General features: G+C 66.2%; 220 protein-coding genes, 10 pseudogenes and 1 riboswitch (2 of these 231 cut by a window edge). Of the genes and pseudogenes, 87 read left to right on the top strand and 143 right to left on the bottom strand.

Going from position 1 to position 223,212, the window contains the following annotated elements:
- On the top strand, positions 1-697 hold the final stretch of the coding sequence (locus tag E3U26_RS14975) for a tripartite tricarboxylate transporter permease (RefSeq protein WP_499106337.1). It extends 848 nt beyond the left edge of the window; 697 of the gene's 1,545 nt are visible here — the last part of the coding sequence; the start codon falls outside the window, past its left edge; its stop codon occupies positions 695-697.
- Positions 698-706: 9 nt separating this feature from the next.
- Complete coding sequence (locus E3U26_RS14970) at positions 707-1,678, top strand: tripartite tricarboxylate transporter substrate binding protein (RefSeq protein ID WP_499106336.1); 972 nt, start codon at positions 707-709, stop codon at positions 1,676-1,678.
- Positions 1,679-1,863: 185 nt separating this feature from the next.
- On the opposite strand, the gene E3U26_RS14965 is transcribed toward E3U26_RS14970, so the two are convergent.
- On the bottom strand, positions 1,864-2,736 hold the full coding sequence (locus E3U26_RS14965; RefSeq protein WP_036753071.1) for a TrmB family transcriptional regulator: 873 nt from the start codon (positions 2,734-2,736) through the stop codon (positions 1,864-1,866).
- A 67-nt stretch (positions 2,737-2,803) separates the two neighbouring features.
- Between E3U26_RS14965 and E3U26_RS14960 the strand changes: the two genes are divergently transcribed.
- Positions 2,804-3,175: a hypothetical protein gene (locus E3U26_RS14960; protein WP_449043249.1), complete on the top strand. Its 372-nt coding sequence runs from the start codon at positions 2,804-2,806 to the stop codon at positions 3,173-3,175.
- 218 nt (positions 3,176-3,393) lie between these two features.
- Here the strand turns inward: E3U26_RS14960 and E3U26_RS14955 are convergent, their stop codons facing one another.
- The 5 genes from E3U26_RS14955 to E3U26_RS14935 form a co-directional block, all read right to left on the bottom strand.
- Entirely contained in the window at positions 3,394-3,708 is a 315-nt protein-coding gene (locus tag E3U26_RS14955; RefSeq protein WP_499106335.1) for a type II toxin-antitoxin system RelE/ParE family toxin, read from the bottom strand.
- Between the two features lie 8 nt (positions 3,709-3,716).
- Positions 3,717-3,959, bottom strand: a complete 243-nt coding sequence (locus tag E3U26_RS14950) for a ribbon-helix-helix domain-containing protein (protein ID WP_499106334.1) — start codon at positions 3,957-3,959, stop codon at positions 3,717-3,719.
- Positions 3,960-4,079: 120 nt separating this feature from the next.
- Positions 4,080-5,117 carry an aldo/keto reductase gene (locus E3U26_RS14945; RefSeq protein ID WP_499106333.1) on the bottom strand — a complete coding sequence of 346 codons (1,038 nt, stop codon included), beginning with the start codon at positions 5,115-5,117 and terminating at the stop codon, positions 4,080-4,082.
- Positions 5,118-5,144: 27 nt separating this feature from the next.
- A protein-coding gene (locus tag E3U26_RS14940) for an IS3-like element ISPfe1 family transposase (RefSeq protein WP_114537220.1) occupies positions 5,145-6,298 on the bottom strand; the annotation gives its coding sequence in 2 pieces (ribosomal slippage) (positions 5,145-6,052 and positions 6,052-6,298; 1,155 coding nt in all).
- Positions 6,299-6,486: 188 nt separating this feature from the next.
- The gene (locus tag E3U26_RS14935) at positions 6,487-6,765 is read right to left on the bottom strand and encodes an SH3 domain-containing protein (protein WP_072464330.1); all 279 of its coding nucleotides are present in this window, start codon (positions 6,763-6,765) and stop codon (positions 6,487-6,489) included.
- On the opposite strand from E3U26_RS14935, the gene E3U26_RS14930 reads away from it, so the two are divergent.
- Complete coding sequence (locus E3U26_RS14930) at positions 6,758-7,189, top strand: hypothetical protein (protein ID WP_499106332.1); 432 nt, start codon at positions 6,758-6,760, stop codon at positions 7,187-7,189. The two genes, E3U26_RS14935 and E3U26_RS14930, sit on opposite strands and share 8 nt — an antisense overlap.
- A gap of 159 nt (positions 7,190-7,348) precedes the next feature.
- Here E3U26_RS14930 and E3U26_RS14925 read toward each other — a convergent pair whose 3' ends face one another.
- From E3U26_RS14925 to E3U26_RS14910, 4 genes are all read right to left on the bottom strand, one after another.
- Positions 7,349-7,609: a hypothetical protein gene (locus tag E3U26_RS14925; RefSeq protein WP_499106331.1), complete on the bottom strand. Its 261-nt coding sequence runs from the start codon at positions 7,607-7,609 to the stop codon at positions 7,349-7,351.
- A 152-nt stretch (positions 7,610-7,761) separates the two neighbouring features.
- Positions 7,762-9,531: a helix-turn-helix transcriptional regulator gene (locus E3U26_RS14920; protein WP_499106329.1), complete on the bottom strand. Its 1,770-nt coding sequence runs from the start codon at positions 9,529-9,531 to the stop codon at positions 7,762-7,764.
- A 345-nt stretch (positions 9,532-9,876) separates the two neighbouring features.
- Complete coding sequence (locus E3U26_RS14915; protein WP_499106328.1) at positions 9,877-12,555, bottom strand: hybrid sensor histidine kinase/response regulator; 2,679 nt, start codon at positions 12,553-12,555, stop codon at positions 9,877-9,879.
- 37 nt (positions 12,556-12,592) lie between these two features.
- Complete coding sequence (locus tag E3U26_RS14910) at positions 12,593-13,309, bottom strand: response regulator transcription factor (protein ID WP_011746429.1); 717 nt, start codon at positions 13,307-13,309, stop codon at positions 12,593-12,595.
- A 126-nt stretch (positions 13,310-13,435) separates the two neighbouring features.
- Here E3U26_RS14910 and E3U26_RS14905 point away from each other — a divergent pair, with 126 nt between their 5' ends.
- Positions 13,436-13,795: a hypothetical protein gene (locus E3U26_RS14905; RefSeq protein ID WP_499106327.1), complete on the top strand. Its 360-nt coding sequence runs from the start codon at positions 13,436-13,438 to the stop codon at positions 13,793-13,795.
- A 106-nt stretch (positions 13,796-13,901) separates the two neighbouring features.
- Positions 13,902-14,189, top strand: coding sequence for a GNAT family N-acetyltransferase (locus E3U26_RS14900; protein WP_036753045.1), 288 nt, complete (start codon positions 13,902-13,904; stop codon positions 14,187-14,189).
- A gap of 152 nt (positions 14,190-14,341) precedes the next feature.
- Here the strand turns inward: E3U26_RS14900 and E3U26_RS14895 are convergent, their stop codons facing one another.
- The gene (locus E3U26_RS14895; RefSeq protein WP_499106326.1) at positions 14,342-14,572 is read right to left on the bottom strand and encodes a recombinase family protein; all 231 of its coding nucleotides are present in this window, start codon (positions 14,570-14,572) and stop codon (positions 14,342-14,344) included.
- Between the two features lie 72 nt (positions 14,573-14,644).
- Positions 14,645-15,265 (bottom strand): TetR/AcrR family transcriptional regulator, encoded by a 621-nt coding sequence (locus E3U26_RS14890; protein ID WP_499106325.1) that lies wholly within the window; start codon positions 15,263-15,265, stop codon positions 14,645-14,647.
- 122 nt (positions 15,266-15,387) lie between these two features.
- Between E3U26_RS14890 and E3U26_RS14885 the strand changes: the two genes are divergently transcribed.
- Positions 15,388-15,828, top strand: a complete 441-nt coding sequence (locus E3U26_RS14885) for a cupin domain-containing protein (RefSeq protein ID WP_499106324.1) — start codon at positions 15,388-15,390, stop codon at positions 15,826-15,828.
- Between the two features lie 263 nt (positions 15,829-16,091).
- Here the strand turns inward: E3U26_RS14885 and E3U26_RS14880 are convergent, their stop codons facing one another.
- The 6 genes from E3U26_RS14880 to E3U26_RS14855 all read right to left on the bottom strand — a co-directional run bounded on the left by E3U26_RS14880 (position 16,092) and on the right by E3U26_RS14855 (position 20,987).
- Positions 16,092-16,304 (bottom strand): integrase core domain-containing protein, encoded by a 213-nt coding sequence (locus tag E3U26_RS14880; protein ID WP_499106323.1) that lies wholly within the window; start codon positions 16,302-16,304, stop codon positions 16,092-16,094.
- 130 nt (positions 16,305-16,434) lie between these two features.
- Entirely contained in the window at positions 16,435-17,724 is a 1,290-nt protein-coding gene (locus E3U26_RS14875) for a TRAP transporter large permease (RefSeq protein ID WP_499106322.1), read from the bottom strand.
- A gap of 1 nt (position 17,725) precedes the next feature.
- Complete coding sequence (locus tag E3U26_RS14870; protein ID WP_499106321.1) at positions 17,726-18,232, bottom strand: TRAP transporter small permease; 507 nt, start codon at positions 18,230-18,232, stop codon at positions 17,726-17,728.
- A gap of 31 nt (positions 18,233-18,263) precedes the next feature.
- Complete coding sequence (gene dctP, locus E3U26_RS14865) at positions 18,264-19,253, bottom strand: TRAP transporter substrate-binding protein DctP (protein WP_499106320.1); 990 nt, start codon at positions 19,251-19,253, stop codon at positions 18,264-18,266.
- Positions 19,254-19,305: 52 nt separating this feature from the next.
- Positions 19,306-20,625 (bottom strand): NAD(P)/FAD-dependent oxidoreductase, encoded by a 1,320-nt coding sequence (locus tag E3U26_RS14860; RefSeq protein ID WP_499106319.1) that lies wholly within the window; start codon positions 20,623-20,625, stop codon positions 19,306-19,308.
- On the bottom strand, positions 20,622-20,987 hold the full coding sequence (locus E3U26_RS14855; RefSeq protein WP_499106318.1) for a cupin domain-containing protein: 366 nt from the start codon (positions 20,985-20,987) through the stop codon (positions 20,622-20,624). The genes E3U26_RS14860 and E3U26_RS14855 overlap by 4 nt, the downstream gene beginning before the upstream one ends.
- 103 nt (positions 20,988-21,090) lie before the next feature.
- Between E3U26_RS14855 and E3U26_RS14850 the strand changes: the two genes are divergently transcribed.
- Together E3U26_RS14850 and E3U26_RS14845 are read left to right on the top strand one after the other, a co-directional pair.
- Positions 21,091-21,780, top strand: a complete 690-nt coding sequence (locus E3U26_RS14850) for a TetR/AcrR family transcriptional regulator (RefSeq protein ID WP_052096343.1) — start codon at positions 21,091-21,093, stop codon at positions 21,778-21,780.
- Positions 21,781-22,224: 444 nt separating this feature from the next.
- Positions 22,225-22,650 (top strand): CopG family transcriptional regulator, encoded by a 426-nt coding sequence (locus E3U26_RS14845; protein WP_499106317.1) that lies wholly within the window; start codon positions 22,225-22,227, stop codon positions 22,648-22,650.
- A 3-nt stretch (positions 22,651-22,653) separates the two neighbouring features.
- Here the strand turns inward: E3U26_RS14845 and E3U26_RS14840 are convergent, their stop codons facing one another.
- The 8 genes from E3U26_RS14840 to E3U26_RS14805 form a co-directional block, all read right to left on the bottom strand.
- Entirely contained in the window at positions 22,654-23,067 is a 414-nt protein-coding gene (locus E3U26_RS14840) for a hypothetical protein (protein ID WP_036760758.1), read from the bottom strand.
- Between the two features lie 12 nt (positions 23,068-23,079).
- Positions 23,080-24,363, bottom strand: coding sequence for a sulfite oxidase (locus E3U26_RS14835; RefSeq protein ID WP_499106316.1), 1,284 nt, complete (start codon positions 24,361-24,363; stop codon positions 23,080-23,082).
- Positions 24,364-24,570: 207 nt separating this feature from the next.
- Positions 24,571-26,010: an NAD(P)(+) transhydrogenase (Re/Si-specific) subunit beta gene (locus tag E3U26_RS14830; protein WP_116220911.1), complete on the bottom strand. Its 1,440-nt coding sequence runs from the start codon at positions 26,008-26,010 to the stop codon at positions 24,571-24,573.
- A gap of 13 nt (positions 26,011-26,023) precedes the next feature.
- Entirely contained in the window at positions 26,024-27,598 is a 1,575-nt protein-coding gene (locus tag E3U26_RS14825) for an NAD(P) transhydrogenase subunit alpha (protein WP_499106314.1), read from the bottom strand.
- A 66-nt stretch (positions 27,599-27,664) separates the two neighbouring features.
- A complete protein-coding gene (locus tag E3U26_RS14820; RefSeq protein ID WP_499106313.1) occupies positions 27,665-31,213 on the bottom strand; it encodes a pyruvate carboxylase in 3,549 nt (1,182 codons plus the stop codon).
- Positions 31,214-31,233: 20 nt separating this feature from the next.
- A complete protein-coding gene (locus tag E3U26_RS14815; protein ID WP_114536170.1) occupies positions 31,234-32,280 on the bottom strand; it encodes a YeiH family protein in 1,047 nt (348 codons plus the stop codon).
- A 180-nt stretch (positions 32,281-32,460) separates the two neighbouring features.
- On the bottom strand, positions 32,461-33,642 hold the full coding sequence (locus E3U26_RS14810) for a UxaA family hydrolase (RefSeq protein ID WP_036759439.1): 1,182 nt from the start codon (positions 33,640-33,642) through the stop codon (positions 32,461-32,463).
- Positions 33,643-33,645: 3 nt separating this feature from the next.
- Positions 33,646-33,936, bottom strand: a complete 291-nt coding sequence (locus tag E3U26_RS14805) for a UxaA family hydrolase (protein ID WP_036759437.1) — start codon at positions 33,934-33,936, stop codon at positions 33,646-33,648.
- A 142-nt stretch (positions 33,937-34,078) separates the two neighbouring features.
- On the opposite strand from E3U26_RS14805, the gene E3U26_RS14800 reads away from it, so the two are divergent.
- Complete coding sequence (locus E3U26_RS14800) at positions 34,079-34,780, top strand: GntR family transcriptional regulator (RefSeq protein WP_052096201.1); 702 nt, start codon at positions 34,079-34,081, stop codon at positions 34,778-34,780.
- Positions 34,781-34,846: 66 nt separating this feature from the next.
- On the opposite strand, the gene E3U26_RS14795 is transcribed toward E3U26_RS14800, so the two are convergent.
- From E3U26_RS14795 to E3U26_RS14775, 5 genes are all read right to left on the bottom strand, one after another.
- The gene (locus tag E3U26_RS14795; protein WP_499106312.1) at positions 34,847-35,872 is read right to left on the bottom strand and encodes a type 2 periplasmic-binding domain-containing protein; all 1,026 of its coding nucleotides are present in this window, start codon (positions 35,870-35,872) and stop codon (positions 34,847-34,849) included.
- Between the two features lie 45 nt (positions 35,873-35,917).
- Complete coding sequence (locus E3U26_RS14790; protein WP_036759435.1) at positions 35,918-36,715, bottom strand: ABC transporter ATP-binding protein; 798 nt, start codon at positions 36,713-36,715, stop codon at positions 35,918-35,920.
- 18 nt (positions 36,716-36,733) lie between these two features.
- The gene (locus E3U26_RS14785; RefSeq protein ID WP_036759445.1) at positions 36,734-37,516 is read right to left on the bottom strand and encodes an ABC transporter permease; all 783 of its coding nucleotides are present in this window, start codon (positions 37,514-37,516) and stop codon (positions 36,734-36,736) included.
- A 5-nt stretch (positions 37,517-37,521) separates the two neighbouring features.
- Positions 37,522-38,301, bottom strand: coding sequence for an ABC transporter permease (locus E3U26_RS14780; RefSeq protein WP_036759434.1), 780 nt, complete (start codon positions 38,299-38,301; stop codon positions 37,522-37,524).
- A gap of 195 nt (positions 38,302-38,496) precedes the next feature.
- A complete protein-coding gene (locus E3U26_RS14775) occupies positions 38,497-39,522 on the bottom strand; it encodes a LacI family DNA-binding transcriptional regulator (RefSeq protein ID WP_114536173.1) in 1,026 nt (341 codons plus the stop codon).
- Between the two features lie 198 nt (positions 39,523-39,720).
- Between E3U26_RS14775 and hisD the strand changes: the two genes are divergently transcribed.
- The 3 genes from hisD to E3U26_RS14760 are packed head-to-tail and all read left to right on the top strand — an operon-like array spanning position 39,721 to position 42,759.
- Positions 39,721-41,028: a histidinol dehydrogenase family protein gene (gene hisD / locus E3U26_RS14770; RefSeq protein WP_499106311.1), complete on the top strand. Its 1,308-nt coding sequence runs from the start codon at positions 39,721-39,723 to the stop codon at positions 41,026-41,028.
- 1 nt (position 41,029) lies between these two features.
- Complete coding sequence (locus E3U26_RS14765) at positions 41,030-41,785, top strand: SDR family NAD(P)-dependent oxidoreductase (protein ID WP_499106310.1); 756 nt, start codon at positions 41,030-41,032, stop codon at positions 41,783-41,785.
- Positions 41,782-42,759 carry a zinc-dependent alcohol dehydrogenase gene (locus tag E3U26_RS14760; RefSeq protein ID WP_499106309.1) on the top strand — a complete coding sequence of 326 codons (978 nt, stop codon included), beginning with the start codon at positions 41,782-41,784 and terminating at the stop codon, positions 42,757-42,759. Before E3U26_RS14765 ends, E3U26_RS14760 begins: the two co-directional genes overlap by 4 nt.
- A gap of 72 nt (positions 42,760-42,831) precedes the next feature.
- Here the strand turns inward: E3U26_RS14760 and E3U26_RS14755 are convergent, their stop codons facing one another.
- The 3 genes from E3U26_RS14755 to E3U26_RS14745 form a co-directional block, all read right to left on the bottom strand.
- Positions 42,832-43,554, bottom strand: coding sequence for a GntR family transcriptional regulator (locus E3U26_RS14755; RefSeq protein ID WP_499106308.1), 723 nt, complete (start codon positions 43,552-43,554; stop codon positions 42,832-42,834).
- A gap of 233 nt (positions 43,555-43,787) precedes the next feature.
- Positions 43,788-45,293 carry a tripartite tricarboxylate transporter permease gene (locus tag E3U26_RS14750; RefSeq protein WP_208021409.1) on the bottom strand — a complete coding sequence of 502 codons (1,506 nt, stop codon included), beginning with the start codon at positions 45,291-45,293 and terminating at the stop codon, positions 43,788-43,790.
- Positions 45,293-45,811 carry a tripartite tricarboxylate transporter TctB family protein gene (locus E3U26_RS14745; protein WP_499106354.1) on the bottom strand — a complete coding sequence of 173 codons (519 nt, stop codon included), beginning with the start codon at positions 45,809-45,811 and terminating at the stop codon, positions 45,293-45,295. The genes E3U26_RS14750 and E3U26_RS14745 overlap by 1 nt, the downstream gene beginning before the upstream one ends.
- Before the next feature lie 309 nt (positions 45,812-46,120).
- Here E3U26_RS14745 and E3U26_RS14740 point away from each other — a divergent pair, with 309 nt between their 5' ends.
- The 3 genes from E3U26_RS14740 to E3U26_RS14730 are packed head-to-tail and all read left to right on the top strand — an operon-like array spanning position 46,121 to position 49,067.
- Complete coding sequence (locus E3U26_RS14740; protein WP_499106307.1) at positions 46,121-47,086, top strand: type 2 periplasmic-binding domain-containing protein; 966 nt, start codon at positions 46,121-46,123, stop codon at positions 47,084-47,086.
- A 56-nt stretch (positions 47,087-47,142) separates the two neighbouring features.
- Positions 47,143-48,084: a hydroxyacid dehydrogenase gene (locus tag E3U26_RS14735; protein WP_499106306.1), complete on the top strand. Its 942-nt coding sequence runs from the start codon at positions 47,143-47,145 to the stop codon at positions 48,082-48,084.
- Positions 48,081-49,067 carry an Ldh family oxidoreductase gene (locus E3U26_RS14730; protein WP_499106305.1) on the top strand — a complete coding sequence of 329 codons (987 nt, stop codon included), beginning with the start codon at positions 48,081-48,083 and terminating at the stop codon, positions 49,065-49,067. The genes E3U26_RS14735 and E3U26_RS14730 overlap by 4 nt, the downstream gene beginning before the upstream one ends.
- Positions 49,068-49,354: 287 nt before the next feature.
- Here E3U26_RS14730 and E3U26_RS14725 read toward each other — a convergent pair whose 3' ends face one another.
- Positions 49,355-49,708 carry an aldehyde dehydrogenase family protein gene (locus E3U26_RS14725; RefSeq protein WP_499106304.1) on the bottom strand — a complete coding sequence of 118 codons (354 nt, stop codon included), beginning with the start codon at positions 49,706-49,708 and terminating at the stop codon, positions 49,355-49,357.
- A gap of 164 nt (positions 49,709-49,872) precedes the next feature.
- Between E3U26_RS14725 and E3U26_RS14720 the strand changes: the two genes are divergently transcribed.
- Both E3U26_RS14720 and E3U26_RS14715 read left to right on the top strand, forming a co-directional pair.
- Positions 49,873-50,784 (top strand): LysR family transcriptional regulator, encoded by a 912-nt coding sequence (locus tag E3U26_RS14720; RefSeq protein WP_072463789.1) that lies wholly within the window; start codon positions 49,873-49,875, stop codon positions 50,782-50,784.
- A gap of 244 nt (positions 50,785-51,028) precedes the next feature.
- A complete protein-coding gene (locus tag E3U26_RS14715; RefSeq protein WP_072463788.1) occupies positions 51,029-51,772 on the top strand; it encodes a sulfite exporter TauE/SafE family protein in 744 nt (247 codons plus the stop codon).
- A 46-nt stretch (positions 51,773-51,818) separates the two neighbouring features.
- Here E3U26_RS14715 and E3U26_RS14710 read toward each other — a convergent pair whose 3' ends face one another.
- The 8 genes from E3U26_RS14710 to E3U26_RS14675 are packed head-to-tail and all read right to left on the bottom strand — an operon-like array spanning position 51,819 to position 57,974.
- Entirely contained in the window at positions 51,819-52,133 is a 315-nt protein-coding gene (locus tag E3U26_RS14710; protein WP_072463787.1) for an NIPSNAP family protein, read from the bottom strand.
- Between the two features lie 27 nt (positions 52,134-52,160).
- Positions 52,161-53,168 carry a YeiH family protein gene (locus E3U26_RS14705; RefSeq protein ID WP_499106303.1) on the bottom strand — a complete coding sequence of 336 codons (1,008 nt, stop codon included), beginning with the start codon at positions 53,166-53,168 and terminating at the stop codon, positions 52,161-52,163.
- On the bottom strand, positions 53,165-53,833 hold the full coding sequence (locus tag E3U26_RS14700; protein WP_036759411.1) for a fumarate hydratase C-terminal domain-containing protein: 669 nt from the start codon (positions 53,831-53,833) through the stop codon (positions 53,165-53,167). The genes E3U26_RS14705 and E3U26_RS14700 overlap by 4 nt, the downstream gene beginning before the upstream one ends.
- Entirely contained in the window at positions 53,830-54,786 is a 957-nt protein-coding gene (locus E3U26_RS14695) for a fumarate hydratase (RefSeq protein ID WP_499106302.1), read from the bottom strand. Before E3U26_RS14695 ends, E3U26_RS14700 begins: the two co-directional genes overlap by 4 nt.
- Before the next feature lie 40 nt (positions 54,787-54,826).
- On the bottom strand, positions 54,827-56,590 hold the full coding sequence (locus E3U26_RS14690; protein ID WP_499106301.1) for an L-aspartate oxidase: 1,764 nt from the start codon (positions 56,588-56,590) through the stop codon (positions 54,827-54,829).
- 3 nt (positions 56,591-56,593) lie between these two features.
- Positions 56,594-56,935 (bottom strand): succinate dehydrogenase, cytochrome b556 subunit, encoded by a 342-nt coding sequence (sdhC, locus tag E3U26_RS14685; protein ID WP_140848093.1) that lies wholly within the window; start codon positions 56,933-56,935, stop codon positions 56,594-56,596.
- Positions 56,935-57,267: a succinate dehydrogenase gene (locus E3U26_RS14680; protein ID WP_499106353.1), complete on the bottom strand. Its 333-nt coding sequence runs from the start codon at positions 57,265-57,267 to the stop codon at positions 56,935-56,937. The genes sdhC (E3U26_RS14685) and E3U26_RS14680 overlap by 1 nt, the downstream gene beginning before the upstream one ends.
- Positions 57,267-57,974, bottom strand: a complete 708-nt coding sequence (locus E3U26_RS14675; RefSeq protein ID WP_499106300.1) for a succinate dehydrogenase/fumarate reductase iron-sulfur subunit — start codon at positions 57,972-57,974, stop codon at positions 57,267-57,269. The genes E3U26_RS14680 and E3U26_RS14675 overlap by 1 nt, the downstream gene beginning before the upstream one ends.
- Before the next feature lie 609 nt (positions 57,975-58,583).
- On the opposite strand from E3U26_RS14675, the gene E3U26_RS14670 reads away from it, so the two are divergent.
- From E3U26_RS14670 to E3U26_RS14640, 7 genes and pseudogenes are all read left to right on the top strand, one after another.
- Positions 58,584-59,354 carry an ABC transporter ATP-binding protein gene (locus E3U26_RS14670; protein WP_036759405.1) on the top strand — a complete coding sequence of 257 codons (771 nt, stop codon included), beginning with the start codon at positions 58,584-58,586 and terminating at the stop codon, positions 59,352-59,354.
- On the top strand, positions 59,347-60,249 hold the full coding sequence (locus E3U26_RS14665) for an ABC transporter permease (protein WP_036759404.1): 903 nt from the start codon (positions 59,347-59,349) through the stop codon (positions 60,247-60,249). The genes E3U26_RS14670 and E3U26_RS14665 overlap by 8 nt, the downstream gene beginning before the upstream one ends.
- Before the next feature lie 76 nt (positions 60,250-60,325).
- Entirely contained in the window at positions 60,326-61,330 is a 1,005-nt protein-coding gene (locus E3U26_RS14660; RefSeq protein ID WP_036759403.1) for an ABC transporter substrate-binding protein, read from the top strand.
- A 218-nt stretch (positions 61,331-61,548) separates the two neighbouring features.
- On the top strand, positions 61,549-61,962 hold the full coding sequence (locus E3U26_RS14655) for a LysR family transcriptional regulator (protein ID WP_499106299.1): 414 nt from the start codon (positions 61,549-61,551) through the stop codon (positions 61,960-61,962).
- Positions 61,963-62,010: 48 nt separating this feature from the next.
- Positions 62,011-62,466 (top strand): annotated as a pseudogene (locus E3U26_RS14650) (ATPase, T2SS/T4P/T4SS family); the annotation flags it as partial.
- On the top strand, positions 62,463-62,795 hold the full coding sequence (locus tag E3U26_RS14645; protein ID WP_499106298.1) for a TrbC/VirB2 family type IV secretion system protein: 333 nt from the start codon (positions 62,463-62,465) through the stop codon (positions 62,793-62,795). The pseudogene E3U26_RS14650 and the gene E3U26_RS14645, both read left to right, overlap by 4 nt.
- Positions 62,795-62,954, top strand: a pseudogene (locus tag E3U26_RS14640) (VirB3 family type IV secretion system protein); the annotation flags it as partial. The gene E3U26_RS14645 and the pseudogene E3U26_RS14640, both read left to right, overlap by 1 nt.
- A 63-nt stretch (positions 62,955-63,017) precedes the next feature.
- Here E3U26_RS14640 and E3U26_RS14635 read toward each other — a convergent pair.
- Positions 63,018-63,778: pseudogene (locus E3U26_RS14635) on the bottom strand (IS5 family transposase).
- Between the two features lie 158 nt (positions 63,779-63,936).
- On the opposite strand from E3U26_RS14635, the pseudogene E3U26_RS14630 reads away from it, so the two are divergent.
- Both E3U26_RS14630 and E3U26_RS14625 read left to right on the top strand, forming a co-directional pair.
- Positions 63,937-64,092, top strand: a pseudogene (locus E3U26_RS14630) (transposase); the annotation flags it as partial.
- Positions 64,025-64,312 carry an FCD domain-containing protein gene (locus tag E3U26_RS14625; RefSeq protein WP_116222477.1) on the top strand — a complete coding sequence of 96 codons (288 nt, stop codon included), beginning with the start codon at positions 64,025-64,027 and terminating at the stop codon, positions 64,310-64,312. The pseudogene E3U26_RS14630 and the gene E3U26_RS14625, both read left to right, overlap by 68 nt.
- A 173-nt stretch (positions 64,313-64,485) precedes the next feature.
- Here the strand turns inward: E3U26_RS14625 and E3U26_RS14620 are convergent, their stop codons facing one another.
- Positions 64,486-66,150 carry a BCCT family transporter gene (locus E3U26_RS14620; protein WP_010400693.1) on the bottom strand — a complete coding sequence of 555 codons (1,665 nt, stop codon included), beginning with the start codon at positions 66,148-66,150 and terminating at the stop codon, positions 64,486-64,488.
- A gap of 243 nt (positions 66,151-66,393) precedes the next feature.
- Between E3U26_RS14620 and E3U26_RS14615 the strand changes: the two genes are divergently transcribed.
- A protein-coding gene (locus tag E3U26_RS14615; RefSeq protein WP_114669055.1) for an IS5 family transposase occupies positions 66,394-67,151 on the top strand; the annotation gives its coding sequence in 2 pieces (ribosomal slippage) (positions 66,394-66,718 and positions 66,718-67,151; 759 coding nt in all).
- An 87-nt stretch (positions 67,152-67,238) separates the two neighbouring features.
- Here the strand turns inward: E3U26_RS14615 and E3U26_RS14610 are convergent.
- Positions 67,239-67,418: pseudogene (locus E3U26_RS14610) on the bottom strand (DUF2793 domain-containing protein); the annotation flags it as partial.
- A 113-nt stretch (positions 67,419-67,531) separates the two neighbouring features.
- Between E3U26_RS14610 and istA the strand changes: the two are divergent.
- Both istA and istB read left to right on the top strand, forming a co-directional pair.
- Positions 67,532-69,100 carry an IS21 family transposase gene (istA, locus tag E3U26_RS14605; RefSeq protein WP_028717560.1) on the top strand — a complete coding sequence of 523 codons (1,569 nt, stop codon included), beginning with the start codon at positions 67,532-67,534 and terminating at the stop codon, positions 69,098-69,100.
- The gene (gene istB / locus E3U26_RS14600; protein WP_024843951.1) at positions 69,030-69,758 is read left to right on the top strand and encodes an IS21-like element ISPkr1 family helper ATPase IstB; all 729 of its coding nucleotides are present in this window, start codon (positions 69,030-69,032) and stop codon (positions 69,756-69,758) included. Before istA ends, istB begins: the two co-directional genes overlap by 71 nt.
- Before the next feature lie 410 nt (positions 69,759-70,168).
- On the opposite strand, the gene E3U26_RS14595 is transcribed toward istB, so the two are convergent.
- The 4 genes and pseudogenes from E3U26_RS14595 to E3U26_RS14580 form a co-directional block, all read right to left on the bottom strand.
- A complete protein-coding gene (locus E3U26_RS14595) occupies positions 70,169-71,086 on the bottom strand; it encodes a nucleotidyl transferase AbiEii/AbiGii toxin family protein (protein ID WP_499106297.1) in 918 nt (305 codons plus the stop codon).
- On the bottom strand, positions 71,076-71,897 hold the full coding sequence (locus E3U26_RS14590; RefSeq protein ID WP_028717448.1) for a type IV toxin-antitoxin system AbiEi family antitoxin: 822 nt from the start codon (positions 71,895-71,897) through the stop codon (positions 71,076-71,078). The genes E3U26_RS14595 and E3U26_RS14590 overlap by 11 nt, the downstream gene beginning before the upstream one ends.
- A 214-nt stretch (positions 71,898-72,111) precedes the next feature.
- Positions 72,112-72,328: pseudogene (locus E3U26_RS14585) on the bottom strand (transposase); the annotation flags it as partial.
- Positions 72,329-72,608: 280 nt separating this feature from the next.
- A protein-coding gene (locus E3U26_RS14580) for an IS5 family transposase (protein WP_499106296.1) occupies positions 72,609-73,366 on the bottom strand; the annotation gives its coding sequence in 2 pieces (ribosomal slippage) (positions 72,609-73,042 and positions 73,042-73,366; 759 coding nt in all).
- A gap of 93 nt (positions 73,367-73,459) precedes the next feature.
- Here E3U26_RS14580 and E3U26_RS14575 point away from each other — a divergent pair.
- From E3U26_RS14575 to E3U26_RS14565, 3 genes are all read left to right on the top strand, one after another.
- A protein-coding gene (locus tag E3U26_RS14575; RefSeq protein WP_114537220.1) for an IS3-like element ISPfe1 family transposase occupies positions 73,460-74,613 on the top strand; the annotation gives its coding sequence in 2 pieces (ribosomal slippage) (positions 73,460-73,706 and positions 73,706-74,613; 1,155 coding nt in all).
- Positions 74,614-74,706: 93 nt separating this feature from the next.
- On the top strand, positions 74,707-75,144 hold the full coding sequence (locus tag E3U26_RS14570) for a hypothetical protein (protein WP_010399057.1): 438 nt from the start codon (positions 74,707-74,709) through the stop codon (positions 75,142-75,144).
- Positions 75,145-75,206: 62 nt separating this feature from the next.
- Positions 75,207-76,055, top strand: coding sequence for an alpha/beta hydrolase family protein (locus E3U26_RS14565; RefSeq protein WP_028714614.1), 849 nt, complete (start codon positions 75,207-75,209; stop codon positions 76,053-76,055).
- 11 nt (positions 76,056-76,066) lie between these two features.
- On the opposite strand, the gene E3U26_RS14560 is transcribed toward E3U26_RS14565, so the two are convergent.
- The 11 genes from E3U26_RS14560 to E3U26_RS14510 all read right to left on the bottom strand — a co-directional run bounded on the left by E3U26_RS14560 (position 76,067) and on the right by E3U26_RS14510 (position 85,521).
- Positions 76,067-76,600 carry an SRPBCC family protein gene (locus E3U26_RS14560; RefSeq protein ID WP_084648159.1) on the bottom strand — a complete coding sequence of 178 codons (534 nt, stop codon included), beginning with the start codon at positions 76,598-76,600 and terminating at the stop codon, positions 76,067-76,069.
- On the bottom strand, positions 76,597-77,529 hold the full coding sequence (locus E3U26_RS14555) for a vWA domain-containing protein (protein WP_232215760.1): 933 nt from the start codon (positions 77,527-77,529) through the stop codon (positions 76,597-76,599). Before E3U26_RS14555 ends, E3U26_RS14560 begins: the two co-directional genes overlap by 4 nt.
- Positions 77,526-78,077, bottom strand: a complete 552-nt coding sequence (locus tag E3U26_RS14550; protein WP_010399067.1) for a hypothetical protein — start codon at positions 78,075-78,077, stop codon at positions 77,526-77,528. The genes E3U26_RS14555 and E3U26_RS14550 overlap by 4 nt, the downstream gene beginning before the upstream one ends.
- On the bottom strand, positions 78,074-79,081 hold the full coding sequence (locus tag E3U26_RS14545) for a vWA domain-containing protein (protein ID WP_010399069.1): 1,008 nt from the start codon (positions 79,079-79,081) through the stop codon (positions 78,074-78,076). Before E3U26_RS14545 ends, E3U26_RS14550 begins: the two co-directional genes overlap by 4 nt.
- A complete protein-coding gene (locus E3U26_RS14540) occupies positions 79,078-79,881 on the bottom strand; it encodes a hypothetical protein (protein WP_010399070.1) in 804 nt (267 codons plus the stop codon). Before E3U26_RS14540 ends, E3U26_RS14545 begins: the two co-directional genes overlap by 4 nt.
- Positions 79,878-80,732: a DUF58 domain-containing protein gene (locus E3U26_RS14535; protein ID WP_010399072.1), complete on the bottom strand. Its 855-nt coding sequence runs from the start codon at positions 80,730-80,732 to the stop codon at positions 79,878-79,880. The genes E3U26_RS14540 and E3U26_RS14535 overlap by 4 nt, the downstream gene beginning before the upstream one ends.
- On the bottom strand, positions 80,729-81,748 hold the full coding sequence (locus tag E3U26_RS14530) for an AAA family ATPase (protein ID WP_010399074.1): 1,020 nt from the start codon (positions 81,746-81,748) through the stop codon (positions 80,729-80,731). The genes E3U26_RS14535 and E3U26_RS14530 overlap by 4 nt, the downstream gene beginning before the upstream one ends.
- Positions 81,749-81,809: 61 nt before the next feature.
- Positions 81,810-82,121, bottom strand: a complete 312-nt coding sequence (locus E3U26_RS14525; RefSeq protein ID WP_028714611.1) for a methanol dehydrogenase [cytochrome c] subunit — start codon at positions 82,119-82,121, stop codon at positions 81,810-81,812.
- 54 nt (positions 82,122-82,175) lie between these two features.
- Positions 82,176-82,709, bottom strand: a complete 534-nt coding sequence (moxG, locus tag E3U26_RS14520) for a cytochrome c(L), periplasmic (RefSeq protein WP_028714610.1) — start codon at positions 82,707-82,709, stop codon at positions 82,176-82,178.
- Between the two features lie 10 nt (positions 82,710-82,719).
- Positions 82,720-83,550: a methanol oxidation system protein MoxJ gene (gene moxJ / locus E3U26_RS14515; RefSeq protein ID WP_028714609.1), complete on the bottom strand. Its 831-nt coding sequence runs from the start codon at positions 83,548-83,550 to the stop codon at positions 82,720-82,722.
- Between the two features lie 72 nt (positions 83,551-83,622).
- Complete coding sequence (locus E3U26_RS14510; protein WP_028714608.1) at positions 83,623-85,521, bottom strand: methanol/ethanol family PQQ-dependent dehydrogenase; 1,899 nt, start codon at positions 85,519-85,521, stop codon at positions 83,623-83,625.
- 349 nt (positions 85,522-85,870) lie between these two features.
- Here E3U26_RS14510 and E3U26_RS14505 point away from each other — a divergent pair, with 349 nt between their 5' ends.
- From E3U26_RS14505 to E3U26_RS14490, 4 genes and pseudogenes are all read left to right on the top strand, one after another.
- The gene (locus E3U26_RS14505) at positions 85,871-86,335 is read left to right on the top strand and encodes a hypothetical protein (RefSeq protein ID WP_010399092.1); all 465 of its coding nucleotides are present in this window, start codon (positions 85,871-85,873) and stop codon (positions 86,333-86,335) included.
- On the top strand, positions 86,332-87,765 hold the full coding sequence (locus E3U26_RS14500; RefSeq protein WP_499106295.1) for a LapD/MoxY N-terminal periplasmic domain-containing protein: 1,434 nt from the start codon (positions 86,332-86,334) through the stop codon (positions 87,763-87,765). Before E3U26_RS14505 ends, E3U26_RS14500 begins: the two co-directional genes overlap by 4 nt.
- Positions 87,750-88,421 (top strand): response regulator transcription factor, encoded by a 672-nt coding sequence (locus tag E3U26_RS14495; RefSeq protein ID WP_010399096.1) that lies wholly within the window; start codon positions 87,750-87,752, stop codon positions 88,419-88,421. The genes E3U26_RS14500 and E3U26_RS14495 overlap by 16 nt, the downstream gene beginning before the upstream one ends.
- Positions 88,422-88,728: 307 nt before the next feature.
- Positions 88,729-88,955, top strand: a pseudogene (locus tag E3U26_RS14490) (5-deoxy-glucuronate isomerase); the annotation flags it as partial.
- A gap of 177 nt (positions 88,956-89,132) precedes the next feature.
- On the opposite strand, the gene E3U26_RS14485 reads toward E3U26_RS14490, so the two are convergent.
- The 14 genes from E3U26_RS14485 to ric all read right to left on the bottom strand — a co-directional run bounded on the left by E3U26_RS14485 (position 89,133) and on the right by ric (position 103,049).
- On the bottom strand, positions 89,133-89,375 hold the full coding sequence (locus E3U26_RS14485) for a hypothetical protein (RefSeq protein ID WP_499106294.1): 243 nt from the start codon (positions 89,373-89,375) through the stop codon (positions 89,133-89,135).
- A gap of 25 nt (positions 89,376-89,400) precedes the next feature.
- Positions 89,401-90,192: a Rossmann-like domain-containing protein gene (locus tag E3U26_RS14480; protein ID WP_499105092.1), complete on the bottom strand. Its 792-nt coding sequence runs from the start codon at positions 90,190-90,192 to the stop codon at positions 89,401-89,403.
- Between the two features lie 62 nt (positions 90,193-90,254).
- Positions 90,255-91,262, bottom strand: a complete 1,008-nt coding sequence (locus E3U26_RS14475; protein WP_499105090.1) for an ABC transporter substrate-binding protein — start codon at positions 91,260-91,262, stop codon at positions 90,255-90,257.
- Positions 91,252-92,055, bottom strand: coding sequence for an ABC transporter ATP-binding protein (locus E3U26_RS14470; RefSeq protein ID WP_499105088.1), 804 nt, complete (start codon positions 92,053-92,055; stop codon positions 91,252-91,254). The genes E3U26_RS14475 and E3U26_RS14470 overlap by 11 nt, the downstream gene beginning before the upstream one ends.
- Positions 92,052-93,107 carry a FecCD family ABC transporter permease gene (locus E3U26_RS14465; RefSeq protein ID WP_499105086.1) on the bottom strand — a complete coding sequence of 352 codons (1,056 nt, stop codon included), beginning with the start codon at positions 93,105-93,107 and terminating at the stop codon, positions 92,052-92,054. The genes E3U26_RS14470 and E3U26_RS14465 overlap by 4 nt, the downstream gene beginning before the upstream one ends.
- Positions 93,108-93,464: 357 nt before the next feature.
- Positions 93,465-94,502, bottom strand: a complete 1,038-nt coding sequence (locus E3U26_RS14460) for an ABC transporter substrate-binding protein (protein WP_499106293.1) — start codon at positions 94,500-94,502, stop codon at positions 93,465-93,467.
- 10 nt (positions 94,503-94,512) lie between these two features.
- Entirely contained in the window at positions 94,513-95,283 is a 771-nt protein-coding gene (locus E3U26_RS14455; protein ID WP_499106292.1) for an ABC transporter ATP-binding protein, read from the bottom strand.
- Positions 95,280-96,245 (bottom strand): FecCD family ABC transporter permease, encoded by a 966-nt coding sequence (locus tag E3U26_RS14450; RefSeq protein WP_499106351.1) that lies wholly within the window; start codon positions 96,243-96,245, stop codon positions 95,280-95,282. Before E3U26_RS14450 ends, E3U26_RS14455 begins: the two co-directional genes overlap by 4 nt.
- A gap of 52 nt (positions 96,246-96,297) precedes the next feature.
- Positions 96,298-97,122, bottom strand: a complete 825-nt coding sequence (locus tag E3U26_RS14445; protein ID WP_499106290.1) for a class I SAM-dependent methyltransferase — start codon at positions 97,120-97,122, stop codon at positions 96,298-96,300.
- A gap of 11 nt (positions 97,123-97,133) precedes the next feature.
- On the bottom strand, positions 97,134-99,332 hold the full coding sequence (locus E3U26_RS14440) for a TonB-dependent siderophore receptor (protein ID WP_499106289.1): 2,199 nt from the start codon (positions 99,330-99,332) through the stop codon (positions 97,134-97,136).
- Positions 99,333-99,710: 378 nt separating this feature from the next.
- Positions 99,711-101,381: a cytochrome c oxidase subunit I gene (locus tag E3U26_RS14435; protein ID WP_499106288.1), complete on the bottom strand. Its 1,671-nt coding sequence runs from the start codon at positions 101,379-101,381 to the stop codon at positions 99,711-99,713.
- Positions 101,382-101,594: 213 nt separating this feature from the next.
- Entirely contained in the window at positions 101,595-101,933 is a 339-nt protein-coding gene (locus E3U26_RS14430) for a carboxymuconolactone decarboxylase family protein (protein ID WP_499106287.1), read from the bottom strand.
- A 19-nt stretch (positions 101,934-101,952) separates the two neighbouring features.
- Positions 101,953-102,276 (bottom strand): hexameric tyrosine-coordinated heme protein, encoded by a 324-nt coding sequence (locus tag E3U26_RS14425; RefSeq protein WP_499106286.1) that lies wholly within the window; start codon positions 102,274-102,276, stop codon positions 101,953-101,955.
- 101 nt (positions 102,277-102,377) lie between these two features.
- Positions 102,378-103,049 (bottom strand): iron-sulfur cluster repair di-iron protein, encoded by a 672-nt coding sequence (gene ric / locus E3U26_RS14420; protein ID WP_499106285.1) that lies wholly within the window; start codon positions 103,047-103,049, stop codon positions 102,378-102,380.
- A gap of 141 nt (positions 103,050-103,190) precedes the next feature.
- On the opposite strand from ric, the gene E3U26_RS14415 reads away from it, so the two are divergent.
- The 7 genes from E3U26_RS14415 to E3U26_RS14385 all read left to right on the top strand — a co-directional run bounded on the left by E3U26_RS14415 (position 103,191) and on the right by E3U26_RS14385 (position 106,487).
- Positions 103,191-103,628, top strand: a complete 438-nt coding sequence (locus tag E3U26_RS14415; RefSeq protein WP_036761398.1) for an RrF2 family transcriptional regulator — start codon at positions 103,191-103,193, stop codon at positions 103,626-103,628.
- Between the two features lie 21 nt (positions 103,629-103,649).
- Positions 103,650-104,108, top strand: a complete 459-nt coding sequence (locus E3U26_RS14410; protein ID WP_499106284.1) for a DUF6522 family protein — start codon at positions 103,650-103,652, stop codon at positions 104,106-104,108.
- A complete protein-coding gene (locus E3U26_RS14405; RefSeq protein ID WP_499106283.1) occupies positions 104,105-104,944 on the top strand; it encodes a succinate dehydrogenase iron-sulfur subunit in 840 nt (279 codons plus the stop codon). Before E3U26_RS14410 ends, E3U26_RS14405 begins: the two co-directional genes overlap by 4 nt.
- A 45-nt stretch (positions 104,945-104,989) precedes the next feature.
- Positions 104,990-105,337 (top strand): succinate dehydrogenase, cytochrome b556 subunit, encoded by a 348-nt coding sequence (sdhC, locus tag E3U26_RS14400; RefSeq protein ID WP_499106282.1) that lies wholly within the window; start codon positions 104,990-104,992, stop codon positions 105,335-105,337.
- Positions 105,274-105,717: a succinate dehydrogenase, hydrophobic membrane anchor protein gene (gene sdhD, locus E3U26_RS14395; RefSeq protein WP_499106281.1), complete on the top strand. Its 444-nt coding sequence runs from the start codon at positions 105,274-105,276 to the stop codon at positions 105,715-105,717. Before sdhC (E3U26_RS14400) ends, sdhD begins: the two co-directional genes overlap by 64 nt.
- Positions 105,718-105,729: 12 nt before the next feature.
- A complete protein-coding gene (locus E3U26_RS14390; protein WP_499106280.1) occupies positions 105,730-106,170 on the top strand; it encodes a CBS domain-containing protein in 441 nt (146 codons plus the stop codon).
- 188 nt (positions 106,171-106,358) lie between these two features.
- Complete coding sequence (locus E3U26_RS14385; RefSeq protein WP_499106350.1) at positions 106,359-106,487, top strand: helix-turn-helix domain-containing protein; 129 nt, start codon at positions 106,359-106,361, stop codon at positions 106,485-106,487.
- Between the two features lie 7 nt (positions 106,488-106,494).
- Here the strand turns inward: E3U26_RS14385 and E3U26_RS14380 are convergent, their stop codons facing one another.
- Positions 106,495-107,361, bottom strand: a complete 867-nt coding sequence (locus E3U26_RS14380; RefSeq protein ID WP_499106279.1) for a LysR family transcriptional regulator — start codon at positions 107,359-107,361, stop codon at positions 106,495-106,497.
- 112 nt (positions 107,362-107,473) lie between these two features.
- On the opposite strand from E3U26_RS14380, the gene E3U26_RS14375 reads away from it, so the two are divergent.
- Positions 107,474-108,850 carry an amidohydrolase family protein gene (locus E3U26_RS14375; RefSeq protein WP_499106278.1) on the top strand — a complete coding sequence of 459 codons (1,377 nt, stop codon included), beginning with the start codon at positions 107,474-107,476 and terminating at the stop codon, positions 108,848-108,850.
- On the opposite strand, the pseudogene E3U26_RS14370 reads toward E3U26_RS14375, so the two are convergent.
- Positions 108,826-109,116 (bottom strand): annotated as a pseudogene (locus E3U26_RS14370) (hypothetical protein); the annotation flags it as partial. The gene E3U26_RS14375 and the pseudogene E3U26_RS14370 sit on opposite strands and share 25 nt — an antisense overlap.
- 1 nt (position 109,117) lies before the next feature.
- Here E3U26_RS14370 and E3U26_RS14365 point away from each other — a divergent pair.
- From E3U26_RS14365 to E3U26_RS14345, 5 genes and pseudogenes are all read left to right on the top strand, one after another.
- Positions 109,118-109,231, top strand: a pseudogene (locus E3U26_RS14365) (IS5/IS1182 family transposase); the annotation flags it as partial.
- A gap of 1,000 nt (positions 109,232-110,231) precedes the next feature.
- Positions 110,232-113,009 carry a patatin-like phospholipase family protein gene (locus tag E3U26_RS14360; RefSeq protein ID WP_499106277.1) on the top strand — a complete coding sequence of 926 codons (2,778 nt, stop codon included), beginning with the start codon at positions 110,232-110,234 and terminating at the stop codon, positions 113,007-113,009.
- Between the two features lie 809 nt (positions 113,010-113,818).
- Complete coding sequence (locus E3U26_RS14355) at positions 113,819-115,717, top strand: hypothetical protein (RefSeq protein WP_499106276.1); 1,899 nt, start codon at positions 113,819-113,821, stop codon at positions 115,715-115,717.
- Complete coding sequence (locus E3U26_RS14350; RefSeq protein WP_499106275.1) at positions 115,714-116,355, top strand: hypothetical protein; 642 nt, start codon at positions 115,714-115,716, stop codon at positions 116,353-116,355. The genes E3U26_RS14355 and E3U26_RS14350 overlap by 4 nt, the downstream gene beginning before the upstream one ends.
- Complete coding sequence (locus E3U26_RS14345) at positions 116,352-118,433, top strand: N-acetylmuramoyl-L-alanine amidase (RefSeq protein WP_499106274.1); 2,082 nt, start codon at positions 116,352-116,354, stop codon at positions 118,431-118,433. The genes E3U26_RS14350 and E3U26_RS14345 overlap by 4 nt, the downstream gene beginning before the upstream one ends.
- A 752-nt stretch (positions 118,434-119,185) precedes the next feature.
- Here the strand turns inward: E3U26_RS14345 and E3U26_RS14340 are convergent.
- Positions 119,186-120,445, bottom strand: a complete 1,260-nt coding sequence (locus E3U26_RS14340) for a two-component system sensor histidine kinase family protein (RefSeq protein WP_499106273.1) — start codon at positions 120,443-120,445, stop codon at positions 119,186-119,188.
- The gene (locus tag E3U26_RS14335) at positions 120,442-121,164 is read right to left on the bottom strand and encodes a response regulator transcription factor family protein (protein WP_499106272.1); all 723 of its coding nucleotides are present in this window, start codon (positions 121,162-121,164) and stop codon (positions 120,442-120,444) included. Before E3U26_RS14335 ends, E3U26_RS14340 begins: the two co-directional genes overlap by 4 nt.
- A 208-nt stretch (positions 121,165-121,372) precedes the next feature.
- Between E3U26_RS14335 and E3U26_RS14330 the strand changes: the two genes are divergently transcribed.
- From E3U26_RS14330 to E3U26_RS14320, 3 genes are all read left to right on the top strand, one after another.
- Positions 121,373-122,014: a hypothetical protein gene (locus E3U26_RS14330; RefSeq protein ID WP_499106271.1), complete on the top strand. Its 642-nt coding sequence runs from the start codon at positions 121,373-121,375 to the stop codon at positions 122,012-122,014.
- A 64-nt stretch (positions 122,015-122,078) separates the two neighbouring features.
- Positions 122,079-122,555: a hypothetical protein gene (locus tag E3U26_RS14325; RefSeq protein WP_499106270.1), complete on the top strand. Its 477-nt coding sequence runs from the start codon at positions 122,079-122,081 to the stop codon at positions 122,553-122,555.
- A 10-nt stretch (positions 122,556-122,565) separates the two neighbouring features.
- Entirely contained in the window at positions 122,566-122,916 is a 351-nt protein-coding gene (locus tag E3U26_RS14320) for a hypothetical protein (protein ID WP_499106269.1), read from the top strand.
- A gap of 60 nt (positions 122,917-122,976) precedes the next feature.
- On the opposite strand, the gene E3U26_RS14315 is transcribed toward E3U26_RS14320, so the two are convergent.
- The 3 genes from E3U26_RS14315 to E3U26_RS14305 are packed head-to-tail and all read right to left on the bottom strand — an operon-like array spanning position 122,977 to position 126,456.
- Positions 122,977-123,258 (bottom strand): RcnB family protein, encoded by a 282-nt coding sequence (locus tag E3U26_RS14315; protein WP_499106268.1) that lies wholly within the window; start codon positions 123,256-123,258, stop codon positions 122,977-122,979.
- A 50-nt stretch (positions 123,259-123,308) separates the two neighbouring features.
- Positions 123,309-125,249 (bottom strand): ABC transporter permease, encoded by a 1,941-nt coding sequence (locus E3U26_RS14310; RefSeq protein WP_499106266.1) that lies wholly within the window; start codon positions 125,247-125,249, stop codon positions 123,309-123,311.
- A gap of 1 nt (position 125,250) precedes the next feature.
- Entirely contained in the window at positions 125,251-126,456 is a 1,206-nt protein-coding gene (locus E3U26_RS14305; protein WP_499106265.1) for an efflux RND transporter periplasmic adaptor subunit, read from the bottom strand.
- Between the two features lie 273 nt (positions 126,457-126,729).
- Here E3U26_RS14305 and E3U26_RS14300 point away from each other — a divergent pair, with 273 nt between their 5' ends.
- Positions 126,730-127,035 carry a hypothetical protein gene (locus E3U26_RS14300; RefSeq protein WP_214274996.1) on the top strand — a complete coding sequence of 102 codons (306 nt, stop codon included), beginning with the start codon at positions 126,730-126,732 and terminating at the stop codon, positions 127,033-127,035.
- A 219-nt stretch (positions 127,036-127,254) separates the two neighbouring features.
- Positions 127,255-128,547 carry a TolC family protein gene (locus E3U26_RS14295; protein ID WP_499106264.1) on the top strand — a complete coding sequence of 431 codons (1,293 nt, stop codon included), beginning with the start codon at positions 127,255-127,257 and terminating at the stop codon, positions 128,545-128,547.
- Here the strand turns inward: E3U26_RS14295 and E3U26_RS14290 are convergent.
- The 5 genes from E3U26_RS14290 to E3U26_RS14270 all read right to left on the bottom strand — a co-directional run bounded on the left by E3U26_RS14290 (position 128,528) and on the right by E3U26_RS14270 (position 134,871).
- Complete coding sequence (locus E3U26_RS14290; RefSeq protein ID WP_499106263.1) at positions 128,528-129,970, bottom strand: NAD-dependent succinate-semialdehyde dehydrogenase; 1,443 nt, start codon at positions 129,968-129,970, stop codon at positions 128,528-128,530. The genes E3U26_RS14295 and E3U26_RS14290 overlap by 20 nt on opposite strands.
- Before the next feature lie 19 nt (positions 129,971-129,989).
- Complete coding sequence (locus tag E3U26_RS14285; protein ID WP_036760543.1) at positions 129,990-130,745, bottom strand: IclR family transcriptional regulator; 756 nt, start codon at positions 130,743-130,745, stop codon at positions 129,990-129,992.
- A gap of 97 nt (positions 130,746-130,842) precedes the next feature.
- Positions 130,843-131,919, bottom strand: a complete 1,077-nt coding sequence (locus tag E3U26_RS14280) for a type 2 periplasmic-binding domain-containing protein (RefSeq protein WP_499106262.1) — start codon at positions 131,917-131,919, stop codon at positions 130,843-130,845.
- Between the two features lie 31 nt (positions 131,920-131,950).
- Positions 131,951-133,726: an ABC transporter permease subunit gene (locus tag E3U26_RS14275; RefSeq protein WP_140848193.1), complete on the bottom strand. Its 1,776-nt coding sequence runs from the start codon at positions 133,724-133,726 to the stop codon at positions 131,951-131,953.
- Positions 133,723-134,871 (bottom strand): ABC transporter ATP-binding protein, encoded by a 1,149-nt coding sequence (locus tag E3U26_RS14270; protein ID WP_140848195.1) that lies wholly within the window; start codon positions 134,869-134,871, stop codon positions 133,723-133,725. The genes E3U26_RS14275 and E3U26_RS14270 overlap by 4 nt, the downstream gene beginning before the upstream one ends.
- 209 nt (positions 134,872-135,080) lie before the next feature.
- On the opposite strand from E3U26_RS14270, the gene E3U26_RS14265 reads away from it, so the two are divergent.
- Genes E3U26_RS14265 through E3U26_RS14215 form a run of 11 tightly spaced genes read left to right on the top strand, consistent with a single transcriptional unit; the run spans position 135,081 to position 147,600 of the window.
- Positions 135,081-135,890, top strand: a complete 810-nt coding sequence (locus E3U26_RS14265) for a CoA transferase subunit A (RefSeq protein WP_499106261.1) — start codon at positions 135,081-135,083, stop codon at positions 135,888-135,890.
- Positions 135,887-136,654, top strand: coding sequence for a CoA transferase (locus E3U26_RS14260; RefSeq protein WP_499106260.1), 768 nt, complete (start codon positions 135,887-135,889; stop codon positions 136,652-136,654). The genes E3U26_RS14265 and E3U26_RS14260 overlap by 4 nt, the downstream gene beginning before the upstream one ends.
- The gene (locus E3U26_RS14255) at positions 136,651-137,850 is read left to right on the top strand and encodes a CaiB/BaiF CoA transferase family protein (protein WP_499106259.1); all 1,200 of its coding nucleotides are present in this window, start codon (positions 136,651-136,653) and stop codon (positions 137,848-137,850) included. Before E3U26_RS14260 ends, E3U26_RS14255 begins: the two co-directional genes overlap by 4 nt.
- Complete coding sequence (locus E3U26_RS14250) at positions 137,847-138,893, top strand: 2-hydroxyacid dehydrogenase (RefSeq protein ID WP_499106258.1); 1,047 nt, start codon at positions 137,847-137,849, stop codon at positions 138,891-138,893. The genes E3U26_RS14255 and E3U26_RS14250 overlap by 4 nt, the downstream gene beginning before the upstream one ends.
- An 8-nt stretch (positions 138,894-138,901) precedes the next feature.
- Positions 138,902-139,579 carry a class II aldolase/adducin family protein gene (locus tag E3U26_RS14245; protein WP_036760552.1) on the top strand — a complete coding sequence of 226 codons (678 nt, stop codon included), beginning with the start codon at positions 138,902-138,904 and terminating at the stop codon, positions 139,577-139,579.
- Positions 139,579-141,069: an acetate and sugar kinases/Hsc70/actin family protein gene (locus E3U26_RS14240; RefSeq protein ID WP_499106257.1), complete on the top strand. Its 1,491-nt coding sequence runs from the start codon at positions 139,579-139,581 to the stop codon at positions 141,067-141,069. The genes E3U26_RS14245 and E3U26_RS14240 overlap by 1 nt, the downstream gene beginning before the upstream one ends.
- Entirely contained in the window at positions 141,066-142,610 is a 1,545-nt protein-coding gene (locus E3U26_RS14235; protein WP_072463881.1) for an acetolactate synthase large subunit, read from the top strand. The genes E3U26_RS14240 and E3U26_RS14235 overlap by 4 nt, the downstream gene beginning before the upstream one ends.
- Positions 142,611-142,622: 12 nt before the next feature.
- Positions 142,623-144,938 carry a molybdopterin guanine dinucleotide-containing S/N-oxide reductase gene (locus E3U26_RS14230; RefSeq protein ID WP_499106256.1) on the top strand — a complete coding sequence of 772 codons (2,316 nt, stop codon included), beginning with the start codon at positions 142,623-142,625 and terminating at the stop codon, positions 144,936-144,938.
- Positions 144,935-145,513 (top strand): carboxymuconolactone decarboxylase family protein, encoded by a 579-nt coding sequence (locus E3U26_RS14225; protein ID WP_499106255.1) that lies wholly within the window; start codon positions 144,935-144,937, stop codon positions 145,511-145,513. The genes E3U26_RS14230 and E3U26_RS14225 overlap by 4 nt, the downstream gene beginning before the upstream one ends.
- A 2-nt stretch (positions 145,514-145,515) precedes the next feature.
- Positions 145,516-145,908, top strand: a complete 393-nt coding sequence (locus E3U26_RS14220) for a rhodanese-like domain-containing protein (protein WP_036760825.1) — start codon at positions 145,516-145,518, stop codon at positions 145,906-145,908.
- A 36-nt stretch (positions 145,909-145,944) separates the two neighbouring features.
- The gene (locus E3U26_RS14215) at positions 145,945-147,600 is read left to right on the top strand and encodes an acyl-CoA synthetase (protein WP_499106254.1); all 1,656 of its coding nucleotides are present in this window, start codon (positions 145,945-145,947) and stop codon (positions 147,598-147,600) included.
- A gap of 44 nt (positions 147,601-147,644) precedes the next feature.
- Here E3U26_RS14215 and E3U26_RS14210 read toward each other — a convergent pair whose 3' ends face one another.
- Both E3U26_RS14210 and E3U26_RS14205 read right to left on the bottom strand, forming a co-directional pair.
- Positions 147,645-148,640: an MDR family oxidoreductase gene (locus tag E3U26_RS14210; RefSeq protein WP_036760828.1), complete on the bottom strand. Its 996-nt coding sequence runs from the start codon at positions 148,638-148,640 to the stop codon at positions 147,645-147,647.
- Positions 148,637-149,392 (bottom strand): FadR/GntR family transcriptional regulator, encoded by a 756-nt coding sequence (locus tag E3U26_RS14205; protein ID WP_036760830.1) that lies wholly within the window; start codon positions 149,390-149,392, stop codon positions 148,637-148,639. The genes E3U26_RS14210 and E3U26_RS14205 overlap by 4 nt, the downstream gene beginning before the upstream one ends.
- Before the next feature lie 105 nt (positions 149,393-149,497).
- On the opposite strand from E3U26_RS14205, the gene E3U26_RS14200 reads away from it, so the two are divergent.
- Both E3U26_RS14200 and E3U26_RS14195 read left to right on the top strand, forming a co-directional pair.
- Entirely contained in the window at positions 149,498-150,895 is a 1,398-nt protein-coding gene (locus tag E3U26_RS14200) for an FAD-binding oxidoreductase (RefSeq protein WP_243785709.1), read from the top strand.
- A gap of 117 nt (positions 150,896-151,012) precedes the next feature.
- Complete coding sequence (locus E3U26_RS14195) at positions 151,013-151,453, top strand: VOC family protein (RefSeq protein WP_499106253.1); 441 nt, start codon at positions 151,013-151,015, stop codon at positions 151,451-151,453.
- Here E3U26_RS14195 and thiC read toward each other — a convergent pair.
- Positions 151,426-153,231, bottom strand: coding sequence for a phosphomethylpyrimidine synthase ThiC (gene thiC / locus E3U26_RS14190; protein ID WP_140848215.1), 1,806 nt, complete (start codon positions 153,229-153,231; stop codon positions 151,426-151,428). The two genes, E3U26_RS14195 and thiC, sit on opposite strands and share 28 nt — an antisense overlap.
- 80 nt (positions 153,232-153,311) lie before the next feature.
- Positions 153,312-153,431: riboswitch (TPP riboswitch) on the bottom strand.
- A 99-nt stretch (positions 153,432-153,530) separates the two neighbouring features.
- Between thiC and E3U26_RS14185 the strand changes: the two are divergent.
- Positions 153,531-153,672: pseudogene (locus E3U26_RS14185) on the top strand (integrase core domain-containing protein); the annotation flags it as partial.
- Between the two features lie 543 nt (positions 153,673-154,215).
- On the opposite strand, the gene E3U26_RS14180 reads toward E3U26_RS14185, so the two are convergent.
- The 7 genes from E3U26_RS14180 to E3U26_RS14150 form a co-directional block, all read right to left on the bottom strand.
- Positions 154,216-154,377 (bottom strand): hypothetical protein, encoded by a 162-nt coding sequence (locus E3U26_RS14180; protein ID WP_499106251.1) that lies wholly within the window; start codon positions 154,375-154,377, stop codon positions 154,216-154,218.
- Between the two features lie 130 nt (positions 154,378-154,507).
- Positions 154,508-155,434: an electron transfer flavoprotein subunit alpha/FixB family protein gene (locus E3U26_RS14175; RefSeq protein WP_499106149.1), complete on the bottom strand. Its 927-nt coding sequence runs from the start codon at positions 155,432-155,434 to the stop codon at positions 154,508-154,510.
- Positions 155,434-156,192 carry an electron transfer flavoprotein subunit beta/FixA family protein gene (locus E3U26_RS14170; RefSeq protein ID WP_499106249.1) on the bottom strand — a complete coding sequence of 253 codons (759 nt, stop codon included), beginning with the start codon at positions 156,190-156,192 and terminating at the stop codon, positions 155,434-155,436. The genes E3U26_RS14175 and E3U26_RS14170 overlap by 1 nt, the downstream gene beginning before the upstream one ends.
- A 20-nt stretch (positions 156,193-156,212) precedes the next feature.
- The gene (locus E3U26_RS14165; protein ID WP_449043876.1) at positions 156,213-157,070 is read right to left on the bottom strand and encodes a sugar phosphate isomerase/epimerase family protein; all 858 of its coding nucleotides are present in this window, start codon (positions 157,068-157,070) and stop codon (positions 156,213-156,215) included.
- Between the two features lie 2 nt (positions 157,071-157,072).
- Positions 157,073-158,221 carry a dihydrodipicolinate synthase family protein gene (locus tag E3U26_RS14160; RefSeq protein ID WP_499106248.1) on the bottom strand — a complete coding sequence of 383 codons (1,149 nt, stop codon included), beginning with the start codon at positions 158,219-158,221 and terminating at the stop codon, positions 157,073-157,075.
- An 11-nt stretch (positions 158,222-158,232) separates the two neighbouring features.
- Entirely contained in the window at positions 158,233-159,000 is a 768-nt protein-coding gene (locus E3U26_RS14155; RefSeq protein ID WP_072461871.1) for a 3-ketoacyl-ACP reductase, read from the bottom strand.
- Entirely contained in the window at positions 158,997-160,139 is a 1,143-nt protein-coding gene (locus E3U26_RS14150) for an acyl-CoA dehydrogenase family protein (RefSeq protein WP_499106247.1), read from the bottom strand. Before E3U26_RS14150 ends, E3U26_RS14155 begins: the two co-directional genes overlap by 4 nt.
- 144 nt (positions 160,140-160,283) lie before the next feature.
- On the opposite strand from E3U26_RS14150, the gene E3U26_RS14145 reads away from it, so the two are divergent.
- Complete coding sequence (locus E3U26_RS14145; protein WP_499106246.1) at positions 160,284-161,300, top strand: aldo-keto reductase family protein; 1,017 nt, start codon at positions 160,284-160,286, stop codon at positions 161,298-161,300.
- Between the two features lie 35 nt (positions 161,301-161,335).
- Here the strand turns inward: E3U26_RS14145 and E3U26_RS14140 are convergent, their stop codons facing one another.
- The 3 genes from E3U26_RS14140 to E3U26_RS14130 are packed head-to-tail and all read right to left on the bottom strand — an operon-like array spanning position 161,336 to position 164,960.
- Positions 161,336-162,595: a glycerate kinase type-2 family protein gene (locus E3U26_RS14140; RefSeq protein WP_499106245.1), complete on the bottom strand. Its 1,260-nt coding sequence runs from the start codon at positions 162,593-162,595 to the stop codon at positions 161,336-161,338.
- Complete coding sequence (locus E3U26_RS14135; RefSeq protein ID WP_499106244.1) at positions 162,592-163,392, bottom strand: enoyl-CoA hydratase/isomerase family protein; 801 nt, start codon at positions 163,390-163,392, stop codon at positions 162,592-162,594. Before E3U26_RS14135 ends, E3U26_RS14140 begins: the two co-directional genes overlap by 4 nt.
- Positions 163,389-164,960: an acyl CoA:acetate/3-ketoacid CoA transferase gene (locus E3U26_RS14130; RefSeq protein ID WP_499106243.1), complete on the bottom strand. Its 1,572-nt coding sequence runs from the start codon at positions 164,958-164,960 to the stop codon at positions 163,389-163,391. The genes E3U26_RS14135 and E3U26_RS14130 overlap by 4 nt, the downstream gene beginning before the upstream one ends.
- A 126-nt stretch (positions 164,961-165,086) precedes the next feature.
- Here E3U26_RS14130 and E3U26_RS14125 point away from each other — a divergent pair, with 126 nt between their 5' ends.
- The gene (locus E3U26_RS14125) at positions 165,087-165,905 is read left to right on the top strand and encodes an aldo-keto reductase family protein (RefSeq protein ID WP_499106242.1); all 819 of its coding nucleotides are present in this window, start codon (positions 165,087-165,089) and stop codon (positions 165,903-165,905) included.
- 38 nt (positions 165,906-165,943) lie between these two features.
- Here E3U26_RS14125 and E3U26_RS14120 read toward each other — a convergent pair whose 3' ends face one another.
- The 7 genes from E3U26_RS14120 to E3U26_RS14090 form a co-directional block, all read right to left on the bottom strand.
- A complete protein-coding gene (locus E3U26_RS14120) occupies positions 165,944-167,545 on the bottom strand; it encodes a GMC family oxidoreductase (RefSeq protein ID WP_499106241.1) in 1,602 nt (533 codons plus the stop codon).
- A gap of 12 nt (positions 167,546-167,557) precedes the next feature.
- Positions 167,558-169,054, bottom strand: coding sequence for an aldehyde dehydrogenase family protein (locus tag E3U26_RS14115; protein WP_499106240.1), 1,497 nt, complete (start codon positions 169,052-169,054; stop codon positions 167,558-167,560).
- A 30-nt stretch (positions 169,055-169,084) separates the two neighbouring features.
- Positions 169,085-170,122, bottom strand: a complete 1,038-nt coding sequence (locus E3U26_RS14110; protein ID WP_499106239.1) for a zinc-dependent alcohol dehydrogenase — start codon at positions 170,120-170,122, stop codon at positions 169,085-169,087.
- A 3-nt stretch (positions 170,123-170,125) separates the two neighbouring features.
- On the bottom strand, positions 170,126-171,067 hold the full coding sequence (locus E3U26_RS14105; protein ID WP_028717433.1) for an ABC transporter permease: 942 nt from the start codon (positions 171,065-171,067) through the stop codon (positions 170,126-170,128).
- Between the two features lie 7 nt (positions 171,068-171,074).
- Positions 171,075-172,580: a sugar ABC transporter ATP-binding protein gene (locus E3U26_RS14100; protein WP_499106238.1), complete on the bottom strand. Its 1,506-nt coding sequence runs from the start codon at positions 172,578-172,580 to the stop codon at positions 171,075-171,077.
- 7 nt (positions 172,581-172,587) lie between these two features.
- On the bottom strand, positions 172,588-173,547 hold the full coding sequence (locus tag E3U26_RS14095) for an ABC transporter permease (protein ID WP_036750608.1): 960 nt from the start codon (positions 173,545-173,547) through the stop codon (positions 172,588-172,590).
- A gap of 96 nt (positions 173,548-173,643) precedes the next feature.
- Complete coding sequence (locus E3U26_RS14090) at positions 173,644-174,756, bottom strand: sugar ABC transporter substrate-binding protein (RefSeq protein WP_499106237.1); 1,113 nt, start codon at positions 174,754-174,756, stop codon at positions 173,644-173,646.
- A gap of 225 nt (positions 174,757-174,981) precedes the next feature.
- Between E3U26_RS14090 and E3U26_RS14085 the strand changes: the two genes are divergently transcribed.
- Entirely contained in the window at positions 174,982-175,635 is a 654-nt protein-coding gene (locus E3U26_RS14085; RefSeq protein ID WP_036750604.1) for a TetR/AcrR family transcriptional regulator, read from the top strand.
- A 6-nt stretch (positions 175,636-175,641) separates the two neighbouring features.
- Here the strand turns inward: E3U26_RS14085 and E3U26_RS14080 are convergent, their stop codons facing one another.
- The 12 genes from E3U26_RS14080 to E3U26_RS14025 all read right to left on the bottom strand — a co-directional run bounded on the left by E3U26_RS14080 (position 175,642) and on the right by E3U26_RS14025 (position 185,502).
- Positions 175,642-175,758 carry a heme-binding protein gene (locus E3U26_RS14080; protein ID WP_499106372.1) on the bottom strand — a complete coding sequence of 39 codons (117 nt, stop codon included), beginning with the start codon at positions 175,756-175,758 and terminating at the stop codon, positions 175,642-175,644.
- A 53-nt stretch (positions 175,759-175,811) separates the two neighbouring features.
- Positions 175,812-176,174 (bottom strand): TRAP transporter large permease subunit, encoded by a 363-nt coding sequence (locus E3U26_RS14075; protein ID WP_499106236.1) that lies wholly within the window; start codon positions 176,172-176,174, stop codon positions 175,812-175,814.
- Entirely contained in the window at positions 176,138-176,503 is a 366-nt protein-coding gene (locus tag E3U26_RS14070) for a hypothetical protein (protein ID WP_499106371.1), read from the bottom strand. Before E3U26_RS14070 ends, E3U26_RS14075 begins: the two co-directional genes overlap by 37 nt.
- A 249-nt stretch (positions 176,504-176,752) precedes the next feature.
- Positions 176,753-178,198 carry an aldehyde dehydrogenase family protein gene (locus tag E3U26_RS14065; protein ID WP_499106235.1) on the bottom strand — a complete coding sequence of 482 codons (1,446 nt, stop codon included), beginning with the start codon at positions 178,196-178,198 and terminating at the stop codon, positions 176,753-176,755.
- An 18-nt stretch (positions 178,199-178,216) separates the two neighbouring features.
- A complete protein-coding gene (locus E3U26_RS14060) occupies positions 178,217-179,083 on the bottom strand; it encodes a dihydrodipicolinate synthase family protein (RefSeq protein WP_499106234.1) in 867 nt (288 codons plus the stop codon).
- On the bottom strand, positions 179,080-179,436 hold the full coding sequence (locus tag E3U26_RS14055) for a 4Fe-4S dicluster domain-containing protein (protein WP_114537425.1): 357 nt from the start codon (positions 179,434-179,436) through the stop codon (positions 179,080-179,082). Before E3U26_RS14055 ends, E3U26_RS14060 begins: the two co-directional genes overlap by 4 nt.
- Before the next feature lie 5 nt (positions 179,437-179,441).
- On the bottom strand, positions 179,442-180,218 hold the full coding sequence (locus tag E3U26_RS14050) for an enoyl-CoA hydratase-related protein (RefSeq protein WP_036750593.1): 777 nt from the start codon (positions 180,216-180,218) through the stop codon (positions 179,442-179,444).
- The gene (locus E3U26_RS14045; protein WP_036750591.1) at positions 180,215-181,384 is read right to left on the bottom strand and encodes a CaiB/BaiF CoA transferase family protein; all 1,170 of its coding nucleotides are present in this window, start codon (positions 181,382-181,384) and stop codon (positions 180,215-180,217) included. The genes E3U26_RS14050 and E3U26_RS14045 overlap by 4 nt, the downstream gene beginning before the upstream one ends.
- A gap of 14 nt (positions 181,385-181,398) precedes the next feature.
- On the bottom strand, positions 181,399-182,763 hold the full coding sequence (locus E3U26_RS14040; RefSeq protein ID WP_072461855.1) for an FAD-dependent oxidoreductase: 1,365 nt from the start codon (positions 182,761-182,763) through the stop codon (positions 181,399-181,401).
- Positions 182,764-182,843: 80 nt separating this feature from the next.
- Positions 182,844-183,647: an ABC transporter permease gene (locus tag E3U26_RS14035; protein WP_214274972.1), complete on the bottom strand. Its 804-nt coding sequence runs from the start codon at positions 183,645-183,647 to the stop codon at positions 182,844-182,846.
- The gene (locus E3U26_RS14030) at positions 183,647-184,450 is read right to left on the bottom strand and encodes an ABC transporter ATP-binding protein (RefSeq protein WP_140846886.1); all 804 of its coding nucleotides are present in this window, start codon (positions 184,448-184,450) and stop codon (positions 183,647-183,649) included. Before E3U26_RS14030 ends, E3U26_RS14035 begins: the two co-directional genes overlap by 1 nt.
- A 17-nt stretch (positions 184,451-184,467) precedes the next feature.
- Positions 184,468-185,502, bottom strand: coding sequence for an ABC transporter substrate-binding protein (locus tag E3U26_RS14025; RefSeq protein WP_036750585.1), 1,035 nt, complete (start codon positions 185,500-185,502; stop codon positions 184,468-184,470).
- Positions 185,503-185,649: 147 nt separating this feature from the next.
- Between E3U26_RS14025 and E3U26_RS14020 the strand changes: the two genes are divergently transcribed.
- The 9 genes from E3U26_RS14020 to E3U26_RS13980 all read left to right on the top strand — a co-directional run bounded on the left by E3U26_RS14020 (position 185,650) and on the right by E3U26_RS13980 (position 195,685).
- A complete protein-coding gene (locus E3U26_RS14020; RefSeq protein ID WP_499106232.1) occupies positions 185,650-186,555 on the top strand; it encodes a LysR family transcriptional regulator in 906 nt (301 codons plus the stop codon).
- Positions 186,556-187,160: 605 nt separating this feature from the next.
- Positions 187,161-187,811 (top strand): ABC transporter permease, encoded by a 651-nt coding sequence (locus E3U26_RS14015; RefSeq protein WP_036750581.1) that lies wholly within the window; start codon positions 187,161-187,163, stop codon positions 187,809-187,811.
- A 25-nt stretch (positions 187,812-187,836) separates the two neighbouring features.
- Complete coding sequence (locus E3U26_RS14010) at positions 187,837-188,985, top strand: osmoprotectant ABC transporter ATP-binding protein OsmV (RefSeq protein ID WP_214274969.1); 1,149 nt, start codon at positions 187,837-187,839, stop codon at positions 188,983-188,985.
- Positions 188,982-189,704, top strand: a complete 723-nt coding sequence (locus E3U26_RS14005; protein WP_072461849.1) for an ABC transporter permease — start codon at positions 188,982-188,984, stop codon at positions 189,702-189,704. Before E3U26_RS14010 ends, E3U26_RS14005 begins: the two co-directional genes overlap by 4 nt.
- A gap of 38 nt (positions 189,705-189,742) precedes the next feature.
- On the top strand, positions 189,743-190,627 hold the full coding sequence (locus E3U26_RS14000) for a glycine betaine ABC transporter substrate-binding protein (RefSeq protein WP_499106231.1): 885 nt from the start codon (positions 189,743-189,745) through the stop codon (positions 190,625-190,627).
- 64 nt (positions 190,628-190,691) lie between these two features.
- Complete coding sequence (locus tag E3U26_RS13995) at positions 190,692-191,567, top strand: nitrilase-related carbon-nitrogen hydrolase (protein ID WP_114537418.1); 876 nt, start codon at positions 190,692-190,694, stop codon at positions 191,565-191,567.
- A 12-nt stretch (positions 191,568-191,579) separates the two neighbouring features.
- A complete protein-coding gene (locus tag E3U26_RS13990) occupies positions 191,580-192,770 on the top strand; it encodes an acyl-CoA dehydrogenase family protein (protein WP_499106229.1) in 1,191 nt (396 codons plus the stop codon).
- A gap of 16 nt (positions 192,771-192,786) precedes the next feature.
- Positions 192,787-194,349, top strand: coding sequence for a class I adenylate-forming enzyme family protein (locus E3U26_RS13985; protein ID WP_499106228.1), 1,563 nt, complete (start codon positions 192,787-192,789; stop codon positions 194,347-194,349).
- Positions 194,350-194,359: 10 nt separating this feature from the next.
- A complete protein-coding gene (locus tag E3U26_RS13980; RefSeq protein ID WP_499106227.1) occupies positions 194,360-195,685 on the top strand; it encodes an MmgE/PrpD family protein in 1,326 nt (441 codons plus the stop codon).
- An 8-nt stretch (positions 195,686-195,693) separates the two neighbouring features.
- Here E3U26_RS13980 and E3U26_RS13975 read toward each other — a convergent pair whose 3' ends face one another.
- The 12 genes from E3U26_RS13975 to E3U26_RS13920 all read right to left on the bottom strand — a co-directional run bounded on the left by E3U26_RS13975 (position 195,694) and on the right by E3U26_RS13920 (position 210,587).
- Complete coding sequence (locus E3U26_RS13975) at positions 195,694-196,689, bottom strand: GlxA family transcriptional regulator (protein ID WP_052095713.1); 996 nt, start codon at positions 196,687-196,689, stop codon at positions 195,694-195,696.
- A gap of 79 nt (positions 196,690-196,768) precedes the next feature.
- The gene (locus tag E3U26_RS13970) at positions 196,769-197,962 is read right to left on the bottom strand and encodes an NAD(P)/FAD-dependent oxidoreductase (protein ID WP_499106225.1); all 1,194 of its coding nucleotides are present in this window, start codon (positions 197,960-197,962) and stop codon (positions 196,769-196,771) included.
- A complete protein-coding gene (locus E3U26_RS13965; protein WP_499106224.1) occupies positions 197,949-199,532 on the bottom strand; it encodes an FAD/NAD(P)-dependent oxidoreductase in 1,584 nt (527 codons plus the stop codon). The genes E3U26_RS13970 and E3U26_RS13965 overlap by 14 nt, the downstream gene beginning before the upstream one ends.
- A gap of 121 nt (positions 199,533-199,653) precedes the next feature.
- A complete protein-coding gene (locus E3U26_RS13960) occupies positions 199,654-200,676 on the bottom strand; it encodes an FAD-binding oxidoreductase (protein WP_499106223.1) in 1,023 nt (340 codons plus the stop codon).
- An 11-nt stretch (positions 200,677-200,687) separates the two neighbouring features.
- Complete coding sequence (locus E3U26_RS13955) at positions 200,688-201,920, bottom strand: aromatic ring-hydroxylating oxygenase subunit alpha (RefSeq protein WP_499106222.1); 1,233 nt, start codon at positions 201,918-201,920, stop codon at positions 200,688-200,690.
- 471 nt (positions 201,921-202,391) lie between these two features.
- Positions 202,392-202,607: an ATP-binding protein gene (locus tag E3U26_RS13950; protein ID WP_499106221.1), complete on the bottom strand. Its 216-nt coding sequence runs from the start codon at positions 202,605-202,607 to the stop codon at positions 202,392-202,394.
- Positions 202,608-202,706: 99 nt separating this feature from the next.
- Entirely contained in the window at positions 202,707-203,249 is a 543-nt protein-coding gene (locus tag E3U26_RS13945) for a flavin reductase family protein (RefSeq protein ID WP_499106370.1), read from the bottom strand.
- A gap of 393 nt (positions 203,250-203,642) precedes the next feature.
- Positions 203,643-204,752 carry a cytochrome P450 gene (locus tag E3U26_RS13940; protein WP_499106220.1) on the bottom strand — a complete coding sequence of 370 codons (1,110 nt, stop codon included), beginning with the start codon at positions 204,750-204,752 and terminating at the stop codon, positions 203,643-203,645.
- 495 nt (positions 204,753-205,247) lie between these two features.
- Positions 205,248-206,120 (bottom strand): DMT family transporter, encoded by an 873-nt coding sequence (locus E3U26_RS13935; RefSeq protein ID WP_499106219.1) that lies wholly within the window; start codon positions 206,118-206,120, stop codon positions 205,248-205,250.
- 283 nt (positions 206,121-206,403) lie between these two features.
- Positions 206,404-208,233, bottom strand: coding sequence for an SLC13 family permease (locus E3U26_RS13930; RefSeq protein WP_499106218.1), 1,830 nt, complete (start codon positions 208,231-208,233; stop codon positions 206,404-206,406).
- Positions 208,234-208,533: 300 nt separating this feature from the next.
- Positions 208,534-209,154 carry a TetR/AcrR family transcriptional regulator gene (locus E3U26_RS13925; protein ID WP_499106217.1) on the bottom strand — a complete coding sequence of 207 codons (621 nt, stop codon included), beginning with the start codon at positions 209,152-209,154 and terminating at the stop codon, positions 208,534-208,536.
- Positions 209,139-210,587, bottom strand: coding sequence for an amidase (locus E3U26_RS13920; protein ID WP_499106216.1), 1,449 nt, complete (start codon positions 210,585-210,587; stop codon positions 209,139-209,141). Before E3U26_RS13920 ends, E3U26_RS13925 begins: the two co-directional genes overlap by 16 nt.
- 190 nt (positions 210,588-210,777) lie before the next feature.
- Between E3U26_RS13920 and E3U26_RS13915 the strand changes: the two genes are divergently transcribed.
- Positions 210,778-211,110 (top strand): hypothetical protein, encoded by a 333-nt coding sequence (locus tag E3U26_RS13915; protein ID WP_499106215.1) that lies wholly within the window; start codon positions 210,778-210,780, stop codon positions 211,108-211,110.
- Between the two features lie 11 nt (positions 211,111-211,121).
- Positions 211,122-211,373 carry a hypothetical protein gene (locus E3U26_RS13910; RefSeq protein ID WP_499106214.1) on the top strand — a complete coding sequence of 84 codons (252 nt, stop codon included), beginning with the start codon at positions 211,122-211,124 and terminating at the stop codon, positions 211,371-211,373.
- Between the two features lie 253 nt (positions 211,374-211,626).
- On the opposite strand, the gene E3U26_RS13905 is transcribed toward E3U26_RS13910, so the two are convergent.
- From E3U26_RS13905 to E3U26_RS13890, 4 genes are read right to left on the bottom strand one after another with little or no spacing between them, the layout of a single operon-like run.
- The gene (locus tag E3U26_RS13905; protein ID WP_157034052.1) at positions 211,627-211,770 is read right to left on the bottom strand and encodes a hypothetical protein; all 144 of its coding nucleotides are present in this window, start codon (positions 211,768-211,770) and stop codon (positions 211,627-211,629) included.
- Positions 211,757-211,975, bottom strand: coding sequence for a hypothetical protein (locus tag E3U26_RS13900; RefSeq protein WP_139293939.1), 219 nt, complete (start codon positions 211,973-211,975; stop codon positions 211,757-211,759). The genes E3U26_RS13905 and E3U26_RS13900 overlap by 14 nt, the downstream gene beginning before the upstream one ends.
- A 9-nt stretch (positions 211,976-211,984) precedes the next feature.
- Positions 211,985-212,128: a hypothetical protein gene (locus tag E3U26_RS13895; protein WP_157034051.1), complete on the bottom strand. Its 144-nt coding sequence runs from the start codon at positions 212,126-212,128 to the stop codon at positions 211,985-211,987.
- A gap of 5 nt (positions 212,129-212,133) precedes the next feature.
- Complete coding sequence (locus tag E3U26_RS13890; RefSeq protein ID WP_072461833.1) at positions 212,134-212,343, bottom strand: hypothetical protein; 210 nt, start codon at positions 212,341-212,343, stop codon at positions 212,134-212,136.
- Between the two features lie 136 nt (positions 212,344-212,479).
- On the opposite strand from E3U26_RS13890, the gene E3U26_RS13885 reads away from it, so the two are divergent.
- On the top strand, positions 212,480-214,129 hold the full coding sequence (locus tag E3U26_RS13885; protein WP_449043913.1) for an ATP-binding response regulator: 1,650 nt from the start codon (positions 212,480-212,482) through the stop codon (positions 214,127-214,129).
- Positions 214,130-214,132: 3 nt separating this feature from the next.
- On the opposite strand, the gene E3U26_RS13880 is transcribed toward E3U26_RS13885, so the two are convergent.
- Complete coding sequence (locus E3U26_RS13880; RefSeq protein ID WP_499106213.1) at positions 214,133-214,780, bottom strand: transcriptional regulator; 648 nt, start codon at positions 214,778-214,780, stop codon at positions 214,133-214,135.
- A gap of 135 nt (positions 214,781-214,915) precedes the next feature.
- Between E3U26_RS13880 and E3U26_RS13875 the strand changes: the two genes are divergently transcribed.
- The 3 genes from E3U26_RS13875 to E3U26_RS13865 are packed head-to-tail and all read left to right on the top strand — an operon-like array spanning position 214,916 to position 218,564.
- Positions 214,916-215,110: a hypothetical protein gene (locus E3U26_RS13875; protein ID WP_072461831.1), complete on the top strand. Its 195-nt coding sequence runs from the start codon at positions 214,916-214,918 to the stop codon at positions 215,108-215,110.
- Positions 215,111-215,163: 53 nt separating this feature from the next.
- Positions 215,164-216,429 (top strand): HlyD family secretion protein, encoded by a 1,266-nt coding sequence (locus E3U26_RS13870; protein ID WP_083539071.1) that lies wholly within the window; start codon positions 215,164-215,166, stop codon positions 216,427-216,429.
- Positions 216,426-218,564: a peptidase domain-containing ABC transporter gene (locus tag E3U26_RS13865; RefSeq protein ID WP_499106212.1), complete on the top strand. Its 2,139-nt coding sequence runs from the start codon at positions 216,426-216,428 to the stop codon at positions 218,562-218,564. Before E3U26_RS13870 ends, E3U26_RS13865 begins: the two co-directional genes overlap by 4 nt.
- 105 nt (positions 218,565-218,669) lie before the next feature.
- Here E3U26_RS13865 and E3U26_RS13860 read toward each other — a convergent pair whose 3' ends face one another.
- The 7 genes from E3U26_RS13860 to E3U26_RS13830 form a co-directional block, all read right to left on the bottom strand.
- Positions 218,670-218,843: a hypothetical protein gene (locus E3U26_RS13860; RefSeq protein ID WP_175562328.1), complete on the bottom strand. Its 174-nt coding sequence runs from the start codon at positions 218,841-218,843 to the stop codon at positions 218,670-218,672.
- 155 nt (positions 218,844-218,998) lie between these two features.
- On the bottom strand, positions 218,999-219,472 hold the full coding sequence (locus tag E3U26_RS13855) for an Lrp/AsnC family transcriptional regulator (RefSeq protein WP_036750536.1): 474 nt from the start codon (positions 219,470-219,472) through the stop codon (positions 218,999-219,001).
- Positions 219,473-219,629: 157 nt separating this feature from the next.
- Positions 219,630-219,968, bottom strand: a complete 339-nt coding sequence (locus E3U26_RS13850) for a hypothetical protein (protein ID WP_499106211.1) — start codon at positions 219,966-219,968, stop codon at positions 219,630-219,632.
- On the bottom strand, positions 219,956-220,966 hold the full coding sequence (locus E3U26_RS13845) for an FAD/NAD(P)-binding protein (protein WP_499106210.1): 1,011 nt from the start codon (positions 220,964-220,966) through the stop codon (positions 219,956-219,958). Before E3U26_RS13845 ends, E3U26_RS13850 begins: the two co-directional genes overlap by 13 nt.
- Positions 220,966-221,109 (bottom strand): hypothetical protein, encoded by a 144-nt coding sequence (locus E3U26_RS13840; protein WP_214274954.1) that lies wholly within the window; start codon positions 221,107-221,109, stop codon positions 220,966-220,968. The genes E3U26_RS13845 and E3U26_RS13840 overlap by 1 nt, the downstream gene beginning before the upstream one ends.
- A gap of 40 nt (positions 221,110-221,149) precedes the next feature.
- Positions 221,150-221,749: an RBBP9/YdeN family alpha/beta hydrolase gene (locus E3U26_RS13835; protein ID WP_499106209.1), complete on the bottom strand. Its 600-nt coding sequence runs from the start codon at positions 221,747-221,749 to the stop codon at positions 221,150-221,152.
- 648 nt (positions 221,750-222,397) lie between these two features.
- A protein-coding gene (locus E3U26_RS13830) for an MFS transporter (protein ID WP_072461826.1) crosses the window boundary here: on the bottom strand, positions 222,398-223,212 show its 3' portion. 532 nt of this gene lie beyond the right edge of the window; 815 of the gene's 1,347 nt are visible here — the last part of the coding sequence; the start codon falls outside the window, past its right edge — the gene reads right to left on this strand; it ends in the stop codon at positions 222,398-222,400.

Here is a 223,212-nt window from a genome sequence, read left to right as displayed (position 1 = left end):
GCGCCGGTCGAGCCGCCACCCCGAAGAATTCGGCAAGGGCGCGATCGAGGGCGTGGCCGGCCCCGAGGCCGCGAACAATGCCAGCGTCGGCGGCGCGCTGATCCCGCTTTTCACCCTGGGCCTGCCCGGATCGTCGGCGACGGCGATCCTGCTGGGGGCGCTGATGATCTTCGGCATCCAGCCGGGCCCGCATCTCTTCACCGAAAATCCCGACCTGGTCTGGGGCATCATCGGCAGCCTCTATGTCGCGAACGTGGTGCTCGTGATCCTCAACATTCCCTTCATCGGCGTCTTCGTGCGGATGCTGATGATGCCCGGCGCGCCGCTCAACGCGATCATCCTGCTGCTGGCCGTCACCGGGGCCTATTCGCTGAACAACAACGTCTTCGACATCCAGGTGGCGCTGGTCTTCGGCGTCATCGGCTTCCTGCTGCGCAGCGCGCAGGTGCCGCTGGCCCCGCTGGTGCTGGCGGTCGCCCTGGGCGGCGGCCTGGAACAATCGCTGCGCCAGGCGCTTTCCCTGTCGGACGGCGATCCGGCCGGGCTGGTGCCCAGCGGCATCGCGGCGGTGTTCCTTGGCCTCAGCGCGCTTCTTGTGCTGCTGGCGGCGATCCTGCCCGCCACCCGGCTGATGAGCCCGCGGAACCGTGCGCTTCGGCGCGCGGCGAAAAAGGAAAAAAGACCGCAAACCCAATAGGAGGACACCATGGCTGCATTCAGCCGCATCGTTGCAATGGCCCTGGCCGTGGCCACAAGTGCCGCCGCCGCACAGGCTGCCGAGCCGACTCGCGTGATCGAGATCATCGTGGGCGCCTCGCCCGGCGGCGGCTTCGACCGCACCGCCCGAGCGATCGAGCGCGTGCTGGAGGACGGCATCGTCGGCCAGCCGATCAACGTCATCAACCAGCCCGGCGCCGGCGGGGCGGTCGGCCTCGCCTCGATGAACCGGCATCCGGGCGACATGCACTATATCTCGATCACCTCGCCCAACATCCTGACCGACGAGCTGCGGGGCACCTCGCCCATGACCTTCGAGGCCCTGACCCCCATCGCGACGCTGGTTTCGGAATATCTCTGCTTTGCCGTCCATGCCGACAGCGACCTGGAAACCGCCGCGGATCTGGTCGCGGCGCTGAAGGAAAAGCCCGAGGCGATCCGCTTCGGCTTCGCCACCACGCCGGGCAACCACAACCACGTGGCCTTCGCGCAGCTTGCCGGGGCGGTGGGCTTCGACGTGATGAAACCCAAGACCGTGATCTTCAAGGGCGCGTCCGAGGCGGTGACGGCGCTTCTTGGCCGGCATATCGACTTTTCCATCGCCCCCGCCGCGAGCTTTGCGGAATATGTCCGGTCGGGCGACGTGAAATGCCTGGCGGTGAGTGCGCCCGAGCGGCTGGGCGGGGCGCTGTCGGATGTGCCGACATGGACCGAACTCGGCTATGACGTGGTCTATGGCCCGTTCCGCGGCGTGATCGGCCCGCAAGGCATGGAGCCCGAGCAGATCGCCTTCTGGGAGGATGCCTTGCAGAAGATGGCCGCGACCGACGCCTGGAAAAAGGAAGTCGCGGAGAATTACTGGACCGAAAACGTCAAGGGCCACGACGAGACGATGACCTTCCTTGCGACCGAGCGCGACCGGCTCAGGGCCTCGCTTACCGATCTGGGCCTGCTGCAATAGCACCAGGGGCGGGACCGCTGGCCGCGGCCCCCGCCATCCGCCGGCATGCCGGACAGCGGATCGGCCTGCAGGAAATCCGCCAGGGCCGCCGCGCAACGGACAGGACGACCGCCGGTCATCCGCCATGCGCGGCGCTTGCGGGTAACGGCAGGGACCCGGCGTCGCTATCCAATGCGGCGCGGGCCTCAGGGGTTCGCGTCGTCCCCAACGCCGATCAGCTTGCGAAGCGTCTCGACCTGCGGAGGGGGAAGGTATTTCTGCCGCAGCTCGAACAGGGCCGGGCCGAAGCGGTTCTGGATCTCGTCGCCGAAGATGGCGAAGATCTCGCAAAAATAGATCTCGTGCCGGATCAGGCTGTCGAAGATGTTCACCAGGGGCTTGTTGCGCGTATAGGAACCGTGCGGCTGGCTGCCGAACTCGGCCACCAGCGCCTCCTCGAAATCGCGGGTGATGCTGATCAGATAGGGGGCCATCGCCACCGGAATTCCGTTGCCCTCGTGCAGCATGACCGTGATGCGGCCCCCGCAGGAGAACTGCTCGACCTTGGTGCCGAACAGCACGATCAGCACGTCCACCCCGCGCCGCGCGGCCGCCTCGAGTTGGTCGAGATGCCCTTCGAGATTGTCCTCCGACCCCTTGATCCAGAGATGCGTGGTCGAGGCGTCGATCATCTGCGAGATGCGCGAGTTGATGGCATGCGCCCCGGTCATCGACCAGACATATTCCTGCTGCGGCACATTGCCGAGCTTGCTGATCCCTTCCTTGATCCGGGCCGCGCGCCGCTCGGTCGTCTCGACGATGGCCGACAGCAGCACGTCCGGCGGCGTCGCGGTATAGCGGACCGGGCTTTCGGAAACCGGCTGCACCGCCTCCTTCCGAACCAGGCTTTCCAGCACCGAATAGGCATTCGCCTTGGGAAGCCCCGCTTCCTTGGCCACCTCATAGGCGGTCGCGGGCTGGATCTTCAGCAACCCCAGATAGGCACGGGATTCGTAGTCGCTGAAATGCAGGCCCTGCAGGTCAGCAATAAGGGTCTGAAGCGGGTTTGCGATATCCACGGGATCGTCCCTCCAATGCGGGCAATGGCGACTGGTAGTCATTGCAACTAACGCGCCCGGAGCAGGGATGCAATCGTCCGCGACCGATCCACCTCCCTTGAACGGGTCCATCCTGGAAGATGGTTCCGGCCATGAAGCACGGGGCGCAATGGCACGGAAGCGGCACAAGCCGAAGTTGCGGCGGGTTGAAGTGCTGCGCGGCCAGGGAAGGACGATGGCGCCAGATCGGCGTTTCCGCGCTGACCTATTGCAGCTCGGCGGCATGAGCCGGGACCGGCTGCGCCAGTGGATGGACCTCCAGAAGAAGGACCGGCTGCGCAAGGCGGTTGCCGATCCGACGCTGGAAGCCGATCCTGACGGCGACGCACGGGAAGGCTTTTCAACCCCTCGCCCTGTAGGGCCTGCATCGACCAGGTTCGGACAGTCCTGCCGCGTGTAACGGAGCACAAGCCGTGCCGCGCGCTGGCACAGCACCGCATCCCCCGCGGCCGGAACGACGAAGACATCGTTGCGCGGACTCGCAACTATCGAGACCAACACTCCCTGGAAGTACCTGTATAAAAACAGAATATCCAGTTCCTGTCGGGCTTTCAAGTGTGGCTGGCACTTCCCGGTCCAGAAGCGTCCCGCAGCACGAAAAAGCTCCCGAAGCCGATTTCATTCAATGTCTTCATAATAGACCAGCGCGGGAAGCTGCCGCCTCTGATGCAGTATCCGCAGCACGACAACCGCGTCTCCTGCGGCCTTGATCGGCGCGTAGAAGATGATGTGCTTTCCGTAATTGAGCGAACGCATCCCCGGCAGGAACAGATCTCGCGGTCGGCCCGAGAGCGGCGCCTGCTCAATCCGCTCGAACGCAGAAGCAAGACCCCGATAATAGCGCAGCCATTGCTCCCTACCCCACTGTTCGACCGTATATTGGCGGATCTCCTCCAGATCCTGCCGGGCAAGGTCGGATAGCCTGATCGCCATTCGGAGGGTCAGCCTCGGAAGGCGTCCGGCTCGAAGGCACGGGCGTCGAAATCCGCGAAGCCCCCCGCCTCGGCTGCGGCGGCAGCTTCCTCAAGTTCCGCCTTCAGCGCATAGAACTGTCTTGCGCCGTCCTTCTCCATCAACAGGCGGATCCCCGCGCGCACGACCTCGCTGAGGTTGGCATAGGCACCGGACCTGATCTGGCCCTCGACATAGTCCCGCATCGGTTCCGTCAGATGGACATTGGGCATGGTGACAACTCCTTCATGCTCGATCATATCAGATTCGAGCATAGTCTCAACCGTTCGAACGCCGCCCGGCACCGGCGTCGTCGCCCCGCCCACAGGTGCTGGCGGGACGCTACCGGGATCTCAGCCCTCTTGCGAGGCGAAGGTCGCGCGATATTGCGACTGTCGCTCCAGCATCCAGCCCGGATATTCGGCGGGCAGCCTCGTTACCCTGTCGAGCGCTGCCAGGTCCTCGGCAGTCAGCGCCACCTCGGTCGAGCGGATATTGTCCTGCAACTGGTCGATCCGCTTCACCCCGACGATCACGCTGGTCACCACCGGCTGATGCAGAAGCCAGGCCAGCGCCACCTGCGCCACCGTGCAGCCCTTGGTCGATGCGATCCCGCGCATCACGGCGATGGCGGCATCGCCGCGCGCCAGATCGACCGGCGGGAAGTCGAAGCTCGCCCGGCGGCCGTTGTTCGCGGTGCTGCCGTCGCTGTATTTGCCCGACAGGAAGCCGCCCGCCAGCGGGCTCCAGACCATCAGGCCGATGCCCTCGGCCTGCAGCATCGGCACGATCTCGCGTTCCAGATCGCGACCGACCAGCGTGTAATAGGCCTGCAGCGACAGGATCGGCGCGAGCTTGCGCGCCTCGGTGATGCCGACCGCCTTGACGATCTGCCAGGCCGCCCAGTTCGACAACCCGATGTAGCGCAGATGGCCCTGCCGCACGAGCGTATCGAGCGCCTCGAGCGTCTCGGCGATCGGGGTCAGCGGATCGAAGCCGTGGATCTGGTAGAGGTCGATGTGATCCATCTGCAGCCGCTCCAGGCTGGCCTTGGCCTGCGCCATGATATGGCCGCGCGAGGCGCCGCGGGCGTTCGGGCCTTCGCCCATCACCCCCATCACCTTGGTCGCGATCACCACCTCGTCGCGCGGAATGCCGAGGTTGCGGATGGCCTGGCCGAGGATCCGCTCGCTCTCGCCGCCGGCATAGACATTGGCGGTGTCGATGAAATTGATGCCGGCATCGAAGGCCGCCCTGACCAAGCTGTCGGCCTCGTCCTGGCGCAGCTGGCCGATCTGGCCCCACATGCCGTCCGAGCCGCCGAAGGTCATGGTGCCGAGGCAGAGTTCCGAGACCAGCAGGCCGCTCGGGCCGAGAGTGCGGTAGCGCATGTGACCTGCCCCCCGGTCGTCCCTCGTTCATAACGAGAGTCCTTGGGGTTGATATTGGTTGGTTTCGGGTGTGGCAAGCGCGCCGGGCGCGGAGCCCTCAGATTGCTCAAGCGCTCGGCGCGCGTCGGACGGGGTCTTGTTGCCCAGCGAGGAATGGGGCCTGACGTTGTTGTAGTCGTAGCGCCAGAGGGCCAGTTTGCGGCGGGCATCAGCCAGGCTGTCGAAGATTTCCTCGTTCAGGCATTCGTCGCGCAGGCTGCCGTTGAAGCTTTCGATGTAGCCATTCTGCTGCGGCTTGCCCGGGTCGATGTAGTGCCATTCGACGCCGTTCGCGTTGGCCCATTTCAGGATGGCCTTGCTGGTGAACTCGGTTCCGTTGTCGCTGACGATGCAAGCGGGCTTGCCGTAAATCCTGACCAGCGCATCCAGTTCCCGTGCCACCCGAGCCCCAGAGATGCTCGTGTCAGCGATCAACGCCAGGTTCTCGCGGCAGCAATCGTCGTTCACAGCCAGAATGCGGAACTTGCGGCAGGCCCCGAACGTGTCGGACAGGAAGTCTAACGACCACCGCTGGTTTGGCCTCAACGGCGCTGGTATTGGCGTCCGGCTACCTCGTGCCCTCTTGCGGCCACGCCTGCGGCGCACCGACAGGCCCTCTTCCCGGTAGATGCGATAGAGCTTCTTCTCGTTCATGATCATGCCCTTGCGCTCCAGCAGGATGCCCACGCGCCGGTAGCCGAACCGCCGGCGCTTCTCGGCAATCTTGTGCATCTCCTCACGGATTTCCGGGTTGTCGGGTGGCCTGTCACGCCGCACCGTCTTCGGATCGACACCGATCAGGACACAGGCCCGACGCTGAGAGATCGGATGATCCTTCATCGCCCGCAGCACCGCGTCCCGCCGTTGCACCGGTGTCGTCAGGGCTTTCCCAAGAGATCCTTCAGAACCACGTTGTCCAGCATGGCATCGGCCAGAAGGCGCTTCAGCTTCGCGTTCTCGTCCTCGAGCTGCTTCAGCCGCTTGGCGTCCGACAGGTCCATCCCGCCATACTTCGCCTTGAGCTTGTAGAACGTCGCGGGGCTCAACCCGTGCTTCCGGCAAAGCTCGGAAGTCGGCAAACCCGCCTCCTGCTCCTTGATCATCCCGATAATCTGCGCCTCGGTGAACCGGCTTTTCCTCATGTCGTCTGCTCCTTCTCAGGTTGGGCAGACTCTACATCACAGCGAGGGAACTTCCGGGGGGCAGGTCAACATGTTCCGCTGACCACGTAGATCGAGACGCTACTGCAGCGGTGATCCAATAGGCAGCTTTCGGAAACACCGCCGCGCAGCATAGATCGGGTGACGGGCAACTACGGGCTAAGTTGCTGTCAGCGATGTGCCAGATAGTCCGCTGAAACGTAACCCGAGATAGCAGGCCGGTCGGTCAGCGAGACTCTGCACCAGACCTTACCGTTATTCGTGACGCAGCTCTGACGGGTGAGGCGCGTTCCGTCGGGCAGGCCGATGATGATGTTGTGATTGAGGCCAGGGCCTTCGCGAAGCTTCAGGAGATCGTCCGGCCCGACGCCCTTGACCACTGCACCAGAACCGACCGCGCATCCGGTGGCGATCATGAGAGCGAGAAGAGCAGCAATATGAGTGCGCATTGTCTGGCCTGAATCGTTTTGCCATCACTACGTCACCATCGCGCTAAATGACAGCAGGCAGGTGCCTGGCGCGGATATCCTTGCGGTCGCGGTTGCGAATGACGAGTTGGGAAGCGTGTCTGCGATCCGTCGCACGCTTGGCTATTATACCGGCGCGGACCGCACGGTGGTATTGCTGCATCCCGCCGATTACGGGCGGCGGGCCATCGGCCATTTCCACCTGTTCCACGACAGCCACGCGGAGGGCTTTTGGCGCGAGGCGCTGATCTGCTGCGGGACGGGCAAACCCCCTGGCCGCAACGCGTCACGCTGCGGGCGGATCCTGCGCCAGGTGGCGAAAGAGCCTGGAGCAGGTTATCCAGCGCCCCTTCCAGTTCATCGTCCTGACCGAGAAAATTCACCCGGGCCTCTCGAATTCCTCTGAGGTGCCGGGTAATGTGCCCCACCTCCTCCCCGCTGAGCGGGTCGAAACACGTCTTGGAAGGATGCATTGCAAGCCGCATCCCCTGTCTATGAATAAAATGATATGATTGCAGAACTTTAAATAGAGAAAGTGATCCGACAGCCTGGTGCGGCCAGCTCTTCAGGCTACCTTGTTCTGCAAGGAGGTTTCGATATAATGAAGCGCGCCCAGGGCCATGTCCGGGCTCACGCGGCTAGCGACAGCATCCTCTTGTCCGGAAGCGACCCGGGCCAAGTGCCTGCGCAGTATTTCCACGGAAAGCCCACCCTCTTCCCTTAACGCGGTGATGGCAATCTGCCCGATGGTGAAGGCTGCCATGTCCGGGGTGGCCACGTATTCCGGTGCTTGGCGGCGTCGCCGCATGATCGTTGCGTCGCTCATCAATCCCTCGCGTTGCAAAACCACCAGTCCAAAGATCGGTCTGGCGCTCAATATCCAAGCTGAACAATTTATTGCGCACCAGCCGTGCGCCCTGCGTGGCCGCTCTAGAGGATGGCGATCCGCGGTGTCATACGCCGATTGGTGTATGCAGCTCAGTTTCGGTGTGCCAAGGCGATGATACGATCAAGGATGAGGTCATTGCGCTGGTAAAAAACCAACTCGGCCGCATCGGTGACCGGCTCGACGGTGATCAGGGGATTGATCCTTTCCAGCTGCCTGCACGAAGCAAGATCGATGCCGGGATCTTCGGTGGGCGCCAGATATCGCATGGGTATGCGCAACTCGCGCAGCGCGGTGTCCATGCTGTGGCGCGAAAGCTGCAATTCCCGCACAAAGGTCGCGTGGCCCTGCTTCAGCAGATGTTCACAGGCGTTCCGGATCAATGCCGTCCAATCGGGGTTACGCACCGTTTGCTGGTTCAGCGGCGTATGGCGGAAGGCGCGTTCCAGATACCAGTCCAGGCCGTGCTGGCGCATCATCCGGTGTCCCGATTTGGCCATCAGTTCGGCAACCCATGGCGCACTGTCTGCGAGTTGCAGCATGATGCGTTGAATCTGCGGCAGGCGCTGGACTCCCGAAGGATCGATCCCGCACGAGAAGCCGATCGCCAGTATTCCGTGGAAGCGCGTGGGATTTGCCACCGCTTCGACGACCAGAGGCAAGGTGCCGCTGGCCAATCCGACGCCAAGGCAAGGGCGGCCGACGACCTGGTCGAGAAAGACCCGCAATGCGACAAGATTGTCGCTCATCACATCAAGCGAGGAGTCCATGGTGCTGTTCCCGTGACCGGGTCGCGACGGAACATAGAGACAGATGCCAGCGTCGCGCAGCCGGGCTTCTCCGTCGCCAGGCAGCAGATAGGTCATCGGCAATCCCCGCAGCATGACCACGGGGATGCCCCGCTTCGCGCCCATCCAGGTCCAAGCGATCTTGCGGCCATCGGGCATCTCGATCAGCTTTTCGCGGCCCAGGGGGTCGTGCCAGACAGGGGCTTCGCCCCGAAGCCCGACATGTTCACGGCTGGCGATCATGGCCAGCAGGCGCATCAGGTCGATATTCGAGGGGGCGCCCATCTTGGCCATGATCGTCTTGATCTGGGTGCGCACCGTCAGCAGCGACACGCCTCGCTCTGTCGCGATCGATTCGAGGTTGCGCAGGCGAAAGAACAGATGCGCGACCTCGGATTCGGCCTGCGTCAGGCCGAAGGCCTGTTGCAAGCGCTCGGCGATCCGCGGACCCCAGGCGATTTCCAGGGAACGGATGGCGATATGGGCGCCGCTCTGGCCCGGCACGCGGATCAGGTAGCCCTCGGCCAGGAAGGATTCGCCATAGCCCTCGGTGGCCGGCAGGATCGTCAGGATCGCTTGCGCCGCGTTGCCCTGACCGGTGGCGGCACGCAACAGGGCACGATAGTCCTCCAGAGAATTCGGCGCGATGACTGCAGCGTCCATGAACGCGCCCTGGCGCTTGCCGAACGCGCGTTCGCCCGCAATGTTGATGACCGCGACATTGCCGTTTGGAGACAGCACAGTCGCCGGTCCAGGCACTTCGGAAACCGCCAGTTTCAGCGGGTCGTTCTCGGTGGGGACGTCCAGCTTTTCCAAGGTGTTGCGGAAGGTCAGCAACTGGCTGAACAGCCCCTTGGAGACTTTGGGATGCTCAGCATCTCCGCCGGACGATGCGAGCTTGGCTTCCCAACTCGCCACCATCTCATCGAAAGCATGTTCATCGATGATCGAGCGATAGGTGCTGGCGATGATGTTCAGATCGATATCGTCGTCCGAACTCTGGCCTTCGCTCAACTGAGGCGACAGAAAGAAATGCTGATCGGCCAATGGTGTCTTTGGTTTGGATTCGAGCACGATGGAACCTTTTCACTAAAGCCACCGCGGCGTTGCATCTTATCTGGTGGCCTTCAATCGTCAGGACCCGGCATCACGGGGACCTGCACAAGGCTGAACGCAGCGCCAGCGTAATCGCTGATCCGTGTATTAGCCACACGAATATCTGGTCGAATACTCCCCCCGCTGGCCCGTTTTGCATCTTCCTGCTCATCTCAGGGCGATCCGGCGGACGCTTCCGCCTTTCTTCCCCAAGCCACGCACGTTCCGACGACAGCAAAGTTCTGAGTCGAACATGATCACTCCCGCGGACGGACTCGCTGCCTCCCCTTTCTCATCCCCCCGCGTCGCCCGCAGCCGGAGGTTTCACTCCTGTCGGGATGAACCGGCAGCGAATTTATCCCTGACCTCCCTCAAGGCGGCAACGGCTCGTCCCGCACTTGACGCCAGGATGTCTCGGTCTTGCCGCAAGGACGCTGTCGGGCTGTCGCCCCTGTCGCTCGCGAGCCGCCTGCAATGGGTTGCCAGATCCAGCAGCCCCAGCGCGCCGGCCGCACCGGCAAGCGTATGGGCGGCATCGGCGCGCTCCCTTGCATCGGCGCCGGACCAGATACGAGACAGCCGACCGTCCAAGTTACCGAGGAAACCCGCAATCGCCTTCCCAACCGCATCCGGTCCGGCATAGGTGACCTGGGCGGCCAGAAAGCTCTCATCGAGCACGGGTGTCGCATCCGTCCTGATAGAATCGTCCGGCTCGGTGTCACCTGCCGAATGACGCAGGTGGCCCTGCACTTTCGCGCGCAGTGCCGTAGGGGTGAAGGGCTTGGCGAGAAAGCCGTCGATCCCGGCCGCCTGCATCTGCGCCTTATCGGGGGCAATATTGGCCGACACCGCTACGATGGGAACGTCGGCCGCCCATCCGCCCAAGGCCCTGATCCGCACTGCCGTTTCATAGCCGCTGAGATCGGGCATCCTCAGGTCCAGCAGCAGGATGTCGAAGGATTGCCTCATCGCGCAGTCGATCGCCGAGCGGCCCGACTCCATCGTTATCACCTGGGCACCGGAGGCCGACAACACCCATTGCGCGACGAGCCGATTTTCCTCGCCGTCATCGGCGACGAGAACCCTGATCCCCGCCAGCGAAAGCTCTTTCTCCGGCGCCGGTCGCGGATCGGGCGCCGCCCTGCCCTGCAGGACCGCAAGCAGCCTCGGCGGAGCCAGGGGATAAGCCTCCACGCGAAGCCCGCTTTTCTCGGCCAGGGTGCGATAGGACGCATTTCCAAGCGGGGCCAACACCAAGACCCTGTCGCTCAGGGCCTTGGCTGCGGCGAACCAGTCCGAAAGGCTGGCGGTGCCATTCGCATCCAACCCCTCCGAAGCGATGGGCAGGATGATTAGCGCTGCGTCCATTTCCGAAGACGATGCGACCAACTCTGGCTCGGCGGTATCGAGGACGCAGGCACCCACCCCCTGCCTCTTCAGGATCGCTTCGAATGCCGCGCGAGTCCTGCTGGCCGGGCCGAGCAGGGCCACGCGGCCTTGCAAGGGTTGGCGCAAGGGGTCCTCGGCAAGCTCGCCGCATGTTACCAGCGGCAAGGTCACGCGGAAGGCACTGCCCCGGTCGACCTCGCTTTCGACCCTGATCGTGCCGCCCATGGCCCGGGCCAGCCCGGCCGAAATGTTCAGGCCAAGTCCTGCGCCGTGGATCTCGTGGTTGGCATCAGCGCCGATGCGGGAAAATCGTTCGAATATCCGCTCCAGATCGTTGGGACGGATGCCGATCCCGGTATCGGTCACCTCGACCAGCAACTGGGGTTCCGCGGTTTCGCCCGTGACATCGGCCCTGACCTCGATCCAGCCTTTCCGAGTATATTTGATGGCATTGCCGACAAGGTTGAACAGGATCTGGCGCAGCCGCAGCGGGTCCACCATCGCGGATGCGGGCAGCCGCTGTCCGAAGGTCAGGACGATATCCAGCCCCTTCCGATGCGCCAGCGGCGCGACGCCGCGCACGGCTTCTTCGCAAAGCCGGCCGATATCCGTCGCGGCGGGGTAGATCTCCAGGTGGCCGGACTCGATGCGGGAAAAGTCCAGCACATCGTCCACGATGGCGGCCAGCGCGCGTGCGGAACTGGCGATGCCGGACAGATGGGCCGCGGCGGGCGCAGGGTTGCCGTCCTCGATCAGCAACTCGGCCATGTTGAGCAGTGCATTCAGCGGCGTGCGGATTTCATGGCTCATGACCGACAGGAATTGGCTCTTGGCCTCGTTCGCCGCCTGGGCGCGTTCGGCCGCCTCGGCAAGTTCGCGGTTCTTCCGCACGATCTCCGCGGTCCGCTCGGCGATCCGCTGTTCGAGTTGCCGGTTCAGCGCTTCGAGTTCCTCTTGCGCCTTCTTCACTTCGGTGATGTCGTGCGAAGCAAAGAAGGCCAGCTTCCGGCCCGCATGTTCGACAAGCTCGGCGCTGACCAGGATGTCTCGCAGCTTACCGGTCCGCGTCCGCATCCGGGCCTGGAAGTTCTCGATCTTTCCATCCTCGCGCAGCCTGCGAACGATTTCCGTCCGGCTCGTATCGCCCTGCTCCCACACCTGCATCTCGCTTGCGGTGCGGCCGATCACCTCCTCGCGCCGATATTCCATGTTCCTGAGCCAGGCGTCGTTGACATCCAGATGCTCTCCGGTGTCCAGGACCGAAAGGGCGGACAGGCCGGGATTGAGCTGGAAGGCCCGCGCATAGATCGGGTCGAGGTTTCCGGTCCCGTGCATCAGATGCAGCACCGCACCGCCCCCGGCCATGGGATCGAGCCGGTAACGGAATTGCCCGACCCCACCTGTCCGCAAAAGATGTCCCTCTGACTGCCGGACGACAGCGAACCATCCGGACGCCGCCCCCTCGACGGGGCGAAGCCATGCACCGATAGGCGTGCCGACAACCACCCGTTCCTCGGAACCAAGCAGGTGCGCAAAGGGCGCGCTGCAATAGCTGATCAGCCCATCCGGCCGCAGAACGGCGAAGGTGGTCATGCTTTCAGCTTCATCGGCCATCGCGGCTCTCCGGGAGTCCGGCGGGACGCCGGCCATGCTAGAGGATCTCCGCGATGAAGCGATAGCCGAAGCCATGCACCGTCTCGATCAGGGGGGTGGCATGGCCCAGGACCGCATGCAGCTTGACCCGCAATCGATAGATGGCCTTGTCGACCGCCCGGTCCGTTGCCTCCTCGTCGCTGCCCAACGCGGTCAGCAGGCGTTCCCGATGCACCGGCTTCGCAGCGTTTCGGATCAGCACGTCCAGCAGGCGAAACTCGTTTTCCGTCAATTGCAGCGTGTCGCCGTCGTGAAGCCTGACGGTTCGCGCCGCCAGATCGACGCTCCAGCCCTGGAAGTGGTGGACCAACTCCATCTTCTCCTCGCGCTTCGCGACCGCGAGCCGCCCCGCAAGGTTGCGCACGCGCGCGACCAGCTCGCGCGGATGCACGGGCTTTTCCAGATATTCGTCCGCTCCCTGTTCCAGGCCGGTCAGCCGATCGTCGGGGTCGCGGTTCGAGGTTGCGACGATGATCCCGGCCGACGTGCCCCGGCGAATCTCGGATATCGCCTCCAGCGCATTGCCATCGGGCAAACACAGATCAAGCAGAACGATGTCATAACGCGAGCGGGCAATCCTGTCCCGGAAGCAGGCGAGAGTGGGCGCTTCGTCCACGACGCAACCCGCACCGACCAGCACGGCGCCATGAAGCTGCAGCACCGTCTCTTCATCCTCAACCAGAAGCACCCGGATACCCTTCTGCTCACCCGTCATGCGTTGCCCCTTCAGCCCGCGCGCCGCTGCAGTCGTTTCCCTGACGGACGCCACGTCACGAAACAGACTGCCAGATATCTCAGCCTCGGGACAAGCCAGAGAAACATCCGGGACAAGGGAGCGTTAGTGGCTCCCGGCGACAGGCACGTCAATCGGCGTGATAGTGAAGATTATTCAGGTTCTCAAATCGGTCATTGCATGAATAGAGCGAAACGTAAGCGTCCTGCCAGTAGCGCCAATCAAAGGGATTGCTCTTCCTTTTCGAGCTCGGATGATGATCAACCATCGGCCTATCTCGTCGTATTCCTCTTTCTGGTATCGGGATGGGCGATCATGATCATCGCTTTGACCGCGACTGCCTGTTGGATTCTCGACATGAGCCTTATGTCGATTATCTACGGATATCTGGGCGGCGGTGTGTTCGGAGCCATGGTCGCGATCATCGGTTCATTGCTTGTGCATGAAACACGGCATGATGCAGGCTGAAATTCATTTCATAAACGAAGCGGGGATATAGCGCACCATCCACCACATGGTCTGAAGCTGCCAGTTTTTCAATTAATAAGGCGATACTTGAAAAAGGTCGATCTCCATGCAAATCGAATACGAAGAGTTTATTGGAAAAGCTCGCTATATCGCCCGCCCCTCCGGGCCTCATGTGGAGCTGGTCGTAACCGATCCGACTCCGCAGCTCCGCGTGGCCTATTATACTGCCATGTCCAAAGGCGCGAGAAGCCGGACCATGGCCCAGGCGCTGGTCAAGCGGATGGTGGAGGATGCCCGCGAAAGCGGTCGGCAGATCGTGCCGCTCTGCCCATTCGTCCGCGGCGAAGCCGAAAAGAACTCGGACTGGGCGGACGTCATCCGGGACCCGGCCTGATCACCATCTCGACCACCACGCTTCCTGAAAACAGTTGTGACAGCCTTTCTCAGCGGTCTGTTTCAACCAGCTCGAATCCCACCAAACAGCTGTAGAAAAGAGATTATGCCAGGAATCTATTCAAGAAAGGGACATTCCACGAAAATGGCGAACTATGCGGCATCTTTCTGCAGGGATGTCTCAATGTAGCAAAGTATTTCGACCGATCCGGCACAGACCTCAGCAACAAGGCGCTGGAACCCTGGCTTGGGCATCTGACCGGAACCGGATCTACCCAAGTCCTCTTCAATCACCTGGGCGGCTGCGAAGGCTGCCTCGCGGGCGGTTTCCGCCATCTGATACTGCCGTTTATGGCTTTCCAGGTTGCCGAGAACCTGGCTCATCATCGACTGTCGAACATATCCCCGGCACTCCGCTTTGGGACACCCAAGGAGCGGCCAACATGAAAACTTCCCTCACGAGCGCCCCGCCGGGCATGTGAGGTAGGCCATGATCATCCGCCGGCACTGGGCCGCGAGCCTTGCGGTCGGCAGGCCGGCGGGATGCTGTTCCAGCGCCCGGTGCGCGGCGGTCTCCAGCACGGCCTCCAGCATCGCCGCCGCCTCGGCCGGATCGAGATCGGCGGCCAACTCGTCCGCATGGCGCCGCAACCGCGCCTCGATCAGCGCGGCGATGCGGGCGCTGAGCGCCTTGCGATGCTCGGCCCGGCCGACGCGCGGCGCGATCTCGATCAGGGCCTGGTGCAGCCGGGGATCGTGCGGATGGTCCTGGAAGGCGGTCGCGACGAGCGCATCGACCGCCCGGGCCAGCGTCTCGCCCGGCGCGGCAATCGCCTCGGCGAAGCGCGCGGCAAAGACCTCGCCGTAATGGTCGATCACCGCCGCCGCCAGCGCCTGCTTGCTCGGGTAATACTGGTAGAGCGAGCCGATGCTGGCGCCGGCCCGTTCCGCCACCATCGCGGTGGTCATCCGCTCGAACCCGGCATGCACCAGAACCTGAGCGGTCGCTTCGATGATCGCCCGAACCGTGGCGCGCGCCCGGCTCTGGCGCGGGATTTTGCGTGGATTCACCTCCATCTGCACCATCCTCCGGTCATGAACGGGGAATGCGAATATAAAAGCCGAGGGATTCGTCACATATTCCAGGCATCGATGCAAGCAAGGCCGCAGGACATCGCGGCCGGAAAGGAAGAAACGCCATGACCGATACGAATTCCGGGCTCGACCTGAGCCGCTTTCACCTGCATCTCGAGGACGGACCGCGGATCCGCCCGGTGTCGCTGGCCTCCGGCGACCGGCCGGCGGAGGGCAGGACGCTTGCCGTCTTCCCTGCCGAACGCCCCGAGGACGTTCACCCGGACTCCTGGGAGATGCATCCCGGCGGCGATGAGTTGCTGATCCTCTGCTCCGGCAGGCTGGAGCTGGATCTTGAGGCTGCCAGCGGCATGCGCACGGTGGAACTGACGCCGAGGACCGGCCAGGTGGTGCCGGCGGGCAGCTGGCATCGGCTGCGGCTCAGGGAACCGTCGGTCCTGCTGGCGATCACCCATCGCAGCGGCACGCAGCGCCGCAAGGATCGCGAGGCGGAGATCGGGGCGCAGCCTGCGCGGACCTGTAACGACAGGGAAAACCATGGCTGAAGGCCTTCCAGGCGCGGGGGGCCGATCGGGAGCCCCCCTGCCCGCCATCGAGCGATGGCGCAGGGCCGGCATACGGCCCGGCGGTGATGCTGGTCGCGCCCCCGGCTCTCGCCGTTGCCGTCCAAGGGCTCGTCGTGCTGGTATATGCAGCGCAGGGATCCGCCTCACCCTGACGCGACGCCGGGGCGTGGCTGCCGGTCTGCGGAACCCTGATCGACGCCCGGCCTTGTCCATCGGCCCCCGATGACGGCCCATTTTGATTGTTAGTGCAATGCTGGTCGTGTTTCCAGCGCGGACGGCGTTGCTGGCCCAGGTTGTCGAGCTGTCCGCGCTGGAAACGCGGGGATGAAGACTTCCCGAGCCGGAGGCTTGTAGCCGAGCGATCCATGCGGGCGCACGGTATTCTCGTGGCATCGCCACCTTTCCACGATGATCCTGGTCTCGGCGAGCCCCTGGCAAATCGTTGCGGCAAGCACGGCTGTCCGGTCTGAGGAAGCCGCGCTGCAGCGTCGCCGGTCTCTCGACCGGCGGCTCGGGGCCGGGCGCGTCGGTTCCGGCTCCGCACACCGTGGGGGAGGATCACCTCGCGCAGGCCAGCCCACCCGCCTAGAGCAATCCCAGCCAGCGTGGCAGTCCCAGCGAAAGCGCGGGGATGAAGGTCGTCAGCACCATCACCGGCAAGGCGACGAAGGCCATCATGCGCAGCGCCGGGCCGACCGCCTGATGGACCGAGGCCCTGCCGATCCGGCAGGCCATGAACAGGATCGGCGCCATCGGCGGGCTGTTCGCGCCGATCACCACCGAGGTCGCGACGATGGCGGCGAAATGCACCGGATGTACCTCGACCGACACCATCAGCGGCAGCAGCAGCGGCGCAATCACCACCGTGACCGAGACATCGTCGATCAGCGCCCCGGCGATGATCAGGAACATGTTCACCAGGATCATCACGCCGATCGGATTGCTGACCAGCGACGCCACCAGTTCCGTCAGATCCTGCGGGATGCGCTCGGCCACAAGGATGCGGCCGATCACGAAGGAAAACAGCAGGATCAGCACGATGGAGCCGGTGGTCTCGGCGGCCGCCACCGTGCTGTCGCGCAGCCGCGCCAGGCTCATGTCGCGATAGATGAAAAGGCCGATCAGGACCGCGGCGAGCACGGCGAAGGCCGCCGCCTCGGTTGGCGTGAAGAACCCGCCATAGATGCCGCCGATGATGATGACCGGCAGCGAAAAGGCGGGGATGGTGCGCAGGGTGATGCGCCATTTCTCCGCAGCCGGGATCCGGCGCTCGTCGTGGATTTCGTGAATGCGGCGGCCGATCTGGGCGCGATTGAAGATCATCAGCCCGATCATCAGCATGATCCCCGGCACGATCGAGGCCGCGAAGCAGGCCGCCACCGATTGCTGGGTCGCCACCGCGAAAAGGATCATGGTGATCGAGGGCGGGATGAGGATGCCGAGAAGCGAGGAAATCCCCAGCAGCGCCGCCGAATAGCCGCGCGGATAGCCGCGTTCGGCCATCGGGTCGATCATCAGCGTGCCGATGGCCGCCACCGCCGCCGTGGCCGTCCCGGCGATGGCGCCGAACACGCCCGCCGCCCCGACCATCGCATTGCCGAGCCCGCCCCGCCGCCGCCCGATCGCCATCTCGATGCAGGCGACCAGGCGGTTCGCGATGCCCCCCGACTGCATCAGGTAGCCTGCAAGGATGAACAGCGGCAAGGCCAGCAGGATCACCGAGTTCAGCGACCGGAAGCCCTGCAACATCAGCGTGTTGAGATTGGCGTCATAGATCCAGGCCAAGGCCGCGACGACGCCGGCGAAGGACCATGCGACGGGAAGGCCGATCCCCAAAAGAACCAGGAGCAGCCCCAGGACCAGTAGAGCCTCCATATCAGGCCTCCTTGCCGGATTGGGCGATCTGAAGACCCGCGCGGGCGATATCGCGCAGAGCGTAGATGACAGCGGACACTGCGGCGAGAGCCAGCGGCGCCTGCGCATACCACAGGGGCAGGTTCAGGACCGGGATGATCTGCGGCCGCTTCATCCCCCAGGCCAGCATCTTCCACACCCAGAGCGCAAAGATCGCCGCGATGACCAGCGTCAGAACCGCGACCACCAGGCCGTGGATCGCCCGGGCGCGGGGCGTGCGCAGCGATGTCGCGAGGAAATCCACGACCAGATGCTCGGACCGCCGCGAGGCCATGACGGCACCCGCCATGTAAAGCCACATGGCGGCAAGCAGGCTTGCCTCGTGCATGCCGAGCAGCGACTGGCTGAAGAAGACGCGAAAGACCACCAGGGCGACCAGCGACAGGGTGACGATGGCGCTGGTCGCCAGGATGACGGCTCGCAGGAGCCAGGCAAAGACCCGGTCGGCCATGGCAAGAAAGGCGATCACGCGAACCTCCATGCGGCGAGGGTGACGAGGATCACTCGGCGGCGGCGTTCCGCCGGACGAGGTCCAGAAGCTCGGCGCCGATCATCGGCTCCATCTGCGGCCAGACCGCCTCGCGCACGGTCTTGCCCAGCGTGGCCAGTTCTTCGGGGCTCAGCTCGACATAGGTATGGCCGCGCTTCTTCCATGCCTCGACATAGCCCTCGTCCGAGCGGCGGGCGGCCTCGAACTGCGCCAGCATGACCTTTTCCGCGCCGGCAGCGATTGCCTCCTGATGCTCGGGGGACAGGGCCTCCCAGTTTTCGAGGTTCGCGGTCAGGATGCCGGTCAGGAACTGCTGTCGGCTGTGGACGTAATCGGTCAGCACGTCGCCGAAATATTCGTAGTCGTAGAAGATCACGTTGGCGCTGTCGCCGTCGACGACCCCGGTCTGGATGGCCGAGTAGAGTTCGCCCCAGTCGATGGTCGCGGTCTGATAGCCCATGGCGGCGATGGTTTCGGTAAAGGGCGAGACCGGCGGGACGCGCACCTTGAAGGCCCTGGCGGCCTCGACCGTGGTGGCGTGGCCGCCCTTGGTGCCGACGCCGTTGAAACCCTCGGGCCAGGCACCGAGGTATTTCAGCCCGGTATCGGCATAGACCTCGGACAGCGCCGTGCTGAGCCAGCCGTCCTTGCCATAGGCGGCCAGGGCATCATCCCAGTCGGTGAACATGTAGGGCGTATAGATCAGGGAGATGCGCTGGTCGTATGAGGTCATCGGCCAGTTCAGCATCAGATCGACATCGCCGGCCATGAGCAGGTCGAAGACCTCCTGCTGGCCGCCCAACTCGTTCTGGTAGAAGATCTCGACCGTCAACGCGCCGTCGGTGGCGGTTTCGATCTCCTTGGCCCAGGCCTCGATGGCATTGCCCGCATCCGAGCCTTTCGCGCCGGAATCGGTTGCCATCTTCAGCGTTTCCGCCATCGCGGGCATGGCCGCCGTCGCGCCGGACGCCAGCGCCGCGAGCAGCACCGCGGCCGTCATTCCATTCATCTTTCTGACCATTCCCTTCCCCTCCCCAGGAAGCGGGCCGTCTTCAGGCCTCGTGTCGGTTCTTGAAAATCTCATAGGCAAAGCGCGCCCTCACGCCGATGTCCAGGAAAGGCCGCGGCGGCACCGGCGACGGCGCGCCAAGGCCGATCATGTCCGAGATCAGCGGATCGTCCTCGCCAAGCGCCATGGCCGCGGCCAGCCGGCCGCTGATCGTGCCCTTGGCGACGCCGACGGCGTTCTGGCAGACTGCGCTCCAGACGTTCGGGGCGACCTGCCCGAAGCCCGGCGCGCCGTTGCGCGACAGGCAGATATAGCCGGTCCAGGTATGCTCCATGGTGACGCCCCGCAGCATCGGGAAGCGTTCGTCAAACAGGCGCTGGTGCTCGGCCCGGATCTTTTGCCGGCGTTCGTCGGACTGGCGCAGGCCGGGGCAGAAATGGATGTTCTGCCGGATCAGGATGCAGCGATCGTTGGTATAGCGCATGGTGATACCGGCAAAGGCATTGGCCGGTGTCGAGCCCCAGGGTGCGATATTGCCGAAGGCCGCCTGCTCGGCTTGCGTCAAACGACGCGAGAGGCTCGCATGCGCCGCAAAGTTCAGCAGCCTGCCCCTCCAGAAGCCGAAGCGCATGGCCAGGCCGTTCACCGCCAGGATGGCCTTGGGCGCCCGGACCGAGCCATGCGCGGTCCGAAGCATGATCGTCGGGCCGAAATCCGCCTCCAGCACCGGGCAATTCTCGTAAAGCGTGACGTTTTCCGGCAGGGTGTCGCCCAGCCCCCGGTTCAGTGCCGCCGGGTTCAGAAGCACCGTGCCGGGGGTATAGACCGAGGCCGCGAAGTGCCGCGTGCCCAGGCGCCGGGCGGTTTTCCCGGCATCCAGCCATTCGTAAGGCTCGCCCAGCCGCTTCAACTCCTCGACCGTGGGCCGCAGGATCTGCTCGGCGCCGCGCTCCGAACTGGCGGTATGGTATTTGCCGTCCTCGCTCCAGTCGCAGTCGATGCCGTGGCGCTGCACGCTTTCGCGCAGCGAGGCGATCCCCGCGCGGGCAAGGCGCAGATAGGCCCGGCCCTTGGCCAGTTCCTCGAGCGACGAGCCGACATTATGCGGCAGGTCGATGGCAAAGCCCGAATTGCGGCCGGAGGCCCCTTCGCCCAGTTGCTGCGCGTCGAACACCACGATCTTCGCATGGGGGCGCAACTCGGCCAGACGGCGCGCCGCACCCAGCCCGGCATAGCCCGCGCCGATCACCACGACATCGGCGGTGATGTCTTTGGACAGCGACGGCCTGGGTTGGCGCGGCGGCAAAAGCGCGGACCAGCCATTGGTGCGGTCGTCCTTGGGAAGCAGCGAGATCCGCGTCATGCAGCCGCCTCCGTGGCCCAGCTTGCAGGCTGGAGGCTGTAGAACACCAGCGCATCCTCCGAGACATAGCGCACCTCGGTGCCGGCGGGCAGCCAGATCGTGTCCATGGGCCCGGCTTCCAGCCGGCCTTGCGGCGTTTCGACCGCGAATGTCCCCGAGATGACCAGGATCAGCTCGTCGTATTTGACCTGCCAGGGAATGTCCGCATCCCGGAACCTCGCGAAGCCGCCCGCAAGCTCGCTGCGATCCGCAAGGCCGGCGACCTCCGCGACCTCGGCCATCGCGGGATAGGCGAAACGCGGCTGGAAATGCAGGTCGGAAAAGCGGTTCAGGCGCGCCGGCGCCTTGTCGGCATTCGTCATCTTTCTCTTCCCCACGGTCATGCCATCTGTTCTGGTGCAGAAAGGAATCGTCCAACGCCATACAGTGGTGTATTGGAAGATACAGACGTGTATGGAGCAGTCAATGAAAAAGCGCCAGCTGATAGAGCGTGTCAGCAAGGAAGCCGAGGAGGATCATGCCCAGCCCCGGCTGACACGCGCGGACTGGCTGGAAAAAGCCCTAGAAATGCTGATCCAGAACGGCATCGACGCGGTCAGGATCACCCGGCTTGCGGATCTGCTGGGGGTGACGCGCGGCAGCTTCTACTGGCACTTTGCCGACCGCAACGAATTGCTGGAGGCCATGCTGGACGTGTGGCAGCAGTCCAACACGGCCAGCGTCATTCAGGCCGCGACTGCGCCGGGCACGCTTCAGGACCGCATCCTGGCCCTGTTCATCTGCTGGTTGGATCCCGAACTGTTCGATCCGCGGCTCGACTTCGCCGTGCGCGACTGGGCGCGGGGCGATGCCGCGCTTCAGGCGGTCATCGCGCAATCGGACCAGCAGCGGATGGACGCGCTGATCGCCATGTTCGCGGCCCATGGCTTTGCCGAACGCCAGGCGATCATCCGGGCGCGCAACTTCTATTATACGCAGATGGGATATTACGCGCTGAACGTGCGAGAGCCCCTGTCGGTCCGGCTGTCCTATGTCGCCACCTATTTCGAGACCTATACCGACGAAAAGCTGGACCCGCAGGCAGAGGCCGATTTTCGCCAGAAGGTCATCGCGCGAAAAGAGCTGTGGGGCGACGAGCGCATACCTGCTCGTTGATCAAGCCGATGCATGCGCTTGGCTCGGTTCAGGCCATCAGCCGCCCCTCCTGACCGGCCGGGATCGCCAACCTGACCGCCTTTGGATTCCCGCCACGTCTTCGCCTATTATAAGAATTTCCACGTAGCCGTCGGCCACCAAGACGGGCTGGACGAGCAGATGGGTGTTCCCGAAACCCTTCTCAAACGGCGAAAGGAGATCAACACCAGGACCATCGAAAAGCGCCGCTGGCTGCATCGGCAGACCGCGGCATAGGCTGAACCCCCAACGAGCCAGACCGTCGAGCGCCAGCAGCCGATCGAGAACGAATTCGATTTCGGCGAGCCCGCCGAGGACACGGATAAGGACATCGCCCGCACCAGCTGCATGACCCGCAGGATGCTGAGCGTCGCCCGACAGGCCTCCATGGACAAAGGCGACGGGATCGAACTCTAGGAGGACGTCATGGCGAAATCACCCCGCAAGAAGCGCCTCTCGGTCTATCTCGACCCGGAGATCATGCAGGCGCTGGCCGCCCATGCCGCGCGGCGCAACCAGTCCCTGTCGCTGATCGCCGAGGCCGGGATCGCCTCCTTCCTGTCCCCCGACGCGGCGAAACGGCAGGAGGCGGCGCTGCTCCGGCGTCTTGACCAGATGGACCGGCGCCTGACCCGACTGGAGCGCGATCTCGGCATCGCCGTCGAGACGCTCGCGGTCTTCGTGCGCTTCTGGCTCACCACCAGCCCGCCCCTGCCCGAGCCCGCCCAGCAGGCCGCCCGCGCCAGCGCCGCCAAGCGCTACGACGCTTTCGTCACCACGCTCGGGCGCCGACTGGTGCAGGGGCCGCAGCTCAGGCAGGAGGTTGCGAAGGAGGTGGAGAAAGCGCCGTAGCCCTTACCGCTCGGATGAGAAGTTTGCCTTGAGATAGGCCAGGATCAGCGCCTTGGTTTCCGGCTCGGGCTCGACCATGCCCTGCGCCTCGACCATCCAGCGCCACAGCTCGTCCCAGCGATGGTCGGTGACGCGCTGCTGCTTGATGATCTCGGTCGAATGGCAGGCGACGCATTGGTAATAGGTCTCCTCGGCGCCCGCGCCGTCGGGCAGGCCGCCGAATTCCTCGTTCCCCGCCCGCGCCTCGCCCGCATCCGCCTTGGCACGGATCGCCGTCATCGGGTCGAGCGGGTTCGCGCCGGCGGGCCGGCCCGCCAGCGCCTGCATCGGGTCAAGCCTGGCCTCGGCCACGGCCTGCCCGGCGCCAAGCACCAGCACGGCCAGGGTCGCAGCCACGGTCGTCAGAATAATGCGCATCGCGATCACCCCTCACCCGACCGCGACCAGCGCGATGCGGTGCTGGATGTTGTTGGCATAGCCGCGCGGGTTCCAGACCGGCGACAGCGGCGGCTGGCCGATGCCGTCCTGGTCGGTGGCCCGCGCCCAGACCTCGTAATAGCCATGCTGCGGCAGGGTCAGCGTCGCGCGCCAGCGCTGCCAGGCAAAGCGGTTCGGCGCCGGCTCCAGCCCGGCCTCCTGCCAGGTCTGGCCGAAATCCAGCGAGACATGCACCGCGGCCACGTCGCCCTTGCCGCACCAGGCATGGCCGCGGACCTCGACCGCCTCGCCCGCCTTCACCTCGGCGCCGGTCTGCGGGAAGGTGACGATGGACTTCACCGGCATCTCGGTCAGCACCACCATGTCCTCCTCGGGCACCTCGGTGCCGGGGGCGACCGGATAGGCCGGGATGCGATAGGAATCGCCGGTCATCTTGGCGCCGTCATGTTCCCTGTCGCGGATCCAGATGCGGTCGAGGTATTTCTGCGAGGCCGAGGCCGGATAGCCCGGCACCACCAGGCGCAGCGGAAAGCCGTGCAGCGCCGGCAAGGGTTCGCCGTTCATCGCCCAGGCGATGACCGCGTCCTCCTCCAGCGCCTTTTCGATCGGCACCCCGCGCGAGATCACCTCCTTCTCCTCGTCGCCGCTCAGATGCACGTCGTTGCCGTAATGCCCGGTATAGACGGCGCTTTCCTTGACGCCGGCCTCTTTCAGCACGTCGGCCAGCCGCACCCCGGTCCATTCCGGGCAGCCGACCGCGCCGACGGTCCATTGGTTGCCCGAGGTTCCGGGCTGGAAGAAGGCCCGGCCGTTGCCGCCGCATTCGATCACCAGCCGGCGGGTGACGGTCTCGAAGCGCGACTTCAGATCGTCGATGGTCAGTTCCAGCGGGGTCTCGACCTCGCCGTCCACGGTCAGCACCCAGCCCTCGGCGTCCTGGTCCAGCGCCGTCTGCGGAACCAGCCCGTTCATGCGGATGAACAGCCGCTCATAGGGGGTGACGTCGTCGTCCAGCAGATGCGCCGGGGTCTCGGCGTTCAGCGGCCGGTCGCCCAGCACGATGAGCCCCTGCTTGCCGGCCATCAGGTCCAGGCCGGTATCCTGGGCCAGGGCGGCGGGCACGAAGCCGGCGGGCAGGTTGCGCTCGAACGGGACGGCCATGCCCAGCATGGCGCCAAGCGCGGACAGCCCCGTCGTTTTCAGAAAGCGTCGCCGCGATCCGCTCGGGGCCTCGGCATCCTGCGGGATCGAGGTGGAATCGGTTCTATCGGACATGGGTTTCCTCCGTGGCTTGGTGCGCTTTGCGCGCAACCGGCTGTCCGCAAGGCCCTCCTCCAGGACGCGCCTTGCAACTTCATTTCGGGAAAGCATTGCCCACCGGCAAAGCTATAACAACAGCAACTCGTTGTGTTTGTTGGCATATATCGGAGACACCTGAGGGCATCGAGCTGCATCGCCGCCACCAACAGCGAGATCGCCCGCTCACTCGATCATGGGGAGGAGCTGGTCGATGGACTTCTTGGCGTCGCCATAGAACATGCGGGTGTTTTCCTTGTAGAACAGCGGGTTCTCGATGCCCGAATAGCCGGTGCCCTGGCCGCGCTTGGAGACGAACACCTGCTTGGCCTTCCACACCTCCAGCACCGGCATGCCCGCGATCGGCGAGTTCGGGTCCTCCTGCGCCGCCGGGTTCACGATGTCGTTCGAGCCGATCACGATCGCCACGTCGGTCGAGGGGAAATCCTCGTTGATCTCGTCCATCTCCAGCACGATGTCGTAGGGCACCTTGGCCTCGGCCAGAAGCACGTTCATGTGCCCCGGCAGACGCCCCGCCACCGGGTGGATGGCAAAGCGCACATTCTTGCCGCGCGCCCGCAGCTTGCGCGTCAGCTCGCTGACCGATTGCTGCGCCTGCGCCACCGCCATGCCGTAGCCCGGCACGATGACGATCTCGTCCGCCTCGTTCAGCGCCGCCGCCACGCCGTCGGCGTCGATCGCCACCTGCTCGCCCTCGATCTCCATCGCCGGGCCCGCCTCGCCGCCGAAGCCGCCCAGGATCACGCTGACGAAGTTGCGGTTCATCGCCTTGCACATGATGTAGCTCAGGATCGCACCGGACGAGCCGACCAGCGCGCCCACCACGATCAGGAGGTCGTTGCCCAGGGTGAAGCCGATCGCCGCCGCCGCCCAGCCGGAATAGCTGTTCAGCATCGACACCACCACCGGCATGTCGGCGCCGCCGATGCCCATGATCAGGTGATAGCCGATGAAGAAGGCCAGCAGCGTGATCAGCACCAGCCACAGCACCGGCGCCCCGGCGGTGCAGTAAAGGATCACCGACAAGAGCGACAGCGCCGCCGCCCCCGCGTTCAGCATGTGCCCGCCCGGCAGCTTCCTGGGCTTGCCGTCGATCTTGCCGGCGAGCTTGCCGAAGGCCACGATCGAGCCGGTGAAGGTCACCGCGCCGATGAAGATCCCCAGCGCCACCTCGACCTTGAGCATGGCGATCTCGGCCGGGGTCTTGTGCGCCAGCACCGCGGCGAAGCCGTGGAACTCGGCCGCCGCGTCGGCGGCGCGGGCGCGCAGCACCCGCGAGAGCTCGAACTGGGCGTTGAAGCCGATCAGCACCGCCGCCAGGCCGACCAGGCTGTGCATGGCCGCGACCAGCTGCGGCATCTCGGTCATCTGCACCCGCTTGGCCACGACCCAGCCGATGGCGCCGCCGATGGCCAGCATGACCAGCGTCAGCCCCCAGTTGCCGTAGCCCGGCCCGATCAGCGTCGCGACCACCGCCAGCGCCATGGCCGCGATGCCGTACCAGACCGCGCGCTTGGCGCTTTCCTGGCCCGAAAGCCCGCCCAGGGACAGGATGAACAGCACGGCCGCGACCACATAGGCGGCGGTGGTGAATCCGTATTCCATGCGCCCTCTCCCCTTACGACTTCTGGAACATGGCGAGCATCCGGCGCGTGACCAGGAAGCCGCCGAAGATGTTGACGCCCGCCATCAGCACCGACAGCGCCGCCAGCACCACCACCAGCCAGCCGCCCGAGCCGATCTGCAGAAGCGCGCCGACGATGATGATCGACGAGATCGCGTTGGTGATCGCCATCAGGGGCGTGTGCAGCGAATGGCTGACGTTCCAGATCACCTGGAAGCCGACGAAGACCGCCAGCACGAAGACGATGAAATGCGACAGGAAGCTCGCGGGCGCGAACAGCCCCACCAGCAGCATCGCCGCCGCGCCCGCGCCGAGCAGCGTGACCTGGCTGCGGGTCTGGGCGCGGAAGGCGGCGATCTCCTGCGCGCGCCGTTCCTCGGGGGTCGGCTCCCTGGGCTTCTCGCGCGGCTTCTGGGCGGCGATGGCCGCGACCCTGGGCGGCGGCGGCGGCCAGGTCACGTCGCCGTCATGGGCGACGGTGGCGCCGCGGATCACGTCGTCCTCCATGTTCTGCACGATGACGCCGTCCTTGCCCGGCGTCAGGTCCGAGAGCATGTGGCGGATGTTGTTGCCATAAAGCTCCGAGGCTTGCGCGCCCATCCTCGACGGGAAGTCGGTATAGCCGATGATGACCACGCCGTTTTCCGTGACGATGCGCTCGTCCGGCACGGTCAGCTCGCAATTGCCGCCGCGCTCGGCCGCCAGGTCGACGATGACCGAGCCGGTCTTCATCGCCGCGACCATGTCGCGGGTCCAGAGCTTGGGCGCATCGCGGCCGGGGATCAGCGCCGTGGTGATGACGATGTCCATCCCGGGCGCCAGTTCGCGGAACTTCTCGAGCTGCTTTTCCCGGAACTCGGGGCTCGAGGGCGCGGCATAGCCGCCGGTCGCGGCCCCGTCCTGCACCTGGTCCTGGAAGTCCAGGTAGACGAATTCCGCGCCCATCGATTCGATCTGCTCGGCCACCTCGGGGCGCACGTCGAAGGCATGGACCTGCGCGCCCAGGCTGACCGCCGCGCCGATGGCGGCAAGCCCGGCGACGCCGGCGCCCACCACCAGCACCTTGGCCGGCGGCACCTTGCCCGCCGCCGTCACCTGGCCGGTGAAGAAGCGGCCGAAGTTGTTCGCCGCCTCGATCACCGCCCGGTAGCCGGCGATATTGGCCATCGAGGACAGCGCGTCCATCTTCTGCGCGCGGCTGATGCGCGGCACCATGTCCATGGCGATGGCGGTGACGCCCTGTTCGCGCGCCAGCTCCAGGAGGTCCGGGTTCTGCGCCGGGTAGAAATGCGAGATCAGGGTCTGCCCGCGCCGCATCTGCCGCAGCTCGGCCTCGCTCGGCGGCCGGACCTTGACCACCACCTCCACCGCCCCGACCAGCGCCGCGGCATTGGGATGCACGGTGACGCCCGCCGCCTCGTAGGCCGCATCCGAAAACCCCGCACGAACCCCCGCGCCCGTCTCGACATGCACGTCATGCCCCAGCTTGCGCAGATGCCCCGCAGAGGACGGAGTGATGGCGACCCGAGCCTCCCCCTCAAAAATCTCCTTCAATCCGCCGATCTTCACCAGGCCACCTCCCTACTGGCTTGCGTATTGCCCCTTGCATCTACCCGATGAAGAAATCCTGATTGGTCAGACCTGATCGAGCGCAGCAATCTTTGCCCTGATATCGTTGCCTCTTGCCGCTGGTTCGGAAACCTTCCTGGAAATTTCCGTGACCGCATCAATCGATGCAGGCTCCATCTCTATCATGAGGTCTTTTGCGTCGATCTGTTCGCCCGGTCTGACGTGGAGGGTCTTGATCAGGCCGGCTCTGTCGGCGTGGATGGCGGTTTCCATCTTCATGGCCTCGATGGTCAGCAGCAGGTCGCCGGGGTTGACCTTCTGCCCCTGGGCGACGGCGACCGAGGCGACGACGCCGGGCATGGGGGCGCCGAGATGGCCCTCGTTCGTCGGATCGGCCTTGGGACGGGCGGCGGTCTGCGCCTTCACCAGCCGGTTCGGCACCCGGATCACCCGCGGCTGGCCGTTCAGCTCGAAGAAGACCTTGACCTCGCCCTTCTCGTCGGTCTCGCCCACGGTCTGCAGCCGGATCTCCAGCGTCTTGCCGGGGTCGATCTCGGCCTCGATCTCCTCGCCCGGCTCCATGCCGTAGAAGAAGGCCCGCGTCGGCAGAACCCGCACCGGGCCGTATTGCCGGTGCCGGCCCATGTAGTCCAAAAACACCTTGGGATACATCAGGTAGCCGTTCAGGTCCTCGTCGTCGACCGCCTTGCCTTCCAGCTGGCGGACCAACTCGGCGCGGGCGGCCGCGATGTCGACCGGCGGCATCGCCGCGCCGGGGCGGGCGGTCAGCGGCGCCTCGCCCTTCAGCACCTTCCTTTGCAAGGCCTCGGGCCAGCCGCCGGGGGGCTGGCCCAGGTTGCCGCGCATCATGTCGACGACCGAATCGGGGAAGGCGACCTCGACCGCCGGGTCCTCGACCTGCGCCCGCGAAAGCCCCTGCGCCACCATCACCAGCGCCATGTCGCCCACCACCTTGGAACTGGGCGTGACCTTGACGATGTCGCCGAACATCCGGTTCACCTCGGCATAGGCCTGGGCGACCTCGTGCCAGCGCTCCTCGAGCCCGAGCGAGCGCGCCTGCGCCTTGAGATTGGTAAACTGGCCGCCGGGCATCTCGTGCAGCCAGACCTCCGAGGCCGGGGCCTGCAAGCCGCTCTCGAAGGCGGCGTAATGCTCGCGCACCGCCTCCCAGTAGTTGGAGATCCGGCGGATCGCCTCGATGTCCAGCCCGGTGTCGCGGTCGGTGTGGCGCAGCGCCTCGACCACCGAGCCCAGGCAGGGCTGCGAGGTATTGCCCGAGAGCGCATCCATGGCGCAATCCACCGCATCCACCCCGGCCTCGGCCGCGGCCAGGATCGAGGCGCCGCTGAGCCCGCCGGTGTCATGGGTGTGGAAATGCACCGGCAGGCCGATCTCTTGCTTCAGCGCGCGGATCAGGATGGCGGCCGAGGCGGGCTTCAAGAGGCCGGCCATGTCCTTGAGGCCAAGGATATGCGCGCCGGCATCGCTGAGCTCGCGCGCCATCCTGAGGTAATATTGCAGGTCGTATTTCGCGCGCGCGGGATCGAGCAGGTCGCCGGTATAGCAGATCGTGCCCTCGCAGATCTTGCCGCTCTCGATCACCGCATCCATGGCGACGCGCATGTTCGGGGTCCAGTTCAGGCTGTCGAAGACCCGGAACACGTCGACCCCGGTCCTGGCCGCCTGGGCGACGAAGCTTTGCACCACGTTGTCGGGATAGTTGGTGTAGCCGACGCCGTTGCTGGCCCGCAGCAGCATCTGCGTCATCAGGTTGGGCATGCGGGCGCGGATGTCGCGCAGCCGCTGCCAGGGGCATTCCTGCAGGAAGCGATAGGCGACGTCGAAGGTCGCCCCGCCCCAGCATTCGACCGAGAACAGGCCGGGCAGGTTCGCGGCGTAAGAGGGCGCCACCCGGATCATGTCGATCGAGCGCATGCGCGTGGCGAGCAAGCTCTGGTGCCCGTCGCGCATCGAGGTGTCGGTGATCAAGAGCCGCCTCTCGCCCAGCATCCAGTCGGCGACGGCCTTGGCGCCCTTTTGCTCCAGCAGCTGGCGGGTGCCGGGGGCGGGCTCGGCCGCCGGATCGGCCTGCGGCCGGGGCGGCACCGGGATGCGGGCCTCGGCCGGCGGGCGGGGGCGGCCGGCGGTCTCGGGATGGCCGTTCACGGTGATGTCGGCCAGGTAGACCAAGAGCTTCGTCGCCCGGTCGCGGCGCTTGCGGAACGCGAACAGGTCCGGCGTGGTGTCGATGAACTTGGTGGTATAGGTGTCGTCGAGGAAGGTCGGGTGCTTCAAGAGGTTGATGACGAATTCGATGTTCGTCGCCACGCCGCGCACCCGGAACTCGCGCAGGGCCCGGTCCATGCGCGCGATGGCCTTTTCCGGGGTCTGGGCATGGGCCGTGACCTTGACCAGCAGGCTGTCGTAATAGCGGGTGATGACGCCGCCGGAATAGGCGGTGCCGCCGTCCAGGCGAATGCCGTTGCCGGTGGCCGAGCGATAGGCGGTGATGCGGCCGTAGTCGGGGATGAAGCTGTTCAGCGGATCCTCGGTCGTGACCCGGCATTGCAGGGCGTGGCCGTTCAGGTGCACGTCCTCCTGCCGGGTGACGCCGGTGGCCTGGGCCAGCGTCGCGCCCTCGGCGACCAGGATCTGGGACTGCACGATGTCGATGCCGGTGACCTCCTCGGTCACGGTATGCTCGACCTGGACGCGCGGGTTCACCTCGATGAAGTAGAAGGCCTGGCTGTCCATATCCATCAGGAACTCGACGGTGCCGGCGTTCTGGTAGCCGACGGCGCGGCCGATCTTCAGCGCCAGGCCGCAGACTTCCTGGCGCTGTGCCTCGGTCAGGTAGGGCGCCGGGGCGCGCTCGACCACCTTCTGGTTGCGCCGCTGCACGGTGCAGTCGCGCTCATAGAGATGGTAGAGCCCGCCATGGCCGTCGCCCAAGAGCTGCACCTCGACATGGCGGGCGCGCAGGATCATCTTTTCCAGGTAGCCCTCGCCGTTGCCGAAGGCGGCCTCGGCCTCGCGCCGTCCCTCGCGCACCTTCTCGGGCAGCTCCTCGGGGGTCATGATCGGGCGCATGCCGCGCCCGCCGCCGCCCCAGCTGGCCTTGAGCATCAAGGGATAGCCGATCCCGGCCGCCTCGCGCCTGATCGCGTCGAAATCCTCGCCCAGCACCGCGGTCGCCGGGATCACCGGCACCCCGGCCGCGATGGCGACGCGCCGGGCGCTGGCCTTGTCGCCGAGCGCGCGCATGGTGTCCGAGGAAGGCCCGATGAAGGCGATCCCCGCCGCGGTGCAGGCATCGACGAAATCGGGGTTCTCGCTGAGCAGCCCATAGCCCGGATGGATCGCATCGGCGCCGGATTCCTTCGCGACGCGGATGATCTCGGCGATGCTGAGATAGGCCGCCACCGGCCCCAGGCCGCCGCCGATGCGGTAGGCCTCGTCCGCCTTGAAGCGGTGCAGGCTCAGCTTGTCTTCCTCGGCATAGACCGCGACCGTCTTCTTGCCCAACTCGTTCGCAGCCCGCATCACGCGGATCGCTATCTCACCACGGTTCGCAATAAGAATCTTTCGGAACATCATCCGCATCAGCGATGCCTTCAGCCAATCAGGTGGACGCCGGCCAGAACGAAACCGGCCAGGAAAATGGTCTCGACCACGACGAGGCCGATTGCGGTGCCGCCGACCTCCATCATGCGCACCAGCGACGTCTTGATCCCCACGGCAGCGATCGCCGCCAGCAAGGCCCAGCGGCTGAGTTGCTCGGCCAGGTAGGAGACCGATACGGGGATGAACCCGAAGGAGTTCAGCCCGGCCAGCACCAGAAACCAGATGACGAAGGACGGCAGCAGGGGCGGCCTGGTGCCGCCCGGCGCATCGGCATCCAGCCTGCCGGCGCGGATCGCCAGGGAAAAAACCAGCACCACGGGCGCCAGCATCGAGACCCGGATGAGCTTGACCACGGTCGCCGTCTCGCCGACCTCGGGGCTGACCGAGAAGCCTGCCCCGACCACCTGCGCAACATCGTGAATCGTCCCGCCGAGAAAGACACCCGATTCCAACGGCGTGAAGCCGAACCAGGACGACAGCGGCGGATAGGCGATCATGGCGATGGTAGACAGCACCGTCACAGCCATCACGGTAAAGGCCAGATTGCGTTCGGATTTGTCGGTTTTCGGCAGGACCGCCGCAATGGCCATGGCGGCGGAAGCGCCACAGATCGCCACTGCGCCGCCGGAAAGCAGTGCCATGCGCCAACCCCTGCCGAAGAACCTGGCCGCCACCATTCCGAACAGGATCGTCGCGACCACGCCGCCGATGACCAGCAGGATCATCACGCCGCCGAGTTCCGTCAGCATGTCGACCGAAATGCGCGCCCCGAGCAGTGCGACACCCAGCCGCAATACCGTGCGGGCCGAATATTCGATCCCCGACTTGGTGCGCGTGCCTTCCTCGGCCAGGAAATTCAGTGCCAGCCCCATCAGCAAGGCCAGCAGCATGGCAGGGGCGCCGTAATGGTCGGACAGGAACTGCGCCGTGACCGCCACGAGCAGCGAGACGGCAATGCCGGGAAACAGCTTTGCCCCGGTCTGCTTCCACCGTCCCGCGCGTCCTGATGATCGCGCTTCGTTTGCTGATTCTACCATTTGGATTGGATCCGAGCATCAAATGAGGAGTAACCGCCGGACGCAATGTCCTACGGCGCGTCCGTCACTAACGGCATGTGCCGCCGCCTTTTGGCCGCACGAAGCGGCAGGAAGAGAACGATGGAGCCAAGGGCATCCGCCAGTCCCGCCACGGCAGGGCTGGCGTTCGTCAATGATCGCTCAGGCGCTGCGATAGAGCTTGGTCATCGAGAATTCGCGATGACCCAGGGCCTCGGCAGCCGTCATGCGGCCATTCGCCGTGCGGATGATCATTTCGATCAGCGCGTCGCCAGCCTGGTCGATGGTCATCTCGCGCGTCAGCACGCCGGTCACGTCCACGTCGATATGTTCGGACATGGTGCGCAGGGTGCGCGGGTTGCCCGAGATCTTGATGACCGGAACGATGGGGTTGCCGACCACGTTGCCCTGCCCGGTGGGGAAGGTGTGGATGACATAGCCGCCCGCCGCCATCAGCGTGACGCATTCGGCCGCCGCGGAAGAGCTGTCCATGAAATAGAGGCCCGGCCCCTTGGACGGCGTTTCGGCAGGCCCCATGGCGTCGATATAAGTCGAGGTGCGCCCGATCTTTTCCAGGTTCCCGAGCGCCTTTTCCTCGATGGTGGTCAGGCCGCCAAGAATGTTGCCCTTGGTCGGCTGGCTGTCAGAAAGGTCGTCGGTCTGGTGGGCGAAGATCACGTCGTCCGAGTAGGCCTGCCAGATCTTCTTGAACTTGGCGGCCGCTTCGGGATTGGCGGCGCGCTTTTCGCAGATATGCTCGGCCCCGGTGATTTCCGAGGTCTCGCCGAAGCAGCCATAGATGCCCTGCGGCAAGAGCTTGTCATACATGTTGCCGACCGTCGGGCAGGAGGACAGGCCGGTGGTCGTGTCGCTTTCGCCGCATTTGGTCGAGATCCACAGGTCCGAGATCGGGCAGTCTTCCTTTTGCAGTTCGGACGCCCAGTGGACATATTCCTTGGCCTTCCAGCCTGCCTGGCGGATGGTTTCGAAGTCGCCCTTCTGCTCGATCGAGAAGCCGGTGACGGGCTTGCCGGTCTTGGCGATGCCGTCGACGATCACCTGCGTCCATTCCGGCTCGATCCCGATCACCACCACCGCGGCGACGTTGGGGTTCGCGCCGGTCCCGATGATGGTGCGGAAGTGCAGCTCCAGATCCTCGCCGAATTGCAGGCGGCCATAGGCGTGCGGGATGGCCAGCGTGCCCTTGACGTTGTTGGCCACCGCCTCGCAGGCCGCGTTCGAGATATCGTCGACCGGCAGGATCAGGACGTGGTTGCGCACGCCGACGCGGCCATTCTCGCGACGCCATGCCTTGACGGTCGCATTGCTGAAATCAAGAGCCATGACTTACCACCGTTTCGTTTTGCAGTTGTGGGTATGGACGTGGCCGCCAACCTCGGCATCGCCGACCATCTTGCCGATGTCCTCGTGATACTTGATGACCGTATCGCCGGCCTTCAGCGCCTTCAGCGCCACCTTGTGGCCGATAGGAATGTCGGCCTTGGCGGTCAGGCGAAAGTCCGAGTTGTCGGACGTCACGACGCACAGCATCTCGGTGCCCGCCTTCAGATCCTCGACCACGACGACACCAACGTTGTCCGCATGATCGTGGACAAGAAGTTGTGGAATATTCCTCAAGTGCCCCTCCTCTGGATAGCAGCATGAATCTACGAGGCAACAGTTATCATATACATGACATCTTATACAAGACTTATTTCATGATTTCTTGTGCGACACGCAGCCCGCATGATAGGTGTGGGCAAACCTGAAGGACCCGGACATGGCCGCACCCCTCTACCAGAAAGTGATCGACAGAATCGTGGCGCAGATCTCGTCTGGCGAGTTGTTGCCGGGCTCGATGCTGCCAAGCGAGATGCAGATCGCCGCCGAGACGGGCGTGTCGCAGGGAACCGCGCGCAAGTCGCTGATGATGCTGGAGCAGCATGGCATCGTCCGGCGCGAACAGGGGCGTGGCACCTTCGTCACGGCCCGGACACCGGACAGTTCGTTGTTCAATTTTTTTCGCTTGCGGCAGCCGGACGGGCAGATGATCCGCCCCGAACTGGTCAGCGAAGTGGTGACGAACCGCCGCGCCTTGGCGGCTGAGCGCAAGGGGTTGGATGGCGAGCCGAAGAACGTCTATGAGATCCGTCGCGTGCGCAGCCTCAAAGGCGTGCCCAGCGTGTTGGAAACGGCGGTAGTTTCGGCAAGCCGCTTTGTCGGCCTCGACCAGCGCGCACCGCTGCCGAACACGCTCTATGTACTGTATCAGCAGAACTACGGCTGCATCATCCTGCGCGCTGACGAATCGATTTCCGCGGTCCTGGCCGATGGCGAGTCCGCCGCAGCCCTGAATGTCGGCACCGGGACGCCGCTGCTCTGCGTGGACCGCGTGGCCTTCGACATCATGGGACATCCGGTCGAGCGGAGGCGCAGCCTGTGCCGGACCGATAGCCTGGCCTATCAGGTGTCGCTGACCTGAGGCGGGCACGGGACGAAAAATGGCCGGGACATCGCCCGGCCATTTGCGCTTCGGGGGAAGCGTCCCTCAATCGGCGTCGACGAATTCGGCCAGCGCCGTGTTTTCCTTTACGCCCTGCAGATAGCTGGGGTCGATATAGCCTTCGGCCTCGGGCGCCTGCGGGATGGTGCCGACACTCGTCATGAACTCGCCGATGCGCGTCATCCAGCCATCGACCTCCGATGCGCCGCCTTCCCGCGCCATAAGCGCAAGCTGTTCGTCCAGGGTGAACGTCGGGCGCAGTTCGAATTCGGCCTTCGCGCCGGCGTCCGAGATCTCGACCCCGCCCTCCGAATAGAAATCGACCAGCATCTCCCTGGCCTCTTCCGGGTTGGCCTTGATCCAGCGAATGCTCTTCAGATAGACGGCCAGGAATTTCTGAACCGCCTCGGGGTTTTGCGAAGCGAAATCCTCGCGCACGACCAGCGCGCCGGGAACGATGGCGTCGGCATCGGCGCCGGAACACAGATAGTCGTATTCCGCACGTTCCTGCAGCGTATAGGTGTTCGGCGCCCAAACCCCGGCAAAGCGGCCGTTGCCGCTGATCACGGCCGAGATGATCTGCGCTTGGGCCAAATTCACGAATTCGACCGAGGCCGGATCGATACCCCATTTCTCAAGGCAGGCGCGGGCGGTAAAATCTGCGGTCGAATTGGTCGTGACCAGCAGGCTTTTGATCACACCGGGATCGGCCTTCACCGCCTCGATGTCGGCCTTGGCGGTCATGATCGCGTTGGTGCGCGATTCGTCGTTGGTCAGGCCGATGGTCTTCAGCCCGAAGCGGGAGGCCCCCAGGATCGCGGGGACCGAGCCGGTGCCGCCGACATCCCAGTCCTTCGCCTGCGCGGCGGCGATCTGCGGCGCGCCCGCCGGGAAGGTGACGAATTCGGGCTCCAGCTCAACCTCGGTCCACCAGCCCTTCTCGCTCGCCACATGGAAGGGCAGCGCCCAATAAAGCGATGGCTGATAGCTGACGCGGATCGCTTCGGCGCTGGCCGCCCCGCCTGCCATCGCCATGCCAAGGGCAACGCCCGCGCAAATGCCGGTTCTCATGTTTTTCCTCCCAGGAATTGAATTCGGTTGCGGATCGTCTTTTGCTCAGGCGATTTCCATCGCCTTTTCCTGGCGCAGGCTGCGCCATATCTGGGTGCGCAGATGGACGAAGCTTTCCAGGTCCATCACGTCCTCGATCTTTTCGTGGTCGTCCCAGCGCTCGGCCTCGCGGATCGAGCGGATGTCGATGATTTCCTTCACCCGTCCCGGCTGGCGGGCCATGATCGCCACGCGGTCGGCCAGATACACGGCCTCCTCGACGGCATGGGTGATGAACATGACCGTGCGCGGGTTGCGCCGCGCCAAGCGCACCAGCTCCTCCTGCATGACGACGCGGGTCTGGGCGTCGAGCGCGCCGAAGGGTTCATCCATCAGCAGAACCTCGGGGTCCAGCACATAGGCCCGCGCGATCGAGACGCGCTGCTGCATGCCCCCCGACAGTTGGTGGGGGAAGGCATCGGCATAGCCGGTCAGGTTCATCAGCGCCAGGATGCGGTCGATGCGTTCCCTGCGCTCGGCCCTGGGCACGCCCTTATTGCGCAGGCCCAGCTCGATGTTCTCGCGCACCGTCTTCCAGGGCATCAGCGCGAATTGCTGGAACACCACGGCGCGGTCGGGGCCGGGCTTCGTCACCTTGACCCCGTCCACGCTGACCATGCCCGAGGTCGGACGGTCGAACCCGGCGACAAAGCGCAGGCAGGTCGTCTTGCCGCAGCCCGAAGGGCCGACCACCGCCATGAATTCCTTGTCGGCGATTTCCAGCTCGACGCCCTTCAGCGCCTCGAAACCATCCTGCTTGTTGCCATAGATGCGGCCGACATTGTCGAAGCGGATCGCTCCCATTCGTCCATTCCTTTCGAATTATGCTGAGAGACCACGGCGGCGCAGGATCGCTTCCTCGACCCGGCGCAGGACGACGTCGATGACAAGCCCGATGATGCCGATGCCGATCATCCCGGCCATGACCGTGGTGGTCGAAACGTTCCCCTGCCCCTGCACCATCATGTAGCCGATCCCGGTCGAGGCGACGATCAGCTCGGCCCCCACCAGCGACTGCCAGCCCAGCCCGGCCGAGATGCGCAGCCCGGCGATGATCGAGGGCACGGCCGAGGGCAGCAGGATCTCGGTGATCATCCGCCGGTCCGGGGTGCCCAGCATGCGCGCCGCCTCGATCAGGCGGGGGTCGGCGAATTTCGCGCCGCGATAGGCGTTGATCAGGCAGGGCGGGAAGGCGCCGGCAAAGATGATCATGATCGGCCCGCCGATGCCGGTGCCGAACCACAGCGCGGCAAAGGGCACCCAGGCGATCGGCGCGATGAAGCGGACCGCATCGAACAGCGGCGTCACGATGTCGTCGAGCAGCCGGAACCAACCCATGAGCAGGCCCAGCGGGATGCCGACCAGAACCGCCAGGCCGAAGCCGCCCGCAAAGCGCAGCATGCTGGCCCCCAGATGGTCGACCAGGGTGCCGCCGGCGAACCTGTGGTTCAGCAGATAGACGAAACGCTCGACCACGGCGGCGGGCGACGGCAGGAACAGGCTGGGGATAAGCCCCGAAAGGCTGAGCAATGTCCAGACCGCCAGGAAGCCGCCGAATCCGATCAGCCCCAGAACCACGGTGTTGTTGGTGTCGAAGATCCGCATGTCCCTCATTCCCCTGCCTGCGAGGCGGTATTCCACGAAAGCGCGCGACGCTCCGCGACGCCCAGGGCCGCGGTCATCAGCCAGCCGCAAAGCGTCACCACGATCATCCCGACCAGGATCATTCCGGGGTAAAGATCCTGCTGCGCCGCGTTCAGCACCCGGCCCAGCCCGGTCATCGCGCCGACCAGCTCGGCCGCGACCAGCGTGGTCCAGGACGCCTGCAGGGACAGCCGCAACCCGGTAAAGATCATCGGACTGGCGCCCGGCAACAGGATCTCGCGCACGAAGGTCAGGAAGGGCGTGCCCAGCATCTGCGCCGCCTCGATCAGGGTCTTGTCGAGGTTGCGCACGCCCGCATAGGCGTTGATGACCGAGGGCACGAAGGCGGCGAACCAGATCACCAGGATCTTGGCCATGTCACCCAGCCCCAGCCACAGGATGGCCAGCGGGATCCAGGCCAGCGGCGGGATCGGGCGGATGATCAGGAAGACCGGGTTGATCAGCGCCTCGGCCTTGCGGCTCCAGCCCATCCACAGGCCCAGGGGAACCCCGGTGCAGATCGCGACCAGAAAGCCCAGCGTGACCAGCGTGACCGAGCGCAGGACATGGTCGATCAGCACCCCATTGGCATAGCCGACGCCGGTGATCTGGCCGAAAGCCGCCCAGGTGTCCGCCGGCGAGGGAAACCGGCCCGGTGAGATCATCTGCGTCACCGAAGTCGCAACATACCAAAGGGCAAGAGCCGCGAATATGGTCGCGCCACCCACCACTGCCTTGCGTGACATCCTCGTCCTCCCTTAGCTATGTAAGCGGTTACATAGATGCTTGGGACAGTCAATCTTTTTCCAATCCGGCCGCGTCAAAAGACGCGCGAGATCCAGAAGAGATCAAGGCGATCCAATATTTTATCGTTTTTTATAAGCATGTTGCATCCGGCCATGCCTTGGGTCGGCCCAGCGCGGGGTTTTCGTGGCGGGGCATTACGCCTTGGCGAATCGCCTTCGCGCCGCCGGCGGCGCATGGGTTCCCCGCGCAACGATCTCGGTCGGCAAAAGCACGCTTTCGCCGCGCTTGCCCTCGATAAGCTGCTGCAGCAGGGCGGCCGCCTGCTCGCCCATGCGGGTATGCGGAACCCGCACGGTCGTCAGTTCGGGGAATGTGATCGAGGCGATGTCGATATCGTCAAAGCCGGTGATCGTCACGTCCCTGGGCACGCGCAACCCCATGCGATGCGCAGCGCGCAGGGCGCCGGCGGCAAGCACATCGTTGCCGCAGATAACGGCGGTGATGCTGCGATCCGCCATCAGTTCCGCAAAGGCCCTTGCCCCGCTTTCCAGGCCGTATGGCACCTCGGCCACTCCGCGGAAGGCAAGCCCCTCGCCCGCCAGCAGGTCGCGGGCGCCCTCCAGTCGTCCCCTGGCCCGGTCGTTGCCCTGGGTCAGCCCCGAGATCATCGCGACGTTCCTGTGGCCCAGGTCCAGAACCATGCGCACCATCGCAGCCATGCCTGCCACGTTGTCGAAGCCCGCGTAAGGGTGCGAATCGCCGCAGGCCCAGGCCAGCACGTAAGGCACCTTGCGAATGGCCAGCCATTCATAGATCGCGGGATCGCGATCGAAACCGACCAGCAGCAAACCATCCGCTCCCCGCGCGACCAGGGCCTCGATCTGCTGCTTTTCGCGTTCCGGGTCATAGCCGCAAGAGGCGACAAGCAGCGCGAACTTTCCCGGCGAAAGCGAGCGTTCGAAGGCGTCGATCCCATGCGCGAAGACCGCGTTCTCCAGCGTCGGGATCACTGCGCCGATAATGCCCGTCCGCCGCGACGCCAAGGCACGGGCGCCGAAATTCGGGGAATAGTTCAGGGCGCGAATCGCCTCCATGACCTTTTCCCGCGTCGCCGGCACCACGCGGTCGGGGGCGTTCAGGCAGCGCGAGACGGTCGCGGTGGACACGCCCGCAAGCGCCGCCACATCGTCCACCGTCGCATGCACCGTTTTCTCGCTCACAACCTGTCCTCGCTGGATCTGCGCATCGGCAGCCACTTTCGCAGCAAGCGAATAATTTGACCAGAACCGTTGAGAAAAGCTTGCATCGCCTAAATGAAAGCGCTTACATCACGCCATGGCCAAGAGGAGGACGCTTCGCAACCGGCTCGATCAGAGCCGTCGAAGCACAAGGCCGACCACGAGAACCCGGAGAATTTCATGGCTCTGTACTATCTGAAGAAAGCGCCGAAGACCGCGACCACCGACGCCGGCGAGACCCGCGAGATCGTCCAGAAGATCCTTGGCGACATCGAGCAGGGCGGCGAGGCGGCCGCCCGCAAATACGCGCTCGAGCTGGACAAATACGACGGCAACATCGTCCTGACGCAGGACGAGATCGAGGCAGCCAAGGCCAAGGTTCCGCAAAAGCTGCAGGACGACATCAAGTTCGCCCATGACAACGTCCGCCGCTTTGCCGAGGCGCAACGCGATTCGCTGCGCGACTTCTCGCTGGAGCTGGTGCCGGGCCTGACCACCGGGCAGCGCAGCATCCCCTGCCGGTCGGTCGGCTGCTACGTGCCGGGCGGGCGCTACAGCCATGTCGCCTCGGCGATCATGACGGTCACGACGGCCAAGGTCGCGGGTTGCCAGCACGTCACCGCCTGCTCGCCCCCGCGTCCCGGCGTCGGCATCAATCCGGCGATCGTCTATACTGCCGATCTGTGCGGGGCGGATCGCATCCTGGCGCTTGGCGGCGTGCAGGGCATCGCCGCCATGGCCTTCGGCCTTTTCGATTGCCCCCCGGCCGACATCCTGGTCGGTCCCGGCAACCAGTTCGTGGCCGAGGCCAAGCGCATCCTGTTCGGCCGCGTCGGCATCGACATGTTCGCCGGCCCGACCGACAGCCTGATCCTGGCCGATGCCAGCGCCGATCCGCTGGTGGTCGCCGCCGACCTCGTGGGCCAGGCCGAGCATGGCTACAACTCGCCCGTCTGGCTCGTCACCGACGACGAAAAGCTTGCGCAGGCCGTCCTGAAACTGGTCCCGGAACTGATCGCCGACCTGCCCGAGGTCAACCGCATGAACGCCGAGGCGGCATGGCGCGACTATGCCGAGGTGATCCTTTGCGCGGATCGCGAGGAAATGGCGGCGACCTCCGACGACTATGCGCCCGAACACCTGACCGTGCAGGCGGCCGACCTGGATTGGTGGCTCAAGCGCCTGCAATGCTACGGCTCGCTTTTCCTGGGCGAGGAAACCACGGTCGCATTCGGCGACAAGGCTTCGGGGCCGAACCACGTCCTGCCGACCTCGGGCGCGGCACGCTATACCGGCGGGCTTTCCGTCCACAAATACATGAAGGTCGTGACCTGGCAGCGCGCGACCCGCGAAGGCGCCCGCCCCATCGCCGAGGCGACAGCCCGCATCTCGCGCCTGGAGGGGATGGAAGGGCACGCCCGCACCGCTGACATCCGGCTGAAGAAATACTTTCCCGAAGCCCGGTTCGAACTGAATGCCAGCGCCTGACATGGAACAGGAGCTGTTTTCCGTCGAAGGCCGGATCGCCTGCGTGACCGGGGCCAGCAGCGGGCTGGGGCGGCAAGCTGCCCTGACCCTTGCCCGCCGTGGCGCAAGGGTCGTCGCCATCGCCCGGCGCGAAGCCGAGCTGGCCGAGCTGGCCAGGCAGGGCGAAGGGCGCATCCGGCCCCTCGCCGCCGACCTGGCCGATCGCGACCGCCTGGCCCGGATCGCCCAGGACGCGGCAGCGGCCTTCGGCGCGCCGGACATCCTGGTCAACGCGGCGGGGGTGAACACGCGCGAACATGCGGACAAGGTGACGCCGCAGGGCTGGGATCTGACCCTGGCGCTGAACCTCAGCGCGCCCTTCTTCCTGGCACAGGCCATGGTGCCCGCGATGCGGGAGAAAGGCTGGGGCCGGATCGTCAACTTCGCCTCGCTGCAATCCTTCCGCGCCTTTGCCGCCGGCATCGCCTATGGCGCGTCCAAGGGCGCGGTCGCGCAGATGACGCGCGCCATGGCCGAGGCATGGTCGGGTTCGGGCATCACCGCCAATGCGCTGGGGCCGGGCTTCTTTCGCACGGAACTGACCGCGGCGGTCTTTGCCGACGAAGGATTGGCCGCACGGAATGCGGCGCAGACCTGCCTGGGCCGCAATGGCGAGCCCGAGGACATGGACGGGCCGCTGCTTTTCCTCTGCTCGGAGGCGTCCGCCTATGTGACCGGGCAGATCCTGATGGTTGATGGGGGATTTACCGCGAAATGAAAGCTCTGGTCTATACGGGGGAACGCGCGCTGGAAATGCGACAGGTGCCGGACCCCGTCCCCAAGCCGAGCGAGGTTCTGGTGCGCGTCGATGCCGTCGGCATCTGCGGCTCGGACATCCACGCCTATCTGGGCCATGACGAGCGCCGCCCGGCGCCGCTGATCCTGGGCCACGAGGTCGCGGGCACCATCGCCAGCGGCGCCCGCACCGGCCAGCGCGTCACCGTCAACCCGCTGGCGACCTGCGGCACCTGCCCCGCCTGCCGAGATGGGCGCGACAACCTCTGCCCCGAGCGGCAGATCATCTCGATGCCGCCGCGCGAGGGCGGGTTCGCGGAATTCATCACCTCGCCCGAGCGCAACCTCGTCGCCATTCCAGATGCCCTGCCGGCGACCGTCGCCTGCCTGGCCGAGCCGCTGGCCTGCGGCTGGCACGCGGTCAAGCTGGGCAACCGCGTCCTGGGCGGCCCGGCGACGCGGGTGCTGATCCTGGGCGGCGGTGCGATCGGCTTCGGTGCGGCCCTGGCCGCTCGTGCCCTGGGCAGCACCGACGTCACCATCGTCGAGCCGAACGCCATCCGCCGCCAGCGTTTGACCGAGATCGACGATTTCCCCGTCGTCGAACGTGCGCCGTCTGGCGCTGCCCCCGACCTGGTGATCGACGCGGCAGGCTTCGGCGCTACCCGCGCGGTGGCTTCCGAAACGGTGCGGCCAGGCGGGGTCATCCTGCATATCGGCCTTGGGCAGGCGACCGACGGGCTGAACATCCGGCGCATGACGCTGCAGGAGATCACCTTCATCGGCACCTATACCTATAGCCACAGCGACTTCGAGGAATGCACCGCCGCGATCATCGAGGGCCACCTCGGGCGTTGCGACTGGACCGACATCCGGGACCTGGCCGATGGCTCCGCGGCCTTCGCCGGCATGGTCGGCAATGCCATTGCCTCGCCCAAGGTCGTGCTGGTTCCCTAGGCCCGGCACCGTCCCGATACCGTCAACGGACCTTTACGGTATCGGGACGCCGGGCCGCGATTGCATGCCGGATCAACGCAAGCTGACCGAGTAATGCACGGCATCGGTCAGGCAGCGCGACTGGCGCAGCTCCACCGCCTTGTCCTCGAGGTCATAGGCGATCCGCTGGATAGCGATCAGCGGATACCCGACCGCGCAACCCAGCCGCGCGGCATCCTGCGCATCGGCCAGCGTGGCGCGCAGCTGCTCGTCCGCTCGGGCGATCGTCACGCCCCATTTCGCCGACAGAAGCTTGTAGATGTTGTTGGGAATGCCATCGAGCCCGGCCAGTCCGGCGAAGCGCGCGGCGGGCAGCCACAAGACTTCGTTGATGACCGGGGCGCCCGCCATCAAGCGCACCCGCTCGATCCGAACGACCGGGGCGCCCTCGGCCAGTCCCAGCGGCTCGGCAACCTCTTGCGGGGCCGGCACCTCGGCGTTCCCCAGCATCTGGGAAAGAGGAAACTCCGCCTCCTTGCCGTCGGCCGTCAGGCGGAAGAACTGGAACAGCAGCTTGGGATCCTCGGGCTGGGATACGAAGGTGCCGCGCCCCTGCCGCCGGACCAGAAGATTGTCCATCGTCATCGCGTCCAGCGCCTTGCGCACCGTGCCCTGGCTGACGCGAAGCTGCCGGGCGAGTTCATGTTCGCTGGGGATCAGCATGCCCGGCGCCCATTCCCCCGACACCAGTCGCCGCGTAAGCTGGTCGCGCACCTGCGCATAAAGGGGCTTGGCGGCGACAAGATCGTCGGACATCGGAACTCCTCGGTTACAAGGCGCAGATTTCCGCTCGCTTTGCGGGAACGGCATACCTCCAGTAATCTTATAATATATAAGATCCAGGCCACATAACAAGCTCGGGGCTGGTGCCCCATGCACAGCGAAAAGAAGCAGAAAGCCCGAACCACAGATCCGGGCTTTCTTGTATTTCAAGCAGATCGCCACGACCAACGCGACCAACACCCTCGGGGTTGTTCAGGACGGACGGCTTAATCTGCCTCCGCGAAAACCTCGTCTCGTTCACGCCTAACGCTGGGCAGCAACGCCAGCACCAGCACTACGACCGAGATCAGCAACAGAACCGCGCTGATCGGGCTGGTGACGAACACCCAGGGATCGCCACGCGACAGGACCAGTGCCCGGCGCAGGTTTTCCTCCATCAGCGATCCCAACACGAAACCCAACAGCAAGGGTGCTGGTTCGAACCCAACCTTGACCAGCACATAGCCGACATAGCCGAAGAAGCCGATGAACAGCACATCCGTGATCTGCGAGTTGATCGAATAGATCCCCACGCTGCAAAAGACCAGAATGGTCGGATACATCAGCCGGTAAGGCACTTTCAGCAGCCGCACCCAAAGCCCGACCATCGGCAGGTTGATCAGCAGCAGCATCAGGTTGCCAAGCCACATCGAGGCAATCATGCCCCAGAACAGTTGCGGATGCGCGGTGATGACCTGGGGCCCAGGCACGATGCCGAAGATGGTCATGGCGCCGACCATCAACGCCATGACGGCGTTGGGCGGAATGCCGAGCGTCAGCATCGGGATGAACGAGGTCTGTGCGCCCGCGTTATTAGCCGATTCCGGTCCTGCAACGCCCTCGATTGCGCCCTTGCCGAAGCGCGAAGGATCCTTTGCCAGACGCTTTTCCACCGCATAGCTGGCAAAGGGTCCCAGCACCGCGCCATTGCCCGGCAATAGTCCCAGGATGGCCCCCAGGACCGTGCCGCGCATGATGGGCTTGGCGCTCTGCCTCATTTCCTCGCGCCCCGGCAGCAGGCGGCCGATGCGGGCGCGCACCACGTCTCGCGCCTCGGTCACTTCCAGGTTGCGCAGGATCTCGGCGATGCCGAAGATCCCCATCGCCAGCACGGAAAAATCGATCCCGTCGGCAAGTGAGAACCAGCCGAGTGTCATCCGCGCTTCTCCGGTCTCGATGTCGGTGCCGACGCAAGACAACAATACGCCCACCAGCACCATGCCGATCGCCCGGATGACGGAACCGCTGGCCAGCACCACGGCAAGCACAAGCCCCATCAGCATCAGCGAGAAATACTCGGCCGGCCTGAACAGCATCGCCAGTTCGGTCAAGGGTCGCCCAAGGGCGGCAATAATCAATGTGGCCACGGTTCCGGCGAAGAAAGACCCGATCGCCGCAATCCCCAGCGCGATCCCCGCCCGTCCACGCTGCGCCATCGCATGCCCGTCCAGCGTGGTGACGACGGCAGTGGCCTCGCCGGGGATATTGACCAGGATGGCGGTGGTCGAGCCACCGTATTGCGCGCCGTAATAGATACCGGCCAGCATGATCAGCGCGCCCGCTGGATCCAGCCCGAAGGTGATCGGCAGCAGCATGGCAATGGTCGCGATGGGCCCCACCCCCGGCAGCACGCCGATCAACGTCCCGACCAAGCAGCCCAGCAGGCAAAGTCCCAGATTCTGCAGCGACAGCGCGACTGCAAAGCCCAGCCCAAGGTTCTGGATAAGCTCCATCAGGCATTCCCTCCGCGGCGCCGCCGGACAAGATATAAGGCCAGCGCAACGACCAGCAGCGCCCCCGAGACCAGCAGCATCACCTGCCTTTGGCTCCAGCCCGGGAAATATTTCAGCCAGGACACGGGAAAGGCGGGCATCGGCAGGTTCAGCAGATAGCCGAACAGCAGAATGCAGAACGCCGTCAGTGCCGCGGCAAGAATCGCAAGGTCGAGCCAGTCGCGGTCCCGCTCGGCAAAGCCCGCGATCAGGACGGCAAGCGGTCCCGCTCCGACGATGCCGATGCCAGGCGTGGTGAACGAGCCGATGGGCGTCGGTCTTATCGTGAAGGCGAAAACGACCAGGGCCAGCATGATGATGACAGGCCCGCGCACCGAGATTCGCGGAATCGCCTCACCGCCGCGGAAAATGCCGGCGACGACCATCCCCGCCCCAATCACGGCAATCAGCCAGGCCGTGCCGCGCGGCATCCCGCCCGGACCCATCGCCCGCAAGCTGCCGCTGGCCAGATCCCCCATGGCCAGGAAGGCGCTACCGGCCAGCCCAAGCAGGCATAACCCTCCGATAAAGCTCTGATTCAGCAGCCGACCCCTACCCTTTCCGGGGGGCCTCATTGTCTCGGACTGTGTTGGCTGCGATGGGTCTTGAGACATATTCATTCTCCTCCCTGATATGTGATCCCGGTTGCACGCCGCCCTCCACAGCAGACGTTCATCTCGGTCAATCATCTATGGTTTTATATAAGAGATATGATATAAGAGCAAGACGGCACGGAGGTGCCGGCCGCTCCGGGGAGGAGCGGGAGCAACAACATGGGAGGAATATCCATGCGGAATTTTCTGCGTGTGCTTGTCTCGACCGCAGCTACGTTCGCGGCGGGGATGGTAGGGGCGCAAACCTATCCTGAACGTCCCGTCAACCTGGTCGTGCCTTTCGCTGCGGGCGGGCCAAGCGACGCCATCGCGCGTCTGGTCGGCCAGTCGATGTCGGGAACGCTGGGCCAGCAACTGGTGGTCGAAAGCGTAGGCGGTGCCGGCGGCACTCTTGGCGCGGCACGCGTGGCCCGTGCCGATCCGGACGGCTATACGCTGCTGATCGCGCATGTCTCACTGGGGGCGGGCGAGACCCTCTATCCCAACCTGACCTATGACACCGCGACGGCTTTCGCCCCGATCGGGATGATCAATCAAGGTCCGATGGTCCTGCTGGCCCGTAAGGATTTCGACGCCCCCGACGCCGCCACCCTGATCCAACGGATGAAGGAAGGCGGCGAGGATATTTCCGTGGGCCATGCCGGCGTCGGATCGAACTCGCATCTCTGCGCGGTGCTGCTGCAAAATGCGATGGACGCCAAGTTCACGCTTGCCGCCTATCAGGGCACCGGGCCGGCGATGAACGATCTGATGGCTGGCAGCATCGACGTGATGTGCGACCAGTCCACAACCGCGATCCCGCAGCTCGAAGGCGGCACGGTCAAAGGCTACGCCGTCACCTCGGCCGATCGGCTGGAGGCATTGAAGGATCTGCCCGCCTTGCAGGAACTGGGCCTGGACGGATTCGACTTCACCATCTGGCACGGGCTTTACGCACCCGCCGGCACGCCGCCCGAGATCGTCGAAACGCTGAACGCCGCGTTGCAGGTCGCCCTCGACGACCAGAAAATTGTGGACCGCTTCGCCGCGGTTGGCACCGCACCTTTCCCTACCGATCAACGCAGCCCCGCTGCCCATGACGAAAAGCTGCAGGCCGAGATCGCGACATGGCAACGGGTTCTGGGCAACCAGGCCGAATAAACCCGACCGGGCGGGAAAACCGCCTGGTTCCTATCTGCTCTTGTTGAGGAACCACTATGATAGTCATTACGGAATTCATGGACGAGGCCGCCGTTCGCGAAGGCCTCTCCGGTCGGGATGTGGTCTATGACCCCATGCTCGTCGACAAGCCCGACGAACTGGCGGGCCATCTGGCCCATGCCCGCGCGCTGATCGTGCGCAACCGCACGCAGGTCCGCCCGGCCTTGCTGGATCTTGCACCCCATCTGCACGTTGTCGGCCGCCTGGGCGTCGGGCTGGACAATATCGACATGGAAGCCTGCAAGGCGCGAGGAATCGCGGTCTGCCCCGCCATGGGCGCGAACGACGATTCGGTGGCGGAATATGTCATCGGCACTGCCATGCTGCTGTTGCGGGGAGCCTATCGCGCGAATGCCGATCTGGTAGCCGGAACATGGCCGCGCAACCGCCTGACCGGGCGCGAGATTTCCGGCAAGGTGCTGGGCCTGATCGGCTTTGGCAGCATCGCACGGGCGACGGCTCAGCGAGCCGTAGCTCTTGGCATGACGGTGGTGGCTTATGATCCCTTCCTGACGGCCGACAGCCCGGTCTGGACCCAGAGCTGGGGCAAGGCCACACCGCTGTCCCTTGATGACCTGCTGGCCGGATCGGACGTGGTCTCGCTACATGTGCCGCTGACCGCAGACACCCGGCGAATGATCGATGCGGCGGCGATTTCGCGCATGCGCAACGACGCGATCCTGATCAATGCGGCGCGTGGCGGCGTCGTGGACGAGGCCGCGACCGTCGCCGCGCTGAAAAGCGGAACGCTTGGCGGTGCCGCCCTCGACGTGTTCGAGACCGAGCCGCTGAGCGCCGAGGCAGGCGCAGCCTTCGCCGACGTGCCCAACCTGGTGCTGACACCCCATATCGCCGGCGTCACGGTGGAATCGAACGACCGGGTTTCGTGGCTGACGGTCAGGAATGTCCTCGACCATCTGGAGCGGGAACAGGCATGACGAAAGCATCCATTGCACAGGCGCAGGCCGCCGTTGCCGCCGCCCTCCGGGACGAGGGGGTTGCCGAACAAGCGGCCCTGTCCGTAGCATGTGCCCTGGTCGGGGCCGAGGCCGACGGGCTGAAGGGCCACGGATTGTCGCGCCTGCCCAGCTATCTCTCGCAGGTGCGCAGCGGCAAGATCGACCCCAGCGCCGTCCCTGTGGCCGAGCGCGTCGCGACCTCGGTCTTGCGCATCGACGCCGCCCATGGCTTCGCCTATCCGGCCCTCGATCTTGCGGTCGAGCAGCTTCCCGCCATCGCGCGGGAAACCGGCATCGCCGCCGCCTCGATCCATCGCTCGCATCATTGCGGGGCAGCTGGGCTCGTGGTCGAGCGGCTGGCCGAACAAGGACTGGCGGCCCTGCTGTTCGCCAATACCCCTGCGGCCATCGCGCCATGGGGCGGCACCACCGCCTTGTTCGGCACCAATCCCATTGCCTTCGCCTGCCCACGCACAAACGGCGCACCGATCGTCATCGATATGTCGCTCTCCAAGGTGGCGCGCGGCAATATCATGGCGGCCAAGCAAAAGGGCACGCCGATCCCCGAGGGCTGGGCGCTCGATGCCCAGGGCCAGCCGACCACCGATCCGGTCGCAGCGCTGGCGGGAACCATGCTGCCGCTTGGCGATGCCAAGGGCACGGCGCTGGCGCTGATGGTCGAACTGCTGGCGGCGGGGCTGACGGGGGCGCAATACGCGGCCAACGCCTCGTCTTTCCTCGACGACCAGGGCGGGCCACCCTCCACGGGGCAATTGATCATCACCCTCGACCCTCGGGTTCTGGGTGGATCGAGCACGCTGAGCCATGTCGAGCACCTGGCCGCCGCCATTGCAGCGCAGAAAAACGCCCGCATCCCCGGCTCGCGACGCATTGCTCAACGCCGGAAGGCCGCCGCCGAAGGGATCGAACTGCCCGAGACGCTGCTGTCCAGAATCGCGTGAATCAAATCGCATGGCTCCGGCAAGGAGCCATACGACAACCAGCATTGCCTGCACGAACGATCGGGGATCCGCGATTTGACTTGCAGGCCCCGATGAAGATGGAAGGCGGGCGCGCCTTGCCTCGGGTTTGCGCTCGCCAACGGTCTCTCTGCGGTTCCCGTGACGTGGAAGCGAGCAGCATCTTGATGTGAGAATCTGGCGAGCCTTCGGTGCTCCCACACCCGTTCCATGTAACCGCCTGGCAGCGAAGGCCCACCCGCATGACCCTTTCCGTCTTGCTCATCCTGTCATTGTTGGTGGGCCTCGGCGAACCATTCGACACAGGCGGCGCTGATGTCGATTTCCACAGGTGATTCCGCCAGCGGCTTGCCCTGTTCCAGGGTCAGGATCTGCGCCAACCCCTCGCGCTCTTGCAGGATCAGCGCGTGCCAGCGCTTCAGGATCTGCGCCCGCTGTGCGGCGGTGCGGGCAGACCATTCGGTGAAGGCCGTTGCGGCAGCCTCGATGGCCAGGGCGGCAGCCTCGCGCGTCAGTCGCGGCACGTCACCGATATGCTCGCCCGTCGCGGGGCAGGTGACGGCGATGCTTGCACCGTCCGACGAGCTACGCCACGCCCCCGTGAAACAGGCCTGCTGCCGCAAAGCGCGGGTCGTTTGAAAAGCGCCCCCATCGGTTCCCTCTTGCTGGCTGCTGAATGAGCTTGCATCCCCTGCCTGATCTGAATTGAAAGTATATCTAAATCAAATAAAATTATTGTTGCATTAAATGTAAGCATAACTATTGTTGTTTGGCATGGAGGGCCGCCATGTCCATACGAATACTTAGAACACTCATCGCCGTCGCCGATCACGGCACCTTCAGCGCCGCGGCAGACGCGGTTTTCGTCACACATGCCGCCGTCAGCCAGCAGATGCGCGCGCTGGAGGCGGAATGGCAGGTCGCGGTCTTCGATCGCTCGAAACGCACCCCGGAACTAACCCCGATCGGGCGGGCGCTGCTGGCCAAGGCGCGCGAGGTGGTGCGCGCCTATGACGACATCGTGCCGTCGGTTCTGGGCGACGATGGCCTCAAAGGCGATTTCAACTTGGGCGCGGTGCCGACGACGCTGATCGGGTTGGTGCCCTTTGCCACCGCCATGCTGAAAACGAAATGCCCGGAACTGCACGTGGGGCTGTTCCCTGGCCTGTCCATCCCGCTGATCCACCAAGTCGAGCGAAACGCACTTGATGGCGCGCTGATCTCCAAGCCCGACATGCTGCCGCGTGAGTTGATCTGGCATCCCATCGCCTCCGAGGAACTGGTCCTGATCTGTTCCGAACAGATCAAGGACGACGACCCGGTCAGGATCCTGAATGAAAACCCTTTCATCCGGTTCACCCGCGATGCCGTGGTGGGCTCGATCATCGAGAAATGGCTGCTATCCAACAATATCGCCGCCAAGGACAGCATGGAACTGGCTGGGCTTGAGGCGATCTACAGCATGGCGCTGGCCGGGCTCGGGGTCTCGATCGTTCCCGAATCCTGCGTCAGGATCGCCAATCCGCCTCCCTTGCGGCGCATCCCGCTGGCGCCCAAAGACGCCCCCATGCGGCACCTAGGGCTGGTGCAGCGCAAAGACAGCACCAAGAACCGCGTCCTGGGCGAGATCGCCCGCGCGATGGAGCGCGCCGTCGAGGTGGGTATCTTCTCGCCCGAGACGATCGCCCGGATCTCGTGACGTACCGCAAGGGAAGGTTGCACTTGCATTGCCGCTGCGGGGCGCGCATCTTAAGTATATGTAAATAATATAAGATTTTATTTACATGACTGTAAGAAGAAATTGTGGCTGGCCGCCGCATCGACCCGAAAGCAATCATGACCGATCATCTATCACCTGCCCGGATCACCCCGAATGGCCTCACCCGCCCTGCCTTGAAAGGCAGCGCGATTTCACCCGCATATCCGGCAAGGACGCCGACCCCATGACGACAGGCTTCATCACGGCGCTTCTTGCCGGAGCATTCGCCGGCGGGTTCATCAACGGCCTGGCGGGATTCGGCACGGCCCTGCTGTCCCTGGGATTTTGGTTGCAGATCATGCCGCCGCCACAGGCGGTGGCCATTGTTGTGGTCATGTCGGTGGTGAGCGGCTTGCAGGGGCTGTGGATCACCCGGCGCGAGATCCGTGACCGCCCAGGCCGGCTGGCACGCTTTCTCGCGCCGGGGCTGATCGGGCTGCCCTTGGGGGTGAGCTTGCTGAGCGTGATCAGCGCGCCGGTGTTGAAGCTGGTGATCGCCGGCTTCATGATCACCTATGGCGGTTTCTTCACGCTGCGCCGTTCACTGCCCCGTTTCGAACGACCGACGCCCCTGATTGACGTCGGCATCGGCTTTACGGGGGGCGTCCTGGGCGGCGCGGCATCCCTGTCGGGGGCACTGCCGACGATGTGGTGCGCCATGCGCCCCTGGCCCAAAGGCGAGACCCGCGCGGTGCTGCAACCCTATAATGTAGGCATCCTGGGTATGGCCGTCGCGCTTTTTGCCCTGCAGGGCCTCTACGACCGCGAAACCCTGCTGTTGATCGCGATGGCTCTGCCGACCACCATCATCGGCGCTCAGCTCGGCATCAGGCTGTTCCACCACCTGAACGACACCCAGTTTCGCCGGTTGCTGATCGGGGTGATGTTCGCCTCGGGCGTGGCGCTTGCCCTGCGCGAACTCATGTGAAAAGGGGCCGGCGAATGTTGCCGGCCCCCTTTTCCAGTCCAGAAGTTCAGGCTTGCTTGAAAAAGGGCGCCGGGATCAAGATCTTGTTCTCGATGTGATCGACCAGCGGGCGCATCTGAACGGCATAGGCCTGCCATTCCTCCGACGCCTGCAACGCCTTGCGACGCTCCCAACGGTCGTCCATGCTGTCATAGCCCCACATATGCACGATCTGGTTCAGCGGACCGATGTCGGTGAAGTAATAGCCGACCATGTTGCCAAGGATGCGGGTCTGCACCGCCAGCCCCTCTTCTTCATAGAGCTTGAGGAATTTGGGCACATTGCCGTTCTTCAGCGTATAGGTCCGCATGTCGATGAACATCGCGATCTTCCTTCAGTCAGGTTTGGTTCAGAAATGAAGCAGGTGGATGGTGACCAGCGCGAAGACAGCCAGCAGCACGGTCAGGCAGCAGACGATGCCGATCGCGGTGCCGCCGACCTCGCCCAGCTTTTTCAGCGAGGTTTTCATTCCGAGCGCGGCGATGGCGGTGACCAGGCACCAACGGGACAGTTCAAGCAACAACGCCGTCACTTCGGGCGGGATGAGCTTGGCGCTGCCGATCAGCACCAGCGCGGCAAAGCCGATCACGAAGAAAGGAATCGGCAGCGACTGGCCGGGCGCGCGGCTCTTGCCAAACAATAGCGAGATTGTGACGACGACCGGGACCAGCAGCGCGACGCGCAGCAGCTTGACGAAGGTGGCGGTCGCCCCGGTCTCGTCTGAGACGGAATAGCCGGCGCCAACGACCTGTGCCACGTCGTGGATGGTGGCTCCGAAAAAGACCCCCATCGCATGTTCGGACATGCCGAGTGCCGCACCGACCATCGGATAGACGATCATCGCCAGTGTTGACAGCGCGGTGACGGCAATGACCGTGAAGATGGTGTCGCGCTCGTGATTGGGATCGTCCTTGGGGAGCACCGACGAGATCGCCAGAGCCGCCGAGGCACCGCAAATCGCAACTGCGCCGCCCGTCAGCAGGCCGAAGGACAGCGAGCGGCCGAACAGTCGGGACAAGATCACGCCCGCAGCGATGGTCAGCCCGACGCCGGCAAAGGTAATGAAGACGACACCCAGCCCCGCTGCTGCGATCTGCTGAACCGTGATACCGAGGCCCAGCAGAGCGACACCGAAACGCAGAAGCTTCTTTGCGGCGAACTCGATGCCAGCCGCGGTCGAGGAGTCCGGTTCAGCCAAAAAAGTGAAGGCCATGCCGAGCAGCAGGGCCATAAGCATGATCGGCGCGCCATAGTGATCCGAAAGGAAGCGTGCGGCCAGCGCTACCGTGACAGCCGAGAGAATGCCGGGGAACAGCAGCCGCGCTATGGATGGCATAGCAAGAGCAAACTGCTTCATCCGATGAGTTCATCCCGGCGGTCATCGGTCTCGCCGAACCGCTTCAGGACGGCAGGCTTGGTGCCTTCGTAGACGCGCTCCAGGTTCTCGGCGATCTTGGCGTTCTCGCGTTCGAACAGGCAGTTGCCTTCCAGGTCCGAGGCCACCAGGAACGGCCCCATCCGGTTGCAGCGGATCACCCACATCGCCTGGGCCAGGCCGAGTTCCTCATTCCAGTGCACGGCCTCGACATTCTCGACCCCGCGGCCCAGAAGCGCGCCGGTGCCGTAACCCACGGTGGACAGGTAGATGGCACCGTTCGGGACGAAATATTCCTTGTAGTCCCTGGACGACATGCCGCCCTTGCCGATGATCAGCTTGGCGCCGGTCTTGGCCATCCACTCGGGCAGCCATTTGGCAAAGCGGAAGCTGGCCGTGGCGGTGACGGCGCCCATGTCGAAGCTGCCATCCTCGCGGATGGTCGCGGCGGGCGAGCAATGGAAATTCGCCGCGCTCTGCGACGGCAGTTCCATCGGGATGTTCGCCTTGTCCTCCAGCGCGCGCATATAGACGCCTTCGCGCGCAGTATACATCAGCCCGTTCAGATAGACGATGTCGCCCATGCGCAGCGCGGCGATCTCCTCGGGCGTGGGGGTGGTGGAAAGGATGACTTCACGCGGTTTCATTCGGCGGCCTCCATCGCGATGTCCCAGCCGACGGTCTCGCGGCGTTGATAGGGGGTAAACCAGTCGGGATCGGTGCGATGCTCGACCCGCCCATCGGGATGGATGCGGGCCACGGCGCGGCGCGAGGACAGGCAGAAGGCATGGACCGACATCTGCATGCCGCCGGTATGGCAGTAGCCGACCTCGATATGGGTATCGATCACCATGTTCTTGCCAACAAAGCCCATCGCACCCATGCCGATGGAATTGCCGAGTTCCTTGAATTCTTCCTCCAGCGCAGCGATGCGCGGATCGCTGTTGCGGTCGCCCACCGTGCGCAGGCAGGCGGCGCGCTTGCCCAGCACCATGCAGGTGTCCTTGCAACCGCCCAGCCCGATGCCGATGATCGCCGGCTGGCAAGCCAGCCCGCGCTTGCCGAAGGCCACCAGGCTGTCAAGGTAGAACCGCTTGATCCCCTGGATGCCGTCCGAGGGGAACAGCATCCGGTAATCGGTACCGAACAGCCCGCCCTTGTGGACGGTGATCAGGTCGATCCACTCGCCGCCGGGCTCATAGCCATATTCGATCTCGGGCGCGCCGATGCCGACATTGTTGTTGTGGTCGGTGCGCCACAGCGGATGCACCCGGTTCGGCCGCAGGGGCACGCCGTTCGTGGCGTTGGCGGTGGCGCGGCGCAGCGCCTCCTCCAGCGCGATGGGACCACCCTCGATGCGGGTGTCGTTGCCCATCTTGACATACCAGCGCGGTGTTCCGGTGTCGCCGCACATCGCACGGCGGTCCTGCTTGGCAGCCTCGTAATTCTCCAGCATCGCCTGCAGGACGAAGGACGACAGGTCGCCGTCCTCGGTCTTTGCGGCCGCCTGTAGTCCCTGCAGGTAATCGTCGGGAATCTCGATGGCGGCCTTGGCCATGAGATCCTCGGCGGTGGACTGGATCAGGTTGATCGGTATCACGTCAGCTTCCTCCTGTGCCGGGACGCGCGCCCGGCCCCTCTCACTGGGTTGCAACGAGCGTTTCGGGTTCATGCGCGGGCAGGATCGTTTCCCCAGGGCGGACGATGGTGAACTGCACCTGTTCGCGGCTCAGCGTCAGGTCGTCGCCCTTCTTCCGCGCGAGAGTGAAATACGAGGTCTCAAGATCGCCGCTTTCGGGGAAATCTTCGCGGAAATGCGCGCCGCGAGAGTTCTCGCGCAACTCGCCCGCCCGCGCGATGACCTCGGACACCTCGACCAGCGAGGCCAGGTTCAGCCAGTCGTGCCAGGTCAGGTTGAAGGCCAGGTTCGACGGATCGACTCCGGTCTGCATCAGCTCGTCCCGGATCTCGGCGATGCGCTTCTGGCCGCGCTGCAGGCCGGCGCCGGTGCGCATGACGCCGACATCCTCCCACATCGCCTCCTGCAGCTTGTGGCGCAGCGGCTGGATCGGCGCCGCCGTGCGCGAGAACGGATGGCAGGCGCGCGCGACCTCGGCCGCCAACACGGTTTCGTCGGGATCGCGCAGCGCACCCATGCGGCGAATGTCGGCGCCCATCACGTCGCCGGCGATGCCGCCGAAGACGGTCGAGTTCGCCACGCCATTGCCGCCCAAACGGTTCGAGCCATGCGCGCCGCCGGCATCCTCGCCCGCGACATAAAGCCCCTCCATCTCGGTGCGTGTATCGGGATCAACGACAACGCCGCCCATGAAGTAATGCGCGGTCGGCACCACCTCGACCTTGCCCGCGGCCAGGTCAAAGCCGCTGTCGGCGCAGCGCTTGACCATGCCTGCGAATTTCTTGCGCACGTTCTCGGGGCCGAGGTGGCTCATGGAAATGAACATGCCGACTTGCGCAGGATCGTTGTTCTTGCGCATCTCGGCATAGATACCGCGGCTGACCACGTCGCGCGTGGCCCGCTCGCCGCGTGCGTCATAGTCGAACATGAAGCGGTCGCCACGGGCATTCAGCAGCTGACCGCCGGCGCCACGTAGTCCCTCCTCGAGCACGGTGCCGGTCATGCGGGTATGGTCGCCCGCCAGCAGGCCCGTGGGGTGGAACTGCACCATCTCCATGTCGCGCAGCGGCAGGCCGATGCGCAGCGCCATGGCCAGCCCGTCCATGGTCTTGTCGCCCGAGGGTGTGTGATACTTGTACATGGTCGGGCCGCCGCCGGTGCCCATCATCACGCATTTGGCGCGCACGAAGCGGAACCGGCCTGTCCGCATGTCGATGAACAGCACCCCCGCCAGCGAGGCCCCGTCCGCGGTCGGGATCAGCCCGATGGCGCGGTGTTCCTGCAGCTTGCGGATCGGGCGGGCCAGCACCTGCTCCATCAGCCGGCTGATGATCTCGATGCCGGTCAGGTCGCCCTTGTGGACGGTGCGGTCGGCGGTCTGGCCAGCAAAAGCCTTTTGATGCAGTGTGCCGTCGGGATTGCGGTCGAAGAAGCAGCCGATCTCGTTTTCCAACTCGCGGATGCGGACGACGGCCTGTTCGCACAACCGCCAGGCCATGTCCTGGTTTGGCAGCCACTTGCCGCCGTTGATCGTGTCCATGAAATGCCGCTCGACCGTATCGCCGCCGCCAAGCGCGACGTTATAGCCGCCCTGCACCATGCGCGTGCAGCCGCATTTGCCGACCAGCCCCTTGACGGCCAGCGTGATCCGCGTGCCCGGCGGCGCGCTTTGCTGGGCATGCAGCGCCGCGAACAGCCCCGCCCCGCCCGAACCGAGGATCAGGATGTCGGTTTCGTCCCGTTCGATGTCGAATTTCAATGGCATGGTTCACACCGCCCGCAGAAGAAAGGTTCCGGAGATCAGGAAGGCGCCGGCAATCGTTGCCGCCGCGAGGCTTTTCTGCCGCGGCGACCAGGGCAGGAACTCCAGCGCCAGCAGGCGCAGCCCGCCGAAGAAATGTGCGGCCAACAGGAAGACCAGCCCGAATTCCGCGAATTTCACCAGCGGGTTGTCGGCGAAGCTCAGGAAGCGGTCCAGCTGCTGCGGCCGCGTCAGCGCCAGCGACAGCACATAGAAATGCGCGGGCAGGAACAGGGCCAGGGCCAGCCCCGACAGCCGGTGCAGCATATAGGCCAGCCAGAGCGGGTGTTTGCGATGCGGCTTCATCATCACAGCATCGTCACGGCCGAAACGGCGCGCGCCCCCATGAACAGAAGGACGATCCCGACGCCCCAGGTGAATATCTCAAGAAGGCGGCCCCGCAATCCGGTCGTCTCATGCAGGATGACGCGCAGGCCGATTGCCGCGTGGATGGATACCGCGACGACGAAGGCACCATAGAACAGGAACCAGGCGATGCTGCCTTGTGTGCGAGACAATATCTCCGCGCTGCTGAGGCCCCCCTGGATGGCGTAGATCATGACGGCGAGATGCCCCAGCACCAGCAGCCCCATGACCATCGCGCTCAGCCGCTGCGCCATGTAGTAATGAAGATTGAGCATCATCCCCTCCCCTTCAGGAACGACCGCGCGGCGGCGCGCTTGAGCCCGGCGATGGCACTCAGCGGATCGAGTTCGTTCGGGCAGAAGCGCGTGCAGCTGCCCTGCGAATGGCAGTTCATGCAGCCACCCGGCCCGGTCACGGTGTCGAGGACGGCCTGCCGGTCCTCCACCTTCACGTCGTTATAGAGCGTCCAGGCGCGTTGCAGCGCCGCCGGGCCGAGGTAATCGGGATTGCCCGCGACCGTATCGCAGGAGGCATAGCAGACCGCACAGTTGATGCATTCGATCGCGGTATTCGCGACGACGCGGCCGGGCTCCTCCGGGCTGACCTCCTGAATCGGTTCGGCGCGGCTGCGGCTGGGCTTGTGAACGCCGCCGGCCTTCACCCATTTGTCGAAGAACGGATCCATATCCGCCGCCAGATCCTTGATCACCGGCAGGTTCCGCAGCGGACCGATCTGCAGCTTGCCATCCGCCAGCACACGCTTGACATGGGTCCGGCAGGTCCAGCGCGGCTGGCCGTTGACCATCATCGCGCAGGAACCGCACATGCCCACGCGGCAGGCATAGCGATAGGTCAGGGACGGATCGACGGTCTGCTGAATCCAGCTGACGACATCGAGTACGGTCTGATTGTCCTGGGCTGGCACCGAGAAGGTCTCGTAGGCGCCCTGATCTCCCGATCCGCGCCAGACCGAAACCTCCATTGTCTTTGTAATCTCGCTCACAGCACACCTGTTGGCTCGTCTCGTGCTGTCACCGTATACTCGATATTATCTAACATAAAGGAACTAATACTAAATAGTTATGTAAGTAAAATTTATGATCTGATGCGAGCCGCCATGAAATGCGCGCGCCGGCGCCCGCGAAATCAACCAATCCACACAGCAAAACAGGTCGCAGACGACGATAGGCGGGCTCCGCGGCAAGTTGTTCCTGTTGACCAGCACCCTGCCCCGCAGCCGAACCGAAAGGGAGCAGGATAGATGACTGCCCCTACCCCGATACCGCCATCAACCAGTTGTCAGGTAAGGATAATCCTTGTTCCTCACCTGCCGGCGCAGGGATCTATGGTAAATTTACCTTTCATTACATATAAGAATTAATGTTTTTGTGGCAGTAAAATTTTCACATAGAGTGTTCCCACGAGGTGGCCCATGTGCTGACCGGCGCTATGCGCTGTCTCAGGGGCGCCGCCTGACCTGCAAGGAGGAATGCAGGAACCGCTATCGACCCCATTCCCCTCTTTCCGGGGGAGCAGCCAGCATCAGGGCGACCCGTATCGGGCCGCGTGCCAGAAACCGCAGGGAGGAGACATGCAGCAACAGGATCCGCTGCTTGCCGTTCGTGGCGTCACAATTCAGTACAAGACGCCACATCATCTGATCACGGCAACCTATCGCGTCAGCTTCGATGTCCATCAGGGTGACCGTTTCATCCTGCTCGGGCCGTCGGGCTGCGGGAAGTCCACACTTCAGAAGGCCGTCGGCGGCTATATCACCCCCACCGAGGGCGAAATGACGCTGAAGGGCCGCAAGATCACCCAGCCCGGCCCCGACCGGATGATGGTGTTCCAGGAATTCGACCAGCTTCTGCCGTGGAAGACGGTCAAGCAGAACGTCGCCTTCGCCTTGCAGAACGCCAAGGGCATGCCGCGCCGTCAGGCCGAGGAAAAGGCGATGGAATATGTCGAGAAGGTGGGCCTGGGCAAATTCGCCAACAGCCATCCGCACATGCTGTCGGGCGGGATGAAGCAGCGCGTCGCCATCGCGCGGGGCATGGCAATGGAGCCCGACATCCTGCTGATGGACGAACCCTTCGCCGCGCTGGACGCCCTGACCCGGCGCAAGATGCAGGACGAGTTGCTGAAGCTCTGGGACGATACCCGCTTCACCGTGCTGTTCGTCACCCATTCCATCGCCGAGGCGATCAAGGTCGGCAGCCGCATCCTGCTGCTGTCTCCGCATCCGGGCCGGGTCAAGGCCGAGCTGAACAGCACCACGGATCCGAAAGAGGCCGCCGAGCTGGAGCGCCATATCCACCAGATGCTTTTCGCCCACGAACCCGAGGAGGTGGAACATGCCTGAAGCAACCGCCCGCGTCATGCCCCATCGCCCCGGCGCCGCCACCGACCGCCCCGAGATCTATCACGACGAGGTCGAGGGGGGCGAACTGGATATCGTCGAACAGCCGCTCTCGCTTTTCCAGACGCTCTATGGCGAGCCGTGGCTGCGCAAGCTGTTCATCCTGGTCGTGCTGGCCTGCATCTGGGAAATCTACGGCCGGATTCTGAACAACGATCTGCTGTTCCCGACCTTCACGGCCACGGCCGGCGCCTTCTTCAGCTCGCTGATGAACGGCACCCTGCCCGCGGCGGCGTGGGTGTCGGTCAAGGTCCTGCTGACCGGCTATGTCATCGGCATTGCGCTGGCCGCCGCGCTGACCGCGCTGGCGATGGCATCGCGGATCGGGACGGACTTCCTCGAAACCATGACCTCGATGTTCAACCCGCTGCCGGCCATCGCGCTCTTGCCGCTGGCGCTGATCTGGTTCGGGCTCGGCAATGCCAGTCTGGTCTTCGTGCTGGTTCATTCGGTCACCTGGGCCATCGCGCTGAACACCCATTCCGGCTTTCTGGGCGTCAGCAGGACGCTGAAGATGGTCGGCCGGAACTACGGTCTGAAAGGCTTCGGCTTCATCACGAAGATCCTGATCCCGGCCGCCTTCCCCAGCATCCTCACCGGGCTGAAGATCGGCTGGGCCTTCGCCTGGCGGACGCTGATCGCGGCCGAGCTGGTGTTCGGCGTCAGCTCCGGCTCGGGCGGTCTCGGCTGGTTCATCTTCGAGAACAAGAACCTGCTGGACATCCCCAAGGTCTTCGCCGGCCTGCTGACCGTCATCGTCATCGGCCTGATCGTGGAGAACCTGATCTTCCGCACCGTCGAGCGCTACACCATCCAGCGCTGGGGCGTGCAGCACTGACATCGAACAGCCGCCTGCCCCGAAAGGGGCGGGCTTTTCACGGACAGGGAATCCGTAGCTTCAGGGAGAGAGAGACATGAAACACTTCAAGCTGGCCGCCGCGCTTGGCACAGCCATCTCGGTTTTCGGGGCATTGCCGTCGGTCGCCGAGACCGTCAATGTCCGGCTGGCCCGGCAGTTCGGCATCGGCTACATGCCGCTGACTCTGGTGCAGGAACAGGGCCTGCTGGAAAAGCACGCGAAAGAGGCCGGCGTGGATGTCACCACCGAATGGCTTCGCTTCACCGGCGGTTCGGGCATGAACGAGGCACTGCTGTCGGGCAATCTGGATATCGCTGCAGGCGGCACCACGCCGATGCTGACGATCTGGGCGCGGACGCAGAACAACCTCACGATCAAGGGCGTAGCCGCCCTGTCATCGATGCCGCTGCATCTTGTCACCACCGATCCCGAGATCGAATCGATCGCCGATTTCTCGCAAGGCGACAAGATTGCCCTGCCCGCGGTCAAGACCTCGATCCAGGCCATCACCCTGCAGATGGCGGCCGAGAAATATCTGGGCGAAGGCAAGCATGCCGACCTCGATACCTACACGGTCTCGATGGGCCATCCCGATGCGCAACTCACCCTTCTGGGCGGCCAGTCCGAGATCAACGCCCATTTCGGCTCACCACCCTTCCAGAACCAGGAGGTGAAGGATGGGCAGGCCCGCAAGATTCTCGACAGCTACGACGTCCTGGACGGTCCCCACACCTTCACGGTCCTCTGGGCCAAGAACGATTTCGTCGAGAAAAACCCCCAGGTCGTCGGAGCGCTCATGGCCGCGCTTGAGGAAAGCATCGCCTTCATCAAGGAAAACCCCGAAGAGGCTGCGCAGATCTGGGCCGGGGCCGAGAGCACGAACCTGACCCAGGAAGAGATCGTCGCCCTGATCCAGGATCCGCAGACCAAATGGACGACCACGCCCGAGCGCCTGCTGCCCTATGTGAACTTCATGGCGCGGGTCGGGCTGATCGCCAGCGATACCGACGACTGGCGCGACCTGTTCTTCGACACGGTCCATGACCGCGACGGAAGCTGACTTTTCTTTTGTGTGCATCGTAAGGGGAATGCTGAGGCGGTCTATTTCCTGGATAGTCAGTACTGTGTTCGATCAGCGGGCGCTGCTGCGCCCGCTAAAGCCTTTTTCTACCTGGCTCTAAGCCAGAAATCCTCAGACCAAGTGGCGCTTCCATCAGCCCAGTTCCGTGGAGCTTGCAGTCCAGAACGATCTATTGCGCCCATCGCACGAGGCTCATTATGCCTGACATCGCCCTCGATCTCCGCTTTCTCCACTATGCGATCCTCGTCGCGCGCCTCGGCAGCTTCAGCGCGGCGGCCGAGAGCCTCGATCTATCGTACACGACCGTCAACCGCCGCGTCAGCCTCCTGGGGCGAAGGCGGTGTTTCCAGCTCTTCGAGCGCGACGCGACTGGAGCCCACCTCACCCCTGCCGGAGCCAGGTTCGTGGAGGATACCGAGCGCGGAATGACCACGCTCCTTCGGGCGGTCGACAGCGCCCGAAACTTCAAGAAGGGCGCAACCGGAATTCTGCGCATCGGCATCATGACCTCCCTGTCCGGCGGGTTCCTTGCCGAATTGCCTAACACCTTCCATCCGAAGTACCCGGAGGTCAGGTCGAAATCAGCGAGGTCACCTCGGAGTCAGGCGTAACAGGGGTGCTCTGGGGGCATCTCGACCTGGCATTTCTTCCGCGGACGGATCATCGAGGACACCCGCGAACTGCAATGCGCTGCGCCCAACCTTGTCGCCATGCGCACCAAGGATGGTGTCGCTACGCTGTCCGATCTGGTCCGGTCCTCGCTGCGCCTGCGCCCCGACCGCATCCCGATCGGCGAGGTGCGCGGTGCCGAGGTCCTCGACCTGCTCAAAGCCTGGGCGACCGGCCATCCGGCGGCATCGGCACCATCCATGCCGGATCCGGGATCGGCGCATTGCGGCGGCTCGAACAGCTGATCCAGGAGGCCGTCGTCACCGGTGCCGCGCGCCCTGATCGCCGAGACCATCGATCTTATCGCCGTGCTTGCCGGCCGTGGTGCATCCCGCCCGCTGGTCGAACTCGCCCGCGTGGAAGGCCTCGGCCCGGATGGCGACTACCGCATCGCCTCCGTCATTCCCGATACCGACACGACAGAAAACACTGGAGAACCAGAATGATCCGTCCTGCCCTGCGCCTCCGCCATCGCACCGCGATGGCCGCGACCGCTGCCTATGTCAGTCTGTTCATCGCTCCGGCCGCACATGCTGCCGGTTCCTCGATGCCCTGGGAAGCGCCGCTGCAATCTATCCTCGATTCGGTCGAAGGACCGGTGGCGAAGATCGTGGCAGTGATCATCATCATCGTCACCGGGCTGACCCTGGCCTTCGGGGACACAGGCGGCGACTTCCGGCGCCTGATCCAGATCGTCTTCGGCATCTCCATTGCCTTCGCGGCCTCCGGCGTCTTCCTGTCCTTCTTCAGCTTCGGCGGCGGGGCGCTGGTGTGATGTCTGCCGGGCTGGAACAACTGGACGCGGTTCCAGGCTTCTCGGTCCCGGTGCATCGCGCCCTGACCGAGCCGATCCTGCTCGGCGGGGCGCCTCGGAGCGTCGCCATCCTCCAGCGCCACGCTGGCCGGGGCTGTCGGCCTCGGGTTGCAGCTTTGGCAGCGGTGCCGCTCGGCTTTCCAAGCAAGGTGCCGAGCGCTACAAATTTTCGAAAGCTCTAGGTCATGTTGACAAATGGCGGAGCCAGAGGCGGATCGACGTGATGTCGATGAAGCCCAGGAAGCTTTCGGCGGTCTTGTCGTAGCGGGTGGCGACGCGACGGGCATTCTTGAGCTTGTTGAAGCACCGCTCAACGAGATTGCGCAGGCGGTAGAGCCTGCGGTCAACGGCGACCCGTAGCTTCCGGGTTTTGCGCATGGGGATGACCGGCACCACGTCGCGCACCTCCATGGTCTTGCGGATGTTGTCGGAGTCGTAGCCGCGGTCTGCGAGCAGAACGCTTGGCTCGGGCAGGTTGTCAGCCATGACCAGATCGAAGCCGAGGTAGTCCGATGTCTGCCCGGCCGTGATCTCGGTTCTCATGGGCAGGCCTGCCGCATTGACCCGCAGATGGATCTTGGTCGTGAAGCCACCTCGCGAGCGGCCGAAACCTTGGCGCGGAGTCCCCCTTTTGCGCCCGCTGCCTGATGATGAGCGCGAACCACGGTGCTGTCGATCATCTGCAGCGCATCCGGCACGATCCGGCTCTCGTTCAGCGCCTCCAGGATCTGTTCCCACAGCCCCGCCAACGTCCAGCGCCGGAACTGCCGATAGACAGACGACCATTTGCCGAACTCTTCCGGCAGGTCGCGCCAGGGCGACCCCGTTCGGGCGATCCAGAAAATCCCATCCAGAACAAGCCGATGGTTCGTGGGCTTGCGGCCGTTCGGAGAACGGACAGCCAGGATGAAGCGTTCAAAGAACGCCCACTCGTCGTTCGACATCAGGTTTCGTGCCACGCTGGTCTCCATTGCAGATACCAGCTTGAATCACGATCACCGCGCCCGGTGAATCCCTTTTGTCAACACGCCCTAAGCGTTCTGCTGGGGCTTGCCGGGCTGGACGTAGGTCAGGGCGATGCCCTGCTTCTCGGCCCAGGTCAACAGCGTGGGTCCGCGCCGTCGAAATCACCGGGAGCCATATCGGTGACGCACCGGTTCTACCCGACCTGCTCAGCCAGATCCCGGAGGATGAGCAGATCGGAAGTGTCACCGCAGATGGTGCCTATGACACCCGCAAGTGCCACGATGCCATTGCCATCCTGCATCCTCGTGGACAGTTTCCGCGTGGTTACCCGGCAGACCTGGGCGATCGGCTGGCGCTCGCGCGCGACCCATGAGAACCGGCAGGAGAACATCCGCTGCCACGAACGCATCGCAACCGCGATCCTCGTCCAGGATCCCGGCCGCGCCGAAGCCGCCATCGATGAACATTTCGACAGCGCCGTCACCGTGCTGCTGCGGGCCGGCGTGAGGTAAGGGTTGAGAGGCAAGGTTGTCCGAACTGCTGACTGAATGAAACTTGCTTCAGGTGACCTGAACCATTTGAAAGAAAGGGTGCCTCACGCTCTGGCGACAACTTCGAACTGCAGCGCGATGCGGTCAACGGAAATGGGCGGACGCCTGTCCGCCCATTCAGCGTCGTTTCAACCTCAGGCCAGTTCCCGCTTTTCACCCAGCAGGCCCTTGACGATGGCCCAGCAGGCGCCCAGCAGCACCAGCGTGAAGGGCAGCCCGGTCGAGACCGCCATCGCCTGCAGGGCCGTGAGCCCGCCGCCCAGAAGCAGGGCGATGGCGACCAGTCCCTCGAAGCTGCACCAGAAGATGCGCTGCGGCACCGGGGCGTGGATCTTGCCGCCCGCCGCGATGGTGTCGATCACCAGCGAACCGGAATCCGAGGAGGTGACGAAGAATACGATCACCAGAACGATGCCGATGAAGCTCGAGATCGCGGTCAGCGGCAGTTGCGACAGCATTTGGAACAGCTGCAGTTCCAAAGCCGCGTCCGTGACGCCCGTGAAGCCCGCCAGCGTCTCGGAAATCGCAGTGCCGCCAAAGGCCGTCATCCACAGCACCGAGATCAGCGAGGGCACGATCAGCACCGCGGTCAGGAACTGCCGCACGGTGCGCCCGCGCGACACCCGGGCGATGAACATGCCGACAAAGGGCGACCAACTGATCCACCAAGCCCAATAGAAGGCCGTCCAGCCGTGACGGAAGTTGTCGTCGCTGCGCCCGAACGGGTTGGACAGCGGCAGGATCTTGGCGCCATAGGCGGCCAGGTTGCCGAAGAACCCCGTCAGGATCTGCCCGGTCGGCCCGGCGAGGATCACGAAGAGCAGCAGCAGGACCGCCAGCACCATATTGATCTCGGACAGGCGCTTGACGCCTTTCTCGACGCCCAGCACCACCGAGGCTGTGGCCACTCCCGTGATGATGACGATCAGGACGATCTTGGCGGTTATCGCGGTGCTCCAGCCGAACAAGAAATGGAAACCCGCCGATGCCTGCTCTGCGCCGATCCCCAGCGAGGTGGCCAGCCCGAACAGCGTCGCCATCACTGCCAGCACATCCACGACATGGCCCGGCCAGCCCCAGACCCGTTCCCCCAGGATTGGATAGAAGACCGAGCGCAGTGTCAGCGGCAGTCCCTTGTTGTAGGCAAACAGCGCCAGGGCCAGGGCCACCACCGCGTAGATCGCCCAAGGGTGCAGGCCCCAGTGAAAGATCGTCGCGGCCATCGCCAGACGCCGCGCGCCCAACTCGTCCCCCGGCGCACCGTCCAGCGGCGCCCAATCGGTGCGCACGCCGTTCTCGACCACCGGCCCGCCCAAGGCGGCGGTGAAATGCCCCAGCGGCTCGCTGACGCCGTAAAACATCAGGCCGATGCCCATGCCGGCGGCAAAGAGCATGGAGAACCAGCCGGTCAGGGAGAAATCCGCCGTGGCCTCGGGACCGCCCAGCCGGACCGAGCCCAGCGGCGACAGGATCAGGCCAAGGCACAGCAGCACGAAGACATTGCCGGCGATCAGGAAGAACCAATCGAAATTGCTGGTGACCACCTCGCGCAATCCGCCGAAGAACGGCCCCAGGACCGAGGGGAACAGCAGCGTGGCCGCGGTAAAGAGCACCACCGCGACGCCGGAGATCATGAAAACCGGGTTGTGGATGTCGAACGCGACCGGCTTGACACCTTCGATATTGTCCTGACCGATCTCGTAATCGGTCACGATAACCTGGGTCGGGCCCTCGGGCGGCGGCAGGGCCTCGATGCTGGCGTCGGGGGTCGACGGTTCGGGTGAGCTTATCTGTGACATGCGTCCCTTTCTCATTTGGATTCGATCGGGCGCCGATGGCTTCGACTCGACGCAAAACCCGCTTGCAGGGACAAGGGTTTCACATTTCTTTGATCATCGCCACCACAAGGAAGCCTTTGATCGGAGGTTCCGTCTCTTCCCAGGAGAAATGAAGCCGTGTCCCGCGATCATGGGATCTAGGGTCAGGACCCATTGATTTCTGCGAGGCTGCGTGATTCACGGTTCGAAAAACGAGCGGTGAACATGTCTGATCTCTTCTGGTTGACCGACGCCCAGATGGCGCGTCTTGAGCCCTATTTTCCGAAGTCCCACGGCAAACCCCGCGTCGATGATCGGCGTGTCTTGAGCGGGATTATCTTCATCAATCGCAATGGGTTGCGTTGGCGCGATGCGCCTGCGGAATACGGCCCCCACAAGACGCTCTACAACCGATGGAAGCGGTGGAGCGACAAGGGCATCTTTGCGCAGATGATGGCTGGCCTGGCAGCCGATCACGGCGAGGAAAAGACGGTCATGATCGACGCGACTTATCTCAAAGCCCACCGAACCGCGACCAGCATGGCCGCGAAAAAGGGGGGCGTGGACGCCTGATTGGCCGAACGAAGGGCGGCATGAACACCAAGCTGCACGCCGTCTGTGACAGTCAGGGACGCCCACTCAATCTTTTCGTCACCGCCGGGCAGGTCAGCGACTACATCGGCGCACGGGCTTTGCTGGGTAGCTTGCCAAACGTGGAATGGCTGCTCGGGGACCGGGGCTATGACGCCGACTGGTTCAGAGACGCGTTGAAAGACAAAGGGATACGCACCTGCATCCCCGGCCGAAAGCAGCGCAAGACGCCCGTGAAATACGACAAGCGACGCTACAAACGGCGCAATCGCATCGAGATCATGTTCGGCAGGCTCAAGGATTGGCGACGTGTGGCGACCCGATACGACAGATGCCCAAAGGTCTTCCTCTCCGCCATCGCACTCGCGGCGCTCGTCATTTATTGGCTATGAGTCCTGAGCCTAATGCTCGGCAAGGGTTCGTGTCCATCGTCACGATCAAGGTGCTGAAGCCGTCCTCAGCTCGTTTGACCACCTCCTTCAGCCGATCTTCGCGCCCCAAAAGGACGTCTGGTCGGCGGCGAAATAGCCGTCCGCGACTCGGAAATACCCCTGCAGCTCGACGGTGTCACCGACGGTGAGCGGGACCATCGTCTGAAGCCAGAGCGCCGTTGCCTCTGAGACATGCGCGCCGCTGATCTCGCCGAACGAGCCCCGAATTGTGAACCGGCGTGCAAAATTGACCCCGTAACGGGGTAATCGGCTTCCAAAAATGACCCCCCTTACGCTGATGGTCATGATGCCTCCGAGGCTATCGGGGGGCACAGTGTGGGATGCTGGTTGTGGAGACGATTGCGAAGATCCGCCGGGCGTATTTCCAGGACAAGAAGTCGATCAAGCATATCTGCCGAGAGCTGCGGGTATCGCGGAACACGGTTCGGAAGGTGATCCGGTCCGGCGCAACGGAGATGACTTACGAGCGAACCGTCCAACCGCAGCCGAAGATCGGTCCCTGGAAAGGCAAGCTCGACGAGATGCTGGCGGCGAATGCGCGCAAGCCGAAGCGCGAGCGGCTGACCCGCATCCGGATTTTCGAAGAGCTCAGGGCCCTCGGATATGACGGCGGCTACGACGCGGTCCGACGCTATGCGGCTTCGTGGTCGCAGGCGGAGCAGGAAGCGTCAGCCGCCGCCTATGTGCCACTGAGCTTCGATCCGGGTGAAGCCTACCAGTTCGACTGGAGTCACGAGGTCGTTCTGATCGACGGCGTGACCACCACGGTGAAGGTGGCTCACGTCCGGCTTTGTCATAGCCGGATGCTGTTCGTCCGGGCCTACCCGCGAGAGACGCAGGAAATGGTGTTCGATGCCCATGACAAGGCCTTTGCCTTCTTCGGCGGCGCCTGTGCGCGTGGGATCTACGACAACATGAAGACGGCGGTGGACACGATCTTCGTCGGCCGCGACCGCGCGTATAATCGCCGGTTCCAGCAGATGTGCGGACACTACCTTGTCGATCCCGTCGCCTGCACCCCCGCGTCCGGCTGGGAGAAGGGACAAGTAGAGAACCAGGTTGGCGTTGTCCGGCGGCGGTTCTTCGTGCCGCGGCCGCGCTTCAAGAGCTACGCGGAACTCAACGCCTGGCTTCAGGATCGCTGTATTGCCTGGGCCAAGGCCCATCCGCACCAGGAATTGCGTGATCGGACAATCTGGGACGTGTTCCAGGATGAGCGGGCGAGCCTGGTGCCCTACGTCGGCCCTTTCGACGGATTCCATGCCGTGCCGGCCTCGGTGTCCAAGACCTGCCTCGTTAGGTTCGACAAGAACCGCTACTCGGTCGATGGTCGCGCCGTCGGCCGTCCGGTCGAGATCCGCGCCTATGCCGAGCGGGTCGAGGTCTGGCAGGACGGCAAGATCGTCGGCCGGCACGACCGCGCCTTCGGGCGCGACAAGGCCATCTATGACCCGCTGCACTACATCCCGGTGCTGGCCCGCAAGCCCGGCGCCCTTCGAAACGGCGCTCCCTTCAAGGAATGGGAACTGCCGCCGGCGATACGACGCGTCCAGCGTAAGCTGGGGCGCGTGCCGAACGGTGACCGTCAGATGGTCCAGATCCTGAGCATGATCCCAACGGATGGACTGGAAGCCGTCGAGGCTGCCTGCGTCGAGGCCCTGACCGAAGGCGCCCCGGCGGCATCGGTCGTTCTGAACATCCTGGCCCGACATCGCGAGCCACCACCTCCGTTGACCATCGCCACGCCGGACGCGTTGCGCCTGACCTGCGAGCCCGTGGCCGACTGCAAACGCTACGACAGCCTCAGGAGACCCCGCCATGGAAAGATCACAGGTGCTGGACGCGATGGGCCAGTTGAAGCTCTACGGCATGAAGGCCGCCTACGATGAGATCATCGCCACGGCGGTGAAGCGACAGCACGAACCGCAGCAAATCGTGGGCGACCTGCTGAACGCCGAGATCAGCGAGAAACAAGCTCGCTCGATCAAATACCAGATGACCATCGCCAAGCTGCCCTTGGCCAAGGAAGTCGACGAGTTCAGCTTCGAAGACACGCCCGTAAACGAAACGCTGGTGCGCGATCTGGCCTCCGGAGAGTTCCTCGAGCATCAGCGTAACGTCGTCCTCATCGGCGGCACCGGGACCGGCAAATCCCACCTTGCCGTCAGCATCGCCCGGGCCTGCATCCGCCGTGGCAAGCGCGGCCGCTTCTTCAACGTCGTGGACCTGGTGAACAAGCTGGACGCCGAAGCCCGCGCCGACCGACAGGGACGCACTGCGGATCTCCTGTGCCGCCTCGACTTCCTGATCCTCGACGAGTTGGGATATCTGCCGTTCGCCCAGACGGGTGGCCAGCTCCTGTTCCACCTCATCAGTCGCCTTTACGAACGCACCTCGATCATCGTGACGACGAACCTCGACTTCGGCGAATGGCCGACCGTCTTCGGAGACGCGAAGATGACAACGGCGCTCCTCGACCGACTGACCCATCACTGTGACATCGTCGAGACCGGCAACGAGAGCTGGCGCTTCAAGACGCGGGAATGACCGAGACGCCGCTGGCCCGATCCGGTTGCGCTGTATGGAGGCTACACCGCATCGGGCCAGCTACCCGTGCTGACCAAGCGGGGTCATTATTGGGCGCCGAAAGGGGGTCAAAGTTGCGTGCCGATTGACAGCCGTGGGACTTCGGAAAATAGGGCTCAAGACGCGCCATCTGGGCGTCGGTCAACCAGAAGAGATCAGACATGTTCACCGCTCGTTTTTCGAACCGTGAATCACGCAGCCTCGCAGAAATCAATGGGTCCTGACCCTAAACTCGTCGCTTAGTATAATACATTGCTATCGTTTATGAAACTCTGTTTTCGAAGTAGTCACACCTCGTATTTATCGCTGGAGACCGGACAGGAGAACTGCGGCCGGATGTCGCCGAAACGAAAAGACAACCACAACTGCGGCTAGCTGAACAGCCCTTCCAGTACAGAACGTTGCTGCGCATGCTTGCCTGGGTTGTGGTTCTTCAGCTTCTCCAGATTGATCAGCTTCCAACCAACCGCAGGCAGGTCAGCCGCCCGCGGCCGTTCGATGGCATCGAAATCGGGCGTGCCATCATGCAGGCTCAGGAGAAACGTCCTGGCCTTTTCATCAAGGCGAGACCGGATGTCCGCGACCAGCCGTTTGCGGGTTTTGAGCAGGTCGTCAAGACTGACACGGACCTTTGTCATGCCTTCAAACTCCTTCGTATAGGGCTGGTCGAGGTCGATAAAGTTCGGGTTCAGAAGTTCATGCGCGGGACGCGATGAGCAGGCAATGTAGATCAGGAAGGTCCGGAACAGATCCTCTGTCAGACCTTCATTCTCGTACAGCAGCTTGATGTCATAGAGGTCACGCGGATGCTGGCGGTCCACTGCGGCATGCAATTTGCCTCCGAACAGGTCCTCGAAGGAAACCACCTGCATCTCTGCATAACCGAATTCGTCCTCAACCGCATCTGACACCGGGCGCATCTCGGGATCGTGGACGGCGCCACGCATGACCGGCGAGGTCTCGATCTTGATCTCGGCGTTTCCCAGACGAGCGAGAACACGGGTGGCACCGCCTCCCCCGCCTTGGATGCGTTGCGTCTTCGCACCGGCTATGCTGCCCTCGATGGCGGCGGCGATGCGATCCATTGCCTCGTTAATCTCAGTGAGGCTTTCACGGCGATCCTTGATCGGCAGGTAGGTCAGATCGATATCGACCGACAGGCGGGGCAGATCGCGGTAGAACAGATTGATCGCCGTGCCGCCCTTGAGCGCGAATGCCTTTTCCTTCGCGACATGCGGGAGCAGGCGCACGAGCAGCGCGACTTGGATTTCATAATCCTCACGTGCCATCGCCAGCCTCAGTCGCTACGAATTCCTCCGGCACCACGATACGGTACCGTGGGTGTATCCTGCCGCCCTTTACCAAGGCGCGGTCGCCGCTGCCAAGGTTGAATTCCTCGGGATCAAGGCGCTTGCGCCATGGGTGGCCGTGGCGATCAGCGAAGACGAAGAACAGCCGCCTCACCTTGATCTTCCTGCAACTGTACAGCAGCGCCGACAGCATCTTCGGGCGCAGCGTCGTCAGGCTCTCGAATACCATGTCGAGGTTGTGAAAGCTTTCATGGTCGGGCAGCTCATCGATAGCTTCGAGGATTGCCCGTTCGGGAGACGACATCCTGAGCTGCCAGTCCCAAGGAAGGGTTTGCCCGGCATCCGTGGTATCATCGGGAAGGCCCAGCTTCGGATCGCCAAAAAGAGACCTGCTGCGCGTCTCGATCGGCGCGTTCAGCGGCAGCTTCGAAAGCCAGTTCGGTATCGCTTCGCCATAGACCCATACCGGGGCGTTGCCGCCCAGGCGCAGGTAATGACCGTGACCCTGCTGGGCGAGCGCCGTCATGCCACCGACATGGACATCGTAGCGCATGATGTGCTGGACTGAGAGCAGGCAGATCTTCCAGTCGATCGTATCCGAAGCAGAAGTGCCCGGAAACGGGCGACGGAAAAGGCCTCGGGTAACTCGCTCGAGCCAGCCGCGCTTGACATAGTCGCGAAAGGTCTCGTAGGCGACACCATGCGCGGTGAGCCACGCGGCATCGATCAGATACCCTGTGGGTACTGCATCAAGAACCTTCTTCAGGTTTTGAGATCTTTCGGTCGCCATGACGCTTATGATGGCATATTTTCAAAGCAGACACCATGAGTCTCTTTAAAAAATGTCCAACTACGGTGCTCCAAGCACTCCAATCACGAATTTCTCAAGGACCGCTCGTGCATACGACACCCCTGCAGACCAGAACATGTCGGCGCGAATCGAAAAGCCATGCTCGACAACGCGATCCTGAAGGATGTCGCATCGCGAAAGTGGTAACGCCCGCCGTAAAGCGGGAAGCGGTGGCGGATGTCGTGAGGGTCCGACGGGTCGTCAGGTCATAGACATCAGCGCATCCGCAGGCCGGACAGACCGGCGCGCCGTCTGTCTCTGGCCAGCGCAGCCGGCAGAACCGGCGATAGGCGGCCTCCTCGCCAGCGGAAAAAAATCACCTTGAGCGAAAGTGTTCGTGCCGCCGCGGAGAGAAGAAAGTGCTGTGCTATGGAGGCCTCCAGGGTCATCATGTTCATATAATGTTCTATGAGGGCCACTGCGTCAACGATTTGGTGCGTTTGCTACCTAACAGGCTGCTGAAAAAGTCCTTGCGACAGGACAGCGCGGACGGGGAACCGGGAAATCCGCCTCAAATTTGCCGAAGACACCCCATCTCCGGGCCGATATTAGCTGGATCCAGAACGATTTCCGCTGCGTCGTCCTCTCAAGATCCTTTTTCAGCAGCCTGTTAAACTCCGATCAGATCCAGGCAGGGCCTAGGGTCAGGATTCATAACCAGTATATAACGAGGGCGGCGAGGGCGATGGCCGAAAGGAAGACCTTCGGGCACCGGTCATATCGGGTGGCCACACGCCTCCAATCCTTGAGTCTTCCGAACATGATCTCGATGCGATTGCGCCGCTTGTATCGGCGTTTGTCGTACTTGACCGGCTTCTTGCGTTTCTTTCGGCCTGGGATACAGGCGCGTATCCCTTTGTCCTGCAACGCTTCTCTGAACCAATCTGCGTCATAGCCACGATCCCCGAGCAGCCATTTGACGTTTGGTAGGCCGCTGAGCAATGCGCGTGCGCCGATGTAATCGCTGACCTGTCCGGCGGTGACGAACAGGTCGATCGGTCGTCCCTGACTGTCGCAGATGGCGTGCAGCTTGGTGTTCATGCCGCCTTTGGTTCGACCGATAAGACGACCGCGCCCCCCTTTTTGGCGGCCATGCTGGTCGCCGTTCGATGGGCCTTGAGATATGTCGCGTCGATCATCACGGTCTTCTCTTCGCCGTGCTCAGCGGCCAGACCTGTCATCATCCGGGCGAAGATGCCTTTCTCGCTCCACCGCTTCCACCGGCTGTAGAGCGTCTTATGCGGACCATACTCCTTCGGCGCATCCCGCCAACGCAAGCCATTGCGATTGATGAAGATAATCCCGCTCAAAACCCGCCTATCATCGACCCGAGGCTTACCATGAGGCTTGGGAAAGAAAGGGGCCAGGCGTGCCATCTGCGCGTCGGTCAGCCAGAAGAGATCGCTCATGTCACCGCTCCGTTTTCGAAGCCGTTGACCTGCCCCCCGGAAGTTCCCTCGCTGTGATGTAGAGTCTGCCCAACCTGAGAAGGAGCAGACGACATGAGGAAAAGCCGGTTCACCGAGGCGCAGATTATCGGGATGATCAAGGAGCAGGAGGCGGGTTTGCCGACTTCCGAGCTTTGCCGGAAGCACGGGTTGAGCCCCGCGACGTTCTACAAGCTCAAGGCGAAGTATGGCGGGATGGACCTGTCGGACGCCAAGCGGCTGAAGCAGCTCGAGGACGAGAACGCGAAGCTGAAGCGCCTTCTGGCCGATGCCATGCTGGACAACGTGGTTCTGAAGGATCTCTTGGGAAAGCCCTGACGACACCGGTGCAACGGCGGGACGCGGTGCTGCGGGCGATGAAGGATCATCCGATCTCTCAGCGTCGGGCCTGTGTCCTGATCGGTGTCGATCCGAAGACGGTGCGGCGTGACAGGCCACCCGACAACCCGGAAATCCGTGAGGAGATGCACAAGATTGCCGAGAAGCGCCGGCGGTTCGGCTACCGGCGCGTGGGCATCCTGCTGGAGCGCAAGGGCATGATCATGAACGAGAAGAAGCTCTATCGCATCTACCGGGAAGAGGGCCTGTCGGTGCGCCGCAGGCGTGGCCGCAAGAGGGCACGAGGTAGCCGGACGCCAATACCAGCGCCGTTGAGGCCAAACCAGCGGTGGTCGTTAGACTTCCTGTCCGACACGTTCGGGGCCTGCCGCAAGTTCCGCATTCTGGCTGTGAACGACGATTGCTGCCGCGAGAACCTGGCGTTGATCGCTGACACGAGCATCTCTGGGGCTCGGGTGGCACGGGAACTGGATGCGCTGGTCAGGATTTACGGCAAGCCCGCTTGCATCGTCAGCGACAACGGAACCGAGTTCACCAGCAAGGCCATCCTGAAATGGGCCAACGCGAACGGCGTCGAATGGCACTACATCGACCCGGGCAAGCCGCAGCAGAATGGCTACATCGAAAGCTTCAACGGCAGCCTGCGCGACGAATGCCTGAACGAGGAAATCTTCGACAGCCTGGCTGATGCCCGCCGCAAACTGGCCCTCTGGCGCTACGACTACAACAACGTCAGGCCCCATTCCTCGCTGGGCAACAAGACCCCGTCCGACGCGCGCCGAGCGCTTGAGCAATCTGAGGGCTCCGCGCCCGGCGCGCTTGCCACACCCGAAACCAACCAATATCAACCCCAAGGACTCTCGTTATGAACGAGGGACGACCGGGGGGCAGGTCACAAGCCTTAACCCTTCGACCACGGCTATAAAGTAAATTACCCACTTAGCTTGAATTGGAGAAGCAGCATGAATGGAGAATTCGTCGTCATAGCCTTTCTTGCAGTCAACATGACATTCTCTGCATCAGCACAGCCCGCCCCATTGGAAGAGTTGTTTCTTGAGGTTTCAGCAGGCGAGAATGGGGAGCCCACAATATCGCAAGACGAGTTCCAACTTTCCAAGAATGAATACTATCGCCTCAATTTCGTCTGTGCGGAAGATGTCGGGGACACAGGATTTCAATTCGAGTCCGTGCCTTTACTGTCGAACTCGCATCTGAGAGTCGTCAGTGTTGAAGGCCAAGAGATTCATATGCAGGGGCTGAGTTTTCATACCCTCCAATGCGACGAGGCAGGAACGATACGCTTCAGTTTTTATCCGGTCCGCTCCGGCACCTTTGAGTTCACTGTGCAAGACCACGATGAACCGGCCAATATCACCAAGGGCAAGTTTGTGGTCGAATAGAATGCTCAAACCAAATCTACAAAGCTTCAAGGCCGTTAATTATCCGCAATTGAAGGGTTGCCATGCGCAAAGGATTGTCAGCCAGCGCGGTTCTTGCCCTGATGGCAGTCCCTGTTCATGGAGAAACATTATCGCTGACCCTCGACCGAGGCATTGCTGCTACCGTTGAGATACCGGCAGGACACGGAAAATTTCCTGCCGTATTGATGTTTCACGGACTAGGTTCCAGCCGTGATGAGGTCGGCATCATATTCGCCGATACCGCAACGGCGTTGGCCAGGAATGGTATTGCCTCGCTTCGGATCGATTTTCGGGGCTTTGGCAAATCGGACGGTGATACGGGTGCATTCACATTAGAGCGGCAGAACGAGGACGCGGCGATTGCATTGCAGGCGCTGGCCGCGATGGATAAGGTCGATGCCGGGCGTATCGGCGTGATGGGCTTTTCCTTCGGTGCAGGAGCCGCCATCGAATTGGCTGCGGCTCAACCGGAAGCCATCAAGTCGCTTGTCGTCTGGGCACCCGTGGGCAATTACCATGACGACATGCTGGATAGCCTGGGCCAGCGCGCCTTCGATCTGGCGGCACGGGACGGCATCGTCGGGCTGGACCTGGGCTGGCGGACCATGGCGCTGAAACGGGGCTTCTTCGACAGCCTGGGTCGGCACGACCTTCTGGCGGGGCTGCGGGCCTATGACGGGCCGCTCATGACCGTGAACGGCAGCGACGATCCCTATCGCAAATACACGCCCGCGCTGATCGAGGCAGCGGCGGGCGCAGACAAGCGGGCCGTGGTGATCGAGGGCGGCGACCACGTCTTTCATGTCTATACCCCCAGCCGCTCGCTGGCCCCCGAGGTCATCGAGGCGACCGTCGAGCGGTTCAGGGACACGCTTGGCAAGACGCGCTGATCGGGGCGCGCTCAGCCGCCGGTCTCGGCGGCGGCCTTGATGCCGGCCAGGGCGTCATCGACATATTTCTCCATGGCAGCGACGGCGGCCTCGTCGCTGAAACGCTCCTCGGGCTCGTTGGTCGTGTCGGCGCGGAAGAAGCTGGCCTGCCAGGCGACGCTTGCACCGTCGCCGTCCGGTGTCACCGTGATGCTGTTGGTATAGAAGCTGACCGGGAACACCTCGATGTCCTCCCTGGACAGCCGCCAGCGGATCGTCATTGTCTCGGTGCCGATATCGTCGATGCCGTCGACTAGCGTGCCGCCCGACTTGAACGCGATGCTGCGCTTCGCGCCGGCGCCCCCGCCCTCCATGCTAGCCTCGGCGATGGCCGGATGCCAGGCCGCGATCAGGACCGGATCGGCAAGCAGGGCCCAGACCTTCTCGGGGGGCGCGGCCACCTTGACGCTGCGCGACAGTTGCTGCGGCGTCGGGCCATGAGCCAGCAGCGGGGTCGCGGCCAGCGCCGCCAGTGCCGAGGCCAGCAGGATTCTGCGGTTCATCATGGGATCTCCTTCCTTGCATGAAGCGGGGTGGCCAGCAGCGCGGCCAGCAGCGCGGCCAAGGCCAGCGCGCCGAAAGCGGGCGACAGGCTGCGATGGGTCGCGACCCGACGCGCCGGGGCGTGGGCGGCCAGCGCCGCCTGCAAGGCCACAGGCCCCGCCGAGAGCCGCGCGAATCCCATGCCGCGTTCGCCGGCAAGCCGGGTCAGGTATTCCGCACGCATCGCCGACAGGTGTTCGGATCCTTCCAGGTCGGCTTCGCCATAAGGGTTGTTGCGCGGGTGAAAGCCGGGCCGATCCGCCGCATCCGTGGGCGGGGCGCCGATGCGGGCCGGGGCGTGCTGCACGTCGTCGGGTCCGTAAAAGCCGGTCTCGCGGCCCAGGTCGTCGAATTTCGGGATCGGCGCGGGCTGGTCGCCGCCCGCCCCCAAGATGACGCCGCCGGGGTTGTCCTCGCGCCAGTCGTCCGGCCCGGAATACGGCAGGGGCGGGGCTTCCTGTCCGTCGGTGACGAAGATCAGCGCCGCATCCAACCCCCGCGCCCGGTTCAGCGCATGGTTCAGCCCTTTCGAGATCATGCTGTCGCCTTCCCAGGCCATGCGCCAGTCCAGGCCGGCCAGGATGCCGGCCAGCGCGGCATAGTCGGTGCAGATCTCGACCGGTTCGATCAGCGTCAGGCTGCGGCGTTCGGTAAAGAAGCCCAGGCCCACGCGGGCACCACAGGGCTGGCTGGCGATCCAGCGCGTCAGCACGTCCCGCGCCGCATCCAGCCGCGAAGCGCCGTCCATGTCGCGCACGTTCATCGAGCGGGTGATGTCCACCACGATCAGCACGTCGCGCAGCTCGCGCCGGCCCTCGATGCGCGGCCCTGCCGCGGCGACCAGAGCCAGCCCGGCGGCCAGTGCGGGCAGGATGGCGCGGGCCGCAGTCACGGCGCCCCCCGCGGCAGGCCGGGCAGGTCGGTCCACAGCCGGCGCGGCCGGGTCTCGGAGTCTTCGTCGCCGTCCTGTCCTTCGCGCGGCATGTCGCGGACCAGGCGCGTGGCCAGGTCCAGGTTCACCTTGGCGTCGAAATTGCCGGGTCGGGCGCGCAGCGCCTCGCGATAGGATGCCTTGGCCAGGTTGATCAGCGCGGTGGCCTCGTCGATGCGATTGCGCTCGATACGCTCGAACCCCATGCGCATCCGGGCATTGCCGATGGCGTAGTGGTATTCCGAGCGCAGGCCGGGCGGGGCGGTGGCCAGCCCGGCCAGCAGCGTCTCGGCCTCTTGCGGCCGGTCGCGCAGCACCAGGAAAAGCGCGCGGGCATGGGCGGCGCGCGGATCGGCCGCCTGGCGCAGCGCGACGTCGCTGCCGCCTGCCAGGCTGCGGATGGCGCGATTGTCGACGGCCATCCCCCAAAGCTGCCAGCCCGACCACAGCACCGCGCCGGCCGCGAGCGCGACCCAGGCCAGCAGCGCGGGAAAGCCCAGCCGTCTCATACCGGGACCAGCAGGGGCGCGGGGCAGCGGGGGGCATAGCGTCGTTCGAGCCAGCGGGCCGCCGCCAGCGCCGCGCAGCACAGAAAGGCCAGCAGATAGCAGGCCCAGGCCAGGTCGCGGCGCGGCACCGGGCGGCGGGTCAGGATCGGGCGGGATTCCATGCGCCCGATCTCGGTCACGGCATCCTCGACCGCGCCGGGGCTGTCGGCCTCGAAGGCGTGATAGGGCAGGCCCAGGCTTTGCAGGAAGATATGCAGGTGCCGCTCGGGGCGCAGATGCGGGGTGTCGGCCTGGCCGGGCTCGGGCACCTCGAAGATGCCCTTCGCGCCCTTGGTGCGCAGGTAGAGCCAATAGATGTTGACCTGCCGGCGCGCCGCCAGGTTGCGCAGCGCGGTCTGGACCTCGGGCGCGATGACCGCGGCCCCGTCGCTGACCAGCACCACGGCACGCGAGTCACTGGCCGATGCCTCATCCGCCATCTCCATCGCCAGGGTCAGGCCGCGGCCCACATCGGTCTGGGACAGGCCCGGCTCGGCCAGGGCGGCAACGGCGGCGGCGATGGCGGTCCGGCTTTCGGTCATCGGCAGCACCAGCATCGGGGCGGTGGAAAAGGCGGCGATGCCGATGCGGTCGTCGGGGCGGCGGGCGATGAAGTCCAGCAGGATGCGCCGCGCGGCGCTGGCCTTGCTTTCGTCGCCCCCCTGCGGCGAGCGCCCGGCGAAGGTGTCGTCCATGCTGGAGGAGCGGTCGATCAGCAGCACCAGGTTCGTGCCGATGCCGCGATAGGCGACGCTGCCGCCGCGCAGATAGGGCTGGGCAAGGCCGAGGATCAGCGCCGCCGGCGTCAGCAGCGCCAGTGCAACCAGCAGCGGGCCGATGGCGCGCCCCTCGACCGCACGCAGGTCCAGCCGCGGCACGGCGGATGTCCGCAGCCAGCGGATGACCAGCGGCAGCAGCGCCAGCGGCAGGGCGAAAAGCGCGGCTGGCCAGGCGAAACCGATCATCGCCGCCCCCGCTCGATGGCCGCGAGGTCGCGGGCGAGTTGCGGGATGTCCTGCACGGGGCCGGATCCCAAGCCGAAGAAGGCCGCGTCGGAGGCCGCGAAAAAGCCGCGCAGCCGCTCGGCCAGCGGCGCGAATTGCGGCGCATCGGCCAGGAAGCGGTCGAGCTCGGCCCCGATCAGCACCCGGCCGAAACTTTGGTCGAAGGCGCGGTGCAGGGCACGGCGGGCCTGCCGCTCGGGCAGGTGGACCACCGCGCGCGCGGCGCGGGTGAAGGGTCGCGCCGCGCGGCGGTGGAACGGGAACCAGCCCTGCTGCCAGGCAAGCGCCAGCACCCCCGCGACCAGCGCGACGGCCGAGGCCAGCAGCCGCAATCCTGCCGGCATCGGGTCGATCAGGTGGAACGGCGGGTCCGGCTGCAACTGGTCCGGCGTCGAGGGCGCCAGGATCGGCCGGATCGGCGCGGTGACATAGCGAAAGCCCGGCAATTCCAGCGCCGTGCCATCAACCAGCCGGATCGCCGATGCCGGCACCTGCCGTTCGCGCGGCTCTAGCGCCGAATAGAAGTTCTGCCAGCGCAGCGTCAGTTCCGTGCCGCCGGCGATGTCGCGCCGTGCCACGTCGCGCAGGTCCAGCCAATAGTCCACGGCGCGCGGCCGGGGCAGCGAGGACGGATCCACCTGCCCCTGGATGCGGATGCGCTGCACCAGTTCGTCGCCCAGCCACCAGCCATAGGGCCGCGGGTTCTCGACCTGTTGCGCAAGCGCCGGAAACGGCAGCAGGAGCAGCGCCAGCCATTTCATAGCGGTGCCTCGGAAAGCGAAGCGGCCAGTTCTGCCACGTCGATGCTGTCGGTGATCTCGATCGGCGAAAGGCCGTGCTCGGCCAGGACGCGGCGCAGGGCGGCCTGCCGGTTCCGCACCCGTTGGGCTTGGCGCGCCGCCCAGCGACGCGTGGTCAGCACGGTGCGGCGGCGTCCGGTTTCCGGGTCGCAAAGCTCGGCCAGGCCCAGGCGCGGCGGCGGTGCGTCAAAGCCGCTGTCGCGCAGCCAGACGGGCAGCACGGGACGCGGCCGCAGCGCGGCCAGCAGCGCGGCCAGCTCGTCAGGCGACAGCTCGAAATCCGAGATCAGCACCACAAGGATCCGCTCTTGGGGCAGATCATGCGCCATGGCCTCCAGCGCCGCCGTGCCCCGGCCCGCAGGCACCAGCGGCAGATCCAGCAGGTCCGCGGCAAGGCTGCGCCGCGTGGGCGGCTGGTCGTGAAGCACCCGGTCCCCGGCGCAGACGGTCAGCGAGAACGGGTCGCGCGCCCGCCGCGCGGCCTGCGCAAAGCCTGCGGCCAAGAGCCGCGCCAGGCCCGCGCGATCGGCATGGGCCACCGCACCCAGCGAGGCCGAGGCATCCAGCGCCACGTGCAGCCGCAGGTCGGTGCGGGTCTGGAACCGCCGCACATGCAGCACGCCCAGCGGGTCGGTGATCGAGCGGCGCAGGTCCAGCCGCCGGGGATCGGGATGCGCCAACAGCGGCGCGATATCGGCAAAATTCTCGCCCGCGCCGCGCATCCGGCCGGCATGGGCGCCCATGCGCAACCCCGGCAGCCCCTGCGTCAGCCGCCATGCGAGGGCGTCGAACAGGTGCAGTTGGGCGTTCATGCGGCAGGAACCGGAATCGTCGCGAAGGCCGCGTCGATCAGCGCCGGAACCAGCGCCTCGCGCCGCGGCTCGTAGGCGGGCGACAGGAAGATGCGATGCGCCATCACCGGGGCCAGCACGGCGCGCACGTCCTGCGGCAGCACGGCTTCCCGTCCCTCCAGCCAGGCGCAGGCGCGGGCGGCGCGGACGAGATGCTGCATCCCGCGCGGACTGACGCCGCCGCGGATCAGGCGGGCGGCGTCGGCGCCCTCCAGCGCCAGCCCGGCCGAGGCGGGATTGCGCAGCGCCTCGCACAGGTCGAACACATAGCGCCGCAGCGCCGGGCTGGCATGGGTGCCGGCCTGGACCCCCGCTGCCAGATCGTTCAACCCGCGATAGGGCAGGATGCCCTGCCCGACCTCGGCGATCAGGGCGGTGGTGTCGTGAAAGCGCGGCTCGAAGGCCAGGGCCACGCGGTCCTCGGGCGCGGCGGGCGCATTGACGGCGATCTCCATCAGGAAACGGTCGCGGGCGGCGGCGGGCAGCTCGAAGGTCTCGTCGCGCTCGATCTGGTTGCGGTCGGCGAAGACCTGCAAATGCGGGAAATGGTATTCGCGGCGGAACGCCGACAGGCTGCGCTCGGCCATCAGGCGCAAGAGAAGCGCATGGACCTGCGGACGGGCGCGGTTGATCTCGTTGAAGAAGAAGACCGCCAGTTCCTCGCCCTGCTCCAGCACCGGGCCGGGCTCGATCCGGGGGCGGCCATCCTCGGCGATATGCGCGGAATAGATCAGGTCGGTCGGCAGCAGGTCCACCGTGCCCTCGGCCCGGCCATAGGGGCCGCCCAGCGCGCGGGCCATGGCGCGCAAAAGCGTGGTCTTGCCGGTGCCGACATCGCCCGCCAGCAGCACATGGCCCCGGCACAGCGCGGAAATGAGCAGCAGGCGGATGGTCCGCGCCTGCCCCAGAACGACGCCGTTCAGCGCCGCTTCGGCGTCGCGGAACCGGGCGTGCCAGTCCGAAATATTGCTATCCATGATCCGTCCCGAATGTCACGCTGCGCGTGGTCTGGAATCACGCGCAGCGCGCCCGGCCCGCTTATTCGGCGGGCGGAGCCTTGGCCTCGTCGTAGCCGTCGATCTTCTTGACGTCATATTCGAACTTGCCGGTCTTCTTCATGTTCCAGACCCGCCATTCATTGCGGGCATCCATGACGGCCAGCGACTCGCCCTGCTTGGACAGCTCTGCCGGATCGTGTTGCGGATCGTATTTCGAGCCTTCGACCTTTGCGGGATAGTCCGGCTTCGGCTCCCAGCAATTGCCCGGAGCCTTGCAGTTGGTGCCGTCATAGGCCAGCGCCGGAGTGCCGAGCGCCAGGGCGGTAACGGTCAGGGTCAGGATGCGTTTCATTCTGTCTCCTCCTTCTGGGTCATGCCGGGCGGGCCGCCGCCCGGCGGTTTGGGTTCACGACTGGCTGTCGCTGGACGATTTGGGCTGGAACGGGGTAAAGTCGGCCTTCTGCTCGTCCGTCAGCCAGGTGGCGTCCGCGGGATCGCCAGTATAGAGATGGCGCACCCAGGCCATGGTCCTGAGCATCTCATCCAGCGTCAGGCTGCCCCACATCGGCCCCATCTGCCCCGTCGCGCCGCCGTAAAGCGTCGAGAACAGCCCGACGTCGGTTTCGTTGCCGGGATAGGTCCAATAGGCGTCGTTCAGGCCGGGGCCGATCTTGCCCTCGGCATAATGCCCATGGCAGCCCGAGCACATGCCGGCATAAAGCTCCTCGGCCTCGGGCAGGATCTCGGGATCCTCGTTGTAGATGTTCTCGCCGGTTTCCAGGAAGTGCGTCACCGCCTCCGTGTCGCGGCCTTCCTCCATGGCGTCATCGAAGTTCAGGGGTGAGCCGTCGATGATATTGAAGAACTGCGGGGTTGCCATTGCCGCGGCCGGGATGACGAGCGTCATCGCGATTGCGGCAAGGATCCTGGGCTTCGTCATTCCATTTCCTTCAGCTTGACGGCAGCATGGGAATGCCTTCCTCGGTCAGGATGGCATCAATGCTGGCTTTGCCGGATTGCAGGGCCTGCTCGATTGACCCCAAAAGCTCGGGATGGGCCTTGGATACACCCACGGATTGCGAATATTGCAGCGGGATGATGACCCCGTCCGAGCGTTCGATCTCGTTCGTGATCAAGGTCATGCGCAAGGGTTCGTGCGAGTCGCGGACATAGCGCGCCGCCTCGGGGGCGAAGATGATGGCTAGATCGGCCCCGCCGTCCGCGACCTCTGAAATGACGCGGTTGGCCTCGACCTGGGTGTACTTGTTGCGCCGGTCCTCGAAATTGGTCAGCGAGGCTTGGTAGATCAGGTTGTATTCGTAGCGGCCGGTATATTTCAGGATCGTCTCGGCCGGGGAATGCAGGCGGTATGAGAAGGTGTCGAAACCCTCTTGGTCCACGTCCTGCCACTTGTCGCCCTCGAAGTTGCGGTCCTGCCGCGTGACAAAGGCATAGCCCGAACGGTAGTAGGGCTGGGTGGTCAGCAGCCGTTCGTCGCCCGCATCCACGCCGATCAGCACGTCGCACAGATCCTTTTCGATGCCGTCGCGGACCAGGTAGATCGCGTCCTTTTCCAGCATCACCAGATCAAGCGTGGCGCCCATCTCGTCGGCCAGCACCTGGGCGATCTTGTTTTCAAAGCCCCTGCCCTGCGCATCCGAGAACGGCGCATCCTTGGTCGAGGCGCAGACACGCAGGTTCGTCGTGTCGGCCAGAGCGGGCGATGCAAGGGCAAGAACTGCCACCCCGACACCGCAAACCTGGCGGAAATCAACAAGCATTTCGGTTTCTCCAGACTGAATAGCTCAAGCAGGCCGGCCCGCCAGGAAGGAAGCGCGGGCCGGCCTGTCGCGTCAGGCGGGCTCGCCCGGCGCGTATTCGCCCACGTTCGGGTCGGAATAGGGGCTCTCGCCGTCGAGCGAGAAGACCATCACGCCGCCGCCCATCTGGGTGAACTCCTGCAACCGCTTGAAGGCCCCCACCGAGCCCAGCCCGGCAGTCGGGTCGGCCAGGTCGAAGACCAGACCCACGCCCGGCCAGCCGCCGACGCCGTACATGATCGCGACATATTGCCGGCCGTCATGCTTGTAGGTCATCGGATGGCCGATCACGCCCGAGGGCAGCTTGAACTTCCACAGCAGGTCGCCGGTGTCGCTGTCGCGGGCCTTGATGAAGCCGTCCAGCGTGCCATAGAATGTCAGCCCGCCCGCGGTGGCCATGGTGCCGCCCCAAACCGAGAAGCGCTCCATCTTTTCCCATTTCATCTCGCCCGAGATGGCGTCGTAGGCCTTGATCTGGCCCAGCCCCAGCGCGTTCTGGCGGTCGCCCTTCGGCCCCGGATACATGGTCAGCGTGGCACCGACGAAGAACTGCCCGGCGCGATAGGGCAGCATAAAGGGCTCCCAATCCATGCAGATGTGGTTGATGCCCAGCATGAAGACCTTGCGCTCGGGGTCGTAGCTGTCATGGCCCTGGTTGTGGTAGCCCATGGCCGAGGGGCAGATGTCGCGGGCCTTGTGGTCCATGCGCGTGCCGAATTCGGGATCGCGCACCGGCAGGCCGGTATCCAGCTGCACCTCCTTCACCCAGTTGACAGTGTCGTCCATCTTGTCGGCCGAGATCAGGTCGCCATTGGTGCGGTCCAGCGTATAGACGATGCCGTTGCGGTCAGGGTGGGTCAGCAGCTTGCGCATGTTGCCCTCCTTGTCCTCCTGCTCCGACAGCATCATCACGTTGACGCCGGCATAGTCCCATTCGTCATGCGGCGTCTTCTGATAGGCGAATTTCGCCTCGCCGGTGGTCGCCTCGCGGCCCCAGATCGCCATGGTCCATTTGTTGTCGCCCGGACGCATGGTCTCGTTCCAGGGCGCGGGGTTGCCCGAGCCGTAATAGAACAGGTCCACCTCGGGGTCATAGGCATACCAGCCCCAGTTGGTGCCGCCGCCGATCTTCCAGGCGTCGCCCTCCCATGTCTCCAGGCCCAGGTTCTTCTGGCCGTAATGCGGGTTCGGGGCGTTGAAGTCCTCGGCCAGCAGCAGCTCCTCGTCCGGGCCGGTGGCGAAGGCGCGCCATTTCTTCTCGCCGGTCTTGACATCATAGGCGGTGACATAGCCGCGCACCCCCAGCTCGGCGCCGGACGATCCGACCAGCACCAGGTCCTTGATGACATAAGGCGCGATGGTCAGGGTCGAGCCGACCTTGATGTCCGAATTCTCCATGATCCAGCGCGTCTCGCCGGTCTCGGCATCCATGGCGACGATATGGCCGTCGAGCTGGGTGCGGAAGATCAGCGGCTTGACCTCGTCGTCGCCCGGCCAATAGGCGAGGCCTCGGTTGACCACGTCGCAGCAGGCCACGGTCCGGGCCGTGGGGTTCTGCTTGGGCTTGTTCTGCCACAGGATCTTGCCCGGCTCGTTCAGGTCCAGCGCGAAGGTGGTGTTCGGGAAGGGCGTGTGGATGAACATCCGGTCGCCGACGACCAGCGGCGTGCCTTCGTGCCCATGCAGCACCCCGGTCGAGAACGACCAGGCGGGCCGCAGCTGCTTGACGTTCTCCTTGTTGATGTCGGTCATCTCGGAATAGTTCTGCGCGTTGTAGTCACGCCCGGTCATGACCCAGTTCGCGGGGTCCTTGGCCAGTTCGACCAACTGGTCGTTGGCGGTCGCTGGCGCAGTCGTCAGGACGGCAAGGCCCATGGCGACGGCCATCGCAAGGCTCGACGCGCCCGTTACCTTCGGGGTGTTCCTATTCATAGCGATCTCGCTCCCTCTCGCTGTCTCTGGCGCGGACCGGCGGCCAGTCCTTCGACCCCGGCGGTCACGACACTTGGCGGGTTCGGGCCTCCACTCCCGAACCGCCGCAGGACTGATTAGGCATTCCGCTATCCGCCTTGTCTGCGGGGTGGGCTTCCCGACTTTCTCGGGGGTTTTTCCCCGTTCGATCCGGGTGATGCATCACCCGTTTTCGGCAAGCGCCAGACCAACGTCGCAGCACGCGGCGGTTGTTCCATACCAAAGGTGGGCATAGTCTCGACCTCAGGAGGATACGCTGGCGGCGAATCACCGCAGCGCAGAAAAACCGCAGAAAACAGGAGGAGGCAGGATGGGTTTCTGCCGTGGCACCGTCGTAGGGCGCTATGCGGCAGGCATAGCGGTGCTGCTTGCCTTGGGCGCCTGTTACGAGGAGGATGACCAGACCCTGCCTTCGGCCAAGCCCAGGCAAGCCCTGGCCGCAGAAAGCACGCATTGGCTGGAAGTCGATGACGCCCGCAGCCCAGAAGCCTTCCTGTCCACTGAGTCCGGTCTGCCGTCCCGGACGCTGGCCCCGTTGCTGAGCGCGCTCTCGGCGCATTACCGGGAAAGCCCCCGGATGATCGCCAACCGCGTCCTGCAACTGTGGCGGGAATATCCCGACACCCCGCTGGATCGGATAATGATCGATCTGATGCCGGCACAGGATATGCACGAAAAAAGCTTGGGCCCCGTTGCCCAACAATATCGTGTCCTGCGGGCCAGTGGTGCCGGCCACACAGATGCCCTTGCCACAGCCATGAGGCAAAGGGAATGAGCGCGTCAACCGAAGGTCTCTCGTTCCAGGCATTTAGCCGGGCGCCGCAGGCCCGGCGGACCGTGCCGCTGCGCCGGATCGTGATGGGACTAGCCAGCATTGTCAGCCTGTCGTTGTGCCTGATCGTCTCGGCCATCCTGATCCTCAACGCGCGCCAGGCCGTGCAGGAGGAAACCGAATCCGCATTTCGGCTGGCCCATGAGGCCGCCGTGCGCCGTCTGCCGCCCAGTCATGGCGGCCGCGACACCATGGCCGAGGCGATCGGCCTTGCCGAAGAGATCGATGGGCTGCGGCATGTCTCGGCGCGCATCCTCGACCCCGAGGGCCGGCCGCTACAACATCGCGCGCATGGCCAGTTCCGGTCCCAGGCGTCCGCTCCGCAGTGGTTCTCGGCCCTCATGACGCCACCCCTGGTCGAGGCCTTGGTCCCCATCACCCATTATCCGAATGTCCTGGGGATGCTGCGCGTCGCTGCCGACCCGACCGACGAAATTGCCGAGGTGTGGAGCGATTTCAGCATCATTCTGCCGGTGCTGTTCCTGGCCGGGCTTGCCATGGTGGGGCTGGCCTTCCTGATGACGACGCTGCTGACGCGGCGACTGCAGTCGGTGCAGGCCGCCATGTCGCAGATGCAGGACGGCCGCCTGTCGGTGCGTGCGCCCGACGACCGGCTGACGGAATTCGCCGATCTGGCCGCGGGGGTCAACGCGCTGACCTCGCACCTGCAGGCCGAGCGGGCCGAAAACGACCTGTTGCAGGCCCGCCTGATCGGCAGTTCCGAGGCCGAGCGCTCGCGCATCGCGCTGGACCTGCATGACGAGATGGGGCCGCAGCTTTTCGCGTTGCGGGCCGCCGTCAGCCACGCGCAGGCGATGATCGCCGACCTGCCGGACCGGCCTGCCGCCCTGGACGAGACGCTGGATGCCATCGCCTGCCATGCCGTGGAGGTCCAGAGAAGCGCCCGCACCGCCATCAACGACCTGCGCCCGATGCTGCTGGGCGAGGCCAGCCTGATCGAGCTTTTAGCCGAGCTCGTCACCGGGTTTCGCGACGTTGCATCCGAAACGCGGGTCGTGCTGGACATCGACCCAGAGGTCGAAGGCTCCAGCCTCGGCGAGTTGGCGGAATTGTCGATCTATCGCTTCGTCCGGGAAAGCGTTCTGAACGCCATACGGCACGGGCGCGCCACTCTGGTCCGGGTCAGCCTGGAAACCATGCCGGACGAGCCCCGGCAGATCGTGGTGCGCGTCACGGACAACGGCAAGGGTCCGGAACCCGGTCCCAGCGGCGATCGCCCCCCGCTCGGATTTGGCCAGATCGGCATACAGGACCGCGCCCGCGCGTTTGGAGCGACCTATCTGTCCCCCTGGCGAGATAACAGGCTAACCCATACCGAGTTGAGGATATCCCGCCCATGCAAGCCTCGCTGAAGATGAAGTCAGGCGACGCCCGCCCCCTGCAGATCCTCATCGTGGACGACCACCCCGTTGTGGCCGAGGGCTGGGGTAGGATCATCCGCACCAAGGTCGCATGCGAGATCGCCTCGGCCCCGTCGGCATCCGAGGGTTGGCGGTCATGGAGACAAGCTCGCCCCGACCTGATGGTAGTGGATCTGAGCATTGGCAGGAATAAGATCGCCGGAATCCGGCTGATCGAGCGTTTGCGACGCGTCGATCCCGATTTACCGATCCTGGTCTTCACCATGCACCGCAGCCCCGTCTTGGCCCGCCGCGCACTCATGTTCGGCGCGAACGGGATCATCAACAAGGACAACCCGCCCGCCGAAATCTGCGAGGCTTTCTCCGAGGTGGCTCGAGGCGGCAATTACGTCGACTCGCGTCTGGCGATGCAGATCGCTTTGCTGAACGTCTCGCGCCCAGGAACGAGCGCCCCGCGCCTGACCGGCCGTGAGGAGGAGATCCTGGGCATGATCACCGAAGGCATGTCCTATCGCGACATCGCGGACCGAGCCTGCATCAGCTACAAGACAGTTTCGAACGTCAGCCTGGTGCTGAAGGACAAACTCGGCGCGGCAAACCTTGCCGATCTGGTGGTCAAGGGCATCCGCTATTTCGAAGGGGACTAGGGTCTAGACTTCGGTAACGGGGTCGTCCCAGTCAAGGGCTCTCACGCATACCGAATGTCCCGCCTAACCGCGGTCTTATCCTTTGAACCGTTGATCCGCTTACCCCCAGCACTTTGGTCGCGATCACCACCTCATCGCGCAGGATGCCGAGGTTGCGAATGGCTTGGCCGAGGATCCTCCAGCCCCGTCCGTGATCAGCTTGACGGTCCGCCTTGCTCTCGACCGTCCGCCTTGAGATCGGCTCCGGCGACCTCGCGTCAGGTCGCGCGCCGCCAGTGGGCGATGGCCACGTTCTGCTCGAACAGCGAACCCCGCCACGGGCTGGGCGGTGCAGCGGGTCCAAACCGATGACGGGTCGCTGGACGAGATCATGGCAGTGAAGGACGGCGACATGGTGCTGGTCCCCCGCGGTCACCACCCCTGCGGCGTCCCTTACGGCTTCCAACTCTACTACCTCAACGTCATAGCAGGACCGCGGGGGAACTGGCGCTTCGTCCCGCGCCAGAGGTCGAGCATATGATGCCGACGCCGTAACCAGCCGCAATCTTCTGCCATTGGCCAACCATCTTTCTGGGACAGGAACCGTTGACTGAACACTATCTGACGTTTCAGGGCGGCTCGACATAAGCGCTATGCGTCTGTCTCGATAGAGGACGCCGATCAGGATCAGTCCGCCCAAGCTATCCGGGCTGAACCGGGGCTATCGGCAGCTCAGCACTTGTCGACATGGACCACGCCCACCCCGCGTTCGGCGAGGAACGCCTCGAGCCGGGCATTGGATTCGGCAAAGCCGCCCTTCTTCCATTCCATGCGCCATTCGCCGGCCTCGTCGTCGTAATGCGCCGCCGGAAACGCCGCCTGGAAGCGCGCCGCCAAGGCGCCTTCGCGCGGGATGCCGATGCCATGCTTCAGGCACATCTTGGTCAGTGTCACGGTCCTTGTATCGTCGCTCATCTGCATGTCCTTTCAAGCGTTGCGTTCAATCCTGCACCAGAACGATCTTGGGCGCGTATTTTCCGAAGAAGTGATAGCCCGAGCCGCCTTGCGCCAGCACCTCGTGCAGCGCATCGGCATCGGCGACGCGCACGGTGCCCAGGATCATGCCCCGGCGGGCAAGAAAGGCGTCGGGCAGCATCGGCACGGTCGGGCCGACCAGCACAACCCGCGCTTCGGGGCGGGCGCAGGCGATCAGCCCGGGCAGGCTGTCATTGACGAGCGTGGTGCCGGTGATCAGCAACACGTCCGCCTGGGGCACGATCCGGGGATAGCTTTCGGCGGGGCGGAAATGCTCCATCTCGTTGGGGCGCAGGGTGGCCGGATCCTTTTCCAGCACGAAATGCCGCGCGCCGATGCCCCGCAGCGCCTTGAGGAAGGGGCCGAAGGCACCGACCACGACCGCCGTCTCGTCGGGCCGGATGCGGGCGATGTCGAAGGCGTCGGCATCCTCGACGACGCGATAACCCTGGGGCCCGCGACGCTCGGCCGCCAGATGGGCCAGCGCGTTCAGCGCCGCGATGCCGAGCGCGCGGCGCAACCCCGCATGCGACAGCGCCTCTTGCGCCAGCCGCAGCGCACCCATGCCGCGCAGCTTGCCGGGAAAGGGCATCGCCATGGCCGAAGAGGGGCAGCACACCGCCTCGGGGATGTCTTTCAGCGGCGTGGCGCACAGCCCGGTATGGCCGCTGTCCAGCGTGACGGCGACGAAGAACAGCCCCAGCGTGGCGCGACCGACGGTCCGCGCCTCGGCCTCGGCGCCGAGTATCCCGGTCACGGCATCATAGGTCCGTTCAAGATACGATGCGCTTACGGCACTGTCCTTTGGGCGGGGGACGCTCATACCCTGCCCCCCAGGATTGCGCGGATCTGCCCGTCGTCGAGTTCCGTGCCGAAGAAGCTCTTGTAGAAGTCCCGCACCGTCGCGATCAACTCGGCTTCGGGGAAAAGCTCGGGGTGGAAATGCGAGGCCGCCCAAAGCACGGTCAGCGGCTGCTCGACCGTGCGATTGGCCCAGATATGCGCCCCCATCGGCGCGACGAGAATCCGACCCTCCTGCACCGCGCGCAGTTGCGACAGGTTGGCGTCCACATCCAGGCGGGCGACATGGGTCGGGTCGCCGACGATGATGATGTCGGGATCGGCGGCCAGCACGACCTCGGTGGTCAGCGCCAGGGTTTCCTCGCTGCGGCCGTCGTCGGTGACGGAATCCCCGCCGGCAGCCGTGATCCACCATTCCGCCACCAGATGCGGCTGGGTCATGTTGACCGGGTTGAGATAAAGCACCGAGGGCCGGTCCGCCACACCTTCGACCCGCGCCGCGACGTCGGCCAGCGTGCCGTCGAACCACGCGGCATAATCCGGGCCGATGCGGGCATTGCCCAGCAAATCGCCGACCAGCGCCACGCCGGCCTTGACGTCCTCGGGCGTCTGGATGCGCAGCACCACGGTCGCGATGCCGTGCCGATCCAAAAGGTCCGCTGTGTCCTGGGCGAAAGTCAGCGCCACGTCCGGGTTGAGCGTCAGCAGTTCCTCCAGCGCCAGGTTGCGCTCGGCATCCTCGACGCGGGGGCTTTGGGCAAGCTGCGGCGCGAAAACGTCCTGCCAGGCCCAGCGGCCCGATTGCCGCGCCCAGGGCGGCAGGTCGTTGGCGATCAGCGCGCCTTGGCCCGCGGCAAAGACGAAGCTGTTGATGACCGGCACCGAGCCCAGCGTGGCGACGCTGTCGATCCGGTCCGGCACGGTGACGATGCGGCCGGCCATGTCGGTGATGTCGCGGGCCAGCACGGCGCCCGACAGGCCAAGGACGAGCATCCCTGACAGGATGGGGACGGCTTTAAGGAACATGGTTGCTCTCCGGTTGCGGGGAATGGAACAGCGGGGCGCAGGCCAGCGTGCCGTCGGCATCGCGGATGATGCGGATGCCGCGGCCGTAAAGCGCGCTCAGATAGCCGGGCCGCGCCAGATCGGCGACCGGCCCAGCCCCGTGCATCCGCCCCCCGCGCAGCGCGATGAAGCGGTTGCCGACATGCAGGGCGTGGTCGGGGTGATGCGTGACCATCAGGATGCCCAGCCCGTCCCGCGCCAGCCCGGCGACGAGGTCCAGCAGCCGCAGCTGGTTGCCGAAATCCAGGCTGGCCGCGGGCTCGTCCAGGATCAGCAATCGCGCCTGTTGTGCCAGCGCACGCGCCAGCAGGCAAAGCTGCCGCTCGCCGCCGCTGATGGCGGCAAAGGGACGCTCGGCCAGATGGGCCAGCCCGACCCGGTCCAGGCAGTCCATGGCGATGGCCCGGTCCGCCCGGCCCGGTATGTCCAGCCGCCCCAGATGCGGCGAGCGGCCCATGACCACCATCTCGCGCACCAGATGGCCGAAGGCCGGCTGCGTCGCCTGCGGCACATAGGCCATGCCGCGGGCAAGCGCACGCGGCGACAGGCTGGCCACCGGCCGTCCGTCCAGCAGGATCGAGCCGCCCGAAGGCGTCAGCGCCCCGATCAGGCAGCGCAGCAGCGTCGTCTTGCCCGCACCGTTCGGCCCCAGCACGCAAAGCACCTCGCCCGGGTCCAGCACGAAGCCGATATTCTCCAGCCGCTGCGCGCCGGCACCATGGGCAAAGGACAGGCCGGATACCGCCAGCCTCATGACCACCCCGTCCTTGCGCGCAACAGCAGCAGCAGAAACAGCGGGGCGCCGATGACGCTGGTGGTGATGCCCAGCGGGATCTCCATCGTGGTGGCGCCGCGCGACAGGTTGTCCACCAGCAGCAGGAACAGCGCGCCGGTCAGGGCCGAGACGGGCAGCAGCCGGTCGAAGGACGAGCCGACGAGCAGCCGCGCGATATGCGGCACCACCAACCCGACCCAGCCGACGATCCCGGCGATCGAGACGGCCGCCGCCGTCATCAGCGTGGCCGACAGGATCAGCACGATGCGGATCATGCCGGTGTCCACGCCCAGCATCCGCGCCTCTTCGCTGCCGACGCTCATCACGTTGACCTGCCATCGCAGGGCGTAAAGCACCGCCAGCGCCAGCCCGACCAGCAGCGCCACCAAGGGCAGGTCGCCGGGCGTCACCCGGTTCAGCCCGCCCAGCAGCCAGAACGTGATCGCGGGAAGCACGTCGACGGGGTCCGCCACGATCTTCAGCACCGAGATCATCGCCTGGAAGAACGCCGCGATCACCACGCCGACCAGCACCAGCACGATCAGCGAATGGCGGTTGATGGCCTGCCCCACGACAAAGACCAGCCCCACGGCGCAAAGCCCCATGGCGAATGCACCCGCCTGGATCGCCCAGGCGCCAAGGTTCAGCGTCACGGCAAGCGAGGCCCCGAAGCCCGCCCCGGCCGAGACCCCCAGGACGTCCGGCGCCACGATGGGATTGCGAAACAGCGTCTGGTAGGCTGCGCCGGCCGCGGCCAGCCCCGCCCCCACCAGCATCGCGGCAAGAATGCGCGGCAGGCGGACATTGGTCACGATCTGCTCGACCGCAGGCGACCAGTCGGCCTGAACCTCCCAGAACTGCGAGGCCAGCACCGCCAGCACCGTGCCCGGTGGAATGGGCACCCGCCCCAGTCCCAGAGAAAACACCGCCAGTCCCAGCAGGGCCAGCCCCAGCGCGGGGATCACCGTCAGGCGCCAGCGTCGCGGCCGTGCGACCTGCCGGGCGGGCGCAAGAGGGGCCGGCCTGCCCATCCGCATCACCCCTGCCGCCGGGAGGGGCCAGAGCGATCCGTTCCCGCCGGGCCCTGCGCCAGTGCCCACGCGACGGTCGGGATGGACCGTGCCGATGCCAATGCGGCCGGTCCTTTGCCGATACGAACCACCACCCCCGTCTCCTCCTCGCATCCCACCGAATCGTTATATCCATTCAAGCATAACGAAGGGAAGGCAAAGGGTATACTGCGGCATATTGCCCGATGCGACGAAACTCGCGCGCGGGCGGGCGGAAAGATTGCGCCACCGACCAAGGCATCCACTTCAAAAGAAGCTTGGTTCAAAGGTCCGCGAATTCGTCTATTGCTGTCTCTATGATCATCCCGGACGGCTGCGTCAGTATGTCGGGTTGAGGAACTCGGCGATCTCGTCGTCGGTAAGTTCGATGCGGTAGAAGTTGCGATAGAAACGCCGGGTTTCCTCGCGCATGTCGATATCGGCAAAAGCTTCGGGATAAAGCGTGCTGGCCAGCCAAAGAAATTGAAGCGCCCCTTCCGAGGTTTCCCGGCACCACCAGAACAGCCCGCGCGGATTGGCGTAGACCCGGCCCTCGCGCACCGCCTTGACGTTGCGCCATTGCGGGCTGGTGCGGATTTCCTCGGCGTCCTCGGCATTCATCGAGATGATGACATCGGGGTTCCCGGCGATGATGTCCTCAAGCGAAGCGGTGCCCGAGGCATAGGGCATGTCTCCGAACCAGCTTTCCGCGATATTGATCGCCCCGCCCAGATCCATCCAGTCCTGGTTCAGCGACGGTCGTCCCGAAGTCGAAAGCGGCTCGCCCGAGGCCAGGTAGACCCTCACGCGCCGATCAGGCGGGATGCCTTCCAGCCGCTCGGCGACGCGGCGGCGGTTGTCGTCGAAATAGCCTTGGTATCTCCTGGCGACTTCAAGCGCATCCGGCCCAAGCATTTCGCCGGTGATCAACACGCGCTCGACCAGCGCGTCGATCGAATTGCTGCGAAAGGATGCCACGGCGATGCCCGCCCCCCGAAGCTGCCTGGAAACAGCGTCGGGTAACGCACGCGAAGAAAACAGGATGTCCGGCTTCAGCACCATCAGTTCCTCGACATTGACGGTGCCGTCGCCGAGCGTGGTCAGCGCCGCAGCCTTGATCGAGGGCACGAACTTTTGCATCAGCGGCATCGAGCGCGCGATGCGCGTGGTCGCGACGATGCGGTCGCCATAGCCGAGCATGGTCAGGATCGAGTTCTGCGCCTCCCAATTCGTGGCGATCCGATCGATCTCGGGCGGCAGGCTGACGGATCGGTCGCCGTAATAGACCACCTCGCGCATGATCTCGGCCGATGCGGGTTGGGACAGAAGGGCAACTGCACAGGCGATGCATGTGGCCAGATGCCGGATCCGGAACATCATCCTCTCCTCATGCCGGGACAAAAATATTGTGGGGGCCGTGATCGACCCGGGCGACCCGGACCCCATAGACCGCGTGGATGACCTGCGGCGTGAGGACCGAAGCAGGCCCGCCATCCGCGAGGATTTTCCCGCCGTCTATCAGCACCGCGCGGTCGGCGACATAGAGCGTGTGATCGGGATGGTGGGTGGTAAAGACGATCGTATGGCCCTCGACCGCGAGCGCGCGCATCAGGTCGAGCAAGCGGCGCTGGTTGCCGTAATCGAGGCCCGCGTCCGGCTCGTCCATCAGCAGGATGCGGGCGCCCTGGACCAGCGCCCGCGCGATCAGGACAAGCTGGCGCTCGCCGCCCGAGATGCCGGTGTAGTCGCGCTGTGCCAGATGCGCGATCCCGAGCCGCTCCAGAACCGCCTGCACCCGCTTCTCGTCCCGCGCGCCGGGAAGTTTCAGCAGGCCCAAGGTCACCAGCCTGCCCAGCCCCGCGACCTGCGCCACCGTATAGGGAAAGGGCGGCGTATGATGCTGGGGCACATAGGCGACGGCAGCGGCGATGTCGCGGCGGCGCATCGCGGCAAGCGGTATGCCATACAGAGAGACGCTGCCGCGCGCCGGCCGCAGCAGCTTCAGCATAAGCCGCAGCAGCGTCGATTTCCCCGCTCCGTTCGCGCCCAATATGGCGACGATCTCGGCCTCGCGAATGGCGAGTTCGACGTCCGACAGGATGACGCGCCTATCGCGGTCGAAACCCAGACCCTGCGCAGAGATGACGACCCTGCTCATGTCCAGCCCCGGCGGACGCGCGACAGGACGAGGACGAAGATCGGGATGCCGACGATCTCGGTGACAATGCCGATGGGGATTTCGATGCCCGAAAGCGATCGCGCCAGGATGTCCGCGCCGACCAGAAAAGACGCTCCCAGCAGGGCCGAAGCGGGGATCAGGCGCATGTTCATCGGACCGATCATCAGCCGCGCGATATGCGGGATGATCAGGCCGATCCAGCCGATGATGCCCACCATCGACACCGAGATCGCCGAGACCATCGTCGCAATGGCAATGACGGCATAGCGGATCAGCGCCACCGGAACGCCAAGCGTATGGGCCTCATCGTCGCCCATCGACATTACGTCCAGCGCGCGACCCAGCATCCAGACGATCAGGATACCCGCGAACATCGGCAAGGCGGCCCATCGCAATTGTTCGATACGTGCGGTGCCGAGATTGCCCATCAGCCAATAGGTGATCGCGGGCAGTTGATCGCCCGGATCGGCAGCATATTTGACCAGCGTCAGCAGCGCCGAGAAAAGCGCGCCGCTGATGATCCCGCCGAGGATCAGCATCACCAGCGAGGCATTGCCGAACAGGTTCGCAATCCCGAGCGCGAACAGCACGGCCAGAATGGCGCAGGCAAAGGCCAGCAGTTGCACGACGACCCAGTTTCCCGAAATCAGGATGCCGACGGACGCACCGAAACCGGCACCGGCCAGCACTCCCAGCAGGCCGGGCGAAACCAGAGGGTTGCGAAACACCGCCTGAAACGCAGCCCCCGCCGTGGCCAGGGACGTGCCGACCAGCACCGCTGCGGCGATGCGCGGCGCACGGATGTCGAGTATCAGGTTGCTCAACAGGTCGTAGCGGTCCTGCTCCATCCGGCCCAGCCCGGTCGCGGCCAGAACGAAATCGAACAGGTCGCGGGTGCCGACCGGATAGCGCCCGATCCCGAAGGCGAATATGACGCTCACCGCCAGCAGAAGCGCCAGAAACGTCAGCGTAGGGGAACGTGCCGTCACCCGATCACGTCCCGAAACCCGCCGGATGGACCTTGTCCCACCACAGGATGCAGGTTCGCGTTTCCATGCGCAGCGCCAGCCCGTCCTGGGTCTGGCTCAGATAGGGGGCGATGTTGTCGCGGAATCGCGGCTCATCGGTTTTGCCGATGCCCAGCCAGGAAAACCCGTCAAGAACCGCATCCCAGTCCGGGAAAACTTGGGAAAAGCCGTCGGGAACAAAACCGACGTTCACCTCAAGCCCCATCGCCACAAGGCGGTTGAAGACCAGCGCATATCCCGGCATCGGCGAAGGCCTAGCCGCCGCTGACGGCGGGGCAGGCTCGATTCCCGCCACCAGGCTGTCGTGAAAGCATTTGAGGCTGGGCCCCGAAAACAGCGTCACATAGGCACGCTTGCGCGCCAGCGCATCGATCTTGCGCAGGTCGTTCATCGCGGGCGAACGCGCGGCGACCACGATGTCATGCACCTCGACATTACCGTCCGGCTCGACATCCTGCCATGCAAGGTCGAGCCTGCGGATATTGTCACGCCCCGCCTGGCTTGCGTTGCGTTCCAGATGATCCAGCATCGGCCGGGAGACATCGAGCGCGGTCACCGACCGGGCGCGGGCGGCGGCCGGAATGGCAATCCTGCCCGGCCCGGCGCCTACATCCAGCACGGTTTCGTCTGCCCCGATGTTCATCATGTCGATCTGCAATCCGGTATATTCGGACTGCATCGCGACATAGCCGTTGTAGCGATCCGCGAAAGCATCCCACATCGGCGACTGGGCGAAGACCGGGGGCGTCAGCAGACGGTCCAGAAGGTCCCAATCAATCAGATTACCCATGGGCCGATCCTTCAGAACTTGAAGCTGGCCGAGAGCCTGACCTCGCGGGGCGCACCCAGAAAGGCGCTGTTCGCGCCCCGCGTCGCGCCATCGATGCTGCCGGGAAAGATCGATGCCCAGTAATGTTCATCGAAGACGTTGTTGATCGCGAGGTTGAAGACCGCGGTGGTATCCTTGGTCATCTGGCGTTCGTAGCGCAGCCCAAGATCCAGGGTGGCATAGCTGTCGACCTTGAAGCTGTTGATGTTGTTGCCCGCACGCTTGCCTGTGAAGTGCAGATTGGCGCTGGCCGAAAGCTCGGGCAGGCTCTTGAAGAAATATTCCATGAACAGGTTGGCCTGCACCTTGGGCGCGCCCACCACATCGGTATCGCTGGTCAGCGGGTTGCCGGTATTCCTCAGCTTGGGATCAAGCAGGGTGACACCGCCATGGATATTGAGGTTTTCCAGCAGTTGGCCGCGCAGTTCCAGTTCGATCCCCTTGTTCACCTGGTCGCCCTGGATGCGATAGACATTGTCCTCGCCGGTGAAAGCAAAGGGTCGCTCGATACGGAACACCGCCACCGAAGCATCCAGGCCGCCTAGGTCGGCCTTGACCCCAGCCTCGACCTGCTTGCTGCGCTCGGGCGCGAGCACCTGTCCGGCGTTCGCGGCCGTGGTCGGCGCGGTACCGCCGCTTTGCAGCGTGTCGGCATAGGCGACATAGGTGGTGATGTTTTCGGCGGGCTTGTAGCTCAGCACCACGCTGGGGCTGAAACCCCGCTCGCTGTATTTCTGCGTGACCGTGCCGGTTTCGTCATAGTTCTTGACGTCGAACCAAGTGTAGCTGCCCGACAGGATGGCCGACCACTGCCCGTTGAAGGTGATGCTGTCACCCAACACCAGGCTTTGCGATCTGTTGCTGAAGGATCTGTAGCGCGGCCCGTTGCGCACCAGACCCGTGGGGGCGTCCCATTGGACCGGATTGTCAATGCTGGCATCGCCAAGATAGCCGTGCACGCTCGGATTGCCACTGCGAGGGCTGTAGTTTTCCCAGTTCACGCCGGTCGTGCCCAGATGGACGTCGTGTTTGACCCCGCCGGTGAACAGCGTGCCGTTGAGGACGGCGATATTGCTGGTGACCCGGAACTGGCCGCTGACCCCGGCATCGATGCTGTTGCTGTAATTGCCGTCGTCGTCCAGAAGCGCGTTCGAGACAGATACGAACCAGCGGCTGACCCTTTGATGCTGCATCCCGGCGGTCAAGGACCAGTCCTCGTTGAACCGATGCTTGACGAGGCCGCCGACCAGCGTGTCCTCCAGCCCGTAGCCGGCGAATTTCTGACCGTAGCCGACCTTGGTCGGATCCGGCGCATCGGGCAGGGTCACGCTGTTGTCGTAGCTGAAGCTGCCGGGAAAGCCGAACTTGTCGAAACGGTAGCGGCTGGCGTTCAGTTCTATCGTCGTCTGGTCGGTCAGGTTGATGTCGAAGGCGCCGCTGATCAGCGAGCGATCCAGATCGCTGCCCTTCACATAGCCCTCTCCCTCTTCGCTCAGCACGTTGATGCGATAGCCGAGCATGCCGTCTGCCGCATGGCCGCCGAAATCGCCATGCGCCAGCCAGGTTCCCTTGCCGGTAAAGCCGGTGTTGATGCGATTATAGGGATCTTGCGTGGGCCGTTTGCGGGTGAAGTTGAAAAGTCCGCCGGGGCTCGCCGGGCCGAAATAGGCGCCGGCGAGGCCGTGGACGACCTCGACCCTTTCATACATCTCGATGGGCTGCGCAGTGGTGGCGACGATGTTCATACCATCGAGGCGATTGTTGAAAACCGGCGTGCCCTGCATGCCACGCGATTGCGGGCGCCCGACATCGCCGCCGCCGCGCGCCTCCATCTGCGTCGAGGGCATGTATTTCAACAGATCGGGCAAGGTCGTCGCCTGCTGGTTTTCAATCAGCGTCTTGTCGATGACGCTGACCGAATAGGGCGTGTCCTTGATCTCGCGCCGGCCAAGCGGACCGATCGTCGCGGTTTTCGCGCGCACCCCGCTCTTGCCGCTGTCGTCGCCCCCCTGGATGACGACCTGATCAAGAACGATGGCGTCCTGTCCGGGCAGCGTCTGCGCATGACCTGCTGTGGCCAGGCAGAAAAAAGAAATCGCTATCCCACCATTCGAAACTGCGCGACGCATGGCACCCTGGTCCCCCGTGATATCTGGATCGCGTGGTTCCACGCCACCGACAATCGTGAGGTACCATCACGATATGCTTGTGTAAACATATCGAATCGCGTCAAGATGCCGCGTGACGTGATTGCCAAGTTGTTATTCTGGGAGTTGTGGGGCGTATCAGATACTGCCGCTCCCATTGACATTCTCTTCCGTGCCGGTGCTCCAGCACCCGCTACCTTGGCGCGCCGACACCACTTGGGAATCGTCCGGTCTATCTCCTACCCCTCCTCTGCGGCACCGCTTGCAATGCAGCTTTCAGTGCCTATCCGCCTCGCACGGTATGATGCCTTTGGCTGATATGCGTCAGCATCGGCTGTTCCGACATCCGCTCGAGTCGGGTGCTGTTGGATACGATCGGTTGTTTCCGAAGGTCTGCCTCCGCTACCGATGCGCGTGTGCGCGATCCCAGTCCTCGCGCTTGGGCAGCTGCTCGAAGGTGTGCTCAGGCGGCGGCGAGGGCAGGGTCCATTCCAGCGTGTCGGCATGCTCGTTCCAGTAGTTCGGCACGTTCACGCGCTTGCCGGCGAAGAGCGTGTAGAACACGATGCCGATGAAGAACAGGAAGGACGCGAAGGAGATATAGGCGCCGATCGACGAGATATTGTTCCAATAGGCGAACTCGACCGGATAGTCGATGTAACGCCGCGGCATGCCCTGGCGGCCCAGGAAGTGCTGCGGGAAGAAGATCAGGTTCGAGCCGATGAACATCATCCAGAAATGCAGCTGGCCCGCCCATTCCGGGTATTGCCGGCCCGACATCTTGCCGATCCAGTAATAGGTGCCTGCAAAGATCGCGAAGACGGCGCCAAGGCTCATCACATAGTGGAAATGCGCCACGATATAGTAGGTGTCGTGATAAACGCGGTCCAAGGGCGCCTGGGCGATGACGACCCCGGTGACGCCGCCGACGGTGAACAGGAACAGGAAGCCGAAGGCCCAGAGCATCGGCGTCTTGAACTCGATCGAGCCGCCCCACATGGTCGCGATCCACGAGAAGACCTTGATGCCGGTGGGCACCGCGATGGTCATGGTCGCCATCTGGAAATAGGTCTGCTGGGTCAGTGACATGCCGGCCGTGTACATGTGATGCGCCCAGACGATGAAGCCGAGAAAGGCGATGGCGGCCATGGCCAGAACCATCGGCAGATAACCGAAGATCGGCTTCCTGGCGAAGGTCGAGATGACGTGACTGATGATGCCGAAACCGGGCAGGATCAGCATGTAGACCTCGGGATGGCCAAAGAACCACAGGATGTGCTGATACAGCACCGGATCGCCGCCGCCGGCCGGGTTGAAGAAGTGGGTAGCAAAATTACGGTCCATCAGCAGCATGGTGATACCCCCGGCCAGCACCGGCAGCGACAGCAGGATCATCCAGGCGGTGATGAAGACCGCCCAGGCAAACAGCGGCACCTTGAACAGCGTCATGCCCGGCGCACGCATGTTGAGGAAGGTGGTGATGATGTTGATCGCACCCAGGATCGAGCTTGCGCCCGAGACGTGGACGGCAAAGATCGCCAGGTCCATCGCATAGCCGGCCTCGGTTGTGGAGAGCGGCGGGTAGAGCACCCAGCCCACGCCCGCGCCGGGCTGGTCGTTGCCGCCCGGCGACAGCAGCGAGGCGATGGCAAGCGAGACCCCGCAGACATAGAGCCAATAGCTGAGGTTGTTCAGCCGCGGAAAAGCCATGTCCGGGGCGCCGATGTGCAGCGGCATGAAATAGTTGCCGAAACCGCCAAACAGGGCCGGGATCACCACGAAGAACATCATCAGGATGCCGTGATAGGTCACGACGACATTCCACAGATGGCCGTTCGGCGTGCATTCCGCCGAGGCGTCGGCGACCAGCCGCATCCCCTCCAGGCACATGTATTGCACGCCGGGATGCTGCAACTCCATGCGCATGTAGACGGTGAAGGTGACGGCGATCAGCCCGGCCGTCCCGGCGGTGAACAGGTAAAGGATGCCGATGTCCTTGTGGTTCGTCGACATGAACCAGCGGGTGAAGAAGCCCCGCCTCTCTTCGATGCTGTCGCTGATCTGGGCTGACATGGTCCTGTCCTTTATCTGTGCAGGCTCCGGTTTGCGGATACGCGGATGGTCGGGCGCGGCGGCAAGCCGACCTGGCCGGCCCTGCGGCTATCGGCAAGGCGAAGGGTGGCATCCAGCCTCGCGGTGATCCGCCGGACTGCCGCCGCGCCCTTCCTACAGGCCTCGACCCCTAGCCATGTTCCGCAAGGGACGGCAGCAGAGCGTGGGCAGGCTTCACGCGCCATCGATCTGGTCCAGCACCGCAAGCGCCTTGTTGGCATGGGCATAGGCGGCCCCGGCGCGCATCTCGGCCGCGACCCAGATCGCCTCCATGATCTGCTCGGGGCTGGCGCCCTCGCGGCGGGCGCCCTTGACATGGCCCTCGATGCACCAGGGGCATTGCGTGACATGGGCCACGGCGACCGCGATCAGCTGCTTGGTGCGCTTGTCCAGCGCGCCGTCGGCGAAGACCGCCTTCGACAGCGCCAAAAAGGCATCGTCGATGGCTGGCGCCAGCGTGTGCCGCCTTGCCGCTAGCGCGGCGCTGGCCTTGGGCAGGGAGATGTCGGCCATGATCGTCCTCCGTTCAGGTTCATTCGCGCCAATAGTCGTTCGCTGCGGCGATGGTCGCGAACCAAGCCGCCGCCACGCCCGAGACGTCGATCAGCCTGCCCGCATCGGCCGCATAGCCCGGACGCCCGGCCTTCAGCACCGCGACATCGGGCTGGGTCGTCCTAACCGCCCGCCGCGCCATGCCGATGGCCAGATCGAAGCCCTGCTGCGGCGTCCGGGTCTGCAAGCTCGGCAGCCATGTCTCTTCCGCCGCCGTGGCCGTGGCGGGCTGGCCGCTCTGGGCAAGGCCGGCAGGCGGCAGCAGCGCCAGCGATGCGGCAAGGATGCAACTGGGTCGGACCATGGAACCTCCTCCTTGAATGGGTCACAGGGCGGGCTTGGGGGCGTCGGATGCAGCGCCGGCGGCGGGCGGCGCCGCATGAAACCGCAGGCGGGCAGCGGGCCTCATGCGGCCTTTTCGAAGCGCGGGAACAGCACGTTGTTTTCCAGATGGATATGCTCCATCAGCTCGGCCCGCAGCTGCGCGGTCCCGGCGTAAAGCGCCTGCCAGGTCCGGCAAGCGCCCTCGGGCACGGTATGGTCCTGCGTCAGCCGCGCCATCTCTGCCAGGAAGGCGCCGTGATCGTCGTGATCGTGCCGCATCTCGGCGATGGGGACGGCGATCCGGTCCGCCGCCTGCCGGCGCATGGCCGGGAAAAGGATCAACTCTTCCTTCTTCATGTGCACCTCCAGTTCGCCCCATATCTGCTGCAGCACGTCGGCTAGCCCCTTGGGCACGTCCGGGTGGCCGGCATGGACCGCCTCGACCTTGCGCGAAAGCGCGATCAGTTCGGGGATCTGCCGGCGATGCGCCTGGTGATAGCGGGTCTGGATATGGTCGATCAGCGCCCCGGTCTCCCGTGGCGCATCGGGGATCGCCAGGGGGTCGAGGTTGCCCAGGACCGCCTCGAGCGCGCCAAGGTCCAGCTGGCGCCGATTGGCTGCCTCTGCCAGCGGCACCTCTCCGTGGCAGCAGAAATCGATGCCGAAGCGGCGGAACACGCCGGACGCGCCGGGAAGCCGCGCGGCGATCTCGCCGACCGTCCGGTCGTGCAATGGGAATGTGGTCTGGGGCATGGCGGTCTCCATGAGCGGGGGGTGTCTGACGGTGAGTCGGGCGCCGCGGGGCAGGAGGATGCGCGAAGCCCATATTCGGTACTTGCAATGCCGAATATCCTCCCACATAATCGGTATTGTCAATACCAATTAGGAGAGCCGATGCGTCTTGCGACCTTTACCGACTACGGATTGCGGGTGCTGATGCGCCTGGCGGGCGCGCCGGAAAAACCGATCTCGACCGGGCAGATCGCCAGGGAATTCGCCATCTCGCAGCATCACCTGGCCAAGGTGGTCAGCGACCTGGGGCTTGGCGGCTTCGTGCGGTCCGAGCGCGGCAGGTCCGGCGGGCTGCGGCTGATGCGCCCGGCGCATGAGATCACGCTGGGGCAGGTGGTGCGCCATCTGGAGCGCAAGTTCGCCATCGTGGAATGTTTCCGCGCCGACGGCGGCGCATGCGTCCTGCGGCCGCGCTGCCGCCTGCGGCCGCAGCTTTCCGCCGCGCGCGAGGCGTTCATGGCCGAGTTGGACCGCACGACGCTCGAGGATTGCGCCTGGCCCGGAGCGGGTCCGGGAGGGCGCGTGGTGGCGGCCGAGTGAGGCCGGGAAAGAGAGGGGGCGATGCCTGGGATCGAATTGCAGCAAGACGGCGCCCGGATCGACGCGGCCGTCCTGGCCAGGGCATTCGGGATCAGCGCCGACGATCTGCGGCAGGGCATGCGCGACGGCACGATCACCAGCCGGTTCGAGCGCGGCGCGGGCAAGGATGCCGGCACGGTGCGGCTGCTCTTCTTCTCGTCCAGCCGCCGCATACGGATCACGGCGGACGCAAGCGGCAGGATCCTGAGCTGCGGCGCGATGGATTTCGCCCGATCGCCCGGCCCCGGAAGCCCAGGCGCGGAGGCCGGCGGGGATCACGGGACCCCCTTGCCGGCGAGGGACCGGGATCCGGGACAGGCGGCGCATGTCGAGACGCTTCTCGACCTGGCGCTGCAAGGAACCTTCCCCGCCAGCGATCCCATCGCCATCACCATCGACGCACAGCCCCCGGCATCCCGCCCACAAGGAGAGGGGCCATGATCGTCGATCGCTCGGACGAGGTGCCGCGTCTGAAGTGGCCACGGCGCTTTCCGGTCCCGCGCAACCTGGGTGTGGCGGTGCATTCGCGCATCGCCGAGGGTAAATCCTGGCCTGCGCCGGAGGGCGCCACGCGGATCGCAACGCTCCGCATCTATCGCTTCGATCCCGACGGCATGGCCGGCCCGCGGCTGGATACGTTCCGCGTCGATCTGGACGATTGCGGGCCGATGCTGCTCGACGCGCTGATCTGGATAAAAAGCAGGATCGACCCGACGCTGACCTTCCGGCATTCGTGTCGCGAGGGCGTATGCGGGTCATGCGCCATGACGATCGATGGCACGAATTGGACCGCTTGCACCCGCGCCATGGCTGATCTGGCCCAACCCGCGATGATCTTTCCGCTGGCCAACCTGCCGGTGATCAAGGATCTGGTGCCCGACCAGAGCCATCTGTTCGCCCAATACGAGATGATCGAGCCCTGGCTGCACGCCGAGACGCCGGCGCCGGAGCGCAAGCGGCTGCAATCGCCCAGGGAGCGTGCAGCACTTGACGGCTATTACGAGTGCATCCTGTGCTTCTGCTGCACCTCGGGCTGCCCCAGCCACTGGTGGAACGGTGACCGCTTTCTAGGTCCCGCCACGCTTCTTCAGGCGTGGCGCTGGCTGGCCGACAGCCGCGACGAGGGACGCGGCGAGCGGCTCGACGCCCTCGAGGATCCGTTCCGCCTCTATCGTTGCCACACGATCCTGAACTGCACCCGCACCTGTCCTCGCGGGCTGAACCCCGGCCGCGCCATCGCCGAGATCAAGAAGAAAATGATCGAGCGGCAAGGCTGACACGAAGGAAGCGCCATGTCTCACCGCCGTCCAAAATCACCCAACATGCAGAACTACCGGCCACAGCTGACCTCCGTCCTGTCGTTCGGGCACCGGCTTTCGGGCGTGGCGCTGAGCCTCGGCGCCTTCGGCCTCGCAGGCTGGCTGATGGCCGGCGCCTCGGGCCAGGACGCGTTCGGAAGCGCGCAGGCGCTGCTGCTGTCCGTGCCTGGCCGTATTGCGCTTTTTCTTGTAACGCTGGCGCTGTTTTACCATCTTTGCAACGGCGTCCGGCATCTGGTCTGGGACAGTGGCCGGGGCTTCGAATTGCGCGCGATCTATGCCGGCGGATGGACGGTGGTGGGGACAAGCCTGATCCTGACGCTGGCGTTGTGGACATGGTGGCTGGCATGACGATCCGCCCTATCCCGCCATTCGCACGGGCACGCGGCCTTGGAGCAGCGGGGCATGGCACCGCTCATTGGTGGGCACAGCGAGTCTCGGCCGCGGGTCTGGTGCCGCTGGTCCTGTGGTCCGCCCTGGCGTTGGCCGGCGGCGCGGCCGCGGATCACGCGAAGCTGGTGGCCTGGTTGGCGGCGCCGCTCAATTCCGGGCGCATGATCCTGCTGTTGATGGCCGGCTTTCATCATGCGGCGCTGGGGCTCCCGGTTCTGGCCGAGGACTACATTCATTCCGGCGCGCGGTTCGTCGCCGTGGCGGCGATCCAGCTGGCCTGCTTTGCAGGTGCCGTGTTCGGCATCGCCTCGGTGCTGCGCGTCGCGCTGATGCCATAGGAAGGAGTTCACGTGCTTATCCAGAAATATCTGCCTACCGCGCGCCGGCACCTGCAATCGATCGATGTGAACGCGGCGCTTCTGCAGGCGGCAAGGCGGCTTGGCGAGGGCTGCGACATGCTGCTGGTCTGCGATGCTGCCGGCCGACTGGCGGGTGTCCTGACCAAGACCGACGTGGTCCGCCAGACAGGTCGCTGTGCCGGCGCCAGCTGCACCGCACCCGTCATCGAGGCGATGACGCGCGACGTCACCACCGTGACCCCGGACGGTTGGCTGCAGGATGTCTGGGACATCATGAAGACCCGCGGCTTCAAGAACATTCCGGTCATCGATGCAAACCGCCACCCGCTCGGCGTGCTGAATGCGCGCGATGTTCTTCAGACGCTGCTGCAGGAAGTCCGGGAGGAGGAAAACCTGCTGCACGATTATGTCATGAATATCGGCTACCGCTGACGCGGGCGCAAGGGATCTGCGTGCCACTCGTCGTCGAGGATTCAGCGCCCCGAAAACAAACTTGACCGATTCGGAAAGCAGGTCAGCTTGGCACCCGTTCGTTTGCTGTGACCAGTTTAAAGAAACACGGACGAAACAACATCTAATCGCGTCATGACAGCACCCCGAATGCCGCGGAGCGTGCCGCGCTGCGCCGGCTGATCGGGGTATGTGGCGGCAATATTCCGGCGGTGGCGCGGCAGGTGGGGGTGAACCGCAGCACCATCTATCGCCGGATGCACTGGCTGGGACTGGCGGATGCGGGGCGCGCCGGGTGACCGGCGATCACCTGCCGGCTGCCGCCAGGCTGCGGCGATGCCGCTCGGACAGCAGGCCGGTCATCTCGCCGATCAGCCGGCCGATGGAACCGGCGCTTTCCCAGGAATAGATCGACACCACCATGGTCGGCTCGCCGCCGAAACTGTCGCAGCGCCGCAGCCGCGCGCCCGAGACCGCCGCGACCGGCAGAAGCGTGATGCCCAGCCCGCCCTCGACGCCCAGGATGACGCTGGGCAGACTGCTGCCGGAAAAGGCGACATACCAGCGCCGCTGCTCACGCTCGATCCGCGCGAACATGGCGTCGCGGTAAAGCCCGCCGGGCGGGAACACCACCAGCGGCACCGGGCCTTGCCAGTCGGGCGGCAGGAGGGCGCTTTCGAACCAGGCCATCGCCTCGGTAAAATGCGCCCGGCAATCGCTGTCGGGAGCGGGCTCCTTGACCACGACGATGTCCAGTTCGGCCGCGCGATAGCGGCGCATCAACTCGCGGCTGAGGCCGACGGTCACGTCCAGCCGGATCTGCGGGAACTGCCGGGTGAAGTCGCGAAAGATCCCGCACATCTCGGGGTTGAAGATGTCCTCGGGCAGGCCCAGCCGGATCGAACTGGTGCCGCTGGGATCGCCAAGCGCCGCCGCCGCCTCTTGCTGCAGGGCCAGGATGCGCCGGGCATAGCCCAGAAGCCGCTCGCCCTGCGGGGTCGGCAGCACCGGGCGCGCGGCACGGTCGATCAGGGCATGGCCCGCGGCATCCTCCAGCCGGGCCAGTTGCTGGCTGATGGTGGATTGCGTCATGTGCAGCCGTTCCGCGGCGCGGGTGAAGCTGCCGCTATCGACGATGGCGACAAAGGCGCGCAGCAGGCGCGGATCGAGCATCCCGGACTCCATTCGATTTCACGATGTTTATCATCTAGACATTTAATTTCCAGATGATCCCGGTCACGCTTATCCAGAACGCAGGACAAACGACATTCGGGAGGAAACGCATTTGCACACCGAGCACCGCCACAGCCGCCGCGCCTTCCTGTGCGGCACCGGGGGGCTGATGACCGCATCGGCCGTGATGGGCATGGGAGCCGCCAGCGCCGCAGGAGCCGCCGAGGAACTGGCACTGACCGGCGAGATCGCCGAGACGCATTACTACCTGACCGAGGTCCGGCTTGAAAGCGGCTTCGAGCGCGAGGGCGAATACATCACCGCCACCCGCACCGCGCTGCATACGCTGGAAATCCGCGACGGCAGCATCCAGGCGATCCTGGAGGAAGGCGCCGCGCTGACGCCGGACGTCCCGCGCTATTCGGCCGGGGGCAAGCTGGCGCTGCCGGCCTTTCGCGACATGCATATCCACCTGGACAAGACCTTTTATGGCGGGCCGTGGCAGGCGCCGCTGCCCCGGCAGGGCAAGACGATCATGGACATGATCGCACGCGAGGAAATCCTGCTGCCGAAGCTGTTGCCCACCTCGCAGCAGCGGGCCGAGGCGCTGATCGATCTGCTGCTGTCGCAAGGCACGACCGTGGCGCGCAGCCATTGCAACATCGACCCGGTCAGCGGGCTGAAAAGCCTGGAGCATCTGCAACTTGCGCTGGAAAAGCACCGCGACCGCTTTGAATGCGAAATCGTGGCCTTCCCGCAGCACGGCCTGTTGCATTCCAAGGTGGACGGGCTGATGCGCGAGGCGATGGCCATGGGCGTGCAATTCGTCGGCGGGCTGGACCCGACCAACGTGGACGGCGCGATGGAACAGTCTCTGGACGCGATGTTCCAGATCGCGCTGGACCATGACAAGGCGGTGGACATCCACCTGCACGAAACCGGCCCCTCCGGCACCGCCGCGATCAACTACATGGTCGAGACGGTCGAGCGCACGCCGCAACTCAAGGGCCGGCTGAACCTGAGCCACGCCTTCGCGCTGGGAACGCTGCCCGAGGCCGAACTGGACGCGCTGGCCGAGCGCATGGCGGCGCAGGGCGTCACGGTGATCTCGACCGTGCCCATCGGGGCGCTGACCATGCCCCTGCCGCGCCTGCGCGAAAAGGGCGTGACGCTGATGACCGGCACCGACAGCGTGATCGACCACTGGTCGCCCTTCGGCACCGGCGACATGCTGGAAAAGGCCAATCTCTGCGCACAGCTTTACGGCGGGCGCGACGAGTTCGCCCTGACCCGCGCCATGGCCATCGCCACCGGCGACGTGCTGCCGCTGGACGATGCGGGCGACCGCGCCTGGCCGAAACCCGGCGATGCGGCGGAATTCGCGCTGGCCGAGGCCAGTTGCTCGGCCGAGGCGGTGGCCCGGCGCTCGGCCCGCAGCGCCACCTTCCACAAGGGCCGGCTGGTCTACGGCGGCGTCGCCCGAGCCTGACCCGCGACAGGCAGGGCGGCCATCGCCGCCCTGCCCCATTTCCTGCCCGCCTGCGCGACCGGACCCTGGTCGCAAAGCCCGGCGAAGCGGTCGCGCTGCAGGTTCTTCTGCACCTTGCCCATGGCGTTGCGCGGTAACTCGTTCACGAACAGCACGCGCTTGCGCTGCTTGAACTTCGCCAGCCGCCCTTCCAGCAGGGCCAGCATATCCGTCCCGGTCAGGGCGGAGCAGCCAGTCGGGACCACGACCGCCGTCACCCTTTCGCCCACGCGCCTCTCAATACAGGTGCTCTTTGGCGTGGAGATCCGACGAACGACGGGGTTCATCGATAACCTCCTGCGGCTTGTCGGGCTGGACTGGGCTGCGACCGGTTTCGGCAGCGGGCCTCCCGGCATCGCAGTCGAGAATACTGAACCGCCAGCGATACTGTCGATGCAGCGCTGAACCAACCGGCTGGACATGTGTTCGTGGCCGGTGCGCCCGAACTGCCCGATTGCCATTGCTGCGGCATCTGGACCGAACCGCCTATGGCCGTTCTGCAAAAAAGGGTATCCGCTCGCCATACAATCCGCCGCCATATGAGCTGATCTGGCAGGCGAACGGCCGATATTTTGCATGCTTCAAGATAAGAAAGGCCACCCTTTTGCAGCCCGAGCGATCGATTATACTTGGATGATTAGCGAGTTATGACAGCGGTGGTTGCGGGGGCCCTCCGCCATGGCCGCCACGGCTATCGCCAGATCGCCGAACTTCGGCTCAGCCGATCGGGCCGGGTGGTCAATGACAAGCAGGTCGCGCGGCAAGGACGGGGTAAGGCGGACAGACAACCAAAGCGAGACCGGCTCTGGCTCAATGACGGGTGACGGCTGATGTATCCGCCTGCGCGCCGAGCAGCCCAACCATGTCTGGTTCCACGACCTCGTCGAAGATCGAACCCAGCCGCGTCATTCTTTTGCCGTTTCACAAAGGGCATAAGCTGAAGAAATGGGCCGGACATCGTGGTCCTACGCCCGCCCGAGCTGAATGGTAAGCGCCACCACGTGCTTCCAACGCAACGACGCAGCTTGGCTGCATTGAGAAGAATTCCACACCTTGCCCCGCATCGTCAGCGGGCGGAACGACCGATCAACAGTATTGGCAGCCTTGCGCCTGAAAGGCATTCTCCTCCCACGGTGTTCTTCAACCCCTACCCTGGCACATCAATGCTGCCGGAGGGCCATCCCATCATATCAAGATCGACCCACCAGAAGAGGTCGATCAACCAAAGGACGAAACTATACCATTGCATGAATTGAGAGTATTTTATCGAATAAACAAATGAGTGACTTGCAACTGTGAAAATGGTAGAATTTTACCATTATTTCCCGTCTAGGTGCATCCGATGCCACACACATCCGGCACGACCTCCACCTTTCGGCAAGAAGAACAGAATAAGCAGGACAAATGGAACGATCTCTTCAAGAGTGAGGAAGAGATCATTGACGGCGCCTATGGTAGAGCCGGGAAAGAGGACCGGAAAGGCTACCGGACAGGCATCTGCCTTTCGGGCGGCGGCATTCGCTCCGCGACCTTTGCTTTGGGGGTTCTTCAGGCTTTGGCAAAGGCGAAACTCATCAAGCATCTCGACTATATGTCGGCGGTGTCGGGCGGCGGATATATCGCATCAGCGATGGCGCTGCATTACGCGCAAAACCGCGATGAAAATCCATCCGAAGCGGGGGATCCAGATGGAGACTTTCCATTCAAGGAGTCCGAGGAGGACGACGATGGTGGTCGCGCACTGAACTTCTTGCACAACAATGCGAACTATCTTGCGCCGGAAGGCTTCCGGGGTTTTGCAACCGGCTTCTACGTCGTTGCCAGATCAATCCTGTTCAACCTGTTCATCTGGACGCTGCTTGCCGGCGTTGTCGTTGCAGCTCTCATGAAATTTTCCATGTGGGTCATTCCCAAGGATAACTCCTGGTATAAGGGCTGGCATAGCTACCTGTCGTGCCCTCGCATGACAGGATCCTGGCTTGAACAATATTCGGACTATATATGCAGGCACGAAAATATCGTTTTCTGGCTATTTCTTACGCTATCACTTTTCCTTTTTGGCGTAATCGTTGTTCTGATGGTCATGGCTTCCATCTCGAGCTTCCGGCCGAACGAGGCGGGAAAGACGGAGGAGGAAAATCTCTGGCGATTCTCCACGGGTCTCGTTCTGCTCTGCCTGCCCTTCGTAGCCCTTGTGCTTTGGGGAGCCGAGCCATGGCCCATGCTCCGGTCCATGCCCTGGTTCGTAAAACCCGCCCCAGTCGTTATCTTGACGGCTTTTGCACTGGTTGGTCTCTGGTTGGTCGGAGCATATATTCCCTCCCGCCTCCGTGGAGGCGGCCGGTCGCCGAATGGCCCGCCCGCCCCGGAATACGGACGACGGCGCATGGTCGAGGCTCTTTCTGGGGGGCTGCTCATTCTCGCTGTGGGATTCCTTCTGGTCGGCATCATTCCCTTCATTCCTCCTCTCCTCCCCTTTTTAGTCGGCGAGATCGGTGGCGGCCCAAAAGGCGTTGAAGAGGGCGGCCACCTGGGCCTTCTGCCTTTCGCTATCTATCTCATAGCCACCATGTCGGCGCTTTTCGGTTTCTACCAGGCGCGGCTGAAGGGTGTATTGGGACAGAAAGCCGCCGTGGTCATTGTCGCTGGCTCTGCGATCCTTGTCTATGGCGCAGGCATAGCCGCATATCTGGCCGCGCTGGACCTGCTCGAGATCCATAAGGCGCTCTTGGACAATACCAATCCGCTCGAGCTGCGCCATGTTCTCTATATGGTTGCCGTGATCACCGCTGCCGCACTCTGTTTCATTGTCAATATCAACGATATATCATTGGGTCGCTTTTATCGCGATCGGTTGATGGAAGCCTATATGCCGGACAAGGCAAGCATCGACCTCCGCAAAGTCGGCGCGGCGGGTTCGGCCGATCGCTACAAGATGAGAGAAATCGCAAACCTTCCCCAAAAGGTTAAGTCTGGCGAAGACGAGGGCAATATCGTTATGCCATATGAGCCGCGCAGGCTCAACGGACCCTATCCGCTGATCTGCACGACAGTGATGACGCCCTGGGCAGAAGACACGACAGACCGGCGGCGCGGCGGCGATTCCTTCATCCTTTCGCCACTCTATTGCGGCTCGACAGTGACGAGCTGGCAACCCACTCAAGAAGCGCTCGGCGGGAATCTGTCGCTGCCGACGGCCATGGCAATCTCCGGTGCGGCTGCAAATCCAGGTGGTGGTTTCGCGGGTGCCGGTCCTACAACCAATATCGTCGTAGCAACTGCGATGACGCTTCTCAGCATGCGTCTCGGCTATTGGTTCCGATGGCGAAAAATAGCGAAGTGGCGTCAATGGTTGAACCCATATGGCAACCACCTTTTCCCCGTCACGACCAACCTGCTGCGTCGGGTATTAAACTCCAAAACGAAAAACCCGGTGTTCGTTGAACTCAGCGACGGCGGGCATTTCGAGAACCTGGGACTCTATGAGCTGGTGCGTCGGCGCTGCGCATTGATTATCGTTTGCGATGGCGAGTCGGACCCCACCACTGCCTATAACAATTTTACCGCGGCCATCCGGCTTATTCGCGAGGATTTTGCCGCGGAGATAGAGTTCAACATGAAGATCTTCGACAAGGGTGGCGGAGAATTTCAGCCCTCTGGACCACAGCATATCGTGGCACGGAAGCACGAGAACGAATATCCCAAGGAGGTCGAGTTTGCCCGCCGCGGCTACTTCCTAGGAACGATCCGCTACGCCAGCCAGGGCCAGCTGGAAAAACGCATCAGGAAAGTTCCTGCGGCCTCGCATTCCAAATATGGCAAGGCTCCAGAAGAGAAGCTGGGGCCAGAAGAAGGGCTGCTCATCTATCTCAAATCCGCCCTCATTCCAGGCTTATCGATCTCGACACGCAGCTATCGGGGTGGACACCCCGAATTTCCCTATGAGAGCACGACGGACCAGTTTTTCTCGATGGAGCAGTTCGAGGCTTATCGTGACGTTGGAAAGAGAATCGCGGGCCAGATGCTTGATGAAACCGACCTCGCCCTGCTGTTCAAGGATGGGCGTCCGTCTTGGTCCGGCTTAATAGGCTTCGATACCTCCAGGAGGTTCGGCCGATAATCCATGGTGCATTGCCTGAAAATGACATCGAATTGAACCGATGTGCCAGAAGCCTGGATCAGGGGGCTTCCTGGCAAGCGGCCCTGTGATTCCATTCCTTTGGGAAGATGGATCATGTCAGCACCGCACCATCGGCATTTTGGGTTCGGTTTCCGCGCTACCTCAATGAAGGTCCAGGCGCGGCGGCGGCACGGTTGAAGCTGCCGCCGGCGGCAGGTGTGCGGTGGGTGCGAAGCGATGGGTCATGCGCGGGCCACCCCTCAGGACCGTCCCAAGGGCCATGGCAAGCTCGCACCGCATCCGACGAACGTCCTGGTCAGGGCGCCGATATGACCCTGCTCGACCCGTCCGCACACTAAAAACCCTCAGCGGCCTCAAGCCCCGCGAACGAGGCCTTCCGCAGGCGATCATGCGCACAAAAGGCGGCCTGAACGCCAGGCTGGACATGCTCAGCGGCAAGAGGGTCTGCCCGCTAAATTTCCTCTCCGGCCTGAGAGTGCGGCAGATATTGATATTGCCAAAACGCTCAAAATGGAGAAAACTGACCGAGACCCTATCCAGAATTCGAATCGACTGTCGACCGGCAGTCCTGCACCCTGTTGGGCTTTTATTAATCCGGCATCCGCGAAAATCGCCGTTCGCCGGAACGATATTGACGTGACGCCTCCTTGATAGCATTCGGTGATCTGCACAATGTGCAGATCAAAATCGTCTTGTGGCAGCTGATGAGTTCTCTGCGGTTAAAATTGCTCCCGCTCTGTGCATTGTAATCCGATACAGTGCGAGCGCGCTTGAAGGCGGGATTCGCTGTGGATGATATCTATCAAGAACCCATAGATAACGTCGATCTTCATGCGCGCCTCTATCGGGAATGCGAGGCGATGATCGCGCTGATGGCCGGTCGGGGGATTTCCTGCGCTCCGGCCATTCTTGAGCGAATAACGATCCTCGACCTGGGAATCTCGAAACGCCAGGATATTCCGATCAAGGATCTGGTCGCCCTGCATGCCGCCCTGGCCGAAGTGATCCGCCCTGCGCTACCACAGTCGGTTGAACTGCTGCATTGGGACGCGACCCGGCGCAAAATTCCGTTCTGGGATCTGTTGCATTTTCTTGCCCCCGTCTCGGCGGTTCGCAAGGTGATCCTGTTCACCATCCTGTGCTTCTTCGTCTTTTTCGCCGTATTGATCTTTGGACCGCTGACAGCCGAGCAGGTTGGCAACGGTATCCCGCTGTTCAACACCGAAGTTGAAGCGGATATGGCGTCTGCCGAGAATACGGGCGGAACCGCGGGCGGAAACATGAACCACTTCGCCCTGTTCTGCCTTACGCTGTTCTACGTCTCGCTCAGCGCGATCGGCGCCTGTTTCGCCACGCTCTACGATGCCAACCGCTATGTCTGCGAAGGCACCTATGATCCCCGGCGGGGATCGAGCTATGCCATTCGCATCGGGCTGGGCATGATGTCGGGATTCCTGCTTTCGCAGGTGCTTTTCGGCCTGACCGGCGATGCGCGCCTTTTCGGCCGGGTTGTCCTGGCATTGCTGGGCGGATTTGCGGGCGAATTGATCTACCACATCCTGAACAAGCTGGTGGGTGCCGTCGAAAGTGTGTTCAAGGAAGATCCCCGCAGCCTCGTCGAGCGGATCACGCGGGAAGCCGAGGCGCGCGAACAGGCGGCCATCCAGCGTCGGCAAGCCGCCCAGACGGTGGAGGCGGTGACCTTTGCGGCCCAAATGGAGGCGGCGGGCGATCCTGCCGCCCGCGCCGCCGCCACCCGCGAATTCCTCGCGCGGTCCTCGGGCACGGAACAGGCCGCTGCCGGGAACGCCTCCGATCCTGTCACGATTACGGTGCAGAAAGCCGCGGCGACCGCTGCCTTCCTGCGCCGCGCGCTGGAAATCCTGCCCTCTGGCGAAGGCGCGAAGCTGCGTGATGCGCTGGACCGGCTGGAAAAGGGGATCGCCCGCGTCCGCAACATCGACGACCGCGGGGAGCTGGCGGTAGAGGCGGCGAAGCTTGGCGGTCTCGCCCTGGCCAAAGGGCCGCTGAAGGGCATCCTTGCCGCCAGCCTGGGAAAGCTTGCGGGGCCGCTCGCCCCTCTCGGCATCTCGCCGGGCAGCCTTGCGCTGATGGTGGTGACGTTGACCGGCCAGCACGGCGCCGTCGCCTATCGCCGCTGGAAAGCGCGGGTGCTGAACGCCCCCTACCTGCCCGATCTCCTCCCGGTCGATCCGATCGACGCGGCAGCGGTCCAATCCGCCCTCGACGACATGCCGGATGCCCTGGCCGCCCTTCAACCGGGGTCGGACGACATGGCTGCGCTCAACCGTCTCGGCCAGGCTGCGGCCGACCTTGATCACGACAGCTTCTTCGACAGCTTCGGCCGCGCCTTCGCCGGCACGCGCGAAGAGTTCGATGCTGCCGTGGCCGGCTTCCGGGACCGGATGAGGCAACTGCGCCGTGTCGAACTCGACCGGCTGGTGACGGCGGAGATCCCGGAACCGATGCTCGTCCTGTCCGGCGCGCCCGACCGCGGCAGCCTGCTTGCTGCGCTCGACACGCTCCAGAAAACGCCGGAAACGCTGGCGGAACTGGAAAAGCTTTTCCTGATGGCCGCCGCCATGCGCGACAGCCCCACCGCGGCAATCGACCTGCAATTGCTCCGCGAGGCCCTGGCTGCCGCAGAAAAGGAGGCCATGCCATGAGACTGCCCTATCTGCTTGCCGCCACGCTGACTGCGCTGGTCGTGCTGGCGGGCTGCGACGACCCCGGCGACCAGATCGCCAGAGTTGTCGATCCAGAAATGGCGGAACTTGCCAAAGTGCAGGCGATGGACCGGCCTGCGGCGGCTGCGCATGTTCCGCAATGTCGCATAAGGGAAGAAGGCTGCGCCCGCGTCCATGAGATCACCGGCGATGCATGCCTGCGCATGGCGCAGGACCGGCTGGCCAGCGTCGGTGCCGCGCCCTATGCCGCATGTGCGGCCGCCCGGTTCGGCGTCCTGCGCAATGCCGGGGTGCCCGGCACCAGCCTGCGCGGGCTGGAGGCCGAAAGGCTGGTGCGGGAAACGGCCAGCCGCGCAGAGGCCAATGAGGCCAATATGCGGCTGGCCGCGCTGGCCGCGGGGGTGGATCACCCCGCTGCGGGCTATTATCGCGCCAGCGCCGTCGATTGGCAGGCCACTTTCGCCAGTCCTGTCCCCTGCGCTGCCCTGCAGGAGGCGCAGGGTCATGCCCAGCAGGCCGCCGCCGCTGGACCGGCCGAAGGGCTCGACAATCGGGCGGCCGCGACCACGCTGGCGAACCGGCTTTCCCAGCGCAACCAAGCCGGGGGATGCACATGATGGAGACCGCGATCCTTCAGTATCTCGGCCCGCCGATGATGAGGGGGCCAATGGTGTTGTTGCTGCAGCTCCGTCTTGCCCAGCTTGCGCTTCTGCCGATCGAGGGGGTGGACGGTCTCTTTGGTCCGCAGACCGCGCAGGCGGTGCGGGCGCTGCAGGCCCGCATGCGCCTGCCGATAACCGGCGCGTTGGAGGCTGATCTGGCCCGCCAGTTGATCGCCGGGCTGGCCGATGATGCGCGACCAGAGCTTTCGGCAAGTGCGACCCTTTCCACCATGGCGTCACCCGCCGGGCTTGGCGCCCAGCTCCAGCCGGGCCTGCGGCCGCCTCGGCACCCGCGCCCGCGGCCTGCCGAGCGGCTTCGCGCTGTTCCAGCGGATCAGCTGCCCAACGCCCGGCCCAAGCGGATCATTCTGCATTGGACGGCGGGCAATGCCAGGGCGTCAACCCAGGATCTGCAGCACTATCACTTCTGCATCGAACAGGACGGCACCATTCGGCGCGGCAACCGCACCATCGCAGACAATGACTCCACCGCGGATGGCCGCTATGCCGCCCACACGCGGCAATGCAACACTCGCTCTGTCGGTCTGGCGCTGTGCGGCATGGCCGGGGCGCAGGAGCGACCCTTTCGCGCTGGCCGCGCGCCGATACGCGAGGCGCAGATTCCGGTGCTCGCCCGTCTCGCCGCCCAGATCTGCCAGCGCTACGACATTCCGGTCAGCCGCGAAACGGTGCTGGCGCATGGCGAGGTCCAGTCGATCCTGAAAATCCCCCAGAACGGCAAATGGGATCCGCTGGTCCTGCCCTGGCGACCGGAGCTTTCTCCGCGAGAGGTCGGCGATCTGCTGCGCGCCGAGGTCGCCCAAGCGCTCGCCTCTCCCGCCGCCGATCCGGTCGGGGGCGACGAAGCCCCAGGCCGGTTCCCCCTCTTCATCAACGGCCGCGAGGTGGTCGGCGGCGGCATCCCCGAGGATGGCGAGGATTGGGTGCCGCTCGCCCCCCTTCTGGAAGCGACCGGCTGGCAGAGCGAATCGCCCGAGGGCCTGTCCAGCGTGACCCTGACGGGCCCGGCAGTGCTGATCCGCGCAGGCGAGGCCACGGCCTGGGTCGATCTTCGCACCGAGGCAGGGATGGATCTGATCTTTCTCGATGATCTCGTGGAGGAACTGGACCTCAGCCTCAGCATCGAACCCGACGGCACCCGACAGCTCAAGGGTGATCCCGGCGGCGGGTTTGCAACGCTCGACGGCACCCGCTTTCAGCGGGTCACGGTGGCGCGCGGCGATACCCTTCGCGCCATCGCGCGCCACCATCTCGGCGACCCGGAGTTGTGGCGGCAGATCCGCGATCCCGATGGCCAGGTGTTCAACGAATCAACGGCGCGCACGCTGGCCGCCGGCATTCAGGTTCTGGTGCCGGTCGTTCCGGCTGCCAGGCCCGCCGCGCCGACCGGCCCCATGGATCCCGCAGCCCTTGCCGAAATCGCGCAGGCGGTTTCGCAACTGACCCATCGCCTGAACAAGGATGCGGCCCAAAGAGCGGTGCCCATCATCCTCGCCGCCTGCCTGGCCGAGGGGATCACCGACCCGAGCCACCTGGCCTATGTGCTTGCGACCGCCGAGCATGAAACCAATTTCGGCCGCCAGATGATCGAGAAATGGGGCAATCCGCCCTCGGCCAACCAGCAGCGGTATCAGGGCCGGTTCGGCAATATCCACGCCGGCGATGGCAAGCGGTTCCGGGGGCGCGGCTATGTTCAGCTGACCTTCCGCGACAATTATCGCCGGTTCGGCAAGGCGATCGACCTGCCGCTGGAGGATAACCCGGACCTCGCAGCCGAGGAAGAAACTGCCGCGCGGCTGATGGCGATCGGCATGGGCCGGCTTGGCTATACCCGCGGCTTTCCGGTGCTGGCTACCTTCGGAAGCGGCGAGAATTTCGATTTCACCGCCGCACGGCGCATCATCAACGGCGACGGCAACACGAAGACCGACCGCTACCCGGTCCCATTCGGCCAGGCCATCGGCGGCCGCGCCCAGGCCTATGCAACCGTTCTTCTTCAGCGGTTGCTCTGACGTCCGCTCCGGTTTCGGAGGACATTCCGCAGCGCGCGCATGAAACGATCTGTTCATCAGGTGCCAATGCCTGCCTGCATGGAATGACGACGCGCATTGCGAGGAAGGGGATAAGACAAAGGTAGCCGCTTGATCCACGCAGGCCCGCCCGAACTGTCCACCCTGCACAAGGGCAAGATGCGGAAACCCACGTCGATGACATTCTTGAAGTCGGGAGGATAACCGTTTTTGATCGGAGCGAAGGAACCTGGTTAACAGGCTGGCTGAAGTTTCTCGATGTCTTCCTTGGTCAGGACAGCCCCGCCCGTTGCCTCGACATTCTCCTGGCCATCCGCAACCAGCGTGATCGCGTCCAGGACGATTTTGCCTTCAGCAGCCGAGGTTATTTCCTGATCCTGGAGATACGCCACGATCGCCAGAGCCGAGCATCCTCCGCCGGATATGACCGCGGTGAGTTTCCCTTATCACTCCAGAAAGATATGTTTGGGCTGGCGAATGGCTGGCACTTCACACTTAACAGCCTTTCGCTCCCGCCAACATCGTTATTTTGTTACGAAATGCTTCTGCGTCATAATGGCATGCCGAATTTTCAGCCCCGGCATGAATATTGGACTTAATAGCATCGCCAGGATGGAATATGCCCGCGAAAGATTGCGCAAAATCCCCGCCGGCATTTCAAACCATCCAGTGTTTTTGGCGTGCGAAAACTTAGAGATCCGGGATGATCCCAAATTTCTCCGGCAGACCTTCCATCAAATCGCGACGGTTTCCGCGCATGGCAGTCGGCAGATCTGCAAAAGCCCATGCGGCTCGCGGTTGCTGATCGCGATACTGCCGCCGTGCCGCTCGATGATCTCGCGCGCGATGGCCAGCCCGAGCCCGGCGCCGGGAAAGGATTTGCGCCGGGCCTGGTCGACGCGGAAGAAGGGCTCGAAGATCTGCGCCAGCAGCTCGGGCGGCACGCCCGGACCGTCGTCCTCGATGCGGATCACCGCATGGTCGCCCTGGCGCCCAAGCGCCACCCGCGCCCCGCCGCCATGGGTCGCGGCATTGGCGATCAGGTTGCGCAGCGCCCGCTTCAACGCGATGGGGCCGGCATGGACGGTCAGCGGCGGCAGCTCGCCCAGTTCGACCTTCTGCTCCAGGGCGCACAACTCCGAGGCGATCTGGCGCAACAGCGGGTCCAGCCGGATGGGCTCGGCCCCGTCCGCCCCGACCTCCTCGCGCACCAGGCGGATGGCGCTGTCGGCGATCATGTCCAGCTCTTCGAGATCCAGGAGCCATTTCGCCCGCTCGGCCTCGTCCTCGATGAACTCGGCGCGCAGCCGCATCCGGGTCATCGGCGTGCGCAGGTCGTGCCCCGCCGCCGCCACCAGCCGCATCCGGCTTTCCATCGCCTGCCTCAACTGCGCCGAAAGCCGGTTCAGTGCACGCGCCGCGGTCCGCACCTCGCCCGTGCCGGTCTCGGGGATCTGCTCCAGAACGCCGTCCGGGCCGACGCGATCCACCGCGTCCTCGAGCAGTTGCAGCGGCCGCGTCAGCCGGCGCGCGGCATGGAGCGAGATGGCGGCGCTGCCCAGCACGATCAGGGCCAGCCACACCGCAAGCACCTTCCAGCGCCCCGGCGGCGGCGACATATCCGGGATCGGCAGCACCAGCCATCCCTGCGGCAGCACATGGACCGAGGCGACCAGCGGCTGGCGCTCGCCCTGCCGCGTCACCACCACGTCGAGCGGCGTGCCGGTGCGGCGCAGCGCCTCGCGCAAGAACCCGGTCTCGTGCATGTCGATCTCGCCCGGCGCGGGTTCGGGCCGCAGCTCTGTCCGGGGTGTCGCGCCGCTGCCATGGCCCAGCAGGGCGACGGTCAGGTGGATCTGCATCGCCACCGGCTCCATCGTGGCCTGCGGCGATGGCGGCTGCATCACCTGCGTCGCGGCATAGCTCGCCAGCACCACGACGCTGACGATGGCCGCGATCAGCAGGGCCGCGATGCGGGTGCGCAGCGAACTCATCCCCGGCCCTCGCCCACGCTGCTCACCGGCACGGCAAGCTGATAGCCGCCGTTGCGCACGGTGCGGAATATCGTCGCGTCGTGCTTTTCGCCCAGCTTGCGGCGCAGCCGGCTCATCAGCACGTCGATCGAGCGGTCCAGCGGATCGCGGTCGCGGCCCTGGGTCAGGTCCAGCAACTGGTCGCGCGACAAGAGCCGGCCCGGCCGTTCCAGAAAGACCCGCAGCAGGTCGAACTCGGCGCCGGTCAACTCGACCTCGCTGCCATCCTCGGCCAGCACCCGGCGCTGACCGGGATCGACCTCGAAACCGGCAAAGCCGTAGGTCCGGGCCTCGGGGGCGGCGGCTTCGTCCGGTCCGGCCGTCCGGCGCAGCACGGCCTTGATGCGGGCGACCAGTTCGCGCGGGTTGAAGGGCTTGCCCAGATAGTCGTCGGCCCCGAGTTCCAGCCCGATGATGCGGTCGACGTCCTCCTTCAGGGCCGTCAACAGGATGATGCGCAGTTCGGGCCGGTGTTCGTGCAGGCTGCGGCAGATGTCCAGCCCCGAACCGTCGGGCAGCATCACGTCCAGCACGATCAGGTCGGGACTGCCGTCCGCCACCCGCGCCTCGCACTCGCGCCGGTCGGCGGCGGTCAAGACGCGGAACCCCTGCCCCTCCAGGTAGCGGCGCAGCAGGGTGCGGATTTCAGCGTCGTCATCGACGATAAGGATACGGTTCATCGGCACCACCTTGACATGCCGCCGTTCTAGCGGATTTCCGGGCATCCCGCCTGGGCAAATTTGTGACGAAACATTGCCGAAACGACCCTCGGAAACCTTCGTTTGCAAAACTCGGTCGCCCGGAAAGAATTCGTCACCGACAAGACCTAAGCCGGACAAGGGAGGGGCGTAGCGTCATCGGCATCGCAACCGATGAAAGGCCCGTCCGATGAAGAACGCCCTGTCGAAGACCCTGGCGGTGGCCGCCCTGCTATGCGCCTCCGGCACCCCCCTGGCCGCGCTGGCGCAGAGTGCCGGCGAGGCGCCGCCCGCCGCGGCAGAGGAACCTGCCCATCCCATGCCCGACCTTGCAGGGCACGGCCACGGCCGTCCCGATGCCTTCCGTCCCGATGCCTTCCGTCCCGCTATCGACCAGCCCGGCCCCGCAGGCCTGTCCCCGGCCCTCGGCCTTGCCGGCCATCTTGCCGCCGCCGAGACCTTCCTGGGCATCACCGCAGAGCAGCAGGATGCCTGGCGCGACTATTGCCAGGCGCTGATCTCCTTCCTCGAGCCGGCTGCCCCGCCGGCACCTGAAGCCGGGGCCCAGGGCGACAGGCCCCCGGCTGGTCAGGCCCGCCCCCTGGCCGCCGAGCGCATGGCAGCGCAGGCCCTTGCCCGCGCCGGCAAGGCCCGCGCCCTGCTGGATGCCGCGACCGCCCTGCGCGGAACGCTGGAGCCGACCCAGCTGGAGAGGCTGCAGCAGGTCGATCCGGGCTTTGGTCCGGGGTCGCGCAGCCCGCGGCATGAGAGCCCGGAACGGTCGGGTCTGCACCAGCCCCGGCCGGGCCAGCAGCCCGCACCAGCGCGCTGAGCCATCCTGCGTCGGGCAAAGACGCACCTCCCTTCCAGACCGCAGAACAGCAAGGACTGATGCAATGCGTCGCTTTCTCATGATGACCGCGATAGCGGTGACGGCAATCGGCAGCAGCCAGATGGCCATGGCCGAGACCCGGCCGGATGGCCCGCCGCCGGAATGCCGGCAGGACGATCGCAAATGCCCGGCGCCCCCGGCAAAGGATGCCCGCAAAAAGGGCGAAGGGCCCAGGGGTGAACGCCGCGAACCGCCGCCGCAGGAAGCCCGGCGCGACGGGCACAAGCCGCCCCAAGCGCCGGATCACCGTCCGGGCAAGGCGCGGGACGCGAAAGGCAAGCCGCCGGTGGATAGCCGCAATGCCTTGCGCGTGGGCGACAGCGGCCGCGACGGCCGCGCCTTCCAGCGCGCCGGCAACAGCCGATACGCCCCGGCACCGCGCGGCCAGGAATATCGCGTGGTCCGCGACCAGCTTGTGCTGGTGGACCAGAAGACCAAGCGCATCGTGTCGATCCTTGGCCCGATCCAGGCGCAACGCTGAAGGAAATCCCATGAAAAAGGCGATGATTCTGGTGGCCTTGACCCTGCTGAACCTGGCCACGACACCTGGCCTGGCCGAGCCTGCCGCGCGTTGCGAGCAGGCCGCGCAGCGCTGTGCGCTCAAGGCCGAGGCGGCGAAAAGACCCGCCGTATCCGACACCGGCGAGCAGCCCCACAAAGGACCGAAAGTCGGCGAAGTCACCCATGGCGGCCGGTCGCTCAGGACCGCCGAAGCGCGGAAACTGGCCAGGCCCGCGACCGGCCGTGCCTATCGCGTGGTGGAGGAGCGCGTGGTTCTGGTCGATGCCGGAACCATGAAGGTGCTGCAGGTTCTGGGCTTGGCCTCGGACATCCTGCGCTGACCGCTTCCAGGTGACGCACCAGAGGCGGCGACCGGACACACCCGGCCGCCGCCTCTTCTTTTACTGCCCGGCGTAGCGCGCCGGGACGGTCGAAATCACACGCCCCGATGCATCCACCCGCAGGAAGACGCCGGGTTGCAACTCCCAATGCTGGCCGTCGTCGGGTCTTGGCAATGCGTGATTGTGGTAATCGACCCTGACGCCCCGGCCGCTGCGCACCATCGGCTCGAGGCCCTGGGCTTCCGTGCCCACAGGATAGCGGTAGATACGCCCCGTCGGCTCGTCCTTTTCCGAGCAGGCGGCCAGGGCGATCACCAGGGCGAGCAGAGGAATGGTTTTCACGATGATTTCCTTTCGGGATTGCTTTTCCTGGGAAGCTGCTCCCCGTCCCCTCACCCTTTTTCGAGTGCTGTTACGGGTTCGAGCTTTGCGGCGTTGACGGCTGGGAGGTAGCCGAAGATCAGGCCGATGCCGCAGGCGCTGGCCAGGGCGGCGAGCATGGAGAGGGGCGAATAGACCAGGGTGAAATTGCTGCTCAGCCGCTCGAAGGCCAGGCCGAAGCCAAGCGCCGCCAGGATGCCCGCCGCGCCGCCGATGACGCAGACCAGAACCGCCTCGATCAGGAATTGCGCGCGGATGTCGCCGCGCCGCGCGCCCACCGCCATGCGCAGCCCGATCTCGCCGATGCGCTCGGTCACGGAAACCAGCATGATGTTCATCACCCCGATGCCCCCCACCAGCAGCGAGATCACCGCGATGGCCGCGACCAGCAGCGTCAGCGTCTGCGTGGTCGAGGTGATGGTCTGGCGGATCTGGTCGTTGTTGACGATGAAGAAATCCTTGCTGCCATGGCGCCGGACCAGCAGGTCCGAGACCATCTGCTCGGCCAGGGCCATGTCCACCTCGTCGGCGACGCGCAGCGTCAGCCCGCTGACGCTGGTCGAGCCCAGGTAGCGCGCCTGCACCGTGGTATAGGGCGCATAGACCGTCAGGCTGGTGGAGCCGCCGGGGCCGCGGTTCTGCGCCTCGGCCACGCCGATCACCCGCAAGGGCACCTTGCCGGCCATGAAGACCTGCCCCAGCGCCGCGCCCTCGCCGAACAGGCTCTGGCGGGTGCTCTCGTCGATGACGACGTTCTGGCCCATCTCCGCCACGTCGCTTGCGTCGAAGCCGCGGCCCTGGGTCAGCGCGACGCCGGCCACGTCGAAATACTGCTCGCCCACGCCGCTGATCTGGGCGCTGGCCTCGGTCGCGCCGTGGCGCAGGGTCTGCGCGCTGCTGACCGTCGGGCTGACCGAGGCGACATGGGGCTGGCGCGCCAGCGCCGCGCCGTCGGCCGTGACCAGCGTCGTCACCCGCCCCGAGCGCATGTCGCCGAAATCCCGGCCGGGATAGATCTGCAGCGTGTTCGTGCCCAGCCCGGCGATATTCTGCAGCACGCGCTGGCGCGAGCCCTCGCCAAGCGCCACCACCGACACGACCGAGGCGATGCCGATGATGATGCCCAGCATGGTCAGGAAGCTGCGCAGCTTGTGGGCGCGCATGGCCAGCACCGCCATGCGCAGCGCCTCGGCCAGCCGGCCCAGCACCGGGGCGGCGGCGCGGGCGGGCGGCAAGGCGGCCAGCCGCGCGGGCTCGGCGGGCGCATCGCTGCGGCGGTCGGCGATGATGCGGCCGTCGGCGATCTCGACCACGCGGCGGGCGCGGGCGGCGACCTTGGGGTCGTGGGTGACGATGATGACGGTGCGGCCCTCGGCGTTCAGCCGTTCCAGGATGCCCAGCACCTCGTCGCCGCTGCGGCTGTCGAGCGCGCCCGTCGGCTCGTCGGCCAGGATCACGCGGGCGTCGTTGACCAGCGCGCGGGCGATCGAGACCCGCTGCTGCTGGCCGCCCGAAAGCTGGCCCGGCCGGTGGCCCAGCCGGTCGCCCAGGCCCAGCCGGTCCAGCAGGTCGCGGGCGCGGGCGCGGCGCGCCTCGCGCGGCAGGCCGCGATAGATCGCCGGCACCTCGACATTCCCCAGCGCCGTCATCTCGGAAAGCAGGTGGTAGCGCTGGAAGATGAAGCCGAAGGTTTCGCGGCGCAGCGCCGCCAGCTCGCCCGGATCGCGCTGCGCCACCTCGCGCCCGTCCAGGAGGTAGCTGCCCGAGCTGGGCCGGTCGAGGCAGCCCAGGATGTTCATCAGCGTCGACTTGCCCGAGCCCGAGGCGCCCATGACGGCGACGAATTCGCCCTGGGCGATGTCGAGGTCGATGTCCTTGAGCACGCGCAGCACCCCCTCGCCCGAGGGGTATTCGCGCGTGATGCCGCGCAGCCGGATCAGCGGGGATCCCATCTCAGCCACCCAGCGGGCCCATCATGCGCCGGCTGCTGCGGGGGGCCGCGCCCGCCGCCGGGGCGCCGCCCTGTTCGCCGGTCACCACCTGCTCGCCCTCGTCGAGGCCCGAGACCACCTCGGCCACCACCTTGTCGTTGAGCCCGATCACCACGTCGCGGGTCTGGATGCCGCCGCCCGCGGCCAGCACCCGGACCTGGTGGCTGCCGTCGGGGTTGCGCCGGCCAAGCGCGCTCGACGGGATGGTCAGCACGTCCTGCGCCGCGCCCAGGACGATGCTGACCTGCGCCGTCATGTAGCTGCGCAGGTGCCCGTCGGGGTTTTCGACCGGGACGATGCCGGTGTAATAGATGGCGCCGCTGCTGCTGTCGGTGCTGGCGCCGCCCTGGATGGCGCTGTCGTTGACGATGCTTTGCGGCGCCGGGGCGATGGAGGCCAGCACGCCGCGATAGCTGCGGCCGCTGTCGTCGAGCAGGGTGAAGCGCACCTGCTGGCCGGGCCGGACCTTGCCGATGTCGGCTTCCGAGATCTCGGCATGCACCTCCATGCGGTCCAGCTGCCCCAGCACGACGATGGTGGGCGAGGACTGCACCGCGTTCACCGTCTGCCCGGCCTGGCTGACGATGGCCAGCACCGTGCCGGCAGTGGGCGCGGTAATGCGGGTATAGTCAAGGTCGGTCCGGGCGATCTCGATCGCGACCTCGGCCTGGGCGATCTGCGCCTGGAGCGCGGTGATCTGGGCGCGGGCCACCGCGACGTCCTGCTGGGCGCTGTCGATGGTGCTGCGCGCGGCCGCGGCCGAGCGGATCAGGTTTTCCGACCGCTCCAGCGTCTTTTCCGCCAGCGCCAGCACCGCCTGCCGCTCGGCCATCTGCGCGCTGAGATTGGCCAGCGCCGCCTGGGCGGTGCGCAATTCGTTCGCCTGCTGGACCGAGTCGATCCGGGCGATCAGGTCGCCCTGTTCCACCCGCTGGCCCAGCCGGACCGCCAGTTCGGTGATCCGCCCCGAGACCTGCGCCCCCACCGCCACCAGGCGCGAGGGCTTCAGCCGCCCCTCCGCCAGAACCGCCATCTCGATGTCGCCGCGCGCGACCGGCGCGCTCATGTAGCCGGGGGTCGCGGACTTGCCCTCGGTAAGCCCGGCCACGCCGGCCAGAACGGCGACCAGCGCCACGGCGGTCAGGGCAAGGGCTAAGGGCTGGCGCATCGGATCTCTTTCCTTGCTCCAAGCGAATCGATCCGGCATGGGAACGGCGCCGGTTCGCCCGCTTGCGCCCCGAGATAGCGGCGGGCCGTTTCCATCGTTGGTCTTGTCCGTGTCGGGAGGTTTCCGCGAAAGCCGAATTTGTAACGAAAGGTTTCCCCCGCACTCTCGGAAACACTTCCTTACAAATCTCTGCGTGCGCCGGGACGATTGTCGGGCATCATGGTTTCGGGTCACGGCAAGACGCGGCCCAAGGACAGGCGACAGGACGCGACCATGACCAGCCAGACCCTGGCCGAAGCCCGACGGCGCATGACGCTTTGCGTGCCGCGCGGCATAGCGGCCGATGCCGGCGCCCGGCGAATGGAGCCGGTCTCGTTCAGCCTGATCGAGTTCGGCGGCGAAAGGCTGGTCTTTCGGCTGGTCGATGCGCGGGGCGACCTGCTGGACCTGATGCTGAATCCGGTCGTCGCCGGCGCCCTTCGCGATTGCATTGCCTTGCACGAATGCCTTGCCGAGCGCCCGGAGCCGTCCGCCGCGCCTCATGAAGGGCAGGCCGGATCTTCTACGTCGCGGTCCTGAGGACCGTGCAGCATTTCACCGGAAAGAGAGCCAAGACGTGATTTCCCCCTCCCGCTTCCGGGCCCGGCGCTGCTGCTTCTGGCGGCGGGCTGCGCGGCCGTCGGACCCGATCCCGACGACCGCCCCGCGATCCCCCTGCCCGCTACCTTCGCCGAAGGCGAGGCCGCATCGGCCGACACGCTGGCCAGCCGGGCCTTCTGGGCCGCATATCGCGATCCGGTGCTGAACGAGTTGATCGCGCGCGGGCTGAAGCAGAACCTGGACGAGGCCGCCGCGCGCGAGCGCATCCGCGCCGCCGCCGCCGATCTGCGCGGCACCGGGGTTCTGGCGGCCCAGGCATCCGGCTCGGCCGATGCGTCGCGCAAACGGGGCTCGACTGCGGGCGCAGCGGTGCAGAACGTCAACGCCTCCAGCCTCGGCGCCGGTTTCGTCTTTGACCTGTTCGGCGGCGCGCGGCGCGAGCGGCAAGGCGCAAGGGCCAGCCTGGAATCCGCCAAGGCGGATCTGGGCACGGCGCGGCTGGCCTGGATCGCCGAGCTGATCGGCGCCTATAGCGACGCGCGCTATGACCCGCAGGCGCTGACGCGGCAGATGGTTTGCAGCCGCGAGGAAACCGTCCGCATCATCCGCGAGCAGCGCGAATTCGGCGTGGTCAGCGAATTCGACATGGCTCAGGCCGAGGCGCTTCTTGCTGCTGCGCGGGCCGAATTGCCGGGCTACGAGGCACAGTTCGACGCGCAGGTGTTCGCCATCGCGACCCTGCTCAACCAGCCCGCCTCTTGGGTGCAGGCGCAGATGCGGCGCGGCTCTCGCCCGCCGCGCAGTCCCGGCAGCAGCCGCGCCGGCCTGCCGGCCGACCTGCTGCGCAACCGGCCCGATCTGCGCTCGGCCGAATACGACCTGGCCGCGCTGGCGCTGCTGGACCTGCTGGATTCCGACCGCCCGACGGCCAGCGCCCGGCTCTCGGCCGCCTCGGCCCGCAACCAGGCGGCCAAGGAATGGGCGGCGCTGCAGATCGCGGCTGGCGCCGGCGCGGGCGAGGTGGTGCTGGTCAGCCGAGAGGCGTTCAGTATCCCGTTCCGACTGCTGCATTCGGTCGCCGCTTCCAAAATTCGGTATCCGGCAATCCCGGCGGATGTTGGCCTCGCAGGACGATGGACGATGCGGAACTTCCCCTCCCCTGGCGAGGGGAGATGCAGCACAGGGCAGAGCCGTCGCCGGGATCAGCCCCAGCCGAGTGGCCCCGAATTTCGATCGAAAAGGCTGCATCCGCTGCGCCTGGCGCGGGTCGCGCAGCATCAGCGCCCCCGCTCTGCAAGTCGCCTGCCACGGTCCCATCGACCGCAGGGGATGATCGCAAATCCCGTCCGAGCGCGGGCGGCAAGCCATTGTCAAGAACGGGCCGAAGCCGGCCCAGCGAACGGCATTCGGATGCGGCCTTGCGCATGCAGGCTGACGCTCATCTCACCATCGAGAGGTCTTCGTCGCCGCTTTAACCCGGAAGCTGGGTGATGAATTTTGTCACCAGATAGGCCTCGATCGCCTCCGAGCCCCCCTCGGTGCCATAGCCGGATTCGCGCACACCGCCAAAGGGCACCTCAGGCAGCGCCAGCCCCAGATGGTTGATCGTCGTCATGCCCGCGTCGATTTCCAGTCCCAGCCGCTGCATCGTTTCAGCCGAGCGGGTGAAGGCATAGGATGCAAGGCCAAAGGGCAGCCGGTTCGCCTCGGTGATCGCCTCGTCCAATGTGTCGAAGCGATTGACCACGGCGATGGGGCCAAAGGGCTCCTCATGCATGATCCGCGCTGCCAGAGGCACATCGGCCAGCACCGTCGGCGCGAAGAAATTACCGCTGTTGCCGATGCGCTCGCCGCCGATGACCAGCCGCGCGCCCTGTTCGACCGCATCGGCGACTAGCCCCTGCAGGGCGGCGACACGGCGGTCATTCGCCAGCGGTCCCATCTGCACGCCCTCGTCGAAACCGTTGCCGACGCGGGCGCGGGACAGCGCGGTGCTGAAATCCCCCAGGAAGGGCTCGAAGGCCGCGCCCTGCACCAGAAAGCGCGTGGGCGAAACGCAGACCTGCCCGGCGTTGCGCAGCTTGCTGCCCGCCATGGTCTGCACCGCGCGGGCGATATCCGCATCCTCGCAGATGATGACCGGGGCGTGACCGCCCAGCTCCATCGTGGCGCGCTTCATGTGCTGGCCGGCCAGGGCCGCCAGATGCTTTCCGACCGAGGTCGAGCCGGTGAAGCTGATCTTGCGGATCACCGGATGCGCGATCAGGTATTCCGAGATCTCGGCCGGCACGCCATAGACCAGGTTCACCACCCCCGCCGGCACCCCGGCATCGGCGAAGGCGCGGATCAGTTCGGCGGGCGAGGCCGGGGTTTCCTCGGGCGCCTTGACGATGATCGAGCAGCCGGCGGCCAGCGCACCCGACAGCTTGCGCACGACCTGGTTGATCGGAAAGTTCCAGGGCGTGAAGGCCGCGACCGGCCCGACCGGCAGCTTGATCGCCATCTGCGTGACGCCCGGCATGCGCGCGGGGATGATCTGGCCATAGGCGCGGCGGCCCTCTTCGGCGAACCAGTCGATGACATCGGCGGCGGCCATGGTCTCGCCCCTGGCCTCGGCCAGCGGCTTGCCCTGTTCGCGGGTCATGATGGCGGCGATGGCATCGGCGCGCTCGCGCAGCAGTTCGGCGGCGCGGCGCATGATGCGATAGCGGTCGAAGGCGCCGGTCGCGCTCCAGACCCGGAAGCCGCGCGCGGCGGCGGCCAGCGCCGCATCCAGATCGGCGCGCTCGGCCTGGGCCAGCTGGCCGATCACCGCGCCGCTGGCGGGATCGGTTATCGCGATGCTGCGGCCCCCGGCACCCGGCCGCCATTGGCCGTCGATGAACAGAAGCGTGTCGGGATAGGCGGCGGTCATGTCTTTACCTTTTGCTGTTTCAGTCGCGCGGGGCATAGCCCAGGGCCAGGGAAATGGCGCGGGCGGCCTCCATCACAAGCGGCGCGATCTCGCGCAGCTGCTTGCGCTTGATGCGGGAATCGGGGCCGGACATGCCGATGGCGCCGGCAAGCTCGCCCGAGCGGTTCAGGATCGCGCAGGCGCAGGCGGCGATGCCCTCGCGCCATTCGCCCTCGGGGACAAGGGCGTGACCCTGCTCGCGTGCGATGCGGATATCCTCGCGCAGTTCGGCAAGCGTGGTGCGGGTGGTGTCGGTATAGCGCTGCATCCGGCCCTCGAAGCGGTCGAGATAGCTGTCGGGCATCTGCGCCAGCATCGCCTTGCCGGTGGCGACGGTATAGGCGGGGGCGCGGGCGCCGACGCTGGTATGGGCGCGGATGTGATGGGCGCTTTCGATCTTGTCGAGATAGACCACCTCGCTGCCATCCAGCACCGACAGATGCACCGTCTCGCCGGTCTGCTCGGCCAGCCGGGCCATGGCGGGGCGGGCGATCCGGGTCAGGTCCATGCGGCGGATGACATGGCTGCCCAGTTCCCAGATCCGGGTGGTCAGCTCGTAATGGCTTTGCGGCGGCACCTGCCGGACATAGCCCTGCGCGATCAGCGTCGCGAGCAGGCGGTGGACATTGCTTTTCGTCAGCCCCAGCGCATTGGCCAGGTCGGTCACGCCCCGCGGCTGGTCGCTGAGCGCAAGCGCCTCGATCAGCCGCAACCCCTTGATGAATGCCTTGTCCATGTCCGGCTTGGTCTTCCCTTGCTGGCGCGGGCCGGCGCGGCCCGCCCTTTTGTCATATATGCCCCAGGCCGCACCGAACAGGCCAGCCCAGGCATCCTTACTGCGCCAGAAGCGCGTTCAGCTGTTCCTGGCCGTATTCCTCGTTCGTGGTGGTGCCGTGGCCCGAGGCGGCGCCCCAGTAATCCGGGCTCCATTCGATGGCCTTGGCCAGGTTCTCGGGGTTGTTGGCCCAATACTTGCTGATCTCGGGATCGGCCTGCTCATAGACCAGGGGCGAGGGCAGCGCGACCGGATAGGCCGAGGTCAGTTCCGCCGCGCGCTTGGCATCCAGCCGCCAGGACAGCAGCTTCAGCGCGTTGTCGTAATGCGGCGCGCCCTTGGGGATCGAGAAGAAGTCGTAATAGACGAAGCCCTGGTTCCATTCGACTTCCAGCGGCGCGCCTTCCAGCGCCAGGACCGAGGACGAACCGGTATAGGCCATGCACATGTCCGCCTCGCCGTCCAGCAGCAGCTGCGGCGCCTGGGCCGAGGTGGTCCACCATTTCGAGACATGCGGCTTGATCTCGGCGATCTTCTTCAGCGCGCGGTCCATGTCGATGGGATAGATCTGGTCCTTGGGCACGCCATCGGCCATCAGCGCGGCCTCCATGACAAAGCGCGGCCAGGCGGGCAGGCAGCGCTTGCCGGGGAATTTCTCGGTATCCCAGAAATCGGCCCAGCTTTCCGGCTGCGCCTCGGCATAGGTGTCAGTGTTATAGACCATGGCGACGCCGATCACCTGCAAGGCCACGCCCTTGGGCCGCTTGAGGTTGTCGGGCATGGTCGCCAGCGTCTCCTGCGCCTCGGGCGACAGCTTGGCATAGTCGATGTCCGCCAGGCAGCAATCGCCCAGCAGGCGGGTTTCCTGGTCGAAGATGAAGGTCAGGTCCCATTCGGTCTTGCCCGCCTCGACCTGCGCCTTGATGCGGGGGCCGGAACGCGCCTCTTGCACCGTCACCACGTCGATGCCGGTTTCCTTCTCGAACGGGTCATACATGACCCCGCGCAGCGCATCGCCATAGGCGCCGCCGGGATCCTGCATCACCACCTCGCCCTCGGCAAGCGCGGGGCCGGCCAGCAGCGCGCCCAGGGCCAGCGCCGAGACCGCGCCGGTCAGTCTGTTCAGTCGCAGCATTCCATCCTCCTCCATTGGAACATTCTTGTGGTTACGCGGGCTTGCCGCGCGTCAAGACCGGCCGGGCCAGGATGATCCCGCCCACGACCAGCAGCACCTCCAGCGTCGAGACGACGGCCAGAACCGGGTTCAGCTGGTAGTTGATGTCCGCCCACAGCATCAGCGGCAGGGTCTTCATCCGCGGGCTGGACAGGAACAGCGACAGCACCAGCTCGTCGAACGAATGCAGGAAGGCAAAGAACACCGCCGCCGCCAGGCCCGGCGCGATGGCGGGCAGCGTCACCGTGCGGAACACCGTCAGCGGCGAGGCGCCATGCACCGCGGCCCCCTGCTCCAGCCGCTGGTCCACCGCCTGCAGCGATGCCGCGACGATCACCACCACGATCGGGATGCCGCCGATGGCATGGGCGGCGGCCAGGCCGAGGTAGGTGCCGACCAGCCCCAGCTTCAGGAACAGCGCGTAAAGCGACAGGCCCAGCACCACCGGCGGCACGATCATCGGGCTGACCAGCAAGAGCATCAGCGCGGATTTGTAGCGGATGTTGCTGCGCACGATGCCCATCGCCGCCGTGGCGCCCAGGCTGACCGAGATCGTCGCCGAAAGCAGGGCGATCAGCAGCGAGTTGCGGAAGGCGTTCATCCAGTTGCTGTCGCTGAAGAACTTCTCGTACCAGCGCAGCGACCAGGCGGGCGGCGGAAAGGTCAGGTAGCTGGCCTTGCTGAAGGAAATCACCATCACGACGATGATCGGCACGACCAGCGCGACGATCACCGCCCCGCCCATGATCCGCACCGTCCAGCGCCCCCAGCCGGCGGGCAGCCGCCCCATCAGCCGCAAGAGCGGCCAGCCCAGCAGGTCGGCCAGCACCATGCCGAGCCCCCGGCGCGGCGCCTGCACGCGGGCCGCCGTGGCGACGGGCTTGGGCTTGCCATCGCCCAGCTTGCCGCCGCCCCAGATGAACTCGAACCCCATGATCCGGCCGGCGACGCCGACCACGACCAGGGTGATGACCAGCAGCACCACGGCCAGCGCCTGCAGGAACCCCTCGCCGGTGATGGAATCGGCCTGCTGGGTGATGTGCATGGCGAACATCTGGTCGCCCGGCCCGCCCAGCAGCGTGGGCGTGATGAAGAACCCCAGCGCCGCCACGAAGACCAGCAGGAAACCCGCGCCGATTCCCGGCAGCGTCAGCGGCAGCAGCACGCGCCAGAACACCGCCAGCGGCCCCGCGCCCGAGGCCAGCGCCGCGCGCGTCAGGCTGCTGTCCAGCCGCGCCACCGAGGCATAGATGCTGAGCACCATCAGCGGCAGCAGCACCGCCGTCATGCCCAAGAGCACCGAGCCCCGGTTGAACAGCAGCGCCAGCGGCGTGTCGATCAGCCCCAGCATTTGCAGCAGCTTGTTGATCGGGCCATTGCGGCCCAGCAGCACCATCCAGGCATAGGTGCGGATCAGGATGGCGATGAAATAGGGCAGGATCACCGCCGTCGCGATCAGGATCTGGGTGATGCCGCGCGTGCGATGGATCAGCAGCGCCGTGGGATAGCCCAGCAGCACGCAAAGGCAGGCCACCGTGAAGGCGATCTTCATGGTGCGGACCAGCGATTCCCAGTAAAGCGGGACCGAGAACACCCGCTCGAAATGCGTGGACCAGGTCGGGCCGGACATGCTGACCCGGAACAGGTCGATCAGCGGCAGCAGATAGATCACCGCCAAGAACAGCACCGCCGGCACCAGCAGCAGCGCCGGGCTTTTCAGCCGCTGCGCCAGGGGGGTGCGGGGGGCGGCAAGGGTCGCGTCGCTCATGACAGCACCCAGCTGTCGGCGGCGCCCCAGCCGACATGCACCTGCGCGCCGAGTTCGGGCAGCTCGCGCCCGGCGATGTCGGGGCAGCGGATCAGCAGGCGCTGGCCGTCGTCCAGCACCACCTCGATGCGCAGCACCTCGCCCAGAAACAGCGCCGAGGTCACGGTCGCGGGCAGGGTGCCGGGCGCGGGGGCGGCGTGGATCGCGATGCGCTCGGGGCGGATCAGCACGGTGGCGCTGTCGCCGGACACGCCATGGCGCGATTCCGCCTCGAAGACATGGCCGCCGGGGGTGCGCAGCGTCAGGACGCGGCCGTTTCGGCCCAGCACCTGCGCGTCGATCAGGTTGCTTTCACCCACGAAGCCCGCGACGAATCGGCTTTGCGGGCGGCGATAGATCTCGGCCGGGCGGGCGATCTGCACGATATGGCCCGCGTCCATCACCGCGATGCGGTCGGACATGGTCAGCGCCTCGGACTGGTCATGGGTCACGAAGAGGATGGTCGAGCCGATGGCCTGGTGCAGTTCGCGCAGTTCGATCTGGATCGATTCGCGCAACCGGCGGTCCAGCGCGCTCAGCGGTTCGTCCATCAGCACCACGCGCGGGCGCATGACGATAGCGCGGGCAATGGCCACGCGCTGCTGCTGGCCCCCCGACATCTGCGCCGGCAGCTTGCCGGCATGGTCGGACAGCCGCATCATCTCCAGCGTCTCGGCCACGCGGCGGTCGGTTGTCGCGCGGTCGATCCTGGCCATGCGCATGGGAAAGCCCACGTTCTGCGCCACGGTCATGTTCGGAAACAGCGCATAGCTCTGGAAGACCATGCCGAAGCCGCGCCGATGCACCGGCACGTGCTGGATCGGCTTGCCATCGACCAGGATCTGGCCGCCGTCGAGGCTCTGGAACCCGGCAAGCAGGTTCAGCAGCGTGGTCTTGCCGCTGCCCGAGGGGCCGAGCAGCGTGATGAACTCGCCCGGTTCGATGTCCAGGCTGATGCGGTCGGCCGCGACGAAGGCGCCGTATCTCTTGACCACCTCGCGGATCGAGATGCCGGCGCCGATCGCCTCTTGCGCCCGCACGGCGGCAGTGGTCGTGGTGCCGGACGTTTCAAGGCGCATCTCGCGCCGCGCCAATGTCTGCGCCATCATTTCCTCCCTCGTTCCATATTATAGAACGCTATTCTGTATTTTATTGTCGGCGCTCTGCCCCGCTTGTCAAGAATTTCCGACGGGCGGGCGAAATTTCTGCAAAATGCCGCGATGGGAATGGATTGACTTGCCGGTTTGGCTCTGCCTATCATAATTTTCAGAACTATGTTCCATATTTTGGAACACGCGGGAGGAGGGGAACGATCATGCCACAGGATCTGCGCGCCATGGCCCGCCGCGTCACGCCGGGCATGTCGCTGGCGCTGCCGGTGGATTACGCCGGGGTCTCGATGGCGATGACACGGCCGCTGATCGAGCATGGGGCGGGCGGGTTGCACCTGGTCTGCGTGCCGACCGGCGGCCTGCAGGTGGACATGCTGGTCGGTGCCGGGCTGGTCGCCACGGTCGAGACCAGCGCCCTGTCGCTGGGCGAGGCCGGGGGCGCGCCGCGGTTCAACGATGCCGTGCGACAGGGCGGCATCCGCATCCTCGACGCCACCTGCCCCGCGATCCATGCCGGGCTGATGGCGGCGCAGAAGGGCGTGCCCTTCCTGCCGATACGCGGGCTGATCGGCTCGGACGTGCTGGCGAACCGCCCCGACTGGCGGGTGATCGACAACCCCTTCGCCGCGGGCGATCCCATCGCGCTGATCCCGGCGATCAGGCCCGATGTGGCAATCTTTCACGCGCCGATGGCCGACCGCGAAGGCAATGTCTGGATCGGCCGCCGGCGCGAGCTGGCCGCCATGGCCTATGCCGCGACCGAAACGCTGGTGACGGTGGAACGCATCGTGGACCGCAGCCTGCTGGCCGACGAGATGACCGCGGCCGGCACCCTGCCCGCGCTTTACGTCGGCGCCGTGGCCGAGGCGCCGCGCGGCGCCTGGCCCTATGGCCTCTGGGGCGAATATGCCTCCGACACGGATGAGCTGATGCGCTATGCCGCCGCCGCCCGCACGGCCACGGGCTTTGCCGAATACATGGCGGGCTTCATGGGACAGGAGATGCCGGCATGAGCGCCGCCCTGCCCCGCGAGATCCTGATCTGCACCATCGCCCGGCTGCTCGACGGCGTGCGCCATGTCGCGGTCGGCGCCTCCTCTCCCATGCCTGCCGCCGGCGCGATGCTGCGCCGGGCGCTGGACGGCGGCCAGCGTCCGGTGCGGCTGTCTATCCTCGGCTCGGTCGAGCATAATTTCTTCACCAACGGCTCGGCAGAACTGTTCGACAGCGCGGGCCAGGGCCGGCTGGATGCCTTTTTCCTGGGCGGCGGCCAGATCGACGGCCAGGCCAACGTGAATCTGGTCGGCGTCGGCGACTATCCGCGGGTCAAGGTGCGCTGGCCCGGCTCGTTCGGCTCGGCCTATCTGTATTTCACCGTCCCGCGCGTGATCCTGTTCCGCGAAGAGCATTCGCCGCGCGTGCTGGTGGACAAGGTCGATTTCATCAGCGCCCCCGGCACCAGCGCCCCCGGCGTTTATCGCACCGGCGGGCCGGTCGCGCTGCTGACCGGCAAGGCGCTGTTCCGCTTTGACAAGGCGCGGCCGGGCTTCACGCTGGAAAGCGTCCACCCCGGCCATGACCTGGACGAGATCCGCGCGGCGACCGGCTTTGCCTTCGACCATGCGGAAACGCCCGCCGCCACCCCTGCCCCCGACGCCGCCACCCTGTCGCTGCTGCGCGGCCGGGTGCTGGATGAGCTTGCCGAAACCTACCCCGCCTTCGCCGCCGAATGGCGCAGCGACCTGGCGGCCCTGACCCGCGAAGGAAGCCCCGCATGATCAATCCCGGATCGATCGCCAATCTTCGGGTCATCGACGCCAGCCGCGTGCTGGGCGGTCCCTATGCCGGCCAGATCCTGGCCGATCACGGCGCCGACGTCGTCAAGCTGGAACCCCCTGCGGGCGACGAGACGCGCGGCTGGGGCCCGCCCTTCCTGGGCGATGCGGCCAGCTATTTCCTGGGCCTGAACCGCAACAAGCGCGGCATCGCCGTGGACCTGTCGCAAGAGAGGGGGCGCGAGCTGCTGCTGGCGCTGCTGGAAGACGCCGACGTGCTGATCGAGAATTTCAAGACCGGCACGATGGAGCGCTGGGGCCTGGGCCGGGACGAACTCGCGCGGCGCTTCCCCCGGCTGGTGCATTGCCGCGTCTCGGGCTTCGGTGCCGACGGGCCGATGGGCGGGCTGCCCGGCTACGACGCCGCGATCCAGGCGCTTTGCGGCATCATGAGCGTGAATGGCGAGGCGGGCGGCCAGCCGCTGCGCGTGGGCCTGCCGGTGGTGGACATGGTGACGGGCCTCAACGCCACCATCGGCATCCTGATGGCGCTGAGCGAGCGCGCGACCAGCGGCAAGGGCCAGTTCGTCGAGACCAGCCTTTACGATTGCGGCGTCTCGCTGCTGCATCCGCATTTGCCGAACTACTACCTCTCGGGCAAGGTGGCGGGGCCCTCGGGCAATGCGCATCCCAACATCTGCCCCTATGACACCTTCGCCACCGGGTCCGAGCCGATCTTCCTCGCCGTCGGCAACAATCGGCAATTTGCCACGCTCTGCGCCATGATCGGCCGGCCCGACCTGCCTGACGATGCCCGATTTGCCTCGAACAGCCAGCGCAACATCCATCGCGACGCGCTGAAGGCCGAGCTTGAGGCGGCGCTGGCGTCCTTTGACTGCGCGGACCTGTCGGACCGGCTGATCAAGGCCGGCGTGCCCTGCGGTGCGGTGCGCACAATCGATCAGGTGATCGCCGATCCGCATACGATCCACCGCGAGATGGTGGTGGACATCGGCGACTATCGCGGCACCGGCAGCCCGATCAAGCTGTCGCGCACCCCCGCCAGCTATCGCCGCGCGCCGCCCGGCTTTGCCCAGCACACGGGCGAAGTCATGGCGGAACGCGCGCTGGACCCTGACAGCTACCGCGAGGTGCTGCCGGGCCTTGACCCCGAAGAGAAAGCCGCGAGGAAAGCATGACGGACCGCCTGACCATCGGCATCATCGGCGACGGCTTCATGCAGCCGGGCTTCTTTGAAACCGCGCTGCGCGAGAAACTGCCCGGCCGCGCGCTGACCATCCGCAGCATGGAGGTCGACTGGCCGCTGCGGCTGAAATCCACCAAATACGACCCCACCCTGCCCGTGGGCGAATTCGTCGGCCGCCCCGAGGATTATTTCGACTTCCTCGCCGATCTCGACATTCTCGTCACCCATCTGGCGCCCATCACGGCCGACAGCCTCGACCATGCCCCCCGGCTCAAGGCCATCGCCGTGTCGCGCGGCGGGCCGGTGAATATCGAGATGGCGGCGGCCCGCGCGCGCGGCATCCCGGTGGTGAACACGCCCGGCCGCAATGCCTCGGCCGTGGCGGAGTTCACCGTCGGCTCGCTGCTGGCGGAAACCCGCAACCTGATCCGGGGCCATATGGCCGTCTCCAGCGGGCGGTTCGGGCGCGAATTCTATCACTACGCCAACACCGGCCCCGAACTGTGCGAGCTGACCGTCGGCATCGTCGGCTATGGCGACATCGGCACGCGGGTCGCACGGCTGTTGCAGCCCTTTGGCTGCGGCATCCTGATCTACGACCCGTTCAAGGAACTGACGCCCGAGGAAAAGGCCGCCGGTTTCGAAAAGGCCGAGCTGGACGACCTGATGGCACGGGCCGACGTGGTGACGCTGCACCCCCGCGTCACGCCCGAGACCAGGGGCATGATCTCGCGCGCGCGGATCGCGATGATGAAGCCCGGCGGCTATATCGTGAACACCACGCGCGGGCAGGTGCTGGACTATGGCGCGCTTTACGACGCGCTGGTCTCGGGGCAGTTGCGCGGCGCCGCGCTGGACACGTTCGAGCCCGAGCCGCCGCCCGCGGACTGGCCGCTCTTGAAGCTGCCCAACGTCACGCTTTCGCCGCATATCGCCGGCGCCTCGCGCCATTCCGCGATCAAGGCCGCGACCATGATCGCCGGCGACATCGCGCTGATCTTTGACGGCAAGCCGCCGCTCCATCCCTGCAAGTGAGGCATCCCATGACCGACGAAGAACGCGCCCTGCGCCTTGAGCTGATCGAATCCTGCCGCGCCATGAACCGGCTGGGCATCAACAAGGGCACCTCGGGCAATATCAGCGTCCGCCATGGCGACGGCTTCCTGATCTCGCCCACCGGCATCCCCTATGACAAGCTGCAGCCCGAGCATGTCGTGGCGATGAACTGGGACGCAACCTATGCCGGCGAGGTGCAGCCCTCGTCCGAATGGCGCTTTCACCGCGACATCCTGCAGGCGCGTCCCGACCTGAACGCGGTGGTCCATACCCATTCGACCCATGCCACGGCGCTGTCGATCCTGGGGCGCGAGATCCCGGCGATCCATTACGTCATCGCCGCCGCCGGCGGCGGCAGCATCCGCTGCGCGCCCTATGAGCTGTTCGGCACGCAGGAACTGGCCGACCGCGTGGTCGCCGCGCTGGAGGGGCGCCGCGCCTGCCTGATGGCGCATCACGGCGTCATCGCCGCCCATGCCAATATCGCCCGCGCGCTGGCGCTGGCCGTCACGGTCGAGGAGCTGGCCAGGCAATACCTGCTGTGCCTGCCGCTGGGCGAGCCGCCGGTGCTGTCGGACGAGCAGATCGCCGAGGTTCTGGTCAAGTTCAAGACTTATGGCCAGCAAGGCAGCGCCGCGCTGGAAGGGCTGCGCCAGGCGTCCTGATGGCTGTGCTGCTTTGCCTCGATTCCGGCACGACCTCGGTCAAGGCGGCGGCCTTCGACGAAGCCGGGCGCCTCTTGACCCAGACCGAGCGCCCGAACGGCGCGCTGCAACGCGAGGGCGCGCGGGTCGAGCAGGACATGCACCGGACCCGCGCCGAAGCGCTGTCCGTGCTGCGCGACTGCGCGGCGCAGGCGACGGGCCCCTTCGCGGGGCTGATCGTCACCGGGCAGGGCGACGGGCTATGGCCGGTGGATGCGGGCGGCCAGCCGGTCGGGCGGGCGCTGACCTGGCTCGACGGGCGCGCGCGCGGGCTGGTGGCCGCGATGGCGCCGGCGCTGGACGCGGTGCAGGCGGCGACCGGGTCGCGGCCGACCGCCGCCTCGGCCAGCCTGCAGCTTCTGTGGCTTCAGCAAAACGACCCCGCCCGCCATGCCCGCATTACCCATGCCCTGCGGCTCAAGGAATGGCTGTTCCTGGCGCTGACCGGGCAGCCGCTGGCCGAGCCGACGGCGCTGCTGCCGGTCTGGGGCGACTGGCGCAGCGGCGCGCTGGCGCCGGTGGTGGCGGAAAGCCTTGGCCTGTCGCGCGGGACCGAGCTGCTGCCCGACCTGGCCCCCGTCGGCGCGGCGCGGGCCGGGCTGTCCCAAGCCGCGGCCGAGGCGACCGGCCTGCCGCAGGGCCTGCCGGTGCTGCTGGGTCCGGGCGACGTGCAGGCGACGTTGGTCGGGCTCGGCCTCGGCAGCCGGGCCGGCGTCGGCCGCGCCTCGATCTTCGGCACCAGCGCGATCCATGCCTGCCTGCTGGACGATCCCGCCGCCATGCCGCAGGCCCCTGCCGGGGCGATGATCCAGCAATTCGCGCTTGGTCCCGGCTACCTGTGCTTTCACCCCTGTTTCAACGGCGCCACGCTGCTGCATCACCTGTCGCGCCGCTTTGCCGACCTGCCCGCCGCGCCCGCACCGGACTATTCGGCGCTGATCCTGCATCCCTTTCTTGAGCCGGGCGGTGAGCGCGCGCCCTGGACCGACCCCCATGCCTCTGGCGCGGTCATCGGCCTGACCGCGGCCAGCACCCCCGCGCAAATCGCCTGGGCGGGGCGCGAGGCGCTGGCCTTCGTCACCCGCGCCAGCCACGCGATGATGGGCGCGCCCGGCGGCGCCCTGTCGCTGGGCGGCGGGCTGGCGGGCGACGAACATTTCGCCCAGTTCCTCGCGACCGTCACCGGCTGCACGGTGCAGCGCAGTCCCGGCAGCCATGCCGGCCTGCGTGGCCTTGCCGCCATCGCCGCGCGCTTCCTGCTGGACGCCCGCGACCCCGCGCCATGGATCGGGTCGACCGGGCACGGGCTTGCGCCCGACCCCGGCCCCGTCGCAGCCTATGCCGAAGGCAAATACCGCCTGTTCGCCGCCCTGCTGGAGGCCGTGTCCCCGTTCTGGGAACCGCTCTCCGACCTGCGCGAACAGGCCGAAAAACTGATGGAGACCCCATGAACGGCGCCGATCTTCTGTGCGAAACCCTGCTGGCGAACGGCATCGACACCTGCTTCGCCAATCCCGGCACCTCCGAGATGCATTTCGTCGCGGCGCTGGACCGCCAGCCGCGGATGCGCTGCGTGCTGGGCCTGTTCGAGGGCGTCGTGACCGGCGCCGCCGACGGCTATGCCCGCATGGCCGAGAAGCCGGCAGCGACGCTGCTGCATCTCGGCCCCGGCCTGGCGAACGGGTTGGCGAACATGCACAACGCGCGGCGCGCGCGCTCGCCCATGGTCAACGTGGTGGGCGACCATGCGACCTGTCATCTGCCGCTGGATGCACCGCTGACCAGCGACATCGACAGCCTCGCCCGGCCGATGTCGCATTGGGTCGGCCGGGCCGAGGCCGCCGATGCCGTGGGAAGCCGCACCGCCGAAGCCATCGCGGCGGCGCGGGCCGGCGCCGGCGGCATCGCCACGCTGATCCTGCATGCCGACGCCGCCTGGACCCGGACCTCGGCCCCGGTGCCGGCGGCGGTGGTCCCCGCCGCCCCCGCCGCCCCCGATCCCGCCCGCATCCGCGCCGCGGCCGAGGCGCTGCGGAACGGCAAGCGCACCACCATCCTTGTCACCGGCCGCGCCCTGCGCGCCCCGCAGGCCGAGATGCTGGACCGCATCGCGCAAAAGACCGGCGCGCGCCTCATGGCGCAGCAGGCCAATGCCCGGATGCAGCGCGGCGCGGGCCGGGTGGCGCTGGACCGCGTTCCCTATGTCATCGACCAGGCGCTGGCGACTTTCGCCGAAACCGAGCAGCTGGTGCTGATCGGCGCCAATGCCCCGGTCGGCTTCTTTGCCTATCCCGGCAAGCCCGGCTCGATGCTGCCCGAAGGCTGCCGGGTGATCGCCATGGCGGGCGCGGACGACGACCTGCCCGCCGCCATCGCCGCGCTGGCCGGGGAAACCGGCATGGCGTCCGCCCCGCGACTGGCGGAACGCGGCGCGCCGGACATGCCCGGCGGCGCGCTGACCCCGGACGCCATCGCCGTCGCGCTGGCGCATCTGATGCCGGAAAACGCCATCGTCTGCGACGAATCCGTGACCTCGGGGCGGGACTTCTTCCGCTCGACCCACGGCGCCGCGCCGCATGACTTCCTGCAACTGACCGGCGGCTCCATCGGCGAGGGCATCCCCATGGCCACCGGCGCCGCGGTGGCCTGCCCCGACCGCAAGGTGATCGGGCTGCAAGCCGACGGCAGCGGCATGTATACCGTGCAGGGCCTGTGGACGCAGGCGCGAGAGCGGCTGGACGTCGTGACCATCGTCTTTGCCAACCGCCTCTACAAGATCCTGCATGGCGAATTGCAGAACGTCGGCGCCGGCACCCCCGGCGAGAACGCCCGGCGGATGCTGGACCTGGACGATCCGGCGCTGGACTGGGTGCGCATCGCCGGCGGCATGGGGGTCGAGGCCGCCAGGGCCGATACCGCCGAAGCCTTCTTCGACCTGCTGCGTTCCGCCATGTCGCGCAAGGGGCCGTTCCTGATCGAAGCCGTGGTCTGAAAGGGGCCAGCCATGATCCGCCGCATACCGCATTGCAGCCATTGGGGCGCCTATACGATCCTGGTCGAGGACGGCCGGATCGCAGGCGTGGAACCGCTGGCCATGGACCCCGCGCCCTCGGCCATCATCCATTCCGTCGCCGAATGGGCGAAGCCCGACCGCCGCGTGCTGCGCCCCATGGTGCGCGAAGGCTGGCTGGCCAAGCGCGAAGGCAGCGACCGCCATGGCCGGGGCCGCGAGCGTTTCCTGGCCCTCCCCTGGGACGAGGCGCTGGACCTTGTCGCCGGCGAGATCGCGCGCGTGGCCAAGACCCACGGCAATGCCGCGATCTTTGCCGGCAGCTACGGCTGGACCTCTTGCGGGCGGTTCCACCATGCCTCTTCGCTGCTGAAGCGGATGCTGAACCTGGCCGGCGGCTATACCGGCCATGTCGATACCTATTCCATCGCCGCCGGGCCGGTGATCCTGCGCCATGTGCTGGGCGACGACCGCGCCTGCGGCGGGCAGGCCAATACGCTGGACGACATCGCCGAGAATACGGAAACGCTGGTGGTCTTTGGCGCCATGTCGCCCCGCACCGCGCAAAGCGAGGCCGGCGGCATCGGCGCGCATTACCTGGAAGGCTATCTGCGCCGGATCGCGGAACGCGGGGTGCGGGTGATCCATGTCTCGCCGCTGCGCGACGACCTGCCGGATTGGGTGGGCGCGGAATGGTGGCCGATCCGGCCCAATACCGACGCGGCGCTGATGCTGGGCCTGGCGGGCGAAATCGTGGCGGCGGGGCGGCAGGATGCCGGTTTCCTTGCCCGCTGCACCAGCGGCTCGGACGAATTCCTGGCCTATCTGCGCGGCGAACCGGACGGGCAGCGCAAGGACGCCGCCTGGGCCGCGGCCATCACCGGCCTGCCCGCCGACGCGATCCGGGCCCTGGCGCTGCGGCTGGTGGGCAGCCGCAGCATGCTGACCGTCAGCTGGGCCCTGCAGCGCGCCCATCATGGCGAGCAGCCCTTCTGGACCGCGCTGGGGCTGGCGGCCGTGGCGGGCCAGATCGGCCTGCCCGGCGGCGGGGTCGGATACGGCTACGGCTCGCTCGGCGGCGTGGGCGCGCCCTTTTCCGTCGGCAAGTCGCCGGGCATGTCGCAGGGGGTCAAGCCCATCGACAGCTTCATCCCGGTGGCGCGGATTAGCGACATGCTGCTGAACCCCGGCGCGCCCTTTACCTATCAGGGCGAGACGCGGCACTATCCCGACACGCGGCTGGTCTATTGGGCGGGCGGCAATCCCTTCCACCACCACCAGGATCTGAACCGGCTGTCTCAGGCGTGGACCCGGCCAGAGACGATCGTCGTGCAGGATCCGATGTGGACCGCGACCGCGCGGCGGGCGGATATCGTGCTGCCGGCCTCGACCTCGATCGAGCGCAACGACCTGGCCGGCAACAAGCGCTGCGACCTGATCCTGGCCATGCGGCAGGCCATCGCGCCGCTGGGCCAGGCGCGCTCGGATTTCGACATCTTCGACGCATTGGCCCAGCGCCTGGGCGTCGGCCCCGCCTTCAACGAGGGCCGGGACGAGATGGGCTGGATCCGGCATCTCTACGATGAAAGCCGCACCCATGCCCTGCGCGCGCATGGCTTCCCGATGCCGGATTTCGAGACCTTCTGGGAACGCGGCCATGCCCCGGTGCCGGTGCAGCGCGACCATGTCTATCTGGCCGGCTTTCGCCACGACCCCGCGGGCCATGCGCTGGACACGGAAAGCGGGCGGATCGTGCTGGGCAGCAAGACGCTGGAGCGGCTGGGCCATGACGACTGCCCGGCGCATCCAGCCTGGCTGCCGCCCGCCGAATGGCTGGGCAAGGCCAGGGGGGACGAGTTGCACCTGATCTCCCACCAGCCGCAGGGGCGGCTGCACAGCCAGCTGGAAACCGGCGCCGCCAGCATGGCCGGCAAGCGCCACGGGCGCGAGCAGTTGCGGCTGAACCCCGCCGATGCGCAGGCGCGCGGCATCAACGACGGGGCGACGGTGCGGCTGTGGAACGCGCGCGGCGCCTGCCTTGCCACGGCTTGCCTGAGCAGCGACACCGCGCCCGGCGTCGCGGTGCTGCCGACCGGGGCCTGGTTCACGCCCGTCGGGGACGGCCCGGAAATCTCGGGCAATCCCAATGTGCTGACGCTCGACATCGGCACCTCGGCCTTTGGGCAGGGCTGTTCCGCCCATACCTGCCTGATCCGCGTCGCCCCCCATGCCGGCGACAACCGCGACCCGATGCGGACCTATCAATCGCAACTGGCAGACATCCTGCCCGACCCGGAGGAGACCCCATGACCGAAACCGCCAACGCCCCCGTCAGCCGCTTTGCCGTTCCCCGCCTTGCCGACATGCCCGAGGACATCCGCACCCGCATCGAGGCGGTGCAGGAGAAATCCGGCTTCATCCCCAACGTGTTCCTGACGCTGGCGCACCGGCCGGACGAATTCCGCGCCTTCTTCGCCTATCACGACGCGCTGATGGACCGCCCCGGCAACCTGACCAAGGTCGAGCGCGAGATGATCGTCGTCGCCACCTCGACCGTGAACCAGTGCCAGTATTGCGTCATCGCCCATGGCGCGATCCTGCGCATCCGCGCCAAGAACCCGCTGGTCGCCGACCAGGTGGCGATCAACTATCGCAAGGCCGACATCACGCCGCGGCAAAAGGCGATGCTGGATTTCGCCATGAAGGTCTCGGCCCGCGCGCAAGAAGTCGGGGACGATGACTTCGCCACCCTGCGCGGCCATGGCTTCGACGAGGACGACATCTGGGACATCGCCGCCATCGCCGCCTTCTTCGGCATGTCGAACCGGCTGGCCAACGTGTCCAGCATGCGGCCCAACGACGAATTCTATGCGATGGGCCGCTGATCATGGCTGTCGGCTACAAGCAGATGCTGGCCGAGGCCGATTCCGTGGTGCAATCGGTCACGGTCGACGAGGCGGCCCGGATGCGGGACGATCCGCAGGTGGTCCTGGTCGATATCCGCGACCCGCGCGAGCTTGAGCGCGAAGGGATGATCCCCGGCGCCTTCCACGCCCCGCGCGGGATGCTGGAGTTCTGGATCGACCCCGAAAGCCCCTATCACAAGCCCCGCTTTGCCGAGGGCGGGACCTATGTGTTCTACTGCGCCTCGGGCTGGCGGTCGCTGCTGGCGGCACGGGTGGCGCAGGAGATGGGGCTGGACACGCGCTCCCTGCGCGGCGGCTTCGGGGAATGGCGCAGGGCCGGCCAGCCGGTGGCCGAACGGCACGCCAAGGGCTAGACCACCGGGCGAGGCAACAAATTTGGGGGGAGAAGCATGACCAAATACGACGAGGGGCTGGACCGAACGGCGGCCAACCACCAGCCGATGACGCCCATCTCTTACCTCCGGCGGGCGGCGCAGGCCTTTCCCGATCATCCGGCGGTGATCCACGGCCGCCAGCGCCACGGCTATGGCCGGCTGTGGACCGATTGCTGCCGGCTCGCCTCGGCCCTGGCAAGACGGGGCATCGGGCGCGGGGATACCGTCTCGGTCCTGCTGTCGAACACGCCGCCGATGATCCACGCCCATTTCGGCGTGCCGATGGCCGGGGGCGCGGTGCTGCATTCGATCAACACCCGCTCCGATCCCGCGACCGTCGCCTTCCAGCTGGACCACGCGGAATCGCGCGTGCTCATCGTCGACCGCGAGTTTTCGGCGCTGGCGGCAGAGGCGCTGGCGCGGGCCCAGGTCCGGCCGCTGGTGATCGACTTCGACGACGCCGAATATCCCGAGGATGCCCCCCATCCCAAGGGCGCGCGCATCGGCAGCCTAGACTATGACCAGTTCCTGGCCGAGGGAGACCCGGATCACCCCGGCACCCTGCCCGGCGACGAATGGGACGCGATCTCATTGAACTATACCTCGGGAACGACCGGCAATCCCAAGGGCGTCGTCTGTCACCATCGCGGGGCGGCGCTGATGGCGTTGAACAACGTCATCCATGCCGGGATGGGCCGGCATCCGGTCTATTTGTGGACCCTGCCGATGTTTCACTGCAATGGCTGGTGCTTTCCCTGGACGGTGCCGGTGCAGGCGGGCACGCAGGTCTGCCTGCGCTGGGTGCGGGCGGGCGCGATATTCGATGCCATCGCCGATCACGGCGTCACGCATCTGTGCGGGGCGCCCATCGTCATGTCCACCCTGCTGAACGCTCCGGCCGACCAGAAGCGCAGCTTTCCGCAGCAGGTGATGTTCAACACCGCCGCCGCACCGCCGCCCGAGACGGTGCTGCAAGCCATGGCGAAGGCCGGATTCGGCGTCACCCATCTTTACGGCCTGACCGAGACCTATGGCCCGGCCGTGGTGAACGAATGGAATCCCGGCTGGGACGGGCTGCCGGCTTCGGAGCAGGCGGCGCGCAAGGCCCGGCAGGGCGTGCGCTATCTGTCGCTGGACGAGCTGGCGGTGATGGACCCGGACACCATGCTGCCCGTGCCGGCCGACGGCCGGACGCTGGGCGAGGTGATGTTTCGCGGCAATGTGGTGATGAAGGGCTATCTGAAGAACCCGGATGCGACCGCGGCGGCCTTTGCCGGCGGCTGGTTCCATTCCGGCGACCTGGCCGTGATGCATCCCGACGGCTATGTCCAGCTCAAGGACCGCTCCAAGGACATCATCATCTCGGGCGGCGAGAACATCTCCTCGATCGAGATCGAGGAACAGCTTTATCGCCACCCCGCCGTCGCGCTTTGCGCCGTGGTCGCCATGCCCAGCGAGAAATGGGGCGAGACCCCCTGCGCCTTCGTCGAGTTGCGCGACGGCAGCACGGAAACCGAGGCCACGATGATCGCCCATTGCCGGGCGGGGCTTGCGGGCTACAAATGCCCGTCGCGGGTGGTGTTCGAACCCCTGCCCAAGACCTCGACCGGAAAGATCCAGAAATTCGCCCTGCGTGCGCGCGCGGCCGAACTGGCGCAGGCCATGGCCTGACGGGCGGGGAGCGGGCTCTGCCGCCCCCCGGCCCCGCGCCGGCCCTAGCCCGCCACGTCGATGACCACGCGGCCCCGGATGCGGCCGGCGACGATGTCGGCGGCCAGTTCGGGCAGCTTCGACATGGGTTCGACCCGCGCGATGCTGGCCAGATGCGCCTTGTCCAGATGCGCCGCCAGCGTCGCCCAGGCCCGGTCGCGTTTCGCCTGCGGCGCCATCACGCTGTCGATGCCCAAGAGCGCGACAGCGCGCAGGATATGCGGCATGACCGTCGCCGGCAGGTCGAAGCCGCCTGCCAGCCCGCAGGCCGCGACCGCGCCGCCGTAATTGGTCTGCGCCAGCACATTGGCCAAGGTAGTGGACCCCACGCTGTCCACCGCCCCCGCCCAGCGTTCCTTTTGCAGCGGGCCGCCCTTTTCGGCCAAGGTGGCGCGATCCACGAAGCCCGTGGCGCCCAGCCCGGCCAGATAGTCATGCGTCTCGGGGCGGCCGGTGGCGGCGGTGACGGCATAGCCCTTGGCCGACAGCAGGCTGATCGCGGTCGAGCCGACCCCGCCGGCCGCGCCCGTCACCAGCACCTCGGCACCGCCGGGCCGGATCGCGCCCCAATCCTCCAGCGCATCGACGCAAAGCGCGGCGGTATAGCCGGCGGTGCCGATGGCCATGGCATCCTGCAGCGAAAACCCTTCGGGCAGGCGGGTCAGCCATTCGGGCTTGAGGCGCTGGAACCGGCTGTAGCCGCCCCATTCGGTTTCCGACAGGCCCCAGCCGTTCACGATCACCTTGTCGCCCGGCTGCCAGCGGTCCGAGCGGCTTTCGACCACCGTGCCGGCAATGTCGATCCCCGCCACCATCGGCAGGCGGCGGGCGATGCGGCCCTTGCCGGTGATCGCCAACCCGTCCTTGTAGTTCAGGGTCGAATAGGCGACCTCGACCAGCACCTCGTGGTCGGGCAGCGCGTCGCGGGTCAGGTCGCGGAAGCCCGCCACGGGCTTGCCGTCCCGATCCTCGATCAGCAGGGCGCGGAATGTTTCGGTCATGGGGTTCCTCCTCGGGGCTTGTCGGCATTGCGGCGGGCCAGCGCCTGGTCCAGCACGGCGCGCATCCCCTCGACATGGCCCCGCATCAGTTGCGCGGCCGTCTCGGCATCGCGGGCGGCAATGGCCATGTGGATGCGCTCATGCGCGGCGACGGTGCGGCGACGCTCGTGATCGCGATAGATCAGCATGTTGGTGATCGGGATGAAGCTTTCGATCATCGCGTGCATCATCAGCTGCAAGGGGCCGTTGCCCGTGGCCTGCACCACGGCGCGATGAAAGCGGACGTCCGAGGCGCAGAAATCCTCGTCCGGCAATGCCTCGTCCTGCTGCAAGGCGATTTCGGCGGCCATTGCCGCAAGGTCGTCGTCGCCGCGGTTCTGCGCGGCCAGGCGGCAGCACAGGGCCTCGGTCTGCATCCGCGCCGTCACGATCTCGTCGATGTCGAAACGGCCCATGCCGACCAGCAGCGTCGCCGTGTCGGTGATGCTGCGTGCCGCCGCATCGTCGTCGGGCGCGTTGACGAAGGTGCCCCCCGTCGGCCCGCGACGCGAGCGGATCAGGTTCTGCGCCGCCAGAACCTTCAGCGCCTCGCGCACCGTCGGACGCGAAATGCCAAAGCGGCGCGCCAACTCCTCTTCGGTCGGCAGGCGCTCATCCGTCGCCAGCCGCCCCTGCATAATCGCATCGCGGATCAGATCAGCCACTTGCCGGGCCAGCCCTCCCCGCACGATCTCGTCATATTGCAGCGCCATCCGATTCTCCGCCGTTTCGGGCAGGCTAGCAGGGCTCCATAAAACATAAAAGGTTTGACAAATATAAAAATGCCGGCACCCTTCCCGGCAACAAGGGAGGATCGCATGGCAAAGCCGCAAGACCCGGACGTTTTGGCGTTGCTCGACCGGCTCGGCCGGGTTCTGCCGCCGGCGGCGCTGCTGACCGGCGATGCCGTCGCCCCGCGTTACCAGGAGGATCGGCGCGACCGCTTCTCTGCCCCGCCGCGTTTCGTGATGCGCCCTGGCAGCACCGCCGAGGTCGCGGCGGCGCTTGCGGCCTGCAATGCCTTCGGCCAACCGCTGGTCGTGCAGGGCGGGCGCACCGGCCTGTCGGGCGCCCATCGCGTGCGGCCGGGCGAGGCGGTGCTGTCCACGGAACGGCTGACCGAACTGGCCGCGCCCGATCCTGACAGTCGGACCATCCTGGCCGGCGCCGGCGTGCCGCTCCAGCGTGTGCAGGAGGCCGCGGACCAGGCCGGGCTGATCTTCGGCGTCGATATCGGCGCGCGCGGCACCGCGACCATCGGCGGCAATATCGCCACCAATGCCGGCGGCATCCGCGTGCTGCGCTATGGCATGTTCCGTGCGCAGGTGGCGGGACTGGAGGCGGTGCTGGCCGATGGCTCCGTCCTCGCCTGCATGCGCGGGCTGGACAAGGACAACAGCGGCTACGACCTGAACCAGCTTTTCATCGGCAGCGAGGGCACGCTCGCCGTGGTGACGCGCGCCTTGCTGCGGCTCCATCCCCGCCCGGCGGTCGAGACGAACGCCCTGCTGGCCCTTCCCTCGGTCGAGGCGGCGCTGGACCTGCTGTGGCGCCTGCGCAAAAGCGTGGGCGGCATGCTCTCGGCCTACGAGATCATGCTGGATACGATCTATCGCGGCGTCGCCGGCCACCTGGGCATGGCCCCGCCGCTGGCGACCCCCGCCCCGATCTATGTGCTGGCCGAGATCCAGTCCGAAACCGCGGGCGAGGCCGCCCCGGCTGCCTTCATGGATTGCCTGGCCGCGGCGCTTGAGGATGGGGTCGCGCTGGACGCCGTCATCGCCCAGTCGCAGCGCGAATTCCTGACCCTGTGGGAATTGCGCGACGCCTGCGCGGATTACCTGCGCGGACAGGACAATATCGCAAACGGCGATATCAGCGTGCCGGTGCCGCGCATTGCCGAGTTCCTGAATGAAAGCCGGCGCGTGCTGGCGCAAATCGACCCCGAGGCGCGATTCCTGATCTTCGGCCATCTTGCGGACGGCAATCTGCATTACGTCTTTCAGACCGGATGCAAGGACCGGGCGGTGGATTGCCTGATGCGCCTGGTCGCTGCATATGGCGGGTCGATTTCCGCCGAACATGGCATCGGCATCGACAAGAAGCCCTGGCTGCCGCTTGCGCGCAGCCCGGCCGAGATCGCGGCCATGCAGGCGCTGAAAGGCGCACTGGACCCCCGCGGCATCCTGAACCGGGGCCGGATATTTGCGGATTGATGCCTCCTCCGGCCAGAAGACGCCCCGGCAATTACCGCGGGATTTCGATTCCAAGGTTCCCCGCACCGCAGTTTCGGGGCGACCGTGGTCCTGCGGGCTTGGAAACCGCCGCCGGGCTTGACCTTTCGGCCGGTGCTGGAATTCTGCAGGAAAACCCCCGGCTTCGTCGCGATGCGGCTGGATGAGCCATGCCGGCCGCCGCAGCAGCGGCCCGGCTCAAGGCTCAAGGCGCTGGGATATGCACCGCGCATCACCGCCAAGAACATCGGCCCTTGCGGCGCCAAGCAGGGTGGCGAGGGAATGGAACAGCTCCAGCCAGCCGGCGCATTCGAGCGGCTGCGCCCGTCCGGCATCCGGTTCACCCTGGACCCGCTGGATGCGGGCAGGGTTCGCCTGGCCGTCTGGGATGACAGCTGCGGCCGCCTGATCCAGCTTCGGCAGATGCAGGACGGCCAGAGATCGCAGCACTCCCCCGCGAGATGGCGAAGAAGCGATGCGATCTCGTGCAGGCGCGAAACCGCCCCTACCGCTTACGTCGCCTCGCGCACCGGCATGTAAAGGTCGCCGCCCTCGCGGTATTTCTGCGCCATGGCGGCTAGGCCCTCCTTCTGCGCCTCGGCGCGGATGTCGTGGGAAATCCGCATCGAGCAGAACTTCGGCCCGCACATCGAGCAGAAATGGGCGACCTTATGCGCCTCCTTGGGCAGCGTCTCGTCGTGGAACGCTCGCGCCGTCTCGGGATCCAGCGACAGGTTGAACTGGTCCTCCCAGCGGAACTCGAACCGGGCGCGCGACAGGGCGTCGTCGCGGATCTTCGCCGCCGGATGCCCCTTGGCCAGGTCGGCGGCATGGGCGGCGATCTTGTAGGTGATGACGCCGGTCTTCACGTCGTCGCGGTCGGGCAGGCCCAGATGTTCCTTGGGCGTGACATAGCACAGCATCGCCGTGCCGAACCAGCCGATCATCGCCGCGCCGATGCCGCTGGTGATATGGTCGTAGCCCGGCGCGATGTCGGTCGTCAGCGGGCCGAGGGTATAGAACGGCGCCTCGCCGCAGATGGCCAACTGCTTGTCCATGTTCTCCTTGATCTTGTGCATCGGCACGTGGCCGGGGCCTTCGATGATGACCTGGCAATCCCTGGCCCAGGCGATCTGCGTCAGCTCGCCCAGCGTCTCCAGCTCGGCGAATTGCGCCGCGTCGTTGGCATCGGCGATCGAGCCGGGGCGCAGCCCGTCGCCAAGGCTGAAGCTGACGTCATAGGCGCGCATGATGTCGCAGATCTCGTCGAACCGCTCGTAGAGGAAGCTTTCGCGGTGGTGATGCAGGCACCATTTCGCCATGATCGAGCCGCCGCGCGAGACGATCCCGGTGACGCGATCCACCGTCAGCGGGATCATGTGCAGCCGCACCCCGGCATGGATGGTGAAATAGTCCACGCCCTGCTCGGCCTGTTCGATCAGCGTGTCGCGGAACACCTCCCATGTCAGGTCTTCGGCGACGCCGCCGACCTTTTCCAGCGCCTGGTAAAGCGGCACGGTGCCGATTGGCACGGGCGCGTTGCGGATGATCCATTCGCGGATGTTGTGGATGTTGCGGCCCGTGGACAGGTCCATCACCGTATCCGCGCCCCAGCGGGTCGCCCAGACCATCTTCTCGACCTCCTCGGCCATCGAGGAAGTCACCGCCGAGTTGCCGATATTGGCATTGATCTTGACCAGGAAATTGCGGCCGATGATCATCGGCTCGGCCTCGGGGTGGTTGATGTTGGCCGGGATGACCGCCCGCCCGCGCGCCACCTCGTCGCGCACGAATTCGGGGGTCACGAAAGCGGGGATCGCCGCGCCGAAATCCTGCCCGTCGCGGGCCAGCGCCTCTTTTGCGGCCTTGCGGCCAAGGTTCTCGCGGATGGCGATGAACTCCATCTCGGGCGTGACGATGCCGGCGCGGGCATAGGCAAGCTGGGTGACGGCTTTGCCGTTCCGCGCCCGCAAGGGCCGGTGGCGGATGGGAAACTCGGGCGTCAGCCGGTCGCCCGAGACGAAACCGTTGTCCTCGGGCTTCACATGCCGCCCCTCATGGGATTCCACGTCGCCGCGCGCCCTGACCCAGCCCTCGCGCAGGCGCGGCAGGCCGCGTTCGATGGCGATCTCGGCACCGGGATCGGTATAGGGCCCCGAGGAATCATAGACCGTCACTGGCGGCTCGCCCGCGCTTGGATGCAAGGCGATCTCGCGCATCGGCACGCGGATGTCGGGATGCAGCACACCCGGCTTGAACACCTTGGTCGAGGCGGGCAGCGGTCCGGTGGTGACCGTCGGGGTTTCTTTGGATGTCATGTCGAGGCTCCTCGCGTCGCAGCATTGGAGACCCAGCACTGACGGGAAGGAAAAGAATGCCCCCTTGGCCGCACGCGACCGGCAAGGCATCCGCACCGTCCCTACGCCAGCATGAACTGGATCAGGTTCATAGGGTCACTGCGCTGCCTTATGGCTCAGCAGTATCTCAGCCCCTTGTCGGGACACCCCTGGTGGAGTGGCCAGCATGCGAATGCGGGATGGGGATGTCAACGGTCAGGCGTGGTCGTCGCCGGCGATGCCAGGCCCTTCCGATCCCATCGGCATGTAACCACGGCGCGGGACCGACTTCGAATGCCATCCAGCGGTGCTGCCTCGGGCAGCGAGGAATGGCATTCTCTCGCAACGAGCAAGCCGATGCGGAACGGTTTCGTGGAAGGCTTCAACGGGCGGATGCGCGACGAGCTGCTCAGCAAGACCATGCCCCCGGCGCTCGCCTGCGGTGATCCACCCGGCATCGCCCCGATCTGCGGGCAGGACCTGGCCGCGCTGATCGCGGCGATACGCGGCTGATGCGGCGACCATCCTGCGCGGACTGATCGAGAAGACGGTGATCCAGCCGGAAACGAAGGGCCAGAGGATCGATCTTCACGGGCGAACGGGGCGCAATCCTGTCGCTTTGCGGGAAGCAGGTGATGCCCTGCGGGTGGCACGGGCTTGAGGCAAATCACGCTGGTCGCGAGAGGCGCGCTTTCAGAAATGCTTGCCTGTGGCTGGCAGGCCGCGGGATACTGGGCCGCGCAGCCGTGTCCCGAAATACTTCCGGTCCCAAGATCGCACCTGAAACGTCAGGACTCCCTGATCCGGCGAGTGATCGGCAATTCATTATCCCCTGATGGCCTTCGCCTGATCCAGTCGGCTCCGCCGTAGGCGGCAACATGGACCCTGCGCCCGCGCCGAGGCTGAATACCACCGCACCCTTGCAACCCGCCGGAATGGCGTGGTTTCCAGACACGACTAGCCAGCCTAGCGGGGCTTGGCGCGGAAGTCTCGCCCCATGGTGGGGGTCGGTGGCATAATCCGCCGGGCGTCTGCAGCGCGGGGTTTCCGCGCCGCGCCGGCTTCCAGCGGGCCGCCGCCGACGATCACAACGTCGTATTCCATCGACTCGCGTTCAATTTCGGACATGGCTCGGCCTCCCTGGCTGGCTGGTGGCGGTTGCGGGGCGGGGCGGGGGGCTCTGCCCCCCGCGCCCCTGCGGCCCCTCGATGGGGCCGCAGGGGCGCTCCCCCCCGGAGTATTTGCGGAACAGAGAAGTTCAGAGCTTGCCGGTCAATTCCGGGACGACGCTGAACAGGTCTCCGACCAGCCCGTAGTCGGCGACCTGGAAGATCGGCGCCTCCTCGTCCTTGTTGATCGCAACGATCACCTTGCTGTCCTTCATCCCCGCAAGGTGCTGGATCGCCCCCGAGATGCCCACCGCGACGTAAAGCTCGGGCGCCACCACCTTGCCGGTCTGGCCGACCTGCCAGTCGTTCGGCGCATAGCCCGAGTCCACCGCCGCGCGGCTTGCCCCCACCGCGGCGCCGAGCTTGTCGGCAAGCGCCTCGATGATGGCAAAGCTCTCCTTCGAGCCCAGGCCGCGGCCGCCCGAGACCACCCGCTTGGCCGAGGTCAGCTCGGGGCGGTCGCTCTCGGCCACCTCGTCGGCAACCCAGGCCGACAGGCCCGGATCGGCGGCGGCGGCGGTCTCCGCCACGCTGGCCGAACCGCCGATCCCCGCCGCGTCGAAGCTCGCGGTGCGGATGGTGAAGACCTTCCTGGCGTCCTTCGAGCGCACCACCTGGATGGCGTTGCCGGCATAGATCGGGCGCTCGAACGTATCCGCATCGATCACCGCCGAGACGTCCGACAGCACCATCACGTCCAGAAGCGCCGCGACGCGCGGCATCACGTTCTTGGCATCCGTCGTCGCCGGCGCCGCGATGTGGTCGTAATCGCCGGCAAGGCCCACGATCAGCGCCGCCGTCGGCTCGGCCAGCCGGTGGCCATAGAGCGGGGCTTCCGCCACCAGAACCTTGGCGACGCCGGCGATCTTCGCCGCCTCCTCGCCCGCGGCCTTGGCCTGCGCGCCGGCGCAGAGCACCGTCACCTCGCCCAAGGACCCGACCGCGCCCACCGCCTTCGCCGTCGCGTCGCGGTTCAGCACCCCGTTCGTCACTTCCCCAAGCAGCAGAACAGCCATCAGATCACCCCCGCTTCCTTCAACTTGCCGACCAGCTCGTCCACCGAGCCGACCTTGATGCCGGCCTTGCGGCCCTCGGGCTCGCGCACCGAGACCACCTCCAGCCGCGGCGCGACGTCGACGCCGTAATCGGCTGCGGTCTTTTCCTCCAAGGGCTTCTTCTTGGCCTTCATGATGTTCGGAAGGCTCGCATAGCGCGGCTCGTTCAGCCGCAGGTCGGCGGTGACCACCGCCGGCAGCGCCACCGCGATGGTCTGGAGGCCGCCGTCGACCTCGCGCGTCACCCTGGCCTTGGCCCCGTCGATCTCGAGCTTCGAGGCGAAGGTCGCCTGCGCCCAGCCCAGCAGCGCCGCCAGCATCTGCCCGGTCGCGTTCATGTCGTTGTCGATCGCCTGCTTGCCGGCGATGACCAGCTCGGTGCCCTCGGCCTTGGCCACCGCGGCGAGGATCTTCGCCACCGCCAAGGGCTCGATGTCCTGCTGCACGTCGTCCGTAGCGGTGACGAGAATGGCGCGGTCGGCGCCCATCGCCAAGGCCGTGCGCAGCGTCTCCGCCGCCTGCTTCACGCCGATCGAGACGGCGATGATCTCTTCGGCTTGGCCTTTCTCCTTCAGCCGGATCGCCTCCTCGACCGCGATCTCGTCGAACGGGTTCATCGACATCTTCACATTCGCAAGATCGACACCAGACCCGTCCGCCTTCACACGGGCCTTCACGTTGTAGTCGATCACGCGCTTCACGGGGACGAGGAGCTTCATGGTTTTTCCTCCTGGAACAATCAACAGACGGATCGGAAGCGCGTGACGATGGTATCGAGCACTTCGGCTGGATCGCGCTTCCACCAGTTGCCTGCCGAAAAGATCTCGACCTCGCAGAGGCCCTGGTAGCCGGCCGCTTCGACCGCGGAACGGATGGCTTTCAGATCGGCAACGCCGTCACCCATCATGCCGCGATCCAGCAGCACATCCGAGGTATCGGCCAGCCAGTCGCAAAGGTGGTGGCCGAGGATGCGCCCTCCGGCGCGGGCCAGTTGCCGTGGCAGGTCAGTGTCCCACCAGACATGGTAGACATCGACCGCCACGCCGACATTGGGCGCGTCAAGCGCGTCGCAAATATCCAGGGCGTCGCGCAGCGTCGTCAGGCAGGAGCGGTTGCCGCCATAGACGGGATTCAGCGGCTCAAGCGCCAGGCGCACGCCTCGTTCTGCGGCGTAAGGGGCAACCTCGGCCACGCGGTCGGCGACGAGGCGCAGACTTTCGGCAACGCCGCGCGTGCCCGGCTCGACCCCTCCGGTCACGATGGTCAGGACCGGCGCGCCAAGTTCTGCCGCCATGTCGATCGAGGCGTGGAAATCATCCATCACTGCCTGCCTGCCCCGTGGCGCCAGGGGTCCGACGAGGAACGGGGCCCGGCACAGCCCGGCCACCGTCAGCCCGGCGGCGCGGGCATGGGCGGCAATCCCTGCGGCGCGGGATCCGATCTCGCGCCGCCAGAAGACGATGCCGCCATAGCCGCGCTCGGCGCAGGCGTCGATGGTGCGTTCGGGCGACCAACCGGCGCCTGCCCCCTCGACATTATGGCCAAGCGTGGCGGTGTTCAGGGCCAATGCGGACATGTCGCGGCTGAAATCACGCATTCCTATGCCCCGTGAACTGCCAGCAGCGTTTTCATTCGGCGCACCGCCAGTTCCGGGTCTCGCAGCAACCCGCAGGCGTCCGACCGGCGGAAGACTTCGGTGAAATAGGGCAAGGGCCGCATCGCCTGATGGCCGTTCAGCATGATGAAATGATCCTGGAAACCGTTCAGCCAGGCCAGGAAGACCACGCCGGTCTTGTAGTATTGCGTCGGGGCGCGAAAGATCGTGCGGGCCAGCGGAACGGTCGGGTCCAGGGCGGCGCGGAAACCTGCCCTGTCCCCTTCGGCCAGCCGGTTGACGGCATAGGCGGCGGCGGGGGCCAGCGGGTCGAAGATCCCCAGCAAGGCATGGCTGAAGCCTTGGTCGTCGCCCTCGATCAGTTCGGGATAGTTGAAATCGTCCCCGGTATACATCTTCACGCCCGCGGGCAGGCGGCGGCGCAAGGCGATCTCCTTGTCCTTGTCCAAGAGCGACATCTTGATGCCGTCAACCCTGGCGAGGTTTTGCTCGATCACCGCCAGCACGGTCTCCAGCGTGGCGTCGAAATCCGAACCGCCCCAATAGCCGGCCAGGGCGGGGTCGAACATCTCGCCCAGCCAGTGCAGGATCACCGGCTGGTCGCAGGCCGACAGCACCTTGCCATAGACATGCAGGTAATCTTCGGGGCAGGTCGCGACGCGGGCCAGGGCGCGGCTGGCCATCAGCACGATGCGGCCGCCGACGGCCTGGATCGCCTCGACCTGTTCCAGATAGGCGCGGATGACGTCGTCCAGCGTCTTCGCCTCCGACGGGTCCAGGTGATCGGTGCCGCAGCCGTTGCCGACCAGCGCCTCGGGCAGTTCCGCCTTGGTCCGGCGGATCAGTTCCAGCGCGCCGCGCCAGTCGAGGCCCATGCCGCGCTGCGCCGTATCCATCGCCTCGGCAATGCCAAGGCCGAGGCCCGCCAGGTAGCGGCGGAACGCCATCGTCCTGTCCCAATCCACCGCCGCGCGCCCCGAGGGATCGCTGGCGGTGAAGGGATCGGCCACCACATGGGCGGCGGAATAGACGATGCGGGCCGGATTCGCGGGCAGCACGGCCTGCGCGATGGGGGTGCCGGTCAGCGTGTAGTCGGCCAGGCGGCCTTGCGTATCGGGAAGTGCGATCTTCATGGCGGCACCTTTCAGAAGCGCGGAACCAGCATCCCGGCGTCGGCCGAGATCGCCTGTCCGGTGGTATAGGGAAGCCGGCCCGAGGCCAGCGATGCGATGATGGCGCCCATGTCGGCGGGCTGGCCCACGCGGGGAAACAGCGTCAAGCCCTGCTCGGCGCGCTGGCGATAGGCGTCGATCACGGGGGCGGTCATCTCGGTCGCGATCAGGCCGGGCTGCACATCGTAGACGGCGATGTTTTCGGGGCCCAGCCGCACCGCCAGCGCCTTGGACACCATCGCGGCGGCGGCTTTCGAGGCGCAATATTCCGAGCGCTGCACCGCCACCGCCACCGCGTTCGACGAGGTGACGTTGACGATGGCATGGAACAGCGCCTCGGGGCGTTTCCGCGCCAACAGGCGGCGGGCGAAGGCTTGCGACAGGAAGAACATCGCCTTGCTGTTGACGGCCAGGCAGCGGTCCCAGCTTGCCTCGCTGACCTCAAGCAGGTCGCCGCGTTGCATGACGCCCACACCCGCGTTGTTGACCAGCGTGGTCAGGGGGCCGAGCGCGTCCTCGATCCGTTGAAGCGCCGCGTCATGGCCGGCGATGCCGGTCACGTCGAAAGGCGCGGCGACGACCGGCACGCCAAGCGCGGCGATGCGGGCCACGGCGGCCTGCAATTCGGCATCGTCGGCGGGGCCGTTCACGGCGATGGCGAAACCTTCGCGCGCCAGCGCCTCGGCCGCGGCCAGGCCGATCCCGCGCGAGGAGCCGGTGACAAGGGCGGCCTGTCTCATGCCTGCGCGCCCTTCTTCAGCAGTTCGCGGGCGATGATCATGCGCTGGATCTGGTTTGTGCCCTCGTAGATCTGGGTGATCTTGGCATCGCGATACAGCCGCTCGACCTCGAAGCCCCGGATATAGCCCGAGCCGCCGAAGACCTGCACCGCATCCGCCGTGCGCGCCACCGCCATGTCGCCGGCAAAGCATTTCGCCATCGAGCAGGCCTTGGTCGCGTCCTGGCCGTTGTCGATCCTGGACGCCGCCGAGTGGACCAGCAGGCGCGCGGCCTCGATGTCCTTGGCCATGTCGGCCAGAAGCCATTGCACGCCCTGGAACTCGACGATCTGCTTGCCGAACTGCTTGCGCGTCCCGGCATAGTCCAGCGCGGCCTCGAGCCCCGCCTGGCCGATGCCCACGGCCAGCGCGGCGATGCCGACCCGGCCCTTGTCCAGCACGCTCATCATCATGTGGAAGCCGCGCCCCGGCTCGCCCAGCATGGCATCGGCGCCAAGCCGCACGTCGGTAAAGGTCAGCGCCCCGACCTGGCTGGCGCGCTGGCCCATCTTGTGTTCCTTGGGGCCGCGCTCGACGCCCTTGGCGTGCAGATCGACGACAAAGATCGACATGCCGCGATTGCCGGCATCCTTGTCGGTGCGGGCCAGGACGAAGCCCAGGTCGGCGACGGGCGCGTTGTGGATCCAGATCTTGCCGCCGTTCAGCACCCAGCCGTCGCCGTCGCGCTCTGCCGTGGTGCGAATGCCGGAAACGTCGGTCCCCGCCTCGGGCTCGGTGATGCAATAGGCGACCTTGCGGCGCATCGCCAGGATCTCGGGCAGCAGCTTGCGCTGCGCATCCGTGCCGTGGCGCACCAGAAGCGTCGAGATCAGCTCCAGCAGACCGCACTGGTCGGCCACGCTGGCATAGCCGCGCGACAGCTCCTCCATCACCACGGCATAGGTCAGCGTGTCGAAGCCGGGCCCGCCCATGCTTTCCGGCACGCCGATGCCGAACAGGCCCAGCTTGGCCATCTCGTCATAGATCTCGGCCGGGAAACGCTCGTCGCGGTCCAGCGCCTCGGCTGCAGGCCGGATGACCTCATCAGCGAAGGCGCGGGCCATGTCTCGCACCTGCAGCTGGGTCTCGGTCAAATACATCTGCGAATCCCCCCTCGGATATATAACTATCTGGTTACTTTATTTTCGCCGGCGCCAAGGCGTCAACCTCAAAATCGCGGCCCTTGCCGGGGATCGCGAAATGTGGCAGTTAATAACCATATGGTTACTTATGGGAGGACATGGATGAAACCCTCGGATATGCGCAAGTTCGGCCGCACCGACCTCGAGGTGACTGGTTTCGCCTTCGGCACCGCCCCGGTGGGGAACATATTCCGCGAGATCGACGACCAGACCTCGCGCGCGATGTTCGATCACGCCTGGGATGCCGGCGTGCGCTATTTCGATACTGCGCCGATGTATGGCCACGGCCTGTCCGAACTGCGCACGTCCGAGGCGCTGCGCTGGCGAAACCGCGACGATTTCGTGCTGTCCTCGAAGGTCGGCCGCCTGCTGCGCCCGGCCCGGCGCGACAGCATCGACTTTGCGCCCTGGGTGAATGCGGCGCCCTTCACGATGGAGTTCGACTACAGCTACGACGGCACGATGCGCGCCTTCGAGGACAGCCTGCAGCGGCTGGCGCTGGAACGCATCGACATCCTCTTCATCCACGACATCGACGTCTATACCCGCGGCAGCGAGCAGCCCGAGGTTTTCCGCCAGGCCATGGACGGATGCTACAAGGCGCTGGCCCGGCTGCGCGACGACAAGATGGTCAAGGCCATCGGCGTCGGCGTGAACGAATGGCAGGTCTGCCACGAGGCGCTGAAGCAGCGCGACTTCGACTGCTTCCTGCTGGCCGGCCGCTATACGTTGCTTGAACAGGACGCCCTGGACGAGTTCCTGCCGCTTTGCGAGGAACGCGGCGCGGCCGTGGTCGTGGGCGGCGGCTTCAACTCGGGCATTCTGGCGACGGGTGCCAAGCCGGGCGCGAAATACAACTACGCCCCCGCCCCGGCCGAAATCATGGACCGGGTGGCGAAGATCGAGGCGGTCTGCGCCGAATACGACGTCCCGCTGCCCGCCGCGGCGCTGCAATTCGTGGTGGCACATCCGGCGGTGCCGTCCTTCTGCGCCGGCACGCGGACCGTCCGGCAGTTGGAGCAGAACCTCGCCTGGATGGATCACCCGATCCCGGCCGAGTTCTGGCAAGCCTTGAAGGACAACGGCCTGCTGCGCGGGGATGCGCCGGTCCCGGCCTGAGCTTGCCGGCGCCGGTGGCGATACCGGCGCCGCCTTTACCGGATCAGGATGGCCCGGAAATCGTTGACATTGATGCCGGTCGGACCGGGCACGAACAGATCGCCCAGGGCAGCAAAGGCGGACCAGGCATCATTGCCCGCCAGCATCGCCGCGGGGTCAAGGCCCAAGGCGCGCAGCCGCGCCATGCTGCCGCCATCGGCGAAGGCGCCTGCGTTATCCTCGGACCCGTCGATGCCGTCGGTATCGGCGGCCAGTGCCGCGATGGGCAGGCCCTCGATTCCCAAGGCGAGCGCCAGCAGGAACTCGCTGTTTCGCCCGCCGCGCCCCCGGCCTCGCAGGGTCACGGTCGTCTCGCCGCCCGACAGGATCACCACCGGGCGCGCGAAAGGCCGGCTTCGGGTCGCCACCTCGCGGGCGATGGCGGCATGAACGCGGGCCACGTCGCGCGCTTCGCCCTCGATCGCGTCCGACAGGATCACCGCCGGAACCCCCGCCGCCCCGGCCCGCGCGGCAGCCGCTTCAAGCGACAGCCGTGCCGATGCCACCACGCGGACCTCATGCCCCTTGAAACGGGGATCGGCGGGATCCGGCGGCAGACCATCCTGACCCGCGAACCACTCCGCCAGCCGCGGCGGCAGCGCGATCCGCCACGCCTCGATCATGCGCCGCGCTTCCTCGCGGGTGGCCGCGTCCGGCACCGTCGGACCCGAGGCGACCTGCGCCGGATCGTCGCCCGGCACGTCCGAGACGACCAGCGACACCACCCGCGCCGGATGCGCCGCGAGCGCCAGCCTGCCGCCCTTGATGCGCGAGACCTGCTTGCGGATCGCATTCATCACCGAGATCGGCGCACCGCTGGCCAGCAGGATGCGATTCAGCTCGATCTCGTCCTCCAGCGTCAGCCCCTCGGGCGGCGCCGGCAGCAACGCCGAGCCGCCGCCGCAGACCAGCGCCACGACCAGATCGTCCTTGCTCAGCCCGCGGACGGCCTGGAACAAGGCCTCGGCTGCCGCAAGCCCGGCCTGATCGGGAACGGGATGCGCGGCCTCGATCACGCGGATATTGCGGATATCGCAGCCATAGCCGTAGCGCGTGACCACCACGCCCTCGACCGGCGCGTCCCACAGGCGCTCGAACGCCGCCGCCAGTTGCGCCGCACCCTTGCCGGCGCCGACCACGACCGTGCGGCCCCTGGGACGATCCGGCAGATGCGCAGCCAGCGCGGTTTCGGGATCGGCAGCAGCCACCGCCGCGTCGAAAAGCCCGGCCAGGAAATCGCGATCCTCGGCTTTCATTCCATCTCCCCCTCTCGACCCGTCGCTCCGAACCTTGCAGAGCGCTTTTCGCGGAACGCCGCAAGCCCTTCCCGCAGATCGCCGGATGCGGCGGCGACGCTGCCGGCCAGCGCCTCGAGCACGCGCTCGCGTTCCTCGCCCTCGGCGGCGTTGACCAGCATCTTGGTGATTTCCGTTGCGCGCGGGGCGCGGGCAATCACCCGCGCGGCCAGCGCCTCGGCGGCAGCCATGCCAGCGCCCGTCGGGACGACCTGATCGACCAGCCCAAGGCGCTGCGCTTCCTTGGCACCGAAAACCTCGCCAAACAGCGCCATCCGACGCACCGCACCGGCACCGAATCGACGCACCGCACGTTGCGTTCCCGACCAGCCGGGGATGATGCCAAGCGAGGTTTCGGGCAAGCCGATCCGCACATGCGCCTCGGCCAGGCGGTAGTCGGCGCAGGCCGCCAGTTCCAGCCCACCGCCAAGGCAATGCCCGTTCAGCACCGCGATCACCGGCTGCACCAGGCGGGCCAGCGCGTCGAAGGCGGCATGGCCGTCGCGCAGCCAGCGGCGGCCGAAATCATCGGGCGACAGTTGCGACCAGGCGGCAATATCGCCGCCCGCGCAGAACGAGCGCCCGCCCTCGCCCGTCAGGATCACCACCCGCGCATCGGATCGCTCGATCCGCTGGCAAAGGGGCAACAATCCGTCCACCATTTCGGCATCCAGGGCGTTCAGCTTGTCCGGGCGGCGGATGGCCAGCCGCGCGATGCCCGCCCCGATCCGCAGGTCCAGGCGCGGATCTTCGCTCACAGCACCAGGCCCATCGGCGCGTCCCGAAACAGCGCTGCATCCATTTCCTTCAGGTCATCCGCCACGCGCAAGGGCGTTGCGGCCTGGTCCAGCACGTCCCGTTGCAGGTCGACGCCAGGCGCGATCTCGGCCACCGTCAGCCCTTCGGGCAACAGGCGCAACACGCAGCGCTCGGTGACATAGATGACCTGCTGCCCCTGCGCCACCGCGCGACGGCCCGAGAAGCTGACCTGATCGACCTTGGGCACGATCTTGGCAACCTTGCCCTCGCGGTCGATGACCAGCCTGCCACCCTCAAGCCGCATCTTCGCCCCTGCATTGAAATTGCCCGAAAAGACGATCCGCTTCGCCCGCGCCGTGATGTCCACGAACCCGCCCGCCCCCGCCGTCCGATGCGGCGTCGCGGCAAGGCGGCTGACATTGACCGAGCCCTCGGCGTCGATTTCCAGGAAGGACAGCAGGGAACAGTCGAAACCGCCCGCCTGGAAATAGCAGAACTGATGCGGCGAAGCCACGAAAGCCTCGGCATTGCTGGCGCAGCCGAACTTGAAATCCAGCAGCGGCACGCCGCCGACCGCGCCTTGCTCGATGACCCAAGTCACCGCGCCATGCAGGCCCTCCTCGATCAGGATGCGCGGCACATTGGCCGAGATGCCAAAGCCGATATTCACCGCCCATCCCGATCGCAGCTCTTGCGCGACGCGCCTGGCGATGATCTTGCCGGGATTGAAATCCGCCGCGCGGAAACTGGACAGCGGCCGGAAGACCTCGCCCGAGATGGCGGGGTCGTGCGGCGTCGCGGTGGTCTGCAACTGATCGGGCGCCTCGACGATCACATCGACCAGGATGCCCGGCACCTTCACGTCATGCGGCTTCAGCGTGCCTTGCGCGGCGACACGCCGGACCTGCGCAATGACGATGCCGCCGCAGTTATGCGCGGCCAGCGCCATTTCCATCGCGCCAAGGGTCGCGCCCTCGTCCTCGAAGGTCAGGTTGCCGTTCTCGTCCGCCGTGGTCGCGCGGATCAGCGCCACATCGGGTCGCAACGCGGGGAAATACAGCCAGTCCTCGCCCTCGAAGGCCACGCGCTTGACGATGGGCGCGGCGCGGGCGGTGGCGTTCATCGCGCAGCCGTCCAGCGCAGGATCGGCAAAGGTCTCCATGCCGACCTTGGTCAGCACGCCGGGCCGCTGCGCCGCCCCCTCGCGCAGCATGTCGAAGACGATGCCCGAGGGCACGTTATAGGCCGCAACCTCCTCGGCCAGGATGCGCTGCCAGATCTTCGGCGGCTCGGCATTGGACGGCCCCGAGGGATAGGAACCGCCGATGATCCGCGCGATCATGCCGGGATGGGCGATATGGTCCACGCCGGGGGTGCCGAACATGTCGCCGGCAGCGATCGGATGGATGGTCGTCAGGCCGCGCGGGGCACCTTCCTGCGCAAAGCGCTCGCCCAGGGCCGCCAGGACATGATCGGGGCACAGCAATCCCGAGGACGAGTTCACCGCGATCACCGCGCCGTCGCGGACCAGTTCTGCCGCCTGATGGGCGGTGCGGATCTTGGACATTACGCTCCTCCTTCGCAATTGCATCTTAAGTAACTAACTGGTTATCTATATATCTGTGATCCGCCCCTCCCGGCAAGAGGAAAACCGGGATCGGCGCGACGCAGGAACATGATGAGGAGGATCGCGATGAACATTCTGCTGCAACCCGGATTCCTGCAGGGATTCGGCACGTTTCCCTTAAAGGGTGGCGCTCTGCGTCACGCGATCCATACGGCGGTCCAGGCGGGATACCGGACCTTTGACACCGCGCAGGGTTATGAGAACGAAGCGGACACCGGCGCCGCCCTGGCCGAGACCGGGATCGCGCGCGACCGGTTTTGCATCATCACCAAGGTCAGGCCCGAGAATTTTAGCGAATCGCGCTTTTTGCCTTCGGTCGAGTCCAGCCTGCGTGCCTTGCGAATCGACCGGATCGATGTGCTGCTTCTGCATTGGCCGCCGGCCGGAGGCGACATCACGCCGTCGCTGAACCTGCTGCAAAAGGCATATGAGGCTGGATTGGCCAGCCATATCGGCGTCTCGAACTATACCGCCGCAATGATGCATCAGGCGCGTGCGGTGGTCGATGTGCCCCTGGTCACGAACCAGGTCGAATTCCACCCATTGCTGGATCAGTCGCGCCTGCTGGAGGCGGCCAGGGAAACCGGCATTCCGCTGTCGTCATACTGTTCTCTCGCGCGCGGCGAGGTCTTCAAATACCCGTTGCTCGGGGAAATCGGCGGGACGCATGGGAAATCCGCCGCTCAGGTCGTCTTGCGCTGGATCCTGCAAAAGGGTCTCAGCATGTACACCATGTCCACCAGGCCGGAGAATATCCGGGCCAATCTGGAGATCATGGATTTCACGCTCTCGGCGGACGAGATGGCCCGGATCGACGCGCTGAACGGCACGAATTACCGCATCGTGGACCGCGACCGGGTGCCCTACGCCCCCAGTTGGGACTGATGCGCAAGGGCGCGGCAACGACCGCGCCCGGCAAAGCCTCAGCGATTGCCCCGGATCATGTCGGATGCCTTCTCGGCGATCATGATCGTCGGTGCATTGGTGTTCGACCCGATCAGCGAGGGCATGACCGAGCTGTCGCAGATCCTTAGCCCGTCCAGCCCGTGAACGCGCAGCTGCGGATCGACCACCGCCATCTCGTCGCGCCCCATCTTGCAGGTGCAGGTCGGATGGTATGAGGTGCGGCCGTATTGGCGCGCATAGGCCTCGTAATCCGCCTGCGTGCGCACGCTCGCATCGGGAAAGCGCAATTCGCGGATATATTTCCCCAGCGAATGCTGGCCGAAGATCTCGCGGCTGATCCTTACCCCCTCGGTCGAGATGCGCAGATCCTCGGGTTCGGCCAGGAAGTTCGGATCGACTACCGGATTGTCGCGCGGATCGGAGGACCGCAGCGTCACCGTGCCCCGCGATTTCGGCCGCAGGGTATAGCTGTTCAGCGTGATCCCCGAACACCCCTTCGGCACCGAGGGCACGCCCGCCTCGGCCCCCGCGCCGGCCAGGAAATGGAATTGCAGGTCAGGGCAAGGCGCGTCGCGGTCGGCATACCAGAAGGCCCCGCCCTCGACCACGTTCGAAGTCACCGGCCCGGAATTGAACAGCAGGTATTGCAGCCCGGCCCAGACCATCCAATGCGGCTTTCCGTAGCGGTCGAGGCTTTCATGGCCCTTCAACTCGGCCACGATGTCGATGCCGAAATGGTCCTGAAGGTTCCGGCCCACGCCGGGCAAGTCCTGCACCACCTCGATGCCGTGTCTGCGCAGGTGATCGGCGGGGCCGACCCCCGACAGCATCAACAGCTTGGGCGAGCCGATGGCGCCCGAGGTCACGATCACCTCACGCTCGGCCCGCGCCACCACCGGCGCGCCACCCTTGCCGGCGACATATTCGACACCCACCGCCCGGCTGCCCTCGAAGACCAGCCGCAACACCAGCGCGCCGGTCAGCACCGTCAGGTTCGGCCGCGACAGCACCGGGCGCAGATAGCCCACGGCCGCGGAACAGCGCCGGTTGTTGCGGATCGTCGTCTGATAGATGCCCGCGCCTTCCTGCATCGGCCCGTTGAAATCGGGATTATAGGGGATGCCGGCCTCCTGGCAGCTTTGCACGAAGGCGCGGCTGAGGACATTGGGGCTGGGCAGGTTCGACACCCCCAGCGGGCCCTCGGTGCCGTGCCATTCGCCCGACAGGATCGTGTTCCCTTCCGAGCGGCGGAAGTAGCGCCGCACCTCCTCCGCGCCCCAGCCCTCGGCGCCCTCCTCGACCCAGCGGTCGTAATCGGACGGGTGGCCGCGGGTGAAGATCTCGGCATTGATCGAGGAGCCACCACCCAGGACGCGGGCCTGGGCATAGGGGATCTCGCGGTTGTTGGCATGGCGCTGCGGCGCGGTCACCAGCCCCCAGGTCAGCGGCCCGGTGGTCATCTTGGCGAATCCCACCGGCATGTGGATCAGCGGGTTGCTGTCCTTGCCCCCGGCCTCGATCAGGCAGACCCGCGCCTGGCTGTCCTCGGACAGCCGCGCGGCCAGCACGCAGCCGGCCGAACCGCCGCCGATGATGACGTAGTCGTAACCCTGCGCCATTACGCCGCCCCCTTACTTGATCCAATGCGCGCGCTTGCCGATCTCGACATGGACCGACTTGATCTGGGTATATTCCTCGACGCCATAGATGCCAGCCTCGCGGCCCCAGCCGGATTGCCGGAAGCCGCCCAGCGGCATTTCCGGCCCGCCCGCCATGATCGTGTTGACCCAGAACCGGCCCGCACGAACGCGCCGCGTCACGGTCAGCGCCTTGTCCAGATCCTTCGTCCACAGCGAGGCCGCCAACCCGTAGACGGTATCGTTGGCGATGGCGATGGCCTCGTCCACGGTCTCGAAGCGGAACGAGGACAGGACCGGGCCGAAGATCTCGTCCCGCGCGATGGCCATGTCCCGGCGCACGCCCGAGAACAGCGTCGGCGCGATGAAGCGGCCCGCGCCGATTTCCAGCACCTCGCCGCCGGTCAGAAGGCGCGCCCCTTCCTGCCGGCCCTTGTCGATATAGCCCAGGATCGTCCGGTTCTGCGCCTCGGTGGTGATGGCGCCCACCTGGGTCGCATCATCCAGCGGGTCGCCGATGCGGATGCGGCGCATCTTCTCGACCAGCAGGCGCTCGAACTCGTCGGCCACCGACGCCTCGACGACCAGCCGGCTGGAAGAAACGCAGCATTGCCCGGTGTTGAAGCTGATGCCGAAGGCCGCCGCGTCGGCGGCATCCTCAAGGTCGCTGTCGGCAAAGACGATGATCGGGTTCTTGCCGCCCAGCTCCAGCCCCAGCTTCTTGAAATTGCTGTCGGCGGCGGCGTGGACGCAGGACCGCCCCACCCCGGTCGAGCCGGTAAAGGACAGCATGTCGATGTCGGGATGTTCGGCCATCGCCTGCCCCACGGTGCCACCGGGTCCGGTGACGACGTTGTAGACGCCCTTCGGCAAGCCGGCCTCGGCCAGGATCTCCGCAAGGATCAGCGTGGTGGCGCTGGTCACTTCGGAAGGCTTCACCACCATCGTGCAGCCCGAGGCGAGGATGAAGGGCACCCGCTCGCACAGGATCAGGAAGGGAAAGTTCCAGGGCGTGATCAGCCCGACCACGCCGATGGGCTCGCGCAGGACCATGCCGAACAGCCCGTCGCCCAGCGAGTTGAAGCTGTCGCCATGCAGCAGCCGGGCGGCGCCGGCGGCAGTCTCGAAACAGGCGATGCAGCCTTCGATCTCGGCCCGCGCCTGGCTGATCGGCTTGCCGTTTTCCAGCACCTCCCAATAGGCGACCTCGTCGCGGCGGCGGCGCAGGATTTCGGCCGCGCGCAGCAGCACGCCCGCGCGCTCGCCACCCGAGATGCCGGCCCAGCTGCGATCCTCGAAGGCGCGGCGCGCGGCGGCAACGGCATCGTCCAGGTCGCCCGTGGTGCAGCGCGCCACCCGCGTCACCGGCACGCCATGCGCGGGCGAGCGCTGTTCGGCCAATTCGCGGCCCTGCCGCCATTCGCCGTCGATGAAAAAGCCGAATTCGCGCGGCGACTCCGGCAGGGAAAGGGTGCGGGCGATCTGGTCCATCGTGTCGGGCTCCTGGGGAATGCTGCAATGTCAGTTCTGCGAAATGACGATCTGGGTCTTCAGGTCGGCGGGCCGCTCGGCCATGGTCTCGAAAGCCTCCTGGATGCGCTCAAGCGGATAAGAGGCCGTGGTGAAGGCATCGGTGCGAAACCGGCCATGCGCCAGCAGCGCCAGCGCGTCATGCATGTCCTGACCCATGCCTGCGACCGAACCTTTCAGGCTGTTTTCTTCCAGGATCGTGCGCAGGATCGGCACCGGAACCGCCGCGTCAGCGCCGGTCAGGCCGAAGAAGGCGACATGGCCGCCCTTGCGGATCAGGTCGAATGCGGTGGCGTAAAGCGCCGGATGGCCCACGCTTTCGATCACCAGATCCGCACCCCGGCCGCCAGTCAGCTCAAGCACCGTGGCCTTCAGTCGCGCGGGATCGCTGACCGCGGCATCGGCGCCGGCATCGAAAGCCATCGCGCAGCGTTCCGCGGACAGGTCGGCCACGATGATCGGCGCAGCCCCCACAAGCCGCATCATCTGCACATGCAGGTTGCCGACCGGCCCCGCACCCAGCACCACGACCGATTGCGCGATCCCGGCCTGTGCCTTGCGCGCCGCGCGGACCACGCAGGCGACCGGCTCGGTCAGGGCGAGGATCTCGGGGGCGATGTCATCGGGCGCGGGAATGACCAGCCGACCGGGCAGCGCGACGCATTCGGCAAAGGCGCCGTCGCGGGTGATGCCAAGCTGCGCCATCTCGGGGCAGTTCAGCACCTCGTTGCAGCGGCACCAGTAGCAATGCCCGCAGCCGATATTGATGTCGGCGACCACCATCCGGCCCGGCGCCAGATGGCGCTGGTTTGCGCCGGCCTCCTCGATGATGCCGCAAAATTCGTGCCCCGGAATGATCGGCAGGTCGTCGGCCGCATAATGGCCGTGGAACATATGCAGGTCGGTGCCGCAGATCCCGGTTCGGATCACGCGGATCAGCACCTCGTCCGCGCCGATCCGGGGGCGCGGCACCTCGCGCAGCTCGAAGCGGCGCGGGGCGGTCAGGACGGCTGCTTTCATCATGGTCATGGCTTACTTCACCGTGCGCAGTTTCGAGCGGTCGATGGTCAGGGCGATGGCGCCGATCAGCACCAGTCCGAACAGCATCTGCTGCTGCGTCGCCTCGACCCCCAGATAAAGCATCGAGGCCCGGATGACGGCGACGATCAGCGTGCCGATCAGCGTGTTCAGCACGCCGCCGACGCCCCCGGTCAGGGGTGTGCCGCCGACCAGCACCGCGACGATGGCGGGCAGCAGGAAGCCGTTGGCGATGGTCGGCGCGCCGCCCGACAGCTTGACCGAGAACAACAGCCCCGCAATCGCCGCCAGCGCCCCGGAAATCGCGAAGGCCAGCATCTTGTAGCGCCCGACATCGATGCCGGATGCCTTCGCCGCCGGCTCGCCCGCGCCCACGGCCTTCAGCACCCGGCCCAGGATGGTGCGCCGTTCGATGAACAGGCACAGCGCCAGCAGGGCGGCGGCCAGGAACAGCTCGTTCGGGACGATGCCGGTATGGCCGATCATCCAGCCGAAGACGGCGTTCCTCTGTTCGGCATCCATGTTCAGGGCGCGGTTGCCCGACAGCCATTGCGCGATCGAAAAGCAGACCCCGCCCACCGCCAGGGTCGAGATGAACGAGGGCACGCAGAGCCGCGTGGTCAGGAAGCCCGACACCATGCCAAGCCCGAAGCCCGCCGCGATGCATAGCACCGCCACCCAGGCCCCCAGCGAGGCGAGGTAGATCGAGGCGATGACCGTGATCATGTTGGCCATCGACTGCACCGAAAGGTCGATCCCGCCGATATAGATGGCAAAGGTCAGCCCCAGCGCCATGATGAACAGCGGCACGATGTCGCCCGCAAGGCTCAGCAGGTTCGCGGGGCGCAGGAAATTCGGATCCACCACGCCGACCATGGCGGTCAGCACCAGCAGGGTGATCCAGGGAAGATGCGGTTTGATGCGTTGCATGGTCATCTGCGCCTCAGATCATGTGGTGGAGAAGGTCGAAAAGCGAAGGCTTGGCGCCCGGCCGGCAATCGAAGCGCTGCCGGATCGCGCCATCCTTCAGCACGACGATGGTGTGCGACAGGCCGATGGCCTCTTCCAGCGTGTCGGCCACCAGCACGATGCCGACGCCGTCGTCGCTCATGTCGCGGATCATGTCGTAGACGTCTTCCTTGGCGCCGATGTCCAACCCTCGCGTCGGGTGGTCCAGCAGCATGATGTCGGACCCGCCCGAACGCCATTTCGACAGCACCACCTTCTGCTGGTTGCCGCCCGACAGGTTGCCGCAATCGGCGAATTCGGAATGCGCCTTGATCGACAGCTTCCTGATCCAGTCCCGCGCCAGCGCCTTTTCGCGCGCCACGTCGATCACCCCCGCCCTGGAATAGCGTCCCAGCTGGGAAAGGGTCATGTTCTCATAGACGTTCATGCCCGAAACGATGCCCTCGACCTTGCGCTCGCGCGGCACATAGCCCACGCCCATCGCGACCGAGCGGCGCGGATTGAAGCCGTGAAGCTCTTGCCCCTTCATCTCGAAGCGGCCCGAAACCGGCGCCAGCATCCCGTAGATCGTGCGCAGGATCGCCTCGCGGCCCGAGCCTTCGGTCCCGACCAGGCACAGCACCTCGCCCGGATGCAGCGCCAGGTCCAGCTTGTGCGGGCGCCCCGGCAGGACGATGTCGCGCATCTCGAACAGCGTCCGCGAGGCGTCATAGGGCTTCTGGCGCTGTTCGCGGTAATATTCGCGGTCCACGTGGCGGCCGACCATCTTGTGCTGGATCGCGCTGGCATCGGCATCGGCCTTGGCGACGACATCCATCACCTGCCCGTCCTTCATCACATAGATGCGGTCCGAAAGCGCCATCACCTCGTCCATGCGGTGGCTGACGAAGATGAAGGACGCGCGGCTGGTCAGCTCGCGCACCAGCTTGAAGAGCAGCTTCACCTCCTCCTCGGACAGAACCGAGGTCGGCTCGTCCAGCAGGATGACCAGGTCGCCCTCGACCCGTTCCTCCAGCGTCAGCACCTTGGCCAGTTCGACCAGCTGGCGCTGCGCAAAGGACAGGGCCGAAGTCACCGTGGCGGGATCGATCTCCAGCTTGACCTTGGCAAGCTGTTTCTTCGCAGCCGCGGCCATCGCCTTCCAGTTCACCACGCCCAGGCGGGTGAACTGCGCCTCGTAGCCCAGGAAGATGTTCTCCATCACCGTCAGGTTGGGGATCAGCGACTGTTCCTGGAAGACCATGCCGATGCCGCGTTTCATCGCCTGCCGGGGATTGGCGAAATGCACCGGCTTGCCGTCGATCAGGATCTGGCCGCCGTCGGGCTGATAGGCGCCGTAGATCACCTTCATCAGCGTCGACTTTCCTGCGCCGTTCTCACCGACCAGCCCGACGATCTCGCCGCGCTTGATGTGGAAGTCGATGGATTTCAGCGCATGGACGCCGGGGAATTTCTTGTCGACCGAGCTTAGCTGATACATGGCGGCCTCATTTCGCGAAACTGACAAGCCGCCGGTCGGTGGACAGCACGACCGCGACGATGACAAGGACGCCCAGCAACCCGTCCTGCAGGTAGTTGGGCAGGCCGATGACGACCATGCCATTGCCGATGACATTGACGATCAGCACGCCGACGACCGCGTTCAGCACGCCGCCGATCCCACCCCACAGCGCGACGCCGCCGACGACGACCGAGGTGATGGCGATGAACATCAGGTTCGCGCCTGTCACCGATTCCGCCTGCCCCAGCCGCGCCACCTGGAAGATCGCGGCGATGGCGTAGAACACCCCGGCCAGCGCGAAACCCGCCAGCCGCACCCGGCGCACGTTCACGCCCGAGGCATGGGCAAGCTCCTCGCCGCCGCCGACGGCGTAGAAGTTACGGCCAAGCGTCGTGTGGTTCTGGATGAACCAGGCCAGCAGGACCAGCAGGACGGCGATATGGACCATCAGCGGAAAGCCAAGGATGCGCCAGGTCAGCAGGGCGCGGAACACATCGTCATCAATGCGGACGATATCCCCGCCCGTGACCAACACCGCCGCCCCGGTGCCAACGAAGCCCATCGCCAGGCTGGCCATGAACGACGGGATCTGAAGCCGCACATGGACCATCCCGGTCAGCCAGCCGAAGAAGGCGCCGCAGAGCAGGATCGCCGGAATGGCCAGCCAGGCGCCCGCGCCCAGGGAACCGCCCAGCTTCAGGAACAGCAGGCAGAACAGCACCGCGCAAAGCGACACCGCCCCCTCCATCGACAGGTCGATGGAGCCCATGACGATGATGAAGGTGACGCCAAGCGCCACCATCATCGGCGGCGTCGCGGCCAGCGCGATCCGGGCCAGGTTGCGTTGCGACAGGAAGGCGGGATTGATCGCCGTGAACAGCACGACCAGCCCCAGCAGCACGAGGGCCGGAGCCCATCGGATGACATTCTCGCGGGTGAGCTTCATCTTCAACGCAGTTCTCCTCAACACTGCCCGGCCGCGCGCCCCTGGAAAGGACGGCGGGGAGGACCGCAGCGCGGTCGACCCGTGGATTTTCAGAAGTCAGCGATACTGGATCTGGCCGTTGCCCGGCCCCCAGAAATCGGTCCAGTCATAGTCCGGCGTGGCGTCCAGATACTGGGCCTTGAACTCGGCTGCATCGGCCTGCGTGATCAGGATCGTCGGGCCGTAGAACTCGCGATGCTCCTGCGGCTCGTCCGAGGGTTTGAACGTGCCGATCGCGGCATGATAGGCTAGGGCCGCCGAGATGCCGCCACCCCAATAGGGATTGGTAAAGACCGTCGCCAGAAGCTGGCCGTCCATGACCAGCTTCACCGCCTCGGGATTGCCGTCGTAGGCGACGATCGGCATGTCGGTGATGCCTTCGGCCCGCAGCGCCTCGATCACGCCATAGGCGATGTTGTCGGCGGCGCAGTGAACGCCGGTGATGCGTTCGCCATAGCGGGTCAGGAAGGACGACATCAGCTGCGCCGCCTTGGTCGTGTCCCAATCGGCGGGCTGCGCGTCCAGCAGTTCGATGTCGGGGAAATCCTTCAGGGCGTTATGCAGCCCGGCCAACCGCTCGACCGCCGGATTGTTCGCCGCGATCCCGCCCAGGTGCACGACGCCGCCCTTGCCGCCCATCGCCTCGAACAGGATCCGCGCGGTCTGCTCGGACGGCTGTTCGTCCGACCAGGTCATGTGGCTGACGTAGTTGTCGCCGAAATCCCAAGGGTGCAGGTCGTCGGTCTTGTTCCAGATGGTCGAGATATAGCCCCCCGCCGCCTGCACCGCCTCGACGATGGGCCGGGCGTTGGGACTGTCGTTCGGATCGCAGGCGATGGCGCAGTTGCCGCCGGTCTTGGCCAGGAAAGCCTTGATGTCGGCCAGCGATTTTTCCGACGACCCCTCGCTGATCAGGCTGACCAGATCGGATTTGCCGCGCCCGATGGATTCGACAAAGGCCTCACCGCCCGACACGACAGCGTTCCAATAGGCCGAGGCACGGTCGCGATAGCTCCAGGCAATGGCAGGGTCCACCAGCGCGGCGCGCGCCTGCCCGCGGCCGGACATCCCCGGAACGGCCATCGTCGCGATGCCGGCGGCACCCGCCAGCAGCAGCTTGCGGCGGGTCATGACCTCGCGGTCGATAAAGTCCTTGATGAATGTGGACATCCTCAGCCTCCCTTGCAAGGCGCCGCCAGGATCTCTCCTCAGACCCGAGATGGCGGCACAGTCGATAATGCACTAACTGGTTACTTGTTTGAGGGGAGGCGAGTCAAGCGGAATCATTAACCGGATGGTGCATAAAGTTGCCATCTCCGTCTTGCGCCGGGCAAGGAGTGCGATAACTTTCCGTAGGACGGCATTGGACCAGCACAGAATTACCGGAGACGCAGCGTGACCGCAGAAGCCAAGACGCCACAGCGCACCAAGCACCGCACCCGCGATGCGGAAGCGACCAAGGCACGCATCCTCAAGGCGGCGCTGAACGAGTTTTCCCGCAATGGCCTGGGCGGCGCCCGCGTGGACGTGATTGCGGAAAAGGCCGATGCCAACAAGCGGATGCTCTATCACTACTTCGGCAGCAAGGAAGAGTTGTTCCAGACCGTGCTGGAGAATGCCTATATCGACATTCGCGACGCCGAACAGAAGCTGGACCTGGACCACCTGCCCCCGAAAGAGGCGCTGGAGCGGCTGGTGCGCTTCACCTGGGAATATTACCTGAAGCACCCCGAGTTCATCACGCTGGTCAACAGCGAGAACCTTCACCGGGCCAAGCACCTGAAGAAATCCGAGATCGTCAAGATCTACAGCCGCCGCTTCGTGTCGATGGTCGACACCATCCTGCAGCGCGGGGTTGCAAGCGGCGAGTTCCGGCCAGGAATCGATCCGGTGCAGTTGAACATCACCATCGCCGCGATCGGCTATTACTATCTGACCAACCGCTTCACCGGCTCGATCATCTTCGAGCGCGACCTGATGGCGAAAGAGGCGCTGGAAGAGCGCCTCCGCTTCAATATCGACACGATCCTGCGCCTGGTCAGCGCCTGACCCGCTTCAGATCCCGCTGGACAGGCCCAGACGGCAAAGCGCCGCCTGGGCACATTCCGCGTCCTCCTGTCCCTGCGCCCCCGACACACCGATTCCGCCCACGATGGCCCCGTCGTGAAGGATGGGTAAACCACCTTCCCAAGTGATCAGCCGCGGGCGGTTTGCCAGCCCTGCCCTCAGATCGTCGGCATCAGGATCACCGGCGTGGCATCCATGAACGTGGCATCCATGAACAGGCCCAGCACCAGCAGCAGGATGGCGACGAAGATCAGGGTCGGGCCCGACACCATCTCCGAGACGTTCTGCGCCCGCATCATCGGGATCTGCTCGCGCGCGATGAGCCAGGCGTCCAGCCCCGAGACCGAGACGACCGTCATCAGCGCACCGACCGAAGTGCCGGTATGGACCAGACTAAGGTAGAATTCGGCAAAGTTCAGCTTGCGATGGACGATGCCCAGGAAGACGGCATAGACGACAGCGAACGGGCCTTCCAGCTGATGGCTCAGCGTGCTGAGCCCGAAGAAGGTATAGGCGAGCAAAGCACCCGCAGCAGCATCCACCAGCCCAGCGACCCGGCCAGAGCAAAAGGCGGCAGCAGGCGGAAGACCAGCGCCCAACGGGGCAGAAACAGGGAATAGGCTAAGGGCACCGGAGTCGCGGCGATCCGCTCGCAGGCCGCCTGCGCCGCGGAAAGGCGCAGAAAGAGACCACGACAAAGTCGATCCGCCAGGCCGCCACGGCCAGCAGCGCATGCGATTCCGGGATGCGCCTCAGGCCATGGCCGGTAAAGGGCTGGCAACCGATCTTGGTCGAGGCCCCGAAGGCCCCCGACAAGCGCAGCCCATCGCAGAGGCCGCCCCGCCCGCATGTCCCAAAGCCCCAGCATGGCAAAGCCCAGCCCTGCCATGATGCCGACGCGCGGCAAATCGCCCGGTCCCGGCAAGGCGGCATTCGGATCGCGCTTCGGGATCGGCAAGCCGAGCTTCGACCCTTCGATGGCATGGTCCCCGCGCCGCGCTTCGCGGGCCGGAACGGGATGCGCCACCGGCCCGCGCGGGCTTAGCCATGCATTCGTCCCGCCTCCAGGCCATGGCATGGGTGGCCAGTGGCCCGATTGCTAGGCAAGCTGATAAGCTGTCTTCACCACCGTGTAGAACTCGGCAGCATAGCGGCCCTGTTCCCGCGGACCGAAGGACGAGCCCTTACGCCCTCCGAACGGCACATGATAGTCGACGCCCGCGGTCGGAAGATTCACCATGACCATCCCCGCCTCGACCCTGCGGCGGAATTCCGACGCGTATTTCAGGCTGCCAGTGCAGATCCCGGCTGAAAGGCCGAACTCCGTGTCATTGGCAATGGCCAGGGCCTCGTCGAAATCCCCGACCCGGATGACCGAGGCGCAGGGACCGAAGATTTCCTCGCGGTTGATGCGGGCGTCGTTCGTCGTTTCCAGGAACAAGGCCGGGGCCTGGTAGAAACCGGGCTTTTCCAGCTCCAGCCGCTCGCCGCCAACCACCTCGGCCGCTTCGCTTCGCGCCAGCTCGACATAGGCAAGGTTGGAATCCAGCTGGCGCTGGTCGACCACCGGCCCGATCTGGGTATCCGCCTGCAAGGCATCGCCAACGCGCAGGGCCCGCATTTCGCGGCCAAGCATCTCGACAAAGGCATCGTGGATGCCTTTCTGCACGATCAGCCGCGAAGACGCGGTGCAGCGCTGCCCGGTCGAGAAGAACGCGCCATTCAGGCAGGCCTGCACCGCAGTCCGCAGATCCGCGTCATCCATCACGACCATCGGGTTCTTGCCGCCCATCTCGAGCTGCACCTTCCGGCGCAGGGTGCCGCATGTCGCGGCGATGCGCGACCCGGTCGCGGCCGAGCCGGTGAAGGACACCGCGTCGACGCCCGGATGCGACACCAGGGCATCCCCCACGACCGATCCCGGCCCCATCAGCAGGTTGAAGACGCCGGCCGGGCAGCCATGCTTGTGCAGAAGCTGCGCGATCACATGGGCGCAGCCCGGCGTCAATTCGGCGGGCTTCAACACTACGCAATTGCCATAGGCCAGCGCGGGCGCGATCTTCCAGGCCGGGATGGCGATCGGAAAGTTCCAGGGCGTGATCAGGGCGACGACGCCCACGGGCTCTCTGGTGACGGCGACGTCGATGCCGGGGCGGACCGACTGCTGGGCATCTCCGGTGACGCGCAGCGCCTCTCCGGCAAAGAACTTGAAGACCTGGCCTGCGCGGATGGTCTCGCCCATGGCCTCGGGCAGGGTCTTGCCCTCTTCCCGCGCAAGAAGGCGGCCGATCTCTTCCTTGCGCGCCAGCAATTCGGTGCCGACGGCATCAAGCAGGTCATGCCGGACCTGCGGACCGGCAGAGGCCCAAGCCGGAAAGGCCGACCGGGCAGCCTGGATGGCCTGGTCGACCGCGGCGCGGCCCGCGCAGGCAAAACGCCCGATGATGTCGCGCGTATCGGACGGGTTGACGTTGGGCCGGCAGTCGCCGTCCAGCAGCCATTCGCCACCGACCAGGTTGCCCTGGATTTCGTTCATGTCTTTCATGATTGTCTCCTGCTGGGTTCAGGCTGCGACGCGATCGAACGCCAGTCGATCCAGCGATGCGATGGCGGACGCGCCAAGGGCCGTGAAGGGCGGCAGCACGTTCTGCCATTCGGGGTTGGCGGTGCGGCGGGCCACCAGATGTTTGACCGCGGGGATCAGGGGGCATGCCGATATGGCGGCCCGCAGCTCGGCCAGCCGGGGCGCCAGGCCCGCCTCTCCCCGCCAGACGCGGGCGCATATCGGGGCAGTGTGATTCGCCGTGGCCGAGATGCAGCCCGCGAAGCCGTCCCTTCGTCCCTCGGCCAGCGAGGTTTCCGAACTGGGAAAGACCTGCAGGCCGGGAAGCCTGAAGGCCAGGCTGCGGCAATAGGAAAGGTCGCCGGAACTGTCCTTGATGCCGTCGAACCGCTGCGGCGCCGCGGCGTGCAGCTGCGCGATCACCCTCTCGGGGATCACGAAGCCGGTCATCTGCGGGAAATTGTAGAACCAGACCCGGATCGGCCGGTCGCCCAGCGCCGCGTGAAGCGCCAGATACCAGGCGATCAGCCCCTCTTCGGACGGGGGCGTATAGTAATAGGGCGGCAGGACCAGGGCCACAGGATAGCCCAGGTCATCGGCATGGCAGGTCAGGCCGATGGTTTCGTCAATCGACGGCGTGCCGGTTCCGACCATCAGGCGGCAAAGGTCCAGCGCCTCGGCGGCTTGGGTCATGACCATGCGGCGCGTCCCGGTGTCGAGGGAATTCGCCTCGCCGGTAGACCCCAGGACGTTCAATCCGTCGCAGCCGTTGGCCAGGGCCCAGCGCGCATGTTCCACAAAGGCGGCCCCCAGAAAGCGGCCCCGCGCGTCGATCGGTGTCGGCACCGCAGCGACGATCCCTTTCATCCTGTTCTCCTTTGGTTTGCCTGCAGGACGGGACGAGGGCCGACCGGCAGATCCGGGTGATCCGGCCGGGGCGCCATGGCGCGGGACCAGCCGCCGGGTTCTTCCATCTCGCCCGCCTCGTTGATGAAGACCTCGCGGTTGATGCGCGCGAAGATGGCGTTTTCGGGGTCCAGCTCATCCTCGTATCGGATCGCGTCGACGGGGCAGATGCTTTCGCACATGCCGCATTCGATGCATTCGGTCGGGTGGATGTAGAACATCCGCTCGCCCTCGTAGATGCAGTCGACGGGACAGGAGGTGGTGCAGATCCCGTCCTTGACGTCGATGCACCGGCCCTGGATGACAAGCGCCATGGCGCCTACCGGCCGCGCCAGACGGGCGCGCGCTTTTCGCGGAATGCGGCGACGCCTTCGATCGAATCCTCGGATTGCAGGGCCGCGATCAGGGCCGGGCGGCGCAGGTCGCGCGCCTCGTGCGGATTCAGGTGGGCCGTCGAGCGGATCGTGTCCTTGATCGCGGCCACCGACAGGGGCGCGCAGGACAGGATGTCCGCGACCCAGGCGTCAACCTCGGCATCCAGCCGGTCGGGCGGCACGACCGCATTGACCAGCCCGAACTGCGCGGCCTCTTGGGCAGAGAGCATCCGGCCCGTCATCATCAGCCCGGCCGCAATGTTGCGGGGGATCAGGCGCTGCAGGGCGACCATGCCGCCGTCCAAGGGCAGGCGTCCGACCCGCGCCTCTGGCAGCCCGAACCGGGCTTCGGTCGAGGCGATGACGATATCCGCGCCCAGCACCATCTCGAACCCGCCGCCAAGGGCAAGGCCGTTGATCCGGGCAATGACCGGCACGGTCAGGCTTTGCCGCAGGGCGATGCCGCCAAAGCCGTTCGGATTGGCCGCCCCCCAGTATTCCAGCCCGCTCAGCCCGTTCGCGGCCTTCATGTCCGCGCCGGCACTGAAGGCCCGGTCCCCCGCCCCGGTCAGGACCACGCAGCGGACATCGCTGCGCGTCTCGATTTCCGACCAGATGCGGTCAAGCCTGGCATCGGTTGCCGCATCGACGGCATTCATCCGGTCGGGGCGGTCGATGGTGACGCGCGCGACCTGGTCGACGACTTCGAAGCGGACGGTCATACCGCCTCCTTCCGCGCGACGGCGTTCAGGCTGAATTCGCGGATGACCTCGTCGGTATGCTCCCCCAGTCGCGGCGGCGCATGGCGGATCACCACCGGAGCCTCGCTGAGATGAACGGGCGAGCCGACCAGGGTGATCTTTCCCAGGATCGGATGGTCCAGGTCCAGCAGCATGCCATTGGCCGCGGTCTGGGCGTCATCCAGCGCCTCGCCCAGGGAACGGACGGGCGCGCACAGCAGATCCTGATCCTCAAGCCGCTTGATCCAATGGGCGGTCGTGTTGGTTGCAAAGGCATCGCGGAAACGTCCCTGCAGATAGGGTTTGTGCGCCCGCTGCGCCGCAAGGTTCGGATAATCGGCCGACAGATCCTCGATCTCCAGGGCCGCGCAGATGTCGCGCAGCGGATGCGGCTTGAAGGCGCCGACCACCACCACCGCCCCGTCGCTGGTGTCGAAGACGCCGGTCAGGGGCATCGCGGCCCAATTCAGCACCTCGCGATGCTTCGACCATTGTGCGGCCTCTTGCATCTGCATGGCGATCATCGAATCGTAGAGCGAGACGCCGACCTTCTGCCCGCGCCCGGTCTTGGCCCGCGCCAGCAGCGCGGCAAGGATCCCCTGCACAAGATGCATCCCGGCGGTGTAGTCGCACAGCGTGGTCGGATAGATCGACTTCGGAACCGCCGGATCCTGGGTCTTTTCCATGACCCCGGTCATCGCCTGGGCCAGCACGTCCTGGCCGCCCTTGTGGGCATAGGGGCCGACTTCTCCGAAGCCGGTGCCCGAGGCGCAGATGATGGCGGGGTTGATCTTCGACAGCGTGTCATAGTCGAAGCCCAAGCGCCGCATCACCCCGGCCCGGAAATTGTCCACGACCACGTCCGACTGGGCGACCAGGTCATAGATCATCCGGCGGCCTGCCTCGGACTTGGTGTTGATCTCCACCGACCGCTTGTTGCGATTGAGCGAGGCGAAGACCGCGTTGTTCATCGCCTCCTCGCTCGGCTCGCCGAAGAAATTGCGCGACAGGTCGCCCTCGCCCGGCCGCTCGATCTTGATCACGTCCGCACCGAAATCGGCCAGCATCTGCGTGGCGCAGGGCCCCATCATCACCTGGGTAAAGTCGAGGACGCGGATGCCCTCCAGCGGAAGGTGCTGTTTCGTCATGGTCGTTCCCTTTCTCAGGCGGCGGCGATTGGTTCGATCAATGCGTTGGCCGAGGGCATGTCGCCCGGATCGGCGCCCTGCGCCCGCATCTGTTTCTGGATGGCCCTGACATCGACGTCGCGCAGCGCGCAGTTCGCCTCCAGCGCCTTGGCCACGGCCACGCCCGCGGCCTCGCCCTGGGCCATGCAGGGGGGGATTTCGCGCGATTGCTTCTGCGCCTCGCTTTCGACGGAATAATGGCGTCCGGCGACGATCAGGTTGTCGATGCCCTTGGGCAGCAGCGCCCGATAGGGCGTGTAATAGTCCCGGCCCCGGCAGACCGAGTCGTCGAAATGGCGGCGCCGTTTCACGTCGTCCTTGGTGACGACGTATTCGCCCTGCAGCAGCCGCGTCTGCCGGATGCCCATCTGCTCGGCCGCGCCCAGCATCTTGGCATTCTCGAAGCCCGGCAGGTTCGCGCGGGCGAATTCCAGCAGGGCCATCATCCGGCGGCGGCCTTCGTATTCGGCCTCGACCATGTGTTCCGGCGACAGGCCGTCATAACCCGGCATATGCGGGCAGTTGCACCAGACGACGCCGGGCAGCGGCGTCTTCAGCCACCACATCCCCCATGCTCCGCCGATGACGCGCCTCGCCTGGCGGTCCAGGGCCTTGAAGGCTTCGGGGTTCTCGTATTCGAACACTTCCGCCTTGGCGGTGTCCACGTCCATCAGGCGAAAGACCGTCGTGACGATGAACTGCCCGGTCGCGAAGGACGCGCCCGCCGAGGCCGCCACGTCCAGGTCGCCCGAGGCATCGACCACCATCCGCGCCCGGATCGCCTGCCGGCCCAGCTTGGTCTGCACGATCACGCCGGTGACGCGGTTGTTCTCGACGATGGCTTCCGAAAACCAGCTGTGGGTGCGCAGCTCGATCCCGGCCTCGGCGACCAGGTCCAGGCTGACCCGCTTCCAGGCATCGGGATCAAAGGCGACCGCGTGGATGATCGGCTGCGGCATGCCCTGCTTGTGAAAGTCGATGCAGCCCCAGCGCGCCCATTTCCGCCACATTTCCCAATTGGTCAGGCAATCTTCGGGCGGGGGAAAGACAGCGCCGTCCTGGCGCTGCATCCGGTCCACGAATTCGCTGACGATGCCGGTGGTGACGATCTCGGTCCCGTCGTTCACCATGTCGTCCAGCACAAGGACCATGCCTCCCGACGCCATGCCGCCCAGGTGGTGATAGCGCTCGACCAGCGTCACCCGCGCCCCGTTCCGGGCGGCCGACACGGCGGCGGACAGACCTGCCGGTCCCGCCCCGATCACCACCACATCGGTGTCGCTGACGACCGGCACCTGCTCGGCCCTGGTGGTAAGAAAATCCCTGATGCGATCGGTCATTTTGGACAAGCTCCTCCTGTCACGCCGGGGCGGGTCGGGCCCACGGCGTCGATTTCCGGTTGTTTTCGAAGGGTCTCAGGCTACCAGCGCACGATCCGGCGTTCGGCCAGCGTGACCAGGGCGAACATCAGGACCGACAGCCCCGAGGACATGAGCACCGTGGCGTAGAGCAGCGGCGAGTTGAAATTGAAGGTCGCGTCGATGATCAGCGCACCCAGGCCCAGATCCGCCCCGACCCATTCGCCCACGATCGCACCGATGACCGAGGTCGTGGCCGAGATTTTCAGCGCCGAGAACAGGAACGGCAGCGACGACGGCAGGCGCATCTTCCAGAAGACCTCGGCCTTCGAGGCCGACAGGATGCGCGCCAGTTCCAGCGTCTGGGGACTGACCGATTGCAGGCCGCGCACCATGTTGACCAGGGTCGGGAAAAAGCAGATCAGCGCGGCGATCACCACCTTTGCCGTCATGCCCGGCCCGAAGATCAGCACGAGGATCGGCGCGATGGCCAGGATCGGGATCGTGTTCACGAAGACGGCGATCGGGAAGAACGCCCGCTCGACATTGCGGGAATGGACAAAGGCCACCGCGATCAGGATGGCGGCCAGATTGCCCACCACGAAGCCCGCCACGCTCTCGAAGAAGGTGGGCCAGAAGTTCTGCATCAGCAGCGGGAACTTCTCGACAAAGGTGACGGCGACATCCGAAGGCGCGGGGGCGATATAGGTCGGCACGCCGAAGGCCCTGACCCCCAGTTGCCACAGCCCGATCAGCGCGACTGCCGTTGCGATGGGCACGATGGTCGAGACCAGCCTTTCCTTGCGCGCCGCGCTTCGGGCGAGGGCATGGGGATCGGCGATGCCAAGGTTTTCGATGACAGCCATCAGCAGGTCTCCAGAAGTTCGCGCAGATAGCTGCAATAGCGGTTGAACTCGGGCGTATCGCGCAGTTTCATCTGCCGCGGCTCGGGCAGGTCGATATCGACGATCTCGCGCAGGCGTCCGGGATTGGCGCGCAGCATGATCACCTTCTGCCCCAGGAAGACCGCCTCGGAAATGGAATGGGTCACGAACAGGATCGTCGTTCCCGTTTCCCGCCAGATATCCAGCAGCTGAAGGTTCAGCCGGTCGCGGGTCATTTCGTCCAGGGCGCCGAAGGGCTCGTCCATCAGCAGCAGCTTGGGCTGGCACAGCAGCGCGCGCGCAATGGCGACCCGCTGGCGCATCCCGCCCGAAAGTTCGTGCGGAAGGGCGTTTTCGCGCCCCTTCAGGCCGACCAGCTCCAGCAATTCGCGCGGATTGCGCGGCCCGGTGGGGATTGCGACCCCGCGCTTGCGCCCGATTTCCAGCGGCAACTCGACATTCTTCAGCGCCGACCGCCACGGCAGCAGGGCGGCATCCTGGAAGACGAAGGCGAATTCCCGCGCCAGCCGCGCCTCTTCGGTCGTCTTGCCGAAGATCGAGACATCGCCCCCCGCGGCGGGGATCAGGTCCGAGACCAGCCGCAGCAGCGTGGACTTGCCGCATCCCGACGGGCCAAGGATGGTGTAGAACGCACCGGCCTCAAGCTCCAGGTCAAGCTTGTCGATCGCGGTATAGGTTCCGAAGCGGACCGTTGCCGCGTCCAGCCGGGCCGCCGGAGCGTTCCCATGCGTCGCACCGACCGGCTGCCCCACAAGGGTTTCCATGGGTTCCATCATGTCGTTCAACCGTATACCGGCCGCACCGCGGCGATTTCATCCAGCACCGAAAGGGTCATGACATCATCGACCGCAGGCGCCGCGCCTTCGAACTGGCCAAGGCGATCGTAGATGTCGATCTGCGCCTGCCAGTTTTCGCGCGTCATCGTGCCCCAGCCGTGTTCGCGCGTCACCTCGTTGAAGCTGTATTCGACCACGGAACCCACCGCCGCGAGTTCGGCATCCCGGTCGAGGTTGGGATAACGCGACACGAGGATGTCGACGGCGGCCTCGGGATTGTCATGCACCCAGCCCCAGCCGCGGGCGATCGCGCGCAACATCCCGCGGACCTGCTCGGGGTTTTCGTTCAGCGACTTGTCGGTGACGTAGTAGGGATTGGCGTAAAGCTTGATGCCCGCATCCCACAGGGTCATGTCGACCCGCTCGGGCCCCAGCACCGACAAGGCGCTGACATTGGTTTTCCAACCCGTCACCACATCGGCCTGGCCCGTCAGCAGCGGCGACATGTCCGCGCCCATCACAAGCACCTCGACCTGATCCTCGGGGATGCCGTTGGCGGCCAGCAGCGCCTGCAACAGGATCCGTGCGGTGCCGTTGGTGGCGACGGTCTTGCCGATCAGATCCTTCGGCTCCCGCACCGGGTTCTTCTCAAGCGAGAAATAGGTAAAGGGGTGCTGCTGATAACCCGCCGCGATGCACTTGACCGGCAGCCCCTGGGACCGCGCCAGCATCAGCGACGGGCTGGAGCTGATGGAACCGATCTCGGCCCGTCCCGACGCGACCGAGGCAACGCCGTCCACGTTCGGCCCCCCGGCAACGACGTCCAGCGCCAGCCCTTCCTCGGCGAAATAGCCGTTCTGATCGGCGGCCAGCTCGCCCAGGATGCCATTCCCCGCCAGCCAGCCGAGTTGCAGCTTGATCGTATGGGTGTCGGCGGCCCAGGCCCGTTCGATGCTGATCCGGGTTCCAACAAAGGCGGCGCCAAGGGCCGTCATACCCCGCAGCAGGCTGCGCCGGTCCATCCTTGTTCTGTATCGCATCTTTCCATCTCTCTGTTGGTGGGAAGGCGGCCCTTGTTTCGACCTTGTTGCCCTGACTTTAGCGTTGCAGAGGCAGTGCAGATAGAAGAAAGTTCTGCCAACGGTGGTGCAGAAAACGCATCACCCCCCCTTTCGCGTGGAGGCAGCATGCATACCAGCTTCCTGAAGTATTTCGACGAGGTCGCCCAACAGCGGTCGATCCGCAAGGCGGCGCAGCTTCTCAACGTCTCCTCGACCTCGGTCAACCGCAAGATCCTCAACGTCGAGCAGCGGCTGGGCGTCTCGATCTTCGACCGCACCCCGGAGGGGGTAGAGCTTACGGCAGTCGGCGCGATCCTTCTCGAGCATTGCCGCACGGTGCTTCACGATTTCGAGCGCACCAAGATCCTGATCGACGACATGCGCGATCTGCGCACGGGGCATATCAATATCCACACGATCGATTCGATTGCGATGGGCTGCCTGCCTCGGGCGATGAACGAGTTCGGCAAGATCTATCCCGACATCTCGATCTCGGTCACGACCGCCCAACCCGAGGACGCCTTGCAGGCCGTGGCCGGCGGCGCGGCAGAGATCGGGATCGCCTTTACGTTCTCGGACCATCCCGGCGTCAGGCTGCTATCCGAAAAATCCGCGCCCTTCGGCGTCATCGTCCGTCCCGACCATCCGCTTGCGGGCCGGACCAGTGTCACCATCGACGACATTGCCGCCTACAGGCTGGTGCGCACCATAGACGCCCGAGGCGGCAATTCGATCATCGACCAGGCGATCACGACATTGGTGACGCCGCTGTCGACGCATATCTTCACGAACACTTTGTTTCTTGCGAAGCAGATGATCCTGGGCGGTCACGGGATCGGGCTTTACACCAAGATCGGCTTCTACGACGACGTCGAGGACGGCCAGCTCCGCTTCGTGCCGCTGATCCAGGAGATGCTGGCAAACATCCGGGTGGGGATCTTCGTATCGACCTCAAGCCCGATCGACCCGGCCAAGCATCTGATGTGCAACGCGCTTGCAAAAGAAATGGCAAGCATGCGCCTGGATTCCTGAACCCCGAGGCATATCCGTAGCACCCCCGGCCCATGGCCGGAAGGTTCGGCGGGTTCCGCCCAGCCCGCCGCTTCGGATGCCGATACGGGCGATGCCTGCCAGGATGTTCGCCGAGAGGTCCGATACGACCCTCAGCCAGCCAAAGGCGCAGCGCGCAGCAGATCTGCGGCATCCCGACCTGGCTCTCGACGACCGGCCCGCACTGGCGGCGAGGCCAAGAAATACGCATCGCGCGGCAGTTCATCCGCCCGAACGGCGGCCGCTTTCCGGTCAACGCCTCGCTGGCTCATCTTCGTCCCTGGATCGTCGCGATGAGCCAGAAATCCTTCCGCCTTCAACCAATTCCGTCCCATGGGCCCCGGCGGCCGGACACGGCAGGGTGGTCCTGCGGCCGGAATTGTTGCAAGATGGAGCCATGCGACAGATCTGCGATATGCGATCCGGCGGAGGGAGGATCTCCGCCCCGGCTCAATGGCGCCTGAACCGTCCTCGCGACGGATTCGTGCAAGCTGATGACGAATTGGCGCAACTTGATGCCGTTTCAACCGGGCTATTCCGGGATAGCGCCGATCAGGCCTCCATCTCTGCCCGAGGGAAAGACGGATATGGAAATAATTGGTTTCATTGCGAATAACTGGCCGGTCATCCTGCGTCTGGCGGGCGAGCACATCTCGATCGTCGCCGTGGCCGTGGGGCTGGCGATCCTGACGGGCGTGCCCATCGGCATCGCCATCACCCAGAACCGGCGCGTCGCGGACGGGGTGCTCTATGTGGCCTCGATCATCGTCACCATTCCCTCGATCGCGCTCTTCGGCCTGATGATCCCGATCCTGTCCAAGATCGGTCAGGGGATCGGCTGGCTGCCCGCGGTGATCGCGATCCTGCTCTATTCGCAGCTGCCCATCGTGCGCAACACCTATACCGCCATCACCAACGTCGATCCGGCGCTGCGCGAGGCGGCGACGGGCATGGGCATGACGCCCTTTCAGCGGCTGACCCGGCTCGAGATCCCCATCGCGATCCCGGTCATCATGGCGGGCGTGCGGACCGCCGTGGTCATGAACATCGGCGTCGCGGCGATCGCCGCCTATATCGGCGCCGGCGGCCTGGGCGTGCTGATCGCGCGCGGCATCTCGCAGACCGACCCGCGCCAGCTTGTCACCGGCGCTCTCGCCGTCTCCCTTCTCGCCATCGTGGCCGACTGGGCGCTTTTGCAATTGCAAAAGCGTCTGACCCCGGCCGGGCTGAAACGCTGACGCTTCCGAGCAAGGACTTTTGCGGATGATCCGACTCGAAGACCTGACCAAGAGATTCAAGACCCCCGGCGCCGACATCGTGGCCGCCGACCGGGTGAACATGGAAGTGCCCACCGGCGAGATCTGCATCCTGCTGGGGCCCTCGGGCTGCGGCAAGACCACGGCGCTGAAGATGATCAACCGGCTGATCCCGCCCACCAGCGGCAAGATCTATATCGACGGCCAGGACACCTCGCAGCTGGACGATATCCAGCTGCGCCGCAACATCGGCTATGTGATCCAGCAGATCGGCCTGTTCCCGAACATGACCGTCGAGGAGAACATCTGCGTCGTTCCCCGGCTGCTGAACTGGGACATCCGCAAGGCCCGGCAGCGCGCGGCCGACCTGCTCGACCTCGTCGGGCTCGACCCGCGCCAGTTCCTGCGGCGCTATCCCAAGGAGCTGTCGGGCGGCCAGCAGCAGCGCGTCGGCGTCATCCGGGCGCTGGCCGCCGATCCGCCGGTGATGCTGATGGACGAGCCCTTCGGCGCCATCGACCCGATCAACCGCGAGATCATCCAGGACGAGTTCCTGAAGATGCAGGCCGAGTTGAAGAAGACCATCATGTTCGTCAGCCACGACATCGACGAGGCGGTGAAGATGGGCGACAAGATCGCCATCTTCCGCGCCGGCCGGATCGAGCAATACGACACGCCCGACATGATCCTGGCCCATCCCGCCAATGCCTTCGTCGCCGATTTCGTGGGCGCGGACCGCACGCTCAAGCGGCTGCGGCTGGTCACGGCCGAAGAGGTGGCCTCGACCGAGGTGCCCGTGACCGCGCGGTCGACCAAGGTGTCGGACGCGCTGCACCAGCTGACCGTCGCAAAGGCGCGCCGCGCGGTCGTCATCGACAGCGACCGTCGCCCGGTGGGCTTCGTGACCGCCGAAGAGATGGCCGGCGCCTCGGGCGCGGTCCGGGACTTTGCCCATCCGCTGCCCGCCACGGTGCCGATCCGCGCGGACCTGCGTGCCGTGGTTTCGGAAATGTTCGCGCATGACACGATGTGGCTGGCCTGCACCGACGATCACGGCCGCTTCGCGGGCGTCATCACCCAGCCGGACGTGACCGCGGCCTTGCGCGCGACCTATGGCCCCGACAAGGGCGCGGGACCGGAACAGGGGGCGTCATGACACGCTGGCTGGGTCTGGGGCGCGGGGCGACGATGCTGCTGGTCTTCCTGCTGGGCATCTGGGTGGCGACCTCGGGGTTGCTGGACCAGATCACGGCATACTGGGACGACATCACCTACCTGACGCGCCAGCACGTGTTCCTGGTCGCCAGCTCCGGCGGCGCGGCGATCCTGGCGGGCGTGCCGGTGGGCATCTGGCTGTCGCGCCCCTCGATGGAGCGCTATGCCGAGACGGTGATGCAAGTCTTCAACATCGGCACCACCATCCCGACGCTTGCGGTCATCGCATTGTCGATGACGCTTCTGGGCATCGGCTTTCCCCCGGCCTTCTTCGGGCTGTTCGTGGCCTCGCTCCTGCCCATCGTGCGCAATACCTATGCCGGGCTCCTGGCCGTGCCTTCGCACCTGAAGGAGGCCGCGACGGGCATGGGCATGACGCAACGGCAGATCCTGATGCGGGTCGAGATCCCGAATGCGCTCTATGTCATCTTCTCGGGCATCCGCACGGCGCTGGCGATCAACGTGGGCACGACGCCGCTGGCCTTCCTGATCGGCGGCGGGGGCCTGGGCGAACTGATCTTCACCGGCATCGACCTCATGGACACGGGCATGCTGCTGGCGGGCGCGGTCCCGACGGCCGCGCTGGCCGTAGCCGTCGATTTCCTGATGGGACAGGCGCAGTTGCGGCTGATCCCGAAGGGCGTGAATCCGCTTCGATAAGGCGGAACAAGAACCAACAGCCAAAGGGAGCTAACACCATGAACATCACCGTCAAATCCGGCCTTGCGGCACTTGCCTTCGCGGGATTCGCGACCGGCGCGCAGGCGGCCGACATCGTCGTCGGCGGCAAGAACTTCACCGAACAGCAGATCCTGTCCGCCATCACGCAGCAGGTGCTGGAAGCGAACGGCCACAGGGTCGACAATCGCGCCGGCATGGGCTCGGCCGCGGTGCGCCAGGCGATGGAGAACGGCCAGATCGACGTCTACTGGGAATATACCGGCACTTCGCTGATCACCTACAACAAGATCGAGGAAAAGCTGGACCCCCAGCAGACCTATGACACGGTCAAGGAACTGGACGCCCAGAAGGGCATCGTCTGGCTGAACCCGTCCCAGGCGAACAACACCTATGGCCTGGCGATGCGCGCGGCGGATGCCGGCGAAAAGGGCATCGCCTCCATTTCCGATCTGGCGGCGGCGGTGAATGATGGGCAAAGCCTGACCTTCGGCTCGAACGCCGAATTCTATGCCCGCCCGGATGGGCTGAAGCCGCTGGAGGCCGCTTACGGCTTCGAGTTCGGCCGCGCCAATGTCAAGCGCATGGATACCGGGCTGGTCTATCAGGCGCTGCGGGACGGGCAGGTCGACGTGGGGCTGGTCTTTGCCACCGACGGCCGCATTCCCGCCTTCGACTTCACCGTGCTGGAGGACGACCAGGGCTATTTCCCCAGCTATGCGCTGGCGCCCGTGATCCGCACCGAGGTTCTGGAGGCGAACCCCGGCATCGGCGACCTGCTGAACGAGGTCTCGGCCAAGCTGGACGATCAGGTCATGGCCGCGCTGAATGCCAGCGTCGACGTGGACAAGGTCTCGGTCGAGAATGCGGCGGCGAAGTTCCTGCAGGATAACGGCCTTATCTGAGGTGGAACGGGCGGGGGCGGCTGCGCCCCTGCCCTCGGGGTGGTGATGCGAAAGGGCCGGGGCGATGACGACCAGCAAGACGATCACCATCGGGGCCGCGCAATTCTCCAGCGAGATCGGCGATGTCGACGCCAATCTGGACCGCCACCTGCACTGGATCGCGCGGGGGCGCGAGGCCGGGCTGGACATGCTGGTCATGCCGGAACTGTCCCTGACCGGCCATTACGGCTCCGAGAACCTGCTGGACGCCGCCATGTCGCGCAAGGATCCGCGGCTGAAGCGGCTGGCCGAGGCGGCGGGGCCGATGGCCGTGACGCTGGGCTTCATCGAGGAGGGGCCGGCCGCGCAATTCTACAACGCGGCCGCGATCCTGTGCGACGGGCGGATGATCCATCTGCACCGCAAGGTGAACCTGCCCACCTATGGCAAGCTGGAAGAAGGCAAGCATTACGCGCCCGGCCGCTTCGTCGAGACCTGCGAGCTGGACGGGCATTGGCGCGCGGGCCTGCTGATCTGCGCCGATGTCTGGAACCCGGCGCTGACCCATCTGGCCTTCCTGCATGGCGCCACCCTGCTGATCTGCCCGGTCAGTTCCGGCGAAGAGGCGGTGGGCGCCGATTTCGACAACCCCGGTGGCTGGGCGCTGACCTGCCGGTTCTATGCGATGATCTATGGCGCTCCGGTCGTCATGGTGAACCGCACCGGGACCGAGCGCGACCTGACCTTCTGGGGCGGTTCGCGCATCGTCGATCCCTTCGGGCGCGAACTGGCCGTGGCCGGTTCCGGCGAAGAGATCATCGCCGCGACGCTGGATTACGACGTGCTGCGCCGCGCGCGCCACCTGCTGCCCACCGTGCGCGACAGCAACCTGGCGCTGGTCCAGCGCGAGACGGCGCGGCTGATCGACACCCTGGGCGTCCCGGATTTCGTCCGCGAATGAGGCAAGACGACGATGCGCGATTTCTTCCTGAATGACGAGGACCGGGCCTTCCGCGCCGAGATCCGCGATTTCCTGGCCCGCGAACTGGCCCCGCGCGTGGACCGGATCGAGCGCGACCAGGATTTCGCGGCCCAGCTGGAAGTCGCGCGGGCCCTGGGCGAGGCCGGCTATCTGAAGCTGATGTTCCCCGACCTTTACGCGGGCAGCCTGTCGCGGCCCGGCCTGACCCATGCGGTGATCGTCTCGGAAGAGGCGGCCTATCTGAACTACGCCTTCGAGACGACCATCGCCACGGCCCTGTCCTGCGCCTATCCGATCCACCGCCATGCCCGGCCGGCGCTGCGCGAACGCTACCTGACGCCGATCCTGGAAGGCCGCGCCGTCGGCTCGATCTGCATGACCGAGCCGAATGTCGGTTCCGACAGCGCCGGCATGGAAACCGCGATCCGCTTTGACGCGGCCAGCCGCGAATGGGTGATCGACGGGTTCAAGCGCTATATCTCGAACGCGACCAAGGCCGATGTCTATATCGTCTGGGGCATCACCGATCCCGACGCCGCCCCGCAAAAAGGCATGAGCGCGGTGCTGGTTCCCGCCGATACCCCCGGCCTGTCCTTTCCCCGCCTTTACGACTTCATGGGCCGGCGCGGCTCGGTCGTGGGCGAGGTCGCGCTGGACGGGGTCCGCGTCCCCGAGGAAAACCTGCTGGGACAGGTGAATGCCGGCTTCCGCATCATGCTGGGCGCCTTCAACTTCGAGCGGGTGATCCTGGGCGGCTCGGGCCTGGGCGTCGCGCGCGCGGCCTTCGACCTGGCGCGGGACCACGCGCAAAGCCGCGTCAGCTTCGGCGAGCGGCTGGGCCAGAAACAGCTGATCTGGGACATGATCGCGCAGATGAGCTGGCGGATCGACGCGGCCGAACTGCTGACCCAGCGGGCGGCCAGGATGCATGACGGCGGCATCGGCGGCAAGGATCTGATGCGCGCGGCCAGCCAGGCCAAGCTGGTCGCGACCGAAACCGCCGTCTTCTGTTCCGACCGCGCGGTGCAGATCCTGGGCGGCGACGGCGTCACCCGCCAATACGGCCGGGTCGAACAGCTTTACCGCGACGCCCGCGCGCTGCCCATCGTCGGCGGCAGCTCCGAGATGTGCAAATACCTGATCGCGGCGCGCGAGATGCCGGCGATCCGTCCCAATCTGTGACAGGCAGGGGAAACCGATGCATATCGCCCGCATTCTCGAGGCTTCCGCCGACCGCTACCCGGATCACCTGGCCCTGGTCTTCGAGGACCGGCGCTGGACCTATGCCGAATGGCTGGCCCGCGTGCGCCGCTTTGCGCAGGCGCTGTCCGACCTGGGGGTGCGGCCGGGGGACCGCGTGGCCTTCTATGTCTCGACCTCGGAAAACTCGGTGACGACCTATTTCGCCTGCCAGATGCTCGGTGCGGTGGCGGTGCCGATGAACTTCCGCCTTTCGGCGGGCGAGGCCGCCCATATCCTGCAGGATTCCGGCGCCCGCGTGCTGATCTATGGCCGCAGCCTGACCGGGAACGTCGAAAGGATCGCGGCGCAGATGCATTCGGTCCATGATTTCATCGGCTGCGCCTACGACCGGGTGCATATCCCCGCCGGCCACCTGCATTTCGAAACCCTGGCCGAGCAGACCGCGGACCGCGACGAGCCGCGCATCATTCCCTCGGGGGATGTGATCTCCTCGCTGGTCTATACCTCGGGGATGACGGGTCGGCCCAAGGGGGTGATCCACACCCATGCCAACGACATCGCCATCGCGATGAACTGCGTCATGGAATATTCGCTGAACCATACCGACAATGCGCTGCATATCGCGCCGCTTTACCACGTGGGCGGGATGCAGGCCTATTTCATTCCGCACCTGCTGGTCGGCGGCACCAATGTCGTGATCGGCCGTTACGAAGCGGAAAAGACGCTGGACACCATCGCGGCCGAGCGCATCACCACGCTGTTCGCCGTGCCCACCCAGATCCAGGAGATGCTGTTTCACCCGCGTTTCCGCGATCACGATCTGTCCTCGCTGCGGCTGATCACCACCGGCGGCGCGGCCATTTCCGCCGCGACGATGGCGCGGGTGATGGCCGAGTTCTGCCCGGCGATCTTCAACGGCTACGGCATGACCGAGGCGTCGCTGACGCTGGTGCTGCATCCGCAGGACGCGCTGCGCAAGCTGGGATCCTGCGGCAAGCCGACGCTGATTTCGGAATGCCGGATCGTGACCGACGACCCGCTGCGTGAGGTGCCGCCCTCGGAAACCGTGCCGCGCGGACAGGTGGGCCAGCTGATCGTGCGCGGCCCGCAGGCGATGCAGGGCTATTGGAACAACCCCTTCGAGACACAGAAGAAGCTGAAGGCGGGCTGGATCTATACCGGCGACCTGTTCAGCCAGGACCGGGACGGGTTCTATTATTTCCACGGCCGGGCCGACGACATGATCGTCTCGGGCGGCGAGAACATCCATCCGCGCGAGGTCGAGGAGATCCTCTATCGCTGCCCCGGCGTGCAGGAGGTGGCGGTCGTCGGGCTGGCGGACGAGAAATGGGGCCAGGCGGTGACGGCCTTCGTCGTCCGCTCGGACCCGGCGCTGAGCCCGCAGGCATTGGACGCATTCTGCAAGGCCAGCGAGGATCTGGCGCCCTACAAGCGGCCCCGCCGCTACGAGTTCCTGGAAAGCCTGCCGCTGAACCCCAGCGGCAAGGTGCTCCGGCGCGAACTGGTCGCGCGCCACGCCCCGCAACCGGCTGCCTGAGGACGACATCATGACATCGCCCTTTCACGATTTCCTGCACGACATGCGCGCGGCGGACATGCCGGATGCGGTGCTGGACCTGGGCCGCCGCTGGCTTCTGGACCTGCTGGGGGTCGCGGCGGGCGGCAGCCGGACGCGGCTGTCGCGCATCATCCGCGACCATGCGGCGGCACATTTCGGCGCGGGCACCCGCGCGGCCCCGATGCTGATGGATGGCCGCATGGTCAGCCCGGCGGGTGCGGCGCTGGCGGGCGGCATGACCATCGACGCGCTGGACGGCCATGACGGCCACAAGCTGACCAAGGGCCATGTCGGCTGCGGCAGCCTGCCCGCCCTGCTGGCGCTGATGCAGGCCGAGGGGCGGGCGGACGACCGCGAGCTTCTGGCCGGTCTGGTCATCGGGTATGAGATCGGGACGCGCGCGGGCATCGCGCTGCACCGCACCGCCTGCGACTATCACACCTCCGGTGCCTGGATCGCGGTTGCGGCGGCGTCGCTGGGCGCGCGGGTGCTGCGGCTGGACGGCGCCAGGACACGCGAGGCCATCGGCATCGCCGAATATCACGGCCCGCGCAGCCAGATGATGCGCTGCATCGACCATCCGACCATGGTCAAGGACGGCTCGGGCTGGGGCGCGATGGCCGGGGTCTCGGCCGCCTATCTGGCGGCGGATGGTTTCACCGGCGCCCCGGCGATCACGGTCGAGGGCGCGGATGTCGCCGACCTGTGGGCCGATCTGGGCACGACCTGGCGCATCGCCGAGCAGTATTTCAAGCCCTGGCCGGTCTGCCGCTGGGCGCAGCCCTCGGTCCAGGCGGTGCTGGACCTGCGGGCGCGGCATGGCGTGGCCGCCGATCAGGTCGAGCGGATCGAGATCGCCACCTTCCACCAGTCCCGCCGCCTTGCCACCCGCGATCCGGCCAGCACCGAAGAGGCGCAGTATTCCACCGCCTATCCCGCCGCCGTGGCGCTGGTGCGGGGCCGCGTCGATCCCGCGGACGTGGCCGAGGACGGCCTGGCCGACCCGCTGATCCGCGCCCTTGCCACCGGCATGACCGTCACCGAGCGCGAGGATTTCAATGCCGCCTTCCCGGCCCGCCGCTTTGCCGATGTGCGGCTGGTGATGAAAAGCGGCCAGGTGCTGGAATCCGGCCCGACCGAGGCGGCGGGCGACCCCGAGGCGCCGGCAACGACGGATGCGGTGCGCGCCAAGTTCCGCGCCTATGCCGCGCCGGTTCTGGGCGAGATCCGCGCCGCCGAACTGGAAAGGACCGTGGACCGGCTGGGCGACGGCGGCGGCACGGGGGCGCTGTTCGACCTGCTGGGCGCGACCTGAGCGGCGGCTCAGGCGATGCGGCGCGACCGGGCCCGCGCGGCGCGTGCCTGTTCGCGCATCTCGCTGGGGCGTATCCCATAGAATTCCTTGACCCATTTCGAGAAATGCGAGGTCGAGGCGAAGCCCGTGGCGACCGCGATGTCGATGATCGGCTGTTCGGTGTAAAGCAGCATCTCGCGCGCACGCTCGACCCGCAGCGACAGGTAGCAGCGCGCCGGCGTCATGCCCAGGAAGCTGCGGAAGTTGCGCTCCATCTGCCGCTCGCTGACCCCCGTCAGCGCGGCCAGCCTTTCGATCTGCAACGGCGTCTCGATATTGGCCTGCATCAGCCGGATGGCCATCTGCATCGTCCCCGGCAGGGTGCCGATCTGTTCGGCCCGGCCACCCTGCTGGTTCTCGCCCGCATCGCGCATGCGGGCATGGTGGAACTGGTTGGCGACCCCGTTGGCCAGGTCGCGCCCGTGCAGGTCGGCGATGATATGCAGCATCAGGTCCATCGAGGCCGTCCCGCCCGAACAGGTCAACCGGTTGCGGTCGATCTCGTAAAGCGTGCCGGTGATCGGCAGGTGGGGAAAGTCCTCTTCGAAGGCGGCGCGGTTTTCCCAGTGGATGGTGCAGCGATAGCCGTCCAGCAGCCCGGCCTTGGCCAGCAGGTAACTGGCCGTGGACAGGGCGCCGATGGCCCGGCCGCGATGCGCCGCCCGCCGCAGGGCGGCAAGATAGGGGCGTTCGTCCTGGGGATCGACCCGCGCGCCGCCGCAGATGAACAGGGCGTGGTTGCGCTCGATCGCCTGGTCGACGGGGATGGCCGGAAACGGGATGCCCGAGGAAGGCATGACCGGCTGGCCGTCGATGCTGCACAGATCCCAGCGAAAGGCGTCGCGCCCCAGCAGGCGGTTCGCGGCGCGCAAGGGTTCCGTCGCCGAGGCAAGGCTCAGCATCGAGAGCCCCTCAATCATCAGGAAGGCGAAGCACAGGGGCTCGCCCGCGTCATGGTAGAACATCGGCGGATCCGGGTTGCGATGCGCCATGTTCGGCCAAGCCGCCCCGCTCTTCAAGTCGCCCTGCTTCAAGCGGTCCGCATCAGGCCGAGGCCATCGCGGCGGGCAGCCAGCCCTGAAGCGCGTCCCAGTCCGGCTCCAGCCTGTCGAAGCGGGCCAGCCGCAGGCTGGAGAGATCGGCGAAATCGCAATGTCCCCGCATCACCAGCTGCATCAGCGCGCGGCCCGAGGCCGGCGACAGGCCGAAGCCCACGCCGGACAGCGTGGCGACGGTCAGGTTCTGCCACGGTGCCGGACGGTCGATGACCGGGCGGCCGTCGGGGGTGTTCTCGATGATGCCAGCCCAGCTGCGGATGACGCGGGCATGGGCGGCCTTGGGCAAAAGCTCGGCCACGCGCCGGGCGATGCTGCCCGCCAGCGGGGTCGAGGGGCGCGGCCCGCCCGGTTGCTCCTCGGTCTCGACCCATTCATGCGGGCCGCCGCCATAGGCCAGGTTGCCGCGCAGGGTCTGGCGGCCATAGAGCCCGTTGCCGTCGATCCCGCCCAGCGGCATCAGGGGCAGGGGCTCGGTCACGATCATCTCGGCGCGGGCGGCGCGCATGGGGATCGCCACCTCCAGCATCGCGGCCAGCCGGCCGGTCTGCGGGCCCGCCGCGATGACCAGGTGGTCGCAGCCGAAGACGCCCCTGTCGGTCTCGACCGCCGTCACCCGGTCGCCCCGGCACCGGAAGCCGGTGACGGTGACGTGCTGGCGCAGCCGCCCGCCGCGGTCGCGCAGCGCCCAGGCATAGGCCTGCACGGTGCGGTGCGGGTTCGCATGGCCGCCGAAGTGATAGTAATGCCCGGCATGGACATTGTCCCCGGCCAGCGGCACCAGCTCGCGCACCGTCTGCGCATCCAGGTCGTCGGCGCGGAAGCCCTGCTTGCGGGCATTGGCCACGGCGCGGCCGTAAAGCGCGAACTGCTCGGGCGACAGCGCGATGCGGATGCGGTTCGGCCGGAACTCGGTCGGATAGCCCAGCAATTCGTCCATCATCGGCCACAGCCGCTGTTCCTCGGCGAAAAGCGGGCTGTGGTGGTGCGAGCAGCCGCCGCCATTGCGCCCCGAGGCCTCCCAGCCGGTGATGCCGCGTTCCAGCACCAGCACGTCGACCCCCGCCTCGGCCAGCCAGAAGGCGGTGGAAAGGCCGGTGACGCCGCCGCCGATCACGATGACCGGGGCGCCGCGATTGTCGTCGCCGGCGTCGATGCCGGGGATGGGGTTATTCGCTGACATGTTCCTTCTCCGTCGCAAGCGCGGCGACCGTGTAATGTTCCTCGACATCCCAGAAGGGAACCCATTGGCGCGGCATGCCGAACCAGGAATCCCAGGCGGCAGCGATGGCGGGATCCTCGGGCATGGCGGCGGCGGCCAGGCTGATCGGCCGGACCGGGCTGCGATAGCCGGCCAGCGGCACCACCCCCAGCGACAGGTCGTCCTGCAAGGCCAGCAGCGCCTGGATCTGCTCGCGGCAGCGGCGGCCCTGGCAGGGGCCCATGCCGGCGCGGGTCAGCCGCTTGATCTGGTCGGGATCGGGCGGCCCCTCGCCCAGGATCTGGGTCAGGCTGCGCGTCAGGTTCGGCAGATGCGGCGCGTTCAGATAGCGCGGCGGGCTGACCTCCAGGATCTCGCGCGCCGTGACCTCTTCGCATTGGCAGACCGGCATCTCGGCCACGGCCTCGACCACCGAGGCGCGGACCCAGGCCTTGCGGTATTCGCCCAGATCGGCGGCGGGGCCGGGCTGCGGCGCGCTCTCGGCCGGAGCATCCGCCAGCCCCAGCGCCGCCAGCGCGGCCCCGGCGGCCAGCCGCCCCTCGGCCTCGGCCAGCGCGGGATCGACGGTTTTCGCGGGCCAGATGCCCGCGCAGTCGCCAGCGGCGCGGATGCCGGGCAGGCTGGTTTCGCCGCCCGCGCCCAGCAGCGGCACGAAGCCGCCGCGATCATTGTCGAAGGCGCAGCGCGCGCCCGCGGCATGCAGCAGGTCGATCATCGGCACCGCGCCCACGCCCAGCAGCACGGAATCGCAAGGGATGGTGCGGTTGCGCAGCACCAGCCCGGTGACGCCATCCGCGTCCGAGGTGACGCCGCGCGGCGCTTCGCCGGTGACGATCTCGACCCCGGCGGCGCGGAGGCGCGCGACCAGATCCTGGGGCGCGGCGGGGGCGGCGGCCTGTTCGATCACGGCGGCGATGGTCACGCCCGCGTCGATCAGGTCCAGCGCCGCCAGCAGCGCCTCGGGGGTCGAGCCCAGCATGACCGCCCGGCGGCTGTCCAGCGCATCGTAAAGCCGCGCCAGAATCAGCGCGGCGCCGGCGCCCAGCACGCCGGGCAAATCCCAGCCGGGGAAGGCCAGCCCCATGTCGCGCCGCCCACTCGCCACGATGGCCTGGTCGAAGCCGACCAGATGGCTGCCCCGGCCCTCGTCCACCAGCCCGGCGACCAGGCCGGGCATCCAGCCCAGGTTGGGCTGGTTGGCGAACAGCCCCCAGCAAGCGGTGCCCAGGCGGATGTCGATGCCGGCCTCGAACAGTTCGACCAGATCGGGCCGCGCCTCCAGCATCCGTTCGGTCATGGCGTTGCGGTTGCGGACCGCGCCGCCCATCCGGCCGCCCCAGATCTGCGGGACGCTTTCGCCCATGGTCTCGAAGGGCACGGGATGTTCGTCCACCAGCATCACCTGCGCGCCGCCCCGATGCGCGTGGCGGGCGGCGGCGATCCCGGCGGGGCCGGCACCGACGATCAGGATCTGGGTCCGTTCCGCGATCTCAAGGCGCTTGCCGGCGACGGATCGGGGGTCTGTGGTCATCTTGCGTCCTCTGGTGGCTGGTCGGCGGGCATCGCGGCAGGGTCATCCTTGGGGCAAGGCCAGCCCGGCCGACAGCAGGTTTCCGCCCGGAAGGGAAAGGAATCCGACCGTGATCCGGGTGTCAGGCCAGCTTGATCTCGACATCCGACGCCGCGCGGGTCGAGCAGGCCAGCACATAGCCCTCGGCCGCCTCTTCCGGCGTCAGCCCGCCGTTCGGCCGGCTGTCGACCCGGCCCGAGACGATCCGCACCATGCAGGTGCCGCACATGCCTGCGCCGCAGCCGCAGGGAATGACGACTCCCTGGCGCAGGCTGGCCTGCAGAAGCGTCTCGTCCGGGCGGATGCCGATCACCCGGCCGTTCACGGTCAGGCCGAAACCGGGGCCATCCGCGGCGGCGGTGGCCATGGGCGGCGGGGCCAAGTCGGCACCGCCGAAGCTTTCGGTGTGGAACTGCGCTCGCGCGCCGCCCTCGGCGGCATGGATCAGCCGGACCTCCTGCATGAAGCCCTGCGGGCCGCAGCAGAACACCTCGCGTCGCCCCAGGTCGGGGATGGCGGCGGCCAGCCGCGCCCGGTTGATTCGTCCGCGATAGCCGAACCAGCCGGGGGCGGCCTGGCTGACGCTGACCGCCACCGCCAGGTTGGGCATCCGGCCCTGCATCTCGGCCAGTTCGCGGGCAAAGAGCACCTCGGCCGGATCGCGGGCGGCGTGGAACCACGCCAGATCGGCCTCGGGATCGGTTTGCGCCAGATGCCGCAGCATCGCCATCATCGGCGTGGCCCCCGACCCGCCCGAGACGAAGGCCAGCCGGTCGTTGCCGCGCAGCCCCAGGGTGAAGGCGCCGCGCGGAGGGCGGGCCTGGATACCCCTGCCCTCGCGCAGGTTCCCGTGCAGCCAGCGGGTCGCGCCGCCCGGCGCCTGCGCCTTGATCGTCAGTTCAAGATCGCCCCCCGCGCCGCCCGAGATGGTGAAGCTGCGCCAGACCGGACCCCCCGGCAAGGGCACCTTCAGCGCCAGCGCCTGGCCGGGCACGAAACCCACCGGGCCGTCGCCTGCGCGCAGGCGGAAGGTCTTGACGGTGGGCGTCTCGTCGCGGACGGCGATGCAGGACAGCGACAGCAGGGCCGCTGAAGGGGCTTGCATGTCCATGCGCCTTACTCCGCCGCGATCCGCGCCTGCGGGCCGCCGGTGAAATCACCCATCTTGCCCGCATACCATTCCGAGAAATTGTTCAGCATGAACTCGGAAGGCGCATAGGGTCCGGGCCGGTAGGCGCGCGACAGGATTCCGCGATGGTTGTTCTCGGCCAGCACGCGATCCTCGTCGTTGGTGGCCAGCCAGACCTCGGTCAGGCGCCGAAGGTCGTAGTCCACGCCCTCGACCGCATCCTCGTGGACCAGCCATGTCGTGCGCACCTCGGTCCGGTTCGCCGACAGCGGCAGCACCCGGAAATGCAGGATGTGGTCGGACAGGAAATGGTTCCAGTTGTTCGGCACCCGGAACATGCGGACCGAGCCCAGGTCGGGTTCGGTAAAATCGGCCAGAAGCTTGTTGCACGCGGGCTTGCCGTCCATGGTGAAGGACAGGCAACCCTCGTTGAAGGGCAGGCGGATGCAGCGGAACTCGACGCCGCCCTCGGCCGGCTTGTGCGGCAGCCCCAGCCCGTCCCAACGCGCGGCCGAGCGGTCCATCAGCCCCTGGAATTGCGCCTTGACCAGCGGATCGTCGGGCAGGGCGAATTCGACCAGCGTCACCAGCAGTTCGGGATGGTTGCCCGCGCAGTGATAGCATTCGCGGTTGTTCTCGATCACCAGCTTCCAGTTCGCTTCCTCGACGATGGTCGAGGTGAAGGCGACCTTGGTGCGGTCGGGCATGTGCGGGGCGATATAGGGCGTGACCCCGGCACGGAAGCGCGCCAGCGAGGGCGGCTCGTCGGCAAGGCAGATATAGACCATGCCGCAGATCACCTCGACATGGACCGGGACGAGGCCGTGGGCCGCCCTGTCGAAACCCTCGGGTATCTGGCGGGCGTTGATCAGGCTGCCGTCCAGCTCGTAGACCCATTGGTGATAGGGGCAGACCAGGCGGTTCGCGCGCCCCCTCTCCTTCTGGCAGATCAGCGAGCCGCGATGGCGGCAGCTGTTGTGAAAGGCCGCGATCCCGCCCTCGCGGTCGCGCAGCACGACGACGGGATTGTCGCCGACCTTCAGCGTCAGATAGTCGCCGGGGCGCGGAATCTCGACCACGTTGCAGGCAAAGATCCAGTCGGTTTCGAACACCGCCTGCATGTCGGCGCGAAAGATCTCGTCGTCGACATAAAAGTCGCGGGGCAAGGAATGGCCGGGCCGGCGCTGGTCGAGCAAACCCGCTATCCGTTCTTTCAGCATTCTCGGCAACCTCTTGAGAAACCTTCCGATGGGGACGCATTTCGGCATTCGCGGGCATCCTGTCCCGCGCCCTTGTTCCGGCGCAGCAGCAATGCGACATCGGCCATCAGCTTTCCGACGAGCCACGAAAAGGGGTTCCTGCCGCGGCTGGAAGGGGAAGGATGGAATGCCCGCCGGCGGGTTGCAGCTTGCGCCCTGCATGACCAGCCCGCATGGGCGCCAAGGGCAATCGCCGAAACGGAACATGGCCGCCCCCGAACGGGGATGGGGCCGCTCCGTCGCATGGCTTGATCCGCCCCCGGCCTAATGAGGATGGCGAGATCCGCAGCAATGTCCCCAGCGCGATCACGAACAAGCCCGCGGATTGGTCCTGATCCGCTTGTCGTCGCAGCCGGGGTCGGGAAGCGTCGCGGCAACCGGCAGGGCCGGTCGGCATCATGCTTTGGGTCCATCGTGCCCGGCAGCGTGGGCTCAGCCTGTCGCGCCGGGGGCGAAGGTAATGCGAAACCGGGTTGGTTGGCGAGAGCACAGCATGATGCCCGCACGGTGGGCGGCAAGCAGGTTGCGCACCACCGCAAGACCCATACCGGTGCCGCCCGAGGCGCGGCGGGTGGTGAAGAACGGCTCGAAGATCCGCGCCTCGTTGCCCGCCGAAATGCCGCGCCCATCGTCCATGACGTCAAGCACGATCTGGCCCTGAGGCGTGACACCGAACTCGCCTTGGCAAGCCTTCCCGGATACCGAGCTTTGATACACCCTCGGCCGCCGGTCTCCGCAAGGTTCCGTCTATATCCCCTCGGGCAGTTTCGACCGCATCGCCTTCCTTCGGTCGAGCCTGTCTCCGTCGACGACGAAGGTGCCGTCGCCCACCGCATGCAGGGTCCGCGTTTCCTGACGGTCGCCGTCGAACCAGGCCGCCAGCCCGTCCAGCACGACGATGCCGTGCCGCTCGATTATATCGACCACGCGGCATTCGATATTGGCAAGGCAGTCGCCGATCAGCGGTGCGCGGACATGGCGGGCGGGCAGGCGCGCCAGGCCGAACCGCTGGAACTTGTCCACCTCGGCGCCCGAGCAGGTGCCGATGCCGATCACCGTGTCGATCATGTCCGGCGTCGGGATGGCGATCACGCATTCCCCGGTCTCGCTGAGCGCGGTCCAGGAATGGTTCCATGGCCCGGTGGTGATGGCGAAACGCGGGGTGAAATCCATCACCATGGTCCAGGTGATGGTCATCACGTTGTCCCTTGCGCCGTCATGCGTGGTGACCAGCGTCACCGGCCCCGGCTCGATCAGGGTGAAGGCGCGGCTCAGCGGCAGTTCCTTCATGATGCTTTCCTTTCCTGTTTCGCCCATCCGCCTCCCCTTCGATCCGGCGGGCTGGTTCGCCATCCATGACAGGGATCGACGCCCAACCCCAGCGCGCCGGTCCGGGCCGTGGCAGGGACCGCCTCTCCCCGGCCAGCGGCGCACCGATCCGGCTCGGGACCAGAGGGACCATGCTGCGGTGCCGTCGTCATCGGCGCTTCTGTCGCGAGTCTTCTTCCTCACTCTGGCACGGCCGATGCGGGCTGCCAATCGCAGCATCGGCCGCAGCCCCCGCGGCGAAAGTCGGGAACTCGGGCAAGGTGCGGCCCGCTGCAAACGAGGCGCGATCTGCATCGCCCCAGGAAAGGGCCATGAGTGGGCTGCAGCATTCATGGACCGACCCGCCCGCGGCGATCAGCCCTCGAAACGGATGCCGAGGGCGGGCAGAGAGTCCTGCGCAAACGGCGACCAGCGCGCTGGCGGGGTGCCGGCCTCGGGGGCGAATGCCTCGAGGACGCCGAGCAGCTGCACCAAGGTCGCCCGGATGATCGCGTGGCCCAGGCAGGCATGCTGCCCCGTGCCGAACATCAGCGGGCGCGCGCCCTGGCGGTCGGGGTCGAACCTTTCTGGCGCCGGAAATGCCAGCGGATCGTGATTGCCCGCGGCCCAGACCATCGACAGGACGGTCCCGGCCTGCATCGCCAGATCGCCCAAGGCAATCCTGCCCGTCGTCAGCCGCATGGTCATGGGGGTGGAGCTGGCCAGGCGCAGGCATTCGTTGGCGCATTGCGCCGTCGCCGTCACTTGGCGCCGATGCGCAAAGGCCACCCGCAGCGCCGCGTCCAGGCCGGTGGCGGCCGACTCGATGGCGTCGAAGGCCATGCCCGCGATCAGGTCGGCGGCCAGCCCGTCGCCCAGCCGGTCCCGCAGGTTCCGCGAAAAGGGCGTCCCGCCCTCCAGCGCCGCCAGCGACAGGTCCCGCACCCTGCCGGCGGCCGCTTCGGCCAGATGGGCCTTGGCCGGATCGGGCGAAAGGGACAGGACATGGGCCATGTCCCGCACCGCATCCTCCAGCTGCAGGGCCGCCGTCGCGTCAAGCCCGATGATGTCGCCCCAGACCCGGCGCACGACCGGCGCGATCAACCCGGCCCTGAGGTCGATCCGGGCCGGGCCGGAGGGCAGCGCCCGCCGCACCGCTTCGCGCGCGATCCCGGCCAGCGGCACGGTATTGAAGGCGGCGATCAGCGCGGCCCGCTGGGTCCGGTGGGCATCGCCGGATTTGGTGAAAAGCGCCCGGTCGAGCAGCGACAGCAGCGCGGGCGTATCCGCCATCGCGGCGGGATCGGGCGCCATGCCGTCGGCCAGCGGATTGCGGGCGAGGCTGACCAGTTCCTGGTGGCCCAGGATGGCATAGCCTCCCCATGGCGCGACCTGGATACGCCCGCCCGTGGCGAAATCGTCGCGGAAGGCCTCGGCGGCGGAAGCCCAGCCATCGGGGGTGTCGAAGGTGTGGAAGGTTTTCATGATGTCAGTCCAGCAAGTGCAAAAGGACACCCCGCCGGCAGGCAGAGGTGGCGAAACCGGAAACCGGATCCTTAGCGCTTGCGGATCGACTGATGCATGAAACTGTCCTTTCGCCCCGGAAAATAGGGCCCTGGCCCTGTCCGGGCAAGAGGCAGGGCAATACCATCCGGCATTTGCGTGAATGCCAGCCGACCATCCTTCGACCAATGCCGCAGGCGGTAAACCCGATGCCGAAGGGCTTCCTGCCGCGCTGCCCCGGCTTCCACCTCGCAGAAGCATGACACCAGAACGGCGGCGTTCTTTGATCCGGCGGCGGGGCCGCTTCCAATGAAGCGTTTATCCTCTAGCGCCGATACGGAAGCATCCTTGCGGCAAGCACCGGCGACCGCTTTGCGCAGATCCGCGCCGGACCCGCCCCTGGCTGGGCGCGCAGGCAACGGGCCGGCCGAACCTCCTGCGATGATGCGCAGAGCTGATGGCGGACCGTCGCGGTCGTCACGATGCCGACAACAGGATCACGCCCGCGATCAGCACGCCGCAACCAGCCAGCCGCCACGGGCCGACCGCCTCTCGCAGGATCAGCATCCCCATCAGCGCGCCGACCATCATCGACATTTCACGCATCGGCGCGACAAGGCTGAGCGGTGCGCCACCCGTCAGCGCGGCAAGCACCAGAATATAGGACAGCGGCGACAGCAGCCCCACGCCCAAGGCGGTCCACCAATGGCCCCGCATCGCCGCCATGGCACGGCGAGGGTTGGCAAGCACCAGCGGCAGCAGCAGGAAGAACCGCAGCAGGTTCGAGAACCAGTCGAGCACCACCGGCGCGATGCCGAGGGCTTTCACCGCATAGGCATCGACCACGGTATAGCTGGCGATCAGCCCACCCGTCGCCGTGCCCCATCGAACCCCGGCCTGCCCGCCGGGGCGGGTGAAGGCGGCCAGCCTTCCCTGGGTGGCGATCAGCAGGATGCCGAGAACGACAAGGACCAGCCCGACCAAGCCCGTGCCGGTCGGGCTTTCCCCCAGGATCAGGAATGCGCCGATCGAGGACAGCATCGGCCCGGTCCCCCGCGCCACCGGATAGACCACCGACAGGTCCGCCACCCTGTAGCCGCGCTGCAGGCACAGGCTGTAGGCCAGATGGATCAGCCCGCTGAGCAGGAGAAAGCCGATGCCTTCCCTGGTCCAGTCGACGCCGCCCTGCGCCAGCAGCCAGATCACCCATGGCGCATAGGCGACGCAGGCGACCAGGTTATAGGCAAAGACGAACACCGGCCCGACCGAGGCGGCACGTTTGGCCAGCAGGTTCCAGCTGGCATGGATGAAGGATGCAAGAACGACAAGAAGCAGCGAGGCAAGCGTCATTGAGACCCCCTTTGCGCCATCGGCGCGGTTGATCTCGACGTCTCCTCCCCTGGGCTTTTGTCCCTTGGGTGCAGCCGGGGAACTTCCCCGGTCTCTGCAACGCTCGGTCCAGCGGCAGATCGCCCGGAACCCTAGTTGCCACTCGGTCGATGCCGGGAATTCTAACCATTGTCGGGCAGAGGCATCAAGAGCCGACCGGCAGCTTCGCCCCGCAAAGCCGCCGTGGCGGCGCGGATTTCGCGGCGGCTTTCGTCCTTGCGAGATCCGGCGGGCCGCTTCCCGTTCATCCCGGATGGAAGGGGAAGATCACCGGCACCAGCCCGATCGCGACGATCAGGACGATGGCGACCAGCGGCAAACCGATCCGGGTGAAATCCCAGAACCCGTAGCCGCCCGGACCTACGACCAGGGTATTGACCGGCGAAGACACCGGCGTCAGGAAGGCGGCCGATGCCGCCAGCGCCACGGTCATCGCGAAAGGATGGGGCGACACCCCAAGGTCGGACGCCAGGGCCAGCGCGACCGGCCCCATCAACACCGCCGTCGCCGTGTTCGAGATGAACAGGCCCAGCGCCGTCGTGGTCACGAAGATCAATGCCAGCGCGGCGCGGGGCGTCGAATCCCCGACCATGGCGCGCAGCGCCTCGGCTGCCAGCTCGATGCCGCCTGTCTTCTGAAGCGCCAGCGAGAAGGGCAACATGCCGATGATCAGCACGAGGCTCTGCCAATGGATCGAACGATAGGCCGAGGCCATGTCGACACAGCCGAAAAGCCCCATCAGCAGACAGCCGATCAGCGCCGCCAGCACATTGGGAACCATGCCGGTAATCATCATCATGACGACCAGGGCAAGGATGGCGACGGCGGGAACGGCCCGGAAAGGCGCCTCCAGCAGCTCATCGATCTCTTCCGGCAGGGCCAGAACGACCAGATCCCGGCCCTGATGGACCTGCCGGATCCGGCTCCAGGGACCGACCGACAGCAGCACGTCGCCGCCGCGCAGCACGGTCCGCGCATCGACATCCCGGATCGGCCGGTTGTCGCGGCGCAGGCCGACGACGGCAAGGCCGTGGACCGACCGGAACCGCGACTGCGCGATGCTTCTGCCGACAAGCGGCGAATCGGGCGGCACGATCAGCTCGGCCATGCCGATCTCTTGCGCGTGGTCGGTGAAGTAGCGCCCCGAAATGGGCAGGCGCCGCAACCCATGGCTGGTGCAGAAAGCCTCGATATCCGTGCCTTCGCCGAACACGTCCAGGAACAGGGCGTCCTCGGCCTGCAATACGGTGTCGGCGCGCGGCTGGATCAGCCGTCGGCCATAGGCGGTCGACCGCTCGATCCCCAGGATGTTGATCCCCGCCGTCCCGCGCAGATCGAGCTGGTCGAGCCGCTTGCCGACCAGCCCCGACAGGGCCGACAGCTGCAGGCGGAACTCGCGCCCGGCCAGGCCGTAGCTGGCGATCCAGTCGGCAAGCCTCGGCCGCCGATTGACGCTGGCCGGGCTGTCGGTCGCCAGCCAGCGGCGGGCGATCAGCATGTAGCCGATCCCCAGCAGCAGGATCGGCAGCCCGAATGGCGTGAAGTCGAAAAAGCCGAAGCCCCGATACCCCTCGCGCCTGAGCAGGCTGTCGAGCACCAGGTTCGGGGCCGTGGCGACCAGCGTCATCATGCCGCTGATCAGCGCCGCCGCGCTCAGCGGCATCATCAGCCGCCCCGGCGCCGCGCCGATCTTCGCCGCGATCCGCAGCACGATGGGGATGAAGATCGCGACCACGCCGGCCGAGCTCATGAAGGCGCCGATCCCGGCAACGGCCGCCATCAGCAGCACGATCAGCCGCATCTCGGACGCGCCGGCACGGCGCACCAGAAGATCGCCGGTGCGCTGCGCGACGCCCGTGCGCACAAGCGCCTCGCCCAGGACGAAAAGCGCGGCGATCAGGATGACATTGGGGTCGCTGAAACCGGCCAGCGCCTCGTCGAGGGTGATGATGCCGGTCAGCGGCAAGGCCACCAGCGCCAGGATCGCGACCACGTCCATGCGCGGCCGGTTGAGGGCGAACATCGCAATCGCCGCAGCCAGCAGCACCAGCACAATCAGCAGTTCCGTCGCCATCTTCCCGCCTCTCGAACATGCATCGTTTCCGGCCGCCTTGCCACGTCCTGCATCATGGGGCCGGGTCGAACTTCGTCAGCAAGACCCGGCGGCGTCAAGCTGCCCGCCAGGAACGAGCCCGCCGCTTCCGTCTTGAGGCCGACCAGGATTGCCCCGCCACCAGCCCCGGATCGCATTCGCATGTCCGCTCGGGGAACGCTGCTTCGCAATATGAGGACGATCATTCCGGCGGGCGTGGGCCGCTTTGCCCGCCCGGCCGGCCCTTCGCCAGCGCGCGGCCCCAGCCATTTGCCGGTGGCATCACGGTGGGCCTGGCTCCCGGCTTCCCTCGACCAGCAGGGCCTGGAGCCCGGCCAGCTGGAAGCGCCAGAAATGGCGGATCGCCTCGCCGATGTCCTCGGGCCGCTCGTATTCCCGCAGGATGGCGGAGATCGTGTCGAGCGTGGCCGAAAAGATCCGGCGCAGCACGAAGGCCAGCGCCGGATCGTCCCCGCGCGGAAAGCGCAGCATGGCGCGGGTCGCCATCTCCTCGAACATCCGCTCGCGCATGGTCTCGTAGCGGGTGCCCTGGGCATTGCTCATCAGGATCGCCACCGCATGGCGATGGCTGGCCCAGAACGCCAGCAACTCGGCCGCCGCCGCCGACCCGTCGGCGGTCAGCAAGGTCCAGGCCTCGCCCTGCTCGAACCCCGCCAGGCGGGCGCGCAGCAGGTCCATGTGGCGGGCGGCCAGTTCCGGCGGGACGACTTGCAGGAACAGCGCCTCCTTGTCCGGCGCGTATTTGTAAAGGTTGCTGGCCGTCGTTCCCGCCTGCCGGGCGATGTCGGCAAGCCGCGCGGCCGCGAAGCCGCGGGCGGCGAATTCCGATCCCGCCGCCTGGAGGATCCGTGCCCGCAGGTCCTCCTTCAGGACTTGCGCCATGCCAGCCTCCGCGACAGGGCCTGCAACTGCGGCAGCCACGGCGCGACCCGTTCAAGCTGGAAGGCAAGGCGAAAGAGCAGCGCGTCATCGCCCGCCCGCGCGCTGAAATGGCTGCCGACCGGCAGGCCGGACGGGCCGACATGCAGCGGCACCGACATCGCCGGGCAGCCGGCCAGCGATGCCGGGGCGGTATATCCCGCGCTGCGCTCGAAATGGGCGCGCAGCACCTCGTTGGCAGTGCCGGGGGCGAATGCGCCAAGCGGGAAGGCGGTGAAGGGAATGGTCGGCGACAGCAGCAGATCGACCCCATCGAGGCCGTCCGTCAGCGCCGCGCCGGATGCGGCGATCACCTGCATCGCCTCGCCGATGCGCGGCGGGGCCAAGCCGCGCCCGTGATCGGCCAGCCAGCGCGTATAGGGTTCCAGCAGGCCGGCGGCGTCTTCGCGTCCCGGCGCCAGCATCTCGATCATGCCCGCCGTCGTCACCGCCATCAGGTCGAACATCGCCTGGCCCACAAGCGCGCGGTCCAGCCGCGGCCCCTCGACGGGAACGAGCCGGTGGCCGAGGGATTGGCCGAGCGCGACGGTCCGCTCCAGCCCGGCCAGCACCTCCGGCTCGGGCAGCTCGCCGAAACAGTCCCGCGCGAACCAGCCGATCCGCAGCCCGGCGGGCGGATCACCGGCCAGCGCCGATGCCTCGGGCAGCGGATCGGGCAGCCCCTGCGCCTCGGTCGCGCGCAGCCATGTGGCGCTGTCGCGGACCGTGCGGCTAAGGCAGTGATCGCTGAGGATGCCCGCCAGCGGCGCCTCGGGCGGGATGCCCGCGGGCCTGGTCCGCCCGCGCCCCGGCTTGAAGCCGAAGACGCCGCACAGCGCCGCCGGCCCGCGGATCGAGCCGCCGCCATCCGAGCCATGCGCCACCGGCACCATCCCCGCAGCCACCGCCGCAGCCGCGCCCCCCGACGAGCCGCCTGTCGAGCGCGACAGATCCCAGGGATTGCGCGTGGGCCCCGTGGCCAGCGGCTCGGTCGTGCCCAGCAGCCCGAATTCCGAGGTCGTGGTCTTGCCCAGCACGACCAGCCCGGCGGCCTCCAGCGCCTCGGTATAGGCCGAGCCCTGCGGCGCGACCTGTCCCGCCATCAGCCGCGAGCCGAGCCCGATGGGCAGGCCGGGCCAGGCCAGCAGATCCTTCAGCAGGGTCGGGACGCCATGGAAGGCACCACCCGGCGCCAGCGCCTCGACGCGCCGCCGGGCGGCATCGGCATCCAGCGAGGCCAGGGCGTTCAGCGCCGGGTTCAGCGCCTCGCATCGGGTGATCGCGGCCGTGAGCAGGTCCATCGGCGTCGCCGCGCCGGTGCTGACCATCTCGGCCTGGGCCGTCGCGTCCAGGTCGACCAGCGGCAGGTCGGTGGCGTCGGCTTGGTCGGCGTTCATACCCGCCTCCATAAGAGAATCGCGTATTCTCTTTTAACGTGAAATCCGCCCGCTGTCGACCTGCCCGGCAGATGCCATCGGCCGCGAACCGCCCAAGGCAGCATGCAAACCGCCGGGCGGTGTCGCCCAAGGCGCGGCCGTGATATGAACCCGACCCATGCGACTTTTTCGGAAGAAGAGGAGGAGGGCCATGCGCCTGACCGCACTTGGCTTCACGGCAATGATCGCGGCAGCCGGCTGCCCCCTGCCGGCCCAGGCCGAGGAAAAGCTTTTCGCCGAAGCGACCGAAAGCGACGAGCGGCTGAAGGAACTTCACCACGAGGCCGGCGATCTCTGCCTCAGGAACCCGAGCCGCGACGTCGAGGTCGTGGTGGCCTGCAAGGCGATGATCATCTACGGGCTGGCGCTGAACGAACGCGGCTGGTGCCATGGCCGCCAGGACGAGGCGAATGCCCAGAAGGACTGGCACATCTGCGAGAGCGGGTCCGACAGGTTCTCGCTCGATCACCTGACGGATTTCTAGCGAGGCGCGCCATGCTGAAAAAGATCGCGCTTCTCCTCGTCGGGCTGGTCGCGCTTGTGCCCGCATGTGGGCTGCTGGGCTATGCCATCGGCTATCTCATCGCGATGTTCGTCTTTTCCGCGACGCTGGAGCCTCATACCTACGAGCATGACCGCGACCTCTTCGCCGCCATCTACGGCATCATGTTCATCGGCGGTTTTCTCTATGCCGTCGCGGCCGGCTTCGCGATCTTCCGGTTCGTGCGCAGCTTTCGGAAGGGCTGATGGAACCGGCGCGGCCAGCTTCTGCGGATAATGGCGGCGGCGGGCGCCATAGTCGTCGAGCGTCATATCGCCGGGCATGATGCCGCGGCGCCACCGCGGCATCATGATGAACGCGCCGGCATCCCAGACCCCTCTGCCCCGCGCGGCCTTTCCCCGGCCTGGGGCATCCGCCTGGCTCAGCGGGATGCAGCTCGCCGGGGACCGCAGCACGCTGTCGGCGAAGGCCCCGGCCGGAACCGGGGCCGTCCTTTCGTCAATGCTGCGCCAGCGTGCCCTTGCGGGGTTCCGTGCAACCCTTGCCGTCCGGTCCCTCGGTCACGCCGCCCGCGACCAGCTTCAGCTGGTCGGGGTCGAGCGCCCGCGGGCCGGGGCGCGGCGCGGGGTCACTTCCAGACATAGCGCACCCCGATCCCCTGGGCCGACCTGTCGGTGGTGGAGCCAAAGGTCAGGCTCCAGCCATTGCCGAAGGAATGGGTGTAGTTTGGCCCCCTCGGTCCTTCCAGGTCGAACCCCGGAACCTGGCCATAGCCGAAGCCGCCGTCGCCGGACGCGCCGCTGCCGCCCGAGATCAGCCCCTGTTCGGTGTCATTCAGTTCGCGCATGGTCATGCCTCACTTTGCTTGGGTTTGCGGGATGCCGGGCAGCTTGACCGGCTTGATGCAGCCGCCCTCGGACCTGCCGCCCGCGACCAGCGCGGCCTCGTCGCCGCCGAGTTCGCGCCAGCCGGTGCGGGTGTTTGCGGTGTCACGCTCCATGGTGCTCACCAGCGGTAATAGGTGACCTGATACTGGCCGTTCCTGGTCGTCCCGATCGCCGCGCCGTCGGTCCAGACCGTGCCGCTGTAATTGCCGATCTCGAACGAGATGCCGCCGTCCCCGGACGAGCCGATGCTCCAGGCGCCGCCCACGGCATCGAGTTCGGCGGAAGTCAGCTCACGCAGATCCCGGCTCTGGTGTTGAACAGTGGTCATGGTGTCCTCTCCTGTCTTGACGGGGCATGTGCCCCCCATCAATCTTGGGGATCGGGCCGGATCAGGCATCTAGCTCAGATGGACTATCGGCCGGAACCTGCCCAGGCGCTGCCCGCGGCGCCGGACCGGAGACCGCATGAAGACAGCCTGGCTGCCCCATCCCGCCCATCCCGCAAGATCCGACGAGTTCTTTGCCGAAACCGAGCAGCGGCAAAGCAACGTCCGCCTGACCCTGGCGGGGATCGTCGCCCTTTATATCGGGCTGCTGATCGCGCTTGACGTGATCGGGCCGCCGCTCGAGGGCATCCTGCTGCTCGAGATGGTGCAGCTTTTCGCCATCGCGCTGTTCATCCACTGGTCGGCGCGGGCCAGGCCGGGGGTGCGCCACTGGCGGCGCGCCCTGGCGATGGCGCTGGACTACGGCAACACCGCCTTCCTGATCGGCGTGGCGGGACAGACCATGACGCCGGTCTTCGTGGTGCTGCTGTGGATCACCATCGGCTATGGCATCCGCTATGGCCGCCGCTACCTGCTGATCGCCATGGCGCTGTCGCAGCTCAGCGTGCTGGGCGTCGGGCTGTTCAGCCCGTATTGGCGCGAGCTGCCCTATTTCCTGATCACCGTGGCGCTGATGGCGCTGGTCGTCCCGGCCTATGCCCATACGCTGATCTCGGCGCTGCGCCGGGCCCATGACGAGGCTTTGCGCGCCGACCTGGCGAAATCGCGCTTCCTGGCCCAGGCCAGCCACGACCTGCGCCAGCCGATCCATGCCATCGGCCTGTTCACCTCTTGCCTGAAACGGTCGGGGCTGAACCAGGACCAGGCCAGGATGGTGGACAGCATCGACCGGGCGCTGAACGGGGTGTCGGCGCTGTTCCGCTCGCTCCTGGACGTGTCCACGCTGGACAGCGGGCGGATCGTGCCCAGGCCGCAGGTCGTGGCGCTGGGGCCGCTTTTGCGCGATGTGGCGGACCAGCACGGCGACGCCGCGCACAAGGCGGGGGTGACGCTGCGGGTCGTGGACAGTGGGCTGTCGGTGCGCACCGACCGGGCGATCCTGGCGGTGATGCTGGGCAATCTCGTGTCGAACGCGGTGAAATACGCGCCGGGGCGCAAGGTGGTGATCGGGTGCCGGCGGCGGGGCGGGCAGGTCTCGGTCCTGATCTGCGACAGCGGGCCGGGCATCGAGCCCGAGGAACAGGCCCGCATCTTCGAAGAGTTCTATCGCAGCCCCCGCCATCGCCGCACGCGCGAGGGGATCGGGCTGGGCCTGCCCATCGTCGTCAGGATGGCAAGGCTGCTGGGATTGCAGGTCGCGCTGGACTCGGTGCCCGGCCATGGCACGACGATCGAGATTTCCGGGCTGGAGCCGACGCAGGAGGTCGCGGCCGCGCCCGCCCCGGTGGCGGCGCCCGCCACGGCGCTGGCCGGGATGCGGATCCTGCTGGTCGAGGACCATGACGAGGTCCGGGGCGCCACCCGCCGCATCCTGGAAAGCTGGGGCTGCATCGTCGAGGACGAGGCATCGGCCCATGCCCTGCCGCGCGATTGCGACCTGATCCTGGCCGACCAGGATCTGGAGGACGGGACCGGCGGCGAATGCATCCAGCGCATCCGCGCGGCCCTGGGCCGGCCGGTCCCGGCGATCATCATGTCCGGCCACGACGCCGCGCATATCGCCGACGAGCTGCCGGACAAGTCGCTGCCGATCCTGCCGAAGCCCGTGCATCCCGCCAGGCTGCGCGCGGCGCTGATGGCGCAGAAATTCGCCGGCCCAGCGGCCTGACCCTCAGCTGCCGGGCAGGCCCGCCGCCGCGGCCCTGGCCGCCGCCGCCGCCCGCGTCTGCACGCCCAGCGCGCGCAGCACGCCCGAGACGTGGATGCGCACGGTAAAGGGCGAAATTCCCAGGTTGCGGGCGATTTCCTTGTTCGAGCAGCCGGCCGAGAGATGGCGAAGAACCTCGACCTGCCGCGGCGTCAGCCGGTCCAGGATCGACGGCTCGTCCGGCCCGACCTCGGGCCCGCAGCCGGCGGCGGCGGTGGCGATCACCGGCTCGCCCGCGCGGATGGCCTGGATCGCCTGCGCCATCGCCTCGGCCGGCAGCGACTTGCCGACGAACCCGTCCGCCCCGGCCTGCATCAGCCGCTGGATGGTGGCGCCGTCGTCCATCATCGAGACCATGATGATCGAGCTTGCCGGAAACTCCCGCCGCAGCAGGGAAAGCGACTGGCACGGCTCGAAGCCCGGAAAGACCAGGTCCAGGATGAAGGCGTCGGGGGCCGCGCCGTCGCGCGCGCGTTGCAGCACCTGCTCGAAACTGGCGGCCTCGGCGATGGCGACGGTCGGGTCGATGCCCAGGATGATCCGGCGCAGCCCGTCGCGAAAGACCGGATGGTCGTCCGCCAGAACGATGCGGTCCCGCGCGCTGTCCGGCATGCTCGGCCTCCCCCCCTTCATCCCCAGTCTAGCGCATCGGACGGGCGCCGACATAGCACATCCGCACTAATGACACCGGCGCCTTGCGCTGCGACCCTTGGGAACGCAACGCGGCCGATATGGGAGAGACCCGACATGACCCTGACCCTCATCCCCGACGACATGCTGGGGCGGATCGCCGGCGGCGGCCTCGACGGGGTTCCGCCGCCCGAACAGCGCCCGCGCCGGCCGATCGTGCCGCCGCCGCGGCCCTGGCCGCGCTTTCCCACCATGCCGGCCCCCGATCCTGGACCGGGGCCGATTCCGGGCCCGCTGCCGGTTCCGGCATGACAGGTGCCGCCCGCCCCAAGGCGCGGCGGCATCAACCAGCGGTGAACTGACGAATGGCACCCTTGTTCCGGCCGGAATCGCTGCATGCGCGCGCCCAGGCGTGGCTGGGGCGCCCGGTGGTGATCTCTCGCATCCCGATCGTCGCCTTTGCCCTGTTCTCGATTGCCTTCGTGGTTGCGATGGTGCTGTTCGTCACCTTTGCCGATTACACCCGCCGCGTCCGGGTCGGCGGGATGATCCTGCCGCAGGACGGGCTGACCCGCGTCACCGCCCCGCAATCGGGCTGGGTCACCGAGCTTCGCGTCGGCGAGGGCCAGCAGGTGCGGCGCGGCGACGTGCTCTACACGCTCAGCATCGACGTCACCACCGCGCTTGGCCCCACCCAGGACGCGGTGTCCGAGATCCTGGCCGGCAAGCGGGTCGAACTGACCCGGACGCTGGAACGGGACAGGCGGATGCGGGCGCTGGAGAAGCGGGCGATCCAGGCCCGGCTGGCCGACCTTCAGCGTGAAATCCCGCAGATCGACGAGCAGTTGCAATTGCTCGAGGCGACGGTGCGCGAGTTTTCCGGTTTCGCCGAGCGGCAGAAAGACCTGCTGGCGCGCGGGGTCGCCGTCTCGGCCGAATACGAACAGCGCCTGCGCGTGTTCTATGCCGAGCGCGCGCAGCTGCCCGCCTTGCGGCGCGAAAGGGTGCAGGCGGAAAGCCGGGTAAACGACCTGCAGGCCCAGATCGCCGCCTTCGACCTGCAATCCCAGGCGCAGGCGGCCGAGATCCGGCGCCAGATCCTCGACATCGACCAGCAGATCTCGGAAAGCGAGGCGAGGCGCGAGGTCGCCGTCACCGCCCCGCGCGACGGCACCGTGACCGGGATCATCACGCTGGCCGGGCAGACGGTGACGGCGGGGGCACCGCTTCTGACCATCGTGCCGCAGAACCGCCCGCTGGTCGCGCAGCTGCTGGCGCCGGGATCGGCCATCGGCTTCGTGCGCGAAGGCATGCCGGTCCTGCTGCGCTATCGGGCCTTCCCCTATCAGAAGTTCGGGCAATATCCGGGCGAGGTCACGGTGATCTCGCGCGCCAGCCTGGGCCCCGAGGGGCTGGGAGAGCTGCGCCGCGACAACCAGGACGCGCCGGTGCTTTACCGCGTCACCGTCCAGCCCAGGCTGCCGCATGTGAACGCCTATGGCCAGGCGCAGCCCTTGCAGGCCGGCATGGAGGTCGAGGCGCATCTGCTGGTCGAGACCCGGCCGCTGTATCAATGGATCCTCGAACCGCTCTACGGCTTGCGGGGCGCCGTTTCCGGCGGTGCGGGATGACGCAGGCCCTGCCCCAGCGGCTGAACGCGCGCCTTTTCGGGGCCACGCCGGTCATCCTGCAAAGCGAGGCGGCCGAATGCGGCCTGGCCTGCCTGGCCATGGTCGCCGGCCATCACGGCCACCGGATGGACCTGCCCGCGATCCGGCGGCGCTTCTCGGCCTCGATGAAGGGCACGACGCTGAAGGATCTGGCCGGCATCGGCGAGGCGCTGCACCTGGCGACCCGCGCCCTGCGGCTGGATCTGGAGGATCTGTCCCGGTTGCGCCTGCCCTGCGTGCTGCATTGGGACCACAACCATTTCGTGGTGCTGACCCGCGTCGGCGCGCGCGGCATCACCATCCACGATCCCGCCATCGGCCGGCGCAAGGTGCCGATGGCCGAGGTGTCGCGGAAATTCACCGGCATCGCGCTGGAGGCATGGCCGACCGACGGCTTCGCCCGGCGCGACGAGACGGTGCGGATCAGCATCCTGGACATGATCCGGCGCACGCGCGGCATCGGCGCCGCGGTGGCGCAGGTGCTGGCGGTTTCGCTGCTGCTGGAGATCACCGTGATCGCCATGCCCATCGGCTTCCAGCTGATCCTGGACGAGGTGGTGGTGGCGGCCGACCGCGACCTGCTGACCATCCTGGTCATCGCGCTGGCCTTCCTGCTGATATTACAGGTCGCGGCAAGCTTCGCGCGCAGCTGGATCACCCTGCTGACAGGCTCGGGCCTGGCCCTGCAATGGAAGGTGGGGCTGTTCGACCACCTGATGCGCCTGCCCCTGGCCTATTACGAAAAGCGCCATGTCGGCGACATCGTCTCGCGCTTCGGGTCCCTGGATTCGATCCAGCGCACCGTGACCGCATCGGCGGTGACGGCGCTGCTGGACGGGGTGATGTCGCTGGCGCTGATCGCGATGATGTGGCTCTATGGCGGCTGGCTCTTGTGGCTGGCGCTGCTGGGGGTGGGGCTTTACGCGGTCCTGCGCCTTTCGACCTGGGGCATCTATCGCCGCATGTCCGAAGAGGCCATCGTCCATGCCGCGCAGGAAAACACGCATTTCATGGAATCGGTGCGCGGGATCGGCAGCGTGAAGGTGCTGAACCTGGAATCGCGCCGCCAGGGCACCTGGATCAACCACCTGGTCGAGCGCCTGAACGCCGAGCTGCGGGTCCAGAAGTTCGACGTCTATTTCCGGTCGGGCGCGGCCTCGATCTTTGGCATCGACCGGCTGCTGATCATCTATTTCGGGGTGATGGCGATCATCGACTCGGCCATGACGGTCGGCATGTTCGTGGCCGTCCTGGCCTACAAGGACCAGTTCGCCGACCGCATCAACAGCTTCATCGACACCGTGCTGCAATTCCGCATGCTGGCGCTGCACGGCGAACGCATCGCCGACATCGCCATGGCCGAGCCCGAGGAAGAGGCGCGCCGCCCCCTTGCCGCCCCGCCCCCGTCGGCAAAGCCCGCCCGGCTCGAGATGCGCGAGGTGCGCTTTCGCTATGCCGACAACGACCCCGAGGTGCTGAAGGGCATCGGCCTGCGCATCGAGGCGGGCGAATGCGTCGGCATCGCCGGGCCCTCGGGCGCGGGCAAGACCACGCTGCTGAAGGTGCTGGCCGGGCTGGCCCGGCCCGGCTCGGGCCAGGTGCTGATCGACGGCGTTCCGCTGGACGCCATCGGCCTTGCGGCGTATCGCAGCCGCGTCGGCTGCGTGTTGCAGGAGGATCGGCTGTTCGCCGGCTCGATCATCGACAATATCACCGGCTTCGCGTCCCAGGTCTCGGCCGAGGATCTGGAGCGCGCCGCCGGCATGGCCGCCATCCATGACGAGATCCGCGCCATGCCGATGGGATACGAGACGCTGGTCGGCGACATGGGCAGCACGCTTTCGGGCGGGCAGAAGCAGCGCATCGTGCTGGCCCGCGCGCTCTATCGCCGGCCCTCGGTCCTGCTCATGGACGAGGCGACCAGCCACCTCGACAGCACCAACGAGGAAATCATCAACCTCGCCATCCGCCGGCTGGGCATGACGCGCATCGTCATCGCCCATCGCGAGACGACGCTGGCCATGACCGACCGGATCATCCGCATCGACGGCGGGATCGCGGCGGACGATCCCGAACGCCCCCTGGCGGCCGAGTGACCCGCCGCCCCCGAAAACGGCAACGGCCGGGGTCCATGTCCTTGCCGGACCCCGGCCGCCGGTTCGCAGGGGGACGGCGGGGCGACCCGCCGTCCCATGGCCGAATTATCTGCCAAGAGCGTCGTAATGCTGTTCCCAGGTCCGGGGTTGGGGAACGATCTCAAGCTGCTTCGCTTCGACCGCGTCGCGGTCGTCCAGAACATCCGCCGCCGCCTTCAGCGTCTGACGTTCCTTGAAAATGGCCAGTTTCACGTCGCGATTGCTCGGTTTGCGGGTCATTTCACGTCCTCCAAACGGGCTGCACAGGGATTGCGCTGCCCCGTCAGCATAGCACATCCGGCCCCATTTTACACGATAAACTTTATAGATTTTATAGTGAATTATCCGCCCCCGAGGCGAATGGGATGCGCTCCCCGATTCCCCTTCGCCGCGGTTCAGCGGTTGCGGGTGTCCACCGGATAGGCGGTGCTGAACCGGATGCGCTCCATCGAAAAATGCGAGGTGACGTTCTTGATCGGCACGGCATCCGTCAGTCGTTTGTAGAACAGGTCGAAGGCGGTCATGTCCGGCACCGCCACGCGCAGCAGGTAATCCATGCGCCCGGCCATGCGATAGACCTCCATGATCTCGGGCAGGCCGGCGACGGCGCGGGTGAACGCGTCGCGCCATTCCGGCGAATGGACCGGCGCCTCGATCTCGACAAAGACCAGGATGCCGAAGCCCAGCTTGACGGGATCGGCCAGCGCCACCCGCCCGGTCAGCACGCCCTGCGCCTCGAGCTTCTGTATCCGCTTCCAGCAGGGGGTTTGCGACAGGCCCACCTTTTCGGCGATCTGCGCGATCGGCAAGGTTGCATCCCGCATCAGTTCCGCCACGATCTTGCGGTCGATCAGGTCCAGATCCTGCATGGTTTCGCCTTCTTCGCGTCCAGGGATTCGACGGAAAGAATAACGATATTGTCGATGTGATCAATCGAGTATTCTTGCCGATAAAGAAGGCCAAGGAAAATCAGCCGCTTGCCCGTTCGCCGGCGGGTGGCGACCGCCGGCGAACGGGGCACGGGGTTCAACCCAGGGCTTCTTGGGGCAGCCGGTCCAGCAACCCGGCCAGGCGGGCGCATTGCAGCCGGATGTCCGGGATCGCCGTGATCTCCCACAGCGCGCCGCGGGCGCAGGGGCCGATGGCGAACAGCCGCCGCGAGACGCGGCCGTCGCGGGCGATCAGCTGCGCCTCGGCGGTGGTGTCCAGCCCCAGCCGCAGGCGGTCCAGCCGCCCCTGCCCGGTCGCCAGCAGGTCCAGCACCACCGGCGCGCTGTCGGTTTCGGGATCGCGCCGGATGCCGCGGCAGTCGATGACATGATCGGCCGGCAGCCGCAGCGGACCTTGCGGCGTCAGCACATGCACGCGGTCGCCGGCCAGGCGCTCGAACCGGCCTTCAGCACGTGCAGCTGGCCCCGCGCCTCGGCCTCGGCGATCATCGCCGCGGATTGCGGCGGCATGCGGTGGCGATGCACTTCCCACCACGCGGCGCCGTGGCGCAGGAAGCGGCGCCGGCTGTCCTCGTCCCAGCCCTGCCAGATGGCGCTGACATGCGGGCGCAAGCCGTCGATGACATCGCGCCAGTCCAGCCCCCCGGCCTCGGCCTCTCGGATGCGCGCGCGCAGCCAGGCCAGCAGGCGGCCGACCGGCGCACCCAGCGGGATCTCGTCGCGCGCAATGGCAAGGGCATGGCCGGCGGCATGGGCGCGCGGCAAGAGCCCGCGCCGCGACAGGCAGGTGATGCGCCCGCGATGCCCGCGCCCCAGCAGCGAGACGACATGGTCCACCATCGACAGGCCGGTGCCGATGATCGCCACCTCCGCCCCAAGATCGGCCGGAGGGCCGAAGTCCCAGGCCCCGCGCATGCCCTGCGGCGGGTGCTGCGGAACCGCATGGCCGGTGGCGAGGATCGCCAGATGCCCGGTGATCGCGCTGCCGTCGTCCAGATGCGCGCGCACGCAGCCGCGGCTTTCCTCGACCCGCAGGCATTCCCGGCGGTGGCAGGTCAGGCGATCCCGACCCCAGGCCGCCAGCAGGCCCTCCAGGTATCGGCCATAGGCCGCCCGGCTGGCGAAGCAATCGGGCGTGGCGGCCGGCGCCTCGGCCGAATCGTGCAGCCAGCGCAGGAAATGCCCCGGATCGTCGGGAAATGCGCTCATGTTGTGGACGCGGGTGTTCAGCAGGTGGTCCGGGTTCTCGGTCGCATAGGCGATGCCGCATCCCAGGGTCTGCGCCTTCTCGATCATGCTGATGCGCAGCAGGGGATTGGCACGCAGCAGATGCGCGGCCGCCAGCACACCGCTGGCCCCGCCGCCGACGATGATGACGTGGCGGCTGCCGTCCCGCGGAAACTGGCCGTCCATCACAACACCATCAGGCAAAGGAAGGCCAGCGACCAGAACACGGCCAGCGCCTGTCCCAGCCGGCTTTCCTGCTGCTCGGGCAGGGCTTCGCCGTCTTGCGGCAGAAAGGCGATGAAGCCCGGATCATAGGCAAAGCCATACATCGGTTCGTCCTTTCGCTTCTGGATTGCGATCCTTGCCGGGTCATAGCGCCGGCCGTTCGGGCAAGGCGCGTCGTCCCGGCGCCGGCCGGGGCGGCAGGCGCAACCCCGCCGGCCGGGTCTCGGTCCGGGGCAGCAGCGCGCGCAACTGGCGGCCCTGGGGCCAGGGACCATAGCCCGCCGCCACGTTGACATGTCCGGCATCCCCCAGGTCGACGAAGGCTGCGCGCCAGGCACGGGCAAGGGTGCTTGCCCGCTCGTGCTCCATCCAGGGGTCGTTCCGGCTGGCCACCACGATCGCCGGAACCGGCAGCGGGCCTTCGGGTATCTTGCCGAAGATGGCGGTGCGCGGATGGCGGCCGGGTTCCGCCGGCGCGACCAGCAGCGCCCCGCCTGCCTGAAGCTGCGGCCATTGCAGCAAGAGCTTGACCGCCGCGATGGCGCCCAGCGAATGCCCGACCAGGACCGCGCCGGGATGGCGCAGCAGGGCGCCGGCGATCTCGGTCAGCCATTGGTCCGGGCAGGGCCGCGACCACGAGCCCTGCTCGACGATCACCGCATGCGGATCGGTTTGCGCCCACCAATGCTGCCAATGCGGTGCGGGCGAACCGTCAAGGCCGGGAAGAAGTAACGTGCGAATCATGGCTTTCTCCTTCCCTTAAATATCTATCATCTTTGTCGGGTTTTACATTCCAAAATCTACCCTCTTTTGAGAAGAAAATTCCTGACCACGGAAAGGCGGCGCCTTGATCCACGCCGCCGCGACCGATGAAGGGCCTGGGCGTCAGGGTGACGAGGGCCAGGGCCGCCGGGATCAGGTTGGCCGAGTGAGTGGGGACCATTGCGCCCGGACCAGCCGCACCGGGTTTTCCATGCGCAAGGGGCCGCTTTGCGCGGCCCCTGTTCGGCTTGCGCATCGCCGCGCAGCTTTTCCGTCGCAGCAGGATCGACCGTCTCGGCGTCGAGGCCGATTGCGACGCCATAGACCCTCCGGGCATGGTCAGCCGAGCAATAGCCGCCCAGCACGTCCTCCAGCACCTTGTCGCGGCGGCCGGCTCAGCGGATCGCCGTAGCCGCCGCCGTTCGGGCCGCAATAGCTCAGGGCGTCCTTGTCCCGACGACCAGGCCCGAGAGCCTCGGAATGCATCTCGCGCTCCTCTCCGGGCCGCCGGGATGCCGCACCTTGGGGATCGCGAAGCGCGCGCCCGGAAACGGTCGCGAGCGGAAAGCACACTTCCGCTCGCTTCCGGCAAAATGATGCGGCGGCACCATCGGCACCGCCGCAAGGCTCTCAGGCCGGGGATTTCACGCGGCCATGCTCGATCGTGGCGTCCTCGGCCGAGCGGTTGATCCCCCGGAACGGACGCCCCGCCGTTTCGGGCGAAATCAGCGTCACGATGAAGGCGATGACCGCGATCACGGTGATGTAGATCGCCGGGGCCAGGCGGTCTCCGGTCGATGCGATCAGCCAGGTGGCGACGAAAGGCGCGGTGCCCCCGAAGACGGCATAGGCCACGTTGTAGGTGACGGCCGAGGCGGTATAGCGCACGCGGGTCGGGAAGACCTCGCATAGCAGCACGGCCGTCACCACATTCGCCGTCACCGCGCCAAGCGCCAGCATCAGCTGCGCGGATACGGCCGAGCCGATGGTCCCGTCGGATGCCACCTGATAGGCCGGGATGGCAAGGCAACCCAGAAGCAGCGCCGAAACCGCCATGGTCGGGCGCCGTCCGACCCGGTCGCAGACCTTGCCGATCAGGGGGGCGGCCAGGGCCGCGGCGCTCAGCGCGATGACATTGCTCAGCAGCACCTTGTCTGCGGGCATTCCGACGACCGTGCGCAGGAAGCTCGTCATATAGGTCGAGAAGATGTAGAAGGACAGCGCCGTCAGGCTGATGTAGCAGCCAAGCCGCAGCATGGGCAGCCATTGCTCGCGCAGGGTCTGGCGCAGCGGGGCATGTTCGGGCGCGGGCGCATCCATGATCTTCTGGAACAGCGGGCTCTCGTCCAGCCGATGCCGGATATAAAGGGCGACCAGCCCCAGGGGCGCCGCGATCAGGAACGGCACGCGCCAGCCCCAGCTGTGCATCTGCTCGGTCGTCAGGC

It is taken from the genome of Paracoccus ferrooxidans (genome assembly GCF_029909815.1).
In the GTDB taxonomy this organism is placed as follows: domain Bacteria; phylum Pseudomonadota; class Alphaproteobacteria; order Rhodobacterales; family Rhodobacteraceae; genus Paracoccus; species Paracoccus versutus.
Note: the sequence above shows the minus strand (reverse complement) of the source record. Positions and strands in the feature narration are given on the sequence as shown.

What these genes read in the sequence shown, in the direction of transcription:
- E3U26_RS14010 (WP_214274969.1), top strand. Translation starts at nt 187,837, where the DNA reads ATGATCCGACTCGAAGACCTGACCAAGAGATTCAAGACCCCCGGCGCC.
- E3U26_RS14470 (WP_499105088.1), bottom strand. Translation starts at nt 92,055, where the DNA reads ATGAGGCTGGCGGTATCCGGCCTGTCCTTTGCCCATGGTGCCGGCGCG.
- E3U26_RS14730 (WP_499106305.1), top strand. Translation starts at nt 48,081, where the DNA reads ATGACGAAAGCATCCATTGCACAGGCGCAGGCCGCCGTTGCCGCCGCC.
- E3U26_RS14205 (WP_036760830.1), bottom strand. Translation starts at nt 149,392, where the DNA reads ATGGCGCTGCAATATGACGAGATCGTGCGGGGAGGGCTGGCCCGGCAA.
- istA (WP_028717560.1), top strand. Translation starts at nt 67,532, where the DNA reads ATGCTGGTTGTGGAGACGATTGCGAAGATCCGCCGGGCGTATTTCCAG.
- E3U26_RS14680 (WP_499106353.1), bottom strand. Translation starts at nt 57,267, where the DNA reads ATGCTCAATCTTCATTACTACATGGCGCAGCGGCTGAGCGCGATGGTC.
- E3U26_RS14350 (WP_499106275.1), top strand. Translation starts at nt 115,714, where the DNA reads ATGAGACTGCCCTATCTGCTTGCCGCCACGCTGACTGCGCTGGTCGTG.
- E3U26_RS14665 (WP_036759404.1), top strand. Translation starts at nt 59,347, where the DNA reads ATGCCTGAAGCAACCGCCCGCGTCATGCCCCATCGCCCCGGCGCCGCC.
- E3U26_RS14845 (WP_499106317.1), top strand. Translation starts at nt 22,225, where the DNA reads ATGGCGAAATCACCCCGCAAGAAGCGCCTCTCGGTCTATCTCGACCCG.
- E3U26_RS14145 (WP_499106246.1), top strand. Translation starts at nt 160,284, where the DNA reads ATGAAACCCTCGGATATGCGCAAGTTCGGCCGCACCGACCTCGAGGTG.
- thiC (WP_140848215.1), bottom strand. Translation starts at nt 153,231, where the DNA reads ATGACATCCAAAGAAACCCCGACGGTCACCACCGGACCGCTGCCCGCC.
- E3U26_RS13990 (WP_499106229.1), top strand. Translation starts at nt 191,580, where the DNA reads ATGCGCGATTTCTTCCTGAATGACGAGGACCGGGCCTTCCGCGCCGAG.
- E3U26_RS14000 (WP_499106231.1), top strand. Translation starts at nt 189,743, where the DNA reads ATGAACATCACCGTCAAATCCGGCCTTGCGGCACTTGCCTTCGCGGGA.
- E3U26_RS14380 (WP_499106279.1), bottom strand. Translation starts at nt 107,361, where the DNA reads ATGCTCGATCCGCGCCTGCTGCGCGCCTTTGTCGCCATCGTCGATAGC.
- E3U26_RS14690 (WP_499106301.1), bottom strand. Translation starts at nt 56,590, where the DNA reads ATGCCATTGAAATTCGACATCGAACGGGACGAAACCGACATCCTGATC.
- E3U26_RS14310 (WP_499106266.1), bottom strand. Translation starts at nt 125,249, where the DNA reads ATGGGATCCCCGCTGATCCGGCTGCGCGGCATCACGCGCGAATACCCC.
- E3U26_RS13980 (WP_499106227.1), top strand. Translation starts at nt 194,360, where the DNA reads ATGACATCGCCCTTTCACGATTTCCTGCACGACATGCGCGCGGCGGAC.
- E3U26_RS14465 (WP_499105086.1), bottom strand. Translation starts at nt 93,107, where the DNA reads ATGGGCAGGCCGGCCCCTCTTGCGCCCGCCCGGCAGGTCGCACGGCCG.
- E3U26_RS14160 (WP_499106248.1), bottom strand. Translation starts at nt 158,221, where the DNA reads ATGAAGATCGCACTTCCCGATACGCAAGGCCGCCTGGCCGACTACACG.
- E3U26_RS14340 (WP_499106273.1), bottom strand. Translation starts at nt 120,445, where the DNA reads ATGAGTTCGCTGCGCACCCGCATCGCGGCCCTGCTGATCGCGGCCATC.
- E3U26_RS14855 (WP_499106318.1), bottom strand. Translation starts at nt 20,987, where the DNA reads ATGACGAATGCCGACAAGGCGCCGGCGCGCCTGAACCGCTTTTCCGAC.
- E3U26_RS14800 (WP_052096201.1), top strand. Translation starts at nt 34,079, where the DNA reads ATGGCCGCACCCCTCTACCAGAAAGTGATCGACAGAATCGTGGCGCAG.
- E3U26_RS14500 (WP_499106295.1), top strand. Translation starts at nt 86,332, where the DNA reads ATGAGCGCGTCAACCGAAGGTCTCTCGTTCCAGGCATTTAGCCGGGCG.
- E3U26_RS14560 (WP_084648159.1), bottom strand. Translation starts at nt 76,600, where the DNA reads ATGATGAACCGCAGAATCCTGCTGGCCTCGGCACTGGCGGCGCTGGCC.
- E3U26_RS14175 (WP_499106149.1), bottom strand. Translation starts at nt 155,434, where the DNA reads ATGGCTGTTCTGCTGCTTGGGGAAGTGACGAACGGGGTGCTGAACCGC.
- E3U26_RS14035 (WP_214274972.1), bottom strand. Translation starts at nt 183,647, where the DNA reads ATGGCTGTCATCGAAAACCTTGGCATCGCCGATCCCCATGCCCTCGCC.
- E3U26_RS14705 (WP_499106303.1), bottom strand. Translation starts at nt 53,168, where the DNA reads ATGAAGCAGTTTGCTCTTGCTATGCCATCCATAGCGCGGCTGCTGTTC.
- E3U26_RS14620 (WP_010400693.1), bottom strand. Translation starts at nt 66,150, where the DNA reads ATGTCACAGATAAGCTCACCCGAACCGTCGACCCCCGACGCCAGCATC.
- E3U26_RS14265 (WP_499106261.1), top strand. Translation starts at nt 135,081, where the DNA reads ATGCCACAGGATCTGCGCGCCATGGCCCGCCGCGTCACGCCGGGCATG.
- E3U26_RS14740 (WP_499106307.1), top strand. Translation starts at nt 46,121, where the DNA reads ATGCGGAATTTTCTGCGTGTGCTTGTCTCGACCGCAGCTACGTTCGCG.
- istB (WP_024843951.1), top strand. Translation starts at nt 69,030, where the DNA reads ATGGAAAGATCACAGGTGCTGGACGCGATGGGCCAGTTGAAGCTCTAC.
- E3U26_RS14435 (WP_499106288.1), bottom strand. Translation starts at nt 101,381, where the DNA reads ATGTCAGCCCAGATCAGCGACAGCATCGAAGAGAGGCGGGGCTTCTTC.
- E3U26_RS14330 (WP_499106271.1), top strand. Translation starts at nt 121,373, where the DNA reads ATGAAGAACGCCCTGTCGAAGACCCTGGCGGTGGCCGCCCTGCTATGC.
- E3U26_RS13995 (WP_114537418.1), top strand. Translation starts at nt 190,692, where the DNA reads ATGACGACCAGCAAGACGATCACCATCGGGGCCGCGCAATTCTCCAGC.
- E3U26_RS14535 (WP_010399072.1), bottom strand. Translation starts at nt 80,732, where the DNA reads ATGAACGCCCAACTGCACCTGTTCGACGCCCTCGCATGGCGGCTGACG.
- E3U26_RS14015 (WP_036750581.1), top strand. Translation starts at nt 187,161, where the DNA reads ATGGAAATAATTGGTTTCATTGCGAATAACTGGCCGGTCATCCTGCGT.
- E3U26_RS14040 (WP_072461855.1), bottom strand. Translation starts at nt 182,763, where the DNA reads ATGACCGATCGCATCAGGGATTTTCTTACCACCAGGGCCGAGCAGGTG.
- E3U26_RS13920 (WP_499106216.1), bottom strand. Translation starts at nt 210,587, where the DNA reads ATGAACGCCGACCAAGCCGACGCCACCGACCTGCCGCTGGTCGACCTG.
- E3U26_RS14625 (WP_116222477.1), top strand. Translation starts at nt 64,025, where the DNA reads ATGAGCAGATCGGAAGTGTCACCGCAGATGGTGCCTATGACACCCGCA.
- E3U26_RS14925 (WP_499106331.1), bottom strand. Translation starts at nt 7,609, where the DNA reads ATGAGCGACGCAACGATCATGCGGCGACGCCGCCAAGCACCGGAATAC.
- E3U26_RS14795 (WP_499106312.1), bottom strand. Translation starts at nt 35,872, where the DNA reads ATGAGAACCGGCATTTGCGCGGGCGTTGCCCTTGGCATGGCGATGGCA.
- E3U26_RS14670 (WP_036759405.1), top strand. Translation starts at nt 58,584, where the DNA reads ATGCAGCAACAGGATCCGCTGCTTGCCGTTCGTGGCGTCACAATTCAG.
- E3U26_RS14910 (WP_011746429.1), bottom strand. Translation starts at nt 13,309, where the DNA reads ATGACGGGTGAGCAGAAGGGTATCCGGGTGCTTCTGGTTGAGGATGAA.
- E3U26_RS14005 (WP_072461849.1), top strand. Translation starts at nt 188,982, where the DNA reads ATGACACGCTGGCTGGGTCTGGGGCGCGGGGCGACGATGCTGCTGGTC.
- E3U26_RS14815 (WP_114536170.1), bottom strand. Translation starts at nt 32,280, where the DNA reads ATGGTAGAATCAGCAAACGAAGCGCGATCATCAGGACGCGCGGGACGG.
- E3U26_RS13960 (WP_499106223.1), bottom strand. Translation starts at nt 200,676, where the DNA reads ATGCAAGCCCCTTCAGCGGCCCTGCTGTCGCTGTCCTGCATCGCCGTC.
- E3U26_RS14180 (WP_499106251.1), bottom strand. Translation starts at nt 154,377, where the DNA reads ATGTCCGAAATTGAACGCGAGTCGATGGAATACGACGTTGTGATCGTC.
- E3U26_RS14320 (WP_499106269.1), top strand. Translation starts at nt 122,566, where the DNA reads ATGAAAAAGGCGATGATTCTGGTGGCCTTGACCCTGCTGAACCTGGCC.
- E3U26_RS13905 (WP_157034052.1), bottom strand. Translation starts at nt 211,770, where the DNA reads ATGTCTGGAAGTGACCCCGCGCCGCGCCCCGGCCCGCGGGCGCTCGAC.
- E3U26_RS14475 (WP_499105090.1), bottom strand. Translation starts at nt 91,262, where the DNA reads ATGTTCCTTAAAGCCGTCCCCATCCTGTCAGGGATGCTCGTCCTTGGC.
- E3U26_RS14970 (WP_499106336.1), top strand. Translation starts at nt 707, where the DNA reads ATGGCTGCATTCAGCCGCATCGTTGCAATGGCCCTGGCCGTGGCCACA.
- E3U26_RS14645 (WP_499106298.1), top strand. Translation starts at nt 62,463, where the DNA reads ATGATCCGTCCTGCCCTGCGCCTCCGCCATCGCACCGCGATGGCCGCG.
- E3U26_RS14110 (WP_499106239.1), bottom strand. Translation starts at nt 170,122, where the DNA reads ATGACCATGATGAAAGCAGCCGTCCTGACCGCCCCGCGCCGCTTCGAG.
- E3U26_RS14565 (WP_028714614.1), top strand. Translation starts at nt 75,207, where the DNA reads ATGCGCAAAGGATTGTCAGCCAGCGCGGTTCTTGCCCTGATGGCAGTC.
- E3U26_RS13880 (WP_499106213.1), bottom strand. Translation starts at nt 214,780, where the DNA reads ATGCCGGACAGCGCGCGGGACCGCATCGTTCTGGCGGACGACCATCCG.
- E3U26_RS14260 (WP_499106260.1), top strand. Translation starts at nt 135,887, where the DNA reads ATGAGCGCCGCCCTGCCCCGCGAGATCCTGATCTGCACCATCGCCCGG.
- E3U26_RS14735 (WP_499106306.1), top strand. Translation starts at nt 47,143, where the DNA reads ATGATAGTCATTACGGAATTCATGGACGAGGCCGCCGTTCGCGAAGGC.
- E3U26_RS14120 (WP_499106241.1), bottom strand. Translation starts at nt 167,545, where the DNA reads ATGGCGCAGGGTTACGACTACGTCATCATCGGCGGCGGTTCGGCCGGC.
- E3U26_RS13915 (WP_499106215.1), top strand. Translation starts at nt 210,778, where the DNA reads ATGCGCCTGACCGCACTTGGCTTCACGGCAATGATCGCGGCAGCCGGC.
- E3U26_RS14785 (WP_036759445.1), bottom strand. Translation starts at nt 37,516, where the DNA reads ATGCGGATCTTCGACACCAACAACACCGTGGTTCTGGGGCTGATCGGA.
- E3U26_RS13835 (WP_499106209.1), bottom strand. Translation starts at nt 221,749, where the DNA reads ATGATTCGCACGTTACTTCTTCCCGGCCTTGACGGTTCGCCCGCACCG.
- E3U26_RS14025 (WP_036750585.1), bottom strand. Translation starts at nt 185,502, where the DNA reads ATGCGATACAGAACAAGGATGGACCGGCGCAGCCTGCTGCGGGGTATG.
- E3U26_RS14540 (WP_010399070.1), bottom strand. Translation starts at nt 79,881, where the DNA reads ATGAAATGGCTGGCGCTGCTCCTGCTGCCGTTTCCGGCGCTTGCGCAA.
- E3U26_RS14360 (WP_499106277.1), top strand. Translation starts at nt 110,232, where the DNA reads ATGCCACACACATCCGGCACGACCTCCACCTTTCGGCAAGAAGAACAG.
- E3U26_RS14835 (WP_499106316.1), bottom strand. Translation starts at nt 24,363, where the DNA reads ATGTCCGATAGAACCGATTCCACCTCGATCCCGCAGGATGCCGAGGCC.
- E3U26_RS14780 (WP_036759434.1), bottom strand. Translation starts at nt 38,301, where the DNA reads ATGTCACGCAAGGCAGTGGTGGGTGGCGCGACCATATTCGCGGCTCTT.
- E3U26_RS14150 (WP_499106247.1), bottom strand. Translation starts at nt 160,139, where the DNA reads ATGTATTTGACCGAGACCCAGCTGCAGGTGCGAGACATGGCCCGCGCC.
- E3U26_RS13840 (WP_214274954.1), bottom strand. Translation starts at nt 221,109, where the DNA reads ATGTATGGCTTTGCCTATGATCCGGGCTTCATCGCCTTTCTGCCGCAA.
- E3U26_RS13945 (WP_499106370.1), bottom strand. Translation starts at nt 203,249, where the DNA reads ATGAAGGAACTGCCGCTGAGCCGCGCCTTCACCCTGATCGAGCCGGGG.
- E3U26_RS14660 (WP_036759403.1), top strand. Translation starts at nt 60,326, where the DNA reads ATGAAACACTTCAAGCTGGCCGCCGCGCTTGGCACAGCCATCTCGGTT.
- E3U26_RS14550 (WP_010399067.1), bottom strand. Translation starts at nt 78,077, where the DNA reads ATGAGACGGCTGGGCTTTCCCGCGCTGCTGGCCTGGGTCGCGCTCGCG.
- E3U26_RS14675 (WP_499106300.1), bottom strand. Translation starts at nt 57,974, where the DNA reads ATGGAGGTTTCGGTCTGGCGCGGATCGGGAGATCAGGGCGCCTACGAG.
- E3U26_RS14105 (WP_028717433.1), bottom strand. Translation starts at nt 171,067, where the DNA reads ATGACCATGCAACGCATCAAACCGCATCTTCCCTGGATCACCCTGCTG.
- E3U26_RS14050 (WP_036750593.1), bottom strand. Translation starts at nt 180,218, where the DNA reads ATGACCGTCCGCTTCGAAGTCGTCGACCAGGTCGCGCGCGTCACCATC.
- E3U26_RS14250 (WP_499106258.1), top strand. Translation starts at nt 137,847, where the DNA reads ATGACGGACCGCCTGACCATCGGCATCATCGGCGACGGCTTCATGCAG.
- E3U26_RS13985 (WP_499106228.1), top strand. Translation starts at nt 192,787, where the DNA reads ATGCATATCGCCCGCATTCTCGAGGCTTCCGCCGACCGCTACCCGGAT.
- E3U26_RS14100 (WP_499106238.1), bottom strand. Translation starts at nt 172,580, where the DNA reads ATGTATCAGCTAAGCTCGGTCGACAAGAAATTCCCCGGCGTCCATGCG.
- E3U26_RS14590 (WP_028717448.1), bottom strand. Translation starts at nt 71,897, where the DNA reads ATGGCGACCGAAAGATCTCAAAACCTGAAGAAGGTTCTTGATGCAGTA.
- E3U26_RS14215 (WP_499106254.1), top strand. Translation starts at nt 145,945, where the DNA reads ATGACCAAATACGACGAGGGGCTGGACCGAACGGCGGCCAACCACCAG.
- E3U26_RS14220 (WP_036760825.1), top strand. Translation starts at nt 145,516, where the DNA reads ATGGCTGTCGGCTACAAGCAGATGCTGGCCGAGGCCGATTCCGTGGTG.
- E3U26_RS14345 (WP_499106274.1), top strand. Translation starts at nt 116,352, where the DNA reads ATGATGGAGACCGCGATCCTTCAGTATCTCGGCCCGCCGATGATGAGG.
- dctP (WP_499106320.1), bottom strand. Translation starts at nt 19,253, where the DNA reads ATGACGGCCGCGGTGCTGCTCGCGGCGCTGGCGTCCGGCGCGACGGCG.
- E3U26_RS13855 (WP_036750536.1), bottom strand. Translation starts at nt 219,472, where the DNA reads ATGCAGGATCTGGACCTGATCGACCGCAAGATCGTGGCGGAACTGATG.
- E3U26_RS14255 (WP_499106259.1), top strand. Translation starts at nt 136,651, where the DNA reads ATGATCAATCCCGGATCGATCGCCAATCTTCGGGTCATCGACGCCAGC.
- E3U26_RS14430 (WP_499106287.1), bottom strand. Translation starts at nt 101,933, where the DNA reads ATGGCCGACATCTCCCTGCCCAAGGCCAGCGCCGCGCTAGCGGCAAGG.
- sdhC (WP_140848093.1), bottom strand. Translation starts at nt 56,935, where the DNA reads ATGATGAAGCCGCATCGCAAACACCCGCTCTGGCTGGCCTATATGCTG.
- E3U26_RS14405 (WP_499106283.1), top strand. Translation starts at nt 104,105, where the DNA reads ATGATCGTCGATCGCTCGGACGAGGTGCCGCGTCTGAAGTGGCCACGG.
- E3U26_RS14155 (WP_072461871.1), bottom strand. Translation starts at nt 159,000, where the DNA reads ATGAGACAGGCCGCCCTTGTCACCGGCTCCTCGCGCGGGATCGGCCTG.
- E3U26_RS14425 (WP_499106286.1), bottom strand. Translation starts at nt 102,276, where the DNA reads ATGGTCCGACCCAGTTGCATCCTTGCCGCATCGCTGGCGCTGCTGCCG.
- E3U26_RS14525 (WP_028714611.1), bottom strand. Translation starts at nt 82,121, where the DNA reads ATGAAACGCATCCTGACCCTGACCGTTACCGCCCTGGCGCTCGGCACT.
- E3U26_RS14935 (WP_072464330.1), bottom strand. Translation starts at nt 6,765, where the DNA reads ATGCGCACTCATATTGCTGCTCTTCTCGCTCTCATGATCGCCACCGGA.
- E3U26_RS13930 (WP_499106218.1), bottom strand. Translation starts at nt 208,233, where the DNA reads ATGGCGACGGAACTGCTGATTGTGCTGGTGCTGCTGGCTGCGGCGATT.
- E3U26_RS14200 (WP_243785709.1), top strand. Translation starts at nt 149,498, where the DNA reads ATGGCAAAGCCGCAAGACCCGGACGTTTTGGCGTTGCTCGACCGGCTC.
- E3U26_RS14020 (WP_499106232.1), top strand. Translation starts at nt 185,650, where the DNA reads ATGCATACCAGCTTCCTGAAGTATTTCGACGAGGTCGCCCAACAGCGG.
- E3U26_RS14275 (WP_140848193.1), bottom strand. Translation starts at nt 133,726, where the DNA reads ATGAGCGACGCGACCCTTGCCGCCCCCCGCACCCCCCTGGCGCAGCGG.
- E3U26_RS14245 (WP_036760552.1), top strand. Translation starts at nt 138,902, where the DNA reads ATGACCGACGAAGAACGCGCCCTGCGCCTTGAGCTGATCGAATCCTGC.
- E3U26_RS14455 (WP_499106292.1), bottom strand. Translation starts at nt 95,283, where the DNA reads ATGAGCAGGGTCGTCATCTCTGCGCAGGGTCTGGGTTTCGACCGCGAT.
- E3U26_RS14225 (WP_499106255.1), top strand. Translation starts at nt 144,935, where the DNA reads ATGACCGAAACCGCCAACGCCCCCGTCAGCCGCTTTGCCGTTCCCCGC.
- E3U26_RS13935 (WP_499106219.1), bottom strand. Translation starts at nt 206,120, where the DNA reads ATGACGCTTGCCTCGCTGCTTCTTGTCGTTCTTGCATCCTTCATCCAT.
- E3U26_RS14510 (WP_028714608.1), bottom strand. Translation starts at nt 85,521, where the DNA reads ATGAATAGGAACACCCCGAAGGTAACGGGCGCGTCGAGCCTTGCGATG.
- E3U26_RS14300 (WP_214274996.1), top strand. Translation starts at nt 126,730, where the DNA reads ATGACCAGCCAGACCCTGGCCGAAGCCCGACGGCGCATGACGCTTTGC.
- E3U26_RS14820 (WP_499106313.1), bottom strand. Translation starts at nt 31,213, where the DNA reads ATGTTCCGAAAGATTCTTATTGCGAACCGTGGTGAGATAGCGATCCGC.
- E3U26_RS14945 (WP_499106333.1), bottom strand. Translation starts at nt 5,117, where the DNA reads ATGCGCTACCGCACTCTCGGCCCGAGCGGCCTGCTGGTCTCGGAACTC.
- E3U26_RS14495 (WP_010399096.1), top strand. Translation starts at nt 87,750, where the DNA reads ATGCAAGCCTCGCTGAAGATGAAGTCAGGCGACGCCCGCCCCCTGCAG.
- E3U26_RS14210 (WP_036760828.1), bottom strand. Translation starts at nt 148,640, where the DNA reads ATGACCGAAACATTCCGCGCCCTGCTGATCGAGGATCGGGACGGCAAG.
- sdhD (WP_499106281.1), top strand. Translation starts at nt 105,274, where the DNA reads ATGGACGGTGGTGGGGACAAGCCTGATCCTGACGCTGGCGTTGTGGAC.
- E3U26_RS14570 (WP_010399057.1), top strand. Translation starts at nt 74,707, where the DNA reads ATGAATGGAGAATTCGTCGTCATAGCCTTTCTTGCAGTCAACATGACA.
- E3U26_RS14130 (WP_499106243.1), bottom strand. Translation starts at nt 164,960, where the DNA reads ATGTCCAAGATCCGCACCGCCCATCAGGCGGCAGAACTGGTCCGCGAC.
- E3U26_RS14410 (WP_499106284.1), top strand. Translation starts at nt 103,650, where the DNA reads ATGCCTGGGATCGAATTGCAGCAAGACGGCGCCCGGATCGACGCGGCC.
- E3U26_RS14115 (WP_499106240.1), bottom strand. Translation starts at nt 169,054, where the DNA reads ATGGACCAGATCGCCCGCACCCTTTCCCTGCCGGAGTCGCCGCGCGAA.
- E3U26_RS13875 (WP_072461831.1), top strand. Translation starts at nt 214,916, where the DNA reads ATGACCCTGACCCTCATCCCCGACGACATGCTGGGGCGGATCGCCGGC.
- E3U26_RS14715 (WP_072463788.1), top strand. Translation starts at nt 51,029, where the DNA reads ATGACGACAGGCTTCATCACGGCGCTTCTTGCCGGAGCATTCGCCGGC.
- E3U26_RS13955 (WP_499106222.1), bottom strand. Translation starts at nt 201,920, where the DNA reads ATGCTGAAAGAACGGATAGCGGGTTTGCTCGACCAGCGCCGGCCCGGC.
- E3U26_RS14895 (WP_499106326.1), bottom strand. Translation starts at nt 14,572, where the DNA reads ATGAGCCAGGTTCTCGGCAACCTGGAAAGCCATAAACGGCAGTATCAG.
- E3U26_RS13900 (WP_139293939.1), bottom strand. Translation starts at nt 211,975, where the DNA reads ATGCGCGAACTGAATGACACCGAACAGGGGCTGATCTCGGGCGGCAGC.
- E3U26_RS13970 (WP_499106225.1), bottom strand. Translation starts at nt 197,962, where the DNA reads ATGTCAGCGAATAACCCCATCCCCGGCATCGACGCCGGCGACGACAAT.
- E3U26_RS14720 (WP_072463789.1), top strand. Translation starts at nt 49,873, where the DNA reads ATGTCCATACGAATACTTAGAACACTCATCGCCGTCGCCGATCACGGC.
- E3U26_RS14915 (WP_499106328.1), bottom strand. Translation starts at nt 12,555, where the DNA reads ATGGCCGATGAAGCTGAAAGCATGACCACCTTCGCCGTTCTGCGGCCG.
- E3U26_RS14280 (WP_499106262.1), bottom strand. Translation starts at nt 131,919, where the DNA reads ATGCTGCGACTGAACAGACTGACCGGCGCGGTCTCGGCGCTGGCCCTG.
- E3U26_RS14055 (WP_114537425.1), bottom strand. Translation starts at nt 179,436, where the DNA reads ATGGCGCTTGTCATCCAGGGCCGGTGCATCGACGTCAAGGACGGGATC.
- E3U26_RS14745 (WP_499106354.1), bottom strand. Translation starts at nt 45,811, where the DNA reads ATGGGGGATCTGGCCAGCGGCAGCTTGCGGGCGATGGGTCCGGGCGGG.
- E3U26_RS14140 (WP_499106245.1), bottom strand. Translation starts at nt 162,595, where the DNA reads ATGAAAGCCGAGGATCGCGATTTCCTGGCCGGGCTTTTCGACGCGGCG.
- E3U26_RS13975 (WP_052095713.1), bottom strand. Translation starts at nt 196,689, where the DNA reads ATGTTCTACCATGACGCGGGCGAGCCCCTGTGCTTCGCCTTCCTGATG.
- moxJ (WP_028714609.1), bottom strand. Translation starts at nt 83,550, where the DNA reads ATGCTTGTTGATTTCCGCCAGGTTTGCGGTGTCGGGGTGGCAGTTCTT.
- E3U26_RS14530 (WP_010399074.1), bottom strand. Translation starts at nt 81,748, where the DNA reads ATGGATAGCAATATTTCGGACTGGCACGCCCGGTTCCGCGACGCCGAA.
- E3U26_RS14760 (WP_499106309.1), top strand. Translation starts at nt 41,782, where the DNA reads ATGAAAGCTCTGGTCTATACGGGGGAACGCGCGCTGGAAATGCGACAG.
- E3U26_RS14960 (WP_449043249.1), top strand. Translation starts at nt 2,804, where the DNA reads ATGCAATCGTCCGCGACCGATCCACCTCCCTTGAACGGGTCCATCCTG.
- E3U26_RS13885 (WP_449043913.1), top strand. Translation starts at nt 212,480, where the DNA reads ATGAAGACAGCCTGGCTGCCCCATCCCGCCCATCCCGCAAGATCCGAC.
- E3U26_RS14810 (WP_036759439.1), bottom strand. Translation starts at nt 33,642, where the DNA reads ATGGCTCTTGATTTCAGCAATGCGACCGTCAAGGCATGGCGTCGCGAG.
- E3U26_RS14710 (WP_072463787.1), bottom strand. Translation starts at nt 52,133, where the DNA reads ATGTTCATCGACATGCGGACCTATACGCTGAAGAACGGCAATGTGCCC.
- E3U26_RS14505 (WP_010399092.1), top strand. Translation starts at nt 85,871, where the DNA reads ATGGGTTTCTGCCGTGGCACCGTCGTAGGGCGCTATGCGGCAGGCATA.
- E3U26_RS14170 (WP_499106249.1), bottom strand. Translation starts at nt 156,192, where the DNA reads ATGAAGCTCCTCGTCCCCGTGAAGCGCGTGATCGACTACAACGTGAAG.
- sdhC (WP_499106282.1), top strand. Translation starts at nt 104,990, where the DNA reads ATGCAGAACTACCGGCCACAGCTGACCTCCGTCCTGTCGTTCGGGCAC.
- E3U26_RS14765 (WP_499106310.1), top strand. Translation starts at nt 41,030, where the DNA reads ATGGAACAGGAGCTGTTTTCCGTCGAAGGCCGGATCGCCTGCGTGACC.
- E3U26_RS14700 (WP_036759411.1), bottom strand. Translation starts at nt 53,833, where the DNA reads ATGAAACCGCGTGAAGTCATCCTTTCCACCACCCCCACGCCCGAGGAG.
- E3U26_RS13965 (WP_499106224.1), bottom strand. Translation starts at nt 199,532, where the DNA reads ATGACCACAGACCCCCGATCCGTCGCCGGCAAGCGCCTTGAGATCGCG.
- E3U26_RS14830 (WP_116220911.1), bottom strand. Translation starts at nt 26,010, where the DNA reads ATGGAATACGGATTCACCACCGCCGCCTATGTGGTCGCGGCCGTGCTG.
- E3U26_RS13890 (WP_072461833.1), bottom strand. Translation starts at nt 212,343, where the DNA reads ATGACCACTGTTCAACACCAGAGCCGGGATCTGCGTGAGCTGACTTCC.
- E3U26_RS14595 (WP_499106297.1), bottom strand. Translation starts at nt 71,086, where the DNA reads ATGGCACGTGAGGATTATGAAATCCAAGTCGCGCTGCTCGTGCGCCTG.
- E3U26_RS14415 (WP_036761398.1), top strand. Translation starts at nt 103,191, where the DNA reads ATGCGTCTTGCGACCTTTACCGACTACGGATTGCGGGTGCTGATGCGC.
- E3U26_RS14065 (WP_499106235.1), bottom strand. Translation starts at nt 178,198, where the DNA reads ATGAAAGACATGAACGAAATCCAGGGCAACCTGGTCGGTGGCGAATGG.
- E3U26_RS14750 (WP_208021409.1), bottom strand. Translation starts at nt 45,293, where the DNA reads ATGGAGCTTATCCAGAACCTTGGGCTGGGCTTTGCAGTCGCGCTGTCG.
- E3U26_RS14240 (WP_499106257.1), top strand. Translation starts at nt 139,579, where the DNA reads ATGGCTGTGCTGCTTTGCCTCGATTCCGGCACGACCTCGGTCAAGGCG.
- E3U26_RS14030 (WP_140846886.1), bottom strand. Translation starts at nt 184,450, where the DNA reads ATGGAAACCCTTGTGGGGCAGCCGGTCGGTGCGACGCATGGGAACGCT.
- moxG (WP_028714610.1), bottom strand. Translation starts at nt 82,709, where the DNA reads ATGACGAAGCCCAGGATCCTTGCCGCAATCGCGATGACGCTCGTCATC.
- E3U26_RS14235 (WP_072463881.1), top strand. Translation starts at nt 141,066, where the DNA reads ATGAACGGCGCCGATCTTCTGTGCGAAACCCTGCTGGCGAACGGCATC.
- E3U26_RS13910 (WP_499106214.1), top strand. Translation starts at nt 211,122, where the DNA reads ATGCTGAAAAAGATCGCGCTTCTCCTCGTCGGGCTGGTCGCGCTTGTG.
- E3U26_RS14850 (WP_052096343.1), top strand. Translation starts at nt 21,091, where the DNA reads ATGAAAAAGCGCCAGCTGATAGAGCGTGTCAGCAAGGAAGCCGAGGAG.
- E3U26_RS14755 (WP_499106308.1), bottom strand. Translation starts at nt 43,554, where the DNA reads ATGTCCGACGATCTTGTCGCCGCCAAGCCCCTTTATGCGCAGGTGCGC.
- E3U26_RS14060 (WP_499106234.1), bottom strand. Translation starts at nt 179,083, where the DNA reads ATGAAAGGGATCGTCGCTGCGGTGCCGACACCGATCGACGCGCGGGGC.
- E3U26_RS14335 (WP_499106272.1), bottom strand. Translation starts at nt 121,164, where the DNA reads ATGAACCGTATCCTTATCGTCGATGACGACGCTGAAATCCGCACCCTG.
- E3U26_RS14890 (WP_499106325.1), bottom strand. Translation starts at nt 15,265, where the DNA reads ATGGAGGTGAATCCACGCAAAATCCCGCGCCAGAGCCGGGCGCGCGCC.
- E3U26_RS13895 (WP_157034051.1), bottom strand. Translation starts at nt 212,128, where the DNA reads ATGGAGCGTGACACCGCAAACACCCGCACCGGCTGGCGCGAACTCGGC.
- E3U26_RS14270 (WP_140848195.1), bottom strand. Translation starts at nt 134,871, where the DNA reads ATGGCGCAGACATTGGCGCGGCGCGAGATGCGCCTTGAAACGTCCGGC.
- E3U26_RS14900 (WP_036753045.1), top strand. Translation starts at nt 13,902, where the DNA reads ATGCAAATCGAATACGAAGAGTTTATTGGAAAAGCTCGCTATATCGCC.
- E3U26_RS14285 (WP_036760543.1), bottom strand. Translation starts at nt 130,745, where the DNA reads ATGGACAAGGCATTCATCAAGGGGTTGCGGCTGATCGAGGCGCTTGCG.
- E3U26_RS14875 (WP_499106322.1), bottom strand. Translation starts at nt 17,724, where the DNA reads ATGGAGGCTCTACTGGTCCTGGGGCTGCTCCTGGTTCTTTTGGGGATC.
- E3U26_RS14485 (WP_499106294.1), bottom strand. Translation starts at nt 89,375, where the DNA reads ATGAGCGACGATACAAGGACCGTGACACTGACCAAGATGTGCCTGAAG.
- E3U26_RS13845 (WP_499106210.1), bottom strand. Translation starts at nt 220,966, where the DNA reads ATGGACGGCCAGTTTCCGCGGGACGGCAGCCGCCACGTCATCATCGTC.
- E3U26_RS14460 (WP_499106293.1), bottom strand. Translation starts at nt 94,502, where the DNA reads ATGTTCCGGATCCGGCATCTGGCCACATGCATCGCCTGTGCAGTTGCC.
- E3U26_RS14230 (WP_499106256.1), top strand. Translation starts at nt 142,623, where the DNA reads ATGATCCGCCGCATACCGCATTGCAGCCATTGGGGCGCCTATACGATC.
- E3U26_RS14090 (WP_499106237.1), bottom strand. Translation starts at nt 174,756, where the DNA reads ATGTCCACATTCATCAAGGACTTTATCGACCGCGAGGTCATGACCCGC.
- E3U26_RS14445 (WP_499106290.1), bottom strand. Translation starts at nt 97,122, where the DNA reads ATGGGTAATCTGATTGATTGGGACCTTCTGGACCGTCTGCTGACGCCC.
- ric (WP_499106285.1), bottom strand. Translation starts at nt 103,049, where the DNA reads ATGCCCCAGACCACATTCCCATTGCACGACCGGACGGTCGGCGAGATC.
- E3U26_RS14885 (WP_499106324.1), top strand. Translation starts at nt 15,388, where the DNA reads ATGACCGATACGAATTCCGGGCTCGACCTGAGCCGCTTTCACCTGCAT.
- E3U26_RS14095 (WP_036750608.1), bottom strand. Translation starts at nt 173,547, where the DNA reads ATGAAGCTCACCCGCGAGAATGTCATCCGATGGGCTCCGGCCCTCGTG.
- E3U26_RS13925 (WP_499106217.1), bottom strand. Translation starts at nt 209,154, where the DNA reads ATGGCGCAAGTCCTGAAGGAGGACCTGCGGGCACGGATCCTCCAGGCG.
- E3U26_RS14165 (WP_449043876.1), bottom strand. Translation starts at nt 157,070, where the DNA reads ATGCGTGATTTCAGCCGCGACATGTCCGCATTGGCCCTGAACACCGCC.
- E3U26_RS14545 (WP_010399069.1), bottom strand. Translation starts at nt 79,081, where the DNA reads ATGATCGGTTTCGCCTGGCCAGCCGCGCTTTTCGCCCTGCCGCTGGCG.
- E3U26_RS14790 (WP_036759435.1), bottom strand. Translation starts at nt 36,715, where the DNA reads ATGGGAGCGATCCGCTTCGACAATGTCGGCCGCATCTATGGCAACAAG.
- E3U26_RS14045 (WP_036750591.1), bottom strand. Translation starts at nt 181,384, where the DNA reads ATGACGAAACAGCACCTTCCGCTGGAGGGCATCCGCGTCCTCGACTTT.
- E3U26_RS13870 (WP_083539071.1), top strand. Translation starts at nt 215,164, where the DNA reads ATGGCACCCTTGTTCCGGCCGGAATCGCTGCATGCGCGCGCCCAGGCG.
- E3U26_RS13940 (WP_499106220.1), bottom strand. Translation starts at nt 204,752, where the DNA reads ATGAAAACCTTCCACACCTTCGACACCCCCGATGGCTGGGCTTCCGCC.
- hisD (WP_499106311.1), top strand. Translation starts at nt 39,721, where the DNA reads ATGGCTCTGTACTATCTGAAGAAAGCGCCGAAGACCGCGACCACCGAC.
- E3U26_RS14325 (WP_499106270.1), top strand. Translation starts at nt 122,079, where the DNA reads ATGCGTCGCTTTCTCATGATGACCGCGATAGCGGTGACGGCAATCGGC.
- E3U26_RS14125 (WP_499106242.1), top strand. Translation starts at nt 165,087, where the DNA reads ATGAACATTCTGCTGCAACCCGGATTCCTGCAGGGATTCGGCACGTTT.
- E3U26_RS14840 (WP_036760758.1), bottom strand. Translation starts at nt 23,067, where the DNA reads ATGCGCATTATTCTGACGACCGTGGCTGCGACCCTGGCCGTGCTGGTG.
- E3U26_RS14070 (WP_499106371.1), bottom strand. Translation starts at nt 176,503, where the DNA reads ATGCGGGCGGGGCGGCCTCTGCGATGGGCTGCGCTTGTCGGGGGCCTT.
- E3U26_RS14655 (WP_499106299.1), top strand. Translation starts at nt 61,549, where the DNA reads ATGCCTGACATCGCCCTCGATCTCCGCTTTCTCCACTATGCGATCCTC.
- E3U26_RS14955 (WP_499106335.1), bottom strand. Translation starts at nt 3,708, where the DNA reads ATGGCGATCAGGCTATCCGACCTTGCCCGGCAGGATCTGGAGGAGATC.
- E3U26_RS13865 (WP_499106212.1), top strand. Translation starts at nt 216,426, where the DNA reads ATGACGCAGGCCCTGCCCCAGCGGCTGAACGCGCGCCTTTTCGGGGCC.
- E3U26_RS14860 (WP_499106319.1), bottom strand. Translation starts at nt 20,625, where the DNA reads ATGACGCGGATCTCGCTGCTTCCCAAGGACGACCGCACCAATGGCTGG.
- E3U26_RS14950 (WP_499106334.1), bottom strand. Translation starts at nt 3,959, where the DNA reads ATGCCCAATGTCCATCTGACGGAACCGATGCGGGACTATGTCGAGGGC.
- E3U26_RS14290 (WP_499106263.1), bottom strand. Translation starts at nt 129,970, where the DNA reads ATGACCGCCGCCTATCCCGACACGCTTCTGTTCATCGACGGCCAATGG.
- E3U26_RS14305 (WP_499106265.1), bottom strand. Translation starts at nt 126,456, where the DNA reads ATGCGCCAGCCCTTAGCCCTTGCCCTGACCGCCGTGGCGCTGGTCGCC.
- E3U26_RS13860 (WP_175562328.1), bottom strand. Translation starts at nt 218,843, where the DNA reads ATGACCCGCAAACCGAGCAATCGCGACGTGAAACTGGCCATTTTCAAG.